The organism is Streptosporangium sp. NPDC020072, from assembly GCF_040631445.1.
In the GTDB taxonomy this organism is placed as follows: Bacteria; Actinomycetota; Actinomycetes; order Streptosporangiales; family Streptosporangiaceae; genus Streptosporangium.
Map to the genome: position 1 here is coordinate 56,314 of NZ_JBEYAB010000013.1, position 225,279 is coordinate 281,592.

Here is a 225,279-nt window from a genome sequence, read left to right on the forward strand (position 1 = left end):
ATCCTCGGGAAGCAGAAGGTGCACTTCTCGGCCTTGCCGGTGGCGTGGTTGACGTACACCTTCTTGTACGGGCACGCCGAGACGCACATCCGCCAGCCCCGGCACCTGTCCTGGTCGACGAGGACGATGCCGTCCTCCTCCCGCTTGTACATCGCGCCCGACGGGCAGGCCGAAACGCAGGCCGGGTTGAGACAGTGCTCGCAGATCCGGGGCAGGTGGAACATGAAGGTCTTCTCGAACTCGAACCTGACCTTCGCCGCGGCCTCGGCGGGCATCCGGGTGATGTTCGGGTCCCGGTCGGCCCGTTCGTGCGCCCCGCCGAGGCCGTCCTCCCAGTTCGCCCCCCATTCCACGGCCATCGGCTCACCCGTCAGCGCGGAGTACGGCCTCTTGACCGGGGTGTCCTTCAGGCCGGCGGGCGCGCCGACCAGGATGTCCTTGTCGAACGTCGCGGGCTCGTAGTAGTCGTCGATCGACGGCAGGTCCGGGTTGGCGAAGATGCGGCTCAGCCGCTTCATCCGGCCGCCGGAGCGCAGGGTCAGCCTGCCCTTGCGGTCGAGCCGCCACCCGCCGTGCCAGCGGTCCTGGTCCTCGTAGTGCTTGGGGTAGCCGATGCCGGGCTTGGTCTCGACGTTGTTGAACCAGACGTACTCGGTGCCCTCGCGGTTGGTCCAGGTCTGCTTGCACGTCACCGAGCAGGTGTGACAGCCGATGCACTTGTCGAGGTTCATCACCATCGCGACCTGCGCGCGGATTCTCATCAGTACTCCACCTCCTGCGAACGACGGCGGATCACCGTGATCTCGTCGCGCTGGCTGCCGATCGGGCCGTAGTAGTTGAAGGCGTAGGTGAGCTGGGCGTGTCCGCCCGCGAGGTGGGTCGGCTTGACCAGCAGCCGGGTCATCGAGTTGTGGTAGCCGCCGCGGCGGCCGTTCCTCTCGGCCTTGGGCACGTTCACCGTCCGCTCCGGCGAGTGGTACTGGAAGACCGTGCCCTCGGGCATCCGGTGGCTGACCACGGCACGGGCGACGACGACGCCGTTGCGGTTGTGCGCCTCGATCCACTCGTTGTCCCTGACGCCGATCTTCGCGGCGTCCTCGACGCTCATCCAGATGACCGGCCCGCCCCGGGACAGCGCGAGCATCAGCTCGTTGTCGTGGTACATCGAGTGGATCGACCATTTGGCGTGCGGGGTGAGGAACCGTACCGTCACGCCGCCGTCGACGACCTCGCCGGGTCTGCCGAAGTGGCGCGCCATGTTCAGCGGCGGCCGGAAGGCGGGCAGCTGTTCGCCCAGTTCGGCGACCCAGTCGTGCTCGACGAAGAAGTGCTGCCTGCCGGTGAGGGTGTGCCACGGCTTGGACCGTTCGACGTTGAGGGTGAACGGCGAGTAGCGGCGGCCGCCCTTCTCCGAGCCGGACCACTCCGGGCTGGTGAACACCGGCTGCGGCGCGGCCTGGGTGTCCGGGTAGGTGATGTGGTCGTCCTCGTGGCCTTCGATCAGGTCGGCGAACGGCTGCCCGGTGCGCGCCTCCAGGGCGGCGAACCCGGCGGCGGCCACCCGCCCGTTCGTGGTGCCCGACAGCGCCAGGATCGCCTCGCACATCCGGTCGGCGGTCGCCAGCGACGGGCGTCCGGCGAACGGGCCGTCGGCGACGACGCCGTTGCGCTCGGCGAGGTAGGCGATCTCCGGGGTGACGTCCACGGTGATGGCCTTGGTGGTCGTGCCGAGGGTGTCGAGCAGCGGGCCGACCGCCCGCATCTTGGCGCCGATCAGCGTGTAGTCGCGTTCGATCTCCACGAGCTTCGGCATGGTCACGCCGGGGACGGGCTCGCACTCCCCGGCCTTCCAGTCCCTGGCCCGGCCGCCAGGGGTGGCGAGTTCGTCGGGGGTGTCGTGCTGCAACGGCACCGCCAGGACGTCGCGCCGTACGCCGAGGTGGACGGCGGCGAGTTCGCCGACCCGGTCGGCGAGGGCGAGGAAGGTGTCGTAGTCGGTGTGCGCGTCCGAGGGCGGTTCGACGGCCGGGCTGAACGCGTGCACGAACGGGTGCATGTCCGTGGTCGAGATGTCGTGCTTCTCGTACCAGGTGGCGGCGGGCAGGACCAGGTCGGCGTGCAGCCCGGTGTTGGTCATCCGGAAGTCGATCGCGGTGAGCAGGTCCAGCTTCCCGGTCGGCGCCTCCTCTCGCCAGGCCACGTCGCGGGGCCGTTCGCCGGGTTCGCACTCCCCCGCCCGGGCGAGGGAGTCGACGCCGAGCAGGTGCCGCATGAAGTACTCGTTGCCCTTGCCCGAGGAACCGAGCAGGTTGGCCCGCCACAGGGTGAGGCAGCGGGGGAAGTTCGCCGGGTCGTCCGGGTCGTCGGCGACCGCCCCGAGCCGCCCGGCCTTCAGCTCTTCCACGATGTGCTCCTGGACCGTACGGCCCGCCGCCGCGGCCTCGTCGGTGAGGTCGAGGGGGTTGCGGTCGAAGGCCGGGTGGCCGGGGCTCCACCCCATCCGCTGGGCCGCGGCGACGGTGTCCGCGAACGTCATCCCGGCGAACCGGCCGGTGCCCAGCGGCGAGGCCAGCTCGTCGGCGGGCACCCGCTCGTAGCGCCACTGGTCGGTGTGCAGATACCAGTACGGCGTGGCGGCCTGGTGCCGCATCGGGCGCTGCCAGTCGAAGGCGAAGGACATGTGCTGCTGGCCGGTCAGCGGCCTGGCCTTCTCCTGGCCGACGTAGTGCGCCCAGCCGCCGCCGTTGACGCCCTGGCAGCCGGTCAGCAGGACGAGCGAGATGAACGCCCGGTAGGTCATGTCGGAGTGGAACCACTGGTTGGCCCCGGCGCCCAGGACGATCAGGGAACGGCCCCTGCTGCGTTCGGCGTTGCGTGCGAACTCCCGGGCGATCCGGGCGGCGAGGGCCGCGGGAACCCCGGTGACGCGTTCCTGCCAGGCCGGGGTGTTGGGCTCCTCGGCGTCGTCGTAGCCGTTCGGCCAGCTCCCCGGCAGGTCACCGCGGCGCACGCCGTACTGGGCCATGAGCAGGTCGAACACGGTCGTCACGAGGTGGCCGCCGATCCGGGTGACCGGCACTCCCCTGCGCATCACGGCGCCGCCCTCGGTCTCCCCGACGTCGAACCTGGCCAGCTCGACCTCGACGGCCTCTTCGGTCGTGCCGAGCAGTCCCAGCGCCGGTACGGCCTCGCCGAGGTCGAGGTTCCACCGGCCCGCGTCCCGCTCGCCGTACCGGAACCCGAGTGAGCCGTTCGGCACGACCGGCTCGCCCGTGCGCTCGTCGAGGAACACCGTCCGGTGCGCCGCGCCCTGGTCCTCGTCGCCGAGGTCCTTCGCGGTCAGGAAACGGTCGGAGGTCCAGGCGCCGTTGTCCCTTCTCCTGAGCGTGACGAGGAAGGGCAGGTCGGTGTAGCGGCGGACGTAGTCGGTGAAGTACGGCACCTGGCGGTCGCGGAAGAACTCGGTGAGGACGACGTGGCCCATGGCCATCGCCAGGGCGCCGTCGGTTCCGGGGTGCGGCGCGAGCCAGTCGTCGGCGAACTTGACGTTGTCGGCGTAGTCGGGGCTCACGGCCACGACCTTGGTGCCCCGGTAGCGGGCCTCGGCCAGGAAGTGCGCGTCAGGGGTCCTGGTCACCGGGATGTTGGAGCCCCACATCATCAGGTAGGTGGAATTCCACCAGTCTCCGGCCTCGGGCACGTCGGTCTGGTCGCCCCAGATCTGCGGGGAGGCGACGGGCAGGTCGGCGTACCAGTCGTAGAAGCTCAGCAGCGTGCCGCCGAGCAGCGCGTGGTACCGGGTGCCCGCGGCGAAGGACGCCATCGACATCGCCGGGATCGGCGAGAACCCCACGACGCGGTCCGGGCCGTACTTCTTCGTGGTGTGGACGTGGGCGGCGGCCATCATGGTGATCGCCTCCTCCCACGAGGCCCGCACGAAGCCGCCCCGGCCCCGCCGGCTCTTGTAGGCCTGCGCCTTCACGGGGTTCTCGACGATGTCGGCCCAGGCGAGCACCGGGTCGCCGAGGCGCTCCAGCGACTCGCGGAACATCTCGGCCAGCGCCCCGCGCACGTACGGGTGCCGTACCCGGGACGGCGAGTACTCGTACCAGGAGAAGGACGCCCCGCGCGGGCAGCCACGGGGTTCGTAGTCCGGCGCGTCGGGGCCCGTCGTCGGATAGTCCGTCGCCTGGTGCTCCCAGGTGATGAGGTCGTCCTTCACGAACACGTTCCACGAGCACGAGCCGGTGCAGTTGACGCCGTGCGTCGAACGGACCACCCGGTCGTAGCGCCACCGGTCCCGGTAGAACGTCTCCCAGGAGCCGCGGTCGATCTGGTGCAGGGTCCGTCCCCCGTCGCCGACCGTCTCCTTCGTCAGGAAGCGACGTGCGGCCAGCAGCGGCGCCACGCCGGGCACCGAGTCCGTCGCGGGGGTCTGGGGGTGTGGTGACACGGTGCTGCACTCCTTCGATCGCGGGACGCGTACTCAGGCTCCCGTGGCACCGGGTCGCACGTCAGGTGCCGAGGGTCCCGATCAGCCGGGTCCTAAGTCCCGGACGCCTCCGACCCTTCGACCAGGCGCGGACGCATGGCGCGGCGGGCCGTCCTGGCGACGGCGGTGGTGTCCAGCAGCAGGGCGGCCAGCGCGACCAGGGCCAGCAGCCCCAGGCCGAGGGCGTAGCTGCCGTACCAGCCGTAGATGACGCCCATCAGCAGCGGCGGCACGAACCCGCCCAGACCGCCCGCGGCGCCCACGATCCCGGTGACCGAGCCGACCTTGTTCGCCGGGGCGAGCAGCGCCACCAGGGCGAACGTCGCGCCGCTGCCCGCGCCGAGCGCCGCGGCCATGGACAGGAACGCGACCGTCCCGAGGGGTGCCAGGCCGGGGGTGAACGCCTGGACCGTGGCACCGGCCACGACGACGACCAGTGTCCAGGCGAGCACCCTGGTCGGCGCGAACCGGTCCGACAGCCACCCGCCGACCGGGCGCATCAGCACCGCGAGCAGCACGAACCCGGCCATCCGGTTGGCGGCGTCGGCCTGGTCCAGCGCGTAGGCGGTCTTGAGGTAGGCCGGCAGATAGACCGAGAACGCCACATACCCCCCGAAGGCCACCGCGTAGAGCGCCGAGGCCTGCCAGGTCACCCGCAGCCGGAGCGTGGCCCCCAGCCGCCGCGCCATCGACTCGACCGGCACCGTACGGCCCGGCGCGTCCCGCAGCAGCAGCGCCGCGACCGCCGCGTACCCGCAGAGCACGACGGCGGTGACCGTGAACGGGGTCGCGCTTCCGCCGACGTCGACCAGCTTGACCGTGGTCAGCGCGCTGATCGCGGTGCCGCCCATGCCCGCGCCGAACACGCCGACGGCCAGGCCGCGCCGCGCGGGCGGGAACCAGGCGTTGACGAACGGCACACCGATCGCGAAGGTCGTGCCGCCGACGCCGAGGAAGAAGCCCCCGACCAGCAGCCCGGCCAGGGACGTCTGCCCGGCCAGCCCCAGGTAGAGCACCGGGACGACGGTCGCCAGCGACACCAGCGGGAACATGACGCGACCGCCGTACCGGTCGGTCAGCGCGCCGACCGGGACGCGGCCGAGCGAGCCGACGACCACCGGCACCGCCACCACCAGCGCCTGCTGGAAGGGGCTCAGGTGCAGGGCCTCCTTGAACCTCGGCGCCAGCGGGCTGAGCAGCGCCCACGCCCAGAAGTTGATCGCGAAACCGGCCGTGGCCAGGGTCAGCATCAGCGCCGGACGCCTGTCCGGCGCGTCTCCCGCACTCATGGTTTCCTCCACTGTGTGTCGCCGTGCCGCCCAGGGCACGGTGGTCGACACACAGCGTTTCCGGCCGGTACATCCCCGGGACAGGGACCTTGGACCTCTCCCCCCGGGCCCTGTGTCCCCTGCCTCCGTACGGATCGCGCGTCACCTGCCGCCTCGGCCACCCGGGTTCCCCTCCGCCTCCCGCTCGGTGTGGATGTCCAGGGGCGGCCTCCCTAGAAGATCCGTTTACGATGACACGCCCAGCCCGCTCACCATTTCACGATAAATAAGCAAAAAACCAATGCCTGGATAATAAATCCACTAAATGTCTATAAGGCGGTATATGAGAGCCGGGACGTTTGACACCTGATATGGGCGGTATGGGCGCCTCTGACGAGGGAAAACGGACATCGCGTCGCCAGAATCTCCTACGAAGGAGACCGACGGGCGACTTCCGGACTCTCACCAGAAGCAAGACGGGAGAACTCCATGCGTAAAACGCTTACCGGACTGGGCCTAGCCTTCTTCCTGACGCTTGGGCCCGCCGCCGCAGCGGCGACTGACTCACTGGCCGCACCGGTCACCCAAAGCCAGCCAACTCCCGCACCACAGAACAACAGCAGGGACAGCGGCGACAAAACCGGCCTCTGGGGCCTGGCGGGGCTGATCGGCCTCCTGGGCCTCGGCGGCCTGCGCAAGCATCGCGAGTACACCGGAACAGGATCCGGCGCGCACGTCGGCGATCGGCCGACGCGTCCATAGCCGTCGAGAGAGCCGTCGAGAGGCGGGAGGCCCACGGCTCCATGGCCGGGGCCTCCGGCGCTCTGCGATGCGCACGTTTGCCCATCTGCCTGTTTTGTCCACCGCAGTACGACAGCGGCCGAGTCGAGCCGCCGTACACGGATCAGGCCACCCCACCGGCACCGACCGCGGGCCCGTCATTTCTCCAGAAGGCTCACCCGGATGCCGTTGATGAGAATGTCCAGCTCACTGAGGAAGGTCTCGTCGCGCCGGTCACGGGGCCATATCTTGGCCTGCCGGGCCTGTTCCTCAAGCGTGAAACCGTTCGTGAAGCTCGTCAGCAGGTCCGCGCCGAGCTCCGCGTCCCGCTCCGGGACGCCCGCCGTACGCAGCGAGTCGACCAGCGCCTGGAAGTAGGTCACGGCCGAGGCCGGCAGCACGCTGAAGGAGGCCACCAGCCGGGCGCCGTCCCGGTGCGCCAGCATGGTCGAGCGAGCCCGTACGGCCAGCTCCCGCAGCCGGCCCGCCCAGTCCTGCTCCGCGATGGGCTCGGCGAGCATCTCGTCGACGATCCGCTCGACCAGGGCGTCCAGCAGGGCGGTCTTGCTCGGGTAGTGCCAGTACAGGGCGCCCACCCGGACGCCGAGCCGGTCCGCCAGCCTGCGGGTGGTCAGCTCGTCGAGACCCACCTCGTCGAGCAACTCCATCGCGCCTCGGAGCACATCGGCCTGCCGGAGCGGCATCCGCTTCCCCCTTCTCCTCGTCCTCCACGGAGAGCTTGCCACTTGAACACCGACCAAGTAACTTGAACACCGCTCAATTGAGCAATGTTCAAGTCAAGGGAGCCACCATGCGGGTTCTGGTGATCGGGGCGGGCATCGGCGGACTGTGCCTGGCACAGGGGCTGGTCCAGGCCGGGATCGACGTGCGGATCCACGAGCGGGAGACGGGCGCCCACAGCCGCTACCAGGGTTTCCGGATCGGCATCGGCGGCGCGGGCCTCGCCGCGCTACGCGAATGCCTGCCGCGGCGGCTGCACGGCCTGCTGGAGGCCACCACAGGAGAGCTGTCCGGGGAACGGCCGGTCGTCGACCAGCACCTCAACGTGATCGGCCAACTCGGTCCGATCGACGACGGCATGGCCACCGACCGGCACGTGCTGCGACACCTGCTGCTGGCCGGCCTCTCCGACCGGATCGAGTACGGCAGGCGGCTGGTCGAGTACGTCGAGCTGCCCGACGACACCGTGCGGGCGGTCTTCGCCGACGGCGGCACGGCCACCGGTGACCTCCTGGTCGGCGCCGACGGAGTCGGCTCTGCGGTCCGCCGCCGGTTGCTGCCTGACGCCTCGGTCGTCACGCTGGGCGGCAACGGCCTGCTCGGGCGCACCCCGCTCACCGAGCGCCTCGCCGGTCTGGTGCCGGGGTTCGGCACCGTGGTGCGCGGCCCGGACATGAGCATGCTGCTCGGCAAGATGGAGTTCCGCCGCCCGCCGCACCTGGCCGCCGCCGAACTCGCCCCCGACGTCGAACTGCCCGCCACCGAGAGCTACCTGCGCTGGGCCGCGTTCCTGCCCGAGCGCGTCGAGCGCCTGCCCGACGGCTGGGCCGCGACCCGCGACCTGCTGCTGACCCTGATCGACGGCTGGCACCCGGACCTGGTCGAACTGGTCGAGCGGTCCGACGTGGTGAACAGCTCGCCGCTGAAGGTCGGCTACGCGCGGCCGGTGCCGCACTGGGGAACCCGCCGGGTGACCCTGCTGGGCGACGCCGTCCACGTCATGCCGCCGAGCGGCGGCCAGGGCGCGAACACCGCCTTCCGTGACGCGGCCCTGCTCTGCCGCCGGCTCACCGAGGTCCACCGGGGCGAGAGCGACCTGCTGCCCGCCGTCGAACGCTACGAACGCGAAATGCTCGACTACGGCTTCGCGGCGGTCGCCCGGAGCCTGGAGGCACTGCCGAACTTCACCGTGGCCGGCCGCTGACCCGACCGGACCGGCCGCACCGTGAGCGGCGCGAGCGGGCTCCCCGCGACCGGGTTGCCCTCACCGGGGCATATCCCACCGCGGCCCGACCGGCCGCACCGGGGCGGCTCCCCCGCGACCCGAACGGCCGCACCGGAGGCACGCGCCCGACGCGGACAGACCGGCTTCATCGGGGCAAAGCACCGCCGCCGCCGGGGCGGCGGGCCGGTCACGACTCCCTGTGCGCCACCGGACAGCCACCGGTCAGTCTGCCGAGAAAGTCGTTGGGGTCGTAGTAGTGCTCGACCTCCACCAGCCTGAGGTCGTCGGACAGCTTGGCGATGCTGACGCCGTACATCTCGATCGTCTGCCCGGTGGGCTGGAAACCGTGGTACTCACCCTCGAAGACGCCCCAGTGGCGCCATTTGACGGTGACGGTCGGCGGCGGGGTGAGAACTTCGAGCACCTCCCAGAAGAATCCGCCGGGAAACGCCCTGTGGAACATCCGGTGCGAGGAGTCGAAGGTCTCCCGCCCGGTCGGGTAGAAGACGCTGTCGCCGATCAGGACGTTGTAGCTGCCGATCTCCGCGATGTCCGCCGCGGTGGCCCACGGACCTCCGTTGACGTTGGTCCGGAAACGGTCGGCGACCATCGACACCCAGGTCGCCGGATCCTTCTTGTGCGAGACCTCCATCTCGAAGACCTGCACGATCCCCTCGACCACGGCCTCCAGCGAACCGGGCTCGAAGTGGTACGTCCGCTGCCGCGGCATGACTTCGTGCGAGAGGTCGTAGTCGGGCAGGCCGTCCCGCCACTCACTCGGATCCGCGGCCGCGACCACGGCCGAACGCCCCTGAAGCCACAGCGGAGTTTCAGCCAAGACAATCACCCCATTTAGGACGACTACCACGAAAGAGCCGAAGCCCACAGATCCTCATGGACGCCTCCCGCCCCGTCAAGCGCCCCTCACGGGAGCGGCGCCGCCTTCGGCTTCCAAAGTCCGTCACCCAGCCTGGCGATGAGATCGGTCGCGGAAAGCCCCGGTTCGCGCCAGAAGGCGCCATCGGCCGCGGCGGGACCGAAATGCCTTTTTCGAGTCGCCCGGGAACCACCGGCCAGAAACCAGGGAAATCACGAAATGGAATTAACACCCACACCCTCCGTGATAATCACCGCCAGTCGAAGGCTGTAAATCCGCGAGAACGGCTGCGATGAGCTGCAATTCTCACCGACGGTGCCCGAACGGAACACCCATGCCACCTGCGGCGACGAGCGGAACACAATATGAATTGTGATCCACGTCACGCCGCGTTCGACGGCGGGAGAGATATGTTCGAGGAGTGCGAAGGCGAGTTTTTAATTCCAGCCCGCCTTTATCGCCTACCACCGGAGGTTGCACGTGTTAAAGTCACGCCGAATTATGCTGGCTTCCATTGTCGGCGCCGCTGCCGCCGCGACGGCACTGCTCTCACCTCACACCGCCATGGCCGCGGACTCCACTCCGATTCCGGCGTCCGCCGACGTCTCGGCCCTCAGTCCGCAGCAGCTCGAACTCCTCAAGTCCGACACCCCGCACACGCTCTCGGTGGACCCGCGAACCGGCAAGGTGCTGTCGGTGACCGAGGGAGCCATCTCCACCCCCGCGATCAGCCAGCACAACATCTGCAACTCGGGTGACTTCTGCTACGCGTCCGGCCAGGTCCCGTACGCGCACCAGGGGTTCTACGGCAGCGCGGGCACGAAGACCGGAAGCTGGCCCTACCGGTCCTACTTCAACACCGGCAACTACAAGGGCCGGGCCTGCTGGACCTATCAGGGATCGTCGCCCTGCAGCGGCCCGTGGGGTCCCAACAGCTACGTCAACTTCAACGGTTCGCTCGTCACCGGCACCAGCGTCACTCTCTACTGAGCCACCGGTGAGCACATGACCGAGCGATGCCATCGCTCACATTGAGCGATCGAGAGCGGGGAGGCCGAGCCTTCCCGCTCTGCGTATGGAGAACGTCGACTCACGGACCGTCGAAACCGGAGACGGGATTATTTCCCATTCGTGGACGGCGACAGCACCTGACCGGTACGCGGATCCACGTTCACCGTCCTCCCGCCGAGATTCGACGGCTTCCCCTCCGAAACTCCCAGCACCTGGCCGGTGGCGGGGTCCACGGTTATCGTCACCGGTTTGTCCGACTGCAGAAGCTTCTTCTCCTGAGGCGTGACCGTCGCGGTGTCCGCAGGTGACGGGCCGGTCGCGCTGACAATGGACGTCGAGGTCAGAGCCATGGCGACCGCACCGGCACCAACCGCCGCCACGAGGATGAGACGTCGTACTTCAGGCACGTTGACCTCCGAGAATCGAGAGAACTTACGGGGACAGACGTACGGCAGGCGCATCCACCAACCGCTTGACCACAGCCTTCACTTCTCAAAAATGAGAACCCACACAAACCTATCGCCGAGCGGCGATCCTCAGGACCTTTACCTTTGGTTCCAACCGAGATCGGCGACCCCCAAGCATTCCGATCCTGAGCCGAACACCCCTGAAGCCATAACGGGGTTTCCGCCAAAAGCCATCGAAAGTCCGGGTCACGCGGTCATGCAGCCCTCCAGAGCGGCGGCGAACTCATCGGGGCGAGACCAGTAACCCAGGTGGTCCCCCGGAAGGTCGACGACCCGCCGATTCCACCGGGCCGCGAGCACGGCGGCCGGCCGGTAGGGAAAGTGGGCACGGGAGTCCCGGCCACCCGCCAGGACGACGCGATCACGCCACGCGTCAAGCGCGGCGAAGTCCGGATGGTAGCCGGGAGCATTGGGCACCTCCTGGGTCAGGATGGTGAGCGTGTTCCCGGACATGCGGGCGAGCAGTTCCGGATCGGGATCGGCCGGCCGCCGAGCCTCGGCGACCCCGATGCCCGCCAGGAATCGCCGCATCGCCGCCTCCTGCCCCTCGCTCCGATGGGTCGCGCCGACCTCCTCGAAGAAGGCTCGCCAACGCGGGGCGTCCGGCAGAACCTCGAAGATGGGCGGTTCGTGGGCCACGAGCCTGCTGACCAGCCGAGGATGCCGGCCGATGAGGTCGAGCCCGATGACGGCTCCCGCGCTTGTGGCGAAGATGCGGACCGGTTCCCCGGAGACGGCACCGATCAGGCGGCGCGCGTCTTCGACGTGCGTCTCGATCCACCCCGCGGGCTCCTCCTGGGTGAAACTCCGGGAGAAGCCTCGCCGGTCATAGCCGACGACCGTATGACGGTCGGCCAGCCGATCGGCCATGGCGTCGAAGAAACCGGCGTCGCCATTGCTCCCGGGGATCAGCAGAAGCACCGGCCCCGAACCGCGAACCTCGTAGTGGATGCGGGCTCCGGCCACATCCAGGACATGGTTCTCACGCACAGCCATCACGCCTCACCTTCGCGCACGGCGGATAAGATGCAGACTGCATCTAACATAAACCGTTCCCAAGGGGTGTGCGATGGGCCGACGGCGCGGAGAACGGTTGGAGCAGGCCATCCTCAACGCCACCTGGGACCTGCTGACCCAAGTGGGCTACGCCAAACTGACCATGGAGGCCGTGGCCGCCAGAGCGGGCACCAGCCGACCGGTGATCCACCGCCGCTGGCCCACCCGCGCGCGGCTAGCACTCGCGGCCCTCGACCACACGGCTCCCCCCGACGCCGAGCCACCGGACACCGGCGGACTGCGAACCGACCTGCTCGCCATGATGCGGCAGATCACCCACCGATTCGGCTCCGTGCACGGCGAGGTCCTCGCCGGCATGACGGCCGAGACAGCCCGTGACCCGGAGGCCGCCCACGCCCTGCGCGCCCGGCTGACCGTCACGACCCGAGGACAACAGGTCGCGACCATAGTCCGGCGAGCCGTCGAGCGGAACGAGATCCTCCCCGTCCTCCTGCCCTCACGCGTGACCGCACTCCCGCTCGACCTGATCCGCAACGAGATCGTGCTGTACGGCCGGCCACCGGGCGAGGACGCGATCACCGAGATCGTCGACTTCGTCCTCCTGCCCGCGATACTCCACGCCCCGGCCCCCGGCTTCGAGGCCGGGCAACCGGTCGCGGAGAAGCCCTGACCCTTCGGATGCCACGACGACCCACCGCCGGTCGCCGAGACACCGCGTCCAACCGGCTCCGGGCTGTCGAGCCGGCATGCCGCCGTCCCCGCGCCGCTGCGAACGCCGGGCAGACCGCTTCTCCTCCTTCGTCGCTGTCGCCGCAGCCCTCATCCGCTCCCGCCGCCTCGTCGAACAGGCCACCGGCGCCGCGGGATGACGGTGGTTCATCGGGCCGGAAACCGAACCCACGCTGCTCAGAGCAGATCTGCCCCCGGCGGATCGTGTCGACGCCGGTCCTGGTCGCCTCACAGGATGGACGCATGAGCGAAAAATCGAATCCTCCGCTTTTCGACACGCGGGTGAGGCGCGAACTCTACGAACAGCGTGTCCTCGTTCTCGACGGCCCTCTCGATGACGACAACGGGACCCTGCTGGCCACGCAGCTGATAGCACTCGCCACGCAGGACGCGTCAACGGACATCGCGCTCTGGATTCACTCCCCGGGCGGTTCCGTTCCCTCGATGCTCGCCATTCGCGACGTCATTCGACTCATTCCCTGTGATGTGTCGACCCTCGTCCTGGGCATCGCCTACAGCGCCGGACAGTTCCTGCTCTCGTCGGGAGCCAGGGGAAAGCGCCGCGCCCTGCCGCATTCACGCGTCCTGATGCACCAGGGCTCGGCGGGAATCGGTGGCACCGCGGTCGACATCGAACTGCAGGCCGGTGACCTGCGGCACACTCGCGACACGGTGCTCGGTCTCATCGCCGCGGACACGGGGCAGTCCGTCGAGCGCATATTCGAGGACTCTCTGCACGACCGTTGGTACACGGCGCAGGAGGCACTGGAATACGGCTTCATAGACGCGATCGTTCAGGACTTCCACGAGATCGCACCACACAATCGCCCCCGAACCGGTTTCGGCATCACCGGAGGAGTCGGCCAGTGAGCACATACACGATCCCGAACGTCATCGCCCAGAACCCTCGTGGCGAGCGCATCATGGATGTCTACTCGCACCTGCTCACCGAGCGAATCGTCTATCTGGGCACCGCGATCGACGCCGGCGTCGCGAACGCCCTCATCGCGCAGCTGATTTTCCTGGAGTCGGACAACCCCGAGGCCGAAATACAGTTCTACATCAACTGTGAGGGCGGGGACCCGAGCGCGATGCTCGCGATATACGACACCATGCGCTACATCCGCCCGCGGGTTTCGACGACCTGCGTCGGACAGGCCGTGGCGGTCGGCGCCGTCCTTCTCGCCGCGGGCACCGAGGGGAAGCGCGCCGCCCTGCCGCACGCACGGGTGATCCTGCACCAGCCCGCCGCCCAGGGGCGCGGAACGATCCCCGACCTCATCCTGCAGGCCGACGAGGTCGTCCGTGTCCGAGCGGACATCGAGCGCATCCTGTCACGGCACACCGGTCAGACGGTCGAGACCCTCCGCGCCGACACCGACCACGACCGTGTGTTCACCGCGGCCTCGGCCCTGGAGTACGGGCTCATCGACCAGATCATCGAGGAGCGTTCGCCCGCCCGCAGGTGATCCGGCGGCTACGCGGCCAGGGCGTACGCCGCCGAGCAGGTGGCGCCTCTCGACACGCCGCTCTGCGTGGACCGCAGGCTCTCGGAGACCGCGAGGGTCAGGTCGATCAGGGTCACATCCAGCGCTCCGGCGACCGCGGCGATCATCTCGCTCGACGGCTCCTTGACGCCCCGTTCCATCTCGGAGAGATACTGCGGCGAGACCCCGGCACGACGTGCCGTCTCGCTCAGCTTCTCGCCCCGCTCGTGACGAAGACCTCTGAGGCACTCACCGAGCGCGTGCCGCCACAACGGCTCGCGAACCGGAGACGGCTTGGAGTCGGTCCGAACGATCGCCGGACGCAGCGGCGGAACGGAAGAGGCCATACCTCACCTTAAGGAGACGCCACCCCCAAGTTCAGCCCAATCCGCGCAGAGCAGAACCGTTCCCGTCTTCCCTGGTCCGTCGATCACCGTGGACGAACACCTCCATGGCTGGATCGAGGGGCCCACGCCATGGAGGTCAACCCGGAAGCTCCTGGCCATCCGCCTCAGCGCCAAGTCCTTCATCGGCAGGACAGGGCTCGGTCACCAAGCTCTAGCCGGGTGGTCAGTCGCTTCCCCGGCGACGGCGGTACTCGGTCTTGACAGGCCTGAGACGGTCACGCCTGGCGGCGACTGCCTGGTAGTCCACCATTTGACCGCTCTCCCGTCGCTCTCGCAAGGCGGCCATTCCCTGAGCCAGCCAGTCAGGGTCATGGCGCACCTCCACCATCTCGCCAGAGACGATCAGGTCAGCGGCTTCCCTCTCGGACAGCTCCCTGCCCACCCAATCGGGCAGCCGACGGAGACCTCGCCGGTCACGACGCGACGCACACCCTCCTGAAGCACAGGTATCGGCCCTCAGAGTAACCAGGTGTTTCCACCGTCTCCGCGAGACCACCGGGACGGTATCTCGTGGCCGGCGACACCGAACGGATCCGTACCTACCGAGTCTCGACGTCCTCGACGAGCGGTTCGACCTGGCGGACCTACCTGGAGTGTTGCGACGCGCGCCGACACCAGGGGGAGACGACGCTCCGTCTTTCCCCCAACGCCCTCGGATCCCGGCCGGATCGGCAAACAGGAGATAATTCACTTATTCAGCACGAAAGAACATATCACCGCATTTCCGCCCATGAACCAAGCGATCTACCTTACTGCGTGAGCAAGTTGACGGAAGCGAGATGGATTACATCCAATTCACACATTAAATTGCGGATACATCCGACTCTGAGACTGTTTCCCGAGGTCACATCGGTAGAGGGATCACGACCGGGGTGGACCGGATTGAATTCGCTCGAAGGGCGCATGCTATGGCGGCATATGCATACCGATGTCCGCATTGCTCCGAAATTGAGGCCGTTTTTCCGATCGGCACCGCACCCGCTACGGTGCCGTGCCCAGACTGCGGCGCGGCCTCTGTTCGGACGTTCTCAGCGCCGATGCTGGCGCGCATTCCGACCGCCGTGTCCGCGCAGTTGCAGCGCGCGGAGCGCAGCGCCTCCGAGCCCGAAGTCGTCACGTCCCTGCCACGGCGCCGTACCGGAGGCGCGGTGGCCGTCCATCCCGCCACCGCCCGCCTGCCGAGGCCGTGACCGTCCCGCAGTGCCGAAAGGAATCCAGCCGTGCCAGAGTTGATTTTCCCGCTCGACTCGACGAAGAAGTTCACCGACCAGGCCAAGATCGGTCACAACCGTTGGCACCCCGCGATCCCGCCTGTGGCACGGGTCAAGCCCGGCGACAGCTTCCGGGTCCACTGCCGGGAGTGGTTCGACGGCGCGATCCACAACGACGACTCCGCCGAGGACGTCCGTGACGCCCCGTTGATGAAGGTGCACGCGCTCAGCGGCCCGTTCGCGGTCGAGGGAGCCGAGCCGGGCGACCTGCTGGTCGTGGACATCCTCGACCTGGGGCCCATTCCCCAGGAGGACAGCGGCCCACTGGCCGGTCAGGGCTGGGGTTACACCGGGATCTTCCCCACCAAGAACGGCGGGGGGTTCCTCACCGAACAGTTCCCCGACGCCTACAAGGCGATCTGGGACTTCTCCGGCCAGGTCGCCACATCACGCCATATCCCAGCGGTGTCGTTCACCGGCATCGCCCACCCCGGGCTCATGGGCACCGCGCCGTCGGCGGCATTGCTGTCGAAGTGGAACGCGCGGGAGTCGGCGCTGATAGCCACAGACCCGCAGAGGGTGCCGCCGCTGGCCCTGTCTCCCGAGCCCCGGGAGGCCATCCTCGGCGGCGTCTCCCCGTCCGAGTTCGACCGGATCGCGGCCGAGGCCGCCCGTACCGCGCCGCCGCGAGAGAACGGCGGCAACCAGGACATCAAGAACCTCACCCGGGGCTCCCGAATCTTCTACCCGGTGTACGTATCCGGTGCGAACCTGTCGGTCGGCGACCTGCACTTCTCACAGGGCGACGGTGAGATCACCTTCTGCGGCGCCATCGAGATGGGCGGCTTCATCGACCTGCGGGTCGACGTCATCAAGGACGGCATGCAGACCTACCGTGTCGGCGAGAACGCCATCTTCATGCCGGGCCGTACGGACCCTCAGTACAGCGAGTGGCTGGCCTTCTCCGGGGTGTCCGTCACCCTGGACGGCGAGCAGCGCTATCTCGACTCGCAGCTGGCCTACCAGCGGGCCTGTCTGCACGCGATCGACTACCTGACGGCGTTCGGCTACAGCCCCGAGCAGGCGTATCTGTTGCTCGGCGCCGCGCCGATCGAGGGCCGGTTGTCGGGGGTGGTGGACATTCCCAACTCCTGCGCCACCGTCTATCTGCCAACCGCGATCTTCGACTTCGACGTCCGTCCCGGCTCCTCCGGCCCGTTCCGCGTACCGCAGGGCACCAGCGCCCCGCACGCCAGTTTCGACTGAACCGCCGACCTCCCGCTTTCAGGCGGGCCGATCACTCTGGTCGGGTAACGAAGACGGTGGCCGAAGTGAGCCGGAACACATGGAGCGCGAGGCCCGGTTGCGGGCCACATGAAAGACAAGCCCGAGGTTCGGTGGGCGGCTGCGTATGAGGCCTCCAGAGATTGAGGTGTCTGAAACGACACATCCACACTGACCGAGGAACCCTGCGAAGGTGGACGGCGTTAACTGATCATGACGAGCGATGAGAAGCCAACCGGCCGGTTCCAGCGTCTGCCTGAGCGGCCGGACCCTGCGACCTGGGTGCCGGGCCGGGATGAGGACCCGTTGCCGCAGGTGATCGCCGAGCCCGGAAACCCAGTCGACGCGACCCTGCAGTGGGTGGCGCCCGAGCTGTACGCGGCACAGCAGATCAGCGATGCGATCGTCCGCCGTCGCTCCCACGACTGACCACAGGGTTCAGCCACCTCACACTGGCTGGGGTGTCTGACGCGGTCGTTCGACAAGCTCGGCACCGGACCTGCCGCCGGTGTAGCGGAAAGCCGTCATCGTGACGGCACTCTGCTTGGCGGTCGACCGCGGGCTGGGGAAGCGTTCCAGGAACGACAGCGAGATGTCGATTTTCAGACATCTCGGTCTGGGCGGCTTCGGAGAAGGCGTGCCAGATGTCGGCCGGTACGGCCCAGCGGTGCGGATGGACGGCCTTGATCACGCACAGCGTCTGTACGGCAAAGGCCTCCACACCGGTGTGCGATGTCGCCGTAGGACCATCAGAGAATTTGCGAATCGGCACGGTCTGTCTGCCGTTTCCTCCGTTCGACGCGTACGGCGCGGACGATCAGGTAGGTCAGCAGCAGTACCCCCACGACGAGGACACCCACGCGGACAGCGGGGGTCTCAAGGTCTCTTGACGCCCCTTTGAGGACGAAGAAGACACCCAGATAGAGCACGAATCCTCGCCCGTCGAACCACAGGTGGACACGGGGAATGCCGTTGAGGATCATCAGGCTGAGAATCACGTAAGCGAAGATCAGGAAGCCCGGAGCGAGATCCGTTGGCGGCCCCAACCAGAGGTAGGCCGCTCCTCCTATGGAGCCGATCAGCGACATTGTGATCGCGGTCACCTTTTGCGGCTTGGACAGCGTGTTGAACCACGACGAAGGCCGATCTGCGGAATTCACGAGATCAATCTCGCACAGAACGACAATCAATCGCCAGGCATGGCCTGACATGCCCATGTAGACGGCCCCGCCCTGGCCGTAGTTGGCGTGCCCATCAGCTGAAACGGCCGGACAGATCGTCAGTGACGACGATGACCGGTCCGCGCCGGTTGGCCGCGGCGGTCCGCTGAAGCAACCGGATCCGATGCGGTGACCAGGATCCGGCGCGCCTGAGAGCGGTGGATGCCGATGCCCGCCACACGGGCGACGGCGGTCAAGCTGTTCGGCATCCACCGCGGTGGGCCGCTCTCATCGGCCGCCACCAGGGCGCCTGCCTCGTCGCGGCCCGGGTGCCCGGGCGGGGCCGAGCGCGCCAAGGCGATGATCATCCGCGTCCGACCCTCGTCGGTGTCCAGCCTCAGGCGCGCGAACAGTGGTCCGGCATGATGATCTGAACCATCGTTCCCCCGGCCCAGCCGGCATCCACACCCTCGATCAGCAACGCGGCACCGGGACACCCTGGGGAAGCTGGAGCGAACCGGCTACCCGCAGGTTGGACGCCGCGACTGAATACCGGCGCCCACGCCGGATTCAGCGGCAGACCGTACCGGGCACAGGGAGCGTCCCGGAGATCAGGTAACGGTCGACACTCCCGGTCGCGCAGGCGTTACGCAGGTACGCGGTGTGCCCGTCGCCGTCATAGGTCAGCACCTGTGACCCCTTGATACCCCTGGCCAGGCTCTTGGCCCAGACGAGCGGCGTTGCGGGATCATGCGTGTTCCCGACCAGCAGAACGGGCGGCACCTGGGTGATGCGCACCGGCCGCTGCGGATTGGACGGCTGGACGGGCCATCCCAGACATCCGGTCGTCATGTCCCAGAACTCCGATGTCCCGCGCATGTGCGGGGCCCTCCGTACGGCGTCCCGAGCCCGGGCCCTGAGCTGCGGGAATCCGTTGGTTCCAGGGTCGATGTCCTGACAGAGGACCGCCCGGTAGGCCGAGGTCATCGCGGAGTTGTCCAGCGCCTCAGTCCGCATCTGCCCGAGGATCTCCGCATCGCCCTGCTCCGCCTGAACGATGCCCCGGGCCAGATCGCCGTTGAACTCGGGGGCCAGCGTGAGCATCACGTACGCGGCGTAGCGCAGTTCTTCCGCCGTCAGCGGACGCCCGCCGGTCACCGGAATCGGCGTCTTCTCCGCCTTGCGCATCAGCGCGTCCCACACCTGCGGTACGGACCGGCCGTGCAGCTCACATTCCTCCGTCCGCTCGCACCATTCGCCGAACCTGTCGAACCCGTCCTCCACCGCCTCCGCGGCATCCCGCACCATCTGGCGCGAGCTCATCCCGTGATCGACGATCCCGTCCAGAGCCATCGCCCGTACCCGGTCGGGGAACCGCCGCGCGTACTCGGTCCCCAGCATGCTCCCGTAGGAGCGTCCCAGGTAGCTGATCTGCTCCTCGCCCAGCGCGGCCCGCACCGCGTCGAAGTCTCGCGCCACGCTCCCGGTGTCCACGTGACCGATCAACGGTCCGCAACTCACGCCCACGGCCCGGTTGTGCGCGACAAGGCGGTCATACTCCCACCGCGTCTCAGGGAACTGCGTGACAGCCGGATCATGCACCGCCTTCCCGCACTGGATCTGCCCACTGCCGGCGACCCCGCGCGGATCGATCCCGACGATGTCGAACCGCTCGCGTAACTCCTCGGAGAAGTAGTACTGCGACCAGTTCCGCACCAGATAGGCCGCACCCGCCCCTGGTCCGCCCGGGTTGTAGAACAGCGTCCCGACCCGTTGTCCGGTGGCCTTGCGACGCGTCATGTTCAGCGAGATCCGAGGCCCGTCCGGCTTCGCCCAGTCCACCGGCACCGCGAGGGCGCCGCACTCGGCTCCGGGTTCCTCCCCGCAGGCTCGCCAGTCGATCGTGTCCGTACCGGTCGCACTTACCGCTTGGGTCACTTGGCCGGTCGCGGCGGCAGGTGCCGCGGGGAGCGCTACCGCGATCAGCGCCAAGCCCGTGATGAGGGGTGTCCATTTCATGATCTAAATCGTCCTCGGCTCACCGACCCCCGCCATCGGCCGAACGGACCATAGTTCATCGAATACGGCTTTTCGAAGCCCAACAGAAAGATCAGCGAACGAGCCGTGGTCACACGGACAGGAACGCAGAGGCCCCACCGGAACCCCTTCCCTTGGCACTCGGCTTCGCGGGATCAGGCTTGGTGGGCCGGCGCCGCTTCTGAGACTTCCCCATACCCGTCATCGTGAAGAGACCACAGCCCGGTGACGAGATGTTGTCAGGCGCTTATAGATCATCGGTGGACGAGTTTAAACCGCTCGGCCACCCTCTCCTGCAGAATCTGCATTGCTTGAAGCATGTTCATTACGACATGATCCGCCTCGCGCTCCCGGTCCGGCCACGTCCCTCGATCGATCCAGACCGTATGAAGACCAGCGGCCCGCCCTCCACCAATGTCGGCGACCAGGTGATCACCGGTCATCCATCCTCCGTCGACAAGATCCACCCTGTACCGTCGGGCAGCAATTGTTCGACCGGAGCCATGAACGGCGTGATGCCGGTGGTGACTTCGCAGCGGCCGAAGACTTTCGCCCGGTGGACGTCGTAGGCGGCCAGGTAGGCCGGCGCACCGCCACGGCCGTAGGTGTGGTTGACGCGCACCGCCCTGGCCTGGCCTGGGGCGAGGGTCGGGTGACATCGGCAGCGGGCCTGGATCGAGGTTCTTCTCGTCGCTGGAGATCACGTATTCGTCCGCGCTGAGGGGTTCGCCTTCGTAAGTGGGGGCGTATAGACCAAGGACGTGCTGAGCCTTGGCGCGAAAGTCCGGGTCCCGGATGAAGATCCGGGATTGGTGCTGCCAGGGCTTGAGCGCTTCCTGCCGAAGCCAGCGGCGCACGGTGGACGCCAGGAGTATGGGACGGCTGGCAGGCAAGGCAGACAGGCCGATCAGCAGAAGTGGATCACAATGCAATGGGGGTCTTGCTCACGCCGTCTCGTGATGGAGGGGGTCCAGGGCAGTGAGTTCTTCCTTCGACAGTCTCAGGGAGCCCACGGCGACGTTCTGGACGAGGTGGTCGAGGTCGCCGGTGCCGGGGATGGCCAGCACGTGGGAACCCTGGTGCAGCGTCCACGCCAGCCGGATCTGGGCTGCGCTCACGCCGTGGGCGCGAGCGATGGTGTGCACCTCCGGACTGTCGGCGGTGGTCGCACCGGCAGTGCGTCCGGCGCCGGCGATCGCGTAGAACGGCACGAACGCGATGCGCTGTTCACCACAGAGGTCCAGGAACTCCTTCTGCTCGGGCGATGCGCCGATGCCGTACATGTTCTGGACGCAGACCACCGGCGCGATGGCCTGGGCCTCAGCGAGGTGGTGAGGACGGACGTTGGACAGGCCCAAGTGACGGATGAGTCCGGCCTCGCGCAGTTCGGCCAGCGCGCCGAAGCGTTCGGCGATCGAATCAGCCCCGACGATGCGCAGGTTCACCACGTCGAGGTGGTCGCGGCCGAGCTGACGCAGGTTCTCCTCGACCTGGCCGCGCAGCTGCTCGGGAGTGGCGTGCGGCAGCCATTGCCCCGAGGGATCGCGGCCCGGTCCGACCTTGGTGGTGATGACAAGGTCGTCCGGGTAGGGGGCCAGCGCCTGGTTGATCAGCTCGTTGGCCGAGCGCAGCGGCGAGAAGTAGAAGCCAGCGGTGTCGATGTGGTTCACGCCGAGTTCGGCCGCGCGGCGCAGCACACCGATCGCCTGGTCACGGTCGCGTGGAACGGCATCGGGTGCGAACGCCTCGCCGTGCTGCGGCAGGCGCATCGCGCCGAAGCCGACCCGGTTGACCGTCAGGTCGCCGAGCTTCCAGGTGCCCGATGCCGCTGCGGTGATCATCTGTGAGGTCATGGCGAGATGATCCCCACGCGGTAGGCTGACCCGCCATTGATTCATGCATGCCTGAATCTATTGAGGAGGGGTTGTCCTGGCGGAGCTGACGTTCTCGACGAGCGATCTGGCGCAGGTGCGGTTCGCCGTCTCACCGATGTGGGAGGTCGCGCCCAGCTTCCGATTGCTGAGGTCCGGCACTACGCATTCGGTCCACCGACCCTGGGTCCACCAGGTACGGCCGCGCCTGGTGGCCGCCGGACTGGACCGGGGATGGCTCCACGAGTTGATCCCGCCCAGCGGCGGCTACGTCCCCGACTTCCTCAACCCGGCCCCCACCGGACCGGCCCCCACCCTGGCGGCAGAGCGGGACGCGATCCGGGCCGCGCCCGTCGACCGGGTACGCCATGATCTCGACCACCTGGCCCGCCACCAGGGAACCCTCGGCCCCCGGCTACGAGCCCTGCGCAACAACCCTCAGGGCCTCCTGGCCAAGGTCGCAGAGGAAGTCGAAACCTACTGGGGACTGGCACTCGCCCCCTACTGGACACGAATCCGAGCAGTCCTGGACGCAGACATCCTCTACCGGGCCCGCCTGGCCGCCGAGCACGGCACCGGCCACCTTCTCAACGACCTGCACACGTCGCTGAGCTGGGATAACAACGCGCTGCGGATGGCCCGCCGAAAGCAGCCACTGACCCGCACGACGGCAGGCACGGGACTACTGCTGATTCCCTCGGCCTTCACCGGAGCAGGGCTACGCACCCGGACGACGCCGCCGGATCCACCTCAACTCTCCTATCAGGCACGGGGTGTCGGCTCGCTCTGGCAGGCACGGCCCGTTACACGAGCCGACGCCCTCTCCGCCGTACTAGGGCGCTCACGGACCTTGCTGCTGGCCGAGTTGGAGATCCCGGCCTCCACCACACAGCTGGCCCACCGCACCGGACTCTCCTTGGCCGGGGTATCCCAATACCTCACCGCGCTACGCAACGCGGGCCTGGTCAGCGCCCACCGCGCCGGCCGGTCCGTCCTCTACGCACGCACCACCGCAGCCGAAGTCCTTCTCCAAGCCGCCTCCGCCTGACCTCACGTCAGCCCCCGAAGGACTTCCGGCGCCGACCACTAAGGACAAGGGCATCACCAACGGAAACCTCATGCAGAAGATTGACCAGCTTCACACCAGCGGCCACATCTCACAGTTAATCGCTGAGGCCGCCCACGAAATCCGGTTCACCGGCAACGAAGCCGCTCACGGCCCCTTAGACATGGACCCTACGAACCAGGAAGACGCCGAAGCAGTCACTCGGTTCATGGACAAGATCCTGGAGCGCGTCCATCACGAGCCAGCGGAGATCGAATACATCCACATGAAGCGGACTCTTGGCCCGGCTGCAGGAGAGCGGCACCCCGACCATGCTCCCGGCGCTTTTGGCAGTCTGCCCGAAGCCGGATGGGTCACTAGGTCGGCCTTTTGAGGATGCGGCGAAACCACTTAGTCGCGCAATTGGAAACGCAGAGGCCCCCTACGGTCACCGTAGGGGGCCTCTGACCTGGAGCCGCCTTCGGGATTCGAACCCGAGACCCCTTCATTACGAGTGAAGTGCTCTGGCCGACTGAGCTAAGGCGGCATGTCGCGTCCGCGTGAACGCGACCTACGGCAGTCTACAGGCTTCGCGGGGGTTTGCGCTCCACCGTGTCAGTCGATCTTCGGGCAGCGGACGCCGTCCTCGGGAACGGTCAGGTTGATCAGATAGTCGTCGACCAAACGGTCCACACAGGACGAACCGCTGCGGTAGGCCGTGTGACCGTCGCCGTCGAAGTCGACCAGGACTCCCGAGGAGAGCTCGCTCGCCAGGGCCTTGGCCCACTCGTACGGCGTCGCCGGGTCACGCTCGGTCCCCACGACCAGGATGGGCGCGGCCCCCGGGGCGTCGATCTTCTCCTTGGGGGCCGGCTCGATCGGCCAGTAGGCGCAGGCCAGCGTCCCCCACATGATGTACGGCCCGAACAGGGGAGCGTCCTTGAGCGACTCGCGCGCCGCGGCGGCGAACTCGGCCGAACCCCGGGGGAAGGCGGAGTCGACGCAGTTGATGGCGGTGTTCGCCTCGGTCTGGTTGGCGTACTCGCCGTTCCGGTCACGGTTGACCAGCAGGTCGGCCAGGCGCAGCAGGGTGGTCCCGTCTCCGCGTTGGGCGTCGGTGAGCGCACGGCGCAGGATCGGCCACGCCTGCCGTTCGTAGAGCGGGGTGACCAGGCCGAGGACGGTCCACGACTCACCGATCGCGCGGCTGTCGGTCCTGTTGGTGAGCGGCTGCCGGTCCGCGCGGCTCAGCAGTTCGGCGATCTGCTTCCGGGCGGAGGCCACCGTGCCCTGGAAGGGGCAGTCGGGCGCGGTGAGGCAGTCCTCCAGGAAGGCGTCGAGGGCCACCTCGAAGCCACGGGCCTGGGTGACGTTCATCTCCACCGGGGTGAGCGAGGGATCGACGGCGCCGTCCAGCACGAGGGCGCGCACCCGCTTGGGGAACAGGTCGGCATAGACCGCGCCGAGTTGCGTGCCGTACGACTTGCCGAGGTAGGTGAGGCGTTCGTCGCCGAGGGCGGCGCGCAGCAGGTCCATGTCCTTGGCCGCGTTGGTGGTGCCGACGTACGGCAGGAGCTTGCCCGAGCGGGCCTGGCATCCGGCGACGTAGGCACGCGCGCCCTTCTCCAGGGCCGCGATCTCCTCCGGGGAGTCGGGGGAGCCGTCCAGACCGGTGTAGTCGTCCAGTTCCTTCGACGACAGGCAGCGCACGGGTGCGGAGCCGCCGACCCCGCGTGGGTCGAAGCCCACCACGTCGAACCTCTCCCGTACGGCGTCGCTCAGCACCGACTGGGCGTTGCGCGCGTACTCGACGCCCGAGGCGCCGGGTCCACCGGGATTGATCAGGATGGAGCCGACACGCTTGCCCTTCGCGGGCAGCCGGATGACGCTGATCTCGATCTTCTCGCCGTCCGGCTTGGCGTAGTCGAGGGGAACCCCCAGCTTGGCGCACTCGTAGCCACCGCCACAGGAGGTCCACGCGAGCGAGGTGGCCGCCCCGCCGTCACGAGCGGCACCACCGTCACGAGCGGCACCGACGTCACGGCCGTCGCGGGCGTTCACCCCCGAACAAGCCGTCGCGAACAACGTCAGCGCCGCGAACGCGGCGGCCGTACGGCGGTACCTGTGCGGTGTGACCACTCGCCTCATCCTTCTGGGTCAGGGCGTGCGAGGTCACGCGCGAGACGTTCGGATCCTACTGCGAGTCGCCGTAGGCGGCGTCGTGTTGTTTTCTCGGGGAGCAGACGGAGGCGGACGGGCAGGCGCAGCGACGGCCACCGTCGTCGAGGCGGACGACCACCGAGTCGGAGGGGACGTTGCGCCCGACCACGGTTCCCGGGCCCTGCGCGGTGTCCACCTTCGCCCCGACCTTGGGCATTCTGCTCTGCGCCTCGGTGTAGAGGGGGTGTTCGTATTTCAGGCAGCACATCAGCCGCCCGCACGCCCCGGCGATGCGCATCGGGTTGACCGGCAGCTCCTGGTCCTTGGCCATCCGCACCGAGACCGGCTCGAAGTCCTTCAGGAAGGTCGCGCAGCACAGGTCACGGCCGCAGGGACCGATCCCGCCCTGCAGCCGGGCCTCGTCGCGGGGGCCGATCTGGCGCAGTTCGACGCGGGCCCGCAGGTTCCTGGCCAGGTCGCGGACGAGGAGACGGAAGTCCACCCGGTGGGGGGCCGAGAAGTAGACGGTGTAGACGTTGTCCGTGTCGAGGTAGTCGACCCCGACGACCTTCATGGGCAGTTCGTGCCGTCTGATGAGCCGTTTGGCGACGCTCCTGGCCTCGGCCCGCCGGCGTCTGTTGGTCTCGTCGCGGGTCAGGTGCTCCTCCCCGGCGAGGCCCTCGCACACCGGCAGGCCGTCGATCTCCTCACTCGTCCACTGCGGCGCCCAGACGCACTCGGCGACCTCGGGGCCGGCGTCGGTCGGCACGAGCACCTTGTCGCCGATCTTGGGGCTGTGGCCGCCCGGATCGAGGTAGTACAGACGGCCGTATCGGGTGAAGCTCACGGCCATGATCATGCTCATATGGCTCCAAGCGGCTGGGGGTACGGCTAAGCGCCCACGCCAGCCACCCTACGCGTCACGGCCGTCCCTGGGGACTCCCAAGCTCGGGTTACCTGCCCCTGCCCTTCACCGAGCACGACGGTCGGTCCTCGTCCCCGAAGACCGTGTCGATGATGACCGACCGCAGGGAGGCGCGTTCGCGGAGGCACACGGCGTCCACGGCGACGGCCACCCCGGGTAGTTCGCCCGCGGCTTCGAGCAGCGCCGCCCGGTCCGCGCCCGGCCTGACCTGGACGATGAAGGTTTCCGGCATATCCGTGAGCTTCACGGTCTTCAGAAGAGCAGGGTTTTTGTCCTTGTACTCCCTCTGGAAGCCCTCGTAGGCCGTCCGTTGGTCCCTGAAGGAGACACTCCCCACCTCGGGCCGTCCCTGAAGCGCCCGCTGGATGCCGGCCTTCTCCGTCTCGGTCGCCTTCCCTCCCGCGCATCCGGGGTGCACGGTCGCATCACCGCTGAGGCACAGGAAGACGTTGACGCTCGATGTGTCGGACTCGTCCATAGCCCCCACGGACATGGCGACGACCTCGCTCCGGTCGGGAGAGGACAGAACAGCGGCGACCCGTACCGTCAGGAACACGGCGACGGACGCGGCGGCGACGACAACCGCGACCGGGATCACCCACCGCCTGCGACGGCGCGAAGGCACGGTCAGCGGGCGGACGTTCACGGCGGTCGAGGCGGCGGCGGACAGGGCGTCGCGCAGACGGTTCTCCGTCTCGGTCATGGCTGCTCTCCAAGGTCTCCAGGGTCTCCAGGGTCTCCAGGACTTGCCGGGGTTCCGGACGCTCCAGGCGCTCCGGGGTCACCGAGGGCTCTGGCGAGGGCGGCCAGCCCGCGCGTGATGGTGGACCTGGCCGTGCTGGCGCCCACGCCCATGGTCTCGGCGATCTCGGGGTCCGACAGGTCGAAGTAGTAGCGCAGCGTGAGCGCCTCCCGCTGCCGCCTGGGCAGCCGGAGCAGGGCGAGAAGCACCTCACGGCGTTCCTCGCCGAGCAGCGCCGCGTGCTCCGCCGACCAGACGGGCGGCTCGTACGGCACGGCCCGCCGCCATGTCACGGCCCTGCGCCGCAGCACGGAACGGCAGCCGTTGAGCACAGCGGAGCGGACGTAGGCCAGCGCGCGCCCGGGGTCGCGCAGGCGGCGTCTGCCCGCGTGGGTGCGGGCGAACGCCTCCTGCACGACGTCCTCGGCCGTGGGCTGGTCGCCGACCATGAGCAGCGCGAGCCGTACCAGCCCGAGGTGGTGGTCGGCGAACAGCGCCGCGATGTCGGTGCCGTCCCTGATCGTTGGCTCTCCGTGGGAGAGCAGTTCGGCCTTCACATCACAGAGACGCCGCCGAGCGGGATCTGCTGCTTTCATCCGGCGAAAACCTCTGCCCGCCGAAACCGGACCCACCCGGACCCGGCCGCTCGAAACCCCGGGCCGTGGCCGTCAGCGGGTGAGGTCGGCGAAGGCCCTCTCCCAGCGGGCGGAGATCGTGGAGATGTCGTACTTCTCTGCCGTCCGCAGGGCGTTGGCGGCCATCCTGAGCCTGCCCTCCTCGTCGTCGATCATCTCCAGCAGCCCCTCGGCGAGGGCGTCCACGTCGTCGGGCGGGACCAGCAGCCCGTCGTGGCCGGAGGTGATGATCTCCCGGGGGCCCCGGGGGCAGTCGAAGCTGACCACCGGGACGCCACAGGCGAACGCCTCGATGATCGTCATGCCGAAGCCCTCGAAGCGGGAGCTGACCGCGTGGATCGAGGCCTTGGCGAGCTCTCCCTCGATGTCGTCCGTCGGCCCCATGAACATGACGTTGTTGTGCAGGCGGAGCTTGACGGACGTCTTCATCAGCTTGTCGGCGATCCGGCCCTCGCCGTAGATGCGCAGCTTCCAGTCGGGGCGCTTCGTGATCACCTGGGCGAAGGCCTTCAGCAGCCGGTCGTAGCCCTTGACCGGCACCAGCCTTCCCGCGGCCAGCACGATGCGGTTGTCCTGCTTCGAGCGCGGGCGCGCCCCTCCGGCCAGGCCGTTGCCGATGGTGTAGACCCGGGTCCCCGCCTGGCCGAGCATGGCGCGGTAGTCGCGCTCGTCGGCCTCGGTGAGGGTGACGACCGCGTCGAGCCTGGGGTACCACTGCCGGATCTCCTCGAAGATCCCGGGCTTGTGCGCCTCAAAGTGCAGGTGCTCCTGGGCGATCCTCACAACCCCCCTGCGGGCGAACCTGGCGGCCATGATGTTCAGCCCGGCCCTGGTGGTGACGAGCACGTCGGTGCGCAGCCTCCGCAGTTCCCGCCTGAGCACCTCGTCGCTCCAGGCGGTGAAGGAGGGGTAGGCGCGTTCCTCGGGGTGGACGAGCGTGCTCTCCATCGCGCTCAACCGCTCGGCCCGCTTCGTGTACGGCCAGCGGACCCGTGCCTCCGGCCGCAGGTCGACCAGCGAACGCAGCCTGACCTTCTCCCCCAGCGGCAGGAAGGGCCGGTCGGCGTGCTGGAAGACGCTGATCACCTCGACGTCGTGCCGTTCGGACATCTCGGTCGCCAGGTCGAAGGTGGCACGGATCGTGCCGCCCATGCCGTACGCGTTGAGGATCAGGTAGGAGACCTTCACGCGGCCTCCTCCTCGACGCTGAAGGCGACGGCCAGGCTGTCACTGTCGGTGTAGTACGGCCTGACCCTGATCCGGCCCACGTGCTGGGCGGGGAAGCGCACCTTGGTCTTCTTGTCGGCGACGTCGTCGAGCCGGGCGGCCAGCGGCAGCCGTACTCCCGCGATCTCGGCGTGCAGGTCCCAGAAGACGCGCTTACGCGCCTGGCCGTCGGCCATCGGTTCGATCAGGACGCTGCCGCCGAAGCGCCGTCCGCCGAAGGAGGCGGGCCCGCTCATCGGTTCGGTCCCCTTGCGCGGCACGGCCACGAGCCTGGCCGCCCCCTCGTACGGCTCTCCGTAGGCGACCAGGCCCTCGACCTCGATCACCCCGCCGTCGGCGACGACCCCGGTGACCTCGACGTACGGCTCGACCTCGCGGACGGTCAGGGCGAGGATTCCCGCCGACGTACGGAAGGCCCTGACCTCCCGGTCACGGGGAGTCCCGGCGTAGGCGACCAGGTCGTCGAGGGAGAAGCCAGGGTCGTCGGTGGCCAGCGGCTCCCCCCGGTGGGAGGCCAGCCATATCCCGGCCCGCAGACCTGTCAGGTCCGTCCCGGAACGTTCCTCCCCTGTCTCCGCGTGCCGCAGAACGATCTCCGCGTCGTCGGCCGGGGCGGTCTGCCCCGGCCACTCGATCCGCAGTGTGTCGTCGTCTCTCACGCGGCTGGTGACGGCCCGCCGGCCCCCTGGCACCGTCACGTCCCCCCGCGATCCCATGCTGACCAAGAGTCCCCCGGTCCTTCCCTGTCCATCCCCGTCGAACAGGACATGTTCGGTAGTTTTATAACGAATGCATCGAAATTTGCTGGGAATTCTAACGATGCACACCCCAACTTTGAGGGGGATTAGCCGGGAATGGTTCCATCCGATCTAAGAACCGCTCCTCACCAGGCGGCACCCGCTCCCCGCGCGCCGGGCGTTCTCGCACGTCCTTGGCAGGCTCACGCCCGGCGAGCGTGAGCGAGGCCACAGGGAGGCGGAGCCGTCCCGGGCGGGGTTTCATCCCGACCTGCATGCCCAAGAGACGCCGAAACCCACCCGTAAGGTTGCTTACAGGTGGTGAAAAGTCCGAAAAATCAGGCGACTGGACGCCGTAGGGAGAGCGTCATCGCCTCCACGGCCATCTGCGGGTTGACGTTGGCGGCCAGCCGCTCCCGGCACCGCATGATCGCGTCGATCCTGCGCAGGGTGTCCTCCGGCGTCGAGGAGCGGGCCAGCCCCTCAAGGTCGTCCCTGCGGTCCTCGTTGGCCAGCTCGACATGCGCCCCGAACTGTACGGCCAGCACGTCCCGGTAGAACGCCACCAGGTCGAGCAGGGCCGTGTCGATGACGTCGCGCTTGGTCCTGGTCGCCCGGGACTTCTGCCGCTCCTCCAGGTCCTTGAGCGCGCCGGCCCCACCCCGGATGAGCCCCTTGTTGAGCCCCTTGCCCGAGGAGCCCTCACCGTAGATCTTCCGCAGCTCGGCGACCTCGGACTCGTTCAGGGTCGCGGTGACCGCGGCGGCCTCCTCCTCGGCGGTCTTCACCAGCCGTTCTGCGGCCGTGACGCACTCGGCGACGCCGGTCAGCGACCTGGGGATGGACAGCACCGCGTCCCGGCGCTTACGCGCCTCCTCGTCCAGCGCCAGCCTGCGGGCCCGGTCGATGTGCCCCTGGGCGGCCCTGGCGGCGAACTCCGCCGTGGCGGGCGGGACGTTCTCCCGGGTGGCCAGCACATGTGCGACCGCGGCGGTCGGCGGGGTGACGAGCGTGACCTGACGGCAGCGCGACCTGATGGTGATCATCATGTCGTCGGGAGCGGGCGCGCACAGCAGCCAGACGGTCCTCGGCGGCGGCTCCTCGATCGCCTTGAGCAGCGCGTTCGAGGCGCCCTCCGTGGCACGGTCGGCGTCCTCGAACAGCACGACGCGCCAGCGGCCCAGGGTCGGCGCCCCGGCCGCGCGCAGGATGAGCTGACGGGTGTCCTTGATGCCGTACGACAGCCCTTGAGGCCGTACCGTCTCCAGGTCCGGGTGGGAGCCGACGGCCACCTGGTGGCACATGTCGCAGTGGCCGCACCCCTGGTCCCTGCAGAAGAGCGCGGCGGCGAAGGCCCTGGCCGCCTCCTCCCTGCCCGACCCCGGCGGGCCGGTGAACAGCCACGCGTGGGTCATCCCCGCTCCGCGCCCGCCCGCCAGGAGCTCGGCCCCCGCCACGGCGGCGCGGCGCAGCGTCAGGGCCGCCTGCTCCTGCCCCACAAGGTCATCGAAGACACCCACGCCATCAACCTACCGCCGGGATCAGTCGCGGATGACGGGGATGGTCCCCGTGGCGTCCTCCGCCTCCTGCGGCACCGGGTCGGGCAGCATCTCGCGCATCCGGTCGTGGATGAGCTGGGAGATCCGCTCCTGGGGAAGCGTCCCGTCGAGGACCAGATAACGCTCGGGTTCGGCCGCGGCCAGCGCGCGGAACTCACGCCGCACCCGCTCGTGGAACTCCATCGGCTCCGACTCGATCCGGTCGGCGGCCCCGCCGAGCCGGGCCAGCCCGACCGAGGGCGGGGTGTCGATGAGCACGGTCAGGTCGGGGACGAGCCCGCCCGTCGCCCACCTGTTGAGCCGCTCGACCTCCGCCTGGTCGAGTGCCCGCCCCGCGCCCTGGTAGGCCAGCGAGGAGTCGACGTAGCGGTCGGAGATCACCAGGGCGCCCCTGTCGAGGGCGGGACGGATGACCTTCTCCACGTGCTCGGCCCGGTCCGCGGCGTACAGCAGTGCCTCCGACCTGGCCGAGAGCCCCTGGTGCACGGCGTCGAGCAGGATCGCGCGCAGACGCATCCCCACCTTGGTCGAGCCGGGCTCCCTGGTCTGCACGACATCGAAGCCCTGGTCCCGCAGCCAGATCGCCAGCAGTCGCGACTGGGTGGTCTTGCCCGACCCCTCGCCGCCCTCGAAGGCGACGAACACCCCCCTGCGGTGCCCGGAGCCGCCCGGCACCGGGCTGCCGTGCCCCCGCAGCGCCGCGACCAGGTCGGCCAGGACCGACATGCCGGGCCGGTCGTCCATCTGCCGCAGCGCGAGGAAGCCGACGGTCACCGCGAGCAGCGCCCCGATCAGCAGCACCAGGTTGGAGCCGTCGAACACGTAGACCGTCTCCCGGCGGAAGACGAAGTTGTGGCTGCCGAACAGGCCGGCCAGCGTCGGCACCACCGCGACGACCAGCAGCAGCGTGACCCTGGCCAGCGACTGCAGGAAGGAGAACGTACGGCCCCGCAGCCCGTCCTCGACCTCCAGGCCGATCATGGTGTAGCCGATGATCCAGGCCGTTCCCGCGCACGCCCCCAGCAACGTGGTGAGCATGACGACGATCGCCAGGTTGTGCACCAGCGCGACCGCGGCCAGCACCGCCCCGGCCCCGATGATCGACAGTCCGAACAGCCTGCGCCGGGACAGCTCCCGCAGCATCCGGGGGCCGAAGAACATGCCCGCCGCCATGCCGAGGAAGACCGCGCCGAACATCACGCCGTAGGCCGGGTCGCCGCCGCCGAGCGCCCGCACGTAGAGCTTGGCCACCCCGACCACCGCGCCCCCGGCGGCGAACGCGCCGATCATGCCGGTGATCAGTCCGCGGACCAGCCTGTCCCGGCCGACGAAGCGCCAGCCGTCCACGATCTGCCGCAGCACCGAGGGCGTGGCGACCTTGACGGTCGGAGAGGTCGTCTTCGGGATCTCCCTGAGGGTGAAGATGATGACGGCCGAGGCCAGGTAGGCCAGGGAGTTGACGAACAACGCCAGCGAGGTGTCCGCGAGAGAGGGCACCAGGGCGCCCAGCAGGTCGGTGGTGAAGGACAGCACCGCGAACAGCAGCGCGGCGATCGGGGCCGTGCCGTACGTGACGAGCAGGTTGAGCTGGTTGGCGGCCTCCAGGCGCTCCTTGGGCACCAGGTTCGGCACCGTGGCGTCCTTGGCCGGGACCCAGAACAGGTTGACGCACTCGACCAGGAACGTGGCGACGATGATCCACTGGTAGTTGCCGACCAGCGGGATCGACAACACCAGCGCGAAGCGCGCCACGTCGGCCGCGACCATCGTCAGCCTGCGGTCGAACCGGTCGGCGAACGCGCCGGCGAGCGGGCCGAGCAGGATCGCCGGGAGCATCTTCGCCACGAAGACGCCGCCGATCGCGAAGCTCTGGATCCGGTAGCCGGACCCGGCCGTGAGGTTGCCCGCCAGGGCGGTCAGCGCGATGAGGTTGAGCCAGTCGCCGAGGCTGCACACCGACATGGCCGTCCACAGCTTGCGGAACGGCGCGTTGGCCAGCACGTGGGGAGGCTTGCGACGCGCGGTGTTCCGGCCAGGGGTGGTCATGATGTCAGCGTATCCAGGTGTTCGCCGGGCGGGGGAAGACACGGGACCAGGCGATGTGCCAGGCCGTTCGTCGCCTGAGGTTAGTACGTACGGCCCGGCCCGCGCAGCGGAGGCGGTAGGAAAACCGGTGGGTTCACCCCGCCTTCCGCCGGTCTCCCGGACGGAGTTCGAGCAGGGTGATCTCCGGCGGGGCCCCGACCCTGACCGGCGGCCCCCAGAAACCCGCTCCCCTGGTGACGTAGACCTGGGTGCCGTCGACCTCGCCGAGGCCGGAGACCATGGGCTGCTGGAACGGGACGATCAGGTTGAAGGGCACCATCTGCCCGCCGTGGGTGTGCCCGGAAAGCTGCAGGTCCACGCCGTACTTCGCCGCCTGTACGGCCTGCACCGGCTGGTGGGCCAGCAGGACGGTCGAGCGCCCCGGGTCCCGCCCGCCGAAGGTCCGCTCGAAGTCGGGCCCTCCCCCGCCCGCGGCCCCCGTGACGTCGTCGACCCCCGCCAGGTCGAGTACGGCTCCCGCGTGGGCGATCTCGACCCGCTCGTTCCGCAGTGGACGGACCCCCAGGCCACGGAGCTCCTCGACCCACTCGTCCGGGCCGTTGGCGGTGTAGTACTCGTGGTTGCCGGTGACGAAGTAGGCGCCGTAGCGCGACTCCAGGCTCCGCAGCGGCCTGGCCAGCGGGCCGAGCTCGGCGACCGTGCCGTCGACCAGGTCTCCCACGACGGCCACCACGTCGGCCTGGAGCCCGTTGATCATGCGGACGATGCGCTCCGTGTGCCCGAGGCCGGTGAGCGGGCCGAGGTGGATGTCGCTGACCACGGCCAGGCGCAGCCCGCCCAGACGCGGGTCGAGGCCGGGCAGCGCCACGCTCACCCGCTCGATCAGCGGGTCGCCGAGGGCGGTGCGCACCCCCGTCCCGACCGTGACGAGCGCCCCGGCCCCGGCGACGGCGGCGGCCGTACGGGCGACGAAGTCCCTGCGGTTCATCGCCACCCCCTTCGGCTCCTCGCCGGAGGGCTCCTCGCCAGGAGGTTCGGGAGCCCCGACGAGCACGGGGGCGGTTCTCGCGGGCGCCCGCCGCCGCAGTACGGCCAGCGCGACCGCCCTGGGCACCTCAAGAACCACGAGGAACACGGCCAGGTAGTACATCACCGCCAGCCACAGGAACCCCGGCCACGCCAGAAAACGCCCCCAGTCGCTGTGGGAGCCGACGAGCGTGACGGGAATGAGCGCTCCCAGCGCGACCGTCGCCCAGGTGAGCGCCCTGCGGAGCGGCCCCGGGGCGGTGGTCGCCCGGACGAGCCTGCGCCACAGGTAGTAGTGGACGAGGGTGGTCATCAGGACGATCAGCACCACGAAGCCCATCGCCGCCACGACTCGCTTTCTTTCGCGTCCGCTCGCCGTACCCGGCTCGTTTCCAAGAACGTCCACAACCCCGGATGCGTTCCGTGAAAACCACGAAAAAACGCCCGGGACCCCGGAAATCGGGGCCCCGGGCGGGAACGAACGTCAGGCCTTGGCCTTCGCCCTGGAGGTGGTGCGCTTCTTCGGCGCCGGGCCACGGGCACGGCGGTCGGCGAGCAGTTCGGCGGCGCGCTCGGTGGTGATCTGCTCGACCTCGTCACCCTTGCGGAGGGAGGCGTTGGTCTCACCGTCGGTCACGTACGGGCCGAAACGCCCCTCCTTGACCACAATCGGCTTCTTGGAGACCGGGTCCTCACCCAGCTCGCGCAGCGGGGGAGCCGCGGCGGCCCTGCCCCTGCCACGGGCCTTGGGCTGGGCGAACAGCGCCTCGGCCTGCTCCAGGGTGACCGTGAACATCTCCTCCTCGGACGCCAGCGATCGGGAGTCGGTGCCCTTCTTCACATAGGGCCCGAACCTGCCGTTCTGCACCGTGACCACCTGGCCGTCGAGCTCACCCAGGCTCCTGGGCAGCGAGAGCAGGCGCAGGGCGTCGTCCAGGGTGACGGTGTCCAGGGTCATGCTCTTCAGCAGCGACTCGATGCGCGGCTTGGGCGCGTCGGCCTTCTTGGTGCGCTTCTTCCCCTCGGCGGGAGGCTCCTCCACCTCGGGGAGGATCTCGGTCACGTAGGGGCCGTAGCGGCCGTCCTTGGCCACGATCACGTTGCCGGTGACCGGGTCCTTGCCCAGCTCCCTGACCCCGGACGGCCGGGCGAACAGCTCCTCGGCCATCTGCGCGGTCAGCTCGTCGGGGGCGAGGTCCTCCGGGACGTTCACCCTGGCGCCGTCACGGTCGAGATACGGACCGTAGCGGCCGACCCGGATCATGATGTCGGTGCCCCGGATCGGGAAGGAGCTGATCTCCTTGGCGTCGATCTCTCCCAGCTCGGTGACCAGGACCTTCAGGCCCTCGTCGCCCTCGGCGCCGTAGTAGAAGCGCCGTAGCTCGGGGACCCGCTCGGCCCGGTCGTTGGCGATGTCGTCGAGGACCTTCTCCATGTCGGCGGTGAAGTCGTAGTCGACGAGGTGCCCGAAGTGCTGTTCGAGCAGGTTGACCACCGCGAACGCCAGGAAGGACGGCACCAGCGCCGTGCCCTTCTTGAAGACGTAGCCACGGTCCAGGATCGTTCCGATGATCGAGGCGTAGGTCGACGGACGGCCGATCTCCCGGTCCTCAAGCTCCTTGACGAGCGAGGCCTCGGTGTAACGCGCGGGCGGCTTGGTCGCGTGCGCCAGCACGTTGAGCTCGGCCGCGGTGAGACGGTCGCCCTCGGTCAGGGTCGGCAGCCGCTTCTCGGAGTCGTCGCGGTCGGTCGCCGGGTCGTCGGCCCCCTCGACGTAGGCCTTCAGGAAGCCGTGGAAGGTGATCGTCCGGCCGGTGGCGGAGAACTCGACCTGCTCCCCCGAACTGGACGTCCCCGTCACCTTGACGTTGATCGACTCGCCGACCGCGTCCTTCATCTGGGAGGAGACGGTCCGCTGCCAGATCAGCTCGTACAGCCGGAACATGTCGCCGGTCAGCCCGGTCTCGCCGGGGGTGCGGAACTCCTCCCCCGAGGGGCGGATCGCCTCGTGCGCCTCCTGGGCGTTCTTCACCTTGCTGGTGTAGACCCTGGGCTTGTCCGGCACGTAGGCGGAGCCGTACAGCTTGATGGCCTGGCTGCGGGCGGCGGCGACGGCAGTCTCCGACAGCGTGATGCTGTCGGTTCGCATGTAGGTGATGAAGCCGTTCTCGTAGAGGCGCTGGGCGACCTGCATGGTGGACTTCGCGGAGAAGCCCAGTTTCCTGCTCGCCTCCTGCTGCAGCGTCGTCGTCCTGAACGGCGCGTACGGCTTGCGGGTGTACGGCTTGCGCTCCACGGAGGCGACCGTGTAGGCCGTACCGGCCAGCCTGCCCGCCAGTGCCCGCGCGGCCTCCTCGTCCAGGTGGAGGACGCCCGCGGTCTTGAGGGTGCCGTTGCTGGCGAAGTCGCGTCCCTGGGCGACGCGCCTGCCCTCGACGCCGGTCAGCGCGGCGGTGAACTCGTGGGGAACCTCGTCACGGCCGGTGTCGAACAGCGCCTGCAGGTCCCAGTAGCTCGCGCTGGTGAACGCCAGGCGCTCACGCTCCCGCTCGACGACCAGCCGGGTCGCCACGGACTGCACGCGCCCGGCGGACAGGCGGGGCTTGACCTTCTTCCACAGGACCGGGCTGACCTCGTAGCCGTAGAGACGGTCGAGGATGCGCCGGGTCTCCTGGGCGTCGACCAGACGCAGGTTCAGGGCACGCGGGTTGGCGACGGCCTCCTGGATCGCCCTCGGGGTGATCTCGTGGAAGACCATGCGGTGAACCGGGACCTTGGGGTTGAGCACCTCGCGCAGATGCCAGGCGATCGCCTCGCCCTCGCGGTCCTCGTCGGTGGCGAGGTAGAGCTCGTCGGCGTCCTTGAGCAGCTGCTTGAGCTTGCTCACCTGTGACTTCTTGTCGGGGTTGACGACGTAGAGCGGCTCGAACTCGTGGTTCACGTTGACGCCCAGACGGGCCCACGGCTCGCCCTTGTACTTCTCCGGGATGTCGTCGGCCTTCTCGGGGAGGTCGCGAATGTGTCCGATGCTGGACTCCACGACGTAGCCACGGCCGAGGTACCCAGCGATGGTCTTCGCCTTGGAGGGCGACTCGACGATCACCAGGCGGGTTCCGCCGACGTTGCCGTTCTTGGCTGGCACGCTGCTTCCTACCTCGCTGTTCCCATTCGTTCCCCGTTCACTTCCACTCGGGTTACCCGATCCGCATCGGGCACACTCCAAGTAAAGCCGCAAGGACGCACAATAAAGCCCTATGGGAGCCGACGTCCCCTGCACACCCTCGGAGACTAATCGCTGTGCTCGACTACTCCTACTTGGTTCTCCATCTTCCGCGTGGCACCTCCCGGGACGTGGCCCGGAGGATACTGACCGAACATGCAGAATACGGCGACTGGGAACTCGACCGTCTGCGACTGTATCCCGACGGCCGCCGTGACATCCGCCTGCGTCGCAAGATCATACGTGTGACCAGGACAATGTGACCTCTGTCATGGCTTTCGGCCATGCCCCTCGACGGCTTTCGACATGGCTTTGCCCGCCCCGGGCCGCGCCCCCGGAGCGGGCAAAGCTCTCGTGCCCCGCTCGATGAACGAAGATCGTCGATCTCCCCCGTCATCCGCGAAGCGTCCGGCGTCTCCCACAGATGATCGGAGGAGACATGTCTAGAGGGTTACTAACGCCTTACTTCTTGGCGAAGCGGATACGGCGCGCGGTCACGAAGAGAGTGGCGGAGGCGGCGGCCATGGCTCCGAGCAGCAGCGCGAAGAGCGAGCCCGAGTTCATACCGGTCACCCCGATCGGCTGGGCGGCGCTCATCAGACCGACCGGCAGCCCGGCGTCGACGGGCAGGTCCTTGCCGCCGAGCAGCGCGCCGCCCTTCCCCTGCGCGGGCCGGGGCGCCGACTGGGGCGCTGACTGAGGCACCGCCTGGGGCGCCGACTGGGAGGTACGGGTCACCCCCACGATCCCGCCCCTGCCGAGGAGGCCGTCCACGAGACCGGCGGAGGCCGGACGCGGGCGCGAGCCGACCGGCGTCTGGGGCAGCGTGGGCAGGACTCCCTTGACGCGGCCGATCAGCCCCTTGACCGGGGCGGGAAGCACGGACAGCAGCCCTCCGACGACCCTGGGGGCCACAGCCGGGGGTACGGCCGGGGGCGCGGCGGGAGCCGGGGGGTTCACCTTGCCGTAGGCCTGCCACACCTGACGCGCCCCGACGGGCACCCCGGCGACGGAACCGACCGGGTTCCCCACCCGGGAGCCGCCGAGGCAGCCCGCGGCGGCGTCACCGAGGGCGGCGACCGCGTTGCCGCACGCGTTCACCGGGGCCGTGATCGGCGCCGTGACCTGGTTGCCCGCCGCCACCCCGGAGGTTCCGTCGGTACGGTTGCCACCCGCGCCCCGGCCGTAACCGTCGCCGACCGAGGAACCGCCCCGGCACCCGGCGAAGGCGTCGCCCGCCACCGCGACCGCCGTGCCGCACACGTTCACCGGGGCCGCGACCGGCGCCGTCACCTGGTTGCCCGAGACCACACCGGACCTGCCGGAGGTCGTGTTACCGCCCGCGCCCCGCCCCGCGCCGAACCCGTTGATCGAGGAGCCGCCGACGCAGCCCGCGGCGGCGTCGCCCGCCACCGCGACCGCCGTGCCACAGACGTTCACCGGGGCCGTGATCGGCGCCGTCACCTGGTTGCCCGAGACCACACCGGAGGTGCCGGAGGTCGTGTTGCCGCCCGCGCCGGAGCGGCCGGTGCCCGCGTAGCCGGTGTTCGGACGGGCGGGGACACCGGGGACCTCGGCACCGCCCGTGCAGCCGGAGAAGGCGTTGCCGACCGCCCCGACCGCGAGACCGCAGACGTTCGCCGGGGCCGTGACCGGCGCCGTCACCTGGTTGCCGCCGAGCACCGACGACCTGCCCGAGGTGGTGTTGCCGCCCGCCCCGCCGCGACCGCCGGACCCGACCACGGAGGCGCCGCCCCGGCAGCCCGCGACCGCGTCACCGAAGATCGCGATCGCGTTGCCGCAGACGTTCGCCGGCGCCGTGATCGGCGCCGTGACCTGGTTGCCGCCCAGGACGCTGGAGGTCCCGTCGGTACGGTTGCCACCGGCCCCGCCTGCGCCCCGGCCCCGCTTGACGACCGAGGCGCCGCCCCGGCAGGCCGCCAAGGAACCGCCGACGACCGAGACGGCGTTGCCGCAGGCGTTGACGGGAGCGGTGACCGGCGCGTTGACCTGGTTGCCACCGAGCACGGACGACCTGCCCGAGGTCTTGCCGGGGATACCGCCCTTCTCGGCGGCCGAGGCGCCGCCCTGGGAGACCGCGGTCGACGTGCCTCCGACGGCCGCGGCGTTCCCGCTGATGTCGACGGGCAGGGTGATGGGAGCCTGGATCTGGTTGCCGCCGCCGACCGAGTGCCTGCCGTCGGTGTCGGCGAGGGCCGTACCGCTGCCCAGGGACATGACGCCCAGCGCGAGCAGTGCCGCCGGGGCGGTGCCCTTGACCCACATACGCATGATTTATGCTCCTATGCGATTATTTATCGGTGCTTAATAGGGGAATGCCGGAAATTTCGTGATCGGCTGGAGGCCGTGCGGGGTCGGCTGAGCGCCCGTACGGCGGCGACCGTCACAGGGGATGTGTGTTCTCCGGCGGAATGATCTGAGTTCGCGACCACCGGGCCGGAGCCCGGCACGAGCGCGCGAGAGGCCCGGATTGGGGCCAGGGGAACTCAGTCAGGGGAGATGGAGGGGTCGTCCGCCGCTGTGCGGACGACCGGGGGGAACGCGCGGGCCGCAGGGGCACGCCGCGCCGTCACCCGCGGGTCGTGAACGAACCGGGTGACGTCCCCCGCGCCCGGCCAGGAAAGACCGGAACCGCCACCGCCCTGGGGCACGAAACCGTTCGCGCCCGAGTTGTGGTCGGCCGACGCGGGGGTCGGGAAAGCAGGCTTCGACTGGCTGGTGAGCCCGTCCACACCCCGCCCCGCCATGGCCTCGGCGTCTCCTGACACCGAGAACCCGCCGCCGCCCGTGGGGAAGACACCGGCCTGGAAGGCCGGTCCGGGAGCGGCCGGATCGAGAACGTCGAGATGTGCCGTCTCCGTGACCGCGGTGGTGTCCGCGATCGCCGGAGCGGCACCGAGAAGCCCGAAGACAAGCGCGAGCAACCACCCGGCGGCCACCAGGCCGCCGAGCGCGAGAACCCGCCTGACGACTGTCCGGGCACCGGCCACGAACCGTGCCATCCGGTCAGCCCGGACAACAGGGGCAGTCACGCACGCGCGCTGGACGGCGGACGGGAGGACCCTCCACCGACCATGCGGCACACGCGCCACGCGAACCTCCCCGAAGCTCCCAGCCGGACCAGCCCAAGGCAAAGCCCGGCCCTCAACGGAGCGTTACGCTATCAGCACGGGGAGTCAACGTGAGAGGTTTCCTGAGGGTTTGGCCAAGAACCTCTCAGCAGGCGTCGAGGAAACGGTCAAGCACCCGCACCCCGAACTTGAGCGAGTCGACGGGCACCCGCTCGTCGACCCCGTGGAACATCCCGGAGAAGTCCAGGTCGGCGGGCAACTTGAGCGGCGCGAACCCGAACCCGCGCACCCCCATCACGCTGAACGCCTTCAGGTCCGTCCCCCCCGACAACGTGTACGGCACCGCCAGCGCCCCCGGGTCCTCGGCCACCAGGGCGTCGGCCATGGCCCGCACCAGCGGCCCGTCGAACCCGGTCTCCAGGGCGACGTCGTGATAGACGAACTCCCTGGTCACGTTGGGCCCGAGAAGCTCGTCGAGCGTCTGGAAGAACTCCTCCTCGTAACCGGGCAGGAAACGGCCGTCGATGTGCGCGGTGGCGGTCTGCGGGATCACGTTGGCCTTGTAACCCGCCTGGAGCATGGTCGGGTTGGCGGTGTTGCGCAGTGTGGCGCCGATCATCCTGGCCAGCGGGCCCAGCTTGGCCACGGTCGCCTCGGGGTCGTCGGGGTCGAAGTCGAACCCCAGCGCCCGGGAGGTCTCGGTGAGGAAGGTCTCCACCGTCCGCGTCAGCCGTACCGGCCACTGGTAACGCCCGACACGGCCGACCGCCTCGGCGAGCTCGGTCACGGCGTTCTCGGCGTTGAGCATGGAGCCGTGCCCCGCCCTGCCGGTCGCGGTCAGCCGCATCCAGGCGATGCCCTTCTCCGCGGCCTCGATGAGGTAGAGCCTGCGCGCGTCGTCGATGGAGACGCTGAACCCGCCGACCTCGCCGATCGCCTCCGTGCACCCCTCGAAGAGGTCCTTGTGCTCGGCGGCCAGCCACTGCGCGCCGTACTCGCCCCCCGCCTCCTCGTCGGCGGTGAACGCCAGCACCACGTCTCTCGGCGGCCTGCGCCCCTCGCTGATCCGCTGCCTGACGACCGCGAGGATCATCGCGTCCATGTTCTTCATGTCGACGGCGCCACGCCCCCAGACGCAGTCGTCGGCGATCTCCCCGCTGAGCGGGTGGAGGGTCCAGTCGGCGGCGTCGAACGGGACGACGTCGAGATGACCGTGAAGGAGCAGCGCGTCACGGGAGGGGTCCTCCCCCTCGACGCGCACGACCACGTTCGCCCGGTGGCTGTCGGATTCCAGGATGCGCGGCTCAAGCCCGACCTCGGCCAGCTTCTCCGCGACGTACTCCGCCGCCGCCCGTTCCCCCGGACCCGAGTTGTCGCCCGCGTTGGTCGAGTCGATCCTGATCAGATCACGGCACAGCCCCGCGACCTCGTCCTCACCGTTGAGCGTGGTCATGGCGACTCCTTAAATCTCGTACGGCCTGCGCCTCCCATCCTGCCGTCGCCGGACACGTCTCGGCATCCCCGGCGGACCTGCCCGCATACCGATATGACGCAAGCTCAAGAGTTTGCTAACCTGATTCCGCCGACGCGGGATGACGGTCCCGCGTGCAGGCACCAAGTCCGGGTGGCGGAATAGGCAGACGCGCTAGCTTGAGGTGCTAGTGCCCTTTGCGGGGCATGGGGGTTCAAGTCCCCCCTCGGACACAAACCCTTGGCCGATATGGTCCTGGTCAGTGCTCGCACTGACCAGGACTTTTCGCTTTCCGGGGTGATAGGTCAACCGCATCCCCAAAGCGGCGTAGATCCTGGCCTTCCGCTCGGGGTCGGCCTCGTTCAGCACCCGGACAGCATCACCCAAGGTTGCGTCCACGGAGGCGGCGTACGAGTTTGACCTGCTCACAAGAGTGGCGCCGGGAAATGGTGACGGCCATCACGTGATCCTTCGAGTAGCGAAGATCAAGTTCGAAGGAGAACCAGGCGATGGCCGCAGACAACAGTGTGGCCCCCGGTTCCTGGCTGGCGGAGTAGATCGAGACCGGCGATCCGGATCCGTTGCGATCCATGGCGGGAGACCATGGCCGAAGCGTTGATGTCGGCCGAGGCCGACAGCCTGTGCGGCGCCGGATACGGCGAGCGGACCGACGAGCGCACCAACCGCCGCAACGGCTACCGCACCCGCGGCTGGGACACCCGCGCCGGAACCGTGAAGCTCGCCATCCCGAAGCTCCGCTCGGGCTCCTACCTTCCCCGAGCGGCTGCTGGAGCGCCAGCGGGGGGCCGAGCAGACCCTGATCAGCGTGGTGGCCACCAGCTACCTGCTGGGCGTCTCCACCCGGCGGGTCGACAAGCTCGTCGAACGGCTTGGCATCAAGACCATCTCCAAGAGCCAGGTCTCCCAGATGGCCAAGGTGCTCGACACCCAGGTGGAGGCCTTCCGCACCCGCGCGTTGAACGCCGGGCCGTACGCCTTCGTCTGGCTGGACGCCCTGACCCAGAAGGCCCGCGAGAGCGGCCGGATCGTCAACGTGCACGTCCTGGTCGCCACGGCCGTGAACGCAGGCGGCAACCGGGAGATCCTCGGGCTGGAGGTCACCTCGGCCGAGAACGGCGCCGGCTGGCTGACGTTCCTGCGGGGCTTGGTGGCCCGCGGCCTGGGCGGGGTGCGGCTGGTCGTCTCCGACGCCCACCCCGGCCTGGTCGAGGCGATCGGCGCGACCTTGGCGGGCGCCTCCTGGCAGAGATGCCGCACCCACTACCTGCGCAGTCTGCTGACCACCGTCCCGAAGTCGGCGCAGCCGTGGGTGGCCACCTTGGTGCGCACCGTCTTCGACCAGCCTGCCGCCGAGCAGGTGCGCACCCAGCATGCCTGGGTGATCGACGCGCTGGAGGCGAAGTTTCCGGCCGCGTGCGAGCACCTGGAAGCCGCCCGCGAAGACCTGCTGGCCTTCGCCGCCTTCCCGAAGGAGACCTGGCGGCAGGTCTGGTCCAACAATCCGCAGGAGCGGTTGAACAAGGAGATCCGCCGCCGTACCGACGTGGTCGGCATCTTCCCGGATCGGGCGGCGATCGTCCGGCTGGTCGGTGCGGTTTTGGCCGAGCAGACCGATGAGTGGACCGGGGCCCGCCGCTCCATGGGGCTCGACATCCTGGCCAAATGCCGGACGCGCGTCCTTGCCGGCGACACACCGGCCCACAGCCCACTACCGCAGACGCTTACCGCTTAACCTGCAGAAACAGGATCACGCGAAGGTCAGCTCATACACCACTTCGCTGGACGTGACCCCTTAAAAGCCGTTGTCTTACCGAATGTAGTTCCTGCGTTTCCGCTGGTGAGCCCAGGGGTGTCCGCAGCGAACGCGGTTTACGTCCACGTCGGTGGCCCACAATCGGGCGCCGGGGTGCGGGCGTTCCTTCCGCACGACCAGCCCCGTCCCACACGTCCTCTCCGACGGTGCCGTCGGCTTCGACGGTCGGGGTCCACGCGCTCGCGGGAACCTCGAACCGGCACAACAGCGCGCCTGCGCGGGTGCCTACCGCAGGACGGGCCTGCCCTCAAGCACCGCCTTCAGGATCTTCAGGCTGTCGCAGATTCCGTCCTCTTCGAGGAACTCAGGCAGGACCGCCTCCGCCACGCTGGCGACCTTGCCTTCCCCGCCGAGGTAGACAGCGGCATTGGCTCCCTCGGCGTACTCGTCCAGGTGACTGCGAACACAGGTGTCGGTCGTTGGTTTGCCGGCGAAGTAGATGCAGCCCCGGCCGCCCATCTCAAGCCAGGTATGTGCAGACACCGGCCCTTTGACGACGAGGGCGGCCGGGTCGTACAGCGAAGTCGCGAGAAGGTTCCGGACGGTCAAAGACCGGCCGACGAACAGGCAACTGTCCCAGAGGCACACCAGATCCTGTGCCACGACCGAGCCGGTGACGTAGAGCGAAGTGTAGACATCCGCGTTGCAAAAGGTGATGGGACCGCTGACGGTCAGATCGCCATCGATGATGTAGACCGTGTCCTCGTCCTCGCAGGGCGTGTTGCCCAGCGCCAGCGCACCGTCGATCGTCAGGTCACCGCGGTGGACGTAGAAATGCTCGGGTTCCTCACCGAAATAGTCGTCGACATCCCAGCTGGTGCGGTTGCTCGCTTCGGCCATGTCGTACTGCTCCAGCGCCTCCTCAACCGGCACGGCATCCCAGTTTGCGGTGGGCGATTCGAGAAACATGCCTCTCCCTTTCGACAGTGGGGTCATCGGCGGGTGGTCGCCGCCGCAGCGTTCGATAGCTGCCGTGATCCTCCCTCACAGCTACGACAGCATGCTGACGGGCGATCCGCGTGAAGGTCACTTCTCCGAGTTCCTTCATCCGAGCGTCGCCCGTCGCAGGTCACGATCCGTCCGAGCCCTGCTGCCGAAGGCGTCGATCCCGAGGTCCAGACCTGTCGCGGCGTTGCCAGACGCAGGACGTAGGCTCCCGGTCCGATGAGGTGCGACCACAGGCGTGGCACATGCGCGATGACGGCTGGCGACGGGACTGTGAAACTGGCGGCGTCGCGGACCGGGGCCAGGCCCAAACTGCGCGCGGACCTGTTCGCGGTGCTGGAGAGGTCGCTGCTCCGGCGCGGCTCGCAGGCCAACACCGCATTTACCGGCACCGATCAGTTCGTCCGTCACCTTCGGCGGGACTCCGCGAAATCCAGTACCGCAGCGACCTCATCGACGGATGCCTGAGAAGCCGTTGTCGTGCCGACCTCGGCGTCGGGTTACAGGACTTGGTTTCCTGGCAGGGCGATTTCTGTGCTGTCCGCGCATGCGAGAAGGGCCCCTTGGAATCTCAGTGGTTGTCGAAGCCGATCGGGAGGTCCAGGAGGCCCTGTTGCCACGGTTGTACGCGGTCGCGGCGGGCGAGTCCGGTCCGTTCCACCGTGAGTGTGACTGCCTCGCGCACATGTACGGGAACGCGGACGGCCGGCCGGTCCGGGCACGCGTGTACCCGTCGGACATGACCGACGCCGAGTGGCGGGCCGTGCGGGCGGCGCTGCCGGTGCCCGCCTGGTTGGAAGGGCGGGGCGGGCAGCCGGAGGCGTACTGCCACCGGGAGATGGTCGACGCGGTGCGCTTCCCCGTCGGCAACGGGATCAAGTGGCGGGCGATGCCAGCCGATTTCCCGGCCTGGACCTGCGTCTGCGCGTTCTTCCGCCGCTGGCGCGACCAAGGCCTGGCCGGCGAGTTCCACGACCGGCTGCGCGCGGTGCCGCATCGCCGAGGGCCGGGCGGCGGAGTCGACCGCGGGCAACATCGATGCGCAGTCGGTCAAGGCCGCCGCCTCGGTCCGGTCCGCGACGCGCGGCTACGACGGCGGCAAGAAGATCAACGGCCGCAAGCGGCACATCGTCGTGGACACGCTCGGGCTGCTGCTTCAGGTGCTGGTCGGCCAGGCTTCGCCAAGGCCCTTGAGGCTTGATCAGCTTGGTCTTGTACAAGCCGATCTGTGCCTCCATCAGGGCGTTGTCGAGCGCATCTCCGACGGTACCGACGGAGGCATCGATCCCGGCCGCCAGCGGATGGGTGGTGAACCGGAAGGAGGTGTGGTGAAGGGGACCTGGCTCCGGTCGAGGCTCTCAGCCGAGCAGGGTGTGGGCAAAGCCGATCAGGGCACCTGCCGCGATGTACCAGGCGTTGTTGAGCCGGGTCTTCCACAGCAGCACCAGCGTGGCCAGAGCGATGGCCGCAGTCAACCCGTCGACGATCGCGGTCCGGCCGAGCTCATACGACACTCCGGCCATCAGGGCGAGCGCGGCGGTGTTGAGGCCGTCCAGCAGGGCGGCGGTCCAGGCCCGTGAGCGCAGCCAGTCGGTGAGCCGGGTCAGCAGGCCGACGAAGAGGAAGGAGGGCAGGAAGATCGCCACGGTGGCGAGGAACGCGCCGATGGGCCCGGCGACGAGGTAGCCGATGAAGGTGGCGGTGGTGAAGACCGGGCCAGGGGTGACCTGGCCGATGGAGACGGCGTCGATGAGCTGCTGGTTGGTGATCCAGCCAAGCCGGTCGACGAAGTCGCCGCGCAGGAAGGCCAGCAGCACGTACCCGCTGCCGTACAGCACTGAGCCGATCTTCAGCATGGTGAGGAACAGCTGCGCCAGCTGCCCGCCGGTTGGATCGGGAAAGACCGGGGAGCCGCCGAGGCCGAGCAGCGGCAGGGCCAGCATCCCTTGAGGGGAATCGCGGCGTAGCCGGCGGGCCAGCCGGACGGCCGCAGCCGACAGGGCGCCGGTGGCCAGGATCAGCAGTTCGTTGACGCCCAGCAGGTAGGCGGCCAGGGCGGCGACCGCCAGCGCGCCGAGCCAGATGTTCTTGACGACGGTGCGGAGCAGGCTGAACAGGGCGTGCGCGATGATCGCGATCACCACCGGGACAATGCCGTACAGGATGCCCTGGATGGCGGGGGTGTGGCCGTAGGTGACATACGCCCAGGCCAGTGCGGTGACCATGAGCGCGGCCGGGAGGATGAAGCACACGCCTGCGGCGAGCAGGCCGCGCCGGCGGGCCCGGTCGTAGCCCAGGTGGATGGCCAGTTCGGTGGAGTTGGGGCCGGGGATGAGATTGGTGGCGCCCATCAGGTCGACGAACCGCTGGTCGCTGACCCAGCCGCGACGGCGCACCAGCTCGTCGCGCATCATCGCGGTGTGCGCGGCCGGGCCGCCGAAGGCGATCGTGCCCAGTTTGAGGAACACCAGCGTCACCTCCCGCAGGCGGCGCCGGGCTGCTTCGCGGTCGGGGTCGTCTGGGTCGTTCGAGGTGCCGTTCGGGCTGGGTGGTTGCGGGCTCACGGGAAACCGGTGTCTTTCTTACACGGGCCGATATCGGTTATCGGTGTTCGCTGTCGGGTCAGGGGGCCGGTGAGGTGGGGCCGGCCGTGATCGTGTGGTCCAGATGATCGCGGACGGCTCGGGCGGTCTCGGCGGCGTCGGCGGGATCGCTGCGCTGCGGGGCGTTGAGGAAGGCGGTGCCGCGCAGCGCGTGCGAGGCCGGGCGCGGGTACAGCCAGGCGTGGAAGTGCTGAACGCGGTCGCGGGTGGAGACCAGGTGGACGCGTTCGGCGTCGGTCGTGGCGCGCAGCGCGGTGTCCAGCCGGGTGAGCAGAGCGCCGAAGGAGGCCGACTCGTCCGGCGTCATCTCGGCGAAGTCGATGAAGTGCCGCCGTGAGGTGATCTTCAGGGCGCCGGGCATGGTGGTCTCGGCGGGCCCCTGCCCGACCAGCCAGTGCTCGTCGCTGTGAACCCATCCGCCGATCGGGTCCTGGCCGCCCTCCTGCAGGTGGCAGTAGGGGCATTCGCGCTCACCGGTCATGGCTCCTCCTGGAGACGGGGCGATGCCCGCCGACGACGCCGCCGGGCATGAGGGGAAACGCGGGGCAAGGTGCACAGCGGGATCGGTGCGGCGGGCCGGTTCTGCGGCGATCATCTGGCGGGCGCCGCTCACGGCAGGCCGGGCGCCGTCGTGGGCCCGGTCAGGGTGGCCAGCCGGTCGACGCGCTCGGCGAGCAGGGCCAGGACGTCCTCGAAGATCTCGTCGGTGTCGACAGGGCCGGGGTCGGGGATCGACCAGTGCACCTGCCGCAGGCCCGGGGCGAGGTGTTCGTAGGCGTTGTCGCAGACGGCGACGACCAGATCGTGGGGGGTGAGCACGTCGCGGACGTCGGCGGTGCCGTGCCGCTCCAGGCTCAGCCCGTGACGGCGGGCGGTGTCGATGGCGCGGGGGTTGAGACGGGGACCGGGTTGGGTGCCGGCGGAGGTGACCGGGACGGCGCTGCGGGATGTCCAGAGCGCGGCGGCCAGGGGGGAGCGGGCGGCGTTGCGGGTGCACACGAACACCACCCGCGGCGCTGTGACGACCCGGCGCTGGTTCAGGGCCTCCAGGGCTGAGGGGATCAGCCGGATGTAGACGCGGCGGCGGTCGGCGTGGGAGCGGCCGCGGGTGATGAGGCCCACCTGTGTCAGTACACGCAGGTGGTGGGACAGCAGGTTGGACGGCAGGTCCAGGGCGTGGCCCAGCTCTCCAGGCGACAGGTCGCCGACGGCCAGAGCGTCGATGATCGCCAGCCTGGCCGGGTCGGCCAGGGCCTGGTGCAGGGCGAGGCGCTCGGGCGACGCCCTTCCTTCAATGTCCATTGAGTCAATGGTGGCTGAGGTGTTTTCATGAGTCAACGCCGCACCTGATCGCCACGCCCCGCACCCCCCTCACCCCGTTCGCCGACACCCTCAGGGGGCCGTCGGACCCGCACCCCGAGGCGTTCACGGCATGGACACCCGGTCGTCGACGGCCACCGGCAACCCCATGCACTCCAGCGACATGACGACGGAAAGGATTTCTTATTTCCCCTACTCGTAAAAAATGGGACCAAAAATAGAATCCCCTCCTTTTTGCCGCACCGCGAAGCCATCGGTACAGGCGATTTATCACGCGATCGGCCCCGCCCGGCGTCATATTGACGCGTCGACGGAAGCTGCAGCTCAGAGGCGAATTTTGCGCGCCTTGATTCGAAATACGTGGCACGCTTCCGCAAAAATATGCACAATTTCCCTCTTTCCCCGCTCATCTCTTAAGCCTATTTTTCGGATATCACCCCCACCGTCCAAGATTGGGGCGTCCGTGATGAGCCAAACCCTCTTCTCTCCAGGCCGAAAATCCCTGCGCGAAACCATCGCCGAGGCCTCGGTCACCAACAAGCTCTACTGGCTGCTGCGCATCGGGGTAGGCATCGAGTTCATCGGGCACGGCTGGGCGGGCCTGAGCCGCTCACGGGCCTGGCTGCCCTACTACGACCTGTTCGGCATCTCCTCCGACGTCGCCCTGAACTACCTGATGTACGTCACCGGCGCCATCGACATCACCATCGGGCTGCTCATCCTGTTCTGGCCCGCCCGCATCCTGCTGCTGCACACCACCGTGTGGGGCATCTTCACCGCCCTGCTACGCCCCACCGTCGGCGAAGGCTGGTGGGAGTTCCTCGAGCGCGGCGGCAACTACGGCATGCCACTCGCACTGCTGATCATGGCCGGCTGGGGCGGCTGGTCACTGCGCCGCTGGCTGCAGCGTGTGGATGAGCCCGCCGCCATCTCCGACCGCACCCTCATCGCCATCCACTGGGCCATGCGCGGCGGCCTGGCCCTGCTGCTGATCGGCCACGGCGGCTTCGGCGCCTTCGAGCACAAACGCTACTGGTATGACTTCTTCGCCTTCTTCGGCCTCGGCAAGACAGCCGTGGACTCGGCCAACCTGATGGTGCTGGTCGGCGCCTTCGAGATCCTGCTCGGCCTGGCGATCCTGGTAAAGCCGTGGCGGCCGCTGCTGTTGTTCGTCCTGGTCTGGAAACTCGGCACCGAACTGCTGCGTCCGCTGGTCGGCCAGGAGTGGTTCCAGTTCGTCGAACGCGACGGCGACTACGTGCTGCCGATCACGCTGTATGTCAGCGCCGCCGCCTACGCCCTGGCGCGCACCCGCACCCGCGCCGAACCGCTGTCCCCGCCGACTACGGCGGCACCCGGCGCCCCCGCCTGACCCGCTCCCCTGACCGCTCCTCGTTCCGCTCACCCGCCGCACCGATCACCGAACCGTCGGTGCCGATTTCGCCACCCCAGGCATGCGCGCTTCACCTCCTGGTACGGCGAGCCGCCGGGCCGGCCACTGCGTCCTCTATGACCGGCCCCGCAGCCTTCCCTCCTCACGAAAGGTCACCTCACCCATGTCACCTGACCGTCTCGGTCCCCGCCAGAACATCGCCCGCCGCCTCCTGCCACCCCTCTTGGCCTGCGCCGCCCTGATCACCGTCGGCACACCGGCCGCGGCGGTCACCGCGACCACACCAGCGGGCCCGCTGTCCGGCGTGACGGCCAACGGCCACGTCGAAACCCACCCCGGCCCAGGACGCCCCGTGGTGCTGGCCACCATTGACGTCGGCCTCAACCCCCGCGCGGTCGCCTTCACCCCCGGCTGGCGCCAGGCGTATGTCGCCAACGCCGGATCCAACACCGTCTCGGTCATCGACGTGCGCCGCCGCACCGTGATCGACACCATCGACGTCGGTGCCTTCCCCTACGGCGTCGGCTTCGTCCGCCACGGCGCCTTCGCCTACATCGCCAACCGCGACTCCGACGAGGTGTCCGTCGTCGACACCGCACACCGCAAGGTCATCAAGACCATCCCCGTCGGCGACGCCCCCCGCTGGGTGGCGATCGCCCCCGACGGCCGCTTCGCCTACGTCAGCAGCACCGGCTCCGGAGCGGTCACCGTCATCGACACCGCCACCCACACCGTCACCGCCACCATCACCGTCGGTCGCTCCCCCAGAGGCATCGCCTTCACCCCCGACGGCCGCACCGCCTACGTCGCCAACTCCGACTCCGACACCGTCTCAGTCGTCGACACCGCCACCCGCACCGTCACCGCAACCATCACCGTCGGCGACGAGCCCCGCGGCGTCCTGGTCACCCCGAACGGCCGCACCGTCTACGTCAGCAACACCATCGGCGGCACCGTCTCGGTCATCGACGCCCGCACCAACGCCGTCACCGCGACCATCACCGTCGGCGCCAACCCGCGCGGCTTGGCCCTGCACACCGGCAACCGCATCGCCTACGTCGCCAACTCCGGCTCCGACAGCGTCTTCACCTTCGACACCCGCACCAACACCGTCCTGGGCGAGGTCGCCGTCGGCGACGACCCCCGCTGGACCGCCTCCGGCCCCGGCGGCACCTTCCTCTACGTCACCAACACCGGCTCCCACAGCGTCTCGGTACTCACCCTCGCCCGGTGACCCCATCCCGCAGAAGGGGCGCTCCATCTGACGATGCACGGGGACCGTAACCCAGCCCCTCCAGCAGGACGTACCCGCCGCACCCGACCCCACGACTTCATGGCCGGGCGCGGCGGACGTCCGGTTCCCCCACCGGCCAGGCACCGCATGAGGATCGAGTGGTCGGCGTGCCGAACAGGAGCCATGGCCCTGCCCCGGAATTGGGGTTTCGGCGTCGTGGGTGTTACCGGCGTCGCGTCGCCAGGCCCCGGTTGGCCTGCCAACGGGCCATCGCCTCGGGGACACGCGAGCGTAGCGGGCCGGCAAGGCGACCGAGGTGTGACCGGAGTAGACCAGCAGAGTGGAGGTGTTGGCGCCGTCTTCGGTGGCGTGGGTAAGAGCGGAGTGGCGTAACTGCTGCAGTGCCCACGGTCCGCCCGCACGTTGGGCATGGCGGTCTCGAAGCGTTCGGCGACCAGGGCGCGCAAGGCGATGCTGTAGACGCGGGCAGCGTTGGCGTTGGCGACCTGAGTGAGAAACGCACCCGCCGCTTCCAGCGCCAGAGCGGCCGACGGCGATTACAGGCGGTGGAGCGACCCCCCGGTGCCCTCCCACGGGCTATCGCAGACAAGCAACGAGAATCGCCCCGTTAAAGCGGGGTGTTCTCCCAGGACGGGATCGACGTCGCTCCAGACAATCATTCACTATCTGCGATAACAACCCTTAGCGTTCGATCTCGCAGAAATACCGGTCAGACGCCATGTTCTCTCATCCGCCGACCGCGAGCGCGGCCGCGACGGCGGGCGTCCCCGGCGTTCGACAACGACGTGATCATCTACGCTCGGTCGCTGTACGAGCGCGGCGTGGCCGTGCCCTACACCGCAGGGCTGACCAGCCCTGTTTGGTAAGCGATGACGACCAGTTGCGCACGGTCGCGCGCACCCAGTTTCGCCATCGCGCGACTGACATGGGTGCGCGCGGTGGCCGGACTGAGAAACAACTCGGCACCGATCTCATGGTTACTCAGGCCCTCCCCCACCAGGGCAAGCACTTGGCGCTCGCGCTCGGTCAGCACTGCGAGCCGGTCCTCCGCGGCACGGACAGCCGTTCGTCGCGCGGTGAACTGGCCGATAAGGCGTCGGGTGATCCGTGGTGCGAGCAGCGCGTCTCCGGCGGCGATCACCCGGATGGCATGCAGGAGTTCGGCAGGCCCGGCGTCTTTGAGCAGGAAGCCGCTGGCACCGGCCTGCAAGGCGTCGAAGACATAAGCGTCGGTGTCATAGGTGGTGAGGATGAGGACCCGGACCTGCTCCAAGCCGTGCGTCCCTGCGATCTGGGCGGTGGCCTGGATCCCGTCCACCTTGGGCATGCGGATGTCCATCAGCACGACGTCGGGGCGGATGGCGCGGGCCCGCTCGACGGCTTCGTGACCGTTGGTGGCTTCTCCCACCACGGTGATGTCGTCCTCAAGGTCGAGCAGAACCCTGAACCCGGATCGCACGAGACCCTCGTCGTCGGCGAGCAACACCTTGATCGGAGCGTTGGTCAACGGTGAGACGGCCGCTGTGTTCATAGGCTTGACCCGGTCGGTGTGAGGGGCAGTCGGGCCTTGACTTCGAACCCGCCGCCTGGAAGGGGCCCGGCGTCGAGTTCTCCGCCCAGCAGTTGACAGCGCTCGCGCATGCCGACGATCCCGCGGCCGGGTTCGGCCGAGTCGCCCGTGCCGCTCGGATGCCGGGCGGCACGGCGGCCTTCATCCGTCACGCGGATCTCCAAGGCGTCGATCCCGGGGCTCAGCGCTACGGTCACCCGAGTCGGACCGACGTGGCGGATCACGTTGGTGATCGATTCCTGAAGGATTCGGTAGGCGGCACCTCCCACCGCGCTGGGCAACGGCACCGAGGGCAAGGTCTCCTCAAGCGTGATGTCGAGTCCGGCCTCACGTGCCTTGGCGGCCAGTTCGTCGATCTGCCCCAGCCCGGGGTACGGCGCCCGCCCGTCACCGTCACCGTCGTCGTCACGGAGCACCCCGAGAATGGCCCGCATCTCCCGCAGCGCCCGGGAACTGGTCTGCTCGATGGTTCGCAGCGCCTCGCGCGCCACTTCCGGCCGCTTGTCGAGTACGTGCGCGGTGACACCGGACTGGACGTTGATGATCGCTATGGCGTGGGCGACGGTGTCGTGGACCTCGCGCGCGATCCGGAGCCGTTCGGCGTCCACACGCGCCCGCGCTTCCTCCTCGCGAGTCCGTTCGGCCAGCTCAGCGCGCTCCCTGGCTTCGGCCGCGATGACCTGTCGGGACCGGACGGACTCGCCAAGGGCCGCGCTCATGACCGACGCGCCGATCCGGAACCACACCCAGCCGATGGCGGCGCGTGGCTCGATGTCAGCCGCGGCGACCAGCCAGGCGATGGCGAGCACCGAAGTACCGACACCGGCGATCACCAGCGACCGGCGCCCGTCCCCATAGGCTGCCAAGGTGTACAGGGTGACGTAGAGCCCGAGCCAGCCAGGTCCGTCCGGGAAGTCAAGGCCGTAGTACACCAAGCTGGCGAGGGCGGTGGTGACGAACACCGGCAACGGCCATCGGCGGCGGGCGGCGACGGCCACGCCACTCACGACCAGCAGGACATATCCCAGGTTTCCGAGGTCGGTAAGGGGTCGCTGCACCACCTCGCCGGCGTTTCGGACGATCGTGCCCTGAACCTGCGTCACGGTGATGAAGAGCGCGAGCAATACCTCCTGCACCAGCGCAGGCAGACGCAACGACACCACGCGGTGTTTCATCCCGCGATCCTACGGTTCCCGCACATGAGACCACTCCGCCCAGATGCGCGACCGCATACGACGACGGATGTAGCCAGGCACGAGGTGTCTACGCGGAACTGCGTAGACACTGCCGTCCGCTGTCGGAGGCCGCGACCGCCTCGACGGCACGATGATCGATTCCGCGAGCGCTGAACACGCTACCGACAGAAAGGATCCTCATGTCCATCCGTCACTCGCTAGCCACCGCCGCAGCCGCCCTAATCGGAATCGTGGGACTCGCCACACCGGCAGCCGCGCACGTCCTGGTCCAGCCCGTCGGGGCTTACACCTTGACCTCCGGGCGTCTCTGGACTGTGGTGGCCGCTCTGCTGGGACTGCCCGGCGTAGTCATCGGCGGGCTGGCTCTGGCCCGCTCCGCCGGTCGTATCGGTGCCGGCACCGGGAGAAAAAGGGCCATCGTGGCCCTGGTGGCAGGGCTGGCCTGCATGGTCATCGGCGGGCTGGTCGTGGCCGCCGCCGAAGGTGGTCCCGGCACCGGCTACGGAATAGTCGGGGGCTTCGTGGATCTGGCGATCGGGCTGATCGCCGTGGTCCTCGGTGGGCTGGCTCTGGCACGCTCCCGTCGCACAGCCTGACCCGGCCCTGAGGCCGGGCCAGTGCCCGTGTCGTTCTTCAACGGCACCTCCTGGTTCGTGCTCGACCCCGGACGTGCCGTATCGGAACGATCACAGCTCCGAGAACAGCCTCTCCGTCTCGCGGGTGGGCCTCACTCCCAGCTCCTGCAGGCGCCCCCGTAGAAGTGTCGCCGTGTTTCGTGCCTGGTCGCGGCGGTTCAGGCGGAGTCGGAGGCGGATGATGCGCCGCCAGGCCTCCTCCGGGTCCGGGTTGAGGACGATGATCCGTTCGAGGACGTCGAGAGCGGCTTCCGGATCGTCCCGTTCCTGGAGTTCGGCGAGTCGGCTGAGCACGTCGGCCTGGATCCGCGTCTGAGGGCTGCGTCTCTCGTCGATCCACTCGCAGGTGAGCCCTTCGGCGAGCACCCCGCGACAGAGCTGAGAGCGATGACTCGCGCCACCTTGTCGCCGGCGGTACGGGCTGCGCTGGTCGCGTTCTGGAAGTCCCACAGGTCGACGCTCACCAGGTTGGAGTCGATGCGGTACGTCCGGCCGTGTGCCTTGACGAAGGGGGCATCGCGACGTCCCGTGTCCACGTAGCCGGTGGCCGATCTGAGGGCGTCTCTCAGATGGCGGAGGGGGTCGTGAACACCCACGTCCACCGCCTTCTCCGGCCACAGGGCGGCGCGGATCTCGTCACGCGTGGCTCCGTTCGGATGAAGGGCGAGGAAGACGAACAGCTGCAGTTGCAGACCGGTCAGCGGCACCGTCCCGGAACGGCCTCTGGCCTGGACGACCGGTCGGCCGAGAACCGACAGCCGAACGAGTTCGGGCCCGTCCCAGGCAGGATCTCCCAGCCCGGCGAAGGCCTCTTCATCGGCTTCTGCGTGGTCCTCGTGGGCGTCGGCAAGCTGCCGAAGGCAGTCGGCCGCATCCCGAACGGGGAGGCGAAAGAAGGAGGAGCCCTCGAAGCTGGCCGCCTTCGGTCCCTCGGCTGAGCCGACCCTGCCGTCCTCCCGCACATCGCATGTGGTCCCCGTCGGCCAGTTCCCCTTCAACAGCGCTCCGACGCCGCTCCGGTCGGCGGACATCAGGATCTCGGCGACACCCTGGTCGAAGAGCTCGTCGGGCACCGAGGTGACGAGCAGAACGGCAGGCAGTACCTCACCGGGATCGTCCCTTCTGAGGGCGTCGATGCCGTCGGCTCCCCGCTCGACGAGCATGCGGCTTCGGGTGAAGTGCGTCCCCACGAAACGGTCAACGGCGGCATCCGAAGATCTGGTGACGATCAGGCCCGGTACGGCCTTCAACTCCTCCGCGGAGACGGCGAACAGGCGCTGCCCGTCAGGGACTCTCAGAATGACCTCAACCCGGAAACGATCAGCCTGTCGCAGCAGATCCAGGACGATCACGCGGATCGCGTCGTCGGCTCCCGGACCGGTCAGACCGAGGCTCAGTCCTGCGGGCTGGATGTCGACACCGGTCCGGTCCTTACGGTGACCGACGACCAGTTCATCTGGGACATCGATGGAGAACGACTCCCGCATGAGGTCGGCGTCGGATGGCGGCTCCTCCTGCCTGTCCGCGTACGTTCGCAGGCGAGCATTGCGCATGGCCTTGACCACCGGAGGAGGTTCGGGTTCCGGCTCGATGGTTATCTCGGCGGAGGCCGATGGTGGAACACGACGGCGGCGACGGTGAAACCGGGAGGCGGCGTAGGCGGTGCTGAGTTCGGCCGCGAACGCCATGGAGACCACACCACCGGACGGCACCTCCACGGTGGGGAAGGTCTCGACGAGACGGCCGGTGATGGTGGTGCGATGGATGACTTGGATGCTTGCGGACGTATCGGGGTGTCCGGCCTTGATGGCTGTGGCGCGGGTGGCGCCTTATGGGCAGCCGTTCGCGATGACGGCATACGCAACCGCCAGCCGGGGTTGATGAGGTCAGGATCGGTGAAAACCTGCCCGTCAGCCTGCACCTTGTGGGCGTTGAGCTTCCAGATCCGTTCCCATCGCTGCGGGCTCCCCAGCTTGCGAGCCGCGATCTTCCATAGGGTGTCGCCGCTCCTGACCACATGCATTTGGTCGGCGATCTCAGGCGTGGGATCCGCCCGGGAGGGCTCGTGCACGACAGCGGCCACCGGGGCTGCGGACAGCTCCACCGGACCGGACAGCGAGCGGGCGTCGATCGGCAGGACCACGATGACCAGCGAACCGATCAGCCCCGCTGCCAATGCCTGCATCGGTCCGAGCATGGGGACGTGGATCTGCACGCCGCGGATGGCGGCGACGGTTTCGGCCAGCAACGAGACCGTGAACGCCGCCCAGAGCAACCACAACGGGCAGGCGAGAACCTTCAGCAGCATCTCTTCCGGGATCGGGCTCACAAGCGTGTTCTCAATGTCGCCCCACGAAGGAACCCGCTCCGGGAACGGCCAGCCTGCGAACCGCACCAGCATCGCGGGAACACCGGCTCCAATCATCAGAAGCAGGCTGGTCGCCGCGAGCATGCGGAGATCCTCAGCAGGCCGTTCACCTCAGCCTCCCCGTCACACCGCGCTGCGCCACCGCCGTCGCCCGCCTGACACCCGGAAGAATCGCACTCCGGCAAGGCCCAGGATCTGGGAGGGCTGAACAGCGTGGACGACCACCGTCACCGTCTCGCCGGAGACCTTCACCGTGGCGGTGTCCGGCGTCGCAGCGACATAGGCAAGAGCGGCGTTACGTGCTCGGGCCGGATCCAACCGGATTCTGCCGTCGCGCCGGTATGCCGCGAGGTCGAGCTGCTGTGCTCCCGACCGTGCGGCCTCCTGGGCCTCGTTGATCGCACGAACTCGGGCCCCGAGCGCCAGCCCGCCGTCCACGACGATTCCGGTCAGCAGGATCAACGCCCCGATGATGCCTGCCACGAATCCGCTCACCGCGACCTCCAGTAGTCGATCGGCACGACGAACGTCGATGTCAGAACAGTGGAACCCGGAGGACGGACCATCGCGAGATCGGTCATCCGCACCCGGCAGGTGACCGTCACGATGACGTTGCCACCCGGCCGGAAGGAACCGAGCCTCACGTTGACTTCGCGTCTGGCGCACGTGACGTGTCTGAAGGTGAGCGCTGCGGCGGGCAGCGGCTGACGCCGAACCCGGACTACGGGCGATCGACGCTGCCCGGGCGGCCTGGTGCGCGGCGTTGTTCACCTCCAGCCGGGCGGTGGCCAGGCGCCCCATGGCGACCGTGAAGAGCGCGAGCAGGACGAGCTCGCCAACCGTTGCCCCTCGATCCCGCCCGCCTGACGACCACGAGCGCCTTTTCCCAAGCGGCAGTCCACCGGGACGCTCCTGCCGACCTCCTGAGAATCGCCACCCGCATCCAGAGTCGTCCGGTAGCGGACCATCCGGCGATCGCAGTCGTCGATGGTCCGCCTGGCCGTCTCGACGGCGAGGCGGTCGGCCTCGCCGTTACGGGTGTCGAGCAGAGTCTCGACCGTTCGCTGGAGGTTGGCGGGTGTGAAGATCTGGCAGAGCCAGGGGTCCAGTTCGTCGAGGATCTGGTCCTCCCGGACGTAGACCGTGCGCGGGTGCTCGATCTTGTTGGCCAACGCGTACTCGGCCGGGAACCTGCACCGGTGGTGCGGGCGACCGTTGTTCCAGCTGCCTTCCATCCGTCGGGTGCAGACTCCGCAGTGCAGCAGGCCGCGGAGCATGTACGGACGCGGGGTCCTGCGCGGTTTCCGCTCCGTGGCGGGCCGTTCCCGCACGGACAGCAGAGCCTGGACCCGCTCGAATATCTCGGTGTCCACGAGCGGCTCGTGCACGACCTTCTCCGACCAGACCCACTGGCCGGCGGGGTTCCACTTGAGCTTGGTGATGTGCCCCTGCGTGACGTCGTACACGTCCAGCAGCTCTTCCTGCTCACGCTGCCTGTTCCACACCTGACGGCCGGTGTAGCGGGGGTTGAGGAGGATGGCCCGGACCGCCGACTTCGACCAGGCGATCCCGCTGCGATGACGGTTCCTGGCCCTGTCGTAGGCGGAGGGGCATGGGATGTCGTCCCTGGTGAGCCCCTCGGCGATCAGGTAGAGGCCCTGGCCGTGCAGGAACTCCCAGAAGATCCGCTCCACGACGGGAGCGGTCGCCGGATCCGGCTCCAACCGGCGCAGACGCTTGCCGTCGGCCGCCTTGCTCGGATCGGGATGCGGTCCGGCGTCCACGAGGCGGTAGCCGTACGGCGGGCGGCCCCCGAGGAAGCGCCCCTCGATCTTGGCCTGGGCTTCCATGGTGGTGCGCACACGCATCTAGATCCGGTTGCGCTCGCCCTTGCTGGTCCCGCCGAACATCAACATGATCAGCTCAATGGCCGCCTGGGGCCCGCTCATCCGGGCAGGCGCATGACGAACACGGTCAGCTCGCCCGGCGCGCTGGCCACCTCGACCGTCCCCCCGTGCGCCTCGGCGAGCTGCCGGACGATCGCCAGTCCCAGACCACTCCCGGTCCGGGAGCCGTCCGCCCGCCAGAACCGCTGGAAGACCTTGTCCAGATCGGCCGGTCCGATCCCCGTGCCGGTGTCGCTCACCTCGACCACCACCTGGCCGCGCTCCCGCCTGGCCTCGACCGCCACCCGGCCGCCCGGCGGCGTGTGCTGGAGCGCGTTCGACACCAGATTGCCGACCGCCTGGCGCAGCCGTACCGGATCGGCGATCAGCGTCACCTCGCCGTGCGCCCGCGCGGACAACGTCACCCCCGCCACCCTGGCCGGACCGCGATGCGCCGCGGCCACCTGCGCCAGCAACGCGACCAGATCCACCCGCTCCCGCTCCAGCCGGAACCGGCCCGCGTCGGCCGCCGCCAGCACCTGGAGATCCTCGATGGCCCGCTGCAGCAGCCCCGCCTCCTCCAGCAGCGAGGCGACCAGTTCGTCGTCCAGCTCGACCAGCCCGTCCCCGGCCGACTCCAGCAGGCCCCTGATGCAGGTCAGCGGGTTGCGCAGCTCGTGCGCGACGTCGCTGACCATCGCCTTGCGCTGCTCCTCCGCGCGCTCGCGCCGCTCCGACAGCTCGTTGAGCGCCATCGCCAGGTGACCGACCTCGTCACGGCTGCGGACGCTGACCCTCGGCTGCCGCCCGGTCGGATGCTGGGCGGCCCTGGTCAACGCCCGCAACGGCCTGACCAGCCGAACCGCGAACAGCGCCGTGACCGAGAGGGTGACCAGCAGCACCAGCAGCGAGACCCCGACGATCCGGGCGATGTTGGCGGGCGACAGATCGAAGGCCGGGTTCGGATCCGCGCCGGGAATCCCGACGAACAACAGGGCAGGGGGCGTGACGTACGGCAGCAGCTGATCGCGCCGCCCCTCGTCGACACACGCCTGGATCTTGGAATAGCTGACCTTCCGCTTTCCCGTGGTCCACGAGAAATCCGACTCGATACCGAGATAGGCCAGCTTGACGCCCTTGCGGCGCATACAGGTCTTGACCAGGCCGGTCAGCGTTTTCAACGCCGAGACCTCGGTCGGGGTGGGCCGTTCCATCTCGGGCGCCAGGCAGTAGAAGTCACCGTAGACCCCCGCGTCCACCGAGGCCCGGCCGCTGGCCAGGTCGGTCCGGCTCGCGGTCATCCCCATCCCGCGCAGGCATTTCACCCGCCAGTCGGCCAGTTTGCGCACCATCTTCCGCTCCCAGCCGGTCAGCCGGTACGGCCCGACGATCCGGGGGTCGATGGGCTTGCCCTTCTGCAGCGGGTCGATGGCCGCCGAGATCTGGGTGAGCGGCGGCGAGCCGGGCGACGAGTCGACGATCACCTCGCGCTCCCGGGTGGTCAGCACGATCCTGCGCCCGGTCCGACGAGCCAGTTCCCGGACGGTCTCCCGTACCCCGCTCCAGTCGGAATGGGTGACCGCATAGCCGCCCAGCGCGTCGTAGACGGCGGTGTCGTGCGCCAGGATCTGTCCCTGTTCCACCCGTATCGCCCGCGTCGTGGACTGGACGGCGAGCCACGCCGTGGCCCCCGTCGAGCCGACCGAGATCAACGCCGACATGGTCAGCAGCCGCGTCAGCAGGCTCCACCGCGGCGGGCCCTTACGACGCACCGGCGGCCAGTTTGTAGCCGACGGCGAAGACCGTCACCAGGTAGCACGGCCGCCGGGGATCGGCCTCGATCTTCCTGCGCAGGTTCATCACGTGCACGTCGATGGCCCGGTGGGTGGAGTCACGGCCGTATCCGCCGGTGCGCTCCAGGAGCTGTGCCCGGGTGAAGACCCGCCCGGGCTCTGCCGCCATGGCCAGCAGGATCTCGAACTCGTCCCTGGTGCACGGCACGCGGACGCCGCCGACGCTCACCTCGCGGCGTTCCTCGTCCACTTCGATCGCGCCGACCCGGCGTACCGTCCTGGTCCGCGCACCGCGCCGCAGCAGCGCGCGGACCCTGGCCCGCAGCTCGTGCGGACTGTACGGCTTGGTCATGTAGTCGTCGGCGCCCAGGTCGAGGCCGCGCAGCAGGTCCGCCTCGTCGGCGCGGGCGGTCAGCATCAGCACCGGCAGTTCCGGTTTGTCCCCCCGAAGCCGTCTGCAGACTTCGAGGCCGTCGAGTCCCGGCAGTGTGAGGTCGAGGAGCAGCAGGTCGGGCGGCGCGCTCCGCACGGCGTCCAGTGCCAGCAGGCCGTCGCGGACGATGGTCGAGGTGTGCCCATCGCTCTCCAGGTAGCGCCGGACGATGTCGGCCTGTTTGGCGTTGTCCTCGGCGATCAGCACATGAGCGCACACACGGCTGATCATAAAGCGTGGACCGGAGAAAAGTTACGTACTGACAACATTCTGACATTTGTTGCTCATCATCATCTTCATGCCAAATACCTGCAGAATCGCTATCGCGGCCCTGTTCTCCATGGCCGCGCCGACCGCCTTCCCCACCGCCCGTACGGCGGGGCGCCCCCAACTGCGCCTCAACATCCAGGAAGCCGAGTCCAACCGCCTGTTCCACGCCTGGTTCCGGTGCCTGCGCAACCACGGCGCCCCCTTCAACCGCGTCCCGGGCGCCAAGCGGATCCACCCTGCCACCTACCCGAGCCTGTACCCCAAGGCCATGAAGGCCTGCGAAGGCCGGCGACCCATCCACCCGCCCGAACTCAACTTCCGCGACCGGCTCCTGTGCATGAACGCCCCTGGCCTGAAGTCCCGCGCCGACCCCGGCGGCACGACCTGGAGCTACGGCCGCCCAGAACAGGCGGACGCCCCCCGGTGGAAGGCGGTCGAACGGGACTGCAAGGTCAAAGCGTTCTCGCCCTGACAATTTCCTAACAGCAGTCGGCAACCGTTGCCGCCATGACGCATCACTTACCCCCGGCCCCCGCCGTCCGCGGCGGGGGCGCTTTTCCGCGCCGGATGACGGCGATCGCGGCAGCCCTCATCATGATCATGTACGGGCTCGGCGTGCCCGGCAGCGCCGAGGCGCGCATGGCCTCCCCCAACGCGCCCTTTGCCGTGGTCTCGATGGGCGACAGCTTCATCTCCGGCGAGGCGGGTCGCTGGGCGGGCAACGCCAACACCCGTCAGTACGGCGGCGGCAACGCCTGGGACACCGACCGCGGCGTCAAGACCTACACCGTGGACAACAAGGACACCTCCGCGGGCACCGGCAACGGCTGCCATCGCTCCACCTCGGCCGAGATCACCGGCGTCCAGCTCTGGCAGACGAAAACGATCAACCTGGCCTGCTCGGGCGCCACCACCGACGATCTCCTCACCGACACCTTCAAGGGCGAACCCCCGCAGATCGACCAGCTCGACGAGGTCGCGCAGAACAACGACGTCAAGCTGATCGTCGTCTCCATCGGCGGCAACGACATCGGCTTCTCCGACATCATCAAGGCCTGCACCGTCTACTTCCTCGCTCCGAGCAACCCGCTCACCAAGGACTGCCCGGAGACCCACCAGGCGGCGTTGGACAACAGCCTGGGCACCCTCGGCTACAAGGTCGGCAACGTCCTGGACAAGATCCGATCGACGATGGCCGAACGGGGCTACACCTCCACCGAGTACCGCCTGGTCCTGCAGTCCTACCCCAACCCGATCGCGCTCCCCGAGGACAACCGCTACCCCGACGGTTCCGGCGGACCCTCCCACGACCGGTACGCCAAAGGCGGCTGCCCTTTCACCGACACCGCCTCCCGCTGGGCCGCCAAGACGATCCTCCCGGGGATCACCACTGTGCTGCGTAAGGCGGCGGCCGACCACGGCGCGGTCTTCTTCGACCTGTCACAGGCCGCTGAAGGACACGAGCTGTGCAGTAAGCGGGTCCGGCAGTCCACCGGAGCCGAGGGAGTCCCCTTCCATGACGCTGAATGGATCCGCTGGATCCCTTATGCGACGGGCCTGCCCGGCTCCCAAGGCGAGCAGCAGGAAGCCATCCACCCCAACTTCTACGGCCAGCAGGCGCTCGGCGACTGCCTCAACCAGCTCGTGCGGAAGCTGGACGCCAAGTTCACCGACTGGGGCTTCGGCTGCGGGACCCTGACGATCGGTGGCAAGACAATGATGAGCCTCTACCCGCTCCCGGATTCCACGGTTGGCGAGCCGGTGGAGCCGCGCCCGTTCGACCTCGCCTCACGGATCACCATCCGCGCCGCCGCGGACACCGACCGGCCCTACCTGTCCACCCCGGCCACGGGGGCCGGTACCAACGTCCCCGCCGAACTCCAGGCCAGACGAGCGAGCCCCGACGGCGATACGACACTCACGCACCCCGGTCAGGCCTGGTGGCTGGAGCGGGGAAGGACGAACGGCTGGCTGCTGATGTCCTCGACCGGCCAAGCCCTCGACGTAGAGGGCAATCGCGCCTATCTGCGCCAGCGAGGACACTGGGCCGACCCCTTCCAGAACTGGCAGTTCCACTCCGCGGGCCTCGGGGCGTACTGGCTGGTCAACGTCAAGAACCACACCTGCCTGACCATGCCGACCGGGCAGGACCCCGTCCCCAGAGTGGAGCAGTGCGTCGGATCCGACCGGCAGCGATGGCTTCTGGATGCCGCCTTCCATCCCGACCAGCCCCGCGCCGGGTTCCCGCCGTCCCCCGAGTTCGCCATCCTGGACCGAGCCGGCAGCCGAACATTGACCGCGACCAGCCAGACGCCCGTGCTCAGGGAACTCTCCGGCGAGCTCGCCTTCCCGCAGAACCAGGAACGCTGGATGATCGACGCGTCCGGAAGAGCCACCGGCGTGCACCTCGTCCACAAGGCCACCGGTCAATGCCTCACCGACCCGGGCTCTTCGGCGAACGTCCTCCTGGAGCCGTGCCGCTACGGTGACGCCGCCCAGTCGTGGAGCTACAACAACAGGCAGATCAGGCCCTCACGCTGGGCGGTGCTCGCTCCGGCCAGCCAAGAGAACCAGGCTCCGGTGAAAGCCAGCACCAGCCCCCAGGACCTGCTCGGCAGCACCTTCCGGATCTTCGGGCTCGACGCCAGACCTGTCAAGAACCCGATCCCCGACTCCGCCGTCAAAGGCGCCTACTCCTTTCTTCACAGAGCTCAGGACAAATGGGCGACGCCGGAAGAGATCAGCGTGCCGCCCAGCTACGAAGGCGGGTACTTCAGCGATCGCAGGTTCGGCCCCGACGGCTACGAGTCGTCCTTCACCTACGACAACGCCGTGATGATCTCCGCCTACCTGCACCGGGACATCGGCGACGACCGCCGCTACGCCACCCGGCTCGGGGAGGCCCTGCTGTACGCCCAGGAGAACGACAGCAATCCCGACGGCCGCATTCGTGCCTCCTACCTGCCCCGCCCCTTCGTCACCAGGACCGGCCAGCCGTACGTGGGCGGGTTCGCGGTCTACACCGGGCACATGGCCTGGGCCGGCATGGCCTTCGCCCGGCTCTACCACGTGACCGGCGAGGACCGATTCCTGCAAGGGGCGCTCAAAGCGGCGAACTGGATCGTCACGAACACCACCGCTGACGACTCCTTCGGCGGCTACCGAGGCGGCTACCGCAACGGCGACGAGAGTGGCGCCAACATGATCCGCATCCTGTGGAAGTCCACCGAGCACAACATCGACGTCGGCGCGTTCTTCGCCATGCTCGCCACCCTCACCGGCGACAAGACGTGGACGCTGCGCTCGGAGAAGGCCTTCTCCTTCGTCCGTCGCATGCAGGACGCCGACGGGCGGCTCTGGACCGGAACCACCGACGACGGCCAAACGCTCAACACCAGCTTCGTGCCCGGGGACATCCAGGTCTGGAGCTACCTGGCCACGCTCGACCCGCGCTACGCCCGCTCCATGGACTGGGCGGCGAAAAACCTGACCGCCACCCACGGCCCCTTCACCGGGCTCAGCTTCAGCAACGTGGACACCTCCAAGGTCTGGTTCGAGGGCACCGCGCATCTCATCGCCGCCTACCACCAGCGCAACGCGCCGGATGACGAGTACCGGGCGGGCCTGCTCCAAGCCACCCTGCTCACCGCCCAGCAGAGCGCCCCCAATGCCGACGGGCAGGCCATCGTCGCCGCCTCGGGTGACGGCCTCGGGGTCGACGGCGGCGGCGACTTCTACTACGCCTCACGGCACACCGGCGCCACCGCCTGGTTCCTGCTGGCCGCCCTCCACGGCAACCCGTTCAGGCTCTGACTCCATGCGCTCCTGACGACTTCCTGACAACTGTCGCCGATCGTTGACCGGCATGATTCTTCGACCACCGGCGGTCGTGGTCCGCAGGGCCACGACCGCCGCGACCGCGATCGTCCTGATCCTGTGCGGGCACAGCCTGCCCGGCAGGCCACACCGATCGCCCGGTTGAAGGTCCACACCCGTCGCTCCAACCCGGGCAAGCCGTCCAACATCTCCTGGGACCGGGCCTTCCCCCGTGAACGCGGACGCCTATTTCAGGCGGCAGACCTCAGGTATCCGTCGCCTTCTCGTAGTCGATCGGGCTGAGCCGGCCGAGCCGGGAGTGCCGTCGGACCGTGTTGTAGCGGGTGATCCAGCCGAACACGGCCAGGCGGGCGGTGCAGGCGATGGTCGTGCACTGGATCCGGCGCGTCCGGGCCGTGGTCGCGTTTCTGCCCGACCAGCGGAAGGCCGATCATCCGGCCGCTTCCGCCCGGTTCGAAGGACAGAAAACGTGATCAATGGAGTGTTACCTCAGCCGGCCATGCCCTCATCGCGATCATGCACGAGGTCGTCAGCGCTCGTAGAAGATCTTGTCACCGGCGCCGTTGTGGTTCTCCACGACTAACTGGTCATGCCGCGAGGTGTTCCACATGGGTGGGAGTGGCGAGGTTACCCAGGCGGAGCAGCCCACTCCTACGGTTGGCCCATGACCACCGAACGCGCCACGGCGCTGACCGATCTGATGGACAAGGAGGAACTCCGCGGCCTGCTGGTCCGGGGTTGGCGAGCTCTGGACCACAAGGACTACGACACCTGGATCGGGTGCTGGACCGAGGACGCCGAACTGGCCTTCGGCCCCTGGGAGCCTCTGCACGGCGCCCGCACCATCAAGGCGACGGTGATCGAGGCGGAGGATTCCTACGCCGCGATGTTCCACTACCTGCTCAACACTCACTTCGAGATCGACGGTGACCGCGCCACCGGCGTCGGCTACATGTTGTTCGTCGGCGTCCCCGACACCGCTGAGGCGGGTGCTCATTTCGACATGGGCGGCTCTTACACCTGGGAGTTCGTCCGTGCCGACGCCGGTTGGCGGGTCGCCAGGCAGCACCTGACCATGTCCTGGACCTCGGGCGTCGACAGTCTTGGATCCTTCTCGTGACCGCCGGTCCGCTGGCCGCTTTCCTGCGGGCCAGGCGCGCCGCCGCCGACCCTCAGGAGCACGGCCTGCCCGTGGGGCAGCGCCGTACGCCGGGGTTGCGCCGGGAGGAGGTCGCCATGCTGGCCGGAGTGTCGACCAACTACTACATCCGGCTGGAGCAGGGTCGTGACCGCCGCCCCTCGGCCCAGGTCGTCGAAGCCTTGGCCGTGGCGCTCGGGCTGAACCCGGACGCCGCCGACCACCTGCGTACCCTGGCCGCCCCCACGCCACGGCGGCCTCGCCCCGGCAAGGGGGAGTACGCCGACGCGTCGCTGATACAGCTCATGGACGGCTGGCATACCAATCCCGCCCTCATCTTCGACCGGTACCTCAACCAGCTGGCCGCCAACCCGCTCGGCGAAGCGTTGTTCTCCTGGGCGGGAGAGCAGGACAACCTGGTCAAGGCGGTCTTCCTCCTCCCCGCCGCCCGTGCCTTCTACCTTGACTGGCCGATGATCGCCGAGAGCTGCGTCGCGGCACTGCGCGCCGGCACCGGGCACGATCTCGATGATCCCGCCCTGGTGGCGCTGGTCGGCGAGCTGTCGTTGAAGAGCGCCGACTTCGCCCGCCTGTGGGCGCGTCACGACGTGCGCAACAAGGTCTCCGAGATCAAACGCTTCGACCACCCCGTGGTCGGGGAGCTGGAGCTGAGCTACCAGTCCCTGACCGTCAACTCCAGCCCCGGCCAGCAACTGATCGTCTACCAGGCCGACCCGGGCAGCCCCGCGGCCACCGCCTTGGCCCTGTTGGGTAGCCACCATGCGAGCACCACTACATCGGCTACCGCCGAGAAGGAGCACTTATGAGCGTCTGGTTCGTCACCGGAGCCTCCCGCGGCTTCGGCCGTGAGATCGTCATCGCCGCGCTGGAGGCCGGTCACCAGGTGGTGGCCACCGTCCGCGACCCCGGCACCGATCGTCTTCCCCAGGGGTACGGCGAGCGCCTGCTGACCACCCGTCTCGATGTCACCCACAGCAGGCAGGTCGAGGCGGCCGTGGCCGAGGCGGTGACTGCTTTCGGCCGCATCGACGTGCTGGTCAACAACGCCGGGTACGGCCTGCTCGGCGCGGTGGAGGAGACTTCGGATGCGGAGGTGCGCCGCCTGTTCGACACCAATGTCTTCGGACTGCTGTCCGTCACCCGCGCGGTCCTGCCGATCATGCGTGGCCAGGGCGCCGGCCACGTCATCAATCTGTCCAGCGTCGCGGCCATCTCCACCGTGGCCGGGCTGTCGGCCTATGCCGCCACCAAGCACGCGGTGGAGGGCATCTGCGAGGCGCTGGCGGAGGAGGTCCGCCCGTATGGCGTGAAGGTGACCTCGGTGCAGCCCGGCAGTTTCCGCACCGATTTCCTCAACACCACCAGCTTCCGGCATGCCGAACGTCCCCTGTCCGCCTACGACGGCACCGTCCGCGCTCTGGCCGCTCATCTGGAGGACAGGCGCGGCAACCAGCCTGGAGATCCGGTGGCGGCCGCCGAGGCGATCATCTCGATCGTGGACGCCGACCAGGCACCCGCGAAGCTACCACTGGGCAGCGACTGCGTAGCGGTGCTGGACGGCGTGCTGCGCGCCCGGGCCGAAGAGCTGGCCGTCTGGCGTGAGCTGGCCACCTCCACCGACTACGGCGCTGCCTGAAGCGATCCACAAGGGCGACCACTGCCACGATCGCCCTGGTGAGCTCGGCCCCGTCGACCCCGGTGGGGCGAGCGGGAGCCTGGCTGGAGATGCCCAGCTCGATGGTCCGCAGATCGACGCCGTATTCGCAGGCGACGCCGACCGCCGTGGCGTCGCCGGTGACCCCGGCCCCGCCGATGCCGGCACAGGATGTCGCGACCTCATCGCGGCGCGGCCCCGGTGTCCAGCAGTGTGTACCACCGGGAAATCTGACCTCTTCGGGGCGCACGTGGCCTGGCACGCAGCGCACCGCCGATATCTAGGGGAGCTTGTCCACGGCTTCCGTCTCGGATGGCGTCACCGGCGCGACCGGTACGGTCAGCGCGGGAACGGCATGGCCGGGCTCGCCGTACAGGCGGCCGGCGAGCTGGCCGTGCAGGGTCGTCAGCCGCTCGATCCGCTCGCCCAGAACGGTCAGCCGGTCCTGGGCCACTCGCATCGCGGTGCCGCACACCTCGGTGTCGACGACCGTGAAGGTCGCGGGCACGGGCCGGTCGAGTAACTCGGCGAACAGGCGGATGTCCTCCACGGTGAATCCGACTCCCTGCAGTTCGCGGATGTTGCGCACCCGGGTGATGTCGTCCTGGCTGTAGTCGCGGTACCCGGCCGCGGTGCGCGGTGCCTGAAGCAGTCCTTCTTGTTCGTAGTAGCGCAGCGCCCGCGTCGTGGTGCCCGCAGCGCGTGCCGCCTGCCCGATCCGCACTCTTGACCCCCGCTCTACAGCTTCACCACGACGGTACCGGTGTGCGCACCGTCCAGGAGCCCGGCGAGTGCGGCGCCGGTCTGCTCCAAGCCGTGGAAAGCCGTGTGCGGCACGGCCAGTAGGCCCTGTCGCGACCATGCCCCGATCTCTCGCTCCGCCCTCTTCAGCGCCGCGGGGTGGTCGCGCGGGGTGAACCCACGCAGGGTGATCCGTTTGGCGATCAGCGTCGTGAGATCGATCTCGACCTGGTTCCTGTGGGAGTCCAGAGTGCCGATCGCCATGATTCGCGCGCCGGGATTGGCGACCTCTATGACGGCCCGCGTCTGTGCTCCGCCCGTCAGGTCCAGGTACACGTCCACGCCTTCGGGCGCGGCATGGTGCAACGCCGCGACCAGATCCGTCTCCGTCCGGTCGAAGGCCGCGTCGAATCCCGCCTGTCCGGTCAGCCACGACAGCTTCCCCGCCGAGGCGCTGCCCACCACCCGACCGGATCCCAGCCGCCTGGCCAGGGTGCCCACCACCGAGCCGATCGACCCGGCGGCGCTGGAGACGAACACCGTCTCTCCTGCGCTCAGTCCCACCGTCGTCAGCGCGGCATGGGCCAGCTCGGCCTGTGCCAGCCCCAGCACGGGATCGACCCCGGCGGGCAGCACCCGCACCCGCGCGGTGTCGAGTACGGCATGCTCCCTCCAGCCCAGCGGGTGGGCGACCAGCGTGCCCGGCGGCAGCTCACCGGCGACGACCTCACCGACGGCCGGCCCCCACAGCGCCTTTCCCTCCTGGTAGGCCTGCATGCCGGGAGCACCACCCGTCAGCAGCAGTCCCATCGCGGCCCGCAGCCCGATCATCCGATTGCGGACCAGCACCTGCTCCGGCCCCGGAGCCTCCAGCACCGTCTCGACGATCTCCAACCGCCCTTTGGCGACCAGGCGCACCTCGCGTGTTCGCGTCATGCGGCCGACGCTAAACCTTGACCTGGACGTCAAGGTCAACCCCGCGGCCGCCCCGACGAAGCCCGCGGTAGCCGTACCAGCGATCACACCACCACTGACTACCTCGACCGCACCTTCGTCGAGGCCTGCACCCGCCACCACGGCGGCGTGATCCTCCACCGCCGAAGCCGATCCCGTCCGTCGGTGGCTACGGTTCGACGTTCAGCCCGAGGGCCGTGGCGATGGCAACGGCCTGGGTGATGTCGACGCGAGCGCGGCCGAGTCGCACCACGAGGGGATCCAGCGTGGACAGGTCGCTGCCGCGTAGGTCGGCGCGGGTGAAGTCGGCGCTGTGCAGCAGCGCTCCGGACAGGTCCACGTTGCGCAGGGTGGCGCCTTCGCAGCGGGCTCCGGTCAGGTCCGCCTCGCGCATGCGCGCATCGACGAAGGACGCCGAGCCCAGGGGTGCCCCTGGCAGGCCGGTCAGCGACCAGTCCCCTCCCTTGACCTTCAGCAGGTCGAAGGTGCACCGGTCGAACATGCTGCCGACGAGCTTGCAGCGGGTGAAGGTCGCGTCGAAGAAGGAGCTGTTGGTGAAGGTGCAGTTGAGGAACGCGCTGTCGGTGTAGGTCGAGGCGTTGAAGCGGGCGGAGCGGAATGTGCACTCGACGAAGACCGCTCCATCGCCGGTTGATTCGGTGAGGTCCACCTCGCGGAAGGCCACGCGTTCGTAGACCCGGCCCGACAGGTCCTCGCTGTCCCAGTCGGCGAACTCGATGGCCGAGGTGGTCGGCGGGGCGGGGACTCCGTGCACACGGTCGGCCATGACATCCTCCAAAGATCAAACATGTGTTTCCCTGTGGGGCCGGACGCGCCGGGGCCAAGACCACCCGCGCGTCCGCACCGCCCATCCACCGCGCCGGACAGCTGCTACCGCAGGTGGCGAGCTGGCCTCAGCCGCACAGACAGGCGCGAGCGAACTCGATGGCCGGGACGCACCGGCTCGCCGTACGGCGAAGGTGACTGTCTGCCCCCCGGCGCCTGGATGGCCCGGTGGCGTGCGGAGCAGCCGGTCCTCCAGCAGACGGCGAGATCCCGCGGGTACGGCAGGACCCGTCGTTCCAATCCGAGCCGGCCAGATCCGTCAGCCGACGGGTGTCGGCCCGACGGCAGGCAGATCGTCGAGGTCGCTCCGCACCTCAGCGATACGGAACGGGGCGATCCGATGCGTCATGTGATCTTATTTTTTGATTGATCGCACGTTCAATATACACGAACGGCGACGGATGGATACTCGGCGTCAGAGTATGTTGAAAGACGGTTCACTCTCAGATCCCGAGGAGGGCGATGCCCAGAACCCCCGAGGCATCGGCCGCCGTTCGTGAAGCCACCCGCGCCCGTATCCGCAAGGCGGCGGTGCTGCTGATGGCCGAGCAGGGTTACCACGCCACCACCCTGCGACAGGTCGCCGCCCGGGCCGGAGTGGCCAGCGGTCTGCCCTCGCACTACTTCGGCAGCAAGGACGGCCTGCTCCTCGACGTGGCCAACAGCTGGCGCGACCGGACCCGCGCCGCGCTGGCGGCGTTGGCCGCTCCCCCTGGCGCGGAACCCGCCGCCGCATTGCGCCTGTTGGTCCGCTCGGCGCTCCTGGGCCTGGACGTTTCCCCCGAGGAGGTCGAAGAAGGGCGTGCGGTCTCGGCCCTGCTGGCCGACCCCCAGGCGCGGCAGGTCCTGCGCGCCGCGCAAGCCGACGAGGAATCGGTCGACCTTCTCGACTCCCTGGCCCAGGCTCTGCGGGACTGCCATTCGCCCGATCCTGAAGGAGATCGCCTCCTCCTGCTCGCCGGGATCCGCGGCGGGCTGTCCCTGGCTGCCGAAGATGCGAGCTTCCCACTCCGGGACCTCGAGGAGGTCCTCCTGTCCCGCGTGCTGCGCACGCAATCCGCCGCTGGGGATTCCCTTCGGCGGTGACGTCGGAAGCGGGTCGATGTCGTTGTCGTGCGGACGGCGAACGGCCTTGAACTGCGGGAACACCACAGATGGCGGCCGGCGGGACCGGCCTTACCGGCGGGCCAGGACCGGTGAGTGCCGTCGGCGTCGGCGCCCGGTTCCGCGGTTCACCGTAGCCCCAGGCCGGAGCGGTCCCGGACCGCTCCGACCACGGCGATCCGGGCGCTGCACACCGACGCACCGTCCGCAAACCGCATCGCCATCTGCACAAGCGCGCCAAGGGCTCCACCGTCGAGGAGGGAGCCGTGCGGGGCTGGTCCTTGCCGCGGCCGCCGTCCGCGGGCGTCCCTGGCAGCGGAAGAACCCCCGGCGGATGACGTGGCCGGGGGTTCTTCACGTTCTGGATGCCGGACGGGCGCCGTCGGACCCGGGTGATGGGGACGACTCCGATCCGACGATGTGCGGGTTTGCGTGCCTGGCCACCGTCCCCGCACCGGAACCTCGGTGAGCGCCGGATTTTTACCACACCCCGGTTGAACGTGGTGTTGGACGCCGGTTCCGCGTGCGGCGCGTGGTCCTGTTCGTTCGGGGTGGGGTCAGTGGGAGCTGCCGAGCGCGAGCAGGCCCTCAAGGGAGGGTATCCGGCGTGGGACGTTTCCGAGAGTGATGTCGGTCAGGCTCTGGTAGGAGTAGCCGTTGATGTTGACGTAATCGGAGGAGTTGGCGGAGCCTGCCCGGCTCCGGTAGGCCAGGCGGGACAGTCGACTCCAGTTGTTCTCAAGTGCGAGCCCGAACCCGCCGAGCGTGGTCTGCCGTCCCCCGTTCTCGTCGATGTGGGAGCCGTAGTGGAGGACGGTCTGGATACGCCTTCGGATCCACCCGGAGCGCACGGCCTCGGAGGTCGCCGCGATGATGTTGGCGAGGCGCAGGCGGTGGTTGTTCTGGGTGGCGGCCGTGAAGTTAATCATTTCGTAGAAGTAGTGGTAAAGGTCGGCGGTCGTGAAATGGGCGTTGCCGCGGTTTCCCTGGGCGTCCAATTCGCCGTAGCTACTGGAGTAGCCGAGGACGTCGAACGCCAGGTTGCCGGCTCTGTAGTGCCGGATGAACTCCCTCATCAGGGAGTCGGGGGTATCTCTGAACTGGTAGTTTTGGCCCCGGACGGTGAAGCCCTCCAAGTAAAGGTTGGAGGAGCGGAAGTACAGGCTGAGGAAGTGGTCGCCGTTGTTCTCTATCTGCAGCTCGATGTAGTGATCGTCCACCGTCTCCGTCTCCCAGTACCTGTTCCTCACCTCCTCTCCAGCGAGGTCACGGAGGTCGTTCAGCATCTCGCCGTAGGACTGCGCGGCGCCCAGCCCGCCATCGTTGAGGGTGTCGATGTCCCAATTCATTATCGTCCACCGCGACGTGGTGTCCGCGTTCGCCGGGCCCGCCGCCCCGACCTGGACCAGACCCAGGACGCAGGTCAGGGAAAGAAGGATCGAGCCCAGCCGCTGTGCGATCTTTTGTTTACCGAAACCAACCATGTGCCGCATACCTCCGTAGGATTCTTCTTCTGAGATTTCAAGGTGGGCACCTTTTGGAAATCCCGGGAAACACGGAACCGGAAATTCCTCCCCTGTTTCCGGAAAACCGGTGATAAGTTTCCCGGCGAAGGGGGGAGCACGTTTTCGGGAGTCCTACTTACCGGCGTACAGCGCCCGCCACACCTCGTCGTAGGAGCCCTCGCAGGTCCAGACGCCGATCGGCTTGAAGTCGGAGTCGTGGGTGAGGCAGTTGTCGGCGTCGAGGCGGACGATCCACTGGTTGTCGCCCTTGTCGATGATCTCCCACTTCTGATCGCGGGCTCCGGTCCAGGTGCGGGCCTCCGCGGTGTAGTCCGCCCTCCTGGACAGGGCCAGCCCTTCCGCGTTGACGATCTTCCACTGGTTGCGCCCCGAGGCGAGCTGCTCGATGCTCCACTTGCTGTTCGGGAGGCCGTGGATGGCGCTGATCACCTGGCTGCCGCTGGCCGTGCCGCTCGCGGCGACGCCGAGCCCGTTGGAGGCGAGCAGGAAGTAGGAACCGTTGGTCGGGCCAGGCGCGGAGGTGTAGTCGTACCAGCTGAAGTCCTGGTTGGCCTTGTCACGATCCTTGGCCGAGCCGCACCCCCACAGGTGGAGCTTCTTCCCGGGCTTGGTGGTGCCGCCGGGGATGTCGACGCAGAGGTCCTTGCTGTGGTCCAGCGGGCTGCCGATGTTGCGCAGAGTGCCGCTGACATTGTGGTACCAGCGTTGCCTGGGATCCCTGCCGTCGCAGGGCGCGGTGATGAGCTGGGCTCCGACGGCGAGTTCCGTGCTGCTGAGGCAGTGGTTGTCGGGGCCGACGACACGGATGCCGTTGTAGGTCCACTTCTGACCGGAACCGCCGGCCTTGCAGGTGCCCAGCTGTACGGCGTGGTTGCTCGTCTCCAGGCAGGAGATGCGGTCCGCGTCCGAGGCGAGCTGCTTGGTGATGGAGTTGCTCCGGCGCGCGGAGAAGGTGACATTGCCGCCCGAGCGGTCGAACGCGCCACCGAAGGCCCAGTTCATGTAGCCGCCGTCACCCTTGTTGACGAAGGTGGAGGCGCCACGGAAGATCCAGATGCGGAACCAGTCACGGCTGGTCCAGCCCTTGGGGTCGTGCACCAGCTCGTAGTCGACGTCCATCAGGACCTCGGTCATGTCGGCCTTGTAGTCGTTCCTGAACCAGGGGACCTCCCAGGAGTCGGTCCCCTTGTACTTGAAGACCATGACGTTGTAGCCGGGGAAGGCGTCCATCGCGTAGTCGACCACGCTCTGGGTGAACTTCTCGTTCTCCTGCTGCTGTTTCAGGGAGGCCCCGCGCCAGCCGGAGACCAGAGTCAGGATCGACTTCATCAGCTCGGTGTAGCAGTCGCCTCCGCCGGTTGCGGGAGGCAGGTCACACCAGCCCGACGGCGTGTAGTTCCCGAGGATGGGCGTGGGGACATCGGCCGAGGCGGGCAGCGCGGTGAACACGAGCGCCCCAATGGCCAGGCAGGCGGTCACCAGCCGTTTGAGATGCGAGAACACAGATCTCCTTGGATCGTTTGCGATGCGCCAAAGAAGAACCCCTCCGTGTACAAATCGGACCATGTTCACAAATCCCACACCAGGAAGAACCGCAGGAAGGATGATGGGAAGAATCGCGATCTTCCTCTTGCGGGTGAGGAGGATCGGGCTGCCGAGGAGGCCAGGTGTCGACCGATCCATCGCGTTCCTTCGCCGCTCTGCTGCGCGCTCACCGGTACGCGGCCGGACTCACCATCGAGGAACTGGCCGAGGCGTCGGCGCTCAGCGGCAGAGCGATCGGCGACATGGAGCGCGGCCGTAGCAAAGCCCCCAGGAGTCGCTCGGTGGAGGCGCTGGCCGACGCGCTCGGGCTGGACGCCGAGGCGCGGCGTGAACTGATCGACGCCGCCAAGGCCGGTCGCCCGTCGCCGCGCCCCGCCCCCGGGACGCGCCTGTTCGAGTTGCCGCGCAGTGTCGGCGATTTCACCGGCAGGAGCGCCGAGCTGGCCAAGCTGCGGGAGCTGGCGGCGCTGTCCGCGCCCGGCGGCGGCAGTCCCGTCGTGGCCGTACTCTCCGGCCTGCCCGGACTCGGCAAGACAACGCTCGCCCTGTGGACCGCTCACGCCCTGACCAGCCACTTTCCCGGCGGCAGCACCTTCCTCGACCTGCGGGGGACGGACAAGGTGCCGCTCGGCGTCGTGGCGGCGCTGACCCGGCTCCTTCACGTGTTAGGGGTGGAGCACAGCCGCATCCCGCGCGGCGCGGAGGAGCTCACCCGGCTGTACCGGTCGCTGACCAGGGAACGCAGAATGCTGCTCGTCCTGGACAACGCCGCCGACGAGGCTCAGGTACGGCCGCTGCTGCCCGCCTGCGGTAGCTGCATGATCGTGGTGACCAGCCGCCGTCCGCTGGCAGGCCTGGAGTCGGTGCACCGGATGGAACTGGACACGCTGCCGCCGTCCGAGGCGGTCGAGCTACTCACCAGGATCATCGGCGAGCACAGGTCGGCGGAGGATCCGCAGGCCACGGCGCAGGTGGCGGCCCTGTGCGGGAACCTGCCGCTCGCACTGCGCATCGCCGGCAACCGGCTGGCCAGCAGGCCGGGCTGGACCGTGGCCCATCTGGGTGATCGTCTGGTCGACAACGACCGCCGCCTGACCGCGCTGGTCGCCGGTGACCTCAGGGTCGACGTCGTCTTCGAGCTTTCCTACAGTCAGCTCTCGCCCGTCGCGGCGGCCGTGTTCCGGCTGCTGTCTCTGGCTCCCGGGGGTGGCTTCGCCGTACCGCTCGCCTCTGTCCTCGTCGGGATCGACGAGGAGGAGACGACGGCGGTGCTGGAAGAACTGGTCGACCTGAGCCTGCTGCAGGCGACCCACTCTGACCGCTACCGCTTCCACGACCTGATGCTGCTATTCGCCCAGGCGAGGTTACGCGCGGAGGAGCCGGTCGAGCGGGTACGGCAGGCGGAGGAGCGCATGCGCGCCTGGTTGCTGCACACCGCGATCGGAGCGGGACAGCTGTTCAGCCCCTCCCCTGTCCGGGCCGTGCTGCCGGACACCGCGTTGCGTTTCTCCCTGCGTGAGCCCGCCGCCGCCTGGCTGGACACCGAGGTCGACGCCTGGCTCGCCGCCGTCGGCTCGGCGGCGGCGGACGGCGAGCACCAGCTGGTCCTGGACGTCGCCGAGGCCATGCACTGGTTCTCCGACCTCCGCGGCCACTGGCCACACTGGCTGACGCTGTTCTCCCTGTCGACGCGGGCCGCTCGCGCGCTCGGCTGCCGCCGCCAGGAGACCGTGCATCTGAACTACTGCGCCTGGACGCTCACGTACTGCCTGGGCCGCCACCGCGAGGGCCTCGAACACGCCGCCCGCGCGTTCGCCCTCGCCGGGCAGGTGGGCGACCTCCGCGAGCAGGCCTGGGCCCTGTTCTACCAGGGCGGCGCCCACCTCTCACTCGCCCGCCGGCCCGAGGCCTGCCCCCTGGGGACGGAGCGGGAGCACCTGGAACGCGCGGCCGAACACTTCAACTTCGCTTCCCGGTTCTTCGTCCGGTCGGGCGACTTCCTCGGCCACACGGTGGCGGCACGTAAGTTCGGCGAGGTACTACGCGAACTGGGAGACCCGGTGACGGCCCTGCTGGTGCATACCGGCCTCCTCGGGATCTACCTCACCGGGAGGCCCGAATTTCCCGCCACGCAGTGGGACCTAGGCGTGGGCCTGTGCCTGCAAGACATCGGGGACGACCTGGCCGCTCAGGGCCGCTGGCAGGAGGCGGCCGACCACTACCACCGGGCCCTGCCGTACTTCAGTGCCGCGGGCAATGTCTCGATCATGGCGTTGCTGCTGTACTCCCTCGGCCGTGCCTGCACCGAGATGGCCGACCATCCGCAGGCCCGAGACCATCTGGAGCAGGCCATGACCCTCTTCACCGAGACCGGCGACCTGAACGGGCAGAGCCGGGTACGCCAGGCCCTGGACGACCTTTGACACTATGGGGCCCTTCGCTTCATGACACCTACGGTGCCTTTCTCGACGTCAACGCGGACCCGCCCCGCCCACGGGGAGTGGAACGGAGACCAGATCCTCGTTCGAGCCGGCTGATGTGAATCCTTCGATCGCTTGGCCACGTGACGACATCGGCGAGTCCGGTCGTAGCGATACGAGTTCGACCTGGTCACAAGCATGAGACGGCCGTCGCGTGATCCATCGGGTAGTGGAGATCGGGTTCAAAGGAGAGCCAGGCGATGGCCACGGACAACAGCGTGACCCCCGCGCGGTGGCCCGTGAAGCAGATCCAGCGGCAGGATCCGGATCTGTCGCGATCCATGGCGGGAGACCACGGCCGAGGCCGACGCCCTGCGCGGTACCGGAGAGTTGGAAGGGTGTGTTCATGCGGGCAGCCGTTCAGCCGGGCGAGCTCATGGGTGTCATCGGTTCGCCGACGCGACCACCGGCACACCGAGTAACGGTCATCGTGCCGGCCCAACGCCGGTGAGTTGTCGGTGCAGGCGCTGGGCCTGCTCCAGCAGCCGGCTCTTACGGGTTCCGGCGGCGAGCGTGGTGACGGCGGGCAGCTCGCCCTGGGCGTTGGCCCATCCGGCGACGTCGGCGGCGAAGGCGACCAGGCGGGTGTGCGCGCTCGTCGGCTTCTCCCCCGGCAGGTAGACCTCCAGCAACCCGGCCATGATCTCCCAGACCGCGTGATGGGCGCCCCGCTCGGCCGCCAGCCGCAGCGCGGACAGCGCCTTCGCGGGTTTCGCACCCCGCTGGAGCAACACGGCCAGGCAACGCCCTGTCTCCGGCCAGGGAGCGGGGCCGGTGGCGGCCAGCCGCATCAGGTCGAGCGCGCCGTAATCACCGGCGATCATGGAAGCCAGCAGCAGGCTCATCGCCGGTCCGACCGGCCCCTCTGCCGACACCAGAGCGCTCAACCCCGAGACATAGCCGGATGAGCCGGGCAGCACCGCGACCGCGGCCAGCTCCCGATGGGCCGCGAAGATCGCCACATCCCCGTCAGGGTGCTTGCCCCACTGCTGCTCGAACAGATCGCCGACCAGTTCCTCCAGCTCCGCGTCCATCGTGAGCGTTACCGTGGGCTTTTCGCCCCAGGTCAGCGTCACCTCCGGGTCTGTCGGCCGGTTGGTGAGCCATCGGTGCAGCCGCCGCCCGGCCGCTGACCTCAGCCGCGCCGCCTTCCGCAGCTCCAGCTCCGTCACCGTACGGCGAAGCCGCAACAACGCCTGCGCCAGGTCGAGTGGCAGCGGTTCGATCCCGGCCCGCTCGTGCCTGGTGAGGCGTTCGATCAGGATTCCGGCGTCGATCAGCCCGTTCTGCCTGGTCGGCGTGGCCAGCAGGCACGGCGGCAGGGCGTCGTCCGCGAGGGCCCGCAGGATCTCGGCCGTCCGGCGCTGGAGCTGGAGGTCCCAGACGGGCACCTCGCCGGGCAAAGCCGTCCGCCGGGAGAGCGGGCTGCGTTCCTGCGGTGCCTCGCCGAGGCCGATGAGCGCGGCGGCGACACAGGCGGGCAGGTCAGGCAGGGTGCGGAAGTCCTTGTGGCCGCCGTCGGAGCGGCTGCCGGACTCGGCGAGCGGGCGCAGGGCGGTGACGAGGTCCCGGCGGTGGTCGCGGGTCAGCCGGACGAAGCCGTCGAGCCACCGGTCGGCGTCGAGCCAGTCACACCAGATCAGCTTGACGCGGGCGAGCCGGCTCGGGTGGTCGATGTCGGGTGGGGTGGGGTGCGGGTTGCTCACCATAGGCAGCGGCGGGGGGACGAACGGCTCGCCCTCCGGCTCGGGTTCCGGCACCGGATCTCCGCCGAAGACCTCGGCCAGCACCCGGCCTCGCTCGGGCGGCAACACGTCCCAGACCGCGCGGATGGTGGCGTCACCCTCGGCCTTGGGCAGGCTGTCGATCGCCGTACGCACCGCCTCGACGCTCGCCTCCCCCAGTTTCGCGGCGTGCGCGACAACCAGTTTGACGGCGCGTTCGCGAGCCCCGGCCGACGCGCAGGTGAGGGCGACGGCCAGTGCGGTGATGTGGTCGTCGGGATCGGCTCCGGCCTTGAGCAGCTTGTCGAGCAGGGACAGGCCGACCTTGACCAGCTTGCCCTCTGGCCGGAACAGCAGCGCCTCGACGGCGTCGGCGGGCGGCGTGGCGGACAGCCTGCGGATCACTCCGAGCGCCAGCTCGGCGACAGGGCCGGGGGCGGCGGGCAGCAACGCCAGGTAGTCGCCGAGGTGGGGACGCAGTTCCTCGTCCGTGGGCGCGAGCCGTTCGTGCAGGAGGGTGAAGAAGTGCAGGTCGAAGGCCGGTGCGCCGCGCAGGAAACGGCTGCGGCAGCCGTCCAGCAGGGTCTCGCGCCTGGTACGGCCCGCCTCGGCCAAGCCGGTGAGCGCGTCGATCCACCCGTCGGTGCCGCGCCGTCCCCAGTAGTCGGCGCGGCGCAGCAGCCTGCCCGCGCCTTCCGCCTCGAAGATCGTGGGCAGCAGCGCGTCGGTGAGCGGGTCCTCGGCCAGGCTCCCGAGATCGGCGGTGGCGATCCACAGGGCGGTGAGCGGGTCGTGGCGCGGTGGCTCGGCGCCCGTCTCCCGCAACAGGATCAGAGTGAGGCGCTCCAGCCCGCCATCGCCCGGGTCCAGGGAGCGCAGGCGCAGCGCCAGCCGTACGGCGAAGTCGCGGCGCCAGTCATCCGGGCGGGAGCGGGCGATCGCGGCGCACGGACCGGCCTGGGAGATCGGCAGGACGGCTTGATCGCGGGTGAAGTCGCGTTTGAACAGCCAGGTCAGCGCGGCGGCCGGGGTGGCGATCGTGCCGAGTCCGACGAGCCGCATCGGCTCGATCCAGCGGCGTTCAGGGTCATCGGACGCGCGGATGACCTGGAGGTGGGCGGGGAGCCGGGCGGCGATCGGTTTGCGGTCCGTCTCCGTCAGGGTGGTCACCAGGGCGACGATCGCCGCGGTGTCCGAGCCCGCGATCGCGGCCTCGACATGATCCCAGGGGGTGGTCATGGCAGGGGAGCCTAGGGCAGGCCACCGACATCAGGAGACGAGCGTGAAGGCTCGGTGCCGGCCTGGTCGTCGAGGTAGGGCCAGGCGCCGTTCTCCCGCTTCTCGCCCTTGGCGTCGCGCTGACTGCACAACGCACCGGTGGCCTGCTCCCCTGGTCTCGGAAGGACAGCCACGATGTGTCGTGCCGGTGTTGCCGGGCACCGGCGCAGTTGGGCAGGCGGAGGCACCCAGCAGATCGGTGTCACAGCCGGAAGGGGTTCCCTCCTTGGGCTGCGATGAGGTACCAGGCGGTCACCCCTGTCCGGAGTCCAGGCCGTCGTTCGAGGCGGCGACGGGCGGCGCGCGACGGACACAGGAACTGCACACGCTCAGCTCGGCGATCGGACTGATCACAGACGCGGGCCCCTGGCATCGCTTCCGCGTACCGCGGGAGGCAACGGCGGGGTCGGTATCCGGATCCCGGCGACAACCGACGGCACGCTCACGCCTCCGGTCGAGATCGCCTGGGACACACCTCTGCCCGGGTACACACCGGTGCGCACGCTCTCCGTAATAGATGCGGCCCCGCCCGTCTGACCTGCCGGTGCACGGTGGTCACGGCCCCTTCCCACCGCGGCCTGCCGCATGGACACTTGGAGGCTTCGGCGCGGACACCAGATGAGTCCGGCCTGGCCGCAACCGGCGAACCCGGAGCGCGACAAGCAACTCACCCCAGTTTTCCGGTCAAGCCTGCTCGTTTGATCCAGCGGGGGCTGTGCTCGAAGCGTTCGGCGATCGCCCGTTCCGAAGGGAGCGTCCCATCTGGCCAGCCGTTCTCCCGCGCCTCACGATGCAAGACCACCACGCCTTCCCGGGGATGCTCATCTTCCGGCTCTTGCTGAGGCTCAGAGGGTTGCCGTCCGGTGTTCCAGGAGACCCGGCGGATCTGGGACATCAGGAGCTCGTAGCTGCCGATCAGCGCGACGCTCGGCCAGGCGGCGATGACGCGGCCGGTCAAGCCGGGTTCGGCCACGGCGATGTTGACGCCCAGGCCGGCCAGGCTGCCGACCACGAGCAGGGTCCAGGCAAAGGCGCCGCCGCGGGAGCCGTACCGGTTGGCCAGCAGGATGGACATCGAGGCGACCACGATGATGCCGTCGACGGCCAGCGGGATGAGCACCGCCGCCAGGCGGTCCTCACCGTGACGCAGGCACAGCTCGTGCATGTGACGGAACGAGACCACGGCCGCGATGACCGCCAGAAGAGCGACACAGGCGATGGTCGTGCGCTGGATCCGGCGCACCGTGAGCGAGTCCGGCACCATCGCCGCTCGCCCCTGACCCAGCAGAAACCTGGTGGTCAGCGTGAAGACGTGTGCGTTTGGTACGACTCCCCCCTCGGACACGTACCTTTCGCACATGTGGAGGCCGGGTTGAACCCGAGCCTCCACTAGCTTTTTCTGGGGCTGATAGGTCAGGCGCAGGCCGGTCTGCGCGTGGACCTCGGCCTTGTCGTTCGGGTCGGCCTCGGACAGGACCCGGCGGGTCTCGGCGAAGGTCACGCGGAGTCTTTCGACGTACGCCTCGGGGGTGCGCTCCTGGCCGTACTCGCCGCCGCAGTAGTGCCGCAGCCCCCAGTACGGCGGGCTAGTGGTGTCACCGAACCTTGCTGGGCTATTTGATCTCGGCGGGGGAGCAGGCCAGCCTGGTCCCGGAGGAGTTTTGGGAGGTGGCCGTGGCGCGTAAACCCGAGGTGTTCGTCCGTGCGTTGACGATGGAGAAGCGGCGCCTGCAGAGGATCACCCGCTCAGCCAGGGATCCGGTGAAGCTGCGGCGGGCGATCGTGGTGCTGATGTCCACACAAGGACAGTCCGCTTCCGCCATCAAGACGTTGATGCAGGTCAGTGATGACTACGTTCGCCAGGTGGTGCATGCGTTCGACGAGCGAGGATTCGAGGCTTTGGACCCAAAATGGAGCGGAGGCCGTCCGCGGAGGATCGGTGAGTGGGTGCGAGAGCGCATCTGCCTGATCTCCCGGACGACCCCCGCCGAGTGGCGGCATCACCGATTTTTCCACCTGGACCTCTCCCGGAGGAATTCGACGTTACCGGCTCCCTCTGATATCACGCCTGGTCCATGCATAGCCGTGACCTGGTCGGAACGGGCGTTGTTGCCTTCACGGAGGTGCCTCGCGAACGTCCTTGGGGCCGACAGACTCGATTGCTTAGGCAGCAGTTTCTTGGCGGCGGTGGGACTCAGTCGCGATCGGCGGGTCAGTCGCGGGTGGACGGCCCTGGTCCGGGCGCGGCGTACCGGGCGGCGATGGTGTGGACGGCCTCGTCCACTACCTGAGCGACGCGTTCGGCGCTCACCTTCCAGCCCGGCACGAGGAGTGTCGGCCAGAAGACGTAGTTGGAGATCATGCCCAGGAATTGGGTGGCTGCGAGCTCCACGTCCTCGATCCGCACCGTTCCCGCCTCGTGCTCGGCCAGGAGATAGCCGCGTACGGACTCGAAGTAGGGCATCTTCCCGTGCGAGAACTGCGCATTGGCGAGTTCGGGAAATCGCGGCAGCTCGGCGATGACGATTCGGAACAGGTCGGTCATCTGGGGGCGGCTCAACAGCTCGGCGTAGCGGCGACCGATGGTGCTGAGCCCGTCGACGATGTTGCCTGCCGACGGAGGATCCTCTTCGTCAGCGGTCGCCCAGGACTCGGTCACGATGGCGTCGAACAGGGCAGCCTTGCTCGGAAACTGCTTGAACAAGGTGGCCCGCGAAACGCCCGAGCGCTCTGCGATCCGCGCCAGCGACGTCCGGTCGTAGCCCAACTCAAGAAACAGTGCGGTCGCGGCCGTCACGATCAGCGCGCGCTTCTCCTGGGCGACGCGCTGGTGGTACGTCGTCACGACCTTGCTCATGGGCCGAGCATACAAGATGAGTGGCTTGACTCACCATTGCCATCGATCTAGTGTCAGGGCAGTGGTGAGTCACTCAGCTCACCATCGGCCGGCGTTCGTCTCCGAAGCTCCCGGCCGGTCACCCCCGTACCGAAGGAACATCTGATGCCCCGCTTCGACGACCAGACCGTGCTCGTGACCGGTGGGACCGGCGGCCAGGGCTCGAGCCACGTACGCGCCTTTCACGCGGAGGGAGCAAACGTGGTGATCGGCGACATCGACGCCGAACGCGGCACCGCTCTCGCCGACGAGCTCGGGACCCGCGCTCGCTTCACCCGCCTCGATGTCACCGACGAAAGCTCATGGTCCGACGCTGTGCTAGCCGCCGAGAGCGCCTTCGGCGCCCTGAACGTGCTCGTCAACAACGCGGGCGTGCAGAACCCGCCGGCAACGATCGAAGACACGGAGCAGGCCACGTGGTCGCGCATCCTCGACATCAACCTCACAGGGACCTTCCTCGGCATCAAGGTCGCCGCCCCCGCTCTGCGCCGCGCGGCAGGGGGAGCCATCGTCAACATCGCCTCGACCATGGCCCTGGGCGGCACGGCGTACTACGCACCGTACGTCGCCAGCAAGTGGGCCGTACGAGGCCTCACCCGAACGGCAGCACTCGAACTCGGCCGCGACCACATCCGGGTGAACACCATCCACCCCGGCGTGATCGCGACCTCCTTCATCCACGAACCAGCGGCCGGCGCCACCGCGGCGATCGCCGACTTCTACTCACCCGAGCCGTTCGCCGTCCCCCGGCTCGGAGAGCCGACCGACGTCACCCGGCTCCTCCTGTTCCTCACGTCATCGGACGCGTCGTTCATCACAGGGTCGGAGTACATCATCGACGGTGGACTCCTCCTCGGCCCCGCCCTTCAGACCGAGACCGCATGAGCACTCCAGACACGACCGGGTCGAACGACGCCGCACGGGACGCGTCCTTATCCCACCTGCCCGACCACGTCCGGCGAGCCATCGAGATCACCCCCGCCGCGAGCACCAGAGAACGGATCATCGACATCACGACGCTGGGGCGACGCACCGGCCGGCCACACCGCATCGAGATCTTCTTCTACCGGGCTGCGGGCGCAACCTACCTGTGTAGCGGCGCGGGCAGGGCCGCGACCGACTGGCATGCGAACCTTCTCGCCAATCCCAACTTCACCTTCCACCTCAAAAACGGGACCCGCGCGGATCTGCCCGCACGAGCCACGCCGGTCACCGACCCAGCTGAACGTCAGACCGTGCTGACCGAGATCGTCGCGGACCTCAATCAACCCCACGACCCCGGCACCATCCGGCCGACACGACTCGAAGACTGGGCCGACAGCCGACTGATGCGTATCAGCTTCCGCCAGCGGCCGTGATCGCGGACTCCTCGACACGTGACCTGTTCCCAGGGACTGGGGTGTAGTCGCGGCTAGATGTACTGACCTGAGAGGTCAGGTACGCGACTGGCGGGTGGGCGGCCCTTGTCACCGAACTGACCTCTGAAACGGGCCAACGCCCTGGCCGCTCGTCCACGCTCAGGGGCGCGCCGTTCGCGCTGATTTGATCGTTGCGGCGCACGCCGATGCTCGCGGTGTGCAGATTGTTCCCGCCGACGGCCGCGAGCCCATCCAGATCGTCTCCCGCGCCCATGGCCAGCCCGACCTGCCCAGAGGTTCGCCATCACACTGCTGGCGAAGATCAACCAGCTCATGACGGCTTCCCCTCAGGGCCACACCATTCATGCGGCCTGCCAGGAGGCGACCGGGTGGCAGTGGCAGGTCCAGACGCTGTGACCCGCTCATGAAACGGGTGCCCAGGGACGCCGGTACAGTCTCGTGCCCGGCGGCATCGGAGACCACTGCCGGGGCGGGGCCGTGGGGCTGCCGGTGCGCGCCCTCGCTTAGTCGGTGACGGCGGGCCGCCGTAGTCGGGCACGCTGGGTTGCATGCTGATCACCCTTGACGCGAACGCCGACCGGTCCAACGTGCTGGCGGCTCTGCGTCACGTGCACACGGCCGCCGTCAACCTCGCGCACAGCCCGTCCTCAGTCGCCGAGTTGCACGGGCAGTACCTGTCGTGGGTGACCGAGGCCCGTAGCCGGCTGCGCGGGCAGCTCAGCCGGGACGACATTGACTGGCTGACGCTCAGCCCGCACTTCAGCGCCCTGCTGACCCTGCAGACCGGGTCGCGCAGCGCCTCTCAGGTCACCAGGCCCCGGCGGTAGGCGTAGACCACCGCCTGCACGCGATCGCGCAGATCGAGCTTGGTGAGAATGCGCGACACGTACGTCTTGACGGTCTCCTGGCTGATCACCAGCGCGGCGGCGATCTCGCCGTTGGACAGGCCATCGGCGATCAAGCGCAGTACCTCCAGCTCACGCGGAGTCAACGGGACATCGTTCTCCGTTCCTCTGACGGGACGGATGCGTGCCGCATACCTGCCGACGAGCTGCCGCGTCACCTCCGGAGCCAACAGGGCCGCACCCGTCGCGACGGTGCGGATACCGTGCAGCAACTGCGCCGGCGGCGCGTCCTTCAGCAGGAACCCGCTTGCCCCGGCCCGCAACGCCTCATAGACGTACTCGTCCAGGTTGAACGTCGTCACCACGAGCACCTTGACGGGATCGGCCACCCCGGCGCCGGCCAGCCTGCGGGTCGCCTCGATGCCGTCCAGCACCGGCATCCGCACGTCCATCACCACGATGTCCGGACGCAGCCGCCGGGCCAGATCGACCCCGGTACGGCCGTCGCCGCACTCGCCCACCACCTCAAGGTCGGGCTGAGCATCGATGATCGTCGCGAAACCGGTGCGGATCAGCGCCTGGTCGTCGCAGACCAGCACGCGAAGCGGCGCCGTCACGACGGGCGTCCCGCCGGGATGCGGGCCCGCACCACGAAGCCGCCACCCGTCCGCCGGCCCGCACTGAACTCACCGCCCAAGGCGTTGACCCGCTCGCGGAGCCCGGCCAGCCCTCGCCCGCTACCACCGGGGGAACCGGTCCGCGAACCCGAACCGTCGGTGCTCACCTCCACGCCGATCTCCTTCTCCCCGTAGCGCACCGCAACCACGGTACGGCTGCCGTAGGCGTATTTGAGCGCGTTCGTCAGGGCTTCCTGCACGACCCTGTAGGCCACGAACTCGGCACTGCCCGCCGATTCCGCCGCGCTGCCCTCCTCGGTGAACTCCACCGGCTGCCCGGCCTGACGGGTCTGCTCCACGAGCGTGCCCAGCTCACCCGCGGAAGGCACCCCGACCTCACTGTCATGATCGGCCTTGAGCAGGTCGAGCATGTGGCGCAGATCGGAGATGGCCCGCCGACCGGTGTCGGTGACGGTACCCAGCGCCGCGTCAAGGCGGTCGGGAACCGCGGTCAGATAACGCGCGGCCTCGGCCTGCACGACCATCGCCGTCACATGGTGCGTCACCACGTCATGGAGCTCGCGGGCGATCCGCGTACGCTCGGCGGCACGGGTGGCCTCGGCGGCATGGCGACGGCGTTCGGCCTCGGCCGCGCGAGACGAGCGCAACCACGCCCCCGTGCCCCACGCCAGCGTCAGCGCCAGGTAGAACGCCACATAACCCTCCACCCTCTCGGTCCCGCCCAACCGGTCCAGCACCAGCGCCAGCGCGACATACGCCATGGACAGCACGACCACCGTGACGCGCCGGTACCGCTCCAGGTGCGCGCCCGCACTGATGAGCGCGATGGGCATCGCGTTGCTCGCGAACACGTGGTAGGCGCGTACCTGGTCGAGGACGAAACCGAGCGACACCAGAACCAGGCACATCGCCGGCCACCGTCGACGCACGGCGAGCGCAAGGCACTGCAGGGCGATCGCCACCAAGGCCAGCCCGTCGAAAGGGCCCATCGGCAGATCACCGACCTGCGTCCCCTTGCCGTGCAGGGCCGGTAGTAGCGACGCGACGGCGACCAGCAGCCCGAACACCGAATCCCGGATCACGACGTCACACCGCCGCCACAGCTCCATGATCCGCCGCAGATCGATCACCGTGCGAGCGTAGCGTCCGCGCCGCGCCGGAACGGGACCACGTTTCCGCGCCGACGGGCCAGCCGCATGAACACGACCGTCAGCAGCAGGCCGGCCACCACCGCGAACAGGCTCGCCTCCGGACCGAACGCACCGCCCGTCAGCGCAGCGGGGCCCGACGTCACACCACTCAGCAATCCCTGCGCCACGCCGCTGCCCGACACCTCGGCGCCGAAGATGCCGGCCGCCGCGAAGTTCCAACCGAAGTGCACACCGATCGGCACCCACAGAGTGCGCGTGGCGGCGTAGGCCGCGGCGAGCATGCTGCCCGCCTCGATCGCGATGGCGATCGCACCCCACAGGCTGGCATGCGGGTTCAACAGGTGCGACAGGCCGAACAGCAGACTGGTCAGCACCAGCGCCGGCCACGTACCGATGCGTTCTTCGACGATCCTGAACAGGATGCCGCGAAACAACAGCTCCTCGTTCACCGCGACGGCGGCCATGACGCCCAGCAGCCCGACCGCAGCCGCCGGTGAACCCAGACCGTCGATCCGGTAGCCGCCCACGACGGCGATGCTCACGATGACTGCCGCGAACAGCGCGACACCGATCAGCGCCCCCTTCGCGACGGTGCCGGCGGCTCCCTGCGTCGCCACCTCAGCCGGTGTGCGGCCCTCGGACCACCGCACCGTCCGCGCGTAGACGAAGACGGCGAGTGCGGCCATCGCAACGCCGAAGAGCAGGGTGAGAAGTGGACTGCCCTGCACCACGCCCATGATCACATTACCGCCGAAGGCGACCACCGCGACCGGCACGAACTGTTTCAACAACCGCATGACGACTCCCTCACGTGCGGGTCACACGGCGGGGCTCCGCCGCTACACCGGGAAACGCTAGGCATCCGGCGCGCCGGGATCGTCCCCACCAGGTGGACAATCGCCAGTAGCTCGCATGGGGGACAACAACGCCCCTCGGCGGCCTCCGACGCCGCCGCAGACGGCGCGCATCCCCAGCGGATCCCGCACCACACGGCAGGGAGCGGCGACTGCGGCCTTCCCCCGGCGCCACCGGGAGCACCGTTCGGCGTGGTGGGCCCGGATCAGGCTGGCCAGGCGGATCAAGAGTGCGGTTGGACAGCGACGAGGCTCCCGGTTGGGGTGTCGGATCTGGGGCGACTGCTGTCTTGCCGGGGACTCATCTCCCCCAATTCCCTGCACCCGCGCTGACCGGCACCGTCAGGTTGAAAAAGGCCCAAGAAGCCAGTTGACCTCAAGGGTTATCAGCCAGTACGGCGCCCCAGGCGTCTCCTCCCTACAGGAGGTTACGGCACCCCGAAGCCCAGCAGGGGTGGCCGGCCGGCCATCGCGATGGGCGCCGGGGGTACTACTCGCTGAACTCGGTCACGGAATACGCCTTGTCCAGCCGGCCGGCGGCCAGGTCGTCGTAGCGGATCACAAAACTCCCGGAATAAAACTCATCGGCCACGGGAAAACAGGCGAGCGACATCCACTCACTTGTCAGCCGGTGTTTCTCCTTCTCCACATGGGAATACCATTTCCCCATCGGGATGACGATCTCGCCCGCCTTCTCACGCTCCGCGAGGGTCTGCTCCGCGATGCTCGTGATCACCTCGTCGTCGACATACCCGCCGATATAGGTGCTGGCGAGCCCTTCGTCGGGCGGCCAGAGGTCGTAGGCCACAGCGCGGAGTTCGTCCAGGTGCGGCATGTCACGCTCCAGGTCACGGGCCGGCTGCCGCTGGAAGGGTGACAGATCCTCCTCGTCCTCGTCGTGTGGCGGGAACCAGTCGGGCGGCTCTGCCAGGAGTGTGGCGCTGAGGTCGTACTGTTTGCCGACGAGCTCAGAGTCGGGTGATTCTGCGACCGCGGTACCGGTGCCGACCGGTACGTACACGACGCACGCGTATCCCCGATCTCCTTCCACCCTGCCGGCCTCATGGTCGAGGAAGAACAGCAGCGAGCCGTCGACCTTCGGCGGCTTCGCGCAGTTGACGGAGAAGACGAACGGCAACCGGCTGCCCCGGTGGGACGGCCGGTCCCGGCCCACCGGCAGTGGGGGCGATCCGCCGAACCGCCCGACCGGAACACCGCCGGAGCCTCCGCACAACCCGGTCGACAACCGGAGGTGCTTGACGAATCTGCTGATCTCGTCCTCTGGGACGTTCAAGGCGAGCGCTGCACGACGAAACCGCCCCTGATAATCGATGGCGCAGCATGATGCCATGAAGGTGATGACGAGAGGGCAAATCCGGCGATCAGCCGGCCTACGGTCCCCACGACGTTGTCGCGCTTGTCCCTCGTGCGAGCTACACGGAATGTCCACCACGGGGTGATTCGGGGCGGGGTCCTGTGTTCCTACCTTTCTCATCAGCGGCCGACAACCACGGTCGGCCGCGAAACCGGATCGCGGCCATCGGTAGTTCGGAGGACAGCGCCATGGGAAACACCGTCCGCGTACGCGTCGCCCGCGCCCCCGATGTGTTGTTTATGCCCGGCCGATACTGGGCTGCCGCCAAAAATCGATCCTCCTCGGAGGCTTCTCTCAGAATGTTTGACATGTCAACGCCCTGTCCAGAGGAAACTCCGCAGCGACGGTAATCATCTGCGGCTCTACCGGGCGGCGCCTATGGGCGACGGTCTCATCCACCCCTGATGCACGGAGGAATCCTCATGACATCAAATTTTCCGGCCCCTGGCTCGGATCGGCGTCACCGGAGGAAAGGTAGCTCTACCCAAAACCTTCACCGCCGTTTCGCAGTCAGACAGAACATGATGAAAACGGTGATCGGGGCCTCGCTCCTCGTCGGCTCACTGCTGGTCTCCGGCGCCACCGCGGCGAACGCCCAGGCCAAGCCGACGCTGGGCCCCTACGGTTATGGCGCCGTCAAGCTCGGCATGACCGTCAAGCAGGCCAAGGCGACGAGGAAGGTCGTCAAGAAGACGCCGGGCGCCCCGAGCAACGACGGCTGCTCCGGCTGGGACCTGAAGCAGTTTCCGACCCCCAAGGACTCGGTTGGCGTCTATATCTCGTCGAAGGTGGGACTGGCCGCCATCTTCGCCGCGAAGGGCATGACAACCCCGGAAGGCATCAAGATCGGCTCCACCGCCAAGCAGTTGAAGGCGGCCTACCCGCACATCGAGAAAACCTTCCAGGGCTTCTACTCGATCACGGTCCCCGGCAACAAGAAGGCCTACTACTTGTTCGACATCACGCGCGGCAAGGTCGCCGATTACAGTATCTCGCTCAACAAGCAGGACTGTTTCAACTAGCGGGAACGGCACTTTCGCGACACCGCCGCAACTGGAAGCGTGCTTGGAGTGGCGACGGCAACACCGGCGGCCGTGCTGAGGGTTTCGGCATGAAGGTCGTCATGCCGCAGGAAGCGGTCATGATCTGACCGCTTCCCCTGCCGTTGTCGTCACGGTGGGAGAATGTGAGCGCGGGCGAGAACACCCGCTCGTTCGCGTTCACGGGCTCGCGTCAGGCCGGAGAGAGGAGCCGCGTGGCCGTTTCCATCGATCTGGACTACCCGTTCACCGGCCGTTGGCTGGTCCAGAACAGTCCCGCCAACCGGGTGCCCAGCCACGGGACAACTCTGTTCGCCACGTCCTACGCGATCGACTTCGTGCCCGTCGGCGGCGCCGGGCGCACGGCACCGATCACGTTCGGCTCTCTCGTACGCCCGGAACCACCCGAGAGGTTCCCCGGCTTCGGACGCCCGATCCTGGCACCCGTCGCGGGTGTCGTCCTGGCCGTGCACGACACCGAGCCTGACCACCCGGCGTATCGCGGCCTGCCCTCGATCGGCTACGCCCTGAGCCAGCGCCGGCGAGCCGCCGCAGGCTGGGTGGCACTCGCCGGAAACCATGTGCTGATCGAGCACGCGGACGTCGTGGTCGCCCTCTGCCACCTCCAACACGGCGGCGTCGAGGTCCGGCCCGGGCAACGAGTGCACGTCGGCGACGTGCTCGGCCGCTGCGGGAACTCCGGCAACAGCACCGAGCCCCACGTCCACGTCCAGGCGATCGACAATCGCGACGTCGAGCACGCCAACGCGGTGCCCGTGACGTTCAGAGGATCACTACCGCGCGACGGCGAGGTCATCACCGCGCAGGAGCCGCACCGGAACAGCCGGTGAAGTGTCAGCCGTGACCCCTTCGGCGAGGCGCGTTCGAACGGAAAGTCACGACAGCCGCTCCACAGCTCGAATGCTCGTCATGCCCCACCACCCGGCAGGAGGCGCTCAGCGTCGTCTCCTTGAGCCAGGCCACCGCCGGGGGTGTCCCGCATCCGACAGGTGCCGGGGCGCTCGTTCAACAGGACGGCTCTTGGCTCTGCCGCGCGCGTGGTGGACGCCAGGCGTGAGCGGCGGCCGCGTCGCGTCGTCGTGCCGGCCGATCTCCGTGGCCGTCGGGTCGTGCGGGAGGTCGACGGTGATGTCGAGGCCACCGCCGGAGCGGGCGCTGATCGCGATGCGTCCCCGGTGGGCGAGGGTGATCGCGCGGACGATTGTCAGTCCCAGGCCCAGGCCGTCGGTGCGGACTCGGGGGTCTTGCCCGTGCACGAACGGTTCCAGTAGCGTCTCCGCCGCCTCGGGCGGGATCTCCCGGCCGGTGTTGGAGATCCGCAGGACGGCACATCCGCCCGCGGTGTCCGTGTCGATGGCCAGGTGCCCGCCCGCCTGGTTGTAGCGGATCGCGTTATCGATCAGGTTGCCGATCATTCGTTCCAGCAGGACTGGTTCGCCGGTGACCGGTGCCGGCCGGAGCCGGGGCCGTACTGTGACGTCGGCGACCGCCGCTCGCGCTTGGGCGGCGTCGAGGGCGGTGGCCGCGATGGCGGCGAGGTCGGCTGGTTGCCGCGCTGTAAGACCGGCCTGGCTGCGTGCCAGGAGAAGCAGCCCGTCCAGGACGCGCTGCATGTGTGTGACGGCGTCGCGGACGTCGCCGGCCATGGTGAGCAGCTCGTCACGGCTGGGGTGGCCGTCCAGCGTGACGTCGATGGCGGTGCGGGCTGTGGTCAGCGGGGTGCGCAGCTCGTGGGCGGCGTTGGCGGTGAACAGCCGCTGGCTGTCCAGAATCTGGTCTCGCTCGGCGACGCCGCGCTGGATGCGGTCCAGCATGTCGTTGACCGTGCAGGCCAGCGCCGACAATTCGTCGGCCGGGGCGGTGACCGGGACCCGCTCGGTGAGGTTCTCGGCCGACAGCCGCCGGGCGGCGGCGGAGATGACACGGATCGGTCGCAGTACCCGGCCGGCCACCAGCCAGCTCAGTACGGCGGCCAGGGCGGTCACCGTGACGAGCGCCAGGCCGGCCTGGGGCAGGAGCGCGGCCAGAGTGTCGGCCTGTACCTGGTCGGCGAGATAGAGCAGGTCCTGCGGCTGTGGCCACAGCGGCACCGGCTGGAACACGCCCCGCGGATTGGGCCCGGGCGAGACCAGTCGGGTGAAGAACGCCGGGCGCCGCCTCGTCAACAGGTAGGTCAAGCCGGTCAGCGCGGCCCCCGCGGCCAGCACGAGGGCGGTCTGCAAGATGGCGAGCCGGGCCCGGGCGGTCAGCCTCACGGGCCGATCCGGTAACCGGCGCCGATGACGGTCTCGATCAGCGGCGGGTCGCCGAGCTTGCGGCGCAGCGTGCCGACGGTGATCCGGACCGCGTTGGTGAACGGGTCGGCGTGCTCGTCCCACACCCTCTCCAGCAGCGTCTCCGCACTGATCACGTCACCGTCGGCGGCCAGCAGCTGCTCCAGCACGCCGAACTCCTTGGGGGTCAGGCGCAGCAGCCTGCCGTCCCGCTCGGCGCTGCGCCGGGCCGGATCCAGGCTCACCCCGCCGATGCGCAGCACCGGCGGACGGGCCGGTGCGCTGCGCCGTACCAGGGCGTGAACCCGGGCGACCAGCTCGGAGAAGGCGAACGGCTTGCCGAGATAGTCGTCCGCTCCCAGCATCAGTCCGCCGACCCGGTCCTCCACGGCGTCGGAGGCGGTCAGCATCAGCACCCGCGACTCGCCTCGCTGGGCGAGCCGACGGCAGACGGAGTCGCCGTGCACGATGGGCAGGTCCCGGTCCAGGACCACCACCTCGTACGGAGTGAGCTCGCACTTGTCCAGCGCGCTACGGCCGTCCAGGGCCACGTCGACGGTGAAGCCGTGCTTGCGCAGCCCCGCCTGGATGTATCCGGCGAGGGGCTGCTCGTCTTCGACCAGGAGCACACGCATCCGGGCAGTATCGCAACGCTCGCATATGGACCACATATGGTCCGCCGATCGCCCGTCGATAGGCGCCGGCCGGTAGATGTGATCCCTCTCAACGTTCCCGCAGAGAGGATCACGACGAGATGAGCCGTGCAGCGGAGACGCCGAACGTGTCCGGCCCCAACCCTCGAACAGTTCATCCGACGGTTCATTCGACAAGGAGAGCTCCCATGAGACGACGAGTCCTCAGCACGCTGGTCACGGCACCGTTCGCGCTCACCCTGCTTCTGGCCGGCTGCGGCTCGGGCGACGGGGGCGGCGCGGACGTGGCCTCGGTGAACGACGGCGCCGGTGCCAGGGCCGCGGACAGCGCCCCGCCCAGCGCGGACCCGCGGGAGATGGCGTTGAAGTTCGCCCAGTGCATGCGGGAGAACGGCGTCGACATGCCGGACCCCGATTCCAGCGGCAAGATGATGATGAAGTTCGACAAGGACACGCCACAGGGGAAAGTCGAGGCGGCTCAGGAAGCGTGCAGGCGGTACGCCCCCAGCGGCCGGCAGGTCCGCGATGACCCCAAGGCGACCGAGAACCTGCGCAGGCTCGCCCAGTGCATGCGCGACAACGGCGTCGAGGCCTATCCCGACCCCGAGGGCGGCATGATGCGCATCACCCGGGAGGTCGGCGAGGACCCCGACTTCAAGGCCGCGGAGGAGAAGTGCAAGCAGGAGTCGGCTGACGCCGGCCCGGGAGGTTCTTGATGGCGACGGCCACCGTCGACGGCAGGACGGAGCCGGGGGCCACGCCTCCCAGGCGGCGCCGCCGTGGCAGGGGCAGGCTGGTGGCCGGAGTGCTGCTCGCAGCGGCGGCGGGCGGCGGGTTCGTCGCGGTCAACAGCGTCGGCCTGTTCGAGGGCGGCGCCGGTCGCACGCAGTCGGCCGCGGCCCTGCCTCCGGCCACCACGACGGTGACCAGGCAGACCCTGAACGACACCAGGGAGGCCGACGGCGAGCTCGGCTACGGCCCCGTGACCTCGGCCATGGCCCGTCAGGCCGGCACGGTCACCTGGCTGCCCGACAGCGGCGCGACGATCACACGTGGCAAGTCGCTGTACCGCCTGGACGACAAGCCGGTCATGCTTCTGTACGGGGATGTGCCCGCCTACCGGGATCTCAAGATCGGCATGAAGGGCAAGGACGTCGAGAACCTGGAGCGCAACCTCAGCAAGCTTGGCTACGACGGCTTCACGGTGGACGAGGAGTACACCTACGCCACCTATGTGGCCGTCAGGGAGTGGCAGGAGGACCGCGGCCTGGACGAGACCGGCGTGGTCGAGCTGGGCCGGGTCGTCTTCACCCCCGGCAAGGTGCGGGTGGAGAGCCTGGAGTCGGAGGAGGGTCAGCCGGCCCGGCCGGGGCAGCAGGTGCTGACGTACACGGGCACGTCCAAGGTGATCACGGTGCGGTTGGCGGCCGAGGACCAGCCGATGGCCAAGGAGGGCGCCATGGTCGAGGTCACGCTGCCGGACGGCAGGAGTGTGAAGGGTGAGGTCACCGAGGTGGCCACGATCATCGAGCCGGGCGACGGGCAGAACGCCGAGCCGGAGACGCGCGTGGAGGCGCTGGTCTCGATCGGGGCAGCCAGGTCGGCCAGGAGGCTGGACAGGGCGTCGGTGGACGTGACGTTCACGGCGTCGCGGCGCGAGGACGTGCTGACCGTGCCGGTGGCGGCGCTGGTGGCACTGCGGGAGGGCGGTTTCGGCCTGGAGGTCATCAAGGGCGGAAAGTCCAGCTATATCGCTGTTGAGACGGGGTTGTTTGCCGGCGGTCGGGTCGAGGTGTCCGGAAACGGGCTGAGCGAGGGCATGATCGTGGGGATGCCGAGATGACGTACCCCATGATCGCGCTGACGGACGTGTCCAAGACGTATTCGGGCGGGGTGGCGGCCCTGAAGTCGGTGTCGCTGCGGATCGAGCATGGCGAGTTGGTCGCCATCTCCGGGCCTTCTGGATCGGGCAAGTCGACCATGCTGAATGTCGTCGGGACGCTCGACCAGCCCTCCTCGGGGACCGTCCAGATCGACGGCTACGACGTCTCCAAGCTGTCCGACAACCATCTGTCGGCGCTGCGCGCGACCACGATCGGGTTTGTCTTCCAGTCCTTCCACCTGGCCGCGAGGGTCCCCGCGCTGGACAACGTGGCCGACGGCCTCGTCTACACCGGCCTGACCAGGGCCGAGCGGCGCCACCGCGCGGCGGCGGCGCTCAAGCGAGTGGGACTGGAGCGCCGCATGGACCACGAGCCGCACGAGCTGTCGGGCGGGGAGCGGCAGCGCGTGGCCATCGCCAGGGCCGTGGCGGGCGATCCGCCGCTGCTCCTGGCCGACGAGCCCACCGGTGCCCTCGACTCCGTCTCGGGCACCGGGGTGATGGAGCTGCTGCACGAGCTGAACGGGGGCGGCACCACCATCGTGATCATCACGCACGACCGTGAGATCGCCGCCGGCCTGCCCCGGCGGGTGAGCATGCGTGACGGCCAGATCGTCTCCGACTCCGCCAGGCAGCCCGAGCCCGTGGAACCAGGGGTGGCGTGATGGCGGTCGTCGAGATGCGGCGGCCCAGACCGGCCCCGGCCCGGATGCGGCCGGGCGACGTGATGCGGGTCGGCGCGGTCGGCCTGCGTACCCGGCCGTTGCGGGTGTTCCTGTCGGCATTGGGCATCGCCATCGGCATCGCGGCCATGGTCGGCGTGGTCGGGCTCTCGTCCTCCTCGGGCGCCGAGCTCGACCGTCAGCTCTCCGCGCTGGGCACGAACCTGCTCACCGTCTCCGCGGGCTCGACGATCACCGGCGAGGCGGCCCAGATGCCGAAGGGCGCGGAGGCGATGATCGAGCGGATCGGGCCCGTCGAGTCGGCCTCGTCCATCGCGAAGATCACCGAGGCCAAGGTCTACCGCTCGGAGCACATCCCGCAGGCCCAGACCAGCGGGCTCAACACGTACGCGGCCCGCCTCGACCTGCTCGACACGGTGGGCGCGACCCTGCACAGCGGCACCTGGCTGAACGCGGCCACCGAACGTTATCCCGCCGCCGTGATCGGCTCGTCCACCGCCCAACGGCTGGGCATCGGCGCGGCGGGGCCGGACACCCAGGTTGTCGTCGGCGGCATCCGCTTCACGGTCGTCGGCGTCCTGAAGCCCGTGGCGCTGGCCACGGAGCTGGACAGCGGGGTTCTCGTCGGCTGGCCGGTGGCCGAGGAACGGCTGGGCTTCGACGGGCACCCGACCACGCTCTACACCCGCTCGGAGGAGGCCAAGCTGGAGTCCGTACGCCAGGTGCTGGCGGGCACGGCCAACCCGGAGGCGCCGAACGAGGTGGACATCTCCCGCCCGTCCGACGCGCTGGCCGCCAAGCAGGCGACCAGCCAGGCGTTCACCGGCCTTCTCCTGGGGGTGGGCGCGGTGGCGCTGCTCGTGGGCGGGGTCGGGGTGGCCAACACGATGGTCATCTCGGTGCTGGAACGCCGCGCCGAGATCGGGCTGCGCCGCTCGCTGGGGGCCACCAGGGGGCAGATCAGGACGCAGTTCCTGGTCGAGTCCCTGCTGCTGTCGGCGCTGGGCGGCACCGGCGGCACCCTGCTGGGGACAGCGGTGACGACGGGGTACGCGCTCTACAGCGGCTGGCCCTCGGTCGTGCCGGCCTGGGCCACGATCGGCGGCCTCACCGCGACCCTCCTCATCGGCGCAGTCGCCGGACTCTACCCGGCCGTTCGCGCCTCCCGTCTGTCCCCGACGGAGGCCCTGTCCACGCCGTAGACGGGGGTCGAGCGGTCACCGAACGGCCAGTGGCGTCGACGAGCCGCCCGGGCTCGGGTCACCGCCACTGGCCGTTCTGATGCGGGCGGGGTCATCGGTGGCGTCGATCCGCTCGGCGTCCACGCCTGCCGGTTCGTCCGCCGACCTGGCCACCTGGACGATCCGGTCGTTCTCGATCAGTACGGCGCCGCCGGTGACGTCCCCGAGTTCGGGGTCCATGCTGATGATCAGGCCGCCGGAGATGACGGTGCGCTTCGCACTCATTGGTTACCTCGTCTGCTGGGGGAGAGCGTGGAGTCCGCGGTGGCCAGCCGCCGCAGTCCGGCCACGGGCATGCGGTGGTTGACGGTGGCCGCCGCGACGGGCACTCCGCCCGACAGCCACTGTAGGACGAGTGCGCGTTCGGCCCGGTCACCGGTGACGACCACCGGTGGCGCGTCGCCCGGGATGGTTCCGCACACCTTGATGGACAGTCCGAACTGCTCGGTCCAGAAGTACGGCCGCGCCTGGTAGGCGGGCGCGGACTTCGAGGTCAGCAGTGTCGTCGCCGCGGCCTTGCCCTGGTCGAGGGCGTTGGTCCACAGCGGGGTTCGCACGGGCCCCACCGGGGTGGGCAGGAGCACCACGTCTCCGGCGGCGACGACGCCTGGAGCCGCCCACAGCCGGTGGTCGACGAACAGACCGTCCGCGTGGATCAGACCGGAGCCGGACAGCCATTCGACGTTCGGAAGCTCGCCCGCGGCCGTGACCACCACGTCGGCCGCGACCCGGTGCTCGCCGGACACCACCGCGTGGCCGGCGACGTGCGCGGGTCCGGCCGTCTGGACGAAGCGGACGCCCGCGTCGCGCGCCGCCTCCGTGATCAGCGCGGCCAGGTAGCCGCCGACCTGCCGGCGCATCGGCGGGAGAAAGTCGACCACGGTCACGTCGCGGCCCAGGTCCCGGCAGACGGAGGCGATCTCCATGCCGAGCGGGCCGCCTCCCGCCACCGCGACCGATCCGGAGCCCTTCAGCCGCTCGCGCAGGCCGAGGGCGTCGTCCATGGTCCGCAGCCGCAGCTCGTCTGTCGCGTCCTCGGGCGTCCTGGCGAGGGAGCGCGCCCGTGCACCGGTGGCGATCACCAGGCCGTCGTATCCGGCCTCCTCCCCCGTGGACAGTCGCAGCCGCCGCGCACGCGCGTCGAGCCCGGTCGCCCGCACCCCGAGCCGCAGCTCGACGCCCTCCTCCACGTGGAGGTCGGCCGACGCGGCGTCGCCTCTCCCGAGCAGGATGTCCTTGGACAGCGGCGGCCGGCTGTACGGCGGGCGTTCCTCGGCGGAGTAGAGGGTGATGCGGCCGTCGAACCCGGCGGTGCGAAGCGTGTTGGCCGCCGTCACTCCGGCCTGTGAGCCGCCGACGATCGCGACGTGTCGGAGCGCCGTCACGACACAATCTTCAGCGCCGCCACCGGGCAGACCCCGGCCGCCGCCTTCGCGTCGGCCTCGCGCCTGGCGGGAATCTCCTCCCCTTCGTAGGAGAAGTGCAGATCACCGGCGTCGTCGAGACGGAAGATGTCGCCGGCGCGCTCCTCGCACATGCCGTGTCCCTCGCACCGGTCGTAGTCGACGATCACTTTCATGGACGTACTCCTTGGATCACCCGGGTGGGCAACGTGTCGAAAGCGCGCATCAGGTTGTTGACGGTCCTGCGCTCGCCGGAGACCTCGAACCCGGTCACCCGCTGGGCGAGGGCCTTCAGGACGGCCTGCGCCTCCAGGCGGGCCAGCCCCTGCCCCGCGCAGCCGTGCGCGCCGTACCCGAAGCCGACGTGCTCGACGGGGTTGCGGGTCACGTCGAAAACCTCCGGACGCTCCCACTGCCGTTCGTCGCGGTTGGCCGAGGCGAACATCACCAGCACCTGGGCGCCGGCCGGAATCGGCACGCCGGCGATCTCGGTGTCGCGCGCCACCCGGCGGCCGAACTGGCGGACGGGGGTCTCGAAGCGGATCACCTCGTTGAACGCCGTCGCCACCAGTGACGGATCGTTCCTGACCAGGTCCCACTGGTCGGGATGCCGGGAGAAGAGCCAGATCGCCGAGCTCAGCCCGGTGACCGTGGTGTCCAGGGAGGGCACAAGGTAGTCGATCATCAAGGAGATCGCCTGTTCCCGGTCGACCCGCCCGTCGTCCATGGCGTCCAGGACGCAGTGCGCCAGACCACCGGGTCGCGGGGACCGCTCGGTCACCAGCCGGGAGGCGTACTCGGCCATCCGGCCGGAGACCGCCAGCGCGGCCTCGGCGCGTTCGTTGAGCGGGCCGTGACAGTTGAAGTTCGCGGTGGCCCAGTCGATGAGGTGCTCGCGCCCCTCCTCGGGGATGCCGATGAAGTCCGGCACGATCGCCATGACCATGTCACGGGCCAGGTCGCCCACCGAGTCGAAGGAACCTCGCGCGATCACCCGTTCCACCGCGGCGACGGCGGCCTCCTCGACACGGCCTCTCATCGGCCGCAGCGCCTTCGGCGTCAGCTTGTGCCCGACGAGGCCACGCAGGAACGTGTGGCGTTCACCGTCGCTGGCGAACATGGAGTCGCGCAGGAGTTCGTTGTAGCGCTCGTTGAGCGAGACGCCGCCGCCGGTGCGGAAGGTCTCGTCATCCCCGAGTACGGCCCGCACCTGCGCGTAGCGCGGCAGCGCGTAGGCCTCGTGCCGTTCCAGCCACACCACGGGGCCGAGGTCGCGCAGCGCGCGGTAGTGCGGGTACGGATCGAGGATCGCCTCTTCTGTGTACAGGTCCTCGGCATATACGGGGACGATGGCGCACCTCCCTGTCTTCGACGGCTTTGACATCGCTCGACGGCCGCACGGGCCGAGGTCAGAGAACTGGGGGCAGCGGCGGTTCGATGACGCCCGTTCCGACTGCGGACTCCCGCAACACCACCGTGGGGTATGGGGGTCCTTCATGGTCTCTCGCCGGGCGAGCGCTGACCAATGTCGGTTCCGCTCCGACCTATGACCGTCTCGGCATAGGTCAATCCCGACATAGCTCAGGCGTGATTAGGCATTGGCCGGACACGGGGTTTCGGGGACAGCATCACCTGAACGGCTCAGAACGGGAGAAAGGTGAGCGGTGTCCAGCGCAACACGACACGCCCAGGTCATCGGCGCGGGTCTCGGCGGGCTGACCGCGGCGGCGGCGCTGGCGCAGCGCGGCTGGACCGTCCGGTTACACGAGCGCGATCCGGAGATCAGAGCGATCGGCGCCGGCATCTACCTGTGGGGCAACGGGTTGTCGGTCCTGCGCGCCCTGGGCGTGTTCGACGAGGCGGTCGAGGGCGCCCACCTCGGCCCGGTCGCGGAGAGCCGTGACCGGCACGGCCACGTCGTCGAGAGCATCCCCATCAACGGCGAGCACGGGCCCGAGCTCTACACGATCCTGCGCCGGAGGCTGATCGACGCGCTCGCGGGCGCAGCGGTCCGAGCCGGGGTGGAGATCGTCACCGGTTCCACGGCGGTCGCCGCGACGCCGGACGGCGAGGTGGAGTTCGCCGACGGCACCCGGCGGCGGAGCGACCTGGTCGTCGCGGCCGACGGGGTGAACTCGCGGCTGCGGGACTCGCTCGGCCTGCTGCGCCGACGGGTACGCATGCCGCAGGGCGCGGCACGGATGCTCGTCCCGCGCCGCCCCGGCTTCGTCGCCCCGGCGGACGAGGCGAAGTACATCGAGTACTTCTCCGGCAGCCGCCGGATCCTCTACACCCCCTCCAGCGCCGACCGGCTCTACGTCGCGCTGGTCTGCTCCACCGGCGACGAGCACGCCCGGCGGGTCCCGCTCGACAAGGACACCTGGCTCCGGTCGTTCCCCCTGCTGGAGGAACTCATCGGGTGTCTCGACACGGAAAGCCGCTGGGACCGGTTCGAGTTCCTGGAGCTCAGGCGATGGTCGGCCGGGGTGGTCTCGGTGCTCGGCGACGCCGCGCACGCCCAGCCTCCCTACCTGGGCCAGGGCGGCGGCTGCGCGATGATGAACGCGCTCGGCCTCGCGGAGGCGGTCACCTTCGGCGAGGGCGACCTGGAGACGCGGCTGCGCCGCTGGGAGGCCGCCGAACGGCCGGTGATCCAGCACACCCAGCGTTTCTCCTATCGGCTCGGCCACCTCAACCCCCTGCCCGACCGCCCGCGTGCGGCTCTCCTGGCCGTGATGAACCGCTCACGCTCGCTCGCCAGGATGCGCATGCGCGCCGCGACCACCATCCCCACCGGTATGAACCGTTTTCCGGCGTGACCGCACGCCGACGGAAGGAAGATCAATGGAAACCCTGGTCCTCGACGGCAACCCGATCGACTACGACGTCACCGGGACCACCGGTCCCACGCTGGTGCTCGTCAGCGGGTGGTGCCAGGACCACCGGTTGTTCGACCACGTGCTCCCCCTGCTGGCCGAAAACCATCGGGTGATCCGCGCCGACTGGCGCGGGCACGGCGCCGTCCGCTCGGTCGAGGCCGACTTCGGGCCCGCCGAACAGGCCGCCGACGTGATCAAGCTGATGGACGCCCTCGGCGTCGACCGGTTCGTGCCGGTCTCCACCTCGCACGGTGGCTGGGCCAACATGGAGATCACGGACCGGCTGAGCCCCGATCGGGTACCCGGTTCCGTCGTCATCGACTGGATCATGGTGGAGGCCTGGCCGGAGTTCGTCCAGGACCTGCGCGACATCCAGGACCCCGAACTCTGGCTCGCCGGTCGGCAGCGGCTGTTCGACTTCTGGCTCGGCGGCACCGCGCATCCGGCGGTCGCCCGCCACCTCGACGACGAGATGGCCTCCTTCGACTTCGACATGTGGGCCCGTTCCTGCCGGGTCATCGAGAACGCCTACGCGACCTGGGGTTCCCCGCTGCGCAGGATGGCGGCGTTGAAGGTACGGCGGCCGATCGCGCACCTGTTCTCGCAGCCGAGCCTGCCGGACTACGAGGCCGTCCAGCGGGAGTTCGCCTCGGCCAACCCGTGGTTCCGGCCGCACCGCATCCCTGGGCAGACGCACTTCCCGACGCTGGAGTCGCCCGCCGTACTCGCCGGACTCGTCGAGAAGTTCGCCGCCTCGGTCGGCCGGTGAGTCTCGGGCAGGACACCGACCGCGCCTACAACGTGCGGGCGACCGTGCCCGTGCCGGTCTTCGACGAGAACATGCGGCTCTACCGGGCGTGGTCGGAGTCGGCGGTGGACGGGCTGCGCGGTCACCCGGGCCTCGTCTACGACCACGTCAGCGGCGAACGGCTGGACGTCTGGGGCGTCGGCGACCGGCCCCGGCCCGTCTTCGTCTTCGTGCACGGCGGCTACTGGCGGGCCCTGTCCCGCGCCGACTCCGCCTTCATGGCGCGCATGCTGGACGAGCAGGGCATCGCCACCGTCGTGGTCGACTACACGCTCGCGCCACGGGCGACGCTGGAGGAGATCGTCCGCCAGGTCCGCGCGGCCGTGGCCTTCGTCCACCGCGAAGGCGCACGCCACGGGCTCGACCCCGACCGCATCGTCGTCGGCGGCAGTTCGGCCGGTGGGCACCTGACCGGGATGCTCATGCTCGACGACTGGCAGGAGCCGCTCGGCCTGCCCCGGGACGTGGTCAAGGCGGCCCTGCCGATCAGCGGGCTGTTCGACATCAGGCCGCTGGTCCACAGCTTCGCCAACGAGTGGCTCGGGCTCGACGACGCTCGGGCCGCCGCGCTCAGCCCCGCGCTGCGCCTTCCGGTCCGGCGCCCGCCCGCGGTCTTCGCCGTCGCCGAGCACGACGGCTCCGGCTTCGTCGACCAGAACATCCGGTTCCACCAGGCCTGGGGCACCGGCCCCGAACTGCTGGTCGTGCCGGAGGTCAACCACTACGACATCGTGCTGGAACTCACCCGGCAGGACTCCGCACTCAGTCGTGCCCTGCTCGGCCTCTTCACCCCCCTTTAGGAGGCTGCATGGACCGCCCGTCCCGCAAATGGTGGATGCTGGCGATCGTCTCCGCCGGATTCGTCGCGATGACGACCAACTGGTTCAACATCGCCGCCGGATTCGGCCAGATCAGCGAGACCTTCCAGCTGGACATCCCCCAGGTCACCTTACTGATCTCCGTGTTCGTCATCGGCTACGGCGTCTTCCACATCCCGGGTGGGGTGCTGGCGACGCGCATGGGCATGCGCTGGGTACTCGCCCTCGGCCTCACCGTCGAGGGCGCCGCCGTCATCCTCTCCGCCACCGCGAACGACTTCGCCACCCTGCTCGTCTTCCGCGTGCTGTGCGGTGTCGGCGCCTCGGTGTTCGCGGCCGTGGGTGTCGCGGCCGTCAGCGTCTGGTTCCGGAATCGGCACCACGCACTGGCCCTGGGCATCACCTCCGCCTGCTTCAGCGTCGGTTCCGCCGCGGGTCTGTACACCTGGCGCGACCTCACCGACGCGTTCGGCTGGCGCACGGCGCTGGTCGCCGGGGGTGCCCTGTGCGTCGTCGTCGGCGTGGTGACCGCCGCCGCCTTCCGGGTCCCCGCCGACGGCGACCACCTGCGTGGCATTCGGCTGACCCGTGCCGCCCTGCGCGAGAGCCTCATGAACCGTGGCATCTGGCTGTACGGCGCCGCCTTCCTCGGTGCCTACGGCGCTTTCATCGCCGGCTCCCAGCTGATCGCCGGCTACGGGCTCGACCAGAGGCACGTCGGCGCCGGCGAGGTGGCCCTGGCCGCCTTCCTCATCGGGATCGCCGGTGTGCCCGGCAGTGTGGCGGGCGGCTGGATCAGTGACCGGCTGTCCAGCCGACGTAACGTCTTCGTCGCGGCGGCCGTGACCGAAGGGGTGTTCGTCCTGCTCGTGCCGCTGAGCGGACCCGGCTGGTTCTGGGTGCCCGCCATGGGTGTCGGCTTCATGTTCAACTTCGCGCTGGCCGTGTGGCAGACCATCCCCGGCGACCGGCCAGGGCTGTCGCAGGAGAACATCGGCACCGCCTTCGGGCTGATGCTGACGATCTCGGCGGTGGGCGGGTTCGCCCTGCCGTACCTGTTCGGCGAGCTCGCCCCCACGGCGGGCTACCCGCTGGCCTGGTCGGTGCTCGGCGTGCTCAGCATCGGTTGCGCGTTCCTGGCCATGCTCAACGGTGAAACCCGACGCACCGGACGGCGGAATCCCCCGCTCCCCACCGCCTCCGACGCCTGACTTTGGCCCTGTCCGCACCGGCTGCTCCTCCTGCCGGTGGGCGCGGAGCCGCCGCGCTCGAACCGGCTTCGCCGAAGGCTCCGTGACCTCGATGGCCGCCGCCCCGCCTTCCGGTTCCTGATCCCGCCCTGCTGAGGCTCAGGGGGCTGCCATCCGGTGTTCCGGGAGACCCGGCGGATCCGGGACATGTCGCCAAGGGCGCTCATCACCGTGTCGACCTCCTCTGCTCGGCCCCAGGAAGGCGTCAGTTCGGTCAGGTCCGGGTGGCGTTCGCCATCCAGGCGGCGGGCTCCTCAGCGGTGAGCCGTACCCTCCAGGGGCGGGGCGCCGAACAGGCGGCGGCCGGCCAGGCTCACATAGACCAGCGCCACCAGGACGGGCACCTCGATGAGCGGGCCGACCACCCCGGCCAGGGCCTGACCGGAGGTGACGCCGAACACCCCGATGGCCACCGCGATGGCCAGCTCGAAGTTGTTGCCCGCCGCGGTGAACGCCAACGTCGCGGTGCGGTCGTACGGCAGGCCGATCGCCCGCCCGAACAGGAACGAACCGCCCCACATCACAGCGAAGTAGACCAGCAGCGGCAGTGCGATCCGGGTCACGTCGCCGGGCCGTTCACCGATGGTGTGCCCTTGGAGGGCGAACAGGACGACGATGGTGAACAGCAGGCCGTACAGGGCGACGGGCCCGATCCTGGGCAGGAACCGCTCCTCGTACCACTGGCGGCCCTTCGAGCGCTCGCCGAGCTTGCGGGAGACGTATCCGGCGGTCAGCGGGACGCCCAGGAAGATCAACACGCTTTGCGCGATGTCCCAGGCGGAGATCTGCAGCGCGGCCCCTTCACCAAGTCCGAGCCAGCCGGGCAGGATCTGCAGGTAGAACCAGCCCAGCGCGGCGAAGGCGACCACCTGGAAGACGGAGTTGATCGCGACCAGGACGGCGGCGGCCTCCCGGTCGCCGCAGGCCAGGTCGTTCCAGATGAGCACCATGGCGATGCAGCGGGCCAGCCCGACGATGATCAGCCCGGTGCGGTAGGCGGGCAGGTCGGGCAGCAGGGTCCAGGCCAGGGCGAACATCAGCGCCGGGCCGACGACCCAGTTCAGCAGCAGGGAGGACAGGAGCAGGCGGCGGTCGCCGGTGACGGCGCCGAGCCGGTCGTAGCGGACCTTGGCCAGCACCGGGTACATCATCAGCAACAGTCCCAGGGCGATCGGCAACGAGATCCCGGCGACCTTGACCGCCTCCAGAGCGGCGTTCAGGCCGGGTACGGCCCGGCCGAGCAGCAGCCCTGCCGCCATCGCGACCCCGATCCACACCGGCAGGAACCGGTCCAGCGTCGACAGGGCGCCGATCACCCCCGCCCGCTTCGCCGTGGCGGAATCCGATACACCGGCAGACGATGACGACGAGGGCGAGGTGGGCATGAGGGTTCCTTCGAAGCCGGTCAGGCGGGAGCGGGGACGGTGATCAGGCCGGACAGCTCGGCCAGCGTCTCGGGCACCAGGCGGTAGTACACCCACGAGGCGCGCCGCTCCGAGACCAGCAGTCCGACTTCTTTGAGGACTTTCAGGTGGTGGCTGATGGTGGGCTGGGAGACGTCGAAGGCGCCGGTGATGTCGCACACACACGCCTCGCCACCGGCGTGGCTGGCCACGATCGACAGGATCCGCAGCCGCACCGGATCCCCCAGCGCCTTGAACACCCGGGCCACGGCAGCCGCCTGATCGGCGTTCAACGGCTCGCGCGTCAGCGGCGAACCGCACTCCAACAGCTCCAGCGGCTCCATCGTCTCCCCTTTCGGCCACCCCGGCCGGTAACGGTTTCCGAGTTTATCTATATTGACATCCATCTATACATAAGCGGTGTGAGCGGCCGGGTCAGCGGTGCGGACCAGGCGCGGAGGGCGGCGCCGGGTCGGATGCCGGCACGCCGAGATCGGCCAGCAGGACGCGCACCCGGCGCTCGATCTCGTCCCGGATGGGGCGCACCCACTCCGGCCCCTTGCCCATCGGGTCGTCGACCTTCCAGTCCTCATAACGCTTGCCGGGGAAGATCGGGCAGGCGTCCCCGCAGCCCATGGTGACCACGACGTCGGCGGCCTGGACGATCTCCTCGGTCCACGGCTTGGGGAACCCCTTGGAGATGTCGATGCCGACCTCGGCCATGACGGCGATCGCGGTGGGGTTGATCTCGGAGGCGAACTCCGAACCGCCCGACCAGGCCACGGCGCGCCCACCGGCCAGGTGCTCGAAGAAGCCCAGTGCCATCTGGCTGCGACCGGCGTTGTGCACGCACAGGAACAGCACGATCGGCCGCCCGTCGGAGCGGCCCTCGATGCGGGCCAGGGCGTACAGGCGCTGACGGGCGAAGCGCTCGGCCAGCAGCGGCAGGAAGTCGGCCACCGCGGCCTTGCCGGCGAACCGGTCGTAGCCGGTGTGCAGGAACCGCTCGATCGTCTCGGCGCCGAAGAGGCCGGCGAACTCCTCGCTCAGCCGGCGGGCCGCGGTGGTCAGGGCCAGGTGCTGGTCGATGGTCAGATCGTCGCGCTTGTAGGTACCGGTCACGGCAACGCTCCCTGAACGCCCTCATGGAATCGATGGTTGTCGAATTCGACTTCTGTCGATATTGATACTCGTCGATTCTAGTCGGGGCGAGCGGCGCGTGAACAGCCCTGCCTCACCTCGCGCTCCCCGACGCGGGCAGCCCGCACCTGGCCGAACTCCCTGCCTGTCGCCCTCCCCCTCCGCCCAGGGCCTTCGGGAAAAAGCTCCCGCCCGCAGCACTCCGGCCCCGTACGGCGAAGCGCCGGGGCTCGCGGGCGGGCGAACGACGGCCGCCCTCCAGGCCGGGCAGGGGCAGGTCACCTCCAGGTGCGATCCGCAACGCGGCTTGGCCGGGATCTGCGAAATCCTCGGCGGCCACACCGTCCGCGGGGCCGAGGGTGAAACCGGCCGCCGTCGATCCTCGCCCCGTCTGAGGACCTCCCATGTTCTCGCGGCGGCTCCACCCAGGGTTTTCTGAGGCGGCTCTCACCTGGGGCTCTGTCGGGCGGCTGAGGCGGGCGGGAAGAACAAGACTGTTGTCCACGCATTTTCTCGTGCACGGTTGTCGGCGTCCCCACCCCATGCCGACAGGAGTTCCCGCATGTCCGAAACGGTGCCGCTGCATCTCGCGGGCAACAACGCCCCCGTCGCCGAGGAGGCGACCCTGGAACCGTCCAAGGTCGTCGGCGAGATCCCGGCCGAGCTGGGCGGGCAGTTCTTCCGCAACGGGCCCAACCCGCGCACCGGCTGGTCGCCGCACTCCTTCGCGGGCGACGGCATGATCCACACCATCGCGCTGGAGGGCGGCAGGGCGCGCTGGTACCGCAACCGGTACGTGCGCACGCCGCTCCACGGGAACCCCGGCCGGTCCCGCTTCGCCCTCGCCTTCAACCAGGAGACCGGCCGGATCGACTACCGCGTCACCACCGCCAACACCCACCTGATCACGCACGCGGGCCGGCTGTTCGCCCTGGAGGAGGGCGGCTTCCCGTACGAGGTGACGCCGGACCTCGCAACGATCGGGGCGTACACCTTCGGCGGGGCCCTGCGGACCCCGATGACCGCGCACCCGAAGGCCTGCCCGATCACCGGTGAGCTGCTGTTCTTCGGCTACCAGCTGCGCCCGCCGTACCTGACCTACTACCGCGCCACGGCCGCCGGCGAAGTGGTGCAGAGGCGGGTCGTGGACGTGCCGCGGGCGACGATGACGCACGACTTCGCCATCACCCGCAACCACGTGATCTTCATGGACCTGCCGGTCGTCTTCGACCCCGCCCAGGCGGCTGCGGGCGGGCCGCCGTGGCGCTGGGACGACGCGCACCGCGCCCGGTTCGGCGTGCTGGCGCGTACGGCCGGCGACGACGCGCCCGTACGCTGGTTCGACGTCGTCCCGTGCTACGTGTGGCACACCATGAACGCCTTCGAGGACCCGCGGGGCGACACGATCACCGTCACCGGCACCCGCGTCCCCACGCTGTGGCACGGCGGCGCCGACGACCTGGAGGGCGGGCTCCCGATCGTGTACCGCTGGACGCTGGACCTGAGGTCGGGCACGGTCACCGAGGAGGCGCTCGACGACGCGCCCAGCGAATACCCCCGTGTGGCCGACTCGATGCTCGGACTGCCCCACCGTTACGGCTACACGACGAGCTTCTCCCTGGACGCCGAGCCTGAGCGGTCGGAGATCTACGCCTACGACCTCACCGGCGGCGGCGAACGGGCGGTGCACCGCCTCCCTCCAGGCCACACCTGCGGCGAGGCCGTCTTCGTGCCCCGGGCCGGGACCGGTGAGAACGAGGGCTTCCTGATGACGTTCGCTCACGACCGTGGCGCCGGCACGAGCTACCTGGCCATCCTGGATGCCGCCGACCTGGCCGCGCCCCCGCTCGCCGAGGTACACGTCCCGGTGCGCGTCCCCGCGGGCTTCCACGGAAACTGGATTCCGGTCTGAGCATCGAGGAGCGCAGACCGGATTCTCGTCCCCGTCCTGACAGATGGTCCTGCCGATCCCACGGACAGCAGCGTGTGGTCAGCTGATTCCGATGTAGAGCCGGGGTGGCACGCCAGGCGTTTTCGATGCCGGGCATGCCGAGAGGATCGGCATCAGCCAAGGCCACGCCGCGTTACAGATCACCTCCAGAAGGTGACCACTTTGCATATTTACGTGCAAAGTGGTGCAAAAGTCGCGGAACACCGCCCGTTCAGGCGGGAGGTACGGCCCTGGCCGACGGTCGCGCCTGGGCCGTGGCCTTCGGGACCGTCGCGGAGACGGTGGCGACGGCGTGCTGGAGGCCGGTGTGCACGTGCAGGAGGGACAGGACGCCGGTGATCGTCAGCAGGCGCAGCGGAATCGGCTGGAGTTCGGCCAGGTGGAGGCTGCTACCCTCCCGCTCGGCGGCCATGTGGGCGGCCAGCAGTACCGTCAGGCCGCCGCTGTCCAGGAAGCCCACCCCGCTCATATCCACGATGACCGGCTTGCCCCGCCGTCGGGCCTGGACCAGGGCCGCCTCCAACTGGGCCGAGGTGGTCGCGTCCACCTCGCCGACGACGCACAGCAATGTGGCGTCGAGCAGGTACGTGCTCGTGGTCATCAGACCAGGACGGCATCCGGAATGAGAGGCGGGCATGGCGTGCTCCAACATCGATCCAGCGTCCAGACAACGCGGGAGAACTACCTGACTCCCACCATAATGCCGAAGTATATTTCCGGAAAGACCATTCGGTGTCCGCTGGCGGAAGATCCCCTCACGGGGAGACGGACACACCCCGAGATCAGAAAGCACAATGGTTGCCATGGACAGGCCTGCCGATCGTTCCTCCTGGACCTTCCTCACCCACCACGCACGCGTGCTGCTGGAGATCGCACGCCACCCGGAAAGCCGGCTGCGTGACATCGCCCAGAGCATCGGGATCACCGAGCGCGCGGTCCAGGGAATCGTGGCCGACCTGCACCAGGCCGGATATCTCACCATCGAGCGCGTCGGCCGACGCAACCGCTACCACCTCAACCTCGAACGCGGCTTCCGTCACCCCACCGAGGCCCACGCCCCGGTCCGCGCCCTGGTCGAGCTGTTCGCCGCCTTCGACGCCCCGAGTCTGCCGGAGCAGGCCGACTCCCACAGGACCCCCGCGCCGATCTCCTCATGAGACCGGCGCACGTCGGCCGTCGTTCTCGACCTCAACTCCGCGACCCCGCAGCGCCGATCCCTCATGAGACCGGCGCACGCCCGGCGCCGAGCACCCGGAGCCGTCTCTCACTCCGAGAGTCTCACTCCGAGACGAGCAACTCGGCGACGGCCTGACCGACGCTGTCGCGCAGCTCGAAGCGCGGCAGCAGGCCGGTCTGGTCCAGCAGGTGCCGCAGGCCGTGGGGAAGGCCCACCAGCAGCAACCGGCCGGTGGCGGTGTCCTCGACACGCTGGCGTGTCCAGGCCAGAAGGCCTACCGCGGTGGAGTCGTAGAAGGTCAGCCGGGACAGCTCCAGCACCAGGCGTGGTCCCGAGCTCTGCTCCCAGGCCGCCTTGACGTGGCCGGCGAGCGTGGGGGCGGTGATGAAGTCCAGGTGGCCGCCGACCCGCAGCACGCTGCAGTGCCCGTGATGGACCACCTGAACCCGCAGGTCCTGCCTGGAGGAGCTCACCTCGTTCTTTCCTCTCGTCGCCCTGGCCGGTGAGCCGTGTGCGATACCCCGTCCTCGGGCGACAATGCCTGCTGTCCGCCTCAGGGCGTCGTCAAAAGTCGTGTCGTCGCCCCTGATGGCGGTCCCTGCAACGTGACCGGGCTCATCGGACGGAACCTGCTCGGCCCCTGACCGTGGCTACGGGAGTCCTGGGCTTGTGGCGACCGACCTCACGGATGACGTGCCGAAATGCCGGTGGGGGGTGCCTGAGCGTCAGCCGGTCCGGTCACCGGGTCGGACCGATCCACGTTCCCAGGCCAGGGCCGCGACCACACCGATGGCATAGGCGACCAGGTCCCATGGGTCGGGGAACGCGCCGACCAGGACACCGCCGACACCCGGCGGGGTCATGCCGACTACTTGGTAGAACTCGACGGCGGCGGCGATCGCGGCCGTGGCCAGGGCGCGGCGTGCGGCGGTGGTGCGCCACAGCAGCCCCAGGAACGCGTAGACCAGCATGGTGGCGCTGACGTCGCTCACGTAGCCGCGGACGAACGGCTGCCCCGGGCCCCGGTAGAGAAGGACGAACGCGCCGACGGCGAGAGCGACGCCGCCCAGCAGGACCATGGCGCGGCGCATGAGGCTGACATCTTCTCCGAATCTCAACGATCAGGACGAACCTGATCATAGAGTTCGTCCCTTATGGCGGCACGCCGATCGCGTCAGGTCAGCGACCGCGCGGTGGGAGGTGGACAGGGCCTCTGGTACCGCTGATCCCAAGGGACGGCCATGCCCGGATCCATGAATGGGACACGGCGCTCAGATCTCGGCCCTGAGCGACAGTGCCCGGCACAGAACCACGACCTCCTCCACCCAGGCTTCCGGCCGTTCCTGGTCGAAGCTCGCCATGGTCTCCAGCGCCCGGTACCGCTCGAACGGCAGGTCCGGCAGGCGGGCCTCGGCCAGCCGCCGGGCCCGCCACTTCGGCAGCTGGGAACCGTAGACACCACGGCTCTCCAGGAGCGCGTCGACGGCATGGCCGAGTGCCTGGCGTGCCGACAGCACGGCGCCGGTGACATCGCCGGTGGCGAGCTGGCCCAAGGCGTCGTCAAGGCAACCGTCCGCTGCGGCCAGCGAGCGGGTGACCAGGAACGCCTGGAAGGCGGGAGTCGTCGACGGCCAGCCCGCGGCGGCCAGCGCGGCACCGGCTTCGGCTCGCCGTTCGGCGATGCGCCGCCGCAGCGGAGCGATGAGATCGCCCGACCGGAGGATCGCCGCGCCGAGCCGCAGTGACAGCGACGACGCGAGCAAAGGAGCCACCACCCGGCGGACGGGCCCCGGTCAACGCCGGGGCGGACAGGCAGTGACCGAGCCGTAGGCCCCCATGCCGAAGGCCTTGGAGGGTCCGCGGACCACGATCAAATTGGGGGTGCGTGACACCGGTGGCGCGGCGCTGAACCCGGGCGGGCAGTAGTTGGCGTTCGACTCGTCCACCAGGACGACGACGCCGTCCGCGGACAGTTCGGCGCAGAGTCCGCTCACCGCGGCCAGGTCGGTGAACCCGTCGGTGGTGAGCGCTGGCCGTTCCATGGCGACAAGCCGGGCGCCGTGGCGGCGGACGTGGGCGACGTGGGCGCCCACCGCCTCGTCATCGGGCTTCTCACCGGGCTTTTCACCGGCGCCGACGCATCGCCCGTCGGCGGCCTCCACCCAGTGGGGGAGATCGGGGTAGACGTCTCCGGCCACATACACGGGCGCCGAACCGGCGAGGCGGACCAGACTCTGCAGCAGAGGCCCCACCCCGGCGCCGCAGGTGACCGGCACGGGTTCCCAACGATCACCGAGATGACGTGCCACGGCCGGTCCGAGAACGCCCTCGCCGTAAGGGTCCTTGACCAGGTAGCCGGTGAGGTAGGGCAACGCCCCCGACCCCTCGGCCGACAGTTCCCGCGCGCAGAGTTCCAGCGGATCGGCGCCGGGATGCTCGCGCTCGTCCACGGTCCATGCGAGGTTCAGGATGTCGGGGTCATCGGTCAATGTCTCCAGCCGCTCGTACGAGTCAATGGCAAGCGACATTGTTCCCTCCGCATCTCCGCAGCCTCGCCGAATGGTGGGTTCGCCTGGTGTGCCGGGATCGATGCTCACGAGCGGTGACGATTACGAATATGACGGCCGGCGGCAGGGGAGCCGCCGTCACGGTAATGCTGGTCATAACCCGGTAATGCCGGTAAGCGCCTTGTTCGCCGGACAGGCTCGGAGATCACGGTCACTATACCGTACCGCACCGCCGTCATTCGTGGAGGAACACCTTCACCAATGGCCTTCACCGCCGGGGGCCACACGGTGAACTCCGGCCGGAGTGGATTACCACGCGGTTAGGTTTTTCAGCCTACCTCTTGCTGAGAATCTGTGTAAAACTGACGCTGAGACATCCGGCGACTTTGCGGCAAGCGTTTCTCCGGGGGTGTGTCGAGTGGTTGACGACACCGCGGAGTCTTCTTCCCGAAGATGCTCGTTCTGTGGCAGGAGCGCCCGTGAAGTGGGCGGAATGATTGACTCGTCGACGGCGATGATCTGCCACGGGTGCGCCGAGCTGTGTCACGAGGCGGTCGTCGAGCGGCGCGGCGAGGCCTCCGCGCAACCCTTGGGCGAGCCGCCGAGGCCGCACGACATCAAGGCGTTTCTTGACACCTACGTGGTGGGCCGGGAGCGGGCGAAACAAGCACTCTCCGTCGCCGTCTTCAGCCATTACAAGCGGGTCCGGGTGAATGCCTCATCACGGCGTCCCAGCGACGCCGAGCCGACGAAGTCAAATGTTCTTCCACTGGGCCCGACCGGCTCCGGCAAGACGCCTCTGGTGCAGAGCCCGGCGCGTACGCTCAATGTTCCGAACCGGCCAATGGGGCGGCGCACCTGCAGGACGGGAACCGAACCCGCAATTCGCTGTCAACAAGGCAGCACATTGGCATCGGCCGATGATTGACAACAGAAGCATCATGTTGTCAAATTTTGCGGTGTAGTGGGGGCGGGCACGGGGAAGGAGCATGTTTGGCATGCGTATACGCAAAGGTCAGACCTCACGAGGAAACCTTGCGCATCTCAGATCCCGGCCCCTGGTCCTGCTTTCAACCGCCACCTTCATAAATACGGTCGGCAACGGCCTTTTTGTCACGACCAGCGTCCTCTTTTTCACCCGTGTCCAGGGAATCTCTCCGCAGCAGCTCGGTGTCGGGCTCACCCTCGGCGGCCTCTGCGGCATCGCCGTCGGCTACCCAATGGGAGTCTTCGCCGATCGATTCGGCCTGGTCAGGGTCCTCACCGCCCTGCTCGTGCTGGAGAGCGTCGGTGTGCTCGCCTACCTGCTCGCGGACACCTTTCCCGCCTTCCTCGTGGCCGTCGCCGTCGTGACCTTCCTGGACCGTGGCGCGATCTCGGTGCGCAACGCTCTCGTCTTCGAGGCCTTTCCGCCGGAGGAACGCCTGCGTGGCCGTGCCTACGTGCGCGCCGTCGGCAATGCCGGGACGGGTTTGGGAGCCGCGCTGGCGGCCATCGCGCTGGTGGCCGACACCCCGATGGCCTACCGCCTCATCGTGATCGTCAACGCGGTGACCTTCCTCGTCACCGCCGTGCTGATCCGCAGGATCGGGCACCGCCGGATCACCGGCCACCGCGAGCCGGCGTCGACGGGTGTCCGGCGCACCGGCGCCAACCCGTTCAGAAGCACGCCGTTCCTCGGGATAACGTTACTCAGCGCGATACTCGCGCTGCACATAGCCATCCTGGAAGTCGGTCTGCCCCTGTGGGTGACGACGAACACGAGTGCGCCTGCCGTCATCATTTCGGGCTGTCTGATTCTCAACACCGTCATGGTCATTCTTCTCCAGGTACGCCTCAGTCGAGGTTTGGACGATCCGCGCCGGGCCGCCACCGCCTGTTTTCGTTCCGCGGTGGCCTTCGCCGTCTCCTGCGCCGCGCTCGGTTCCGCGGCGTTCTTCGGCCCGCTGCTGGCCACCGCGCTGGTGCTGGTCGGCACGGCGACACTGACGCTGGGCGAAATCCTGTCCTCCGCGGGCGGCTGGAGTCTGAGTTATGACCTCGCGGACCCTTCGACCCCGGGTTCTTACCAGGGCGTTTTCAACAGCGGAATCGCGGCGGGCGGGCTGCTCGGTCCCCTCGCGGTGACCTCTGTCATTCTGCCCTTCCACCTGGGCGGATGGCTGGTCTTCGCCCTTGTCTTCTTCCTGGCCGGCAGCGGCTTCCACCCCTTCGCCCGCAGGGCGTCCACAAAAAGCAGTTCACCGGACACGGATCTCGACGAACTCCACGAAGGGAAGCCGGCCACTCCGAACTGACTCCGACGCGTCGCCGCGGAAGGAGCGTCATTCTTCGCCTCGCCTCACTCACCCGGCCGGGGAACCATTGGCCCGCCGGTGCGGAATTCACAGGCCTCCCGGGCGCAACCGTTCGGGGTCACCCTTTCCAGGACCATGCGACGACCACGAAGGTCGAGCGCTGCGCCGTTCTCGGCATGACCCACGCCGTCGGTCATCGGGGACCCGACGGTGAGGAGACCATGGTGGACGGGCCGGTCGGTCCGGCCTTCCGCCGCCTGGCCCTGGTGGGTCCGGACAACGGAACGCAACCGCTTCTCAGCGACGACGGTTCCGTCGTCCTGATCGCGAACGGCGAGGTGTACGACCATCGCGACCTGGAGAAATCCCGGATCCCCGACGTGGCGCTGCGGACCAGATCCGACTGCGAGGTCCTGGCCCACCTTTACGCCCGGGAGGGGCGCCACTTTCTGGATCACGTCGCGGGTGTGTTCGCCATCGCGCTGTGGGACCGCAAGCGCCGGACTCTCGTGCTGGCGCGAGACAGATTCGGCATCAAACCCCTCTACTACGCGCGGGTGGGCGACCAGAAGGGTCGAGCCGGATCACCACGCAGACCGTCGTCGCGAAGTGCGTCAGCGGGAGGGTCATGAGTCTGGGACCGGTCTCGGGGAGCGGCAACAGCGGCTACACCGTGGCGGTCTCCGATCCGGTGACCGTCTCCTGCTGACCGCGCCATCTTGGCCTCAATCGATCAGCAGACCTGCGAGGGAACCGGCCGAGCGCGCTTTCCGGTTCCGTTGCGGATCCCCCACCGACGCCCGGACAGCCGAGACCGCGCCCGTCGCCGCCGAAGAACCGGTCACGACGACGGTCCGTCCGCCGACGCCGTCCACCGACTCGCTGGGCCTGTCGTCGTCTCCGTCGCGTGCGCGGCGCCGACCGCACCGTCACGCCGGTAGCGAGCGAAACGCTCACCGAGAGCGCGGACCCCCGCGGCGAGCTTCGAGCGCGTCCAGGATCAGGTCCAGGCCGTAGCCGAACTCACCGGTGTGGTCGTAGCCCGGCTGCAGGGCGTGGTCACGGATCATCTCGGTGAGATACGGCAACTCCTCCGCAGGCAGATGCCGGAGGATGCCGCCCGCCACCTCCTCGACATCGTCCGGCGTCCTCACCGGCAGGTTCGCCTCCTGCAGGACGAATCCGGAGACGTAGCTGTCGATGAGCGAGACGGCGTGCGCGGCCATCGGCAGCGTGAATCCCGCCTCACGCAGGACGCCCAGGACGGCGTCGTGGTGACGCAGTGTCGCCGGTCCCGGATCGCGCCGGGAGTCCATGAGGCCGAGAGCCCAGCTGTGCCGGGACAGGATCACCCGTGCGGAGAAGGAACGCGCACGGATCGCCTCACGCCAGTCGCCGCCTTCGGCGCCGGGTAGCTCGATCGCCGCGAACACCATGTCGACCACGCCGTCGAGGATCGCGTCTTTGTTCGGCACGTGGTGGTAGAGCGACATCGCCTCCACGCCCAGTTCCTGCGCCACCCGGCGCATCGTGATCGCCTCCACGCCGCCGCGATCCGCGACCCGGATCGCGGCCTCCAGCACGAGGCCTCTGTTGAGCGGTTGCGATGGTGGCACGACGGCTCCGGAGTCCGGACGGGTTGACAGCCTTACGAGCGTAAGCCAACCTTACACCTGTAAGCAGCCTTACTACCGTAAGGCTCTTCGGGTTCGCGTCGGCCAGGGTTCGGACCTGTGACGCGCCCGCCGGGGCGAGAGAAGGAGATCTCCATGCCGATGCCGAGGTGGTGGGGACACGTGAACAAGAAGGTGTTCAACCCCCGCGCGATAGCCGGCGGTAGATGGCCGGTGCTGATCCACGTCGGCCGCGTTTCCGGTGCCACGTACCGCACGCCGATGGACGCGCATCCCGTCGACGGCGGTTACCTGTTCGTTCTGGTGTACGGATCGCGCTCCGACTGGGTGCGGAACGTCCTGACCGCCGGAAACGCGCGGCTCCGGGTCGACGGGAGAGAGGTGGAACTCACCGCCCCACGCCTCGTCGGGAAGGACGAGGCGTTCCAGGCCCTCCCCGATGAGGTGGCACGCCCACCGAAGCCGCTCCGCATCACCGAGTTCCTCCGCATGGACCTGCTCACAGGCTGATCCCGGCGGTCCTCGACCTGCGCGTCAGTCTTGCGCCCTCAGAGAGCCCGAACCCCGCCGATCCGGCGCCGACCACTCCGCCGCCATCGGGATCACAGGACAACCATCATGCATACGAACAGGCGGGCAGCCGCGATCGCGGGCACATTGGTCGTCGTCAGCATGATCGCCGGTGTGCTGAGCATCGTTCCCGCCCTTGATGAGCCACGCCGTCTCACTCTCGTTTCCGCGCACGAGAGCCAGGTCATCGTCGGCGCGATCGCCCAGTCCATCATGATCCCCGCCTACGTCGGGTTCGCGTTGTGCGTCTATCCGGCGTTGCGGGCGGAGAACGAGGCGCTCAGCCTGGGTTTCCTCGGGTTCAGGCTGATCGCGGCGACATTCCACTTCATCGGCGTGATCACCCTGCCCCTGTTCCTCGTCCTGGGCCATGAGTTCGCCGAAGCCGGCGCTTCGGACGCGTCCCACCTTGAGGTCTTGGGCGAGCTGCTGCGGACGGCACGCGACCTGGTCAACCACGTCGCGTTGATCATCGCGTTGAGCCTCGGAGATCTCCTGCTGTTCCGCGTTCTGTGGCGGTCGGGTTCCGTCCCCCGGTGGCTGTCCGGATGGGGATTCCTGGGAATCGGCGCGGCCATGTCGGCGAGCTTCCTGGTACTGCTTCGCCTGACCGACGTGGCCACGCCGCTCTACCTGGCCATGAACGCGCCGCTGGGCCTGCAGAGCCTCGTCTTCGCCGTGTGGTTGATGACGAGGGGTTTCGCCACGAACGCGCCGACCACGGTCCACCGGTACGGCTGACGCGCGGGCCGTCCCACCCTGTCGCGACGGACGTGGCGGGCCTGCGGCGCTCGTGACCGCAGGCGGGCCCGTCAGTGGTGGTAGGCGTGGACGACCGCGTGCCCCCGCCCCTTGCCGATGATCCACTTGTTGATCGGCGTGGTCACCAGGAACGCCACCAGCAGGGCGACCGCCAGCGCGCCCCAGAACAGCCCCGTGGTGAGCCCGGCGTCCATGGCACCGGGGATGACGAGCATCACGCCGTTGTCCACGATCTCCATCACGATGATCGACACCGTGTCGGCCGCCAGAGCCAGGGTGATCGCCTCCTTCCAACCCACCCCGGCCCGGCGAAGCGGGATGAGGGTGAGCAGGTAGCCGAAGAAGAAGGCCAGCACGACGGCCAGCACGATGGACGGGAGCGTGTGCCAGCCCAGCGCGGTGGCGATCACCAGCCCGAGCACCTCACCGATGGCGCATCCGGTCAGGCAGTGCAGGGTCGCCGAGGCCGCCATCCGCCAGGTGACCTTGCCGTGGCCGGCGTGCGCGTGCTGGTCGTGGTCGTGGTGGCCCGCGTGCTCGTGCCCCGCCTGCCCGGACATGCCGTGCCGACTGTGGTCGTGGTGCTGCTCGGCCATGGGAACTCCAGGTCTTTCGTACTTCCTTTGCCGTCACAGACGATATACCCCCTAGGGGTATATCGCAACGCTTCCACCACCGCCCAAGGCTCCCCGGACGCGCCGACCACACCTGAAAACCCGGGGACGACCCGAAGGTCACAGACGAGGTGCGGGCCGCAGGCTCATGCCGGTCGGTGTGCGTGAGGATCCGGCGGGGCCAGGGGTCCGGTTCGTCGAGAGGCCGCGCCCGCAACGGGGGGACCTCCTGCCGCCCACCCGGCCGAGCGCCCTCATGTGGTGGGTGCGGCACCGTACTCCGCAGGCCGCGGAGCACGGCGCCCGAAGCCGCGTTTCAGGAGAAGACGACGGAGCGCACCAGCAGGCGTTCCGAAGCGCCCGCGCCGGGGCGCAGGCTGTAGAAGGCAGCTCCCGTACAGCCGGCCTCAAGGAAGACCGTGGCCGTCGAGTCGGTCAGGTTCTTCGGCGCGTAGGAGGCCGACGTGCCGTCAGAGCCCGCCCCCCGGATGTCGATGCACCTCCCGCTCTCGGGGTTGTTGATGAAGCCGACGGCGTCGTACCCGTCGGCGGTCTTGTAGGAGTAACGGAACTGGCCCACGGCGGCCGACGCGGAGCCGGGAACCGCCAGAACCAGCATGAGGGCGCCGGCGGCGGCAGCCACGGCAGAGTGCAGACGCATGGATCTCCTCTTCACGAAACAGGGGAAACACTGAGCGCAATCATTAAGTCACGGTGAGTGTTCCATGTCGAACATGAGCCCGGCCGCAGGGAGGGGCCCCACCCCAGGACTTCGGCGCCGAGTTCGACGCGGCGCATGGCCGTACGGCGCTCCCGCGCGGACCCCGCCGAGGTGGTGCGCCGCGACGCGGTCGGCACGGACGGCGCCTTCTTCTGGGAGGCCGGCGGCAACGAACCGGTCACCGCCCTGCGGTGACCCGGAACCACGCACCACGGCCCTGACCACCGACGACCCTCACCGGGGCCGCCCCCGGCTTCAGGTCAGGCGGCGGTCCCGGGAGTCCGGCGTCGTCGACGGCGAGAATTCCGAACTCCATGGATATACGCGACTACGTAACGTTAAGGTCCGAGAGGGTGGCCCTCGTAGGGAGTCGCCCACAAAACCCTCGACGTACGACCGCGAAGGAGCTCAAGGTGCCTGCTCGACGACACATCGGCGCGATCGGCTTGCTGGCCGTGGGGCTGCTCACGGCGGTGTTCCCGGCCGCTCCGTCCTCGGCCGCCGTCATCAAGGCGACGGCCTACGGGGTCTGGGCCCAGGGAGCGCTTTCCGCGGGCCCGCTGCCCCACGCCGACTCCGCCGCCGGGCCCACCTCCGCCAGGGGCGGGCCCTGGGTCCTCGGCAAGCCGTACATGCAGATCCTCAGCGCCCAGGAGTTCCACGTCGCCGCACAGCGCCAGAGCACTTCCCTGTGGGCCGAAGCCCAGGTCAAAGGCATCCTGGCGTTCGGCAGAACCATCGAGGTCGAGAACCTCAGCGCCTCCTGCGCCTCCACCGGAACCGGCATCAGGTCCGAGGTCCGCATGGGGAGAAACCATTTCGGGAACAGCGTGGCGGGCGAAGGCGTCATACCGGCGCCCGAACGCATAACCTTCGACGGGGGCTCCGCCGTCGTCAACGAACAGCAGGTCAGGGCCTCGGACGGTACCCTCACCGTCAACGCCCTGCACATCACCATGAACAGCGGCCCCAGCTTCATTCTCGGCTCGGTCACCTGCACCCGCCTGGCGTAGAACGGCCACGGCACTCCAGCGCCCCGCCCGGACGTGCGAACGCTCCGCGATCCGCGACCGGGCGATCCGCCCTCGACGCGACGACACGATTCAGGTCGGCGAGAGCGGGCGGCCGTCCGGCGCCGGCACTCCCGGTCACACCGCGTGGCGTGGAAGCGGACGTCGGCGAAGGGAGCCTCACCTGTCCGCGGGGCCGTCTCCCGGGCCGTCCGGGGCCACCGTCCCGGTCTCTCCATGGAAATCGGGAAATGGCCCGGCGCGTAATACGGGCGACATTAAGCATGAAATAGAGATATTGACAAACGGGTGGAACCTCCGGCCCTCCGTTCTTGACGTCCTCACTCATGTGGCGAAACGCGGGGGCGTGCGAACGTCCACGAGATTTCCGATCCCACCGCCCACGGCAAACGATTTCCACCTCCAAAATGGAGCCATGACGATTCAGCATGGTTCATGGCGCGAAGGGCCTTTGTCGGCGGCGGTGGCGTGGGCCACCCGTGACGTGACCGTCGAGTGGTTATGAACGGGGCACGGTCGTCCGTCGCACTGTGTCGGCGAGCGCTGGCCGACCTCGAACGCACCCTGGGCCCCGACCATCCGGACACCCTGACCTGCCGCCACGACCTCGCCGAGGCCCACCGGACGGCGGGGCAGGCGGACAAGGCCATCACCCTCTACGAACAGGTGGTGGCCGACCGGGAGCGGGTTCTCGGCGCCGATCACCCCGACACCCTGGACAGCCGCCACAACCTCGCGAGCGCCCACTGGGCGGCAGGCGAGGCGGTCAGGAGCATCGCTCTGTCCGAACAGCTGGTGGCCGACCGGGAGCGGGTTCTCGGCGCCGACCATCCCGACACCCTGGCCAGTCGGCACAACCTCGCCGAGTCGTACCGGACGGCGGGTGAGACGCACAAGGCCATCACCCTGCACGAACGACTGGTGGCCGACTGCGAACGGGCCCTCGGCACCGACCACTTCACCACCGTGACCAGCCTCAAGAACCTCGCCGAGGCGTACCAGGCGACAGGTGAGCAGGACAAGGCCCTTGCCACGAACGAAAAGGCGCTGGCCGGCTGCGAGCAGGCCTTCGGCAACGACCACCCCGCCACCCTGGCCATCCGTCGTGACCTCGTGGACGCCTACTGGGCGAAAGGCGAGGTGGACAAGACCGTCGCCCTGTGCGAACAGATGATGGCCGGCTGCGAGCGGGCCTTCGGCCCCGACCACCCCATCACCCTGGCCAGTCGCCACGGTCTCGCCCAGGCCTACCAGCTGACGGGGAGAATGAGAGAGGCCGTCGCCCTCTACAAGCGGACGCTGGCCCGGCGCAGGAAGACACTGGGCTTCGACCACCCCGACACCCTGGCCACCTGCCGCGGCCTCGCGAGCGCCTACGAAGCGTTGCGATGGATGAGACCGGCCCTGAGCCACTACGTACATGTGGAGCGCCGACAGGCGGCGGCTCTGGGCTCCGCCCATCCCGACACCCTGGCCGGCCGTGCGGACGTCATGCGGTCCTTCATCCTGATGAGGAAGGTGAAACCGGCCATGCGCGTGGGCGAGAACCTGCTGCCCGACTGTGAACGCGTGCTGGGTTCCGACCATCTCATCACCCTGACCGTGCGCAACAGCCTCATAAACGTCTACCGGGTGGCCGGAAAGATCGAAGGGGACGTCGGCCTGTGCGAACAGGCGTTGATCGCCTGCGAACGCGCCCTCGGCACCGACCATCTCGCCACCAACAACGCCCGCCAGAACCTCGCGCACGCCTACCAGGCGAACGAACGGCCGGAGGCCGTCGAACTGTACGAACGAGCGGTGGCAGGCTGCGAACAGGGCTTCGGCCCCGACCACCTCGACACCCTGATCTCCCGGTTGAACCTCGCGAACTCCTACCAGACGACCGGGCGGACCAGGCAGGCCGTCGAGCTGTACGAACGGACCCTGGCGGACTGCGAGCGGGTTCTGGGGGCCAGGCATCGGATCACCCGGGTGGCACGGGCGAGCCTCGGGAAGATCCGTACTCCCTGAGTACGGCGGCGCGTCACCCGAGCGGTCTGTGCCGACGGTTCACGGCGTTCAGCCGTTCGCGTGCCGGGAGCGAACCGGCCACCACATCTTCGTGCGTCTTCGAGGCGAAGAGCGGTACGGCGGATCGCCTTCGGCACGCACGTGGCACGTTTCGACCTCGCAGGCTTTTCCCAAGAGGCACGGGATAAATCAATCGTTCCTATTTCTCCCAGGGCCGCCCCTGTCGGTAAACGGCGTAGAAGCCCTCGGACAAACCGGAGACGAACAGAAACCAACACTCAACGGAAATCCCGCCGAACTCCTACGTCCCCCTGTTCCGGCGGCTCGCGGACGGCCACCGAAAGACCGTCTCGACACGGCCGCCACAAGGTCGCCGGAGAGACCACCCGGGCTTCTCTCGAAGCGCCCTCCGGCCCGGCGCACCCGGACCCCTGACGGCGCCGACGGACAACCCCGTCGGATCCACCCGCCACCGAAGACACGCCTTCACCTTTGTGGCCGAACGACTACACAGAGTGCATGATCGGAATGTCCTACGGCGGAAACACCGCCTCGGCCCGAACAGGGGAGCCCCATCATGCGACGTAGCGTCCACCTTCTCGCCGCCCTCGGTGCGGCGGCACTGACCCTGCTGCCCACCACCGCCATGGCCGCGCACGGGCGGCTCGTGTTCGGCGGAGGCCAGGTGGTCGAGAACCCGTCCGGCTGCGTCGACGCGCGCCTGAGGCCGCTGATCCTGCGCAACGAGACCAACGAGTACGCGCTCGTCTACAGCGGTCCCAACTGCACGGGCCAGATCGTCGCCGTCGTCCAGCCCGGCGGACGCACCACCCAGGAGTTCGGCAGCAGCGTCTTCGTCGCCTGACAACCGACCGGGCAGGGGCGCGGCCGGACAGGCTTGGCCCCTGCCCCAACCACCCTCCGGCGGCGACGTCGCCTTCCCCGGGCACGGAGAGAACCCGGCGTAGCACCGTCCACGGCCGCCGCCGGAACCGTGATCCACGGCTCGCCCGCCCGCGGCGTGACGACACCCCGGCCCCAGGGGCGAGCCGCGCGAGGTCCGCCTGGAAGGGCTCGGCCCCACCTCGCCCGGCGCCGTAGAGCCTCGGCCGACGTCGGCAGGCCCGCGCCGCACCCCCAGGACGACCGTCCGCACAGCGGACCGGCGCCGGGATCCACACCTCCGGACGGCGTCGCGGCGGCCCTTGGCTCCCCGCCTACAGGAATCAGGCCAACTTGGCCGATAACGCAGTGTGACATGCGGAACCGGTGACGCTCAGCTGGTGGCCGCGTGATGCGAAGCTCTCCGTCCCAGGTAGTAACAGATAGTCATCAGGCACTTACTTTTAGCTGTAATGGCGTCATCGACTGCTCAGGAAAGGAGGTGAATCAGATGAAGCAGGACATGCCGGAGCCGGTGAAGGTGTACGAGCCGCCACTGGTGGCGGAGGTCGGCGCGTTCGCCGCCACGACCCTCGGCAACCTCGACCCGGAGCGCCCGGAAGGCACCTTCTTCTTCCGTCCGTACGGCGAAGACTGACACTGACCGACTGTTCGTAGCAGGAAGGGGGCGGCCGGATGCGCGGGTGCGGCCGATCGTGGCTGGTGGCGCTGCCGGACTGCGCGGCGGCGGGTGACGCCGTCGGGCGGGTTCGGGGGCGTGGGTGTCATGTGGTGCCGCACGCGTCCGGCCGTCCCTGGCTGGTGGGATGCTGGGACGGCGACGAACTGGTCCTGGCGGGTTCGGGCCGGGTACGGCTGGCGGTCCTCGGCCTGTGTTCCCTCGGCGGGGACGAACTGGCACGGCGATCGGTCGCCGTGAGCCGCCCACAGGAGGTGGAGGCGGTGCTGGACGGCGCCGCCGGTTCGTTCGCGGTGCTGGCCTCCGTCGACGGAGAGACCTACGCGCGGGGAAGCGCGTTCGGGGCACGACGGCTCTACCACGCCCGGATGGGCGGGGTCACCGTGGTGGCCGACCGGGCGCGGACGCTCGCTCATCTGACGGGGGCGACGGCGGACCCGGCCGTTCTGGCCGCCTTGCTGGCCGGGCCTGGCGTGCCGTACCCGCTGGGTGAGGCGGTGGCCTGGCAGGGGGTGGAGTCGATCGGGCCGGGGCGGGCGCTGCTGGTGGACGCGGACGGCGTCGGCCGGTCCCGCGTCTGGTGGCGTGCGCCCGAGCCGGTGCTACCGCTGAAGCAGGGCGCGACCGCCCTGCGGCACGCCCTGTGCGAGGCCGTGGCGGTGCGGGTGCGGACCGGGCAGGTGTGGGGAGCGGACGTGTCGGGCGGGACGGACTCCACTTCGGTGGCGTTCCTCGCCGCCGAGGCCGGAGCGCGGCTGGTGGCCGCCACCCTGCACTGGGCCAACCCGAACAACCAGGACCATCGCTACGCACGCCAGGCGGTCGACGCGCTCGGCGTGCCGCACCTGACGTTCCCCTCCGATCGGGTGCCGGGGCACTTCGACGGCCTGCACCTCCGCCTGGAACCCGGGGACGGACCCTCACTCGGGATCCGCGACCGTCTCCAGCAGGGGCACATGACCGAACTGCTGCGCGAGCACGGCGCCGTCGCCCGGTTCTCCGGGCACGGCGGCGACCACGCGGTGATCCCGCCGCCCGGATACGTGCACGGCCTGGCCCGCCGCCGCCCGCTGCTGGCGTTGCGTCACACCACCGGCTACCGGGCCCGATCCCGCTGGCCGCTCGCGTCGGCCGCCCGCCTGCTCACCGACATGGGTTCCTACCCCTCCTGGCTGAATGCGCAGGCCCGGCTGCTCGGCTCCCCCAGGACGGCGCTCGGCAGGCCGCCGGTCGGCTGGGGGCCACCGGTCACCCTGCCGGTCTGGGCCGGTGACCACGCCCGTGACCTGGTCGCCGGTCTGTTGCGGGACGCGGCCGAGAACGGAGACGGCCCGCTGGCCGCCGAACGCGGTCACCACGCACGGGTCGAGCAGGCGATACAGGCCGGTCGGGGCGCCTGCGGCATCACCGCCGCCCACGGACCCGACCGCGGCGGGCTGCCGATCCACACGCCGTTCTGTGACGACGCAGTGCTTGAGGCGTGCCTCGCGGTCCGGCCCGAGGACGCCGCCTCCCCCTGGGTCTACAAGCCGTTGCTGGCCGAGGCGATGCGCGGCCTGGTCCCTGACGCGATCCTGGAGCGAACCACCAAGGACCACTGCGGCGACGAATGGCACTCCGGCCTGGTCGCCAACCGCCACACCCTGGCCGCCTTCGCCACCGACTCTCACCTGGCCGCCATCGGCCTGGCCGACCCCGGCGCGCTGCGCCGCGCGCTGATCAGCCCCGCCCTGCTCACCGGCGGTGCCGCCGAGCTCGAACACACCCTGGCCGCCGAGGCCTGGCTGCGCGACATCGCCGCCCACCCCGAACCCGCCTACCTGAAGGTCCACCGTCATGAGCCTGACCCTGTGCCCTGATGTCACCCTCTACGACACCGGGCAGGCGCTCATCCTGCTCGACACCCGCCGTGGCCGATACTGGCAGACCAACGCCACCGGGGCCGAGGTGCTGCGCGCCCTGCTCGGCGGCACCACCGCCGACCAGCTCGCCGACCAGCTCGTTCGCCGTCAACCGGTCACTCACCGGCAGGCCGCCGACGACATCGCCGCCCTACTCGACGACCTGCGTCGTACCGGGCTGGTCCGGTCGTGAGCCAGACTCTCCACTCCCCGAAGACCCGGCCCCCGCTGCGCACCCGCGTCGCCGCCCGCACCGCCGTCGCCGCCGCCCGTCTGCTGGCCCACCTGCCGCCACGGCGCATCGTCGCCGTCCTGACCCTGCTGCGCCACGGCACCCGTCCCGCCACACACGCCCAGGCGCTGGACGCCCGCACCGCCGTCACCGCCACCAGCACCATGTGCGCCGGACGCCACTGCCTGCAGCGCTCTCTCGCCGCGACCCTGCTGTGCCGCCTGCGCGGTCACTGGCCCACCTGGTGCACCGGCGTACGCACCCCGCCCTTCGCCGCCCACGCCTGGATCCAGGCCGACGGCAGGCCCGTCGGCGAGCCCTCCGACATCACCGGCTACGGCATCATCCTCAGCGTCCCGCCGTCTCCCGACCGGGGGTCCCGGCGGCCTGACCGGCACTGTGCCTGACCACCCGGTGGACACCGGTCGATGAGACGGGCACCGGCCGACGATCCGGCCGGTGCCCGCCGTCGCACCGCTCACCACACCGGCGTCCGCGCCGGGCCGGTGTGGTCGCGGCCTAGCCCTTGGACCTCGGTCCCGGGGTCAGGCCCGCGCTGCGGAACGCCGCGTACATCTGGTTGGCCTGGTTCGCCGCGCCGCGGACGTTGGGGTGGATGAGGGTGCAGGCCTCACCCTTGGGGACGCCGGCCGGGAGCATGTTCAGGAGATCGCACCGGTATTCGGCCGGGTCGGCCGGCTTGGTCTCGCCTTCGGGAATCACCAGGTCGTCGAACACTCCGTACATCCACTGGTCGGCGCCCCTGGCGCACACGCCCTTGCCCTGGCTGGACTCGTAGGTGTCGACGTAGGTGGCCCACCCCTGGTTGTCCCGCGCCTGCTGCCTGATCGCCTCGTTGAGGCGCCGCTCCAGGGCGATGAGGAAGTCGCCGTCCACGCCGAGGCGGACGGTGCCCAGCCGCTTGAAGTTCCCCCAGTAGCAGGTGGTCTGGTTGAACGGCCTGGACACGACCGTGGGGTAGCCCAGCAGGAACACCTTCGCGTGCGGAGCGCGCTCGTGGATCCGCCGCATCATGAGGGTGTACTCACGGGTCAGGGTGGCGAACCTGTCCGCCAGCCACTGACGGCCCTCCCCGTTCTCGTAGTAGTCCCTGCACCCCGGGCCCAGGGTCGGCGGGTCGCCCTGCTTCACCCCCATCTCCAGGCACTTGGCCAGGATGCCGGCGAACCCGAGGGTGTTGCCGCCGATTCCGATGGTGACGACGTCCTCGTCGCCGTTGAGCGCGTCGATCTGCGCGGGCCTGGCCGGCCATGCGCAGGTGCCGTGGTTGAACGGCGGACCAAGGAGCAGGTCGCAGGTCTGCGGGGACAGAACTCCCTTTTCGATCTCGGCGGCGCCGCAGGAGACGTCGGTGAGCCGAACCCAGTTGGAGGTCTCGGCGTTCAGCCGCTGGGCAAGCTGCTGTTCCCAGTTGTGGTTGGACCGGGCGCAGCCGTCGCTGGGGTCCCAGCGGGGAACAAGGGCGTTTGCGCTGTAGGAGTCGCCGAGCGCGGTCCACTTCAGCGGCTGCTGAGCCGCCGTGTTCGGGGTCGTGACCGGGGCGGCGTGGGCGGCGGAGCCGCTCAGCAGGTTCGCGACGATGCCACCGGCGAGGGCGACGCTCAGGGCGATGGAAGGTGGGCGCATGCTTCTCCTACGTCGATCACTCTTGGTAGTTGTTTGACTACCTATAGCATGCGGGCTGTGGCGGTGCCAGATCCCTGGCCCGCGACGTCAGGGGCCGGACAGGGCCTCATCTGACCTGCGGCGGTGACCCGGCGCCCCGATCGTCCACGGGCCGCGCGAATGCCTCGACGGTGCCGTACGGGAAGTGGGTATAGGACTTAAGGGGTCAAAACACCCGCCCGGCTCGTGCGGCACCAGGTCCACGTCGGTGCCGCGTTCCCCCCTGCGCCGCCCGCCGGAATGACGTCGGCGGCGTATCCGGCGCGGGCGAAGGCGCGGATGGCCGCGTCCAGGTCCGTCCCCTCCGTGTGTCCACACCCGCGTCTGCCTTCTGGAGGAATCGTGACCACTCGTGTTCAGCTGCCGTTCGAGCGGCCCGGCCCGATGCTGCCCGCGCCGCTGCTGCGCGAACTGCAGGCCCGTGGCCCCATCCATGCCGTCCGCACCGCCCTCGGCACCCCCGGATGGCAGGTCACCGGATACGCGGAGGTGCGCCGGTTGCTGAACGACGACCGGCTCGGCCGGTCCCACCACGATCCCGAACACGCCTCCCGCACCGGGGAGTCGGTGATGTTCGGCGGGCCGATGGGCGACTTCGAGACCGAGCAGGCCGACCACCGGCGGATGCGCTCGCTGTTGCAGCCGCACTTCTCGCCCAAACGGATGCGCGTCCTGCGCGCCCGTGTCGAGACGCTCACCGCCACCCTGCTGGACGAGCTGGCCGCCGCCGGGCCACCCGCCGACCTGCACTCCGCACTGGCGCTGCCGCTGCCCATCGCGGTCATCTGCGAACTGCTCGGCGTGCCCTACGAGGACCGCGCGCAGTTCGGCGCCTGGAGCCAGGCCGCGAGCGACGTCACCGACCGGGCCCGTTCCGAGCAGGGCCTTGAGGAACTGTTCGGTTACGGCCGGCGCCTGGTGGCCCGTAAACGGGCCGAGGGTGACACCGACGCCGATGTGATCTCCCGGCTGGCCGCCACCGACGGGGTCAGCGACGAGGAGGCCGCCACGATGAGCATGATCCTGCTGTTCGCCGGGCACGAGACCACGGTCACGGCGATCGACGCGGGGGTGCTGTGGCTGCTGTCCACGGCGGGCCAGTGGCAGGCGCTGGTGGCCGACCCGTCCCGGATCGGCACGGCGGTCGAGGAGATCCTGCGCGCGCTCAGCCTTGGCGGGGACGGCATCGCGCGCTACGCCCGCACCGACCTGGAGATCGCCGGCGTGCGGATACGCGCCGGTGACCTGGTGCTGCTGGACACCGGCGCGGCCAACTACGACGCCGCCGTGTTCGACGACCCCGACCGCTTCGACATCGGTCGCGCGGCCGTACCGCACCTGACCTTCGGCCACGGCGCCCGCTACTGCATCGGCGCGCCGCTGGCCCGCATCGAACTCCAGGCGGTCTTCTCCCGGTTGACCGGTCGCTTTCCCGCCATGAGGCTCGGCTGCGCGCCGGAGGAGCTGACCTTCGACGCGAACGTGGTGACCGGCAGCCTGACCGCCCTGCCCGTCAGCTGGTGACAGGGCTTCGATCTATCGAAAACTTGCCCACATACATCACTTTGTGTATGTGAAAAGCCACTCTCCGCTCTGGAACCGTTCGGTGGCGCGGAGGCGGTCGCGCCCGGGTCCGCACCCTGTGCGGACCGGCGGGCCGTACGGCACCGCGTCGCCGGTGGAGTCGCCGGGCGAACCTGCCCCGGCCCGCCGCCTGACATTGGGTCACCGGACGGGGCCGACCTCCAGGGCGGGGCACCACGACGCCTGTTTCAGGCCGCCGACCCGGCCGCAGAACCCCACCTGCGCCGGTCGGCCGAAGCCGTCGACGCGCTGAACGGAGATGAGCTTGTCCAGCGGGACCTGACGGTCGACGTCACCGCCGAAGTCGATCATGCCGCTTTCCCCGTCGAGCGCCTTGTCTCCGTAGACGCCGCTGATGGCGTGCCAGATCGTCGCCGACGTCAGCGGCATGTCCAGGAACTCCTCCTTCAGCTGCCTGACGGCGTTGACGTAGAGCCTGACGGCGTCGAAAGCGATCGCGGCGTGCCCGTCCAGCGAGGAGCTCTCCAGCTGACTGCACTCATCGGGGAACAGCTCCGCCAGCTCGGCGTAGAGCTCGCTGGTGCTGTCGCAGCGTGCGGCGTCGAGCGCGAAGTCGAGAAAGTCGTAGGAGATTCCGGGAAAGTTCTTCCGGCGTTCGGCGTCGGCGGCCAGGCGAGCCACGTCGTCGCCACCGAGAATGGTGGGCGGTTCTGAGTTGCAGGCCTCGTTGACGCCGCCCAGCATCGACTCGAAGTCCTCCGCGCGTCCCGCGAAGAAGATCAGCCCTGAGTAGTGGCACGCCTGTCTTCCCAGGTCGATCAGCCCGGCGGAGATCCTGCTGGAGTCCACGCTCGGAGTGGAGTACGGAATGACCTCGGTGGCGAACCCGATCTCCTTGAAGCTCTTCTCGACGTCGTCCTTCAGATTGTCGCTGTAGATGTCCATCGGATCGTCGGAATAAAGTATGCGAACCTTGCGGTCTATTTTCTCCCCTGTTCTGTAGCGAAGGCGGCCCGCGTACGCCGCGGCGACCTCGGCCTCACGCCTGTTCTGCGGCGAGATCTGGAAGTACATGGGCGACTGGCGGATGAGGGTGTCCGCGGAGAGGATCGTGCCCACCGCGGGGAGCCCGACCTTGGTCAGGGCGCGGATCGTCCGGCTGGTGGCGTCCCTGCTCTGGTCGAGGCCGGTCACGCCGAGAATCGTGGGGTCCTTCTCCTTGAGGCGCGCCAGGATCTCGGCGACCTGGGGGCCGTACCTCATTCCCGACCCCGCGTTCGCCGGATAGACGCGGACTATGGGCTCTACGGGACCGGACCTGCGGAGTTGACGTGACTGCGCGCTGGCCGCCCCCTGCAGGGCCTCGCGCACGTAGGCCCGTGCCCGTGGGGATCTGTCGGTGGTGCTGAACAACGCCGACAGGTGAACGAGCGTGATCAGGGGGCGTTTCGGGTCCTGCTTGTGCAGCTCGTCGGCCTTGCGGTTCAGCTCGTTGACGGTCTGGAGGGTCGCCTTCAGCTTTCCGTCCGAGGTCTGGAAGGAGAATCCGTACCGCGAGACGCCGACGCACTCGCCTGTGGGCATGGTCTGGACCGTGCCGGAGTCGGCGGCGAACACGTCCAGCCCGCAGTGGGCGCTCTGGTAGTCCTGGATGGCGTACCACTGCCTGACACCGGCACCGGCCAGCACCAGGGCCACGGCGGCGGCGAGCATCCTGCCGGTCGAACGGCGCGCCCACAGAGGCGGCGCCGGAACACGTAGCCGCGCGTCCTGGGCGACCTCTTTCTGGCGGATGAAGTCGTATCCCGTTTCGGTCGGCGACATCGGGTCGGGAACGAGCAGCGGGAGGTACCAGGAATCGTGTGTCCTGGCGCGGGCGTGGCGCAGGAAGCCGTCACGCCAGCCGTCATAACGCCGATCGTCGAGGGTCCAGAGCCGGTTGTCGCCCCAGTAGCCGTATAGGCGCGACCCCGGTTCCGGCACCGCCGTGTCGCACGCTATGACGAGGAGGGGGTCGAAGGCCCCTGTGTCGATGCGGACGTCGATGATGGTCTCCAGGAGCGTGTCGCCCCCGTTCTCAGAAGTCGTCCCGTCGAATATCGCCACGCAGTACGCCATGCGCCGTGCGGCTCTGGGACGCCAGAACCGACGGCGGTAGGCGACCCGCAGGTCCTCCATGAACGCGTTCGCCATGAGTTTGCGGAGTTGCTCGATGTTCTCGACGTCCTTGTTCGGGCCCGTCAGCTTTTCCGCGAAACCGATGAACGTGCCCGGATCGGCCGGTGAGAGGTACGGCTGGCGAAGCAGCCATCGATACTCTCCGCCGAGCCCGAGACGTATCCTGAACCAGGCGAGGGGGAAGACGTACAGGCAGAGCAGCCGTAACCACCAGGGCACCTCGCCCACGGCGAATTCCGCCTGGGGTGAGCGCAGGAACCCGAACACCCCCCTGCGGCGGATCTCACGTTCCCGCAGCCTGCGCAGGAGCGTCGGTGTGTGGCCGTCCACGGCGTCCGCGTCGCTCTGTTGCAGGAGCCAGTTGACCAGGCCGAACCTGCGGAAACGCACCTTGCCGTCACGGCCGTTGACATCGCGGCCGAACGCCTGCGCCAGTTCCGCCAACGCGGCGCGTGTGACCTCGACGGACTCACGTTCCGAGCCCAACGCCCGGTCGGAGAAGACGCACAGGCCGTACGGCACCCGGCGTGGATCGGCCTCACGCAGGAAGTGGGCGAGCCCGTGGGAGAGTTTCGTGTGCTTCTCGGCGCCGACGACGTAGACGATCGGGAGTCCTTCTCTGCCCTGCCTCACCCCTCTGTGACTGTCGGGCACCGGACATTCACCACGTCTCGGCCGACGAGCGAGCCTGGCGATCAACCGCAGGAGATACCCGGCGCCAGGGAAAACCGGAATATCGGATGGATCGTGAGGAACATTCATGGCGCATCCCGAAATATCAGGGGAAAGGCGTGACGGCTCCGGCGTTCGGTGTCCGCCTGCCAATGGCGCCCGCCTGCCCCGACAGGGCGCCGCCCCGTACAGCCGGATCCGCATCGATCCCGGAAGTTCGCCTGTCCGCTCCTGTAACACCGCCTGAGAACCGGTGCCGTTCTGGCCGACGACCGCGATCACGGCACCTCAGATGTATTGCGCCTGATCAGAGCCGTTCCGGAGACACACCGCGGCAGCGCGCCCCCCGCCCCGCCGTGACGCCGAAGCCCTTCTCCTCACTCCCGATCGCCGTCGGAACCTGTCTCGAAAAATCAGCCGAATTCTCACTCATGATCGTTTCAGCCCTTCAGGCGTAACGAAATCACTGAGAGCGAGTCACCATCTCGCCATGGCTGAATTTAACACCAAACCACCATGGATCACATGCAAAGCGTTAATTTCGCTATACCCTGCGTTATTTGACGGTAAGTCCGATAGGGTAGGAATGTTCATCTGCTTTTTCACGCCAACGGGAAGCGATTCCGCCGCACGGGTGTGCCCCCGTCAGCTCCGGGCCCCCAGGATGGCCCTGCCGATCCGCACCAGGGTGGCGCCCTCCTCGACGGCGATCTCGAAGTCGTTGGACATGCCCATCGACAGCTCACGCCAGTCGCGGTCCGGCACGTGCTCGCGCAGCGCGTCCCTGATGCGGGCGAGCGCCCGGAAGCAGGGACGGACCTGTTCCGGGTCGTCCACCAGGGGGGCGACCGTCATGAGGCCGCACGGCACCAGGTTGGGCAGCGCCGCGATCTCACGGACGACGCCGAGGAACCGTTCCCATCTCTCCCCGTCACCGGGGCCGCGGAGGTCGAAACCGGACTTGCTCGCCTCGTCGGCGACGTTGACCTGGAGCAGGATCCGCATCGGGCCCCGCTCGGGATCGTCGGCGAGGACCCGGTCGAGACGCCGGGCGAGCTTCAGGGTGTCCACGGAGTGGACGACGTCGAACATCCGCACCGCCTGGGCCGCCTTGTTGGACTGCAGGGACCCGATGAGGTGCCAGCGCCAGGGGTCGTGGCCCAGTTCGTCGATCTTGGTGGAGGCCTCCTGGATCCGGTTCTCCCCGAGATCGGTCACGCCGGTGCCGTACAGGTGGGCGACGGTCGTGGCCGGATGGGTCTTGGTGACCGCGATGACGGTCACCTCCTCGCCGTTCCGGCCGGACTTCTCGGCCGCGACGGTCACCCTGTCCCGGATCGCGGTCAGCCTGACGAGCAGTTCTTCGGAGTTCATCGGTCCTTCCCATCGTTGAGGTGGCCGACGGGCTCGCGGACGGCCTGACGCATCGACCGCCGGATGCCGATCAGGACACCGATGATGACGACGGCGATGCCCACGATCTCGACGGGCGGCGGCAGACGGCGTTCGGCGAGGAAGACGTAGGCGAGCCCGGAGATCGTCTCGAAGACGATGAGCTGTCCGGAGACCGAGACCGGGAGCTGGTGGGAGGCCCTGTTCCACAGCAGGGTGCCGACCCAGGAGACCATGACGCCCAGGATGAGGCTGCCCGCTATCAGCCAGGCCACCGAGTCCCTCGCCCCACCGGTGCCGGGGGCGGGGGAGGCGGAGGCGCCGAGCAGCAGCAGTGGGCTGGCCAGCAGCGCCATGACGAGGGTCACCACGCCGATGAGGGTCGACCACCGCCCCGAGGACATCTCCGGGTGGGTCTTGAGGAAGGCCGCGTTGGCGACGCCGTACCAGGTCCACATCAGCAGGGCGAGGAGGGCGCAGCCCGCGCCGGCGAGCTGGGCGGCGAGCGGCCGGTCTCCGGTGCCCGACCAACCGGCCTCGGTGAGGTTGACGAGGACGAGCCCGGCGGCGATGAGGGCGATGGGCAGGGCGAGGCGGCCGAAGGGGAACTCCTTGTGCCGCCAGTTGCCGTAGAGGGCGACGGTGACCGGGAGGGTACCGATGATCACGGTGACGACGGGGGCTCCGACCAGGGCGACGCCCTGGACGACGAAGAAGTAGTAGCCGACGTTGCCGGTGAAGGCGAACAGGACGGCCATGAGCCAGACGTCTCTTCCGAGGCCACGGAGCCGGGTCCTGGTGACCGCGAGGATCAGCAGCGACAGGATGCCGTAGCTGACGTATCTGCCGAGCGTGATGACCACCGGGTCGAAGGCGCTGAGCAGGACGGGGACCAGGAACGCGAGGCCCCAGATGAGGTTGGCGGTGATCCCCGTCGCGACAGCGGCCGTGGTGCCGGCGAGCGAGGACCTACCGGGAACTGCCATCGGGTCTCATCTCTCCATCGCGTCGTCTGTGCGGAAAGCCGGAAGTGATCACGAAACTACATTGATCGGCTTCCGGTCCGTGGCCACTGTGCCGGAGTCGGCCAGCGCCTCGCGCAGCCGCCGCTCCAGCGCGAACATGTGGCGGTGGGTGACGGCGTCGTAGACGGTGGACGCCTTCGGGTCCACCTTCGCCATGGCCGCCGCCACCCGCTCCTCCGTCACACCCGCGGGATCGACGGTGTCCCCGGCGACGACGAACCCCCACGGCACTCCGTAGGAGGGCACCGAGATGGCGTACGGCGTCGCGTACCGGAAGACCGATCCCAGGGTCCGCAGGGCGCCGGCGAAGAAGTCCGCGGCGAGGAAGTGCGCGGGTCCCGCCTGCGTCGCGAAGAGCCCTCCGGGCCGCAGGACACCTCTGACCTCGGCGTAGAACTCCGCCGTGAAGAGCCGTTCGGTCGCCGACCCCTCCGTGGCGTCGGGAAGGTCGGCGACCACCAGGTCGAAGTCGTCACCTGCCTCGCGGACCTCACGGACGAGGGCCCGGGGGTCCCCGAACACGACGCGGCACCGGGGGTCGCGGTCGGCCCCCCGGTGCATGTGGGGAAGCATCGACCTGGTGATCTCGTACAGCTCGCCGTCGACGTCGAGCTGGACCACCCGCCGGAGGTCGGGCAGGGCGCACAGCCGGTGCAGGACACCGCCGTTCGCTCCGCCGAGGACCAGCACGCGCTCGACCCGGTCACTCATCGCGTAGGCGGGGTACAGCAGCGCCTCGTGGTAGTGGGCCTCGTCCCCCGCGGTCGACTGGACCCGCCCGTCGAGCAGGAGGGCGGGGCCGTACGTGCCGAGCTCGACGATCGCGAACTCCTGGACCGGGGTACGGCCGGCGCGGTGCACGGTCACGACGTCGTGGACGTGCCGCTCGTAGGCGGTGATGGGTTCGACAACCTGTCCGGCCGGCATGGGATTCCCCTGTTGCGTTCGCGAAGGTGTGGACGGTCAGCGGGCGGTGGCGACGACGAGGGCGTAGCCGAGCTTTCCCGCCTTGGTGACGGCGTTCTCGTAGTCGGCCAGCCGGGTGCTCGTCTCGAAGTACTCCTGCGAGGTCAGGGCGACGATCCGGTCGCGGAGGCGGTGCCGTACGGTGACCGACCTGTCCTGCCAGTCGCGGAAGGTCTCGGTCAGGTCGAGGCACTCCGTCACCGCGAAGCCCGCGTCGGTGAGGAGGTCGGCGTACTCGCCGGTCGAGTAGACACTCGGGCAGGCCCACTCCGTGGTCAGCGAGTGCCACTCCCGCTCGTCCAGCTCCCCCGTGCGGACCCGTTCGAGGAAGGCGAGCGAGCCGCCGGGCCGCAGGAGCTCACGGCAGCGGGCGAAGAGCCTGGCGGCGTCGAAGTGGCAGAACGCGCCGGTTCCGTAGGCTCCGTCGAAGGGTCCGTCGAACTCCTGCTCGTAGACGTTTCCGTGCACGAGCCGGATCTCCTCCCGCTGCCCCGTCGCGGTGATCCGGTCTCTCGCCTTCTCCAGCGGGCTTCCCGCCACGTCGATGCCGGTGATCCTCCAGCGGAACTCCCCCGCGAGGAAGCTCGCGACGGCGGCGGTGCCGCAGCCGATGTCGAGCACCGCCGCGCCCGGCGGGAGCTTCATGGCCGAGCCCATCAGCCGGAGTTCGGAGGCGCTGTTGTCGCTGAACTGGCCGATGTACTCGCCCTGTCCGTAGACCTCGGGGTAGATGAGGTCGTGGACGAGGTTGTTGCCCGGCATCTCCTCGTCGTAGAGCTGGGCGACGGCGGTGAAGTTCTCGTTCTCGGTCTTCATGTCCGGGCACTCCCGTCGACGAGAAGCTGGATCGGCTGTTCGAGGTCGACGCCGGCCACGGCCTCGCGCACGTCCTTCGGCACGTGGAACATGTGGTGGTGGGTGATCCCGTCGTAGAGGCGGAGGGTGCCGGTCATCCGCTCCGCGAGGTGGCGGTCGATCTCGGCGGCTCCGGTGCCCAGCGGGTCGAGCGGCAGGTTGGAGCCGATGACCGTCATCCAGACCGTTCCGTACGACTGCGGGTGTGTGACGTAGCGGTAGGCGTGCGGGAAGACCCGCTCGACCACGGCGCCGATCCGTGCGGCCATCTCCGACGAGCGGGGGCCGACCGAGCCGCACCACGAGACGTAGAGGCCGCGTTCGCTGAGTCTGGACCGCATCAGGCCGACGCTCCGCGCCGAGAACACCTCGGAGGCGGGGCTGCCGGGCAGCGGTTCGCTCAGGTCGTTGACGATGAGGTCGAACCGGCCGGGCTCGTCGTCGAGGTACTCCAGCACGTCCGCGATCTGGAGCCGGACCCGGGGGTCGGACCAGTGCTCGGTGCCGACGTGGGGCAGGTGGTCGCGGGCCACGTCGATGACCGAGGTGTCGATCTCCACCTGGACCACCTCGCCGACCCCGGGGTATCTCAACAGCTCGCGCACGACACCGCCGGGCCCCGCCCCGATGCACAGTGCCCGCTCGCAGGAACCCCCCAGCAGGAACATGGCCGGGTGGACCATGCTCTCGCTGTAGATGTACTCGTCCGCGGCGACGTGCTGGATCCGTCCGTCGAGGAAGAGGCCCCGGCCGTAGCTCTCGGTCTCAAGCACCTGGATGTGCTGGAAGGCGCTCCTGGTGGAGCAGACCTCCGCGACGATCCGGTGGCGGTGAGCCTCGCCCGGGGCGATCTCCTCGAACGACCAGCGTCCGTCGGTCAACGGTCGCTCCCGATCAGTTGCTCACGGGACCGGATGAGCGTGGGCTCGCCGCTCTTGTCGAGCAGCACCTCACACGGCTCGGTCTGGCCGAGGAACTGCGTGATCATCGAGTAGCAGTAGCTTCCCGCCTGGTCGAAGACCAGGACGTCCCCGGGCTCCAGCGCGGGCAGGTGGATGCCCTTGGCCAGGAAGTCGCGGGAGTACGTCGTCGATCCCACGACGTCGACCGGCTTCTCAAGCACGGCTCCGCTCTTGCCCAGGACGTCCACGTTGTGGAACTCGTTGTAGAACATCGACCGCGGAAGCAGGGTCGCGCTGGCGTCGCAGCAGACCAGGAAGCGGTCCGGCCTTTCCTTCACGTCGAGCACGGAGGTGCAGAAAACAGCGGTGTCCCCGAAGAGGGAGCGTCCGGGCTCAAGAATGAGCTTTATCGGGCGGCCGCGCTCCTTCGAGTAGGCGTTGAAAACCTCGCTGATGCTCTTGTCGTACTCGGCGTAGTCGAAATCGATGGCGTCGTCGCCCCTGACCGGGAAGCCGCCGCCCAGGTCCACGTATTCGAGGTCGGCGAAGTGGTTCGAGAGTTCGAGGGTGCGTTTGACCCCCTGCATCATGGTCGCCAGGGAGACAATGTTCGTACCAAGGTAGACGTGCGTTCCGACAATGGTGATGTCGTACTCCTTGGCCGTGGCCATGACCTTCTCGAATTCACTTTCGAGGACGCCGATACGGCTCTCGGCGCCGATAAAGACGTTGTCGAGGGAGTTCTCGTCGATGTTCAGCCGGATACCGCAGCGTCCGCCCGGGTTCACCTCGCCGAAAAGCCGCAGCTGGCCGATCGAGTCCAGGTTGACGGCCACCCCGTGCTCGACGATGAACGCCAGGTCCTCGCGCCGCACCCCCGTCGAGGTGTAGATGATCTCGCTGGGGCTGAAACCACAGTTCAGAGCCAGCTTCATGTGCTTCAGGGAGTTGACGAAGATGCCCAGGCCCCGCTGCCTGACCAGTTCGAGGAGCCGGGGGTTGTTGTTGGCCATGGAGGCGAAGTGAACCGCCTTCTCCGGGTATGCCAGGCCGGTGAATCGGCTGACGTTCCTGTCGATCAGGTTCTCGTCGTACACATAGCACGGTGTGCCGAATTCGGAGACGACGGAGGTCAGGCGGTCACGCATGAGAATTCTCCCTCTTAGAACACGGATACCGGGATGACGAAGGGGAGTGCCGTTGCTTTCCGCCCGCAGCGGGGGCGGCGCGACCCGGCCGTGACTATTTGGCGGCTCGCGTAACTTGACCGTAACTATTACTAATCGAGCAAGAAGAGGGAGTCAAGGCCCCTCTTTCAGGTTCCGCATAACTCCGTATCGGCGCAGGTCACGCACCACCGGGCGGTGTTCCCCGGCACGACCAGGCATTCGGCGAAGTTCCCCTATCTCGCTCGTGAAGTTTTCACACCCAATGAGTGAAGTTCACACATTCCATATGGGGGCCGCACCCGCGAACGTCCTCCCCGATCAACGGCCGGATAAATCCCTACTTGGAAACAAGAAAATGCTCGCCGCGTGCCCGTCGCCGGAATTCAAAAAGGACAGGGGAGTTTATTTGTTTTCGGACACGACCCCTCCCGGCTCCCGGCTCCCGGCTCCCGGCTCCCGGCTCCCGGCTCCCGGCTCCCGGCTCCCGGCTCCCGGCTCCCGGCTCCCGGCTCCCGGCTCCCGGGAGGCTACCCGTACCCACTCGTGGTGATCCGGTCGTCGAGGGCCGTCACGGGCGGAGCCCTTGCGCGCGCCGGGCCCGGTCCGTTCGGCACCGCCTCCGCACGCCCTGGAGAACCCCGGCCGCGGGGCCCGGCACTCGCGATGACGCGTCCCGCGTCGACGACGGCCGGTAGGCCGGGCCGCCGTCGAAATGCCCTGAGGCCTGCGGCTCAAGCCGTATCCGAGGCCCTGGAGTGGGACATGAACGGCCGCATCCCCAAGCCCGAAAGGTCGCCGAGAGTGTACATCTCATCTTTTACGTGGTTATGATCCCAGAGTTTGACAGAGTCTTTTACGAATGGAGAAGAATCATGTCAAGTCGCCTCATCGGTCTGGGGATCGCCGCGTTCATCGCCGCCTCGTCGCTGGCCACCCCCGCCTCCGCGTCCCCCGTTCACACAACCGCCATCAAAATGGTGAACGCCCCGCTCAACGCCGAGTGCACCCGGCAAACCGACGTGAGCACGTACGCCCAGGTGTCGTGCACCGGGACGAGCCTGTCCTATCGGGTCGAGGCCCAGTACTGCCGCCCCGGCTCATGCTCGTGGCACAACGGCGTCTGGGTGAGCGGTGGCGCCTGGTCGACGCTGTCAGGATTCTCCGGGGGAGCGTTCGACCCGATCCAGGTCAGGTTCGCCTGACAAATCCGTCCGGACGTGCAGCGAGGAGTGCGGCGACGAAGCCAGACGTCCAGGACCGCGACGGGTCCTGTGAACCTCGGCCGTAGCAGGTGACGGCGGCTTCGAACTGGTTCTGATCCCGTTGCCCGCACCCTCTGTGGAGTTTTGGCCCTGTAACGCCTCGGGGTCGAGGTCCGGGGCCCGGCGACCCGCCGAGCCCCGGAGCCCACCGGCCGGTCTCCCCGTTCACGGCCAACGCCATGCCGGACCCGCGAGGAATAACCAGAATCCCGGCCGTCGGGACCTTCAATTGACCGTGGTTTTCCCACCGGTCAGAAGCGGTTTTCAGCAATCAGTCAAATCGAGTGCCCTTAATGTCAGTGGGTGTCAGACCCAATGATCCGGACACGAATCCAAGGGTAGGCCGGCGATTCGACACGCGTTCAGGCCGTGTTCTCCCGATGGTCACCCCGAATAAGACCGTAGGGGCGTCCACCGGGACGGTTCCCTGAAAAACGCCTTCGGGAATTTCGTCGGGCGCGCCGTACATCGGCGTCGCGTCCCCGGTGGCCGGGAGGCTCTTCGCCCCGTGGACGTCCGGGCGCGGGCTCACGGCGCTCACGCGGCGTCGTGGAAGACGAGGGCCAGGGTGTGGCGCAGGCCGGAGCGGATGGCGGACACACCGTGACGGACCGGCGCCGCCGACCATCCCCGGCTCGACCGGACGGGACGGTCTCGGGTGGTGAAGAGGTAGCCGTGTCCGTGCGGCAGGAGTGTCGCCGTCCCCCGTGACTGCGCGCGGGGACGCTGTTCCATCAGCAGGAACTCGCCTCCCGTGTGGTCCACGCCGGGCCGGTTGAGGTTGATCACGACCTGGAGGGGGAAGACGAGGTCGCCGTAGAGGTCGCGGTGCAGGGCGTTCCAGTCCTTCTCCTGATATCGCAGCAGGATCGCCGACGACTTGGTCTGCCCGGCCTCGTGACACATCGCGAGCCATTCGTCGAGCGTGTCGGGCCACGGCGCGGGGCGGCCGAGTTTGGCCCACCAGTCACGCGCGATGGGCAGCAGCCGCGGGTAGAGCGCCTGCTTCAGCCGCTCGATCGGTTCCGGGTACGGCGCCGCGAAGTACCGGTACCGCCCCTCCCCGAAGCGGTACCGGCCCATGTCGATCGTGCTGCGGAACAGTTCGTCCCGGTCGAACATCGCACAGAACCCGGCGGTCTCCTCCGGGGTGAGGAGTCGTGGCAGCAGGGCTCCGCCGTACTCGTCGATCTCGGCCGTGACGGCGGCCCAGTCGGCGGCGTCGACGCGCTCGCGCCACGGATCGACCCTCGTCGTCATGCCGCGGCCTCCAGGTTCAGCAGGGTGGTCTTGGCGTCGAGACCGCCGATGTAGCCGCCGAGGGAGCCGTCGGCGCGGAGCACCCGGTGGCAGGGAACGACGACGGGGAGGGGGTTGGTCGCGCAGGCGGTGCCGACGGCGCGGACGGCCTTGGGACTGCCGACGAGTTCGGCGACCTGCCGGTAGCTGAGGGTCCGCCCGTAGCCGATCTCCGGCAGGTGTTCCTGCACGAGCTGCCGGAACCCCCGCGACAACGACAGGTCCAGGGGCAGGTCGAACGTCCTCCTGCGGCGGCCGAAGTACTCCTCGATCTCCCGCGCGGCGGCCTCAAGCCGCCGGGGGGCGTGCAGGACGCGGGGGCTGAGCCTGCTCGCCAGCGTCTCCAGCACCCGGTCGTGGTCCTCGTTCTGGTAGGCCACCCGGACGAGACCCTTCGGGGTCGCCGCGAGCAGCAGCCTCCCGACCGGGGAGTCGACGACGGTGTAGGCGACGTCCACGAGTCCTTCGGCCTCCGCCTCACGCGCGAGCCGGGCGTGCAGCCGTGCCATCGTCTCGGGGTCGACGGGCGCCGACAGCACGCCGAGGATGTCGTTCATGAGGATGCTCCTTTCGCGTGAGCGCCCGGGTAGCTCTTCCTGAGGGTGTTCAGCCCGTCGGCCGCGGCTCTGCGCGCCGCCTCGGCGGTGCCGCCGAGGATCGCCGCGATCTCCGCGTGCGACATCCCGGCGAGGTACCGGTAGGTGATGGCCTGACGCTGCTTGTCCGGCAGCTTCACCACCGCGTCCCACAGGTCCATGTCGTCACCGCCGGGGACACCGAGACCGCTCGGCGTCTCGGGAAGGTCTTCGACGGCGACCGCGTTCCGCCTCGTGGCCCGGTGGACGTCGATCGCCTTGCGGCGCGCGATGGTGACGAGCCAGGCCTCCACGTTCGCCGTCTCCGGCAGGTCGGGATAGGCGCGCAGGGCCGACAGGAACGTCTCCGACCACGCGTCGTCGGCGTCGTGCACGCCCAGGAGGGCGCGGCAGACGCGCAACACGGTCACCCCGTGCCGCGCGACCACCTTCTCGAACGGCTGCTTCATCTCGATCCCATCAGAACAGGCGTCCCGCTGTGACCTGGGCGGGCTCCTCCAGTTCCAGCAGGGCCCGCTTGCGTCCCAGTCCCCCGGCGTACCCGGTGAGGTTCCCGTTCGCGCCGAGCACGCGGTGGCAGGGCACGAGAACGCACAGCGGGTTCGCGCCGACCGCCTGGCCGACGCGGTACGCCAGGCCACGGTCGCCGAGTCGCTCCGCGACACGGCCGTAGGTCGTCGTCTCGCCGTACGGGATCTCGTTCAGGATGCTCCACACCGCCTGTTGGAAGGCGTCCCCGGCCGCCCGCAGCGGCAGGGCGAACGCCTGCCTGTGGCCGGCGAGGTAGTCCCTCACCTGCGTGGCGGCCTCGGTGAGCAGGGCGTCGCCGACGGCCACGGCGCCGAACGTCTCCTGCGCCGGACGGCGGGTGTGGTGCTGGAAGTACAGGCCGGTGACCGCGTCACCCTCGGCGACGATCGTGACCGGTCCCAGGGTGGTGTCCACCACGGTGTGTCGCGTGTTCATACCGGCTCCTTTCGCTCTCACCCTGCAGACGTACGGGACGCCCCGAACGTGAGACGGCGGTTTTACGACCAGGTGACCGGGAGGCTCTTCACCCCGTAGACGTCCGCGATCTCCGGGCGCAGGGCGACCTCCTCCGCCGGTACGGCCAGGCGCAGTGTGGGGAAGCGGTTGAGCAGGGCGGGGAAGGCGACACGCATCTCGACGCGGGCGAGCTGCTGTCCCAGGCACTGGTGGATGCCGTGGCTGAAGGCCAGGTGCCCGCCGTCCTGTCGCCGGAGGTCCAGCCTGTGGGGGTCGGGGAAACGCTCGGGGTCGCGGTTGGCGGTGTTGAGGCCCAGGATGACCATGGTGCCCGCCGTGATGACGTGGCCGCCCACCTCGACGTCCTCAAGGGCGACCCGGTAGAACTGCTTGACGACGCTGAGGTAGCGCAGCAGCTCCTCGACGGCCTGGTCGACGAGCGTGGGGTCGGCGCGCAGCGCGGCCAGCTGCTCCGGATTCTGCAACAGCGCGAAGGTGCCGAGCGCCAGCATGTTCGCGGTGGTGTCGAAGCCGGCCGACAGCAGGATCAGGGCCATCCCCTTCAGCTCCTCGTCGGTCAGGTCGCTGTCGAGGAGGTCGCTGAGCACGTCGTCGGTGGGGTTGGCGCGCTTGGCGGCCACCAGCTCCGCGAGGTACTGCTGGACCGCGAGGTAGGAGGCGATCAGTACCTCGTCACTGACCTCTCCGCCGAGGAAGTTGTCGATGTGCTCCTGGAAGAAGTCCCGGTCCTCGTACGGCACGCCGAGGAGTTCGCAGATCACCATGGCGGGGACTGGCTTGGCGAACGCGGTCACCAGGTCGGCCGTCGTCCCGGCCCGTTCCATGGCGTCCAGGTGGTCGGCGGTGATCTGCTCGACGCGCTCGGTGAGCTGGCGCATCCGCCGTACGGTGAACTTGCCCACCAGCGGCTTGCGGTAGCGGCCGTGCCGCGGTTCGTCCATGAGGAGGAACTCGCCGGGAGGCGCCGGGGGAACCTCGACGTCGCCGTAGTCGATCATCGGGTGGTGGACCATGAGCTCCTTGCGGGAGCTGAAGCGCGGGTCGGCCAGGATGGAACGGGTCAGGTCGTAGCCGGTGACCAGCCAGCCCTGGTGCCCGTCGGCGAAGGTCAGACGGCTGATGGGGCTCTGCTCGCGGGCCTCGGTCAGCTCCTTGGGCGGGTCGAAGGGACAGCCGGACTGACGCGCGGTCGGCATCGTCATGGCGGTGTGGGGGGACTCGGACATGGTCTTTCCTTCCAGGGTGCGGTGCGGCTCAGGGGTGGCGTGCGGTTCCAGGGGCGCGGTGCGGTGCGGTTCCAGGGGCGCGGTGCGGGAAAGGGCGTGCTCTGCCCGGCCGGTGGCGGCCTGGTGCGCGAACGACATCGAGGGAGACATCGGCATCCGGCGGAGTCATCGACGCCTTCTGCGGGGAGGCCGTTCGTCACTCACACGGGCAGGGATCCTGCTCCGGGGGACCTGTTCACAGCCTGGTGTTCGTCTCGCGTGAATCTTCTGAAGTTCTCCGGCCGGCGACGCGAGACGCGCCGGGGAGGTGCTGTTTCCCGCTCAGGGGAACCGCGTCGCGGCCCTCCTTCCTGTCGTTGACACGGTCTAGGCGATCTTGCGGCGGTAGGTGTTCATCGCGAAGACGTAGGCCACGACGAGGATGCCGACACACCAGGCCAGGGCGATCCAGATGTCCGTGCCGACCGGCTGCTCGGTGAACAGGGCGCGGATGGCGTTGACGATGGAGGTCACCGGCTGGTGCTCGGCGAAGGCGCGCACGGGGCCGGGCATGGTTGCGGTGGGGACGAAGGCCGAGCTGAGGAAGGGCAGGAAGATCAGCGGGTAGGAGAAGGCGCTGGCGCCCTCGACGGTCTTGGCCGACAGGCCGGGGATGACGGCGATCCAGGTCAGGGCCAGGGTGAACAGGATGAGGATGCCGACGACGGCGAGCCAGGCCGTCACGGGGGCGCTGGAGCGGAACCCCATGGCCAGTGCGACGAGCATGACGACGGCCAGGGAGATGAGGTTGGCGACCAGGGAGGTCAGCACGTGCGCCCACAGGACGGCCGAGCGGGCGGTGGGCATTGACTGGAAGCGTTCGAAGATGCCGCTCTTGAGGTCCGTGAAGAGCCGGAACGCGGTGTAGGCGATGCCCGAGGCGATGGTGATGAGCAGGATGCCGGGCAGCAGGTAGTTGACGTAGGAGTCGGTGCCGGTGTTGATCGCGCCGCCGAACACGTAGACGAACATGAGCATCATGGCGACCGGCATGATCGCGGTGGTGATGACGGTGTCCACGCTTCGGGTGACGTGGCGCAGGGATCGTCCCAGCAGAACGGCGGTGTCGCCGAGGAAGTGCCTGGTCATGGGGGGTTCCTAGGTGTTCGTGCCAACGAGGGTGAGGAAGATCTCCTCCAGGGACGGCTGCTTCTCCACGTATTCGACCTTGGCGGGCGGCAGCAGCCGCTTGAGGTCGGCGAGGGTGCCGTCGACGATGATGCGGCCCTGGTGGAGGATCGCGATCCGGTCGGCGAGGTGTTCGGCCTCGTCGAGGTACTGGGTGGTGAGCAGGACCGTGGTGCCCTGGGCGGTGAGGTCCCTGACGGTCTGCCAGACCTCCAGGCGGGCCTGGGGGTCCAGGCCGGTGGTGGGTTCGTCGAGGAAGATGATCGGCGGGTCACCGATGAGGCTCATCGCGATGTCGAGGCGACGGCGCATGCCGCCGGAGTAGGTGGCCGCCCTGCGTCCCCCGGCGTCGGTCAGGGAGAAGCGGCGCAGCAGGTCGTCGGCGACCTGGGCGGGGTTGGCGAGGTGGCGCAGGCGGGCGACCAGCATGAGGTTCTCCCGGCCGGTGAGGATCTCGTCGACCGCGGCGAACTGCCCGGTCAGGCTGATCGACTCACGGACGTTCGCCGCCTGGGTGGTGACGTCGAAGCCGTTGACGCGGACGACTCCGGCGTCGGGCTTGAGCAGGGTGGACATGATCCTCACGGCGGTGGTCTTGCCCGCGCCGTTGGGGCCGAGCAGCGCGAAGACGCTGCCCCGCGCCACCTCGAAGTCCACGCCGCGCAGGACGTGCAGGTCCTTGTAGGACTTCCGCAGGTCCCGCACCTGGATGGCGGGGGTTTGTTGTGTCGTCATCAGACGGTCCTGTCCTTCTCCCCCGCGGCGCGGGCGATGGCGTCGGTGAAGCGGTTGCGCTCGCGGGCCCGGTACTGCCCGGCCGGGTAGTTCTGGATGAAGGCCTCGACGAACTCCACGGGGTCGTCGCCGAAGACGTCGCGGATCGGGGTTCCGTCCGACACGCTCTGTTCGAACAGGTCGGCCAGGTCCTCGTACATCTCCATCGCGCCCGCGCCGTCGACCGGGCCGAAGTGCATCAGGTAGCGCTCCAGCGCCTCGACCGCGACGCGGTAGTTCTCGGGAAGCTGCTTGATCCGTGCCTTGTACTGCCGGTAGCGCTTCTTCTCCTCCAGCGACCCGGTGACGACCTCCAGGTACTTCAGGTAGCGGCTCTTCGACTCGTCCGGTTCTCTGGTCATGTCTAGTTGATCCCTTCGCGGAGTTGTTCAAGCCTTTCGGCGAGGAATGCCCAGGTTCTCCAGAACTCGTCGAGGTACTCCCGCCCCTGGGCGTTCAGGGAGTACACCTTGCGTGGCGGCCCCTTCTCCGAGGGGACCTTCGCCACATCGACCAGGCCGCGCTGTTCGATCCTGACCAGCAGTGCGTAGATGGTGCCCTCGGCGATGTCAGAGAAGCCCTGTTCACGCAGCCATGCTGTGATCTCGTAGCCGTAGGCGGCCCGGGTGGAGAGGATCGCCAGGACGATGCCCTCCAGTGTTCCCTTGAGCATCTCCGTGGCCTGTTTGCCCATGGAGTGCCCCCTTTCAGCTACTCGATAGTGCTAAGTACCAGTAGAAAGTAACACTGACTACCGGTACTTAGCAACACCAAATAGCTCAGACCGTGGTCACCCCCGCAGACCGCCTCCGGCGCGGGTGACGATGAGCCCGTGTCCACCGGCGGTGAGCGAGTTGAGAAACAGCCGGTCAGCGCCCGGCAGGGAGGCCAGACGGAGCATCCAGTCACGTGCGGCGATGCGCAGCCCGCTGGAGGGCGCCATCCACTGGATGAACCGGCGACCGAACGCCTGCACCTCCTCGATGGCCGGCCGTACCCGCCTCTGGTAGGCGGCCAGCGCGTCCGGGACACGGGCCGCTCCGGCCGTCGCCAGTTCGTCGGCGAGCACCCACGCCCCGGCCATCGCCATGGACGCGCCGTGCCCGGCGAACAGGGACACCGCCTGGCAGGCGTCCCCGAGCAGGGCGACCCGTCCGGTGCTCCAGTGCTCCATGTCGATCTGGGTCACCTGGTCGCAGTAGATCTCGGCGGGGTCCGGGCAGCGGGAGAGCGCCTCCGGCAGGATCCAGCCGAGGTCGCCGTAGGTGTGCCGCAGCCAGGCGGCCGGGTCTTCGGGCAGGGTGGGGTCGGGCTCGCGGCACAGGAACAGCAGCGCGAGCCGGTCTCCGCGCAGCGCGTAGGCACCGGCCATCCGCCCCGGCACGGTCAGCATCTGGTAGCGCGTGCCGATCTTCCTGCTGAGCGCCTCGTCGTCGATGACGTAGGCGGCGACCCGGTGACCGAGGTAACGCACGAATCCGCTCTCGGCGCCGAAGGCCAGCTTCCTGACCTGGGAGTGCGCTCCGTCCGCGCCCACGAGGAGGTCGACCTCGCGCCGCGTGCCGTCGGTCAGCTCCACGGTGACTCCTTCACCGTCCTGCTCGATGCCCGCGACGCTGGTGCCGTACGTCACCGGGGTGCGCACACCGTCGTGGACGGCACGGACCAGGTCGGTGCGCAGCAGGCTCACCACCCGGTTGAAGGACTCGGGCATGACCAGGCGGCTGGTCCGCCGCCCGACACGGTCCACGTAGCCGAGTTCGTTGACCGGGTAGCGGGCCTCAAGCAGGCGGGGGGCCAGGCCCATCCGCTCGGCCACCTCGTATCCCGGCCCGTAGAAGTCGATCATGTATCCGCCGTCCCGGAGGGCGGGGGCGCGTTCGACCACCTCGACCTGCCACCCCATGCGCTCCAGGTGCCAGGCCAGGGTGAGCCCGGCGATTCCCGCGCCGCAGATGAGCGCCCTCATCACCCCTCACTCCCCGCGTGCCCGTCCGCCCGCAGCATGGCCCGCAGGGGACCGGCGAGCGCGGCGACGTCCATGGCGGGATCGAGGCTGTGGTGCAGCACCAGGCCGTCCAGGGTCGCCGCGAGCAGGACGGCGGCGGCCTCGGCGTCACCGGTGTGGCCGCGGGCGCGCAGCCACGAGACCACGCACGCGCGGAAGTCGTCGATCATGTCGCGGAGCCGGGCGCGGAGCTCGGGGAGCCTGCCGGAGGCCAGGTGCGTCTCCACGATCAACAGTGAGGCGGGGTCCGTGCCGGTGTAGCCGGACAGTTCGCCCAGCAGCCAGTCGAGGCCGCTCTCGATGTCCGGCTGTTCGGCCAGCCGGTGCGCGACCTCACCGAACAGCGCGCCGGCGAACGCGGTCGAGGCCTCGACCAGCAGGTCCGTCACCGACGCGAAGTGGTAGTGCACCACACCCGGAGCCACCCCGGCGCGTTCGGCGACCATCCGTGTGGTGACGCCGCCCCAACCGACCTCGCCGATCAACGCCACCGCGGCGTCGAACAACCGCTGCCTGGTCGCTCGACCTCGTTCCACCGACTTCTCCACCGTCTCCCGCTCCTTTGGACATACGACTTGGACAATCGACTTGGACAGTTGCCCAAAATATACATCCCAAGCCGCCGGCGCGGCGGAGAGGAGCGAGGCCGATCAGGCGGGGCTCACCGGAGCCGGCCAAACGAAAACGGCCCGCCTCCTCGCTCACGCGTGTGATGCGCTGCGGAAAATCAGGAAGCGGGCCGTTTCACCCTCCTCAGGAGGGGAGTCCTGCGGGTCTTACTCGTTCACGGGCACGAACTGCCAGCGCTGGGTGTCGGACCCGTTCGCGCCGCGCAGCGCCACATCGCCGCGTGGAACCACCGGGGGCTCGACGTTCCACAGCAGGTCCTCGTTGGGCGCCTTGACGACGAAGGTGCCGCCGCCCGCCGACTCCACGGACCAGGTGGTCGGCTGGCGGTCGGTGATGACCGGCTCCCCCTCCTCCGACCGTGACACCGAGGCGTAGACGGCGGCACCGCGGGTGAGGCTCAGGCCGACGTTCTTGATCGTGAACCCGCCCTGGACCGGGGTGATCTCCCACAGCTCGAACGGTCCCGGATTCTCCCGGGTGCTGGAGACGAAGACCGCGTTGCCCTCGTTGTAGGCCCGCAGCGAGCTGTGGGAGGCCGTGTTGACGATCCGGTAGACGTTCGCGGCGGCGGCCAGGGGCTGGGTGCCGTCCGCGGCGGCGTTGGCGGTTGCGCCCAGGCTGCTCATCGCCCAGGAGCCGAGCAGCAGCATCGCGGCCACCGCCATCCTTGCGAGGCCACGCCCGCCACGGGTCCGGTAGGTCCTTCCCATGCCACTCCCTCTCTGTAGTCGATCAACTTCGGAGGGTGACATCGTTCCAACAACGACGGGCCGGTCACAACGGGCCCGTCGGAGCAGAGGACTGATCCCCCACGGGCAGGCATGACTCACCGGAAGGTGAGGCCCGGCTCAGGAGAGGGCCCTGACCCGGGCGGCCTGATCCTCCTGGACCCTTCGGGCGGTACGCAGGAAATCGAGGATGACGGCCAGCTGGTCCGGCTCGTACTCCCCCAGCGCCTGGGCACCCGCCCGGCCGACCGGGACGAAGATCTCAGCCTCGGCCGAGCGGGCGGCGTCGGTCGCGGAGACCAGGACCCGGCGACGGTTCTCCGGATCCGTGGAGCGGGCCACCATTCCGGCGCGCTCCAGCCGGTCGATGACCGTGGTGGTGGCCGCCGGACTGAGCTTCAGCGCGAGGCTGAGCGCGCCCGCGGGCACCGGACCCTCGGCGAGCACCACGTCGAGGCAGCGCAGGTCGGTGCGGTTGAGGCGCAGCCGGGCGGCGGCCGCCTCGTCGAAGGCGTCGAAGCTCTGCTGCAGCCGCCGCAGCTCCGTCGCGATCTCTCCGATGACAGCTTGTTTCGACATTCGAAGCTTTCTGGTATCGTACATTTCGTTCGTCGAAATGACGATATCACGTCACGGAGGGACCCCCATGCGCTCGACCATCCTCACCGGCACCGCTTCCAGCCCGCGAACCGACGACACCGCCGAGATCGAGAGGCTCTTCGCCGACTTCCTCGCGGCCTGGACGGCGGGCGACGCCCAGGCGTTCGGCGCGCTGTTCACCGACGACTCCGACTACGTCTCCTACGACGGGACCGTCGCCCGTGGCCGCCGGGCCCACCAGCACAACCATGACAAGCTCTTCCGCGGCGTCCTGACCGGCTCCGCGCTGGTCGGCGACCTGGAGTCGATCCGCTACCTCACCCCGGACGTGGCGGTCGTGCACGGTACGGCCTCCGTCCTGATGCCGTGGCGGTCCACCCTTCCCAGGCGGCGGCTGTCGCGGCAGACCGTCGTCGTGGTGCGGACGGAAACCGGCTGGAGAATCGGCGCCATTCACAACGGCCGCGTCCGCCCCATCGCCGTTCCCGAGCCCGACGCGTTTCCTTCGAGGATGTCCCGGCTGATGTCGCGTGTCGCGCGCCGATTCGGCTTCGGCCAGAACCGATCCCGCTAAAGGACATTGTTTCCGCTGCTCAGAGCAGGTGCCCGAGGGTCGTCGGCGAACGCGCGCCGAGTGCGGGAAACGCGGGGAAACCCCTGGGGAAAGCCCGGAGAAGATCCCGGAAAAGCTCGGAGAGGGCTCGGCGAAGACGCCCTCGGCGGAATTCTCCCGGTCGTCGATCACGCCCTCGTCCCGCGAAGGGAAAAGGACGGGCCGGCTTTCTCCCACAGCGTGACGGCCCGGGATCTGGATCACGAGCCTTCCAGCGCGACGGCTTCAGGACGTGGACCACCGGCCTCCCGGTGTGACGGCCCAGGACGTGGACCACCGGCCTCCCGCCACAGCACCCCAGGACGTGGATCATCGGCCCAGCGCGACGCCCCGGGATGTGGATCACCGCCGACGCTCCCGGCGCGCCGCAAGCCGATGTCATGTATTGACTGGATGCTCCCCTTCTTCCTAGATTTGTCCAAAAGTTAGGAAAGTTTCCTAACCTACGGACCGGAAGATCGGAAGGACGCCAGTGAAACTCGCCGTTGTCGGAGGCGGTTCGACCTACACGCCGGAGCTGATCGACGGGTTCGCCCGCCTGCGTGACGAGCTCCCGTTGACCGAGATCGCGCTCGTCGATCCCGACGCCTCCCGTCTTGAGCTGGTCGCGGGGGTCTCCCGCCGCATGCTGGCCCGGGCCGGGCACCCCGCCGAGGTCGTCGCCACCTCCGACCTCCAGCGGGGTGTCGAGGGCGCGCAGGCCGTACTCTTCCAGCTCAGGGTGGGCGGCCAGGCGGCACGCGACGTCGATGAGACGTTCCCGCTGGCGTGCGGCTGTGTCGGACAGGAGACCACCGGTGCCGGAGGCCTGGCCAAGGCCCTGCGCACGGTGCCGGTCGTGCGCGACCTGGCGGCCACGGTCAGGAAGCACGCCCCGGAGGCCTGGATCGTCGACTTCACCAACCCCGTCGGCATCGTGACCAGGGCGCTGCTGGACGACGGGCACCGTGCGATCGGGCTGTGCAACGTGGCGATCGGCTTCCAGCGCCGCTTCGCCGCCCACCTCGGCCTGGCCCCCGAGCGGGTCCGTCTCGGCCATGTCGGGCTCAACCACCTGACCTGGGAGCGCGCGGTGTACGTGGACGGCGAGAACGTGCTGCCCAAGCTGATCGCCGAGCACGGGCAGGCCATCGCCGACGACCTGCGCCTGCCGCTGGAGCTCATCGAACGTCTCCAGGTCGTGCCCTCCTACTACCTGCGTTACTTCTACGCCCACGACCTGGTGGTCGAGGAGCAGCGGACCCGGCCCTCCCGGGCCTCGGAGGTCGCGGCGCTTGAGGAGCAGCTGCTCAGGCTCTACGCCGACCCCTCCGTCGACACCAAGCCCGAGCAGCTGGCCAAGCGCGGCGGGGCCTTCTACTCCGAGGCCGCCGTGGCGCTCATCGCCTCGCTGCTCGGCGACCGCGGTGACGTGCAGGTGGTCAACACCCGCAACAACGGCACGCTGCCCTTCCTGTCCGACGACGCGGTCGTCGAGGTGCCCGCGAAGGTCACCGCGGCGGGAGCCGTACCGTTGCCGGTCGAGCCGGTCGAGCCGCTCTACGCGGGCCTGATCGCGGGCGTGTCCGCCTACGAGGAGCTGGCCCTGCAGGCGGCGCTGCACGGCGGGGCGGACCGGGTGCGCAACGCGCTTCTCGCGCACCCGCTGGTCGGGCAGGAGGCGATCGCCGCCGAGCTGACCGAGCTGCTGCTGGAGAAGAACAGCGGGTACCTGTCGTGGTGAACGTGCTGGCCGTCGACGGCGGCAACAGCAAGACCGACGTGGTGCTGCTGAACGAGCTCGGCGAGATCCTCGCCCGTGGCCGGGGTGGCCCCTTCGCGCCGCAGAGCGAGGGGGTCGGGCCCGCGACCGACGTCATCGAGAGGGTGGTACGGCAGGCGATCGGGTTCACCGGCCGGGCCGACCACCTGGTCACCTTCCTGGCCGGGGTGGACCTGCCCGAGGAGGAGCGGGCGATCGAGGCCGAGATCTCGGGGCGCGCGCTGGCCAGGGACGTCGTGGTGCGCAACGACACCTTCGCCCTCCTGCGGTCGGGGGCGTCCGGCCCGTGGGGGGTCGCGGTGGTCTGCGGCGCGGGGATCAACGCGGTCGGCGTCGCGCCGTCGGGGCGGGTCGCCCGGTTCCTGTCCCTGGGGGCGATCAGCGGCGACTGGGGCGGCGGTCTCGGCCTGTCGTCGGAGACGCTCTGGCACGCGGCCCGCGCCGAGGACGGCAGGGGTGCCCCGACCGGGCTCGCCGAGCTGGTCAGGTCGCACTTCGGCGCGGACACGGTCGAGCGGGTGGTGATCGACCTGCACCTCGGCGCCCTGGAGCGGGAACGGCTGCTTGAGCTGACGCCGGGGCTGTTCAGGGTGGCCGCGGACGGCGACGAGATCGCCCGTGGGCTGGTCTCGCGGCTGGCCGACGAGGTCGCCACGATGGCCCAGGTCTGCCTCACCCGGCTCGACCTGCTCAGTACGCCGACCGAGGTGGTCCTGGGCGGGGGCGTGCTGCGGGCCCGCGATCCGCTGCTCACCACGCTGCTCGACGAACGGTTCGCGGCCCGCATGCCGCTGGCGGAGCGGGTCGTCGCCGAACTGCCGCCCGTCGTGGGCGCGGCGTTGAGCGCCCTGGATCACATCGGCGCAGGTGAGGACGCGAAAGCCCGGCTGCTCGGGCGGTTCTGAACTCTTGACGGGTTGAGGAGAGGCGACCTATAGTCGGCCGCTAACCGTCTGGAAGGTATCCGGACGGTTAGCGCCAGGAGGAAGCATGTCCCTCAGCCGCCGCGAAGTCCTGCGCGGGCTCGGTCTCGCCGCGCTCGCCACCCCTCTCGCCGCCTGCGCGACCGCCGGTCGCGAAGCCGCCCCCAGCCCCACCGCCTCCGCCGCCGCGACCTCAACGAACAACCCGCTCGGCGTGGACGCCACCCGGCGGCTGGAAGTCGTCATCTTCAGCGGCGGCAACGGCGACAAGTACGCCGTGGACCTGCACGAGGCCGCCTACCGCAAGGCGTACCCGAAGGCCGAGCTCAAGCACGTCGCCACACAGAAGGTCGGCACCCAGCTGCGCCCCCGCTTCATCGCCGGTGACGTGCCCGACGTGGTCAACAACTCGGGCCCCGAGGCGCTCGACCTGCAGTCGCTGGTCCAGGAGGGACACCTGGCCGACCTCACCCCGCTCTTCGAGGCCCCCTCCCTGGCCTTCCCCGACAAGAAGGTCAAGGACACCCTTGTCGGCGGCGCCTACGAGAACTCGCTGATCGACGGCGTGCCGAGGGTCCTGCAGTACACCGTGGCCCACCGCGCCCTGTGGTACAACGCCAAGCTCTTCGAGTCCAAGGGCTGGACCGTTCCCAAGACCTGGGCGGAGTTCAACACCCTCGGCGAGGAGGCGAAGAAGGCCGGGATCACCCTGTTCGCCTACCCCGGCCAGGTCGGCCCGTTCTACCAGCTGTGGAACCTCGTCTACAGCGCCGCCAAGGTCGGCGGCAACAAGGTCATCATCGACATCGACAACCTGGCCGACGGCGCCTGGACCGCCGAACCGGTCCGGCAGGCCGTCGCCGCCTGGGCGCAGATCCAGAAGGACTACGGCGACAAGGCCTACTTCGGTCTCGACCACACCCAGACCCAGATCAAGCACCTGCAGGACAAGGTCCTGTTCTACCCGTGCGGCTCCTGGCTGGAGAACGAGATGGCCAAGGACAAGCCGGACACCTTCGAGTACGCCATCGCCCCGGTGCCGAGCATCACCGCCGCGGACGCCCTGCCGTACGAGGCGATCATGATCGGGGTCTCCGAGGCCTTCTTCGTCGCGGCCAAGGGCAAGAACCCGCAGGGCGGCCTGGACTACCTGCGCATGATGCTCTCCAGGGAGGGCGCGCGCGGCTACACCGAGATGACCAAGAACCTCACCATCGTCAACGGCCTGGTGGACGGTCTGCAGCTCACCTCGGCGGTCAACAGCGCCGCCAAGGCCCAGGAGGCCGCCGGGAAGAACACCATCACCGACGCCCGCTTCGAGACCTGGTACAAGGAGCTGTTCGACCACGGCCAGACCCAGACCAACTCGGTCATGGCCGGTCGCATCACCGCCGACCAGTTCTGCGAGAACATGCAGAAGAAGGCGGACGAGCTCAAGGCCGACTCCTCCATCGCCAAGCAGAACCGGACCGTCTGACCGATGAGGCGGCACGGCTTCGTCGCGGGATTCCTGCTCCTTCCCGTCGTTCTCTACGGCATCTTCGTCATCAGCCCGTACGTGCAGGCGTTCCAGATCGCGCTGACCGACTGGCGGGGAGTCTCAGCCAAGCTCAACTTCGTCGGGCTGGACAACTTCCGGCGGATGTTCGGCAACGAGACCTTCTGGCAGGCGATCCGCAACCACGCGGTCCTGCTCGTCGCCATGCCGCTGGTCACGGTTCTCCTCGCGCTGCTGTTCGCCTACCTGCTGAACGTGGCGGGTGGCTCACGCGGCGGCACGATGACCGGGGTCAAGGGCTCCGGTTTCTACCGGGTCGTCTTCTTCCTGCCGCAGGTGCTCGCGGTGGCGGTGGTCGGCGTGCTGTTCAAGGCCGTCTACCGCCCCGACGCCAGTGGCGTGGTCAACGGCGCCCTCGTCAAGCTGGGCATGGAACCGATCGGGTGGCTGACCGACCAGAGACTCGCGCTCTGGTCGATCATCGCCGTCATGGTCTGGCAGGCGGTCGGTTTCTACGTCGTCCTCTTCTCCGCGGGCATGGCCGCCATCCCGAAGGACGTCTTCGAGGCGGCCTCCCTGGACGGCGCCAGCCGTACCCGGCTGTTCTTCTCCATCACCCTGCCGCTGCTCTGGGACACCGTCCAGGTCGGCTGGATCTATCTCGGGATCGCGGCCTTCGACGGCTTCGCCCTGGTCAACGTGCTCTCCATCGAGCAGGGCGGGCCGGACGGCGCGACCACGGTGCTGGCCACGGAGATCTACAAGAACGCCTTCGGCTACTCGCGGTTCGGCTACGCCTCGGCGCTCGGTGTGGCGCTGTTCTTCCTGACCCTCACCTTCGCCGCACTGACGATGCGGGTCACCAGGCGCGAGAGGATCGTCTACTGACATGGGCCGCAAACTCTTCGGAGGTCTTTCGCAGGCCATCCTCGCGGTGTGGGCCCTGCTCATCATCGCTCCGCTGATCTGGACGCTGCTGGCCTCCTTCAAGAGCAACGGCGAGATCTTCGGCGACGCCCTCCAGCTGCCGGGCGAGCTGCGCTGGGACAACTGGGCGCGGGCCTGGGAGCGGGCCAACGTCGGCCGGTACCTGCTCAACACGGTGATCGTCGTCTTCTTCGGCGTCGCGGGCACCATGTTGCTCAGCTCCATGGCCGCCTACGTGCTGGCGAGGTTCAAGTTCCCCGGCAACCGGCTGATCTACTTCCTGTTCGTTTCGGGCATGGCCTTCCCGGTCTTCCTCGCCCTGGTGCCGCTGTTCTTCGTGGTCGACGGGCTCGGGCTGCTCAACACGCACGTCGGGCTGGTCCTGGTCTACATCGCCTACTCGCTGCCCTTCACGATCTTCTTCCTCACCTCCTTCTTCCGGGGGCTGCCCGACGCGGTCGCCGAGGCGGCGATGATCGACGGCGCCTCCTACACCCGGACCTTCTTCCAGGTCATGCTGCCGATGGCCAAGCCGGGGATGGTCAGCCTGACCATCTTCAACGTGCTCGGCCAGTGGAACCAGTACCTCCTACCCCTGGTGCTGCTTCCCGGAGACAAGAGCAACTGGGTCATCACCCAGGGCATCGCCGACATCTCCACCATCGCCGGATATGAGGCGGACTGGCCGGCCCTGTTCGCGGCGCTCAGCATGACCGTTCTGCCGGTGGTCGTGGCCTATATCGTCTTCCAGCGGCACATCCAGTCCGGGCTGACGTCAGGAGCAGTGAAGTAGTGTCCACCGGGAACCCCACCGTCTTCAGAACCCTCAACGAACGGGCGGCCCTGGAGCTGCTGCTGCGGCACGGCTCCCTCACCCGCGCCGAGCTGGAGTTCCACACCGGGCTCTCCAAGGCCTCCGCCGCCGAGGTGCTGCGCCGCCTGGAGAACGGGCGCCTGGCGCGCAAGGCCGGCACCAAGCCCGGCAACGCGGGCCCCGCCGCCCAGCTCTGGGAGCTGAACGGCTCGGCCTCCTGGGTCGCGGGCCTGGACCTGACGGCACGCGCCGTCGAGGTGTCGGTCTCCGACCTCACGGGTGAGGTCCGGGGCGGCCACCAGGCCGAGGCCCCCGGCGAGGGCACCGACGCGGTGGCGTTCCTGACCGAGGCCGTGCAGGCCGCGGCCCACGACGCCGGGGTCACCCTCGACGACCTCGACCAGATCGTGCTGGGTGTCCCCGGCGTCGTCGAGGCCGGGGGCCACCGGCTGAGCCAGGCGGTGCAGCTGTCCGGCTGGTCGCACCTCGACGACCTCGGTGACCTGCGCGAACAGCTGGGCACCGAACGCTTCCGGCTGGAGAACGACGTCAACCTGGTCGCGATCCGCGAGCTTGAGGAGCACAAGGGCAGTAGCTTCGTCCTGTTCTGGGTGGGAAGCGGAGTCGGAGCCGGAGTCGTGCTCAACGACGTCCTGTGGCGCGGCGTCACCGGGCGCGGCGGTGAGGTCGGCTCGGTGACCGTGCCCGACCCGGTCAGCCGCGGGCGGCTCTACGGCCCCGACGGCGGCCCGCTCGGCGCGCTGCTCGGTACGGCCCCGCTCGCCGAACTGGCCGCAGCGCACGGGCTTGAGGTCGAACCCACCCTGCGCGCGGTCACCGAGCTGCTCCGCGCCGAACCCCCCGCCGAATTCCTCGACGACGTCGCCAGGCGGGTCGCGCTCGGCGTGACCGCGGCCGTCGGCGTACTCGACCCCGGCTACGTCGTCCTCGGCGGCCCTGTCTGCACGGCGGCCGGGGAACCGCTGCGCTCCCGCGTCGCCGACCTCCTGGTCCCCACCGGTCTGGCGCCCGTCACCGTCGCCGTCAGCCGCGTCAGCGGCAACGCCGTACTGGAAGGCGCCGTCCGTCACGCCCTCGACCTGGCTCGTGAGCAGGTCTTCCACGCCGGTACGGCAGGCCGTACCGGACCCGTCAACGAAAGCTGAGAAATGTTGCGCACCCTGGTGATCGCCGCCCACCCCGACGAACCCGAGCTCTACGCCGGTGGCATCTCCGCACTGCTGTCCAAGGCCGGGCACGCGGTGAAGTTCCTGACGCTCACCAACGGCGACGCCGGACACCACGAGCTCGAACGGGCTCCGCTGGCCCGCCGCAGGGCGGAGGAGGGCTGGCGTGCGGCCGACGCCCTCGGCGTGGTCAACTACGAGATCTTCGACGTGCATGACGGCCTTCTTGAGCCGACCGTTGAGCTGCGCCTTCAGGTGATGCGGGAGATCCGTGCCTGGCGGCCCGACCTGGTGATCGCCCTGCACGCCGACGGCTCCGGCCACCCGGACAACCGGGCCGCCGGGAAGCTGGTCGAGCAGGCCGTCGAACTTGTCACCGTGCGCAACGTCGAGTGCGGCAAGCCCCCGCTTGAGCGGCAGCCGGTCTGCCTGCTGATGACCGACTACGCCTCCGACCCGGTGCACCGGGACGACGTGGTGGTGGACGTGACGCCGGTCGCGCAGGCCAAGGTGGACGCCTGCCTCGCGCACGCCTCCCAGTTCCTGGAGTTCGGCCCGTTCCAGCGCGGTCTCCTGGACCGGGTCCCCCCGGCCGACGACGTGGACGCCTGCCGCGCCTTCGTCGGCGAGTACTGGCCGGGACACCTGTCGACGGAGACCTTCCAGTTCGCCCCGTACGGCAGGCGGGCCGACACGGCCGAACTGCGGCGGTTGCTGCCGTTCGTCCAGAACCTCTGACCCTTCAACCGGCGTCGTCCGGCCTCTCGTCGTGTGAGACGCGGGTCAGGCTGTGCAGCAGGTGGCGCAGGGCGGGAGTCGGTGAGCCAGGGGGGACGGCCAGCGAGGTGGTCAGCCGTGGTCCGGCCAGCGGGCGGATGGCGACCCTGGGGAACTCCGGCAGCCCCGCCACCTCGTAGAAGACGGTCCAGGACGGGGCTCCGGCTCCGATGTGGGCGAGGGTCTCCTGGAGGGTGGTGAACGGCGGTCCCGGCGGCGGTGCCACCCCGGCGTCCCGGCAGGCTCCGGTGACCAGGTCGTGGAAGGGCGGATTGTCCTCACGCGCGGCGAGCCGGAGCGGAAGTCTCGCCAGGTCCTGGAGCCTCGGCTCGGCCGAGCGCGCCAGCCGATGCGCGGCGGGCAACGCCACGTACAGCGGATCCGCCCAGACGGGAAGCAGTTCGAGGCCGGGCGCCTCGGTGAGCGCCCTGACCAGGGCGGCGTCGAGCTCGCCGGTGCGGACCGCGGACAGGCGGGCGAGCAGGGGGAGCCGGCGCAGCCGGACCTGTAGCCGCGGCGCGACGGCGGCCAGCTCGTTCAGGGTGCGGAAGACCCGGTCGCCGGGGCCCTGCACGATCCCGAGGCGCAGGACGCCGTCGATGCCCGCGCCGATGTCGGCGGCCACCTGACGTGTGCGGCGCACGGCGGCGAGTACGGCGCGCGCCTCGGGCAGCAGGCGTTCACCGGCGCCGGACAGGTGCACGTGCCGGGTCGAGCGGTCGAACAGCGGCACACCGAGTTCGCGTTCGAGGCGGCGGATCTGCTGGCTGACCGCCGACTGCACGATGCTGAGCCGTTCGGCCGCCCGGCCGAACCCGCCCTCCTCGGCGACCGCAACGAAGTACTCCAGCTGCCGCAGCTCCATCCGTGCCCTCTGATTCATCTCGATCGGTGATCACTGCACGTCATAACCGCTTCTGGTTCACGGCTTCTTCCTGGACTCCAATGGGTTCCGATCCCGGTCCCTGTTTTCGGGAGAACTCATCAGGAGTCCACATGACCGTCACCGGTTCACCCGCCTTCGTCATGCCCGCCGACGCCGCGGAGGTCGTCGACCTCCCCGCGGGTGGCGCGTTCACGCTGCTCGCCGACGCGAGCCACACCGCGGGCGCGCTCGGCGCCAACCGGCTGAGGCTGGGGAGGGGACGCGACGGCGCCCGCCTCCATTTCCACTCCCGCTCCACCGAGCTGTTCCACGTCCTGGCCGGGGACATGGAGTTCCTCCTGGGGGATGAGCGGGTGACGGTCTCCGCGGGCGGGCTGGTCGTCGTGCCGCCGTGGCTGCCCCACGCGTTCGGCGCGGCGCCCGGCTCCGAGGCCGACGTGCTGTCCGTTCTGACGCCGGGGGTCGAACGCTTCGGATACTTCCGGCGGCTGGGCCGCGTCCAGCACGGGCTGGAGCCCTTCGACGGCCTGTTGTCCGAGCAGGAACGCTACGACGTCCACTTCGTCGACGAAACCGGCAGGGACGTCCGATGAGCACCCTCGTGGCCGGGCCGCGGTTCGGGACGCTGTCGACGGCTCTCCGGCTCGGAGGACTGTTGCCCGGTGGTCTGAGGCATGGCGGTGGTCGCCGTGGTCCTGCTCGCGGGCATGGACTCCGCCGCCGCCGCGCTGGCGGTGGTGTGTTCGTGCTCGCGGCCGGAGGGCAGGCGGCGCGTTGGTGGCCGTCGCGGTCTTTCCACTGGTCGCCGCGGCTCTGGCCTTCGTCATTCGATCTTCACCCGAATTCCCCTTCCCAGGGGGAGGGAAAGGTGGGATACGAAGGGGTGAACCGTGATTCGTGGACGAAAGACGATCTTGAGTGCGCGATCATGACACTATGGCAGGAGCGAGTGGAAGGCAGTGGTCACAGATGTCGGACGCCCCCCAGGACCGGATCGCCTCGGTCGATCTGCAGACCAACCGGCCGCACTCGGCCCGGGTCTACGACTACATCATGGGAGGCAAGGACAACTTCGCCCCTGACCGGGAGACCGCGGCCAAGGTGCTGGCCGACTGGCCCGGGCTGCGCACCTCGATGCTGGCCAACCGGGCCTGCATGCACCGGATGGCCCGTCACCTCACCGGCCTGGGCGTGCGGCAGTTCGTCGACATCGGCACCGGCATCCCCTCCTCGCCGAACCTGCACCAGGTTGTCCAGGAGACCGCGCCGGACGCGCGTGTCGTCTACGTCGACAACGACCTCATCGTGCTGTTGCACGCGCGTGCCCTGCTGACCGGCACGCCCGAGGGGCGCATCGCCTACATCCAGGCCGACATGCGCACCCCCGAGGCGCTTCTCGGTGACGCCACGCTCCACGAGGTGATCGACTTCTCCCAGCCGGTCGCGCTCACCCTGATCGCGATGCTCCAGTTCGTCGAGGACGCCCAGGGGGTGGTGGAGTCGCTCCTCGAACCGCTCGCCCCGGGCAGCCACCTCGCCATCACCATCCCGACCGGCGAGCTGGCCCCCGAGTCCGAACGGCTCGCCCGCGAGTACACCGAGCGCGGCATCCCCATGTATCTGCGGGGACGCGCCGAGGTCGAACGGCTGTTCTCCGGCCTTGAACTGCTCGACCCGGGGATCGTCCCGATGCCGCGCTGGCACCCCGCCCCCGGCGAGCAGCCCCTCCCGGACACCGCGACCAACATGTACGCCGCGGTGGGCCGCAAACCATAGACCTGGCTCAACGGCTCACTCGTGCGGCGCTTCCCGGGCCCCCGCGTACGGCCCGGCGCTCCCCATACCGCCTGCTGTACGGCCCGGCAGCCCGCGTAGGCCGGGTCAGCGGCCGGTCGGCGCCCACCAGGTCAGGTTGGCCGCGGCCTGGGACACCGGTTCGATGATCTCCCACGCCTCGGCGATCAGCCCGTCGTCGAGGCGCCAGATGTCGACGACGGCGATCTCCGGCCCGGTTCCGGGAAGCCGGCGCAGCGAGTGCATCACGACGTGGTCGCCGGATTCCAGCAGGTGCCGTACCTCGACCCGCATGCCGGTGAGCGGGCCGAGCGCGGCGCCGACGGCGGCGAGCCACTCCGTCTTGTTCTTCGAGGTCGCGTCCGGCCGGTGGTGGACGAAGCCGTCGCTCAGCAGCGGCGCGAGCGCGTCGACGTCTCCGGTCGCGACCAGGGCCGTCAGCGCCCGTTCCACGACACCTTTGTTACCTGTGGTCATGGGTCGCCAGTGTTTCCACCCCCGCCAGGGGTTGTCGATGAAATGCCGTTTCATGGCGTACGGCCCGCAGGAGGGCTAGTGTCGGCGGCCATGCGCACGGTCGGGGAACTGTTGCGGCGGTGGCGGCACCGCCGCGGGCTCAGCCAGCTCGATCTGTCGATCGCCGCCGACGTCTCGGCCCGGCACGTCAGTCTGGTGGAGACCGGGAGGTCCCGCCCGAGCGCCGACATGGTCATTCGGCTCGCCGAGCAGCTCGACGTGCCGTTGCGTGAGCGCAACCGGCTACTGCTCGCCGCCGGTTTCGCCCCCCGTTACCCGGAACGGCCGCTCGACGGGGACGCGCTGCCCGCGGCCCGGGAGGCGGTCGAAAGGGTGTTGCGCGCGCACGAGCCGTACCCCGCGCTGGTCGTCGACCGCCGGTGGGACATCGTGCTGACCAACCGCGCCGTCGCCCCGTTTCTCGCGCGCGTCGCCCCCGAGCTGCTCCGCCCGCCGGTCAACATGGTGCGGCTGGGGCTTGATCCGCGTGGACTCGCCCCGTTCATCGTGAACCTGGCGGAGGTGCGCTCGCTGCTGCGTGTCCGGATCTCCCGTCAGCTCGCGGTCGCCCCCGACCCCGGGTTGGCCGCGCTCCACGAGGAACTGCTGGCCCCCGGGGGTGCGGAGGTGGTCCATCGGGCCGGGTCCGAGGTCGCGACTCCGATGATCTTCCGTTTCGACGGCCGGGAGCTGCGGCTGTTCTCGACCGTCACCACGTTCGGCACCCCGCTGGACATCACGCTGGAGGAGGTCTCGATCGAGTCGTACTACCCGGCGGACGCGGAGACCGCCGCCTACTTCACCGGGCTCGACCTCTGACCGGGGTCACACGACGGCGACGGCGTCGATCTCCACGAGGCATCCGGGGTTGAGGCCGGCGACGATGTGGAGCGTGATGGCGGGCGGCGGGGCGGCGAAGTTCCAGACCTGACGGAAGGCCGCCACGCCCTCGTCGAAGGAGTGGCCGTCGACCACGGCGATGGTCCAGTGCACGATGTTCGCCAGGGTCGCCCCCTCGCTCTCCAGGATGGTCGAGAGGTTGTGGAAGATCTGCGCGGCCTGCTCCCCGACCGTGGGGCCGACGACCTTGCCGTCGGGGCCGACGCCGTTCTGGCCGCCGATGTAGATGGTCTTCGTCGGCTGCTCGACCACGACGGCCTGGCTGAAGGCCGGGCTGCGGTGGAGACCCTCGGGGTTGATGTGCCGGACGCCCATGTGTTTCCTCCTGCATGACACCGGTAATACCGGTTTCGACTGACACCAGTTATAGTGGTTACATGCGCACGAACGCAACCGGACGGGTGCTCCACGACCCCAAGGGCGGCTCCTTCCGCTTCGACGCGGGCGCCGTCTGCCTGGATTTCGCCTACACCGGGGGCGAAGGCCACTACGCGGTGTTCGAGACCCTCCATGAGCCGACCGACCTGGTCGAATGGCTGGCCCAGCCGCCGTTGGACGCGATCGTCACGGCCCCCGTGACAGCCGACGACCTGGTCGCGGCCAAAACCCTCCGCCAGGCGATCTGGGCGGCGGCACGGGCCAGGGCGGCGCGCCGCCCGCTGCCCGCCGAGGCGGTCGCGGCCGTCAACCGGGCCGCCGCCTCACCGCCACTGGTCCCCGAACTCACCGGGAACGGCACGGCCATCGGGTGGGCGGCGCCGGTTCTGGCGTCCCAGGCGCTGTCCACGATGGCCCGGGAGATGATCGAGCTGCTGTCCGGGCCGCTGGCCGAGCGCTTCCGCGAGTGCGCCAGCGAGACCTGCCCGCTGGTCTTCGTCGACTCCTCCCGGCCCGGTGCCCGGCGCTGGTGCTCGATGGAGCGCTGTGGCAACCGCCACAAGGTCCGGGCCCTGCGTGCCCGCCGTACCCCGTGACCTCGGTGGGAGACGCGATTCCGTTGGTGAAAAGGAAAAAGGGCCCGCGCCGTGAAGGCGCGGGCCCTGATCCCGGTGTTCGTCGTCAGGAGGCGACGATGTTCTCGGCCTGCGGGCCCTTCTGGCCCTGCGTGACGTCGAAGGTCACCTTCTGGCCCTCGCGCAGCTCGCGGTAGCCGCCCTGGCCGACGATGTTGGAGTAGTGGGCGAAGACGTCGGCGCCGCCGCCGTCCTGCTCGATGAAGCCGAAGCCCTTTTCCGCGTTGAACCACTTCACGGTGCCGGAAGCCATATTGATCTCCTCTTGGTAGGTGTAGAGCCGAAATCCGTACTGACACGAATTTCGCGTCGCCGTGATAAGCCCACACCGGAGAAGACCGGTAAACAAAAAATGCACCCGACGCTACAAACCGTCAGGTGCACACAAGTTCATCATGGGTACCAAAACTGCAACTACCATCAACGTATCACAGCCGTGGGGATGGTCCGCGTACTCGGGGTGGACACGATCCCCGGGTGTCGAGCGGCGGACGGTCCGCGTCCCCCGGCCCCGGCCCTCGGGCCGCTGGGGACGGGGATCTGGACCACTGGTCGTCCGGCCCGACCGGCGGAGGGCTGTTCGCCCTGGTCTACGGCGTCTCCACCGGCGATGTCCTGGCGCTGTCGGCCGCGGTGGTCCTTCTCGGCGTCTTCCTGGCCGTCGAGTCGCGGGCCTTCTGCTCCCATCGACGTGGAGCCCACGGGAGAACTCGGTCTCCAGGAAGTCGATGAGGACGAAGTTCGGCCGCTCCTCCCCCTCGAACGGCCGGTGCGGCGCGAGCAGGGCGTGCGCCAGGATGTCGCCCCGCCTGCCCACCGCGATGGCGGGCATCTCGGTGAGGGAGTCCACCATGAGCCGCACCCCGGGGCGCAGCCGTTCCGGCCTGGCCCGCTCCCGGCCCCGGGAGGCCCTGGCCAGCCCGTGCAGGTGGGCGACCTCCTCGCCGTTCAGCCCGAGGACGCGGGCCACGGAGTCCAGGACCTCCTCGGAGACGTTCGGGCTCTGGCCCTGTTCGAGCCGCGTGCAGTAGCCGACGCTGACCCCGGCGAGGGAGGCGAGCTCCTCCCTGCGCAGCCCCTCGACCCGCCGGTTCCTCACTCCGGCGCTCAGCCCACGTCCTGCGGCCTGAGCCTGGCCCGACGTGAACGGAGGAACTCACCAAGAGCGGAACTCGGGTACATGCCTCCAGAGCCTATTCACCGGCTGATCTGTTTCACCCTGACGGGCGGGGTAGGGGAAGGACCACCCCGTCGAAGGGAGCCGACGATGACCAGGTTCGGCTATTTCCTGAGCTGTGAGGAACACGATCCGAAGGAGCTGGTACGGCAGGCCAAACTGGCCGAACAGGCCGGGTTCCAGGCCCTGTGGATCTCCGACCACTATCACCCGTGGCTCGACGAGCAAGGTCAGAGCCCGTTCGTGTGGAGCGTGATCGGCGCCCTCTCCCAGGCCGTCTCGCTGCCCATCACCACCGCCGTCACCTGTCCCCTGGTGCGGATCCACCCGGCGGTCGTCGCCCAGGCCGCCGCCACCAGCGCCGTGCTCACCGAGGGCCGGTTCCGGCTCGGCGTGGGGACCGGCGAGGCGCTCAACGAGCACATCCTCGGCGACCGGTGGCCGCCGGCGGCCGTACGGATGGAGATGCTCGCCGAGGCCGTCGAGCTCATGCGGTGGCTGTGGAGCGGCGAGCTGGTCACCCATCGCGGCCAGTACTACGAGGTGGACACCGCCAGGCTCTACACCCTGCCCGACGAGCCCCCCGAGATCTACGTGTCCGGTCTCGGCGAGCACTCCGCCGAGCTGGCCGGGCGGATCGGTGACGGCTTCATCACCACCGGTCCCAGCGCCGAACTGGTGGAGACGTTCCACAAGTCGGGTGGCGCGGGCAAGACGACGCAGGGCGGGCTGAAGGTCTGTTACGCCTCCGACGAGGCGCAGGCCCGCTCGCACGTGCACCGGCTGTGGCCGACGCAGGGCATCAAGGGGGAGGCGTCGCAGCTGCTGCCGCTGCCCCGGCACTTCGCACAGCTCGCCGAGATGGTCGGGGAGGACGACGCGGTCGCCTCCTCCCCCTGCGGTCCCGACCCGCGGCGGCACCTGGCCGCCATCCGCCAGTACGTCGACGCCGGGTTCGACGAGGTCTACGTCAACCAGATCGGCCCCGACCAGGACGCCTTCTTCGACTTCTACGCCGCCCAGGTCCTGCCGGAGCTGACATGAACGGGCGGGGGCTGCTCGAAGGCGGGGTCGGCGGCGCGCTGGCCACCGCCGCGATGAGCGCGGTGATGCTGGCGGGGAGCCGGGCGGGGCTGATGGCGGACCAGCCGCCCAAGCACATCGCCCGCGCCGTCCTGCCCGGCCACCCGCACCGCAGGAAACCGGGTGAGGGCGTGCTGGGCGCCCTGGCCCACTTCGGCTTCGGGATGACGGCGGGGGCGCTGTTCCGCCTGGTCAGCAGGGGGCACCGGACTCCGGTGCCGGCCGGGATCGGGTACGGCCTGGCGATCTGGCTGGCCAGTTACCAGGGGTGGGTACCGGGGGTGACGGCCCTGCCGCCGATCTCCGCGGACCGGCCGGGGCGTCCGGCGGTCATGGCCGTCGGGCACGTGGTCTACGGCATCACCCTCGCGGCGGTGCTGAACAGGTTCCGTGACCGACACGATCGGTAGAACTTTTCCCATTATTTCATAGCGGCATATGCGAAATACGTATATGTCGGGGTATCGATGGCTGGGCCGCACCATCGACAATTCCGGAGAGCGACCACCGGACAACATTTCGATCGCCCGGCAATGGAAGGCCGCAAAGCGGAACGGAGAAATCACGATGACCGAGACGGACCCCGAGGACACCTCGCCACGGCCTCCGGCCCAGGTGCCGGACGACCGGGAGAACGCCGCGGGAGCGGACGCCCCCGTCGGCATCGACCCCGAAGGCCCCGAGCCGAACGTCCCCGACGACCGGAAGGACACGCCCAAGCCCTGAGACGCTCAGTTCTCCGTTGAGGTCTCCTCGTGCGGGGTGCCGACGGGCTTGGACTCCGGTGAGCCACGCTGACGCAGGTAGATCGAGAGCACCACCATCGACAGTACGGCCAGCAGCTCCGACTGCCAGTTCTGCAGCGTACGGTTCCAGAAGTCCGGGGAGGCGACGTACCCTCCCAGGCTCACCGGGTCCTGCAGCTGTGACAACTGCCTGCGGTTGTAGCTCGCGGTGCCCGCGACCGCCTGGGCCAGCCAGGACAGCACGAAGATCGCCCCCATCAGCAGGCCGAGGGAGTTCCCGTACAGCGTCTGGCGCAGCCCGGTCGCCCCGGCCCATTCGGGGCTGCCGGGCACGGCGTGCCGCCCGACCTTCTGCTCGGCGTCGCTTCCCGTGCCCTCCTCACCCGGTTTCTTCGACTCGGGCGAGCCCCGCTGCACCAGCCAGACGGTGATGACGATGAACAGCAGGAACTGGAGGTACTCCGACTGCCAGTTCTCCGCCACGTCGACGGCGAAGTCGGAGGAGGTGACGTACTGCCACCAGGAGACGGCCGACCCGCCGTTGGCGAGCTGGTCGGCGTTGGCGTCCGCCACCCCCGCGACGGACTGCCCGACGACCGCCAGCAGGAAGGCCACCAGGAAGAACAGGCTCAACGCGTTGTCCCGCACGAAACGTCTCACGGCACCCCCTAACGCTGCAGCAGGCCGATGGCGAAGAAGTAGACCAGCCCGGCCGTGATGACGGTCATCGTGACGACGAACATGGCGCGCATCTCAGGTCTTCACCTCACAGCTGTACGGCAGGTCACCCCGTGACCTGCACCCGGCCGCCCGCACCAGCCAGCCCAGGGGGAAGCGGTGCAGGAAGACGGTGTCGTGCGTGAGCCGTACCTGGGCCTCGTCTCCCCAGACGGCGGTCTCGCGCACCTGCCCGCCGGGCAGGTCGAGGCCGAGGACTGCCTTGGCGCAGACCTCACCGCCGGTGCGCAGCCCCTCGACCGCCTCGGGGGCCAGCAGGGTGCAGGCGCGCTGCCCGTCGTGGTCGCGGACGGCGGTGTAGAAACGCTCGACGGTCCGCTCCGCGGCGCTCTTTCCCTCTGTGGCGCATCCCGACAGGCCCAGCGTGAGGGCCAGCGCGATCACCGGTACGGCTCGGACGTTCACCCGACCCCCCTACCCGGGCTTTCCCGTACCTCACCCGTCGCCCCCGGCGGTGATCACCGCCCGACGCGGGTGATCATTCCCGATGCTTTCCCGAAGGACGCCTTGTCGTTCGCCATTTCCGACAGCAAACCTCGATTAACTATAGAAATCCACATATATCTAATATTCGATCATTTTCATGATTTTTCTTGATTTGCCGGTTTTGAGGAGGACTTCGTCGGTAGTTATCCGGTGCGTAGGAGAGGTGGACCTATGAGATTTCTCGGGATCAATGCGATCTTTCATGATCCGGCGGCGGCGTTGATCGTCGACGGTGAGGTGGTCGCCGCGGCGGAGGAGGAACGGTTCAGTCGGCGCAAACACGGTAAACGGCCGGTGCCGTTCTCGGCGTGGGAGCTGCCCGAGAAGGCGGCGGCCTGGTGCCTGGAACGGGCGGGGCTGCGCCCGGAGGACCTGGACGCGGTCGCCTACTCCTACGACCCGAACCTGGTACGACCGGGTCAGGCCGGACTGGACGAGCGGTGGGAGGAACTGCGCACCACGTACGCGCGGCGGGCCCCGGCGTTCCTGGCGGGAGTGCTGCCGGGACTGGACGCGGCACAGGTGCGGTACGTGCCCCACCACGTGGCGCACGCGGCCTCCGCCGGGCTGGCCGCGCCGTACGAGGACGCGGCGGTGCTGGTGTGCGACGGGCGGGGAGAGGCCCTCTCGCACCTGGCCGGGGTGTACGAGGACGGGCGGCTGCGGGTGCTCGCCGCCCAGGAACTGCCGCACTCGCTGGGGCTGATGTACGAGGCGGTCACCGAGCACCTGGGGTTCATGCGCTCCAGCGACGAGTACAAGGTGATGGCGCTCGCCTCCTACGGCGCGCCCCGCTTCCTGGACGAGTTGCGGGAGCTGATCTACACCACCGGGGACGGCGGGTTCCGCGTCGAGCCGATCGACTGGGCGGCGTACGCCAAGGCGTTGCGGCCGGGACACGACTGGGGCGAGGAGCACGCGGACCTGGCGGCCAGTGTGCAGACCCGGCTTGAGGAGGTGCTGCTCGAACTGGCCTGCTGGCTGCACGAACGGACCGGGCGGCGCGTGCTGACGATGGCCGGTGGGGTGGCGCTGAACTGCGTGGCCAACACCTACCTGGCCGAACGGGGCCCGTTCGAACGGGTGTGGGTGCAGCCCGCCGCCGGGGACGCGGGAACCGCCCTGGGCGGGGCGTTGCACCTGGCGCGGGAGTTCGGCGAACCGGCCGCGCCGATGCCGGGGGCGGACCTGGGCCGCGAGTGGTCGGACGCGGAGCTGGCGGCCTGGCTGCGGGCGGCGCACGTGCCGTACGAGGAGCCGGCGGACGTGGCGGCGACGGTCGCGGCCGAACTGGCCGCCGACCGGATCGTGGCGTGGTTCCAGGGCCGCAGCGAGTACGGCCCACGGGCGCTGGGACGGCGCTCGCTGCTGGCGCACCCGGGCAGGGCGGGCAACACCGAACGGTTGAACGAGGTCAAGGGCCGTGAGCAGTTCCGGCCCGTGGCGCCGATGGTGCTGGCCGAACGAGCGGGGGAGATCTTCACCCGGGGGCCGCTGCCGAGTCCGTACATGCTGTTCGTGCACGACGTGGACCCGGTGTGGCGGGAGCGGATCCCGGCGGTCGTGCACGTGGACGGCACGGCCCGGGTGCAGACCGTGGAACGGGAGACCGAGCCGCTGCTCGCGCGGATGCTTGAGGAGTTCGCGAACCGGACCGGGGTGCCGGTGGTGGTGAACACGAGCCTGAACACCGCGGGCAGGCCGATGGTCGACGATCCCCGCGACGCCCTTGAGTGCTTCGGCTCGGCGCCGGTGGACGTGCTGGTGCTGGGGCCGTACCTCGTGCGCCGGGAGGCGGTGTTCGCCACATGAGCGCTTCGGAGACTCCCGGCGAATTCACGGTGGTGATTCCCACGATCGGCCGTCCCAGCCTGGCCACGACATTGGCCGCGCTCGGCGCGGACGTGGCGGTCGTCGTGGTCGACGACCGCCCCCCTACGGCCGTCGGCGAGCTGCCGGGGGCCGGGTCGGACCGGGTGCGGGTGGTGCGCTCGGGCGGCCGGGGCCCCGCGGCGGCGCGCAACGCCGGGTGGCGGGCGGCCGGGACGCCGTGGGTGGTGTTCCTTGACGACGACGTGGTCCCGGCGCCCGGCTGGGCGCGGGCGGTGACGGCCGACCTGGCCGGCCTGCCCGAGGAGGCGGCCGGCAGCCAGGGCCGGGTCGAGGTGCCGCTGCCGCAGGGCAGGGCGCCGACCGACGACGAACGCAACACCGCCGGCCTGGCGGGGGCCGCGTGGATCACCGCCGACATGGCCTACCGGCGGGCGGCGCTGGAGAAGGTCAACGGCTTCGACGAACGCTTCCCACGGGCCTACCGCGAGGACGCCGACCTGGCGTTGCGGCTGCGTACGGCGGGCTGGCTGCTGGTGCGGGGCGAACGGCTGGTGCGGCACCCGGTCCGTGACGACGGGCCGTGGGCCAGCCTGCGCCGTCAGCGGGGCAACGCCGACGACGCGTTGATGCGCCGGGTGCACGGCCCCGGCTGGCGGGCGGCCGTCGGCGAGGGCGGGGGACGGCTCGGCAGGCACGCGCTGACCACCGGCCTCGGACTGGTGGGCCTGCTGGCGGGCGCGCTCGCCCTGGGGAGCGACGGCCGCGCCGCCCGCGCCCTGCGGGGCGGCGCGGCACTGGCCGGGGCCGGGTGGCTGGCGTTGACCGCCGAGTTCGCCTGGGCGCGGATCGCCCCGGGGCCGCGCACCGGCGAGGAGATCAGGCGGATGACGGTCACGAGCGTGCTCATCCCGCCGGCCGCGTGCGTCCATCGGCTGCGCGGCGAATGGCGGGTGCGCCGATGACCGCCTCGTCCTCCGCCGCGAAGGCGCTCTCGGCTCCGTGGTCGCGGACCGGGACGGTCCTGGTGGCGCGGACGGACAACGCGGGGGACGTGCTGCTGGCCGGTCCCGCGATCCGGGCGGTGGCCAACCACGCCGCCAGGGTGGTCGTGCTGGCCGGACCGAACGGGCAGGCCGCGGCCGAACTGCTGCCCGGGGTCGACCAGGTGATCCGGTGGCGCACCCCGTGGATCGACCCGGCCCCGCCGCCCCTGACCGGCGAGCACGCCGCCCGGCTGATCGAGGCCGTCCGGCGGGTGGCGCCGCGGCAGGCGTTGCTCCTCACCTCCTTCCACCAGTCGGCGCTGCCGCTGGCGGCGCTGCTGCGACTGGCCGGGGTGCCCAGGATCGCCGCGATCAGCAACGACTACCCCGGCTCCCTGCTGGACGTGCGGCACACGGTCGACGAGGAGGTGGACGTCCCCGAGGCCGAACGGATGCTCGCCCTGGCCCGTGCCGCCGGGTTCGAGCTGCCTCCCGGCGACGACGGGCGGCTGGCCGTACGGCATCCGCTGCCCCCGGTCGGGCACCTGACCGGGCCCGCCGGGTACGTGGTCGTGCACCCGGGGGCCTCGGTACCGGCCCGCGCCTGGCCTGCAGGCCACTGCGAGCGGGCGGTGCGGCACCTGGCCGCGGCCGGGTACCGGGTCGTGGTCACCGGAACCCCCGGCGAGACGTCGCTCACCGCGCGGGTCGCCGGATCGCACGCCGTGGACCTGGGCGGCAGGACCTCGCTGGCGGAGCTCGCCGGGGTGCTGGCCGGGGCGGAGGCGGTGGTGGTCGCCAACACCGGGCCCGCGCACCTGGCCGCCGCGGTCGCGACCCCGGTGGTCAGCCTGTTCGCCCCGACCGTCCCGGCCGCCCGGTGGGCGCCCTACGGGGTGGCGGTGACCCTGCTCGGGGACCAGCACGCGCCCTGCCGGGGCAGCCGGGCCCAGGTCTGCCCGGTCGCCGGGCACCCGTGCCTGTCCTCGGTGACCCCGGCCCAGGTCGTCGACGCGGTACGCCGGTTGGCGGCGCCGCAGGACTGGGTGGAGGAGGGCGAGGACGAAGAGGACACGGTACGCCGTCTGACGGTGAAGGAGGAGGCGTCATGAGGATCGCCCTGGTCTCCGAGCACGCCAGCCCACTGGCGACGATCGGCGGCGTGGACGCCGGTGGGCAGAACGTCCACGTCGCGGCCCTGGCCACCGCCCTGGCCGGTCGCGGCCACGAGGTCGTCGTCTACACCCGCCGGGACGCCCCCGGCCTGCCGGAAACGGTGGTCATGGCGCCCGGGGTGAGTGTCGAGCACGTGAGCGCAGGACCGGCCAGGCCGATCCCCAAGGACGACCTGCCACCGCACATGCCCGCCTTCGCGGCCCACCTGGCGCGCCGCTGGACCGCCGAACCGCCGGACGTGGCGCACGCGCACTTCTGGATGAGCGGCATGGCCACGCTGACGGCCGCCGGTGAGGCCGGGGTTCCCGTGGTGCAGACCTTCCACGCGCTGGGCACCGTCAAGCGACGCTGGCAGGGCGCCGCCGACACCAGCCCGCCCGAGCGGATCGCGACGGAGACCGACATCGGACGGCGGGCCGCGGCGATCGTGGCCACCTGTTCCGACGAGGTCACCGAACTGCGGGCGATGGGGATCCCGGACAGGAAGGTCACGGTCGTACCGTGCGGGGTCGATCTGGAACGCTTCCACCCCGACGGTCCCGCCGCCCCGGCCGGTGGGCGTCCCCGTGTGCTGAGCATCGGCCGGATGGTCGCCCGCAAGGGCGTCGACACGGTCATCCGCGCGCTGCGCCGGGTGCCCGACGCCGAACTGGTGATCGTCGGCGGCTCTCCCGACGACGAGGAGGTCGGGCGGCTGCGGCTCCTGGTCGCCGGGTACGGGCTGGCCGGACGGGTCCGCCTGGTCGGCAGCGTGAGCCGGGGAGAGGTGCCCGCGCTGCTGCGCTCGGCCGACGTGCTGGTGACCGTGCCGTGGTACGAGCCGTTCGGCATCGTGCCGGTCGAGGCGATGGCGTGCGGGGTTCCGGTGATCGCCTCGGCGGTCGGCGGACACCTGGACACGGTGGCCGGGTGCGGGCTGCTGGTGCCGCCGCGCAGGCCGTACGCCCTGGCCCGTGCCCTGAACGACCTGCTGGCCCGCCAGGGCCTGCGCGAACGGCTCGCCGCCGCCGGGGTACGGCGGGCCAGGGAGCGGTACGGATGGCCGCGGATCGCGGCCCAGACCGAGTCGGTCTACCAGGCTCTGATCAGCGGCCGGCTCGACCGGCTCGCCGTCGCGGAAGGTTGAGCGGACATGCATCCTCATCTGTTCCGGCTGAGCACGACCCTGGTCTCCGTCGACCGGGAGACCTCCAGAATCCAGGCGTGGGGCAGCAAGCTCGCCGCGGTGCTCAACGGCGGAGGCCGGTTGCTGACCTGCGGGAACGGCGGTTCCGCCGCGGAGGCGCAGCATCTGAGCGCCGAACTGGTCGGCCGCTACCGCGCCGACCGGCGGCCGTACGCGGCGATCCCGCTGCACGCCGACACCTCAAGCCTCACCGCGATCGCCAACGACTTCGGCACCCAGGAGGCCTACGCCCGCCAGGTGCGCGCGCACGGCAGGCCGGGGGACGTGCTGATGTGCCTGTCGACCAGCGGCGCCAGCGGCAACGTGCTGGCCGCGGCGCAGGCCGGGCGGGAGTGCGGGCTGACCACGTGGGCACTGACGGGCCCGGCCCCCAACCCGCTGGCCGAGCTGTGCGACGAGACGCTGGCGGTCCCTGTCCAGGACGTGGCCACCGTGCAGGAGGTGCACCTCGCGGTGATCCACATGCTCTGCGACGTGATCGAGGAGGACCACTCGTGACGGGCCCGATCGTGATCGTCGGCGACTGCCTGCTCGACGTGGACATCGAGGGCAGCGCGGAACGGCTCTGCCCTGAGGCTCCGGCGCCCGTCGTCGACGTGCGTGTGGAGCACCGGCGTCCGGGCGGGGCCGGGCTCGCCGCGCTGCTCGCCGCCCGCGACGGCGCCGAGGTGACCCTGGTCACCGCCCTCGCGGACGACACCTCGGGCCGTCACCTGACGGGTCTGCTCCCCGAGGGCGTTCGGGTGGTACGGCTGCCGCTGCGGGGCGCAACCGTCCGCAAGACCCGGGTCAGGGCGGGGGGCCAGACCCTGGTCAGGATCGACTCGGGCGACGGCCTGGCCAGGATCGGAACGGACCGGGTGCTCCGGCGGCGCCTGTCGGCGGTACTGCGCGGCGCGCGGGCGGTCCTGGTCTCCGACTACGGGCGCGGTGTCGCCGAGGTGTGCCGTCCCCTGCTGGAGGACCTCCTTCTTGAGGGTCTCCACGCCCCGATCGTGTGGGATCCGCATCCGCGCGGCGCCGTCCCGCTGCCGGGCTGCGCCCTCACCACGCCGAACGAGGCCGAGGCCACCAGGCTGTGCGGGCGGCCGTACGCGACGCCGGAGGACGTCGCCCTGCGGCTGGCCGGTGAACTCGGGGTGGGGGCGGTGGCCGTCACCCTGGGAGACCGGGGAGCCGTGCTGGCGCGCCGGGACGGCAGGCACGTCCGTATCGCGCCGCCCGACGTGGCCTGCGGGCGCGACCCGTGCGGCGCGGGCGACAGGTTCGCCGTCTCCGCGACCCTCGCCCTGGCGGGCGGCGTGCCCGTCGAGGAGGCGGTCACCGCGGCGGTCGGCGAGGCCACCCGGTTCGTGAAGGCCGGAGGGGCGGCGGCGGTCCGGTCCGTCTCCCCCGCCGACGTCCCCCCGCCCCGCGTGTCGGCGAACGGCGCGGACGCGGCCGCCCTCGTCCGGGCCTCCGGTGGCAGGCTCGTGGCGACCGGGGGGTGCTTCGACCTGTTGCACGCCGGTCACGTCAGCCTGCTCCGCCGTGCCAGGGCTCTCGGGGACGCGCTGGTCGTGTGCGTCAACTCCGACGCGTCGGTACGGCGTCTGAAGGGCCCCGGCCGTCCCGTCATCGCCCAGCAGGACCGTGTCGAGGTGCTGCGGGCGCTGGAGTGCGTCGACGCGGTCGTCGTCTTCGACGAGGACACGCCCTCCGCCGTCGTCGAACGGCTCCGGCCCGAGGTGTGGGTCAAGGGCGGCGACTACACCGAGGCCGACCTTCCCGAGGCCGACACCGTACGGCGCTGCGGCGGCGACGTCGTGATCCTGCCGACCGTGCCCGGCTACTCGACCACCGGGCTGATCACCGCCCTGCGCACCACTCGTTCCTGACGTTGAGAAGAGGTTCACATGCTTGGAAATATCCTGATAACCGGTGGAGCGTCCGGGCTTGGTCGGGCGGTGGCCGTCGCGGTCGCCAAGGAGGGCGGCAGTCCTCTGGTCGTGGACGTCAACCCGCCGGAGAACGGCTTCGACCACGTGATCGCCGACCTGACCGACCGCGCCCAGACCGAACGGGCCGTGGCCGAACTGGCCGACCACGCCGGAGGTCTGGACGGGGTCGTCACCGCCGCCGGGATCGACGCCTGCGGGCGACTGGAGGACGTGCCCGCCGACGCCTGGGAACGGGTCGTCCAGGTCAACCTGATCGGCACCGCCACGGTCGTCCGGGCCGCGCTGCCGTACCTGACCGCCTCCCGGGGACGGGTGGTGACCTGCGCCTCCACGCTGGGGCTGCGGGCGCTCAGCGACGCGACCGCCTACTGCGCCTCCAAGTTCGGGGTGGTCGGGTTCACCCGCGCCCTGGCCGCGGAACTGGCCGGGCGGGTCGGGGTGACGCTGCTGGTGCCCGGCGGGATGCGCACCCCGTTCTTCGACGGCCGCACCGAGCAGTACAAACCCGGCCCCGACACCCTGCTCAACCCGCCGGAGGACGTGGCCGCCACCGTGCTGTTCGCGCTGTCCCAGCCGCCGGGATGCGAGGTCAGGGAACTGGTCGTGTGCCCCTCGACCGAGGCCTCCTGGCCGTGACCGCCCCCGGCCCCCGGAGCCGGCTCCCGGCAGGCACACCGCCGTCCGGTCCCTCCGGCGCCGCTCTCGGGGAGAACACACCGCCGTCCGTCCCGGGACCTTCGGGCACCGGGGTTCCCGGGCCGCGGCACGCGGGGGAGCCGACGGTGCTGGTGCTGCGGGGCCTGGGCCTTGGCGACCTGCTGACCGCCGTACCGGCGTTGCGCGGCCTGCGCCGTGCCTGGCCCCGGCACCGGATCGTGCTGGCCGCGCCCGCCGTACTGGCCGGGCTGGCCCGGCTGACCGGCGCCGTCGACGAGGTCCTGAACGTTCACGGCCCCGGGCCCGTCCCCTTCCTCGGGGCCGAGGTGGCGGTCAACCTGCACGGCGCGGGACCGCAGAGCACCACGGCGCTGCTGCGCACCGCCCCCGGCCGGTTGCTCACCCACTCCCATCCCACCCTGCCGGAGGTGTCCGGCCCCGCCTGGCGGGACGACCGGCACGAGGTGGAGCGCTGGTGCGCCCTGCTTGAGTGGTACGGCATCGCCGCCGACCCCGCCGACCTGGCGCTGCCCGTTCCGTCCGTCGAGACGGCCGGGGAGGCCGAACCGGCCGGGCTCACCGGAGGCGTCGAAGTCGCCGGGTCGGCGGGCACGGCCGTGAACGCCGGATGGGCCGGGGAGACCGAAAGGCCGGGGCATGTGATCGTCCACCCCGGGGCGGCCTTTCCCGCCCGCCGCTGGCCCCCCGACCGGTTCGCCCAGGTCGCCGCCGCCCTCGCCGGTGACGGCCACCGCGTCCTCATCACCGGGGACGCCGCCGAACGCGACCTCGCCCACACCGTGGCCGCCCTCGCCGGGCTGCCTCGCGAAGCCGTGCTCGCGGGCCGTACCGGACTGGAGCGGCTGGCGGCGCTGGTCGGGACGGCACGGCTGGTGGTGTGCGGCGACACCGGGATCGCCCACCTGGCCACCGCGCTGTCCACCCCCTCCGTCGTGCTCTTCGGCCCCACCCCGCCCGCCCGCTGGGGTCCCCCGCCCGGGAGAGGGCACCACGTGGTGCTCTGGCGCGGCCGCACCGGCGACCCCTTCGCGACCCGGCCCGACCCCGGTCTGCTGACCATCAGCCCCGCCGACGTCCTGGCCGCCATCGCCACACTGCCGGCCGCAGAGGAAAGGAGCCCATCATGAGAGTCCTGGTCACCGGAGGAGCCGGATTCCTCGGCTCCCATCTGTGCGAACGCCTCCTGGCCCGTGGCGACGAGGTGATCTGCATGGACAACTTCCTGACCGGATCGCCCGGCAACGTCGAACACCTCATGGGCCGGCCCGCCTTCCGGCTCATCGAGACCGATCTGACCGGCTTCGTCCATGTTCCCGGTGCCGTGGACCTCGTCCTTCACCTGGCCTCGGCCGCCTCCCCCGTCGACTACCTGCGCCACCCCATCGACACCCTCAAGGTCGGCAGCCTGGGCACCCTGCACGCCCTGGGCCTGGCCAAGGAGAAGCACGCCCGTTTCGTGCTGACCTCAACCAGCGAGGTCTACGGCGACCCCCTGCAACACCCGCAGATCGAGACCTACTGGGGCAACGTCAACCCCGTCGGCCCGCGCAGTGTCTACGACGAGGCCAAACGTTTCGCCGAGTCCCTGGCCACCGCCTACCGCAACGCCGCGGGCACCGACACCGCGATCGTGCGGATCTTCAACACCTACGGTCCCCGGATGCGCCCGTACGACGGCCGCGCCATCCCCACCTTCATCCGCCAGGCCCTGCACGGCGAGCCGATCACCGTGACCGGCGACGGCTCCCAGACCCGCTCCATCTGCTACGTCGACGACACCGTCGCCGGCATCCTGGCCCTGGCCGACAGTGACTTCGCGGGCCCGGTCAACATCGGCAACCCCGCCGAGGTGACCATGCTCGAACTGGCCCACACCATCCGTGACCTGGCCGGATCGTCCTCACCGATCGTCTTCGTCCCCCGCCCGACCGACGACCCGGCCGTGCGCCGCCCGGACACCGGCCTGGCCGCCTCCCGGCTGGGCTGGCAGGCCACCGTCCCGGCGGCCGAGGGACTACGCCGGACCATCGACTGGTTCACCACCCAACTCCACCGCCCCGAGGAACTCACCCGTAGTTAGGCTCCGGGCCTTCGAGGGAGCGTCCTCGTCATCGATCCGCCGTCAGAGCGCGGGAGCCCGCGCAGGCCGGGTCTTACCCAGGGAGTTCGGGATCCACGAACCGGAGATCGGGGCTCGCGAAGCCCGTCTCCCGAGCAGGTTTACCGATCACTGGACGGAAATTTGATCATGTGAACGTCTGTGTCGCCCGGGGGCACGGGTATCTGCACTCCGAACACACGAGGAGTGCCATGACCTTCCACGTTCGATCCGTCCCCGCATGTTCCGTGCTGGCGGTGGGCGTCCTGTTGCTCGGCGGAGCCGGGGCCGTCTCGGTCCAGACCTCCGCCTCCGCCCAGACGGCTTTGACGACGGCCGGGGCCACCGATTCGTCTTCGTCGAGCTGCTGCGACCACCATCACTGCGGGAAGTGCCCGCCCGGCCGTCCTGGCCCACCCGGCCCACCCGGCCCGGAAGGACCGGAAGGACCGCCCGGCCCTGCAGGCCTGGAAGGACCGCCCGGCCCTGCGGGCCCGGAAGGACCGGCCGGCCCTGCGGGCCCGGAAGGACCGGCGGGGCCACAGGGACCGGCGGGCGAGCCCGGCCGGGACGGTGTCTCCGGCTGGGAGGTCGTGCAGGAGGAGTTCACGAATCCGCCGTCCTCATCCACCCCCCAGAGCGCCATGTGCAGCCCGGGCAAGCGGGTGCTGAGCGGCGGGTACACCATGCCCAACACGCTCTCGCCCAGCGCCTCCCGCCCGGTGGGAGCCAACGGCTGGGAGGTGGTTCCGCCCGGCAACTACGGCTTCCCGTTCGACTTCACCGTCTACGCGATCTGCGCGGACGTCTAAGCCCCCAGGGGAGCGGCGTCAGGGCCCAGGCCTTCCGAAACTGCGGGCAGGGGAAGGTAGCGGGCTGGCCGGACAGAACGTGCGTTCTGTCCGGCCAAATCTCACGCTGAGCCACATCGCCCCTGGTGGCACCGACCCGGGCGCCGGGCCTGCCACCGGGGTTGAACTCGTGGTGGCGTAGGTCCCGACCTGCCGTGTCCGCCGAGTAGACCGGCATCGTGAGGTACGCACAAGGCGGAGGACCGTCCGCCGAACGACCGACAACAACCCTTGGTGCGCGAATAAAGAAACAAACAGAACGATTTCGTGCCGCTGGACATCGCCCGTAACGGGTCGGTGAGGCGTCCGCCGGCCGCGTGACCTCCCCTCCCGTGCCTCAGAAGGAGAGCGGTGAGCCGACGGTGAGAACGCGGTGAGGGGTGGATGTCATGGTTCGGGCGTACTGAAGACCGGGCACGGACCGAGGAGTTCTGATGGGTGTTCTCGCCGGCAAGACGGCACTGGTGACGGGTGGTTCGCGGGGCATCGGCAGGGCGGTCGCGGTACGGCTGGCGGCCGAGGGGGCCCTGGTCGCCGTCCACTACGGCGGTGACGACGCGGCGGCCCGCGAGACGGTGGCGCGGATCGAGAAGGAGGGCGGCCGGGCGTTCGCCGTATGGGCCAGGTTCGGTGAGCCGGGCGCGATCGACCTGCTGTTCGACGGGCTGACCGAGGGGCTGGCCGGGCGTGGCCTGGACATCCTGGTCAACAACGCGGGCATCGCGTCGATCAACCCGATCGCCCAGGTCACCCCCGAGGAGTTCGAACGGCTGCTCGCGGTCAACGTGAGCACGCCGTTCTTCGTGATCCAGCGCGCGCTGCCGCTGCTGAACGACGGGGGCCGCGTCGTCAACATGGGTTCGACGGCCACCAGGATCGCGGTCCCCATGCAGATCGGCTACACCGTCAGCAAGGCGGCGATCGAGGCGATGGCGCCGTCCCTGGCCAACGAGCTGGGCGGGCGCGGGATCACGGTGAACACGGTCGCGCCCGGCGTGGTGCGGACCGACATGACCGCGGGTCACACGTCCATCCCCGAGGTGGTCGCCGCCTTCGAGGCGATCACCGCGCTGGGACGGCTCGGCGAGCCCGAGGACGTCGCCGACGTCGTCGCCTTCCTGGCGAGCCCCCAGGGCCGCTGGGTGACCGGGCAGACCATCGACGTCTCCGGAGGGACCTACCTCGGTCCCATCGGGTGACCGTCCTTCGGCGCCGGTCACGGCCCGGGTCGTCTCCCAGGAGGCACCGTGATGACCGGCCTGTTCTCCAGCCGTGGTCCCGCGTGATCGGGAGACCGGCAACGGGGATAATCGCTTATATGCGGTTTGGGCTCCTTGGGCAGACCTGTGCGTGGCGCGATGACGGGAGTGAGATTCCGCTCGGAGGTCCCGCCCGTCGCGGGTTGCTCGCGCTGTTGCTGGTGAACCCCGGTGAGGTGGTCTCCGCCGATCGGCTGGCCGACGAGGTCAACCCCGACGAGGCGCTGTCCGCGCACGCCCTGCAGTCGCAGATGTCCCGGTTGCGTACGGCTCTCGGCACGGCGGCGACGATCGAACGGGCCGGGGCGGGCTACCGGATCGTGGTTCCCCGCGACGACGTGGACGCCTTCCGGTTCGAACGGCTGGCACGTGAGGGGCGGGCCGCGCTGCGGGAGGAGGACGCCGAACGCGCGGTGGCACTCCTTCGGGAGGCGCTGGCGCTGTGGCGGGGGCCCGCGCTGGCCGACCTCACCGGCAGTCCGGCCGCCGTCCGTCTTGAGGAGCTACGGCTCACGGCGCTTGAGGACCGGATGGAGGGCGAGCTGCGGCTCGGCGGGCACCGCGCGCTCGTACCCGAGCTGCGGGAACTGGTCGGCCGTCACCCGCTGCGGGAACGGCTGGCGGGGCTGCTGATGCGCGCGCTGTTCGCCGAGGGCGGGCAGGCCGCGGCGCTGGCGGCGTTCGAGGAGACCAGGCGGCACCTGGCCGACGAGCTGGGCGCCGACCCCTCGGCCGAACTTCTCGCGCTGCACCGGGAACTGCTGGCCGCCGACCCGTCTCCCCCGCCCGTCGCGCCGCCCGCCCAGCTGACGTCCTTCGTCGGCCGGGCCGGGGAGGTGGCCGAGGTCGCCGAGTTGCTGCGGACGGCCCGGCTGGTCACCCTGGTCGGTCCCGGCGGCGTCGGTAAGACACGGCTCTCGGTCGAGGTCGCCGGGGCGCCGGGGGTCGCCGGACCCGCCGCGGGCGCCAGGTCCTCGGGGAGGGCCGCCGACGACGTGTGCTTCGTCGAGCTCGCCGCGCTGCGGGACGGCGCCGAGCTGCCTCAGGCGTTGCTGGGCGCGCTCGGCCTGCGGGAGAACGGCCTGCGTCTGGAGGTCGGTGAGCGGCGGCCGGTCGACCGCCTGATCGCGGCGCTCGCCGACCGGGTGCTCCTGCTCGTCCTGGACAACTGCGAGCACCTCGTGGAGGAGGTGGCTCCGCTGGCGGCCCGGCTGCTGGCCGCCTGCCCCCGGCTGCGGGTGCTGGCGACGAGCAGGGAACCGCTCGGGATCACCGGGGAGCACCTGTGGCAGGTACGGCCCCTCGACGACGAGGCGGCCGTGCGGCTGTTCACCGACCGGGCCCGTGCCGTACGGCGTGGCTTCGCCGTCGCCCCGGCCGTCGGCACCGCCGACGGCGGTACCGAACGGGTCGTGCGGCGGATCTGCGCGGCCCTCGACAATCTGCCGTTGGCCATCGAGCTCACGGCGGCCAGGCTGCGCACCCTGGAACTCGACGACCTCGCGGGGCGGCTCGACGACCGGCTCGCCGTCGCGGCGCGCGGCAGCCGTACCGCGCAGGAGCGGCACAGGACCCTGCGGTCGGTGGTGGCGTGGAGCTGGGACCTGCTGCCGGAGGCCGAACAGCGGGCCGCGCGGCGTTTCACCGTCTTCACCGGGGGCGCGAGCGCCGAGGCCGCGTCACGGGTGTGCGGCATCGACGGCGAGACGCTCGAATCCCTGGTCGACAAGTCTCTTCTTGAGGTCGTCGGCGGGCGTTACCGGATGTTGGAGACCATCCGCGCCTACGGTGCGGAACAGCTCGACGCGGCCGGGGAGGCCGAGCCCGTACGGCGTGCCCACGCGCGTGCCGTCCTCGACCTGTTCAGGACCGCCGCCCCGCACCTGCTGCGGACACGGCAGCTGGAGTGGCTCGGGGTCCTGGCGCGTGAGCACGGCGACCTGCCCGCGGCGGTGCGCTGGGCCGTCGAGTCCTCGGACACGGCCGTGGGCCTTGAGCTGCTCGCCACGGCCTCGACCTACCTGTGGATTCGCGGCGTCTCCCTCTCGGTCGCGCCGTACGCCGTCGCGCTGCTCGACGTGATGGGTGAACAGCCGCCCGCCGGGCTCGGCGAGGAGTACGCGGTGTGCGTGCTGCTGGCCACCTCCGGTCCCGGGGGCCGGGAGGTGTGGCGGCGGCACCGCGCCGCGGCGGGGCGGGCGCTGGCCGCCGCGTGGCCGGGTGACCGGCCGGGGCGGTATCCGGCCGTCCTGCTGCTGTGGATGATGCACAACACGGGCGGGGAGGGCGCGCTGGAGACGTTCGCGCTGGTCACCGCCCAACGTGACTGCCCTCATGGGTGGGCGCGGGCGGTCGCCCGGTACGTGCTGGGGTTCGGGGCTCTGGGGGAGTTCTTCGGCGAGGGCGACTCCCTCGGGGAGAGCGGCCTGCCCGGTATGGCGGAGGCCGCGCGTGTCTGGGAGGGGGCCGTCGAGGAGTTCCGCGCGTTCGGCGACCGGTGGGGTACCGCGCTGGCCCTGGACGCGCTCGCCGGTCTGGCGGTCGCGCGTGGCGACCGTACCCGGGCGGTCGCGTTGATCGACGAGGCACTCGACCTCACCGACCAGCTCGGAGCCCTGGAGGACGCCGCCGACCTGCTGGTCAACCGGGGTGACCAGCTCGTCGAGACCGACCTGGCCGCGGCCCGCGCCGACTACGACAGGGCCGCCGCCCTGGCCCGGAGGGCGGGCAGTTCGAACTACGTCGGGGCCGCCCTGCGCGGGCTTGGGGACATCGCCCTGCGGGACGGCGACCTCGCCGAGGCGGAGAGCCACTACGCCGAGGCGCTTGAGCTGATCGACCCGCTCTGGATCAGGAGCGTGGGCAACCGGGTACGGCTGCTCGCCGGACTCGGTAGTCTCGCCGAGACGCGTGGCGACCGGGCCACGGCCAGGGCGCGTTTCCGGCAGGCCGCCGAGTCCGCGACGGCCGTGACCGGGGCCCCCGGGGCGGACGCGCTGCGCCTGATCGGCCTGCCGGAGAGCCTTGTCGAAGCGGTGAGCTCCGGGGCCAGGGTGGTGTGACCTCTGCGGTCATGCGGGCCTCGGAACCAGGCCGGCAGGCTCAGGACGGCTCCCGGAACGAGGACGGACACCGTGTGGGCTCCGAAGAACCCATGGCGGCTCCCGGAGCGAAGACGGACACCGCATGACCCGGGGCCAAGGCGGCTCCCGGAAACGTCGTGTGAGCCTCGGGACGGAGGCGGTGAGTTCGCGGTGAGCCCGCGGTGAGCGTGTCGCGTGAAGCTGTGCGGCATGAGAAACGTCCTGGTCTCCGGCGCCTCGGTCGCCGGCCCCGCGCTCGCCTACTGGCTCTCCCACCACGGTTTCAAGGTCACGATCGTCGAGCGTGCCCCGGCGCTGCGTGAGGGGGGTTACGCCGTTGACTTCCGCGGGAAGGCGCACCTGTCGATCCTGCGCCGGATGGGGGTGCTCACCGACCTCGAAGCCGTCCAGACCGACATCACCTCCACGTGGTACGTCGACGGCGCGGGCAGGCCGCAGACCAGGATGCCCGACGACCTGTTCTCCGGGGACGTCGAGATCCTCCGCGGTGACCTGGCCCGCATCCTCTACGAGGCGACCAGGGACCGGGCCGAGTACGTCTTCGGGGACTCCATCACCTCGCTGACCGAGAACGGCCACGGGGTCGACGTGACCTTCGAGCGTGGCGCGCCGCGCAGGTTCGACCTGGTCATCGGCGCCGACGGGCTGCACTCGAACACCCGCCGCCTGGCCTTCGGGCCGGAGGAGGACTACGTCAAGCACCTGGGCGTCTACTGCGCGATCTTCACCACCGGCAACCACCTGGGCCTCGACCGCACCGGGCACGCCTACCTGACCTCGGGCAAGCTGGTGGCGATGTACAGCTCCAACGGCAACGCCGAGGCCAGGGCCGTCTTCTACTTCGCCTCACCGTTGCTGGAGGGCGTCCGCAGGAACGTGGAGCGGCAGCAGGCCGTGCTGGCCGAGCGTTTCGCGGGCAACGGCTGGGAGAGCGACCGGCTGCTGCGGGAGATGCGTCACGCTCCCGACTTCTACTTCGACTCGGTCGGCCAGGTCCACATGGACCGCTGGACCAAGAGCCGGGTCGCCCTGGTCGGTGACGCCGCCTACTGCCCCTCCTCGCTCTCGGGCATGGGCTCCGGGCTCGCCCTCGTCGGCGCGTACGTCCTGGCCGGTGAGCTGGCCGCCGCGCGCGGCGACCACAGGACGGCCTTCGCCCGCTACGAGGAGACGATGCGGGAGTACGCCAAGGGCTGCCAGAAGATGGGAGAGGGCGTGGCCGGGTACATGGTCCCGGAGAGCCGCCTTCTGACCGCGTTCCTCCACCGGTACTACAAGGTCATGCCGTACCTGCCGGGCAAGCAGATGATGGTCAAGAAGACGCGCAGGGTCGCCGAGAACGTCGTCCTCCGTGACTATGGGAACTAGGCGGTCTTCACCTGCGCGGCGCCGCCTTGACCGGCCCGAAGATCCGAACTCCGTACCCGACAAACTGGCTTGACCTCGTTGACAAGGGATGATCTTGGACATACGTTCCAGGAATGTCCAGTCGATTACTGGCTCCACTGCTCGTCCTACTGCTCTGTTCGTGCTCGGCGCCCACGCCGGAAGGATCCGCTCCGGCCGTGGCGGAACCCGCACCGGCAGGACCCGCCTACGAGGGCCCCGCCCTGCCCGGCCTCGCGACGGAGCAGGCGTGGACGATACCCCTCGGCTCCATCCGTGACGCCGTCGCCGTCGGCAAGTCCTTCGCCGTACTCGGGCGGGCCGCCGACACCCTCGCCCTCCAGGTGATCGACGCCGCCACGGGCAAAGAGCTCAAGAGCATCCCGATCGAAGACGAGGACGCGACCCTGCGCGTGGACACCGATCACGGCAAACCGGTGGCAGTGGTACGGCACAAGCGGCAACTGGCCGCGTCGGGGCTGACCGCCGAGTCCATCCAGATGTCCGACCTGGTGGTTGACGAGACGGGGGCGGAGGTTTGGCGCTCGCCGGAGGGCGGCACCTTCTTCGTCGGTGGCTACGTCGCCGAAGGCGAGGCGGACGGAGCCGGTCTTGTCAACGTGTCCAAGCTGTCCACCCTCGCGGGCGAGCAGGCTGTCGCCCTGCCGATCGGTGCCGAGGAGGAGAACTCCCTGCTCGGCGTCATCGAGGACAAGGCGGTGTACTGGCCGAGGGGGATGCTCCTGGACGAGGAGGCGGCGGTCGTCCACGGCTTCGACCTGTCCAAGGGCGGGAGCCTGCTCTGGCGGCTACCGCGAGACGTGCAGGGCAGAACCATCGTCGGCGACTCCCTGTTCACCTGGCAGTCGGACGGGATGTCCTCCACGCACTCGCTGTACGACCTGATGACGGGTGAGCGGTTGGGCGGGTTCGAGGTTTCGAACTCGGTGGGCGTGCGATGCGCGACGTCCGCCTTCGACGCCGACAGCGATACCGTGCTGTGCGACGGGCCACTGACGCTGATCGACTCCAGGACCGGTGAGCTCCGCGTCCCCGCTGTGGAAAACCAGCGTGAGGTGTCGGTCGAGTCGGCCTTCGGCGGAATCGCCTACCTCAAGGTCAAGCAGGAGCGGGGAGCCGAGCCCCTCTACCTGGCCCTGGACGACAGGACCGGCAAGGTGCTCGGCGGCGACCTGCCCGCGGCGCCGTTGGGGGTCAGCACCGATGGCTACGCGCTGATCTGGCACAACCTCCATGCTTTCGGGTTCAGGCGGGCCGCCTGACTGGTCCGAAGTCCGTACGAACCTTGACCCTCGAACGAGTTATCCACAGTTTCCACAGGTTCGTACACAGGTTCGACGAGGTGTGCATGGCCGAGCCGTACGACCGGGGGGCTGGTCGTACGGCTCGGTGATCGGGGAGAAGCGGTCGGGGAGGGTCAGCCGACCTGGTTGCTGGTCCAGCGCTGGGTCGAGTCGGAGGAGTTGCAGGTGGCCAGGGCCAGGGCGGTCCCGCCAGTGGTGCCACCGCCGCTCGCCGCGACGCACTGGTTGGTGCCGACGCTCGCCTTGATCTGGTAGGTGATCCCGGAGATCGAGGGGAACGTCCACTTCTGCGCGGTCGCGCCGGTGCAGGGGACCTGGACGATGGCCGTCCCCGCGGTGCCGCTGCCGGCCAGCGGGCTCAGGCACTTGGCGCTGTGCGCGCTGGTGATCGTGTAGGAGCTGCCGCCCGCCGCGTCCAGCTTCCACTGCTGGTTCTTCAGGCTGTTCTGCGGCCACTCCACGATGGCGGCGTTGTCCGCGGTGCTGAAGGAGTACAGGTCCATGGCCTGGTTCGGGCCGGTGGAGTCGACGACGTCGTTGGTGAAGACCGTGGTGATCCCGTTGTCGACGGCGCCCGCGGGGTTGCTGCCGGAACCGGTCAGGACGATCAGCCCGTCGGACGGCTCGGAGGTGCGGGAGACGCCGCCGTAGGTGATCTTCTCCCGGATCGTGTAGGTCGCGCTGGTGTTGGCCAGCAGACCCGTCACCCGGACCGAACGCTGCCAGATCGGGACGGTGGCGACCACGGTGCCGTTGCGCAGCACCTGGGCCTCACGGGTGACGCCGGAACCGTAGACCGGGGTGCTCGGCACGTAGGTGAAGACGATCTCGGTGCCCTCCACGTCCACGGCCGAGAACAACTGTGGTGCCAGCGGCGGGACCGTGGTGATGGCCGGGACCGTGGAGCCGTGCTCCAGGTAGGAGCTGTCCTTGGCGGCGTTCCAGTGGGTGGACAGGTAGGTGCCCACGGGGACGACGCCGAAGTAGTCATCCTTGCCGCAGTCCAGCAGCCGGACGTCCAGCGGGTCGGAGCAGACCACGGTCGAGCCGCCCTGGCAGAGGGTCTCGTTGGAGTCGGTGCAGTGACCCCCGGAGGTGTGGTTGGGGGAGCCCAGCAGGGTTCCGCCCAGGGCGTGCGCGAGTTCGTGGGTCATCTCGTGCCCGGTGGAGCAGCCCGGCGACAGGCTGATCCAGGTGGCGTAGGAGTTGTGGCGGTTGCCGGTTCCCATGGTGTTGTCGTCGTTGATCCGGCCGTCGCTGACCGTGCCGCCGCAACCGGTGCTGTTCTCGAAGTAGGCGATGTAGATGTGGTCGGTGTCGGTGTACCCGAGGGTCTTCAGGGCCCCGGTCCAGTCGCCGTCGGACGAGCCGGTGGGAACCTCGACGGAGTCGATGTCCACGTCACAGCCGGTCGAGCCGGTGGTCTCGAAGCGGACCCAGCGCTCGGCGCCGTCCCGGCGGGCGCTGTCGTTCACGTTCTCCTGCGTGACCCACGCGGCCTGCCGGATCAGCGGTTCCTTCTCGGTGAACCGGTTGGAACCCGACTCGTAGGCGTAGATCAGTTTGACGCGGTGACCACTGGTTCCGTCGCCGACGCAGTGCACCTGCGAGATGACGGGGACGCTCGCCGCGGCGGGCGTCGCGGGGACCAGGCCTACCATGACGAGGGCGGGCACCACGACGGCGACCGCCCGTGCCCATAAACCTCGCCTCTCACGCTTCGATGACATCGGACCTCAATCTCTCCGCGGCTTCCGGTGGTTCCTCGCGCACGCCGAAGACACCCGTGTGTCCATGGCGAATGAATCGACGCCTGGCCGGACGCACCGGTCGCGTTTTGTGGTGAATTTCGCCCTGTTGGCGCGATCGCCACGATAACCCGCGTCCAATCGTTGGGGAACCGTCAAACGGTAACGGAAAAGAAACTTTACAACTGAGGAAAATGTGACGGATGGTAAACGCGACCCGATTCACAGGCTCCCTGGACTGTCAAGCGAACAAGCTGCCAAAAGTCGCCTGATCCCGGACATCCAACGGCGCGAGAGAGCGCTTTTCACCCCTGAACACGCTGCGCATCGGGAAAGTGAGTCACCGCGACCACACAACGCGCGAAACGAACTGTTCTCACGGGGCAAACCTTTCCTTCTTCTATTTTTCATGTTTCTGCGAACGAAATGGAGAGAGGGACAGGGCACGGAGACGAGTGGGATCGGCGATCACCTCGTATTCGGTGATCACTCCTTCCTCGATCGTGAACGTGAGAACGAGCAGGAGACGGCCGTACGGGGCGACCACCGCGCCCACGGTCCCGTCCACGAGGGCCGGTTCGGCGTACCTGGCCCGTCCGCCGAGGACGAGGACCTCCCCCGCGACGGCCCGCGCGCCCCGGGAGACGGCCGGGACGCCCGGCGGCAGGGTGGCGGGATCGGCGCGGCGCACCACCCCGGGGGCGAGCACCGCAAGGAGCGCCTCCATGTCCCCCTCACGGGAGGCGGCCAGGAACGCCTCGACGACCCGCCGGTCGGCGGAAGAGGCCGAACCGGAGGCCCTGGGCGGCGCGACCTTGTGGCGGGCCCGGCTGGCGAGCTTCTTCGTGGTGACCGTGGTGCGTCCGACGACCGGCGCGATCCGGTCGAACGGCACGGCGAACAGGTCGTGGAGCACGAACGCGACGCGTTCCGCGGGGGCCAGGGTGTCCAGCACCACCAGCAGCGCCCGGCCGACCGACTCGGCCAGCAGAGCCTCCCGCTCGGGGTCGCTCCCCCCGTCGTCCGGCTGTCCGAGAACCGGCTGTCCGAGCGGGTCCTCCCTGCGGGCCGCGCGGGAGCGCAGCATGTCGAGACAGACGCGGGAGACGACCGTCGTCAGCCATCCGGCGAGGTTGCCGATCTCCCCGGCGTCGACACGGACGAGCCGTAGCCACGCCTCCTGGACGGCGTCGTCCGCCTCCGCGGACGAACCGAGCATCCGGTAGGCGACGGCCCTCAGGTGGCCCCGGTGCGCCTCGAACCGCTCCGCGAGTTCGTCGTTGCCGTCCATCCCGGTCACCTTCGCTCACTCCCCCTCGTCAGTTCCATGACGAACACGACACGAACAAGGTGACATGGGGAGAACCGATGACCGTCAACACGCGACCGTCCCTGCTGCGGATCGACTCAAGTGCCGACGACTCCGGCGAGTCCGTCAGCAGGCGGCTGACCACGCTGTTCGCCGACCTGTGGTGCGAACGGCACGGCACCGCCGGGTACCGCCACCGGGACCTGGCCGTCGAGCCGGTGCCGCCGATCTCCTCGGCCTACTGCGTCCTGGGCAGGCGGGTCGAGGTCAAGGGGTCCGTCCCGCCCTCCGAGGTCGGCGCCCTGGTGGAGAACGCGCAGGAGGAACGGGAGTGGGCGCTGACGCTGCCGCTGATCACCGAGGTGCTGGCGGCCGACACGGTGCTGTTCGGCGTGCCGATGTACAACTTCGCCGTTCCCGCCGCGCTGAAGGCGTGGATCGACCGGGTCTCCTTCCCCGGCGCCTTCCCCGAGGGGAGCCTGGCCGGGACGAGGGTGGTCGTGGTCCTCGCGCGGGGCGGCGCCTACGGGCCGGGCACGCCCAGGGAGGCCTTCGACTTCCAGGAGCCCTACCTGCGGGCCTATTTCGGCGACCTCGGGGTGGCCGGGGAGCACCTGCACCTCGTCCGCGCCGAGATGACGCTGGCGGACAGGCTCCCGGAACTGGCCCGCTTCCAGCCGTTCGCGGAGAAGTCCCTGGCCGAGGCCACGGCCGCACTGACCGCCCTGCTCACCGGTTGAGTCACCGGTTGATGAGCGGGTCCCGCCTTCCGGCCACGTACTCCTGGGCCGCCTGGACGAAGGCGCGGACGCGGTTGGTCTCCGCCCCGGTACGCCACAGCAGCCGCCACTCGAAGACGGCCCCGTCGGTGAGCGGAACGTAGGCGACGTCCGGCCGCGCGTCGTACTCCGCGGCGTGGGTGGGGACGGGGAAGACGCCCTTGCCCGCGCCGACGAGCGCGCACATCTCCTGGATGGTGCTGAAATCCGGTCCGCGCTCGATGAGCGCGCCACCGGGCGTACGGCGCGGCACCAGGGCCTCGTCGGCGAAGTCGGGCAGCAGGCGAGGACGCAGGACGTTCTCGTGGGCGAGGTCGTCGAGCGTGACCGCGTCGCGGCGGGCGAGGGGATGGCGGGCGGAGACCGCGAGCAGCGGTTCCTCCCGGAACAGGACCGGGCTGGCGCTGAGCCCCGAGCCCTCCTGAGGCGAGAGCACGGCGACCAGGAGGTCGATCCTCCCCTCGTCGAGGAGGGTCGTGCCGTCGCTGTAGGCGTTCTCCCTGACCTGGACCTGGCAGGTGGGGTTGCGGGTGTGGAAGACGTCGGCGACCTCGTAGACGAACCGGCCGACGGCGGTGCCGATGAACCCGACGGTCAGCACTCCGTCGAGGCCCCGGCCCGCGGCGACCGCCCTGGCCACGCCGTCCAGGATCTGCTGGTAGGCGGGGGCCAGGTCCTCGTGCAGGCGGCGGCCTACCGGGGTCAGCTCGACCCTGCGGCTGGTCCGTTCGAACAGCCGGACCCCGATGCGGCGTTCCAGCTGCCTGATCGTCTGACTGACCCTGGCCGTGGACACCCGCAGGTTCTCGGCGGTCCGCCCGAAGTGCAGCTCCCTGCCGAGCTCCAGGAAGATCTCCATGTCCCGCCGCTCCACCGCGAACCCCCGTTCGTGAACCTGTGTGTTAACGAACGTTGCATAACACGGCATTGTTCCGGGTTTCAGAGTGAATGATCCTTAAGAGGTCAGCACGTTTCGGAAGACCGAAAAGACCACGGGGAGACGGGGAACATGGGAGAGCACACGCCGACACTGGTGCTGGGCGGCACGGGCAAGACGGGCAGCCGCGTCGTGCGGCGGCTGACGGAACGCCACCTGCCCGTGCGGATCGGCTCCCGCTCCGGTGGGGTTCCCTTCGACTGGGAGAACCGGGAGACCTGGGCTCCCGCGCTCCAGGGAGTGCGGGCGGTCTACGTGTCCTACCACCCGGACCTGGCGGTCCCAGGCGCGCCCGAGGCGGTCGGCGCCTTCGCCGAACTGGCGGTCGCCCAGGGCGCGCGGCGGCTGGTGCTGCTGTCCGGCAGAGGCGAGGAGGAGGCTCAGGCCGCGGAGGAGGCGGTGCGGGCGTCGGGAGCCGACTGGACGGTCCTGCGGGCGAGCTGGTTCGCCCAGAACTTCAGCGAGGGGTACCTGCTCGACCCGGTGCTGGCCGGTCAGGTCGTACTGCCGGTCGGGCAGGTGCCCGAGCCGTTCGTCGACGCCGACGACATCGCCGACGTCGCCGCCGCCGCGCTCACCGAGGACGGGCACGTGGGTGAGGTCTACGAGCTGACCGGCCCGAGGCTGCTCACCTTCGCCGAGGCGGTCGCCGAGATCGGCGACGCGTCGGGACGCCATGTCGGCCTCACCCAGGTCTCCGCGAGGGAACACGCCGCCGCGATGCTCGCCGAGGGTGTCCCCGCCGAGGTCGTCGACCTGCTGACCTACCTGTTCACCACCGTGCTCGACGGCCGCAACGCCCACCTGGGCGACGGCGTGCGGCGCGCCCTGGGGCGGCGGCCCCGCGACTTCGCCGACTACGCCCGCGCGACCGCCGCGACCGGCGTCTGGAACATCTGAGACCAGGAGACAGCACCATGATCAAGCTTCTGCAGACGGTCTCCCTGCTGGCCGCGACCCTCACCACCGGCCTCATGGCCGGGCTGTTCGCCGCCTTCTCCTACGCGGTGATGCCCGGTCTGGCGCGTTCGCACGACCGTACCTTCGTCGAGGCGATGCAGCGGATCAACGTGGCCATCATCAACGGCTGGTTCATGGTCTGCTTCCTGGGCGGCCTCGCGTTCACCGTCGCGGCGCTGGTACTGCACCTGAGCACCGGCCGGGAACTCCTGCCCTGGATCATCGCGGCCCTCGTCCTGTACGCGGTCATGTTCGTCGTCACCAGCGCCGTCAACGTGCCGCTCAACGACCAGCTCGCCAAGGCGGGCCAACCCGGTGACATCGCCGACCTGGCCGCCGTACGCCACGCCTTCGAGGCGCGGTGGGTCACCTGGAACATCGTCAGGACGGTCGCGAACGTCGCCGCCTTCGCCGCCCTCACCTGGGCGCTCGTCCTGCACGGCCGGGTCACCGCGACCCCGGCCCCCACGCCGGCTCCCGGCGCCGCCGGGGCCACCCAGGCCGTGCCGTACGGCCAGGCCGTGCCGTACACCCGGGCCGCGCCGTACGGCCAGGCGCCCGGCGCGCGGTGACGCCGGCGGCGGGGCCGTCCGCGGCGGTCAGGCCGGGGGCGCCTCGATCACCGAGGGCCAGCGCAGCAGGGCGGGCAGCGTGAGCAGGGCGACGGTCAGGTGCACCACCCCGCCGACCACCCAGGGGGCCGTCAGGCCGTAGGCGGCGGCGACCAGACCTCCGGCGAGGGCGCCGAGCGGCAGCGCGCCGAAGGCGATCATCCTGGTCGCGCTGCCGACCCGGCCCATCAGCCGGTTGGGGACCAGCCGCTGGCTGAGCGACTGGGCCATCACGTTCCACACGGACAGTCCCGCCGACCAGACGCCGAACAGCGCGACCACCACCACGGGCTGCCTGCCGAACAGGCCGATGGCCACCAGGCTCAGCGCGCTGGCGACCGAGACCCCGATGACCACGGAACGGGTGCCGAAGCGGCCGACGACCCGACGGCTGACCAGGCCTCCGGCGACCCCGCCGATCGCCATCGCGGCCACCAGGACGCCGTAGCCCGCGTCCCCGACGCCCAGGACGTCCCTGGCGAAGAGCACGGTGACCGACTGGGCCATGAAGACGCTGAAGTTGCTGGTCGCGGCCAGCAGGACGACGACACGCAGCACCCGGTGCCCGGCCAGCCAGCGCACGCCCTCCATCATCTCGGCCACCACCCCGCGCCGCCCCTCGGCCGCCTCCGGGGCGGGAGGCACCCTGAAGTGACCGGCCGCGTTGCGGATCCGGGAGATCAGCACGATCGAGACGACGTAGGTCGCGGCGTTCACCCACAGCGGCAGCGGGATGAACAGTACGAACAGCGCCGAACCGAGCGCGGGTCCCAGGAACATCCGGCCGAGCGTCTCGGCCGTCACGTTGCGCCCGTTGGCGGTCTCCAGGTCGGCGCCGCGCACGACCGTGGGGATCAGCGCCCGGCTCGACCCCATGAAGAGGATGTCGCCGACGCACAGCCCGAACGCCAGGATGTAGATCATCCAGATCCTGGTGCCGCCCAGCGTCACGATCAACGCGACCGTGACGAGCAGCAGCGTCTGCGCCGTCTGGGCGCCGATCATCAGCAGGCGCCGGTCGTAGCGGTCGACGATCACGCCGCCGACCAGGGCGAGCAGCAGCCAGGGCAGCTCGGTGGCCAGCGGCACCCAGGAGATGAGCCGGGGGTCGTCGGTGAGTTTGCTCGCCAGCAGCGGCAGGGCCGCGATCACCACGCCCTCGCCGAGGGTCTGGATCGAGTAGGCCGAGAGCAGGTAGTTGAAGTTGCGCCCCAGGCCCCCTTCCGCCCGCCGTACGGCCGTGTCCTCGGTCACCACGAGCCGACCCCCTCAACCGTGTCGGGGTAGGTGAAGACGCCCGCGACCTTGGTCTTCGTGCCGGGCCCCAGCGCCCTGATGTCCACCTGGCCGACCTTCTGGAAGCGGCAGCCGCCGCCCGCGTACCCCCCGGCAGGGGTGTAGTAGAGCCCCCAGCAGGCCTCCCACGGCTCGACGCGGCCGGTCACCGGATCGACGACCGGTTCGTGGCGCGGCACGACCCGTTCCTGCACGATCGCGCCCGTCTCCGCCCCGTCCCGCAGGGCCCGCAGCCACTCGCGTTCGCCGACCTCCCAGCCCGCGACGATGCCCCGCCCGCTGTAGGCGTCGTTCGGCTTGAGGATGAGACGCTCCCTGCGCTCCACGCACTCCTCGAACAGGTCAGACTCCCCAAGGGAGCGGGTCCAGGGCAGCACACGGTCGATCAGCGCCCGTTCCTCGGCGGAGAGCCGTACCCCGAGACCGGGGTCGGACAGCAGCGTCATGCAGGCCTTCTGCCGGTAGATCTCCGTCTCCAGGGGGGTCCAGACGACCACGCTCCCCTCCTCGTGCGCGGCCAGGAGCCGCTCGGTGAGCCGGAGGCCCTCCGGGTGGTCGACGACCTGGTCCACCTCGAAGACGCGGTAGACCACGTCGACCGGGGTGCCACGGAACAGGACCCGGCCGTTCCCGAAGCCCAGGTCGGTGATCTCGCCCAGACGGCAGTCGAGGCCGAGGTCGCGCAGGAGCCGGTGCAGCGGGCGCCAGGCCACGCCGTAGTCGGCCAGCCCACCCTCCCCCTCGATCAGGGCGACCACCGGATCCCGGCCCCCGGTGACGGCCGCGCCCGCCTCGCGCAACGCCTCGGCCACCTTCTCCGGGGCGTCGACGAAGCCGAGGCGGTGCCGTTCGGCGAAGGCGCGCAGCGCGTCGTGGTCGAGCATGGCCCTGGTCGCGGGACCGACCCATTCGAGGCCGCCGGTCTCGCTGGTCGCGTTGAACTCCAGGATCTTGAACGACTCGCCGTCGTGGTAGGCGTCGATCCGGCCGAAGCGGTACGGCCTGGCCCCACCGAGACGGCGCATGAGCCGGGCCCTGCGCGGTTCGACGCCCAGGGTCCGGCAGAGCCGGTCGAGGTCGCCGTCGTAGAGCCGTTCGGGCAGCGACATGAGGATGTCCACGGCGCGGACCACGTCGTCGGCGAACCGGTTCAGCTCCCCCTCGCCGACGAAGACGGGCCGGTTCAGATACCGGCGGTCGATGCCGGCCAGGTACGGGAAGCGCTCCTCGTCGTGCAGGTCGATCTCCGCGAGGGGGCTGCCGCCGCGTAACAGCTCCTCGTTGTACAGCTCCGTGACGTGGTCGGTCATGAGACCGCTCCGGATCCGACGCGCCGGTCGATCACCGGTCTGACCTTCCCGCTCACCGGGTTCCTCGGCAGGCCCCCCTCGGGGTGGCACTCGACGAGCAGCCGGAACACCTCAAGCCCGTCGCCGAAGGCGTGCCGGTCGCTCAGCGCCTCGAACTCGCTCCCCAGCAGGTGCCGTACCTTCTCCGGGTCGAGGTCGAGCGGCGACTCGGTACGGACGACCACCGTGTCCGTGCCGTCGCTCGAAGTGATCTCGACCTGGAGCCGGGAGACCTGGAAGACCGCCAGCGCGGTGAGGATCTCGTCGTACAGGACCGTGCGGGCCTTGACCTTGATCAGGCCGTCCGACCTGCCGAGATACTCCAGGATCCTGCCGGGGGTCCCGCAGCCGCAGTCACGGCCGGGCAGGACGCGGCCGACGTCGCCGATCCGGTAGCGGATCAGCGGCCCCTCGAACTTCTGCAGGGCGGTGACGAGCAGGTGGCCGGGTTCGCCGTCCGGCACCGGGCGGCCCTCCTCGTCGACCACCTCGATCAGGTTGTAGTCGTCGCACAGGTGGTGCAGCGTGCCGTCGAGGCCGGGGCACTGGTAGCCGAGCTGGGCGCCGTCGTTGGCCGCGAGGATGCTGGAGATCACCCGGACCCCGAGCCGTTCGCGCAGCCACGCCTTGTCGGTCTCGGTCATCGCGGTGCCGCCGTAGACGACCTTCTCCAGGCGCAGGCCGGGATCGCGGGCCGCGGCCTCGCGCAGCAGGGGCAGGATCAGCGCGGGCTGGCCGACGACGGCGTTGACGGAGAAGTTCCGCACCAGCGCGAGCAGGTCGTCGACCGTGATGTGCTGGCCGGTCGTGTAGCACTCGATCGGCATCCGCGACAGCTCGCAGCTGCTGGTGATCAGGCCGCCGTAGAGGCTGCCGCCGAACAGGGCGTTGACCAGCCGGTCCCCCTTCTCCAGGCCGACGCCGTACAGCATGGGCACGGCCTCGCGCACCATGTTGGACCAGTCGGTGAGGGAGTAGACGATGTAGCGCGGCTCCCCGGTGGTCGCCCCGCTGCGCAGGATCTCGCCGCTCGGCGGCGCGTCGCTGGACATGTCGCGGCTGACCGGCGGCGTGTGGGCGTCGAGGACCGTCTTGTCCAGGATCGGCAGCCGGGTCAGGTCCTGCCGCCCGGTGACGGCGGGCAGGTCCCGGTAGTACCGGGTACGGCGGGCCCGCCCGGCCAGGTAGCGAAGCTTCGCCCCGATCCGTCCTGGTTCCTCGGCCGCGTCCCGGCCCCGGGCCACGGCCAGGGAGACACCGGCCAGGTGGTCACGGGTGAACAGCCGCCCGACCCACCCGGCCCTGGCGTCGGCGGCCAGTTCGGCGGCCTGCCTGGCGGCCTCGGTGGGGAAGGCGCCCCGGACCCGGGGCGGCGGGACCTCCACGGGCGGCCCCGCCGTCCGGTCGTCCCGGTCCGTCACCGTGACGTCGGGCAGGGGCACGCCCGCCCCGGTCAGCAGGCCGGTCACCGCGAGCCACAGGTCCCGGCGCCCGGTGCGCACGACGACCCGGTTGCCGGTGGCCAGGCCGTACAGCAGGCCGCGCAGGGTGGCCCCCGGCTCCTCGTCGTCCAGCGGCACCGTGCCGACGGGGGCGAACTCCTCGACGTCGCCGTCGGGCAGGGGCCGCCACGGATACCGGCCGAGGCCGTCGAACAGCTCGTCGAGGGCCTCGGTGAGCGCGGTGCCGTTCAGCAGGCCGGTCAGCCCGTGTTCGGCGAGCGCCTCCACGGGATGGCGTTCGGCGTGTTCGACGGCCAGCAGCAGGTCGGTCGGGTAGTGCCTCACCGCACGCCCTCCGGCCTGACGAGCGGGCCCTCCGACCGGACAGGCGGGCCCTCCGGCTCGGTGGAAGGGCCTCCCGGTCTCACCGGCGGGCCTCCCGGTCTCACGAGGGGGGCCAGGACGAACTCGCCGAGGATCTGCCTGAGCACGCCGGGGTCGGGGTGCGAGGCCTCGATGAAGACCGGGATCTCCCACTCCTGGTAGGAGATGTGGTCGGGCAGCGGTTGCCTGCCGTCCAGGCTGTGCACCTTGTCCACCCACGGGTGGTTCCTGATGTGGTCGGGCACGTCCACCGTGTAGCCCTCCGCCGGCTTCAGGTGGTGGCCGGGGAAGATGGCGAAGCCGTGGTAGCGCCCGCTCGCCGGACGCGGTCGCGGCCTGGGCCAGCCGAGCCGGATGGCGATCTCGTGCGAGGGCAGGTGCACCCCGGTGTGGCGCAGGTGCGAGGTCACGATGCCCGCGCCGCCGAGCCGGTTGGCGACCTCAAGGAAGACCAGCTCCTGTTCCTTGGTCTCGAAGAACTCAAGGTGGACGCAGCCGGTGTCGATCTCCAGGGCCCTGAGCACCCGTTCGGCGAAGACCCGGTGGCGTTCGTCGTGCTGGATCTGGTGCGAGGCGATCGGCGTCCCCTGCGCGAAGTCCAGCGGCGTCCGCACACACCTGCTGAACACGACGTCGACCAGCTCACCGTCCTGGACCAGCCCGTCGGCGTGCAGGACGTCGCCGTCCACGTACTCCTCAAGCTCGAACCCGCCGGGGTCGCCGAGGGCGCGGCAGGCGGCCAGCGCCGCCTCGGCCGTCTCGTGGATGACGACCTCCTGGCTTGAGGCGCCCTGCCGGGGTTTGAGGACGGTCCTGCCGCTCCACGGCAGCGAACCGGGTACGGCGTCGGCCGCCACGAAACGCGGGTGACGAACCCCCGAGCCTTCGAGCGCCTCCTTCATGCTGACCTTGTCGCGCACCCGGCGCAGCCGGTCGAGGGAGGGGCCCTCGATCCCGAGGTGGCGCCGTACCCGCCAGGCCAGCAGGACGCCGTCCTCCGACAGCGACAGCAGCTGCTCGAACCCCTCGGTGGGGGAGACGTTCTCGATGATCCACCCGGCCAGGTCGTCGGCGGGGCCGACCTCAAGTCTCCGGCAGCGCAGTCCCTCGGGCAGTTCGGCGATCCGCTCCGCGCGGCCGACGTAGGTGACGTCGTGGACCTCGTGGTCGATGGCGAGGTGGTAGTCGATCTTCCGGTAGGGAACCTGGTGGACGACCAGAATCTTCATCGCGCGTACTCCAATGCGGTGACTCCCCAGCTGAAGCCCATGGCGCTCGTGGCCAGGAGGACCAGGTCCCCGCGCCGCAGCGCCCGCCGTTCCCTGAGCCCGTCCAGGGCGATCAGGGTGTCGGCGCCTCCCATGTGGCCGAGCCTGTGGTAGTTGAAGACGCTCTTCTCCCGTGGCAGCCCGAGCTCCCGCAACAGCCGCTCGTGCATCCTCCGGTCACCCTGGTTGATCAGGAAATGGGCGACGTCGTCCCGTTTGCCGCCGACGGCCCGCAGGGTCTCCTCGACCAGCCGGGTGAAGTTGTCCACGTAGGCGTCGGCGAGCCCGGAGCGGTGCGGCCCCCTGCGGATCACCAGGCGCCCGTCCCGCTGCTCGCCGTGGTAGTAGTCGGCCCAGCTCGGGTCGGTCCGCACCGCGGTGTGCAGCACCTCGAAGACGGCCTCCCGCCTCGACAGCAGTACGGCCGCCGCCGCGTCGCCGAAGTTGAACAGCTCCTTGGACCCCGGGTCGGCGTGGTCGACCAGCTGGCTGAGCCGGTCGGCGACGAGCACCAACGCGTACCCGTCGCCGCGCTGCCCGGCGAGCCGGTCGAGGGCGATCCTGATCGCGGTCGTGCCCGCGTTGCAGAAGTTGGCCACCTCGAAGCAGTGCGCGTCCTCGACGCCGAGTTCCGCGGCCACCCGCGCCGCCGGTGACCAGAACGGGACGTCCCATTCACCGGAGCCCGCGAAGATCACCTGCCTGACGTCCCCCGGCCGCGCCGCCGTACGGCTGAGCAGTGCCCTGGCCGCCTCGGCGGCGAGTTCCCAGGACTGTTCCGTCTCGCCCAGGACGGGGAACTCCTCGGTGTGCGTGATCTCCCTGATGGCCTCGACCGGCACGCCGGAGGCCCGGTGCATCAGGTGGACGGCGGCCCGTCCCCTGGGGAGACGGACCTCGAAGTCGACGATGCCGCCCATCAGTCACCGGACTGGATGCTGACGCGGTGCACCGTCCGCCCGACGCCCGGCTCGACGGCGGTCGCGCAGTGGTAGGTCGTCGCGGTCTTCCAGATGACCAGGTCGTTGGGGGTCCAGCGGTGGGTGTAGACGTGCTCGGGGTCCTGGACGAGTTCGTCGACGATCGCGAAGAAGGCCGCGTTCTCGTTGGCGTCGAAGCCGACCACCGAGTCGAGGTACTCGGGAGAGCCGTACAGGTAGGGGCGTCCGGTGAAGGGGTCCTCGCGCACCAGGGGGTGCTCGACCTTCGGGTGTTCGACGTCGATCAGCGCGCGGAACTCGGCGACCGACAGGCCGACGTGCTCCTTGCCGATCCGCAGGCGCTTGTTGACGGTCGCCAGGGCGTTCCTCCCGGCGATCTTTCGCTTCCACTCCTCGGGGAGGCGTTCGTAGACGTCCACGGCGCTGGCGTAGAGCGTGTGCCCGCTGGTCGAGGGCACGTTCACGCCGTGCAGCATGGTGTAGGGCGCCGGGTCGGCGACGTAGGAGGAGTCCTGGTGCCAGAAGTTGCCGACCCTGGCCACCCCGACCGGTTTGTTGTTCCGCACCTCGTTCGAGGAGATCATGATCTCTTCGAACTCCGGATGGCGATACTCCCTGAGCAGGAAGGGGACGGGTCTGCCCAGGCGCCTGGCCAGGGTGATCTGCTGTTTCGGAGTCAGCTCGACACCGCGCACGACCACGAGTTCGCGCCGTCGCAGATTGTCCACGAGCTGGTCGAAGAGTTCGGGGCGTTCGAGGTCCTCGTAGGTGACGCCGGTCAGCTCGGCGCCGATGAACGGGGTGATCTCACTGATCGTCATGGTTGGCCCTCTCGTCGGATTCTGAGGCGTTCAGGAGTCCAGGCTCTTGCGCAGCGCGGCCACGAAGTCGTCGATCTGGCCGGAGGTCCTGAAGGGCGGAACGGTGATCCGGAAGCGCTCCGCGCCCCTGGGCACGGAGGGGAAGTTGATCGGGGTGACGTAGACGTCGTGTTCCTCGAAGAGCACGCGCGCCACCCGCCTGACGCGTTCGGCGCCGGGCACCAGCACCGGGACCAGATGGCTGTCCGCGTCGAGGAAGCCGATCCCGGCGGCGCGCAGCGCCTGTTTCAGGTGACGCACGTTGTCGGCCAGCGCGCGTCTGAGGGCGTCGCCGTCCTGGATGAGCTCCAGGCTTCTGAGCGTGGCGTCCAGGCTGGAGTGGGGCAGCGAGGTGGTGAAGATGAACCCGGGCGCGTGGGAGCGGACGTAGTCCAGCGCCGCGTCGGGACCCGCCACGTATCCGCCGACCGTCCCGAAGGCCTTGCTGAAGACGCCCTGCACGAAGGTCGGCCTGTTCTCCCCGGCCTCCTCGCACACTCCGGCGCCCGTCGGGCCCCTGGTGCCCACGGCGTGCGTCTCGTCCACGAAGGTCAGCGCGTTGTACTTCTCCGCGAGGTCGCAGATGGCGCGCACCGGGGTGACGTCGCCGTCCATCGAGTAGACGGTCTCGAACACGATCAGCTTGGGACGGTCGTGGTCGTACTGGGCGAGCACCCTCTCCAGCTCGTCGAGGTCGTTGTGCGGGAAGATGTGTTTCGCGCATCCCGTACGGAGGATTCCCTCGATGAGGGAGCGGTGGTTCTTGGCGTCGGAGAAGACGACGATGCCGGGGAGCGCGGAGATGACGGTGCTCAGCGTCTCGAAGTTGGCGATGTAGCCGCTGGAGAAGACCAGCGCGCGTTCCTTGCCGTGCCAGGCCGCGAGTCTGGTCTCCAGTTCGACGTGGGCCGCGCTGGTGCCCGCGATGTTGCGTGATCCGCCGCTGCCCGTGCCGTGTTCCACGGTCGAGTCGAGTTGCGCCCGGATGACCTCGGGGTGCTGGCTGAGTCCGAGGTAGTCGTTGCTGCACCAGACCTGGACCCGGCCCGCGCCGTCTGTGCTGTGTACCGCGTGGCCGCGTTCGGCGGCCAGATGGGAGAAGGGGACGAAACTGCGATAAAGCCCGTCCTTTTTAAGTTCTTCGATTTTCTTGGGAAATATCCCCAGCAGCGTGTTCGTGTGCTCCGTCAACGTCCGCATGATGATTCAACCCCGGTTTCTGGAGGAGTCGGCCCAACCTTCGGCCTGTGGCGACGGCGCCCGTGAGACGGACACGGCGATCCGGCGGCCCCGGCCCCAGGGGCACGCGCCACGGAAAACGAAACGGGTCAGCCGCTGCGGCGGCCCCCGGCCTCTCAGCTCTCGGTACAGGTCCGACAGGTGGTGGGCGTGCCACCAGGCCCCGTGCGGGACGTCGCCGCCCCGCGTGCGCCGGAAAGATCAGCTCTCGTTCTTGCCATCGATCTCGTCGCCCCTATCGCGAGAGTGGCCACGGAAGTGCTGTCCCGCACAGACCCTAATCAGGGATATGTGCGCTATTTCCTGTATTACCTACACAGACAGTAGGGATGTTGGGAATTCCTGTCAAGCCGGGGTTTATCAGCGTTTGAAGGAAATCAGCCGTGTTTTCCGGCCGTCACCTGGGGGGTTCCGGACGGCGGCGAACCAGCTCGACGACCGCCGCGATGTCGCGGTCCGCCCAGCCGTTCTCCGCGGCCTCCTCGTAACGTCGCTCGACCAGCCGGGCGACGGGCAGTTCGAGGCCGAGGGACTCCCCGAGCTCGACGGCCAGCCGTACGTCCTTGGCGCCGAGCGGGGTGGTGAACCAGCCCTTGTGGTCACCGTCGAGGACGTCGTCGAGCCGGTTGTGCAGGGCGGGGGCCACGGTCGGCCAGCGGCTCAGGAAGTCGCGAAGCCTCTCCTGGTCGAGCCCGGCCGCCTGACCGGTCGCGACCACCTCACCGAGCACGGCGAGCCCGGCCATGAGCAGGTAGTTGCTGAGCAGCTTGAACGTCAGCGCGCCGCCAGGGTCCTCCCCGCAGTAGTGCTGGACCGCGAACAGGTCGCACCAGACGGGGTCGAGGTCGCGGGCGTACTCCCGATCGCCGCCGATCAGCACCGTGGCCTGTCCCTCGACCACGGCCTGCGGCGCCCCGATGACCGGCGCGGCCACGAAACGGCGGCCGGGCGCGATGTCCCGCAGCTCACGGGAGGTCGAAGGGGAGACGGTGCTCGTGTCGGCGATGACCGTCGCCTCGTCCGGCCCCAGGGAGACGAGCCGTCCCATCACGTCGCGGCTGGCCCGGTCGTCGGCGAGGGACAGCAGCACGGCCTCGGCGTCCAGCGCGGCGTCCAGCGGCGAGTGGACCTCGGTGGCGCCCGCGTCGACCACCTCGGCGGCCCTGCCCGGCGTACGGTTCCAGACCCGCACCGTGTGACCGCGGGCGAGCAGTCGCTGGGCCATCGCCCTGCCCATCCGACCCATCCCGAGCACCGCTACCCGCATTGCCTTCCCCTCCGTCGTCCCCGTTCCCGCCTACCGGAGGGCTTCCCTGATCCACGGAAGCGCAACCGGACGGGCCGTCAGCGTCCGGTCAGCGTCCCGTCAACGCCGTCACCGACGCTCCTCCCATGATCTCCTCCTCCCGCCGGTGGGGCACACTGGCCGTCGCCTGTCTCGCCGTACTGCTCCTCAGCATCGATCTGACCGTGCTCCACCTGGCCGCGCCGAAGCTGACGCGGGACATGCGCCCCTCCGCCACCCAGTTCCTGTGGATCGTCGACGTGTACGGCTTCGCCCTGGCCGGGCTCCTGGTCACGATGGGCAACCTCGGCGACCGGATCGGGCGCAGGAGGCTGCTGCTGGCCGGGCTCGTCGCCTTCGCCTGCGCCTCCGCGCTGACGGCCTACGCCCCGACGCCGGAGCTGCTGATCGCCGCCAGGGCGCTGCTCGGCGTCGCGGGCGCGACCGTCATGCCCTCGACCCTGTCGATCATCCGCAACGTCTTCACCTCCCCCCGCGAGCGGGCCACCGCGGTCGGCGTCTGGAGCAGCGTCTCGGCGCTCGGCTTCGCCCTCGGCCCGGTGATCGGGGGCCTGCTGCTCGACCACTTCTGGTGGGGGTCGGTCTTCCTGGTCAACGTCCCGGTCGCCGCGCTGATCGTCGTCGCCGGCTCCCTCGTGCTCCCCGAGTCGCGCAACCCGAACCCGGGGCGGATCGACCCGGTCAGCGTCCCGCTGTCGATCGTCGGGGTGGTCGCGGTCATCTACGCGGTGAAGAACGCCGCCCACGACGGGGTGACCGCCCCCGGCGTCCTGGTCGCGGCGGTGGTCGGCGTGGTGGTTCTCGCCCTGTTCGTCCGGCGTCAGCGGCGGCTGGCCGAACCCCTCATCGACGTGCGGCTCTTCCACCACCGCGCCTTCTCCGGCGCGGTCGGGGCCAACGTCGTGTGCATCTTCTCCATGCTGGCCGCCTCGCTGGCCTTCGCGCAGTACTTCCAGCTCGTCCTGGGGTGGTCGCCGCTGGTCTCGGGGCTGGCGAGCCTGCCCGGCGGACTCGGCGCGGCGGTCGGCGGTGCCCTGGCGACCCCGCTGGTCGGCCTGCTCGGCAGGGCCCGGGTCGTGGCCCTCGGGCTGGCCCTCGGCGCGACGGCGTTCGTGCTGTACAGCCGGTTCGGGACGGACACCGGCTACCCGTACATGCTGCTCGCCATGGTCCTCGCGGGGTTCGGCAACGGGTTCGCCTTCGCCGTCACCGGTGACACCATCCTGGCCTCCGTCCCCAGGGAGCGGGCCGGGGCTGCCTCGGCCATCGCGGAGACCGGTCAGGAGATGGGCGGCGCGCTGGGCATCGCCGTACTGGGAAGTGTGCTGAACGGCGCCTACCGCGACGGCCTGCGACTGCCCGCCGGGGTGCCGGACCGGGTGGCCGGGCAGATCGGGGAGTCACTCGGCGGGGCGCTGCAGGTCGCGGCCGGCCTGCCCGCCCAGGTCGCGGAGGCCGTCGGGCGGGCCGCGAGGCTGGCCTTCCTCGACGGCATGCGGACCACGCTGGTGACGGGGGCCGCGCTGCTGGCCGTACTGGCGGTGGCCGTGCTGTTCACGCTGCGCGGTGTTCCCAAGGAGATCCCGGAGGTGGTCCTCGACGACACGGGCCGCGCACAGGACGACGAGCCCGCGCGGATCGGCTGACCCGCGCCGGGAAACCCTCGCGCGTTCGGGAAAAGGGACAGCCCCTAATTGTCGTGTTCAGCTCGCCCGATCGGACGCCTCGAAAGGGCGCGGGCCATTCCGTCCGGCCGCCGGGGGGCCGGGGCGGCGCCTCGGGGCTGGAAACGATTTCCCCCTCCCCGCCCCCACCCTCGGAAAACGGAAATACAACGCAAGGAGAACGGAAACCCCGCTTCAGGGAAATATCAGATCACCAGCAAATAGCGCAGACCAGCGCAAACCTCAGGCCGCGAACCTCTCCAGAGAGGTTCCGGCACCCCCCCGTACGGCCTCGGCACCCGGCCGCAAAGGAGGGGTTTCGGACAGCACATATCTATGATTATGTATTATTTATAACTTAATAACCATAAGTGCCGATTACCATTGCGCTTTACCTTCCCAATGGATCACGGTCAGTCTAATATTTGGACCTATGTCATGGCGTGCATCAGATTTCCCAGATGAGGAAGCCTGGCCTCCCGGTCGTGGCGGCGCTTCCACCGGAGACGAATCTGAGCACGAGTCCGACTGGCACCCCGAGAGCCTGCCGACGTTCAACTGGCGCCGTGCCGTACTGTTCGGAACCCTCTCCGTGGTCGTCGCGGGCGCGGGCGTCTGGCTGATCAGGGCCAACTCCGCGACCCCGCAGACCCTCGTGGCCGACCCCTCGCCGCAGACGTCGAGCGCGGGCTGGGGAGCGGCGTCGCGGAGCCCCTCGGACACCGACGCCGGCAAGCCCGCCCCCTCCGCCTCGGTCTACGTCGACCGGAGCGGCGCCGGGGACGGCGCCTCCGCCACCGCGCCACCGGGCAAGACCGCCATCGGGACGACCGCGAAGCCCGAGGAGTCCCCCCAGCTCACCGTCCGGCAGGCCTACCGCATCCACGGCTCGTACCAGAAGAACCTGTCGGCGGTTCAGACCCGGATGGACTCGGCGGCCATGGGCAAGCTCGAAGGCGGACTGGCGGTCGAGATGACCCGGGCCAGCTTCAAGACCGCCAAGATGCAGGGCGAAACGGTCGCCTCGGGCACCTGGCCGAACCCGCAGGTGTGGGTGCCCCGGCATGTCGAGGGCTCCCCCGACTGGTTCGTCGCGGTCGCCCACGAGACCGGCATCGCCCGGGTCGTCGACCTGATGAGCTCGACCCCGGCGGGCTGGCGCCTGGTCGCCTCGGGACTCGACACCCGCGCGATCCTGCCCGCCTTCCCCAAGATCGCCACGGACGCCGAAGGCTACGCCACGAGCCTTCCTGAGAACGCCACCGGCCTGGTCGCGACCCCGCGCCAGATCGCCGAGGAGCACCTGGAGAGTCTGGAGAGCGCCAAGCCCGACCAGAGATTCGAGGACGGGCCGTGGACCAGCGAGACCGTGAAGTTCTGGCAGCAGGAACGCGCCCAGCTTGAGGACGCCGGATGGATCCTCAGCCTGACCTACCGTCAGGAGGGCCCGATCCGGGCGCTGCGAACCGGGGACGGGGGCGCCCTGGTCTGGTACTCGGCGCGCTCAACCGACACCCGCATGGCCGAGCGCGCGGGGGCGAAGGTCACCCTGAAGGGTTCCGCCGCAGTCCGCACGCGCAACAAGGCGTTCACCCACTCGGCGAGCGCCACCTATGGACGGATGTACGTGACATATGTACCCCCCGCCGGCTCCACCGACCCCGTCCGTGTACTGGGCGAGTGGAGTGAGGTCCTGGAGAGCCACGGCGACTGACGTCCCACCGGGAGAAGAGGAACGCCCATATGACACCTTCACGTAAGCCCTCACGTGCGACGGTGATCACCGCGAGCATCGCGATCGGCGTGTTCGGTGCCGGCGCCGGGCTGGGAACCGTCATCGCCGCCCGTTCCCAGCCCCCCGCCGAGCAGTCCGTACGGCTGGCCGCGGGGACCTATCACCTGGACGAACTCGCCCAGGCGTGGAAGGCGGGCGAGGCCCCGTCGCTGTCCGGCTCCGACGCGGGCAGCACGATCAGCAAGAAGGGTCCCCTCGGCACGGCCCTGGCCGGTGCGAAGGTCTGCCTGACCGCGACCGCCGACGGGCACGCCGTCTCAGGAAGCGCGGGAGGCTGCATCGGCCTGCCCGTGCTGGCCAGTGCCACGGCCCCGCTCCAGCGTCCCAGCAACCCCAAGTCCGGGACGGCCAAGGACACCAAGGACGCCAAGGACACAGCGCCGAAGGCCGCGCCGCAGCCGACGGTCAAGCCCGTCAAGAACGACGCCCCCCCGAAGAGCAACACGGGCGGCGGGGGCGGAGGTGGTGGAGGCGGCGGCACCACGCAGAAGGCACCCGTCTCCGCCCCGGTCCAGCCCCCGAAGACGAACACCAAGGCCGACCCGCCCCCACCCCCGCCGACGAAGAAGGTCAGCGGGGGCATCTCGGACAACGGCAGTGTGATCGACAAGCCCGCGACCCTCGCGGAGAAGCCGAAGCTCGGCATCGGCGCGGACGCGCCGAAGGTCGCCGACCGTGACGAGAAGCCGCAGCCGGACTCTCCCAAGCCGCCCAAGGCCGCCAAGCCGACCGGCGCCCTCAAGCCCGCCCTGCCCAACGGCACGGCCAAGCCGGTCACGCCGCCCAAGACAACCGCCAAGCAGAAGCCCCAGAACCCGGTCAACCAGCCCCAGGACGCCGCTCCCAAGACTTCGGACGCCGCTCCGAAGTCCTCGGGCAAACACCACCCGGACGCGCAGTCGGCGCCCGAGACGACCGAGACGACCGACGAGAACGGGGAGGCGTTCACCCCCGAGCAGGAGCCCGACCAGACCGTGCTCCAGCCCGCCCCCATGGGAGCGGGAGTGGAGACGCTGCCGGTCTTCAAGGACCCCGAGCTGCTCAAGCGGGCCCAGGAGGCCCTGGGGCTCGACAAGAACATGCGCTACACCGACGAGAACGGCGTGTGGGACCTCAACATCGCCCCGCCGGGAACCCCGCCGTGCCGTGACTACACCGAGGACGAGCTGCGCGAGCTCGGCGCCGACCAGGACGGCGCGGTCATCCCCCGCGACTCCTGCCGGTGGCCCGCCTTCGTCCGCTGGCTCTACGCCGAGCCCGCGCCCGGCGAGGTCAGCAACTGGACCAAGTTCACCGGCCTGCCCGAGCGGAACCTGGAGTTCGTGGTGACGGACCAGGCCCCCGCCCAGTCTCCGCAGGCCCCCGCGCAGCCCGAGCAGCAGCAGCCGGACCAGAACGACCAGTACGACCCCTACGGCCAGGACGACCAGCCCGGTCAGCAGGGCCAGCCCGACAAGCAGAACCAGCAGGGCCAGAACGGCGAGTACGGCCAGCAGCCCCCGGCCCAGCCCGACAAGCACGACCAGTCCGGCGGCCTCGTACCCGCCCAGCCGCAGCCCGACCAGCAGACGAGCCACTCCAAGCAGCAGCGGCGGGAGACCCCGTCCGACGCGGGGCCGTACGAGACCCGTCGCTACATCAAGAACGGCCCCGGCCAGGTCGAGCCGGACCAGGACGGGCCCACCGGACCATGAGCACCTCCACCGGCGTCGGGCGTGTCACGCCCGGCGCCGGCGGCGAGGGGGCGGCGTGGGTGAGCGAACACGGCGCGCACCTGCTGGACTACGCCGCCTCCCACCTCGCCTCAGGCCGGGCGTTACCCGCGGTCGCCTCCGTGCTGACCGCGTGCCTGGCCGAGCCGTCCCCGCCGGAGGGGGTCGGCGTCAGAGGACGGCTGTTCTCCGCCCTGCGGCGTGACTGCCTGGCGTCCCCCGACCACCGGGAGATCTACGTCCCCGACACGGGGCCCGGCATGCCGGACGAGGAGGTCACCGAGCGCGTCTGGTCGCTCGTCGAACCGCTGGGCACCGAGACGCTCAGACTGATGTACCGCCACGGACTCACCACCGAGGACCTCGCGCACGTCCTGGCCATGCCGGTCGAGGAGGTCACCAGGCTCGCCACCCGCACCCAGGACCTGCTGGAGATCCTGGCCAGCGGGCTCGACGCCCTCGCCAACCACCGCCGCACCTGCCCCGAGCTGGGCCCCCTCGTCGAGCGGATCTTCCCCGAGGAGGAGTGGACGGCCGCCGACATCGACGCGGAGGCACGGGGGGACCTGATCTCCCACATGCTGAAGTGCCCGGTGTGCGCGCGGCCGATCAACATCCGCTACACGGTCCCGCAGATGGTCTCCCATCCGCGCATCCGCTCGCTTCCCCCACAGGTCCGGCGTCAGCTCCTGGACGCCCTGCCCGAGCCGCCGCCGTCCCCGCCGAAGCCCCCGGCCAGGCGTTCCCCGGGCATCGCCGGAGCGGGACCGCTCGCCGCGCCCACGGCCGTCGCGGAAACCGGCGCCGAACCCGTCGCCGGGCCCCCCGCCGCCGTGGACCCCCGGACGCGTCCCGCCAGGCAGGACCGCTCCACGATGCCCTACCGGACCGTCCGTCCCGAGGGCGTGAGCCGTACCGGGCCGAAGCAGAGCCCTGACCGCCGGGATCGTCCGGCGCCCGAGACCGAAACCGACCGGCGCAGCCGCCGGGACCGCTCCATGCCGTACGGCCCGGCCTCGGGAGATCGCTCCCCCACGTCCTCCGGGCCTCCCAAGTCCTCCGAGACCCCGAGGTCCCCCGAGCGGCACGGGGACCGTCCCACGCTGCCGTCCCTGCCCGTGCTGTCCACCCCGGGGCCCCCGGTGCCCTCGGGGCCACCACTCGCGCCGCCCGTCCCCGGGCAGAACACCCCGCTCTACGACGCCCTGTTCACCCAGGCGTGGGCGCGGAACACCGCCGAGCGCGAGACGGACGCCTCGGCCACCATGCCGTCCCTGCCCGCCGTCACCAAGTCCTCCCAGAAGTCCCCCCAGAAGCCCGCCCCGAAGCCCGCAACGGGACGCGAGCCGGACGATACGGAGGGGTATCCCCTCGGGGTCCGCGTCCTGGAGGCGCTCGCCCCCCTCGGGACGTGGCTCAGGAACACCACCGTCAAGGTCGTGATCGTCGTCGTCGCGGGCGCGACGGGCACCCTGCTGGGGATGAACCTCCTGGCGCCCGTGATGGGGTCGCGGGACACGGTGACCTCCCTGCGGACGACCACGCAGAGCCAGACACCCGACCGGCCGACGGCCTCGCCCCAGCTGACGTTCCCCGGGGCCGAGTCGTCCGGGTCCGCCTCGGGAGAGCCGGGAGGGTCGGGGGAACTCGCCAAGCGGGTGCGCGTCCCGCCCCTGGTGACGCTCGACGAGTTCGGTCAGGGGAACATCCTCCTCACCGTGACGGGCTCCCCCCTGCGGTGGCGCGTCACGGCCCCCGGCCTGACGGTGCGCCCGTCGAGTGGCACCACACGGCCGGGCCGCCCCGACGTGATCGCCCTGCGCGCCCACCGCATCCGCCACTGGTGCGGCACGCCCTTCACCGCGACGACCTCCCTGACCGTCCACGGACCCGACGACTCGATCACCACCACGGTGCGCTGGCAGACCTGCTGACCTCCCGCGCTGCCCTCTGTGAAAGGACCCTGGCCATGACGGAGACGTCCCCCCAGATCCAGGCTTCGCCGCCCCCGCAGGGCGAACCGTTCCAGGAGACGGTCCCCCTCACCGCCGAACACCTGCTCATCAACCGACGTCCCGAACCGACCGGCGGCTGGCGCCGCCTGGTGTGGCAGGTCTCCGGCGGGAGGATCACCCCCGCCGAGTCGAGCGCCGAACTGGAACGCCGCACGCTGATCGCCCAGGCCCAGACCCCGGTGGCCAGCGGCCACCACCGGATCGCGGTGATGAGTCTCAAGGGCGGGGTCGGCAAGACCACCACGACCGTCGCCCTCGGCAACACCCTGGCCTCCCTGCGGGGCGACCGGGTGATCGCCATCGACGCCAACCCCGACCGGGGCACCCTCGGGCTGAAGGTCAAGTCGGAGACCGCGGCGACCATCCGCACCATGCTCGCCGAGGCCCCGCACATCATGCGTTACGCCGACGCGCGCGCCTTCACCTCCCAGTCGCCCGCCCGGCTTGAGGTCCTCGCCTCAGACAGCGACCCGGCGGTGAGCGAGGCGTTCGACGCCGACGACTACCGGACGGTCGCCGGGCTCATCGAGCGTTACTACTCCATCTGCATCACCGACTGCGGGACGGGGCTGCTGCACGGCGCCATGGGGGCGACGCTGGAGCTGGCCGACCAGATCGTGCTGGTCAGCCTCGTCGCCGTCGACGGCGCCAACTCGGCCGCCGCGACGCTGGACTGGCTGACCGCCCACGGCCACTCCGACCTGGTCAGGAACGCCATCGTCGTGCTCAACGCCGTCGAGCCCAAGTCCGACGTGGACGTCAGCCTGCTCGAACGGCACTTCGCCGCCCGCTGCCGCTCGGTGATCCGCGTGCCGTACGACCCGCATCTCAAGGAGGGCGCCGAGGTCGACCTCGTACGGCTGCGCCCGACCACCAGGGGCGCCTACCTGCGTCTGGCCGCCGCGGCGGGCCAGGCGTTCGGCCAGCGCCAGGACCGGAGCCGCTAGTGGCCAAGAACGGCGACCTGGACTGGGACCTCGGCCCGCCACGCAACAACCGCAGGATGCTCCTCGTCGTCGTCTCCATGGTCGGGGCCATCCTGCTGGCGGCCGTGATGTGGCGCGTCGTGGGAGGCGGCCAGGAACCCCAGGTGGTCTCGACGGTCTCCACCGCCGAGGACGGAGGCGGGGGCGTCGTGCTCGCGCAGCCGTCCGGCTACGAGAGCGAGGCGGGTTATCCCGTCGGGTTCCCGCACACGGACCTGGGGGCGGCCTCGGCCGCCGCCGCCGCGCTTGAGGGCGCCTGGACGCTGGACGTCGCCCAGGCCGAGCACGCCGCCGTCCTGTACGCCCCGCCGGAGCAGCGGGACACGGCCCTGGCCGGGGCGCGGGCGGCGGTCGCCGGATGGCGGCAGACCCTCGGCCTGCCCAGGACCGGGCCACTGCCTGAGGACGCCGCTATGCGGACCAGGACGATCGGCGTCCAGTGGCGTTCCCGCTCGAAGGACCTGGTCCAGGTCTCCGTCCTGGTCCAGGTGACCGCGACCAAGGGCGTCGGGGACACCGACCCCACCTATTCGAGTCCGTACGCCATGAACCTGCTCATGAGCTGGAACCCCACCATGCGTGGCCCGAGCCAGGGTGACTGGGTCAACATCCCCGACCCGGTCACGACCACGGTGCCCCAGGTCGCCCTGCCCGGCAGTCCCGAGTTCACCGCCGCGGGCTGGAAGCCCATCGCCGGTTCCGACCCCACCCCCTAGATCGAGGAGGACCGCCCATGCCCCGACGCATCCCGTCCCGGCGCGTCACCCTGATGTCAGGCCTGCTGCTCGCCGGGGTCTCCGCGACGGCGGGAGCGGTCGCCGCCCACCCGTGGAGCGCCCTGGCCGAACCCACGAGCGAGACCTCGACCACCTCCCAGACGACTCCCGAGACCGAGTCGGACACCTCCGCGCTCTCCGACTCGGAGGGCTCGTCGATCTCCAAGGACTCCGGGGGGTCGGGGGACGCTGAGGGGTCCGGGGACTCTGAGGGGTCCGGGGACTCTGAGGGGTCCGGGGACTCTGAGGGGTCCGGGGACTCCGGAAGCTCCGGGGATTCCAAGGGTTCCGGGGGGTCCAAGGACTCTGCGGGCTCCAAGAGCTCTGAAGGTTCCAAGGGTTCCGGCGGCTCCGGCGGCTCGGAGGAGGCCGGGGAGGTGGCGCCCGCCGAGAAGTCCGACCCCGACGTTCCGGAATCCGACCAGCCAACCGATCACTCCGACGGCGGTTCCACCGGCGACTCCGATGGCGGTTCCACCGGCGATTCCGGTGGTGGCTCTGCCGGTGACTCCGACGGTGGCTCCGCGAAGAAGCCCGCCAAGAAGTCCGCCGGGAAGTCCACCAAGGTGTCCGAAACCGGCAAGGGGACCTCCTCGTCGAAGCCGCTCGCGCGCCCCAAGGCGGCACACAAGGAGCCCTCCTCCGACACGGACGTCCCCACGACGCAGGAGACCCCCGCTGTCACGGCGCTGAAGGCGCCCACCGGGAAGACGAGTGACATCGATTCACTCTCGATCGACGACCCGGCCCCCGCTCCCACCCCGGGTCTCGGCAAGCCCGGCAAGGGTGAGGTTCCACAGGTGGCCACGACGCCGCCCGCCCCGGCCACGGCGCAGAAGCCGGGCGACGACCTGACCGCCTCCCCGAAGCCGCCGAAGAACTCCACCGGCGAGAAGCCCACGGCGAAGAAGCCCGGCGCGAAACACGACGAGAAGAAGGACCAGGGAAAGAACGACACCGCCAAGAAGGCCGGTGACAAGAAGGGCGGTGCGAAGACCGGCGCGAAGAAGAGCGGCGGTGAGAAGGCCCACGAGAAGGCCCGGAGGAAGACGCGGCAGAAGGCGAAGACCGGCACGAACCCCGAGTCGACGACCAAGAGCCCCCCGGTCTCCGTCGCCTCCCCACCCGAACCGGTCCCGCCGACCCCGACCCCGGTTCCGACCTCGGCCCCGGCTCTGGCCCCGACCGCCGTACCCACGGCCACGCCGGACGCGGCCGCCGTACCCACGGCCACTCCCGCTGTGCCGGCCACAGTGCCAGCCACAGTGCCGACCGCGATACCCGCCACCGTGCCGTCCGAGGTGCCCACCGTGACACCGACCGCGGCACCCGCCACAGCACCGTCCGAAGTGCCCGCCTCCGGACCCACTGCCGGATCCACCACTGGGCCCGCCGCTGTGCCCTTCCCCTCGTCCCCCTTCTCCGTGGTCGTCGTCCCGTTGCCGCCGTTGCGGCACTCCATCGGTTCCGGGGTCTGCGGCGCCGACCAGCTCGCCGCGTGCTGGAGCCTCGGGCCGTGGCACAGCCGTACCTCCGAGTTCCCCACCGCGGCGGCGAACACGCCGTGGTCGGCGGCCGTGACCTCCCGGTGGGCCTTCGGGCCACCCGCCGGGCGTGAGGGCCGTCCCGCGAACCCGTCCGGGACCTGGTCGCCGAAGGCACCGGGTTGCTGGAGCTTCAGTCCTTCCGCGCTCTGCGCCAGACCACAGGAGCGGCGATCCTGATGTCCAGGTCGAACCTACGATTAGCCGTGCTCAGCCTGGTGGCCGCGCTGGCGGTGAGCACCCTCACCGTCGCGCAGGGCCAGGTGCTGTCCGGTGCCGACTGCTCCCCCTCGGAGAACGCCGAGGCCCTCGGCTGGGGCGCGCCCACCTGGTGCGCCGAGTTCGACGACTACCTCGACGAGGACGAGTGGGTCGTCTACGACTCCCCGGGACACGCGGGCAACGGCCGCCGCTCCCCGGACCAGCTCTTCCTCGGTGACGGCGCCCTCTACCTGTACGGCCGCGCCGACGGCACGACCGCCGGGCTGGCCGCCCGCCACGTCCAGACCTACGGCCGTTGGGAGACGCGCATCCGGCTGTACCCGGGGGCCGGGTCCTACCACCCGGTCGCCCTGCTGTGGCCGCAGGAGGGCGGCGGGAACGTGCGCAGTTCCACCGGGGAGGAGATCGACTTCCTTGAGGTCGTCAACGACCCGCAGCGGCAGCGCCCCAACTTCTTCCTGCACACGCCGCAGGGCCAGGAGCAGGCGCACGCCCAGGTGGACATGACCGACTGGCACACCTACGCCGTGGAGAACACCTCGGAGGGGGTCGTCGGCTACCTCGACGGTCAGGAGTGGTTCCGCTCGCCGAACGCGGCCCGCAGCCCCATGTCGGTCTGCCTGCAACTGGACTGGTTCCCCGGCCAGGGCGACCAGGGCGAAGCCTGGATGGAGGTCGACTGGCTACGCGTCTACCCCCTGGAGTCCTGATTTCAGGGCGTGTACGGCCTGGCCTGGCGGCCCTGTTTGAGGGTGGTCGCCCACCAGATGAGCTGGTCGAGCATGATCTTGACCGCGCCGTCGGCGCCGTCGCCCCCGGTCGGTCTGTCCTCGGCGTCGAACAGCACGGGGGTGTGGTGGAAGCTCACCGTCTCGCGCAGGGACACCACGTGCAGTTCGGCGAAGACGAGGCGGAGCTGTTCGACCGCGCGCAGGCCCCCGGAGCGACCGCCGTACGAGACGAACCCGACGGGTTTGGCGGCCCACTCGTGGCGGACCGCGTCGATCGCCAGCTTCAGGCAGGCGGGGTAGGCGTGGTTGTACTCCGGGGTGATGACCACGAAGCCGTCGGCGGCGGCGATCCTGGCGGCCAGCGCGGCGGCCTCCTGCCCGGTGTCACCCGTCAGGGACGGCTGGGCGGGGGGAAGCGGGGTGCGGCTCAGCTCCATCACGTCGAGGCGCAGGTCGGCCCGGCGGCCGGCCTGCGTGAGGAACCATCGGCCGATCGTCGTGCCGACGCCGCCCTCGCGGGGACTGGCGATGATCACTGCGATGTCCAGCACGGTGGCCTCCTCGGGGTGCACGGCTCGTACCCCCAACCGTGCAACCTCAAGCTGGCTTGAGGTCAACCGCGACTTCGGTCACACTCCCGTCCGCAGGACCCGTTCCATGTGTCCAGGTCACGCCTCACCAACAGGCCCGTTCCGCGGGGCCAGGTCACGCTCTCACCAGCGGGGCCCGCCCGCATGCCCAGGTACAGCCCCGTCTACAAGCGTGTCCGGGTCACAGCCTCATCTGCAGGACCTGCCCCGGCCACGCGCCGACCGTGAACGGCTCGGCCCTGGTGAAGCCCTGGCTCTCGTAGTAGGCGACGAGACGGCCGTCGTCACCGGCGTAGCAGTCCACCCGCAGCAGTACGGCCCCGCCTTCGATCGCCTCCTCGCGGGCTCTGGCGAGCAGGGCCGCGCCGACGCCGTGGCCGCCGAAGCGGCGGTCGACGACCAGTCCCTGGACGTAGAGCTCGGGTTCCGGCGCGGGTTCCACGTACTCGACGGCGTTGCCGAGCACGAGGCACCCCGCGGGCTCGCCGCCCACCTCGGCCACGCGCATCCCGCCGGAGAGCGCCCAGGAGGTGATCTTCTCGACGCGGGCCGGGTCCTCGGAGAAGGGCCGGTCGCCCCACTGTCCGGTACGGCCCCGCGCCGTCAGCCATGCGACCGCGCTGTCGAACATCGCCAGGACCGCGGGGACATCCTCCGGCAGTCCATCACGGATCATCACCGGCGGATCGTAACAGGACATCTCCCGCCGAAGGTTCTACGGAAGCCACCGGTCCACAGGTCATGGAGCGTGCGCACGCGCTACCCTGCCGATCGACGGGCAGGCCGGGGCGCCCCACCACTCTGGGCAGATGGGGTGATTCCCGGTTCTTATCCCACCCTTACGGAGGATTAGTACACTCAGCGACGGCCGGGAACCGGCTCCACGGTCATGGGCGTGTCCCTGACCCATCCTCCCCGGGAGACACGTGAGTAGCGGGCTGACAGAGGCGCCCACGAAGCCGGAAGGCCAGGCCCCACGGCGACGTCGCAAATGGCTGTGGTGGCTGGTGTCCATCGTCACCACCGTCGTCGTCCTGGCGGTGGCGACGGTCGCGGGTGCCTACCTCAGGCTGAGCGGCAACGTCAAACACATCGAGGTCCCCGACGAGGAATTGGGCGCCCGTCCCGTGAAGGTCGCGACCAAGGCGCTGAACGTCCTGGTGGTCGGCTCCGACCAGCGCGGCGGCAAGAACGCGAAATACGGGAAGTTCCCCGGCGAGCGCACCGACACCATCATGCTCGCGCACATCTCCCCGAAGCGGGACAACGCGATGGTCGTCAGCTTCCCCCGCGACTCGATGGTCCAGCTCCCCGACTGCAAGGCGAAGCCGGGGCTCACCGGTCAGCGGGCACACCTGGGCATGATCAACGAGTCGTTCAACTCGGGCGGGATCACCTGCACCTGGAAGACCATCGAGACGCTCACCGGCATCCGCATCGACCACTTCGTGAAGGTCGACTTCACCGGCTTCAAGGACATGGTCGACGCGGTCGGCGGGGTCGAGGTGTGCATCCCCGAGCCGATCCGCGACAAGAAGGCCCTGCTCACCCTGCCCGCGGGCAAGCAGACGCTCAAGGGCGAGCAGGCCCTCGGCTACGTCAGGGCCCGCTACAGCCTGGGTGACGGCTCGGACATCGGGCGCATCCAGCGGCAGCAGATGTTCATCGCCTCCATGATCAAGAAGGTGATGAGCGGCGAGACGCTCACCGACCCGGCCCGGCTCTTCGGCTTCCTCGACGCGGCCACCAAGTCGGTCACCACCGACCCCGCCCTCACCCCGAGCGTGATGAAGGACCTGGCGACCAGCGCCCAGGGCCTGGCCGCCGGGCAGATCCACTTCATCACCACGCCGTGGCGCTACTCCGTCACGTATCCGGGCCGGGTCGAGTGGGTCGAGCCGCAGAGCAGGAAGCTCTTCCAGATCGTCGCCAAGGACACGGCCGTCAAGGGGTCCGGCGTCAGGGGCGGCCAGGCCAAGGTCTCCCGGTCGAAGATCCAGGTCGAGGTCCGCAACGGGACCGCCAGGAAGGGTCTCGGCTCGCTGGTGGCCGTACAGCTCGAAGAGCGCGGTTACCACATCGCCAAGATCACCGACGCGCCGCACAAGCCGTACCCGAAGACCACGATCGCCTACTCGCCGAACGGCGCCCCCGCGGCGCCGACCCTCACCCGGGACGTGCTCAGGTCCTCGGGCCTGCTCGTACGGCGGGCGACCACGCCCAGGCTCGTCCTCACCATCGGCGACGACTGGAAGGGTCTCAAGCCGCTCAAGCAGGACGACCTCGACAGCCTGAAGGGCTTCGACGCCACCCACGACTCCTGTGCGGGCACCTGATCCTGGTTGAGTAGGGTTCGGGGCATGTTGTACGGGCGGGCCGCCGAGCAGGCCGTGATCGACCGGCTGCTCTCCGAGGCCCGCGCGGGCCGTAGCGGCGCCCTGCTCGTGCGGGGCGAACCCGGCATCGGCAAGACCGCGCTGCTCGACCACGCCGCGGCCGGGGACGCGCGGGTGCTCCGCGGCACCGGGATCGAGTCGGAGGCCGAGCTGCCCTTCGCCGGGCTCCACCTGCTGCTGCGGCCGGTGCTCGACCGGCTGGACGTGCTGCCCGAGCAGCAGGAACGCGCCGTCAGGGCCGCCTTCGGGCTGGCCGCCGTACAGGCCGGGGACCGGCTGCTGGTCGGCCTCGCGGTGCTCTCCCTGCTGTCCGAGTTGGCCGAGGAGGGGCCGCTGCTGGTGCTCGTCGACGACGCCCAGTGGCTCGACCGGGCCTCGACGGACGCGCTGCTGTTCGCCGCGCGACGGCTGGACGCGGAGGGGGTCGTGCTGATCCTCGCCGCGCGTGACCCGTTCACCGCCCAGGGAATCGACGAGCTCGTGCTGGGCGGCCTCGACGCCCCCGCCTCCGCGGCCCTGCTCGGCCCGGAGATCGACCCCGTCACCCGCTACCGCGTGCTCGCCGAGGCGCGGGGCAATCCGCTCGCGTTGATCGAGCTGCCCAAGGCCGCCGCCGGAGACGGTACGGCGCCGGCGCTGACCGACCGGGTCCAGAACGCCTTCCTCGGGCAGGTCAAGCGGCTGCCTGAGGCGACCCAGGGGCTGCTGGCCGTCGCCTCGGCCGAGGACACCGGTGACCTGCGCGTCGTGTTGCGGGCCGCGGCCACGTTCGGGGACTTCCTCGAAGACCTGCATCCGGCGGAGAGCGCTGACCTGGTCAGGGTCCAGGCGGGCACCGTGACCTTCCGGCACCCCCTGGTCAGGGCCGCCGTCTACCAGGGGATCCCGCCCAGTCTGCGGCTGGCCGTACACCGGGCGCTCGCCGAGGCCCTGGACGGCCGGGAGGACGCCGACCGGCGCGCCTGGCATCTGGCGATGGCCGCGACCGGCCCCGACGAGGAGGTGGCGGCCGAGCTTGAGCGTACGGCCGCGCGGGCGAGCGACCGCAGCGGGTACGCCGCCGCGTCGAGCGCCTACGAGCGGGCCGCCAGGCTGAGCCTCCGGCCGGACACCCGGGCCGCGCGGCTCACCCTGGCTGCGGAGACGGCGGCGTGGGCGGGCCAGCTCGACCGGGCGGGGACGCTCGCGGAACAGGCCGCCCGGTTGCTGGCCGTACTCGCCGTGGAGCCGGGAGAGCACGCGGAGCCGGGGGAGCACGTGGGCCCGGGGGAGCATGCGGAGGCGGGGGAGCGTGCGGGGGCGGCGGCTCTCGGGGCGCGGCTGACGCACGTCCGCGCGACCGCCGACTTCCTGCGCGGGACCGTGCGCGCCGCCTATGAGGCGCTGGTCGAGGGGGCCGCCCTGACCGGGGGCACGGAGGCGGCACGCATGCTGTTCCAGGCCCTGCACGGCGCCTGGTACATCGGCGCGGCCGAGGTCGACCACGCCGCCGCGCAGCTCGGTGCGCTGTCCCTGCCGGACGGTGACCCGCTGGCGCCGGTCGCCGCGTTCGTCACGGCGACACTGACGCGGAGCGGGACGGCGCTCTCACTGGCCAGGACGATCGCCGAGGCCCGCGAGGCGGGCGCGCGCCCGGGTGACCTGGTCCAGGTCTGCGGGATGGGTCTGGTCGCCGGGCAGGACGAGGAGGTCGGCGAGACGGCCAGGGCGCTGGTCGCCGAGGCCAGGTCGACGGGCGGCATCGGGACGCTGCCCACGCTGCTGTTCTTCCTCGCCGAGACCGAGATGTTCCACGGACGGCACCGCGACGCGCTGACCACCGCGACCGAGGGCCTGCGCATCGCGCGCGACACCGGGCAGACGCAGTGGGCCGCTCAGCTGGGAGCCTTCCTCGCCTACCTCGCCGCGCTCGAAGGCGACGAGGAGCGCTGCCGCGCGCTGGCCGACGAGGCGCTCGCGGCGGGACCGGCGGGCCACGGGTGGGCGACCTGGGCGCTCGGCGTCCTCGACCTCGGGCGGGGCCGGATCGAGGACGCGCTCTCGCGTCTCGAACCGGTCGCGGGCGGCTACCAGGTGGCCGGGAAGCGCAGCGTTCCCGACCTGGTCGAGGCGGCGGTACGGTTCGGCGCCCCCGAACGGGCGGCCGAGGCCCTGGACGGCTTCCGCCGGTGGGCGCTCGACATCGGGCAGCCGTGGGCGTGCGCCCTGCTCGCGCGCTGCCAGGCCCTGCTCGACGACTCCGAGGAGCACTTCGCCGAGGCGCTGCGGGTGGAGGGACGGCCGTTCGAACGGGCCAGGACCGCGCTGCTGTACGGGGAGTGGCTGCGCCGTACGCGTAGGAAGGCCGACGCCCGGCCCCACCTGCGCGCCGCGCTTGAGGTCTTCGAGCGGCTGGGGGCCACGCCGTGGGCGGACCGGGCGAGGGCGGAGCTGAACGCGACCGGCTCAACCGCCCCCGCCACCTCGGCGCCCGGCCTGCTGGCCCTGCTCACCCCGCAGGAACTGCAGATCGTACGGCTCGCGGCCCGTGGACTGTCGAACCGGGACATCGCCGCCCAGCTCTTCCTGAGTCCGCGCACGGTCGGCTACCACCTCTACAAGGCCTATCCCAAACTCGGGGTCGCCTCCCGTGGGGAGCTGGCGACGATCGCCCTCTCCGACTGATCGACCATCCGATTGCCGCACCCGTTTAAAAGGACATAAGGGCTATTTCGCCTTTGCCCTCCTATGAAGATCCACAACCTATAAATAGGAGAAGAGGATCTTTTGGGGGGAAGCGTGGCTTCATGGCGAAGGCCTCGCTCGATCCGGGCCCGGGCGACGCTCACCACGGTCATGATCTTCGCGGTGATCCTGGGGATCGGCTCGGCCGCGACGTCGCTCGCCATACGCGCCTGGCTCTCCGACCGGGCCGTGCAACTCGTCTCGCAGGCCGCCCGGCAGGCGTACGAGGTCAACCGCAGGGTGAACGACGACATCCTGCCGACGCAGCAGGTCAGGCGCCTGCAGGTCATCGCCCGTGACGGCCGGGTGCTCGCGGCCAGTCTGGCGATGAGGGGCCGTCCCCCCATCACCCGGGCCTGGCCTCCGGACAACGACAACCGGGTGGAGACCAGGTCGTGCGCCACCCGGGCGGGCGAAAGGACGTGCTTCGTCGTCGTGGGCCTGCTGGACACGAACGCCCCCGCCGGGGGCGTCATGGTCTACGCGGCGACGCCCGAGTCCGCGCTGGTCACGGGCCACACCCTGGAGTTCGGGCTCGCCGGTCTGTCCCTCGTGCTCCTGGCGCTGCTCGGCTGGGGCACCTGGCGGGCCGTCGGACGGACCCTGGAACCGGTCGACGAGATGCGCGAGGAGATGGCCTCGATCAGCGCCTCCGACCTCGGCCGCCGGTTGACCGTCGGCGACGACGAGACCGAGTTCTGCGCGCTCACCCGGACCATCAACACCACCCTCGAACGGCTCGACCAGGCCGCCGAACGCCAGCGCCGCTTCGTCTCCGACGCCTCGCACGAACTGCGCACCCCGCTGACGGGACTGCGCACCAAGCTCGAACTCGCCCTGTCCGACCCGGAGTTCGAGGACCACTCCCAGACGATACGGTCGGCGCTCAACGACGCCGAACGCCTCCAGGCGATCGTGAACGACCTCCTCCTGCTCGCCCATCTCGACGCCGGGGTCACCGGCGACCCCGAATCCATCGACCTCGGCGAACTGGTCGCCGGTGAGGTACGGCGCCGCCCCTCCCGGCACGAGATCCGCACGCACCTCGCCCCGGACGTGGTCGTCAGGGGCGACAGGCTCCAGCTGACGCGCCTGCTGACCAACCTCCTCGCCAACGCCGACCGTCACGCAGCCAACAAGGTCGACGTCCACGTCGCGCGCCAGGACGGGGACGCCGTCATCGAGATCGCCGACGACGGACACGGCATCCCGCCCGAGGAACGCGAACGGATCTTCCAGCGGTTCGCCCGCCTGGACTCGGCCCGCAGCCGCGACGCCGGGGGGACCGGTCTCGGCCTGCCCATCGCCAGGGACATCGCCTCGGCGCACCAGGGCGTCCTGTACGCGGCCACCAGCACGAACGGTCAGGGCGCCAGGCTCGTCCTCAAACTCCCCCTGTCCCTGGCGACGCCGTGACGGCTCTCAACCGTGGCGGACGTACACCGGGTCACCCGGCTCGACCAGGCCGAAGAGCCGCTCGGCGACGTGCGTGGGAACCCGGACGCACCCGCGGACCGCGGACGCGGCGGGCTCCGGGCTCGCCTGCGCCCGGACCTCGGGCGGGACGGACCGTACGGCGGGGGCCCGGCTGATCGGCCCGATGTCGATCGGTCCGACAGGGGGCCCGACGGGAGGCTCGGCGGGGGGCCGCAGATGGAACGGCCCGGCGGTGGGGACCGGGCGGATCGGCTTGACCGTGGCCATCGGGTAGACGGGCTTGACCGTGGGGGCCGGCCTGACCGGCGCGACCGTGTTGATCGGGTAGGACCGCCGGACCGTCGGCCGGGGACGAGGCGTTCCGTCCGGGAGGGGGACCTCCCCCATCCGGTGCACCGGCCTGACCTCGGACCCGCCACCGCTCGGCCTGACCTCGGGCCTGTCACCGTCCGCCCCGGCTTTGAGCCTGCCACCGCTCGGCCCTGCCCCAGGTCCGCCGCTCGGCCCGGGCCCGCCGCTGTTCGGTCCGGAGGCCGCGAAGGAGAACGTCTCGTAGATCGGGGCCAGCGGATCGACCCCGGAACGCGGAAGGCGTTCGGCGACCTGGAAGTCCCCCGTCGGGGCCTCCTCCGCCGAGCTGAGGCCGTTCCGGCAGAAGGCGGGTCCGGCGCCGGGGGAGACGTGGGAGACGAGTGCCCGGTGACGGCCCCGGTAGACGGTGAGGAGCTGACGTTCCAGGTCGATCTCCACCCGCCGCGGCTCACCGCCGGGCACCAGCGGCGCCGGGACGCGCGGGTGGGCCAGGGCGCGCCAGGTCCGCCTGCCGACCCTGTCACGCGGCACAAGCCCCTGTGACTTCTGGAAGGCCCAGACGGCGGCCTGGGTCTCCGAGCCGTAGTAGCCGTTGACCAGTCCCGGCGCGAACCCCAGCCTCAGCAGTTCCTGCTGCAGCCGTTTCACGGGCGTGGCGAAGTCGCCGGGGCGCAACGAGCCGCCGGGCGTCGAAGCCGCGAAACCCAGTGCGCCGAAGGACAGAGCCACCGTCCCCGCCAAAAACTTGATCACATGGCGATAAGTACCCCCACTGTCCGGAGGGGCGAGGTGACGAAACGCAAAGAATCACCCAGTCATGGTGGCCCGAATCATTTGTGTGTAAGGATCGGGTCATGCACAGAGTCGTGGTACTCGCCCTGGACGGTGTCATCCCCTTCGAGCTCGGCATCCCGTCCCGGGTCTTCGGCATGGCCAGGAACGCCGCGGGAGAACACCTCTACGAGGTGCTCACCTGCACCCTGGACGGTGGCCCCGCCGAGACGGACGCCGACTTCTCGATCTCCGTGGACCACGGGGCCGAGGTGCTGGCCACCGCCGACACCGTGGTGATCCCGGCGACCCACCGGCTCGGCCCGATCGCCGTGGAGGGGGTGCTGCCGCCTCCCCTGGCCGACGCGCTCGCCCTGATCAGGCCGGGCACCAGGCTCGTCTCGATCTGCACCGCCGCCTACGTGCTCGCCGCCGCCGGACTGCTCGACGGACGGCCCGCGACCACGCACTGGAGCTGGACCGAACGGTTCCAGAAACTGTTTCCCCAGGTGAATCTGGACCCGGACGTGTTGTTCGTCGACGACGGGGACGTGCTGACCTCAGCGGGCGTCGCCGCCGGGGTCGATCTGTGCCTGCACATCGTCCGTCGTGACCACGGCAGCGAGGTGGCCAACCGGGTGGCCAGGAGTTGTGTCGTCCCGCCGTGGCGTGACGGCGGCCAGGCCCAGTTCATCGAGCGCCCGGTGCCCGAGGAGGCCGCGGCGACGACCGCCACGACCAGGGCGTGGGCGCTGGAACGCCTGCACCTGCCCCTGTCTCTCGTCGACCTCGCCACCCACGCCAGGATGAGCCGCCGTACGTTCACCCGCCGCTTCCGCGACGAGGTCGGGCTCAGCCCCGGCCAGTGGCTCGTCCTGCAGCGGCTCGAACTGGCCCGCCGCCTGCTGGAGACCAGCGACCTGGCCGTGGACGCCGTGGCCGCCCAGGCCGGTTTCGGCACCGCCGCCTCACTGCGGCAGCACATGCAGAGCACGGTCGGGGTCTCACCGATGGCCTACCGCCGCACGTTCAGGCCGACGGCGAACGGCCTCAGCCATGCCGTAGGTGCTCACGGCTGAGGTCGAGGAGCATTCGGACATGGACGTCGGCGAGCCGGTAGTAGATCATCCTGCCCGCCCTGCGACTGGCCACGATGCCTGCGGTCCGCAGCAGTCTCAGGGCGTGTGAAACGGCGGTGTCGCTGACCTGGACCGTCTCGGTGAGGTCGTAGACGCACAGTTCACCGGCTTCGAGCAGGGCGTAGAGAAGCTGGGCCCGGGTCGGGTCTCCCAGCAGCCGGAACAGCTCCGCGAGCTGGGTGGCCTCCTCCGCGGTGACGATCCGCTCTCGCGTCGCCCCCGCCTCGGCCTCGTCGAGCTCCATGGTGGGGTGTATGTCGGGCGCGGTGGCGACATCCATGGGCGAACTCCTGAACAGATGCTCAAATGATAATCACTATCATATCAAGTCCCCGGTCCGGATTATGGAACGTTCTTCGTCCGAATTGCACCGTCACGTCGGTGTGGCGGCGCTCAACGGCTCCGCGATGTCCTCAAGCCCCCTGCCCTCCGCCTTGACGCCGAGGAACACCTCGACCAGACCCGCGGCGATCATGAGGACCGCGCCGATGCAGAAGGCCAGCGCCGTGTCCCCGACCTGGCCGCTGCCCACGAGGTTGGCGAAGACCAACGGGCCGGCGACGCCTCCGACGAAGGTGCCGATCGCGTAGAAGAACGCGATGGCCATCGCCCTGGTCTCCATCGGGAAGATCTCGCTGACGGTCAGGTAGGCCGCGCTCGCCCCCGCCGAGGCGAAGAAGAGCACCACGCACCAGCAGGCGGTCAGGGTCACCGCGGTCAGCACCCCCTGGGAGAAGAGCCAGGCCGTACCCAGCAGCAGCACACCGGAGCCGATGTAGGTCGCCGAGATCATCGGGACACGGCCGACGGTGTCGAACAGGTGCCCCAGCAGCAGGGGACCGAGGAAGTTGCCGATCGCGATGACCGCGAAGAAGTAACCGGTGGTCGTGTCGATCTTGAAGAACGTCGACAGGATCTGCGCGTACCCGAAGGTGATGGCGTTGTAGAGGAAGGCCTGCCCGATGAACAGGGAGAAGCCCAGGATCGTGCGCTTGGGGTAGCGGGCCACCATGGTGTGGGCGATCCGCCCGAACCCGATGGACGTGCGCTGGTGGATGGTCATGGACCGCTCAGGCTCGTCGAGGCGCGTCCCCTTCTCCTCCTCCACCTGGGCCTCGATGCCGTCGACGAGTTCCTCCGCCTCCCGGTCCCGGCCGTGGATGAACAGCCATCGCGGGCTCTCCGGCACGTGCCGCCGGACGAGCAGGATGCCCAGGCCGAGGACGACACCGAGACCGAAGGCGATACGCCAGCCGATGTTCACCGCGAAACCGTTGAGCAGCGGGACCGTCAACAGGGCGCCGCCCGCGGCCCCCAGCCAGTAGCTGCCGTTGATGACGATGTCGATGCGCCCCCGGTGGCGGCTCGGGATCAGCTCGTCGATGGCGGAGTTGATCGCGGCGTACTCACCGCCGATACCGAACCCGGTCATGAAGCGGAACAGGAAGAACCACCACGCCGAGAACGAGAACGCGGTCGCGGCGGTGGCCACCAGGTAGACGACCATCGTGATGATGAACAGCCGCTTACGGCCGAACCTGTCGGTCAGCCAGCCGAAGAACAGCGCCCCGAGACACGCTCCGGCCACGTAGAGGGCGGCGGCCGTACCGGCGACCTGGGTCTGGGTGATCTCCAGGCCGCTGCCGGGCTTGGCGAGCTGGGCGGAGAGGTTACCGATGATCGTCACTTCGAGGCCGTCGAGGATCCAGACGGTTCCGAGGCCGATGATGATCATCCAGTGCCACCGTGACCAGGGCAGCCGGTCCAACCTCGCGGGGACCTTCGTGGTCACCGTCCCCGTCTGAACGTCGCTCATGCCTCCCCGGCTACCCCGAAAGGATCACCTCATGCCCCGCCCCGGCACCCCTGCCCTGACGTTTACGGTCGTTGCCCGGCCCACCGGGCGGCGGGGCCCTCCCGGTTTCCCCGGCGGCCGGGCAGGAGCGTCCCCGCGAAAACGGCTTGTCATGGCGAGCATTTCCGGAATCACCGGAAAGACAATAAAGTACCCCACCGCCACAATAACGACCAGCCGCTTTCTCGCGCGAAGAAATAATCAGTTTGTTCATCCGTGGAACGTCTGCTTATGCTCTCCCTGCGGAACTGGTCGCCCTGCCGACCAGATCTGTCTTTTGGTCGGTGATTCAGGCCGGACCATGTGTCCCGAAGGCCGGTGCCGACCCGGATCACTCGCAGCAAGGCCCTCTCCTCCAAGAAGGGAATTCACGCAAGTGACAATCATGAAAAGGATCGGAGTCGTTCTGTCCGCGGCGGTGCTGGTGGCCGGTCTCGCCCCCGCCGGGGCGGACGCGAGCACCACCGGCACGACGGTGAGCACCACCGGCGCGGCCGTCGCCTCGCCGGACGCCCCCGAGGCCGCGGGCGCGACCGGCGGCCAGGTCAGGCGCCCGGCTGCCCCTCCCGCCACGTCCGCCCTCCTGGCGAACCCTCCGACGGTCTCACCCTCCGCCGGCTACGCGGAGTACGACCCCGGGACGACCATCACCTGTCCGAGCGGCAATCTCTGCCCCGAGGCGTGGAACCCCGTGACCAACAAGTGGCGGCAGTTCCGGCTGTACACGTGCGCCAGGTACAGCCTGTCCTACTGGAAGGGCGAGGGCTTCTACACGAACAACCAGACCGGGGGCGTCACGTCGTACTTCTACGGGCAGGCGGGTGAGGTGCTGCACTCGTTCACTCCGGATTCGGGCGTACACGACTACAACTGGGAACCGGTGTGGTCCATCCGCAACTGCTGACGTCGAAG

212 protein-coding genes, 2 tRNA genes and 7 pseudogenes (1 of these 221 only partly in view) are annotated in these 225,279 nt (G+C 69.7%); 105 read left to right on the top strand and 116 right to left on the bottom strand.

Going from position 1 to position 225,279, the window contains the following annotated elements; genetic code table 11:
- The 3 genes from narH to ABZ470_RS29055 all read right to left on the bottom strand — a co-directional run.
- Positions 1 to 761, bottom strand: the beginning of a protein-coding gene (gene narH / locus ABZ470_RS29045) for a nitrate reductase subunit beta (RefSeq protein ID WP_362915355.1). Its footprint begins 982 nt before the window's first position; 761 of the gene's 1,743 nt are visible here — the first part of the coding sequence; the start codon lies at positions 759 to 761; its stop codon lies off the left edge, out of view.
- Positions 761 to 4,453, bottom strand: coding sequence for a nitrate reductase subunit alpha (locus tag ABZ470_RS29050; protein ID WP_362915357.1), 3,693 nt, complete (start codon positions 4,451 to 4,453; stop codon positions 761 to 763). Before ABZ470_RS29050 ends, narH begins: the two co-directional genes overlap by 1 nt.
- Before the next feature lie 92 nt (positions 4,454 to 4,545).
- The gene (locus ABZ470_RS29055; RefSeq protein WP_362782254.1) at positions 4,546 to 5,781 is read right to left on the bottom strand and encodes an MFS transporter; all 1,236 of its coding nucleotides are present in this window, start codon (positions 5,779 to 5,781) and stop codon (positions 4,546 to 4,548) included.
- 468 nt (positions 5,782 to 6,249) lie between these two features.
- Between ABZ470_RS29055 and ABZ470_RS29060 the strand changes: the two genes are divergently transcribed.
- Positions 6,250 to 6,522, top strand: coding sequence for a WGxxGxxG family protein (locus ABZ470_RS29060; RefSeq protein ID WP_362915359.1), 273 nt, complete (start codon positions 6,250 to 6,252; stop codon positions 6,520 to 6,522).
- A 176-nt stretch (positions 6,523 to 6,698) separates the two neighbouring features.
- Here the strand turns inward: ABZ470_RS29060 and ABZ470_RS29065 are convergent, their stop codons facing one another.
- Positions 6,699 to 7,244 carry a TetR/AcrR family transcriptional regulator C-terminal domain-containing protein gene (locus ABZ470_RS29065; protein WP_352012801.1) on the bottom strand — a complete coding sequence of 182 codons (546 nt, stop codon included), beginning with the start codon at positions 7,242 to 7,244 and terminating at the stop codon, positions 6,699 to 6,701.
- Between the two features lie 107 nt (positions 7,245 to 7,351).
- Here ABZ470_RS29065 and ABZ470_RS29070 point away from each other — a divergent pair, with 107 nt between their 5' ends.
- Complete coding sequence (locus ABZ470_RS29070; protein ID WP_362915362.1) at positions 7,352 to 8,485, top strand: NAD(P)/FAD-dependent oxidoreductase; 1,134 nt, start codon at positions 7,352 to 7,354, stop codon at positions 8,483 to 8,485.
- 208 nt (positions 8,486 to 8,693) lie between these two features.
- Here ABZ470_RS29070 and ABZ470_RS29075 read toward each other — a convergent pair whose 3' ends face one another.
- Positions 8,694 to 9,344 carry an ester cyclase gene (locus ABZ470_RS29075; protein ID WP_362915364.1) on the bottom strand — a complete coding sequence of 217 codons (651 nt, stop codon included), beginning with the start codon at positions 9,342 to 9,344 and terminating at the stop codon, positions 8,694 to 8,696.
- Positions 9,345 to 9,884: 540 nt separating this feature from the next.
- On the opposite strand from ABZ470_RS29075, the gene ABZ470_RS29080 reads away from it, so the two are divergent.
- Positions 9,885 to 10,373, top strand: coding sequence for a hypothetical protein (locus ABZ470_RS29080; RefSeq protein ID WP_352012798.1), 489 nt, complete (start codon positions 9,885 to 9,887; stop codon positions 10,371 to 10,373).
- A gap of 128 nt (positions 10,374 to 10,501) precedes the next feature.
- Here ABZ470_RS29080 and ABZ470_RS29085 read toward each other — a convergent pair whose 3' ends face one another.
- Together ABZ470_RS29085 and ABZ470_RS29090 are read right to left on the bottom strand one after the other, a co-directional pair.
- Positions 10,502 to 10,801: a hypothetical protein gene (locus ABZ470_RS29085; RefSeq protein ID WP_362915366.1), complete on the bottom strand. Its 300-nt coding sequence runs from the start codon at positions 10,799 to 10,801 to the stop codon at positions 10,502 to 10,504.
- A 246-nt stretch (positions 10,802 to 11,047) separates the two neighbouring features.
- Positions 11,048 to 11,857: an alpha/beta hydrolase gene (locus ABZ470_RS29090; RefSeq protein WP_362915368.1), complete on the bottom strand. Its 810-nt coding sequence runs from the start codon at positions 11,855 to 11,857 to the stop codon at positions 11,048 to 11,050.
- A gap of 73 nt (positions 11,858 to 11,930) precedes the next feature.
- Between ABZ470_RS29090 and ABZ470_RS29095 the strand changes: the two genes are divergently transcribed.
- The 3 genes from ABZ470_RS29095 to ABZ470_RS29105 all read left to right on the top strand — a co-directional run bounded on the left by ABZ470_RS29095 (position 11,931) and on the right by ABZ470_RS29105 (position 14,076).
- Complete coding sequence (locus ABZ470_RS29095) at positions 11,931 to 12,548, top strand: TetR/AcrR family transcriptional regulator (protein ID WP_362915370.1); 618 nt, start codon at positions 11,931 to 11,933, stop codon at positions 12,546 to 12,548.
- A 302-nt stretch (positions 12,549 to 12,850) separates the two neighbouring features.
- Complete coding sequence (locus tag ABZ470_RS29100) at positions 12,851 to 13,477, top strand: ATP-dependent Clp protease proteolytic subunit (RefSeq protein ID WP_362782274.1); 627 nt, start codon at positions 12,851 to 12,853, stop codon at positions 13,475 to 13,477.
- The gene (locus ABZ470_RS29105; RefSeq protein ID WP_352012793.1) at positions 13,474 to 14,076 is read left to right on the top strand and encodes an ATP-dependent Clp protease proteolytic subunit; all 603 of its coding nucleotides are present in this window, start codon (positions 13,474 to 13,476) and stop codon (positions 14,074 to 14,076) included. Before ABZ470_RS29100 ends, ABZ470_RS29105 begins: the two co-directional genes overlap by 4 nt.
- A gap of 8 nt (positions 14,077 to 14,084) precedes the next feature.
- Here the strand turns inward: ABZ470_RS29105 and ABZ470_RS29110 are convergent, their stop codons facing one another.
- On the bottom strand, positions 14,085 to 14,441 hold the full coding sequence (locus ABZ470_RS29110) for a helix-turn-helix transcriptional regulator (RefSeq protein ID WP_362915372.1): 357 nt from the start codon (positions 14,439 to 14,441) through the stop codon (positions 14,085 to 14,087).
- A gap of 968 nt (positions 14,442 to 15,409) precedes the next feature.
- On the opposite strand from ABZ470_RS29110, the pseudogene ABZ470_RS29115 reads away from it, so the two are divergent.
- The 4 genes and pseudogenes from ABZ470_RS29115 to ABZ470_RS29130 form a co-directional block, all read left to right on the top strand.
- Positions 15,410 to 15,529: pseudogene (locus ABZ470_RS29115) on the top strand (FmdB family zinc ribbon protein); the annotation flags it as partial.
- Positions 15,530 to 15,538: 9 nt separating this feature from the next.
- Positions 15,539 to 15,691, top strand: a complete 153-nt coding sequence (locus ABZ470_RS29120; protein ID WP_352012974.1) for a hypothetical protein — start codon at positions 15,539 to 15,541, stop codon at positions 15,689 to 15,691.
- A 30-nt stretch (positions 15,692 to 15,721) separates the two neighbouring features.
- Positions 15,722 to 16,978, top strand: a complete 1,257-nt coding sequence (gene fmdA / locus ABZ470_RS29125; protein ID WP_362915374.1) for a formamidase — start codon at positions 15,722 to 15,724, stop codon at positions 16,976 to 16,978.
- Positions 16,979 to 17,209: 231 nt separating this feature from the next.
- Positions 17,210 to 17,425, top strand: a complete 216-nt coding sequence (locus ABZ470_RS29130; RefSeq protein ID WP_352012788.1) for a hypothetical protein — start codon at positions 17,210 to 17,212, stop codon at positions 17,423 to 17,425.
- A 320-nt stretch (positions 17,426 to 17,745) separates the two neighbouring features.
- Here ABZ470_RS29130 and ABZ470_RS29135 read toward each other — a convergent pair whose 3' ends face one another.
- The 4 genes from ABZ470_RS29135 to ABZ470_RS29150 all read right to left on the bottom strand — a co-directional run bounded on the left by ABZ470_RS29135 (position 17,746) and on the right by ABZ470_RS29150 (position 22,046).
- Positions 17,746 to 18,429 (bottom strand): hypothetical protein, encoded by a 684-nt coding sequence (locus ABZ470_RS29135; RefSeq protein WP_362915376.1) that lies wholly within the window; start codon positions 18,427 to 18,429, stop codon positions 17,746 to 17,748.
- Positions 18,430 to 18,726: 297 nt separating this feature from the next.
- Positions 18,727 to 20,175, bottom strand: coding sequence for an alpha/beta hydrolase (locus ABZ470_RS29140; protein WP_362915378.1), 1,449 nt, complete (start codon positions 20,173 to 20,175; stop codon positions 18,727 to 18,729).
- 272 nt (positions 20,176 to 20,447) lie between these two features.
- A complete protein-coding gene (locus ABZ470_RS29145; RefSeq protein ID WP_362915704.1) occupies positions 20,448 to 20,852 on the bottom strand; it encodes an HAD hydrolase-like protein in 405 nt (134 codons plus the stop codon).
- Between the two features lie 285 nt (positions 20,853 to 21,137).
- Positions 21,138 to 22,046, bottom strand: a complete 909-nt coding sequence (locus ABZ470_RS29150; protein ID WP_352012783.1) for an aldo/keto reductase — start codon at positions 22,044 to 22,046, stop codon at positions 21,138 to 21,140.
- Between the two features lie 229 nt (positions 22,047 to 22,275).
- Here ABZ470_RS29150 and ABZ470_RS29155 point away from each other — a divergent pair, with 229 nt between their 5' ends.
- Together ABZ470_RS29155 and ABZ470_RS29160 are read left to right on the top strand one after the other, a co-directional pair.
- A complete protein-coding gene (locus ABZ470_RS29155; RefSeq protein WP_362915380.1) occupies positions 22,276 to 23,112 on the top strand; it encodes a winged helix-turn-helix domain-containing protein in 837 nt (278 codons plus the stop codon).
- 49 nt (positions 23,113 to 23,161) lie between these two features.
- Positions 23,162 to 23,503: pseudogene (locus ABZ470_RS29160) on the top strand (DUF4145 domain-containing protein); the annotation flags it as partial.
- Positions 23,504 to 23,579: 76 nt separating this feature from the next.
- On the opposite strand, the gene ABZ470_RS29165 reads toward ABZ470_RS29160, so the two are convergent.
- From ABZ470_RS29165 to topA, 11 genes are all read right to left on the bottom strand, one after another.
- Positions 23,580 to 23,656, bottom strand: a tRNA-Thr gene (locus ABZ470_RS29165).
- Positions 23,657 to 23,724: 68 nt separating this feature from the next.
- A complete protein-coding gene (locus ABZ470_RS29170) occupies positions 23,725 to 25,248 on the bottom strand; it encodes an alpha/beta hydrolase (protein ID WP_362915382.1) in 1,524 nt (507 codons plus the stop codon).
- Positions 25,249 to 25,303: 55 nt separating this feature from the next.
- Positions 25,304 to 26,122 (bottom strand): regulatory iron-sulfur-containing complex subunit RicT, encoded by an 819-nt coding sequence (gene ricT, locus ABZ470_RS29175; protein ID WP_352012972.1) that lies wholly within the window; start codon positions 26,120 to 26,122, stop codon positions 25,304 to 25,306.
- Positions 26,123 to 26,222: 100 nt separating this feature from the next.
- Positions 26,223 to 26,897: a permease-like cell division protein FtsX gene (locus ABZ470_RS29180; protein WP_362915384.1), complete on the bottom strand. Its 675-nt coding sequence runs from the start codon at positions 26,895 to 26,897 to the stop codon at positions 26,223 to 26,225.
- Positions 26,894 to 27,532 (bottom strand): sigma-70 family RNA polymerase sigma factor, encoded by a 639-nt coding sequence (locus tag ABZ470_RS29185; protein WP_362915386.1) that lies wholly within the window; start codon positions 27,530 to 27,532, stop codon positions 26,894 to 26,896. The genes ABZ470_RS29180 and ABZ470_RS29185 overlap by 4 nt, the downstream gene beginning before the upstream one ends.
- Positions 27,533 to 27,604: 72 nt before the next feature.
- Entirely contained in the window at positions 27,605 to 28,759 is a 1,155-nt protein-coding gene (locus ABZ470_RS29190; protein WP_362915388.1) for a glycosyltransferase family 4 protein, read from the bottom strand.
- Positions 28,756 to 29,457 (bottom strand): hypothetical protein, encoded by a 702-nt coding sequence (locus ABZ470_RS29195; RefSeq protein WP_362915390.1) that lies wholly within the window; start codon positions 29,455 to 29,457, stop codon positions 28,756 to 28,758. Before ABZ470_RS29195 ends, ABZ470_RS29190 begins: the two co-directional genes overlap by 4 nt.
- A gap of 416 nt (positions 29,458 to 29,873) precedes the next feature.
- The gene (locus tag ABZ470_RS29200) at positions 29,874 to 31,055 is read right to left on the bottom strand and encodes a DNA polymerase III subunit delta' (protein WP_362915392.1); all 1,182 of its coding nucleotides are present in this window, start codon (positions 31,053 to 31,055) and stop codon (positions 29,874 to 29,876) included.
- A 21-nt stretch (positions 31,056 to 31,076) separates the two neighbouring features.
- Positions 31,077 to 33,140: a dTMP kinase gene (gene tmk, locus ABZ470_RS29205; RefSeq protein WP_362915394.1), complete on the bottom strand. Its 2,064-nt coding sequence runs from the start codon at positions 33,138 to 33,140 to the stop codon at positions 31,077 to 31,079.
- 133 nt (positions 33,141 to 33,273) lie between these two features.
- Positions 33,274 to 34,506, bottom strand: a complete 1,233-nt coding sequence (locus tag ABZ470_RS29210) for a metallophosphoesterase (protein WP_362915706.1) — start codon at positions 34,504 to 34,506, stop codon at positions 33,274 to 33,276.
- 144 nt (positions 34,507 to 34,650) lie between these two features.
- Positions 34,651 to 37,308: a type I DNA topoisomerase gene (gene topA, locus ABZ470_RS29215; protein WP_352012745.1), complete on the bottom strand. Its 2,658-nt coding sequence runs from the start codon at positions 37,306 to 37,308 to the stop codon at positions 34,651 to 34,653.
- Between the two features lie 155 nt (positions 37,309 to 37,463).
- Between topA and ABZ470_RS29220 the strand changes: the two genes are divergently transcribed.
- Positions 37,464 to 37,649: a DUF5703 family protein gene (locus ABZ470_RS29220; RefSeq protein ID WP_312863762.1), complete on the top strand. Its 186-nt coding sequence runs from the start codon at positions 37,464 to 37,466 to the stop codon at positions 37,647 to 37,649.
- Between the two features lie 199 nt (positions 37,650 to 37,848).
- Here the strand turns inward: ABZ470_RS29220 and ABZ470_RS29225 are convergent, their stop codons facing one another.
- From ABZ470_RS29225 to ABZ470_RS29235, 3 genes are all read right to left on the bottom strand, one after another.
- A complete protein-coding gene (locus ABZ470_RS29225) occupies positions 37,849 to 39,678 on the bottom strand; it encodes a chaplin family protein (RefSeq protein WP_362915396.1) in 1,830 nt (609 codons plus the stop codon).
- A gap of 215 nt (positions 39,679 to 39,893) precedes the next feature.
- Positions 39,894 to 40,409, bottom strand: a complete 516-nt coding sequence (locus ABZ470_RS29230; RefSeq protein WP_362915399.1) for a hypothetical protein — start codon at positions 40,407 to 40,409, stop codon at positions 39,894 to 39,896.
- 214 nt (positions 40,410 to 40,623) lie between these two features.
- Positions 40,624 to 41,931 (bottom strand): M20/M25/M40 family metallo-hydrolase, encoded by a 1,308-nt coding sequence (locus ABZ470_RS29235; protein WP_352012742.1) that lies wholly within the window; start codon positions 41,929 to 41,931, stop codon positions 40,624 to 40,626.
- 165 nt (positions 41,932 to 42,096) lie between these two features.
- On the opposite strand from ABZ470_RS29235, the gene ABZ470_RS29240 reads away from it, so the two are divergent.
- Positions 42,097 to 42,182, top strand: a tRNA-Leu gene (locus ABZ470_RS29240).
- A 146-nt stretch (positions 42,183 to 42,328) separates the two neighbouring features.
- Here the strand turns inward: ABZ470_RS29240 and ABZ470_RS29245 are convergent.
- Entirely contained in the window at positions 42,329 to 42,541 is a 213-nt protein-coding gene (locus tag ABZ470_RS29245) for a hypothetical protein (RefSeq protein ID WP_362915401.1), read from the bottom strand.
- On the opposite strand from ABZ470_RS29245, the pseudogene ABZ470_RS29250 reads away from it, so the two are divergent.
- Positions 42,507 to 43,702 (top strand): annotated as a pseudogene (locus ABZ470_RS29250) (IS256 family transposase). The gene ABZ470_RS29245 and the pseudogene ABZ470_RS29250 sit on opposite strands and share 35 nt — an antisense overlap.
- 306 nt (positions 43,703 to 44,008) lie before the next feature.
- Here ABZ470_RS29250 and ABZ470_RS29255 read toward each other — a convergent pair.
- The gene (locus ABZ470_RS29255; RefSeq protein ID WP_362915403.1) at positions 44,009 to 44,692 is read right to left on the bottom strand and encodes a hypothetical protein; all 684 of its coding nucleotides are present in this window, start codon (positions 44,690 to 44,692) and stop codon (positions 44,009 to 44,011) included.
- A 775-nt stretch (positions 44,693 to 45,467) separates the two neighbouring features.
- Between ABZ470_RS29255 and ABZ470_RS29260 the strand changes: the two are divergent.
- Both ABZ470_RS29260 and ABZ470_RS29265 read left to right on the top strand, forming a co-directional pair.
- Positions 45,468 to 45,683: pseudogene (locus ABZ470_RS29260) on the top strand (transposase); the annotation flags it as partial.
- Positions 45,684 to 45,762: 79 nt separating this feature from the next.
- A pseudogene (locus ABZ470_RS29265) lies at positions 45,763 to 45,849 on the top strand (hypothetical protein); the annotation flags it as partial.
- A gap of 237 nt (positions 45,850 to 46,086) precedes the next feature.
- Here ABZ470_RS29265 and chrA read toward each other — a convergent pair.
- From chrA to ABZ470_RS29280, 3 genes are all read right to left on the bottom strand, one after another.
- A complete protein-coding gene (chrA, locus tag ABZ470_RS29270) occupies positions 46,087 to 47,292 on the bottom strand; it encodes a chromate efflux transporter (RefSeq protein WP_362915405.1) in 1,206 nt (401 codons plus the stop codon).
- A gap of 58 nt (positions 47,293 to 47,350) precedes the next feature.
- Positions 47,351 to 47,812, bottom strand: coding sequence for a hypothetical protein (locus ABZ470_RS29275; protein ID WP_352016565.1), 462 nt, complete (start codon positions 47,810 to 47,812; stop codon positions 47,351 to 47,353).
- Between the two features lie 128 nt (positions 47,813 to 47,940).
- A complete protein-coding gene (locus tag ABZ470_RS29280; protein WP_362915407.1) occupies positions 47,941 to 48,633 on the bottom strand; it encodes a helix-turn-helix domain-containing protein in 693 nt (230 codons plus the stop codon).
- Between the two features lie 484 nt (positions 48,634 to 49,117).
- On the opposite strand from ABZ470_RS29280, the gene ABZ470_RS29285 reads away from it, so the two are divergent.
- Both ABZ470_RS29285 and ABZ470_RS29290 read left to right on the top strand, forming a co-directional pair.
- Positions 49,118 to 50,023: a hypothetical protein gene (locus tag ABZ470_RS29285; protein WP_362915409.1), complete on the top strand. Its 906-nt coding sequence runs from the start codon at positions 49,118 to 49,120 to the stop codon at positions 50,021 to 50,023.
- Positions 50,024 to 50,207: 184 nt separating this feature from the next.
- Positions 50,208 to 51,278, top strand: coding sequence for a beta-propeller fold lactonase family protein (locus ABZ470_RS29290; RefSeq protein WP_362915411.1), 1,071 nt, complete (start codon positions 50,208 to 50,210; stop codon positions 51,276 to 51,278).
- Between the two features lie 853 nt (positions 51,279 to 52,131).
- Here the strand turns inward: ABZ470_RS29290 and ABZ470_RS29295 are convergent.
- Together ABZ470_RS29295 and ABZ470_RS29300 are read right to left on the bottom strand one after the other, a co-directional pair.
- Positions 52,132 to 52,830: a response regulator transcription factor gene (locus ABZ470_RS29295; protein WP_362915413.1), complete on the bottom strand. Its 699-nt coding sequence runs from the start codon at positions 52,828 to 52,830 to the stop codon at positions 52,132 to 52,134.
- On the bottom strand, positions 52,827 to 54,044 hold the full coding sequence (locus ABZ470_RS29300; protein WP_362915415.1) for a sensor histidine kinase: 1,218 nt from the start codon (positions 54,042 to 54,044) through the stop codon (positions 52,827 to 52,829). The genes ABZ470_RS29295 and ABZ470_RS29300 overlap by 4 nt, the downstream gene beginning before the upstream one ends.
- A gap of 251 nt (positions 54,045 to 54,295) precedes the next feature.
- Between ABZ470_RS29300 and ABZ470_RS29305 the strand changes: the two genes are divergently transcribed.
- Positions 54,296 to 54,661: a DUF6223 family protein gene (locus ABZ470_RS29305; protein ID WP_362915418.1), complete on the top strand. Its 366-nt coding sequence runs from the start codon at positions 54,296 to 54,298 to the stop codon at positions 54,659 to 54,661.
- Between the two features lie 90 nt (positions 54,662 to 54,751).
- On the opposite strand, the gene ABZ470_RS29310 is transcribed toward ABZ470_RS29305, so the two are convergent.
- Positions 54,752 to 55,318, bottom strand: coding sequence for a bacterial transcriptional activator domain-containing protein (locus tag ABZ470_RS29310; protein WP_362915420.1), 567 nt, complete (start codon positions 55,316 to 55,318; stop codon positions 54,752 to 54,754).
- On the opposite strand from ABZ470_RS29310, the gene ABZ470_RS29315 reads away from it, so the two are divergent.
- Positions 55,285 to 55,638, top strand: a complete 354-nt coding sequence (locus ABZ470_RS29315) for a hypothetical protein (protein ID WP_362915422.1) — start codon at positions 55,285 to 55,287, stop codon at positions 55,636 to 55,638. The two genes, ABZ470_RS29310 and ABZ470_RS29315, sit on opposite strands and share 34 nt — an antisense overlap.
- Before the next feature lie 656 nt (positions 55,639 to 56,294).
- On the opposite strand, the gene ABZ470_RS29320 is transcribed toward ABZ470_RS29315, so the two are convergent.
- The 6 genes from ABZ470_RS29320 to ABZ470_RS29345 form a co-directional block, all read right to left on the bottom strand.
- Positions 56,295 to 57,152: a LysM peptidoglycan-binding domain-containing protein gene (locus tag ABZ470_RS29320; RefSeq protein ID WP_362915424.1), complete on the bottom strand. Its 858-nt coding sequence runs from the start codon at positions 57,150 to 57,152 to the stop codon at positions 56,295 to 56,297.
- A gap of 39 nt (positions 57,153 to 57,191) precedes the next feature.
- Complete coding sequence (locus ABZ470_RS29325) at positions 57,192 to 57,563, bottom strand: pilus assembly protein TadG-related protein (protein WP_362915426.1); 372 nt, start codon at positions 57,561 to 57,563, stop codon at positions 57,192 to 57,194.
- Positions 57,560 to 57,712, bottom strand: coding sequence for a hypothetical protein (locus tag ABZ470_RS29330; protein WP_362915428.1), 153 nt, complete (start codon positions 57,710 to 57,712; stop codon positions 57,560 to 57,562). The genes ABZ470_RS29325 and ABZ470_RS29330 overlap by 4 nt, the downstream gene beginning before the upstream one ends.
- 123 nt (positions 57,713 to 57,835) lie before the next feature.
- Complete coding sequence (locus tag ABZ470_RS29335; protein ID WP_362915430.1) at positions 57,836 to 58,936, bottom strand: recombinase family protein; 1,101 nt, start codon at positions 58,934 to 58,936, stop codon at positions 57,836 to 57,838.
- Positions 58,937 to 59,013: 77 nt separating this feature from the next.
- Positions 59,014 to 60,726, bottom strand: coding sequence for a HAMP domain-containing sensor histidine kinase (locus tag ABZ470_RS29340; protein ID WP_362915432.1), 1,713 nt, complete (start codon positions 60,724 to 60,726; stop codon positions 59,014 to 59,016).
- Positions 60,716 to 61,399, bottom strand: coding sequence for a response regulator transcription factor (locus ABZ470_RS29345; protein WP_362915434.1), 684 nt, complete (start codon positions 61,397 to 61,399; stop codon positions 60,716 to 60,718). The genes ABZ470_RS29340 and ABZ470_RS29345 overlap by 11 nt, the downstream gene beginning before the upstream one ends.
- Before the next feature lie 79 nt (positions 61,400 to 61,478).
- Between ABZ470_RS29345 and ABZ470_RS29350 the strand changes: the two genes are divergently transcribed.
- The gene (locus tag ABZ470_RS29350; RefSeq protein WP_362915436.1) at positions 61,479 to 61,922 is read left to right on the top strand and encodes a hypothetical protein; all 444 of its coding nucleotides are present in this window, start codon (positions 61,479 to 61,481) and stop codon (positions 61,920 to 61,922) included.
- A gap of 35 nt (positions 61,923 to 61,957) precedes the next feature.
- Positions 61,958 to 65,263, top strand: a complete 3,306-nt coding sequence (locus tag ABZ470_RS29355) for a hypothetical protein (protein WP_362915438.1) — start codon at positions 61,958 to 61,960, stop codon at positions 65,261 to 65,263.
- A 268-nt stretch (positions 65,264 to 65,531) separates the two neighbouring features.
- Here the strand turns inward: ABZ470_RS29355 and ABZ470_RS29360 are convergent.
- A pseudogene (locus ABZ470_RS29360) lies at positions 65,532 to 65,639 on the bottom strand (IS3 family transposase); the annotation flags it as partial.
- Here ABZ470_RS29360 and ABZ470_RS29365 point away from each other — a divergent pair.
- The 4 genes from ABZ470_RS29365 to ABZ470_RS29380 all read left to right on the top strand — a co-directional run bounded on the left by ABZ470_RS29365 (position 65,611) and on the right by ABZ470_RS29380 (position 68,082).
- On the top strand, positions 65,611 to 65,760 hold the full coding sequence (locus ABZ470_RS29365) for a hypothetical protein (RefSeq protein ID WP_362915441.1): 150 nt from the start codon (positions 65,611 to 65,613) through the stop codon (positions 65,758 to 65,760). The pseudogene ABZ470_RS29360 and the gene ABZ470_RS29365 overlap by 29 nt on opposite strands.
- A gap of 191 nt (positions 65,761 to 65,951) precedes the next feature.
- Complete coding sequence (locus ABZ470_RS29370; protein ID WP_362915443.1) at positions 65,952 to 66,407, top strand: nuclear transport factor 2 family protein; 456 nt, start codon at positions 65,952 to 65,954, stop codon at positions 66,405 to 66,407.
- Complete coding sequence (locus ABZ470_RS29375; protein ID WP_362915445.1) at positions 66,404 to 67,252, top strand: helix-turn-helix transcriptional regulator; 849 nt, start codon at positions 66,404 to 66,406, stop codon at positions 67,250 to 67,252. Before ABZ470_RS29370 ends, ABZ470_RS29375 begins: the two co-directional genes overlap by 4 nt.
- On the top strand, positions 67,249 to 68,082 hold the full coding sequence (locus tag ABZ470_RS29380) for an oxidoreductase (RefSeq protein ID WP_362915447.1): 834 nt from the start codon (positions 67,249 to 67,251) through the stop codon (positions 68,080 to 68,082). Before ABZ470_RS29375 ends, ABZ470_RS29380 begins: the two co-directional genes overlap by 4 nt.
- Positions 68,083 to 68,380: 298 nt before the next feature.
- On the opposite strand, the gene ABZ470_RS29385 is transcribed toward ABZ470_RS29380, so the two are convergent.
- The 3 genes from ABZ470_RS29385 to ABZ470_RS29395 form a co-directional block, all read right to left on the bottom strand.
- Positions 68,381 to 68,824, bottom strand: a complete 444-nt coding sequence (locus tag ABZ470_RS29385) for a MerR family transcriptional regulator (protein WP_362915449.1) — start codon at positions 68,822 to 68,824, stop codon at positions 68,381 to 68,383.
- A gap of 14 nt (positions 68,825 to 68,838) precedes the next feature.
- Positions 68,839 to 69,777 carry an NADP-dependent oxidoreductase gene (locus ABZ470_RS29390; RefSeq protein WP_362915451.1) on the bottom strand — a complete coding sequence of 313 codons (939 nt, stop codon included), beginning with the start codon at positions 69,775 to 69,777 and terminating at the stop codon, positions 68,839 to 68,841.
- A 187-nt stretch (positions 69,778 to 69,964) separates the two neighbouring features.
- Complete coding sequence (locus ABZ470_RS29395; protein ID WP_362915453.1) at positions 69,965 to 70,582, bottom strand: pentapeptide repeat-containing protein; 618 nt, start codon at positions 70,580 to 70,582, stop codon at positions 69,965 to 69,967.
- A 521-nt stretch (positions 70,583 to 71,103) separates the two neighbouring features.
- Between ABZ470_RS29395 and ABZ470_RS29400 the strand changes: the two genes are divergently transcribed.
- Positions 71,104 to 71,727, top strand: a complete 624-nt coding sequence (locus ABZ470_RS29400; RefSeq protein ID WP_362915455.1) for a helix-turn-helix domain-containing protein — start codon at positions 71,104 to 71,106, stop codon at positions 71,725 to 71,727.
- Between the two features lie 575 nt (positions 71,728 to 72,302).
- Here the strand turns inward: ABZ470_RS29400 and ABZ470_RS29405 are convergent.
- Together ABZ470_RS29405 and ABZ470_RS29410 are read right to left on the bottom strand one after the other, a co-directional pair.
- Entirely contained in the window at positions 72,303 to 73,238 is a 936-nt protein-coding gene (locus ABZ470_RS29405; protein ID WP_362915458.1) for a ribosome-inactivating family protein, read from the bottom strand.
- Between the two features lie 144 nt (positions 73,239 to 73,382).
- Positions 73,383 to 74,774, bottom strand: coding sequence for an RICIN domain-containing protein (locus ABZ470_RS29410; RefSeq protein ID WP_362915460.1), 1,392 nt, complete (start codon positions 74,772 to 74,774; stop codon positions 73,383 to 73,385).
- Positions 74,775 to 74,938: 164 nt separating this feature from the next.
- On the opposite strand from ABZ470_RS29410, the gene ABZ470_RS29415 reads away from it, so the two are divergent.
- Entirely contained in the window at positions 74,939 to 77,239 is a 2,301-nt protein-coding gene (locus tag ABZ470_RS29415; RefSeq protein WP_362915462.1) for a tetratricopeptide repeat protein, read from the top strand.
- Between the two features lie 482 nt (positions 77,240 to 77,721).
- On the opposite strand, the gene ABZ470_RS29420 is transcribed toward ABZ470_RS29415, so the two are convergent.
- The 4 genes from ABZ470_RS29420 to ABZ470_RS29435 form a co-directional block, all read right to left on the bottom strand.
- Entirely contained in the window at positions 77,722 to 80,259 is a 2,538-nt protein-coding gene (locus ABZ470_RS29420; RefSeq protein ID WP_362915464.1) for a DUF6493 family protein, read from the bottom strand.
- Between the two features lie 11 nt (positions 80,260 to 80,270).
- On the bottom strand, positions 80,271 to 80,432 hold the full coding sequence (locus ABZ470_RS29425; RefSeq protein WP_362779816.1) for a hypothetical protein: 162 nt from the start codon (positions 80,430 to 80,432) through the stop codon (positions 80,271 to 80,273).
- A 533-nt stretch (positions 80,433 to 80,965) separates the two neighbouring features.
- Complete coding sequence (locus tag ABZ470_RS29430; RefSeq protein ID WP_362915466.1) at positions 80,966 to 81,799, bottom strand: DUF2637 domain-containing protein; 834 nt, start codon at positions 81,797 to 81,799, stop codon at positions 80,966 to 80,968.
- Between the two features lie 112 nt (positions 81,800 to 81,911).
- The gene (locus tag ABZ470_RS29435; protein WP_362915468.1) at positions 81,912 to 82,097 is read right to left on the bottom strand and encodes a hypothetical protein; all 186 of its coding nucleotides are present in this window, start codon (positions 82,095 to 82,097) and stop codon (positions 81,912 to 81,914) included.
- Between ABZ470_RS29435 and ABZ470_RS29440 the strand changes: the two are divergent.
- Positions 82,090 to 82,167: pseudogene (locus tag ABZ470_RS29440) on the top strand (helix-turn-helix domain-containing protein); the annotation flags it as partial. The gene ABZ470_RS29435 and the pseudogene ABZ470_RS29440 sit on opposite strands and share 8 nt — an antisense overlap.
- A 343-nt stretch (positions 82,168 to 82,510) precedes the next feature.
- Here ABZ470_RS29440 and ABZ470_RS29445 read toward each other — a convergent pair.
- On the bottom strand, positions 82,511 to 83,155 hold the full coding sequence (locus ABZ470_RS29445) for a TetR/AcrR family transcriptional regulator (RefSeq protein WP_362915470.1): 645 nt from the start codon (positions 83,153 to 83,155) through the stop codon (positions 82,511 to 82,513).
- A 144-nt stretch (positions 83,156 to 83,299) separates the two neighbouring features.
- Here ABZ470_RS29445 and ABZ470_RS29450 point away from each other — a divergent pair, with 144 nt between their 5' ends.
- The 3 genes from ABZ470_RS29450 to ABZ470_RS29460 all read left to right on the top strand — a co-directional run bounded on the left by ABZ470_RS29450 (position 83,300) and on the right by ABZ470_RS29460 (position 85,400).
- On the top strand, positions 83,300 to 84,079 hold the full coding sequence (locus ABZ470_RS29450) for a glucose 1-dehydrogenase (protein WP_362915472.1): 780 nt from the start codon (positions 83,300 to 83,302) through the stop codon (positions 84,077 to 84,079).
- Entirely contained in the window at positions 84,076 to 84,552 is a 477-nt protein-coding gene (locus ABZ470_RS29455; RefSeq protein ID WP_362915474.1) for a nitroreductase/quinone reductase family protein, read from the top strand. The genes ABZ470_RS29450 and ABZ470_RS29455 overlap by 4 nt, the downstream gene beginning before the upstream one ends.
- A gap of 569 nt (positions 84,553 to 85,121) precedes the next feature.
- Positions 85,122 to 85,400: a hypothetical protein gene (locus ABZ470_RS29460; RefSeq protein ID WP_362915477.1), complete on the top strand. Its 279-nt coding sequence runs from the start codon at positions 85,122 to 85,124 to the stop codon at positions 85,398 to 85,400.
- On the opposite strand, the gene ABZ470_RS29465 is transcribed toward ABZ470_RS29460, so the two are convergent.
- The 4 genes from ABZ470_RS29465 to ABZ470_RS29480 form a co-directional block, all read right to left on the bottom strand.
- Positions 85,376 to 86,035: a response regulator transcription factor gene (locus tag ABZ470_RS29465; protein ID WP_352016586.1), complete on the bottom strand. Its 660-nt coding sequence runs from the start codon at positions 86,033 to 86,035 to the stop codon at positions 85,376 to 85,378. The genes ABZ470_RS29460 and ABZ470_RS29465 overlap by 25 nt on opposite strands.
- On the bottom strand, positions 86,032 to 87,186 hold the full coding sequence (locus tag ABZ470_RS29470; protein ID WP_362915479.1) for a histidine kinase: 1,155 nt from the start codon (positions 87,184 to 87,186) through the stop codon (positions 86,032 to 86,034). The genes ABZ470_RS29465 and ABZ470_RS29470 overlap by 4 nt, the downstream gene beginning before the upstream one ends.
- Positions 87,183 to 88,004: a CPBP family intramembrane glutamic endopeptidase gene (locus ABZ470_RS29475; RefSeq protein WP_362915481.1), complete on the bottom strand. Its 822-nt coding sequence runs from the start codon at positions 88,002 to 88,004 to the stop codon at positions 87,183 to 87,185. Before ABZ470_RS29475 ends, ABZ470_RS29470 begins: the two co-directional genes overlap by 4 nt.
- A 547-nt stretch (positions 88,005 to 88,551) precedes the next feature.
- Entirely contained in the window at positions 88,552 to 89,412 is an 861-nt protein-coding gene (locus ABZ470_RS29480; protein ID WP_362915483.1) for a hypothetical protein, read from the bottom strand.
- 548 nt (positions 89,413 to 89,960) lie between these two features.
- Here ABZ470_RS29480 and ABZ470_RS29485 point away from each other — a divergent pair.
- Positions 89,961 to 90,458, top strand: a complete 498-nt coding sequence (locus ABZ470_RS29485; protein WP_362915708.1) for a hypothetical protein — start codon at positions 89,961 to 89,963, stop codon at positions 90,456 to 90,458.
- Between the two features lie 233 nt (positions 90,459 to 90,691).
- A complete protein-coding gene (locus tag ABZ470_RS29490; protein WP_362915485.1) occupies positions 90,692 to 91,327 on the top strand; it encodes a M23 family metallopeptidase in 636 nt (211 codons plus the stop codon).
- 105 nt (positions 91,328 to 91,432) lie between these two features.
- On the opposite strand, the gene ABZ470_RS29495 is transcribed toward ABZ470_RS29490, so the two are convergent.
- Positions 91,433 to 92,752, bottom strand: a complete 1,320-nt coding sequence (locus tag ABZ470_RS29495; RefSeq protein ID WP_362915487.1) for a HAMP domain-containing sensor histidine kinase — start codon at positions 92,750 to 92,752, stop codon at positions 91,433 to 91,435.
- Positions 92,749 to 93,405: a response regulator transcription factor gene (locus tag ABZ470_RS29500; protein ID WP_352016593.1), complete on the bottom strand. Its 657-nt coding sequence runs from the start codon at positions 93,403 to 93,405 to the stop codon at positions 92,749 to 92,751. The genes ABZ470_RS29495 and ABZ470_RS29500 overlap by 4 nt, the downstream gene beginning before the upstream one ends.
- A gap of 206 nt (positions 93,406 to 93,611) precedes the next feature.
- Here ABZ470_RS29500 and ABZ470_RS29505 point away from each other — a divergent pair, with 206 nt between their 5' ends.
- Genes ABZ470_RS29505 through ABZ470_RS29520 form a run of 4 tightly spaced genes read left to right on the top strand, consistent with a single transcriptional unit; the run spans position 93,612 to position 97,190 of the window.
- Positions 93,612 to 94,139, top strand: coding sequence for a hypothetical protein (locus ABZ470_RS29505; protein WP_362915489.1), 528 nt, complete (start codon positions 93,612 to 93,614; stop codon positions 94,137 to 94,139).
- A complete protein-coding gene (locus ABZ470_RS29510; RefSeq protein ID WP_362915491.1) occupies positions 94,139 to 95,266 on the top strand; it encodes a peptidoglycan-binding protein in 1,128 nt (375 codons plus the stop codon). Before ABZ470_RS29505 ends, ABZ470_RS29510 begins: the two co-directional genes overlap by 1 nt.
- Positions 95,263 to 95,970: an ABC transporter ATP-binding protein gene (locus ABZ470_RS29515; protein ID WP_362915493.1), complete on the top strand. Its 708-nt coding sequence runs from the start codon at positions 95,263 to 95,265 to the stop codon at positions 95,968 to 95,970. Before ABZ470_RS29510 ends, ABZ470_RS29515 begins: the two co-directional genes overlap by 4 nt.
- Positions 95,970 to 97,190 (top strand): ABC transporter permease, encoded by a 1,221-nt coding sequence (locus ABZ470_RS29520; protein WP_362915495.1) that lies wholly within the window; start codon positions 95,970 to 95,972, stop codon positions 97,188 to 97,190. The genes ABZ470_RS29515 and ABZ470_RS29520 overlap by 1 nt, the downstream gene beginning before the upstream one ends.
- Before the next feature lie 15 nt (positions 97,191 to 97,205).
- On the opposite strand, the gene ABZ470_RS29525 is transcribed toward ABZ470_RS29520, so the two are convergent.
- The 4 genes from ABZ470_RS29525 to ABZ470_RS29540 are packed head-to-tail and all read right to left on the bottom strand — an operon-like array spanning position 97,206 to position 100,016.
- Positions 97,206 to 97,454 carry a hypothetical protein gene (locus ABZ470_RS29525; protein WP_362915497.1) on the bottom strand — a complete coding sequence of 83 codons (249 nt, stop codon included), beginning with the start codon at positions 97,452 to 97,454 and terminating at the stop codon, positions 97,206 to 97,208.
- Positions 97,451 to 98,614 carry an FAD-dependent oxidoreductase gene (locus ABZ470_RS29530; protein ID WP_362915499.1) on the bottom strand — a complete coding sequence of 388 codons (1,164 nt, stop codon included), beginning with the start codon at positions 98,612 to 98,614 and terminating at the stop codon, positions 97,451 to 97,453. Before ABZ470_RS29530 ends, ABZ470_RS29525 begins: the two co-directional genes overlap by 4 nt.
- Positions 98,611 to 98,808, bottom strand: coding sequence for a ferredoxin (locus tag ABZ470_RS29535; RefSeq protein ID WP_352014927.1), 198 nt, complete (start codon positions 98,806 to 98,808; stop codon positions 98,611 to 98,613). Before ABZ470_RS29535 ends, ABZ470_RS29530 begins: the two co-directional genes overlap by 4 nt.
- On the bottom strand, positions 98,805 to 100,016 hold the full coding sequence (locus ABZ470_RS29540) for a cytochrome P450 (RefSeq protein ID WP_362915502.1): 1,212 nt from the start codon (positions 100,014 to 100,016) through the stop codon (positions 98,805 to 98,807). The genes ABZ470_RS29535 and ABZ470_RS29540 overlap by 4 nt, the downstream gene beginning before the upstream one ends.
- A gap of 280 nt (positions 100,017 to 100,296) precedes the next feature.
- Here ABZ470_RS29540 and ABZ470_RS29545 point away from each other — a divergent pair, with 280 nt between their 5' ends.
- The 4 genes from ABZ470_RS29545 to ABZ470_RS29560 are packed head-to-tail and all read left to right on the top strand — an operon-like array spanning position 100,297 to position 104,348.
- On the top strand, positions 100,297 to 101,451 hold the full coding sequence (locus tag ABZ470_RS29545) for an FAD-dependent oxidoreductase (protein WP_362915504.1): 1,155 nt from the start codon (positions 100,297 to 100,299) through the stop codon (positions 101,449 to 101,451).
- A gap of 25 nt (positions 101,452 to 101,476) precedes the next feature.
- Positions 101,477 to 102,280, top strand: coding sequence for an alpha/beta hydrolase (locus ABZ470_RS29550; protein WP_362915506.1), 804 nt, complete (start codon positions 101,477 to 101,479; stop codon positions 102,278 to 102,280).
- Positions 102,277 to 103,119: an alpha/beta hydrolase gene (locus ABZ470_RS29555; protein ID WP_352014931.1), complete on the top strand. Its 843-nt coding sequence runs from the start codon at positions 102,277 to 102,279 to the stop codon at positions 103,117 to 103,119. The genes ABZ470_RS29550 and ABZ470_RS29555 overlap by 4 nt, the downstream gene beginning before the upstream one ends.
- Before the next feature lie 8 nt (positions 103,120 to 103,127).
- Positions 103,128 to 104,348, top strand: a complete 1,221-nt coding sequence (locus ABZ470_RS29560) for an MFS transporter (RefSeq protein ID WP_362915509.1) — start codon at positions 103,128 to 103,130, stop codon at positions 104,346 to 104,348.
- A gap of 293 nt (positions 104,349 to 104,641) precedes the next feature.
- On the opposite strand, the gene arsB is transcribed toward ABZ470_RS29560, so the two are convergent.
- The 3 genes from arsB to ABZ470_RS29575 form a co-directional block, all read right to left on the bottom strand.
- Entirely contained in the window at positions 104,642 to 105,703 is a 1,062-nt protein-coding gene (gene arsB, locus ABZ470_RS29565; protein WP_362915511.1) for an ACR3 family arsenite efflux transporter, read from the bottom strand.
- Positions 105,704 to 105,792: 89 nt separating this feature from the next.
- Positions 105,793 to 106,134 carry a metalloregulator ArsR/SmtB family transcription factor gene (locus ABZ470_RS29570; RefSeq protein WP_352014934.1) on the bottom strand — a complete coding sequence of 114 codons (342 nt, stop codon included), beginning with the start codon at positions 106,132 to 106,134 and terminating at the stop codon, positions 105,793 to 105,795.
- A gap of 91 nt (positions 106,135 to 106,225) precedes the next feature.
- A complete protein-coding gene (locus tag ABZ470_RS29575; RefSeq protein WP_362915513.1) occupies positions 106,226 to 106,912 on the bottom strand; it encodes an arsenate reductase ArsC in 687 nt (228 codons plus the stop codon).
- A 580-nt stretch (positions 106,913 to 107,492) separates the two neighbouring features.
- On the opposite strand from ABZ470_RS29575, the gene ABZ470_RS29580 reads away from it, so the two are divergent.
- Entirely contained in the window at positions 107,493 to 108,842 is a 1,350-nt protein-coding gene (locus ABZ470_RS29580) for a carotenoid oxygenase family protein (RefSeq protein WP_362915515.1), read from the top strand.
- A 250-nt stretch (positions 108,843 to 109,092) separates the two neighbouring features.
- Here ABZ470_RS29580 and ABZ470_RS29585 read toward each other — a convergent pair whose 3' ends face one another.
- Complete coding sequence (locus ABZ470_RS29585; RefSeq protein WP_352014937.1) at positions 109,093 to 109,482, bottom strand: STAS domain-containing protein; 390 nt, start codon at positions 109,480 to 109,482, stop codon at positions 109,093 to 109,095.
- A gap of 202 nt (positions 109,483 to 109,684) precedes the next feature.
- Here ABZ470_RS29585 and ABZ470_RS29590 point away from each other — a divergent pair, with 202 nt between their 5' ends.
- Positions 109,685 to 110,038, top strand: a complete 354-nt coding sequence (locus ABZ470_RS29590; protein WP_362915517.1) for a helix-turn-helix domain-containing protein — start codon at positions 109,685 to 109,687, stop codon at positions 110,036 to 110,038.
- Positions 110,039 to 110,159: 121 nt separating this feature from the next.
- On the opposite strand, the gene ABZ470_RS29595 is transcribed toward ABZ470_RS29590, so the two are convergent.
- The 4 genes from ABZ470_RS29595 to ABZ470_RS29610 form a co-directional block, all read right to left on the bottom strand.
- Entirely contained in the window at positions 110,160 to 110,531 is a 372-nt protein-coding gene (locus ABZ470_RS29595) for an STAS domain-containing protein (protein WP_362915519.1), read from the bottom strand.
- A 252-nt stretch (positions 110,532 to 110,783) separates the two neighbouring features.
- Positions 110,784 to 111,149, bottom strand: a complete 366-nt coding sequence (locus tag ABZ470_RS29600) for a DUF2809 domain-containing protein (RefSeq protein ID WP_362915521.1) — start codon at positions 111,147 to 111,149, stop codon at positions 110,784 to 110,786.
- Between the two features lie 180 nt (positions 111,150 to 111,329).
- Positions 111,330 to 111,833, bottom strand: a complete 504-nt coding sequence (locus ABZ470_RS29605; protein ID WP_362915523.1) for a hypothetical protein — start codon at positions 111,831 to 111,833, stop codon at positions 111,330 to 111,332.
- Positions 111,834 to 111,851: 18 nt separating this feature from the next.
- Complete coding sequence (locus ABZ470_RS29610; protein ID WP_362915525.1) at positions 111,852 to 112,586, bottom strand: hypothetical protein; 735 nt, start codon at positions 112,584 to 112,586, stop codon at positions 111,852 to 111,854.
- 397 nt (positions 112,587 to 112,983) lie between these two features.
- On the opposite strand from ABZ470_RS29610, the gene ABZ470_RS29615 reads away from it, so the two are divergent.
- From ABZ470_RS29615 to ABZ470_RS29625, 3 genes are all read left to right on the top strand, one after another.
- On the top strand, positions 112,984 to 113,493 hold the full coding sequence (locus tag ABZ470_RS29615) for a ClpX C4-type zinc finger protein (RefSeq protein ID WP_362915527.1): 510 nt from the start codon (positions 112,984 to 112,986) through the stop codon (positions 113,491 to 113,493).
- Positions 113,494 to 113,554: 61 nt separating this feature from the next.
- Positions 113,555 to 114,862: an MFS transporter gene (locus tag ABZ470_RS29620; RefSeq protein WP_362915529.1), complete on the top strand. Its 1,308-nt coding sequence runs from the start codon at positions 113,555 to 113,557 to the stop codon at positions 114,860 to 114,862.
- Positions 114,863 to 115,038: 176 nt separating this feature from the next.
- A complete protein-coding gene (locus ABZ470_RS29625; protein ID WP_362915531.1) occupies positions 115,039 to 115,494 on the top strand; it encodes a hypothetical protein in 456 nt (151 codons plus the stop codon).
- Positions 115,495 to 115,815: 321 nt separating this feature from the next.
- Here ABZ470_RS29625 and ABZ470_RS29630 read toward each other — a convergent pair whose 3' ends face one another.
- Complete coding sequence (locus tag ABZ470_RS29630) at positions 115,816 to 116,478, bottom strand: TetR/AcrR family transcriptional regulator (protein ID WP_362915533.1); 663 nt, start codon at positions 116,476 to 116,478, stop codon at positions 115,816 to 115,818.
- Between the two features lie 153 nt (positions 116,479 to 116,631).
- Here ABZ470_RS29630 and ABZ470_RS29635 point away from each other — a divergent pair, with 153 nt between their 5' ends.
- Together ABZ470_RS29635 and ABZ470_RS29640 are read left to right on the top strand one after the other, a co-directional pair.
- Positions 116,632 to 117,006 carry a nitroreductase family deazaflavin-dependent oxidoreductase gene (locus tag ABZ470_RS29635; protein ID WP_362915535.1) on the top strand — a complete coding sequence of 125 codons (375 nt, stop codon included), beginning with the start codon at positions 116,632 to 116,634 and terminating at the stop codon, positions 117,004 to 117,006.
- A 108-nt stretch (positions 117,007 to 117,114) separates the two neighbouring features.
- On the top strand, positions 117,115 to 117,807 hold the full coding sequence (locus ABZ470_RS29640) for a DUF4386 domain-containing protein (protein WP_362915537.1): 693 nt from the start codon (positions 117,115 to 117,117) through the stop codon (positions 117,805 to 117,807).
- A 71-nt stretch (positions 117,808 to 117,878) separates the two neighbouring features.
- On the opposite strand, the gene ABZ470_RS29645 is transcribed toward ABZ470_RS29640, so the two are convergent.
- Together ABZ470_RS29645 and ABZ470_RS29650 are read right to left on the bottom strand one after the other, a co-directional pair.
- A complete protein-coding gene (locus ABZ470_RS29645) occupies positions 117,879 to 118,424 on the bottom strand; it encodes a DUF4396 domain-containing protein (RefSeq protein ID WP_352014950.1) in 546 nt (181 codons plus the stop codon).
- A 334-nt stretch (positions 118,425 to 118,758) separates the two neighbouring features.
- The gene (locus tag ABZ470_RS29650; protein ID WP_362915539.1) at positions 118,759 to 119,103 is read right to left on the bottom strand and encodes a hypothetical protein; all 345 of its coding nucleotides are present in this window, start codon (positions 119,101 to 119,103) and stop codon (positions 118,759 to 118,761) included.
- A 57-nt stretch (positions 119,104 to 119,160) separates the two neighbouring features.
- On the opposite strand from ABZ470_RS29650, the gene ABZ470_RS29655 reads away from it, so the two are divergent.
- The 8 genes from ABZ470_RS29655 to ABZ470_RS29690 all read left to right on the top strand — a co-directional run bounded on the left by ABZ470_RS29655 (position 119,161) and on the right by ABZ470_RS29690 (position 126,329).
- A complete protein-coding gene (locus ABZ470_RS29655) occupies positions 119,161 to 119,358 on the top strand; it encodes a hypothetical protein (protein WP_362915541.1) in 198 nt (65 codons plus the stop codon).
- 218 nt (positions 119,359 to 119,576) lie between these two features.
- Complete coding sequence (locus ABZ470_RS29660) at positions 119,577 to 120,176, top strand: choice-of-anchor P family protein (protein WP_362915543.1); 600 nt, start codon at positions 119,577 to 119,579, stop codon at positions 120,174 to 120,176.
- Between the two features lie 519 nt (positions 120,177 to 120,695).
- A complete protein-coding gene (locus ABZ470_RS29665; RefSeq protein ID WP_362915545.1) occupies positions 120,696 to 122,207 on the top strand; it encodes a tetratricopeptide repeat-containing protein in 1,512 nt (503 codons plus the stop codon).
- Positions 122,208 to 122,784: 577 nt separating this feature from the next.
- Positions 122,785 to 123,072: a hypothetical protein gene (locus ABZ470_RS29670; protein WP_352014959.1), complete on the top strand. Its 288-nt coding sequence runs from the start codon at positions 122,785 to 122,787 to the stop codon at positions 123,070 to 123,072.
- A 528-nt stretch (positions 123,073 to 123,600) separates the two neighbouring features.
- Positions 123,601 to 123,747: a lasso RiPP family leader peptide-containing protein gene (locus ABZ470_RS29675; RefSeq protein ID WP_352015074.1), complete on the top strand. Its 147-nt coding sequence runs from the start codon at positions 123,601 to 123,603 to the stop codon at positions 123,745 to 123,747.
- A 134-nt stretch (positions 123,748 to 123,881) separates the two neighbouring features.
- On the top strand, positions 123,882 to 125,648 hold the full coding sequence (locus tag ABZ470_RS29680) for an asparagine synthase-related protein (RefSeq protein ID WP_362915547.1): 1,767 nt from the start codon (positions 123,882 to 123,884) through the stop codon (positions 125,646 to 125,648).
- Positions 125,626 to 125,883 (top strand): lasso peptide biosynthesis PqqD family chaperone, encoded by a 258-nt coding sequence (locus tag ABZ470_RS29685; RefSeq protein WP_352014961.1) that lies wholly within the window; start codon positions 125,626 to 125,628, stop codon positions 125,881 to 125,883. The genes ABZ470_RS29680 and ABZ470_RS29685 overlap by 23 nt, the downstream gene beginning before the upstream one ends.
- Positions 125,880 to 126,329, top strand: coding sequence for a lasso peptide biosynthesis B2 protein (locus ABZ470_RS29690; protein WP_362915549.1), 450 nt, complete (start codon positions 125,880 to 125,882; stop codon positions 126,327 to 126,329). Before ABZ470_RS29685 ends, ABZ470_RS29690 begins: the two co-directional genes overlap by 4 nt.
- A gap of 112 nt (positions 126,330 to 126,441) precedes the next feature.
- On the opposite strand, the gene ABZ470_RS29695 is transcribed toward ABZ470_RS29690, so the two are convergent.
- Positions 126,442 to 127,569, bottom strand: coding sequence for an SGNH/GDSL hydrolase family protein (locus ABZ470_RS29695; RefSeq protein WP_362915551.1), 1,128 nt, complete (start codon positions 127,567 to 127,569; stop codon positions 126,442 to 126,444).
- 381 nt (positions 127,570 to 127,950) lie between these two features.
- Here ABZ470_RS29695 and ABZ470_RS29700 point away from each other — a divergent pair, with 381 nt between their 5' ends.
- On the top strand, positions 127,951 to 129,132 hold the full coding sequence (locus ABZ470_RS29700) for a cytochrome P450 (protein ID WP_362915553.1): 1,182 nt from the start codon (positions 127,951 to 127,953) through the stop codon (positions 129,130 to 129,132).
- Positions 129,133 to 129,333: 201 nt separating this feature from the next.
- Here the strand turns inward: ABZ470_RS29700 and ABZ470_RS29705 are convergent, their stop codons facing one another.
- The 7 genes from ABZ470_RS29705 to ABZ470_RS29735 all read right to left on the bottom strand — a co-directional run bounded on the left by ABZ470_RS29705 (position 129,334) and on the right by ABZ470_RS29735 (position 138,291).
- Complete coding sequence (locus ABZ470_RS29705; RefSeq protein WP_362915555.1) at positions 129,334 to 131,985, bottom strand: hypothetical protein; 2,652 nt, start codon at positions 131,983 to 131,985, stop codon at positions 129,334 to 129,336.
- Positions 131,986 to 132,648: 663 nt separating this feature from the next.
- Complete coding sequence (locus ABZ470_RS29710) at positions 132,649 to 133,377, bottom strand: YggS family pyridoxal phosphate-dependent enzyme (RefSeq protein WP_352014966.1); 729 nt, start codon at positions 133,375 to 133,377, stop codon at positions 132,649 to 132,651.
- The gene (locus ABZ470_RS29715) at positions 133,374 to 134,381 is read right to left on the bottom strand and encodes a DMT family transporter (protein WP_352014967.1); all 1,008 of its coding nucleotides are present in this window, start codon (positions 134,379 to 134,381) and stop codon (positions 133,374 to 133,376) included. Before ABZ470_RS29715 ends, ABZ470_RS29710 begins: the two co-directional genes overlap by 4 nt.
- Positions 134,382 to 134,429: 48 nt before the next feature.
- Positions 134,430 to 135,347, bottom strand: coding sequence for a hypothetical protein (locus ABZ470_RS29720; protein ID WP_362915558.1), 918 nt, complete (start codon positions 135,345 to 135,347; stop codon positions 134,430 to 134,432).
- A gap of 36 nt (positions 135,348 to 135,383) precedes the next feature.
- Positions 135,384 to 136,202, bottom strand: coding sequence for a class I SAM-dependent methyltransferase (locus ABZ470_RS29725; protein ID WP_362915560.1), 819 nt, complete (start codon positions 136,200 to 136,202; stop codon positions 135,384 to 135,386).
- Positions 136,199 to 137,122, bottom strand: coding sequence for a hypothetical protein (locus tag ABZ470_RS29730; RefSeq protein WP_362779706.1), 924 nt, complete (start codon positions 137,120 to 137,122; stop codon positions 136,199 to 136,201). Before ABZ470_RS29730 ends, ABZ470_RS29725 begins: the two co-directional genes overlap by 4 nt.
- Positions 137,119 to 138,291 carry a hypothetical protein gene (locus tag ABZ470_RS29735; protein ID WP_362915562.1) on the bottom strand — a complete coding sequence of 391 codons (1,173 nt, stop codon included), beginning with the start codon at positions 138,289 to 138,291 and terminating at the stop codon, positions 137,119 to 137,121. The genes ABZ470_RS29730 and ABZ470_RS29735 overlap by 4 nt, the downstream gene beginning before the upstream one ends.
- 893 nt (positions 138,292 to 139,184) lie before the next feature.
- On the opposite strand from ABZ470_RS29735, the gene ABZ470_RS29740 reads away from it, so the two are divergent.
- A complete protein-coding gene (locus tag ABZ470_RS29740; protein WP_352014972.1) occupies positions 139,185 to 139,514 on the top strand; it encodes a hypothetical protein in 330 nt (109 codons plus the stop codon).
- 597 nt (positions 139,515 to 140,111) lie between these two features.
- On the opposite strand, the gene ABZ470_RS29745 is transcribed toward ABZ470_RS29740, so the two are convergent.
- The 13 genes from ABZ470_RS29745 to ABZ470_RS29805 form a co-directional block, all read right to left on the bottom strand.
- Positions 140,112 to 140,834, bottom strand: coding sequence for a 2OG-Fe(II) oxygenase (locus ABZ470_RS29745; RefSeq protein WP_362915564.1), 723 nt, complete (start codon positions 140,832 to 140,834; stop codon positions 140,112 to 140,114).
- The gene (locus ABZ470_RS29750; RefSeq protein WP_352014974.1) at positions 140,831 to 141,430 is read right to left on the bottom strand and encodes a methylated-DNA--[protein]-cysteine S-methyltransferase; all 600 of its coding nucleotides are present in this window, start codon (positions 141,428 to 141,430) and stop codon (positions 140,831 to 140,833) included. Before ABZ470_RS29750 ends, ABZ470_RS29745 begins: the two co-directional genes overlap by 4 nt.
- Positions 141,427 to 141,918 carry a sigma-70 family RNA polymerase sigma factor gene (locus ABZ470_RS29755; RefSeq protein ID WP_352014975.1) on the bottom strand — a complete coding sequence of 164 codons (492 nt, stop codon included), beginning with the start codon at positions 141,916 to 141,918 and terminating at the stop codon, positions 141,427 to 141,429. The genes ABZ470_RS29750 and ABZ470_RS29755 overlap by 4 nt, the downstream gene beginning before the upstream one ends.
- A 10-nt stretch (positions 141,919 to 141,928) precedes the next feature.
- Positions 141,929 to 142,435, bottom strand: coding sequence for a methylated-DNA--[protein]-cysteine S-methyltransferase (locus tag ABZ470_RS29760; protein WP_362915566.1), 507 nt, complete (start codon positions 142,433 to 142,435; stop codon positions 141,929 to 141,931).
- A 62-nt stretch (positions 142,436 to 142,497) separates the two neighbouring features.
- Positions 142,498 to 143,703 carry a cytochrome P450 gene (locus ABZ470_RS29765; protein WP_362915568.1) on the bottom strand — a complete coding sequence of 402 codons (1,206 nt, stop codon included), beginning with the start codon at positions 143,701 to 143,703 and terminating at the stop codon, positions 142,498 to 142,500.
- Positions 143,704 to 144,069: 366 nt separating this feature from the next.
- Entirely contained in the window at positions 144,070 to 144,831 is a 762-nt protein-coding gene (locus tag ABZ470_RS29770) for an ABC transporter permease (RefSeq protein WP_362915570.1), read from the bottom strand.
- 9 nt (positions 144,832 to 144,840) lie between these two features.
- Positions 144,841 to 145,605 carry an ABC transporter ATP-binding protein gene (locus ABZ470_RS29775; protein WP_362915572.1) on the bottom strand — a complete coding sequence of 255 codons (765 nt, stop codon included), beginning with the start codon at positions 145,603 to 145,605 and terminating at the stop codon, positions 144,841 to 144,843.
- Positions 145,605 to 146,006 carry a DUF1048 domain-containing protein gene (locus tag ABZ470_RS29780; protein WP_362915574.1) on the bottom strand — a complete coding sequence of 134 codons (402 nt, stop codon included), beginning with the start codon at positions 146,004 to 146,006 and terminating at the stop codon, positions 145,605 to 145,607. Before ABZ470_RS29780 ends, ABZ470_RS29775 begins: the two co-directional genes overlap by 1 nt.
- 2 nt (positions 146,007 to 146,008) lie before the next feature.
- A complete protein-coding gene (locus ABZ470_RS29785; protein ID WP_362915576.1) occupies positions 146,009 to 146,338 on the bottom strand; it encodes a PadR family transcriptional regulator in 330 nt (109 codons plus the stop codon).
- Between the two features lie 96 nt (positions 146,339 to 146,434).
- On the bottom strand, positions 146,435 to 147,613 hold the full coding sequence (locus ABZ470_RS29790) for an FAD-dependent oxidoreductase (protein WP_362915578.1): 1,179 nt from the start codon (positions 147,611 to 147,613) through the stop codon (positions 146,435 to 146,437).
- Complete coding sequence (locus ABZ470_RS29795; RefSeq protein ID WP_362779667.1) at positions 147,613 to 148,188, bottom strand: TetR/AcrR family transcriptional regulator; 576 nt, start codon at positions 148,186 to 148,188, stop codon at positions 147,613 to 147,615. Before ABZ470_RS29795 ends, ABZ470_RS29790 begins: the two co-directional genes overlap by 1 nt.
- Positions 148,189 to 148,428: 240 nt before the next feature.
- Positions 148,429 to 148,992 (bottom strand): hypothetical protein, encoded by a 564-nt coding sequence (locus ABZ470_RS29800; RefSeq protein ID WP_352014984.1) that lies wholly within the window; start codon positions 148,990 to 148,992, stop codon positions 148,429 to 148,431.
- 138 nt (positions 148,993 to 149,130) lie between these two features.
- The gene (locus ABZ470_RS29805; protein WP_362915580.1) at positions 149,131 to 149,589 is read right to left on the bottom strand and encodes a MarR family transcriptional regulator; all 459 of its coding nucleotides are present in this window, start codon (positions 149,587 to 149,589) and stop codon (positions 149,131 to 149,133) included.
- A gap of 67 nt (positions 149,590 to 149,656) precedes the next feature.
- Between ABZ470_RS29805 and ABZ470_RS29810 the strand changes: the two genes are divergently transcribed.
- The 8 genes from ABZ470_RS29810 to ABZ470_RS29845 all read left to right on the top strand — a co-directional run bounded on the left by ABZ470_RS29810 (position 149,657) and on the right by ABZ470_RS29845 (position 158,072).
- Positions 149,657 to 150,184, top strand: a complete 528-nt coding sequence (locus ABZ470_RS29810) for an SgcJ/EcaC family oxidoreductase (RefSeq protein ID WP_362915582.1) — start codon at positions 149,657 to 149,659, stop codon at positions 150,182 to 150,184.
- Positions 150,185 to 150,695: 511 nt separating this feature from the next.
- Positions 150,696 to 151,946: a 6-phospho-beta-glucosidase gene (locus ABZ470_RS29815; RefSeq protein ID WP_362915585.1), complete on the top strand. Its 1,251-nt coding sequence runs from the start codon at positions 150,696 to 150,698 to the stop codon at positions 151,944 to 151,946.
- Positions 151,940 to 152,890, top strand: a complete 951-nt coding sequence (locus ABZ470_RS29820) for a BadF/BadG/BcrA/BcrD ATPase family protein (RefSeq protein WP_362915587.1) — start codon at positions 151,940 to 151,942, stop codon at positions 152,888 to 152,890. The genes ABZ470_RS29815 and ABZ470_RS29820 overlap by 7 nt, the downstream gene beginning before the upstream one ends.
- A gap of 85 nt (positions 152,891 to 152,975) precedes the next feature.
- Positions 152,976 to 154,385: an N-acetylglucosamine/diacetylchitobiose ABC transporter substrate-binding protein gene (ngcE, locus tag ABZ470_RS29825; RefSeq protein WP_362779654.1), complete on the top strand. Its 1,410-nt coding sequence runs from the start codon at positions 152,976 to 152,978 to the stop codon at positions 154,383 to 154,385.
- A 3-nt stretch (positions 154,386 to 154,388) separates the two neighbouring features.
- On the top strand, positions 154,389 to 155,294 hold the full coding sequence (locus tag ABZ470_RS29830) for a sugar ABC transporter permease (protein WP_362779651.1): 906 nt from the start codon (positions 154,389 to 154,391) through the stop codon (positions 155,292 to 155,294).
- Position 155,295: 1 nt separating this feature from the next.
- On the top strand, positions 155,296 to 156,126 hold the full coding sequence (locus tag ABZ470_RS29835) for a carbohydrate ABC transporter permease (RefSeq protein WP_352014991.1): 831 nt from the start codon (positions 155,296 to 155,298) through the stop codon (positions 156,124 to 156,126).
- Positions 156,126 to 157,313 carry an ROK family transcriptional regulator gene (locus ABZ470_RS29840; protein WP_362915589.1) on the top strand — a complete coding sequence of 396 codons (1,188 nt, stop codon included), beginning with the start codon at positions 156,126 to 156,128 and terminating at the stop codon, positions 157,311 to 157,313. The genes ABZ470_RS29835 and ABZ470_RS29840 overlap by 1 nt, the downstream gene beginning before the upstream one ends.
- 3 nt (positions 157,314 to 157,316) lie before the next feature.
- A complete protein-coding gene (locus tag ABZ470_RS29845) occupies positions 157,317 to 158,072 on the top strand; it encodes a PIG-L family deacetylase (protein WP_362915591.1) in 756 nt (251 codons plus the stop codon).
- Positions 158,073 to 158,076: 4 nt separating this feature from the next.
- Here the strand turns inward: ABZ470_RS29845 and ABZ470_RS29850 are convergent, their stop codons facing one another.
- Entirely contained in the window at positions 158,077 to 158,976 is a 900-nt protein-coding gene (locus ABZ470_RS29850) for a LysR family transcriptional regulator (protein ID WP_362915593.1), read from the bottom strand.
- Between the two features lie 131 nt (positions 158,977 to 159,107).
- Between ABZ470_RS29850 and ABZ470_RS29855 the strand changes: the two genes are divergently transcribed.
- Positions 159,108 to 159,590, top strand: coding sequence for a cupin domain-containing protein (locus ABZ470_RS29855; RefSeq protein WP_362779642.1), 483 nt, complete (start codon positions 159,108 to 159,110; stop codon positions 159,588 to 159,590).
- Between the two features lie 343 nt (positions 159,591 to 159,933).
- Positions 159,934 to 160,773, top strand: a complete 840-nt coding sequence (locus ABZ470_RS29860) for an SAM-dependent methyltransferase (protein ID WP_362915595.1) — start codon at positions 159,934 to 159,936, stop codon at positions 160,771 to 160,773.
- Positions 160,774 to 160,878: 105 nt separating this feature from the next.
- Here the strand turns inward: ABZ470_RS29860 and ABZ470_RS29865 are convergent, their stop codons facing one another.
- Complete coding sequence (locus ABZ470_RS29865; protein WP_352014997.1) at positions 160,879 to 161,268, bottom strand: nuclear transport factor 2 family protein; 390 nt, start codon at positions 161,266 to 161,268, stop codon at positions 160,879 to 160,881.
- A gap of 90 nt (positions 161,269 to 161,358) precedes the next feature.
- On the opposite strand from ABZ470_RS29865, the gene ABZ470_RS29870 reads away from it, so the two are divergent.
- The gene (locus ABZ470_RS29870; RefSeq protein WP_362915597.1) at positions 161,359 to 162,126 is read left to right on the top strand and encodes a helix-turn-helix transcriptional regulator; all 768 of its coding nucleotides are present in this window, start codon (positions 161,359 to 161,361) and stop codon (positions 162,124 to 162,126) included.
- A 6-nt stretch (positions 162,127 to 162,132) separates the two neighbouring features.
- On the opposite strand, the gene ABZ470_RS29875 is transcribed toward ABZ470_RS29870, so the two are convergent.
- Positions 162,133 to 162,522 (bottom strand): RidA family protein, encoded by a 390-nt coding sequence (locus ABZ470_RS29875; protein WP_352014999.1) that lies wholly within the window; start codon positions 162,520 to 162,522, stop codon positions 162,133 to 162,135.
- A 62-nt stretch (positions 162,523 to 162,584) separates the two neighbouring features.
- Between ABZ470_RS29875 and ABZ470_RS29880 the strand changes: the two genes are divergently transcribed.
- Positions 162,585 to 163,181, top strand: coding sequence for a CGNR zinc finger domain-containing protein (locus ABZ470_RS29880; protein ID WP_362915599.1), 597 nt, complete (start codon positions 162,585 to 162,587; stop codon positions 163,179 to 163,181).
- Between the two features lie 85 nt (positions 163,182 to 163,266).
- On the opposite strand, the gene ABZ470_RS29885 is transcribed toward ABZ470_RS29880, so the two are convergent.
- Both ABZ470_RS29885 and ABZ470_RS29890 read right to left on the bottom strand, forming a co-directional pair.
- A complete protein-coding gene (locus ABZ470_RS29885; protein WP_352015001.1) occupies positions 163,267 to 163,473 on the bottom strand; it encodes a cold-shock protein in 207 nt (68 codons plus the stop codon).
- Positions 163,474 to 163,584: 111 nt separating this feature from the next.
- Positions 163,585 to 164,319 (bottom strand): helix-turn-helix domain-containing protein, encoded by a 735-nt coding sequence (locus ABZ470_RS29890; protein WP_362915601.1) that lies wholly within the window; start codon positions 164,317 to 164,319, stop codon positions 163,585 to 163,587.
- Positions 164,320 to 164,487: 168 nt separating this feature from the next.
- Between ABZ470_RS29890 and ABZ470_RS29895 the strand changes: the two genes are divergently transcribed.
- From ABZ470_RS29895 to ABZ470_RS29905, 3 genes are all read left to right on the top strand, one after another.
- Complete coding sequence (locus ABZ470_RS29895; protein WP_352015003.1) at positions 164,488 to 165,441, top strand: LLM class F420-dependent oxidoreductase; 954 nt, start codon at positions 164,488 to 164,490, stop codon at positions 165,439 to 165,441.
- A complete protein-coding gene (locus ABZ470_RS29900; protein WP_362915603.1) occupies positions 165,438 to 165,890 on the top strand; it encodes a DUF6789 family protein in 453 nt (150 codons plus the stop codon). Before ABZ470_RS29895 ends, ABZ470_RS29900 begins: the two co-directional genes overlap by 4 nt.
- 157 nt (positions 165,891 to 166,047) lie before the next feature.
- Positions 166,048 to 166,206, top strand: a complete 159-nt coding sequence (locus ABZ470_RS29905) for a hypothetical protein (protein ID WP_362915604.1) — start codon at positions 166,048 to 166,050, stop codon at positions 166,204 to 166,206.
- A 5-nt stretch (positions 166,207 to 166,211) separates the two neighbouring features.
- On the opposite strand, the gene ABZ470_RS29910 is transcribed toward ABZ470_RS29905, so the two are convergent.
- Together ABZ470_RS29910 and ABZ470_RS29915 are read right to left on the bottom strand one after the other, a co-directional pair.
- On the bottom strand, positions 166,212 to 166,886 hold the full coding sequence (locus ABZ470_RS29910; RefSeq protein WP_362915605.1) for a DUF6766 family protein: 675 nt from the start codon (positions 166,884 to 166,886) through the stop codon (positions 166,212 to 166,214).
- 93 nt (positions 166,887 to 166,979) lie between these two features.
- Positions 166,980 to 167,369: a hypothetical protein gene (locus tag ABZ470_RS29915; RefSeq protein ID WP_352015007.1), complete on the bottom strand. Its 390-nt coding sequence runs from the start codon at positions 167,367 to 167,369 to the stop codon at positions 166,980 to 166,982.
- 252 nt (positions 167,370 to 167,621) lie between these two features.
- Here ABZ470_RS29915 and ABZ470_RS29920 point away from each other — a divergent pair, with 252 nt between their 5' ends.
- The 14 genes from ABZ470_RS29920 (at position 167,622) to ABZ470_RS29985 (ending at position 185,227) form a co-directional block, all read left to right on the top strand.
- Positions 167,622 to 169,262, top strand: coding sequence for a carbamoyltransferase C-terminal domain-containing protein (locus tag ABZ470_RS29920; RefSeq protein ID WP_352015008.1), 1,641 nt, complete (start codon positions 167,622 to 167,624; stop codon positions 169,260 to 169,262).
- Positions 169,259 to 170,245, top strand: coding sequence for a glycosyltransferase (locus tag ABZ470_RS29925; protein ID WP_362915608.1), 987 nt, complete (start codon positions 169,259 to 169,261; stop codon positions 170,243 to 170,245). The genes ABZ470_RS29920 and ABZ470_RS29925 overlap by 4 nt, the downstream gene beginning before the upstream one ends.
- Complete coding sequence (locus tag ABZ470_RS29930) at positions 170,242 to 171,378, top strand: glycosyltransferase family 9 protein (protein ID WP_362915610.1); 1,137 nt, start codon at positions 170,242 to 170,244, stop codon at positions 171,376 to 171,378. Before ABZ470_RS29925 ends, ABZ470_RS29930 begins: the two co-directional genes overlap by 4 nt.
- Positions 171,375 to 172,568, top strand: a complete 1,194-nt coding sequence (locus ABZ470_RS29935) for a glycosyltransferase (protein ID WP_362915612.1) — start codon at positions 171,375 to 171,377, stop codon at positions 172,566 to 172,568. Before ABZ470_RS29930 ends, ABZ470_RS29935 begins: the two co-directional genes overlap by 4 nt.
- Before the next feature lie 6 nt (positions 172,569 to 172,574).
- Entirely contained in the window at positions 172,575 to 173,126 is a 552-nt protein-coding gene (locus ABZ470_RS29940; RefSeq protein WP_352015012.1) for an SIS domain-containing protein, read from the top strand.
- Positions 173,123 to 174,505 (top strand): D-glycero-beta-D-manno-heptose 1-phosphate adenylyltransferase, encoded by a 1,383-nt coding sequence (rfaE2, locus tag ABZ470_RS29945; RefSeq protein ID WP_362915614.1) that lies wholly within the window; start codon positions 173,123 to 173,125, stop codon positions 174,503 to 174,505. The genes ABZ470_RS29940 and rfaE2 overlap by 4 nt, the downstream gene beginning before the upstream one ends.
- An 18-nt stretch (positions 174,506 to 174,523) precedes the next feature.
- A complete protein-coding gene (locus tag ABZ470_RS29950; protein WP_352015014.1) occupies positions 174,524 to 175,204 on the top strand; it encodes an SDR family oxidoreductase in 681 nt (226 codons plus the stop codon).
- Between the two features lie 146 nt (positions 175,205 to 175,350).
- Positions 175,351 to 176,373 (top strand): glycosyltransferase family 9 protein, encoded by a 1,023-nt coding sequence (locus ABZ470_RS29955; RefSeq protein ID WP_362915616.1) that lies wholly within the window; start codon positions 175,351 to 175,353, stop codon positions 176,371 to 176,373.
- A complete protein-coding gene (locus ABZ470_RS29960; RefSeq protein WP_362915618.1) occupies positions 176,370 to 177,326 on the top strand; it encodes a UDP-glucuronic acid decarboxylase family protein in 957 nt (318 codons plus the stop codon). Before ABZ470_RS29955 ends, ABZ470_RS29960 begins: the two co-directional genes overlap by 4 nt.
- 611 nt (positions 177,327 to 177,937) lie before the next feature.
- On the top strand, positions 177,938 to 178,156 hold the full coding sequence (locus ABZ470_RS29965) for a hypothetical protein (RefSeq protein WP_362915620.1): 219 nt from the start codon (positions 177,938 to 177,940) through the stop codon (positions 178,154 to 178,156).
- A 473-nt stretch (positions 178,157 to 178,629) separates the two neighbouring features.
- Positions 178,630 to 179,394, top strand: a complete 765-nt coding sequence (locus tag ABZ470_RS29970; protein ID WP_362915622.1) for an SDR family oxidoreductase — start codon at positions 178,630 to 178,632, stop codon at positions 179,392 to 179,394.
- A 119-nt stretch (positions 179,395 to 179,513) separates the two neighbouring features.
- A complete protein-coding gene (locus tag ABZ470_RS29975) occupies positions 179,514 to 182,516 on the top strand; it encodes a BTAD domain-containing putative transcriptional regulator (RefSeq protein WP_362915624.1) in 3,003 nt (1,000 codons plus the stop codon).
- 231 nt (positions 182,517 to 182,747) lie between these two features.
- The gene (locus ABZ470_RS29980) at positions 182,748 to 183,926 is read left to right on the top strand and encodes an FAD-dependent monooxygenase (RefSeq protein ID WP_362915626.1); all 1,179 of its coding nucleotides are present in this window, start codon (positions 182,748 to 182,750) and stop codon (positions 183,924 to 183,926) included.
- A gap of 197 nt (positions 183,927 to 184,123) precedes the next feature.
- A complete protein-coding gene (locus tag ABZ470_RS29985; RefSeq protein WP_362915628.1) occupies positions 184,124 to 185,227 on the top strand; it encodes a hypothetical protein in 1,104 nt (367 codons plus the stop codon).
- 155 nt (positions 185,228 to 185,382) lie between these two features.
- Here ABZ470_RS29985 and ABZ470_RS29990 read toward each other — a convergent pair whose 3' ends face one another.
- Together ABZ470_RS29990 and ABZ470_RS29995 are read right to left on the bottom strand one after the other, a co-directional pair.
- A complete protein-coding gene (locus ABZ470_RS29990; protein ID WP_362915630.1) occupies positions 185,383 to 186,999 on the bottom strand; it encodes an RICIN domain-containing protein in 1,617 nt (538 codons plus the stop codon).
- Between the two features lie 418 nt (positions 187,000 to 187,417).
- Positions 187,418 to 188,308 (bottom strand): sigma-70 family RNA polymerase sigma factor, encoded by an 891-nt coding sequence (locus ABZ470_RS29995; RefSeq protein WP_362915632.1) that lies wholly within the window; start codon positions 188,306 to 188,308, stop codon positions 187,418 to 187,420.
- 77 nt (positions 188,309 to 188,385) lie between these two features.
- Between ABZ470_RS29995 and ABZ470_RS30000 the strand changes: the two genes are divergently transcribed.
- Positions 188,386 to 189,066 carry an NAD(P)H-dependent oxidoreductase gene (locus tag ABZ470_RS30000; protein WP_362915634.1) on the top strand — a complete coding sequence of 227 codons (681 nt, stop codon included), beginning with the start codon at positions 188,386 to 188,388 and terminating at the stop codon, positions 189,064 to 189,066.
- 1 nt (position 189,067) lies between these two features.
- Here ABZ470_RS30000 and ABZ470_RS30005 read toward each other — a convergent pair whose 3' ends face one another.
- On the bottom strand, positions 189,068 to 189,964 hold the full coding sequence (locus tag ABZ470_RS30005) for a LysR family transcriptional regulator (protein ID WP_352015026.1): 897 nt from the start codon (positions 189,962 to 189,964) through the stop codon (positions 189,068 to 189,070).
- 150 nt (positions 189,965 to 190,114) lie between these two features.
- Here ABZ470_RS30005 and ABZ470_RS30010 point away from each other — a divergent pair, with 150 nt between their 5' ends.
- Both ABZ470_RS30010 and ABZ470_RS30015 read left to right on the top strand, forming a co-directional pair.
- A complete protein-coding gene (locus tag ABZ470_RS30010) occupies positions 190,115 to 190,942 on the top strand; it encodes an NAD(P)H-binding protein (RefSeq protein ID WP_362915636.1) in 828 nt (275 codons plus the stop codon).
- A 17-nt stretch (positions 190,943 to 190,959) separates the two neighbouring features.
- Positions 190,960 to 191,574 carry an anthrone oxygenase family protein gene (locus tag ABZ470_RS30015; RefSeq protein WP_362915638.1) on the top strand — a complete coding sequence of 205 codons (615 nt, stop codon included), beginning with the start codon at positions 190,960 to 190,962 and terminating at the stop codon, positions 191,572 to 191,574.
- A 27-nt stretch (positions 191,575 to 191,601) separates the two neighbouring features.
- On the opposite strand, the gene ABZ470_RS30020 is transcribed toward ABZ470_RS30015, so the two are convergent.
- The 8 genes from ABZ470_RS30020 to ABZ470_RS30055 all read right to left on the bottom strand — a co-directional run bounded on the left by ABZ470_RS30020 (position 191,602) and on the right by ABZ470_RS30055 (position 201,659).
- Positions 191,602 to 192,867 (bottom strand): MFS transporter, encoded by a 1,266-nt coding sequence (locus ABZ470_RS30020; protein ID WP_362915640.1) that lies wholly within the window; start codon positions 192,865 to 192,867, stop codon positions 191,602 to 191,604.
- Complete coding sequence (locus ABZ470_RS30025) at positions 192,864 to 194,219, bottom strand: hypothetical protein (RefSeq protein WP_362915642.1); 1,356 nt, start codon at positions 194,217 to 194,219, stop codon at positions 192,864 to 192,866. The genes ABZ470_RS30020 and ABZ470_RS30025 overlap by 4 nt, the downstream gene beginning before the upstream one ends.
- On the bottom strand, positions 194,216 to 196,045 hold the full coding sequence (locus tag ABZ470_RS30030; protein ID WP_362915644.1) for a hypothetical protein: 1,830 nt from the start codon (positions 196,043 to 196,045) through the stop codon (positions 194,216 to 194,218). Before ABZ470_RS30030 ends, ABZ470_RS30025 begins: the two co-directional genes overlap by 4 nt.
- Positions 196,042 to 197,313 carry a hypothetical protein gene (locus tag ABZ470_RS30035; RefSeq protein WP_362915646.1) on the bottom strand — a complete coding sequence of 424 codons (1,272 nt, stop codon included), beginning with the start codon at positions 197,311 to 197,313 and terminating at the stop codon, positions 196,042 to 196,044. Before ABZ470_RS30035 ends, ABZ470_RS30030 begins: the two co-directional genes overlap by 4 nt.
- Positions 197,310 to 198,272, bottom strand: coding sequence for a 3-oxoacyl-[acyl-carrier-protein] synthase III C-terminal domain-containing protein (locus ABZ470_RS30040; protein WP_362915648.1), 963 nt, complete (start codon positions 198,270 to 198,272; stop codon positions 197,310 to 197,312). The genes ABZ470_RS30035 and ABZ470_RS30040 overlap by 4 nt, the downstream gene beginning before the upstream one ends.
- Complete coding sequence (locus ABZ470_RS30045) at positions 198,272 to 199,114, bottom strand: TauD/TfdA family dioxygenase (RefSeq protein WP_362915650.1); 843 nt, start codon at positions 199,112 to 199,114, stop codon at positions 198,272 to 198,274. The genes ABZ470_RS30040 and ABZ470_RS30045 overlap by 1 nt, the downstream gene beginning before the upstream one ends.
- Before the next feature lie 30 nt (positions 199,115 to 199,144).
- Positions 199,145 to 200,344: a 5-aminolevulinate synthase gene (hemA, locus tag ABZ470_RS30050; protein WP_362915652.1), complete on the bottom strand. Its 1,200-nt coding sequence runs from the start codon at positions 200,342 to 200,344 to the stop codon at positions 199,145 to 199,147.
- Between the two features lie 445 nt (positions 200,345 to 200,789).
- Positions 200,790 to 201,659, bottom strand: a complete 870-nt coding sequence (locus ABZ470_RS30055) for an NAD(P)-dependent oxidoreductase (RefSeq protein WP_352015036.1) — start codon at positions 201,657 to 201,659, stop codon at positions 200,790 to 200,792.
- 125 nt (positions 201,660 to 201,784) lie between these two features.
- Here ABZ470_RS30055 and ABZ470_RS30060 point away from each other — a divergent pair, with 125 nt between their 5' ends.
- The 8 genes from ABZ470_RS30060 (at position 201,785) to ABZ470_RS30095 (ending at position 213,122) form a co-directional block, all read left to right on the top strand.
- A complete protein-coding gene (locus ABZ470_RS30060) occupies positions 201,785 to 203,344 on the top strand; it encodes an MFS transporter (RefSeq protein ID WP_362915654.1) in 1,560 nt (519 codons plus the stop codon).
- Positions 203,345 to 203,795: 451 nt separating this feature from the next.
- The gene (locus ABZ470_RS30065; protein ID WP_362915656.1) at positions 203,796 to 205,076 is read left to right on the top strand and encodes a hypothetical protein; all 1,281 of its coding nucleotides are present in this window, start codon (positions 203,796 to 203,798) and stop codon (positions 205,074 to 205,076) included.
- A gap of 29 nt (positions 205,077 to 205,105) precedes the next feature.
- The gene (locus ABZ470_RS30070) at positions 205,106 to 206,851 is read left to right on the top strand and encodes a hypothetical protein (RefSeq protein WP_362915658.1); all 1,746 of its coding nucleotides are present in this window, start codon (positions 205,106 to 205,108) and stop codon (positions 206,849 to 206,851) included.
- A complete protein-coding gene (locus ABZ470_RS30075) occupies positions 206,848 to 208,803 on the top strand; it encodes a hypothetical protein (RefSeq protein ID WP_362915660.1) in 1,956 nt (651 codons plus the stop codon). The genes ABZ470_RS30070 and ABZ470_RS30075 overlap by 4 nt, the downstream gene beginning before the upstream one ends.
- Positions 208,804 to 208,838: 35 nt before the next feature.
- Positions 208,839 to 209,831: a MinD/ParA family protein gene (locus ABZ470_RS30080; RefSeq protein WP_352015041.1), complete on the top strand. Its 993-nt coding sequence runs from the start codon at positions 208,839 to 208,841 to the stop codon at positions 209,829 to 209,831.
- Positions 209,831 to 210,586 carry a hypothetical protein gene (locus ABZ470_RS30085; RefSeq protein ID WP_352015042.1) on the top strand — a complete coding sequence of 252 codons (756 nt, stop codon included), beginning with the start codon at positions 209,831 to 209,833 and terminating at the stop codon, positions 210,584 to 210,586. Before ABZ470_RS30080 ends, ABZ470_RS30085 begins: the two co-directional genes overlap by 1 nt.
- A 17-nt stretch (positions 210,587 to 210,603) precedes the next feature.
- The gene (locus ABZ470_RS30090; protein ID WP_362915662.1) at positions 210,604 to 212,370 is read left to right on the top strand and encodes a hypothetical protein; all 1,767 of its coding nucleotides are present in this window, start codon (positions 210,604 to 210,606) and stop codon (positions 212,368 to 212,370) included.
- Complete coding sequence (locus tag ABZ470_RS30095; RefSeq protein ID WP_362915664.1) at positions 212,370 to 213,122, top strand: glycoside hydrolase family 16 protein; 753 nt, start codon at positions 212,370 to 212,372, stop codon at positions 213,120 to 213,122. Before ABZ470_RS30090 ends, ABZ470_RS30095 begins: the two co-directional genes overlap by 1 nt.
- A 2-nt stretch (positions 213,123 to 213,124) precedes the next feature.
- Here ABZ470_RS30095 and ABZ470_RS30100 read toward each other — a convergent pair whose 3' ends face one another.
- Together ABZ470_RS30100 and ABZ470_RS30105 are read right to left on the bottom strand one after the other, a co-directional pair.
- On the bottom strand, positions 213,125 to 213,694 hold the full coding sequence (locus ABZ470_RS30100; protein ID WP_352015045.1) for an NAD(P)H-dependent oxidoreductase: 570 nt from the start codon (positions 213,692 to 213,694) through the stop codon (positions 213,125 to 213,127).
- 220 nt (positions 213,695 to 213,914) lie between these two features.
- Positions 213,915 to 214,409 carry a GNAT family N-acetyltransferase gene (locus ABZ470_RS30105; protein ID WP_362915710.1) on the bottom strand — a complete coding sequence of 165 codons (495 nt, stop codon included), beginning with the start codon at positions 214,407 to 214,409 and terminating at the stop codon, positions 213,915 to 213,917.
- Positions 214,410 to 214,740: 331 nt separating this feature from the next.
- Here ABZ470_RS30105 and ABZ470_RS30110 point away from each other — a divergent pair, with 331 nt between their 5' ends.
- The 3 genes from ABZ470_RS30110 to ABZ470_RS30120 all read left to right on the top strand — a co-directional run bounded on the left by ABZ470_RS30110 (position 214,741) and on the right by ABZ470_RS30120 (position 220,269).
- The gene (locus tag ABZ470_RS30110; RefSeq protein WP_362915666.1) at positions 214,741 to 216,069 is read left to right on the top strand and encodes an LCP family protein; all 1,329 of its coding nucleotides are present in this window, start codon (positions 214,741 to 214,743) and stop codon (positions 216,067 to 216,069) included.
- A 24-nt stretch (positions 216,070 to 216,093) separates the two neighbouring features.
- Positions 216,094 to 218,793 carry an AAA family ATPase gene (locus ABZ470_RS30115; protein WP_362915668.1) on the top strand — a complete coding sequence of 900 codons (2,700 nt, stop codon included), beginning with the start codon at positions 216,094 to 216,096 and terminating at the stop codon, positions 218,791 to 218,793.
- A gap of 114 nt (positions 218,794 to 218,907) precedes the next feature.
- Entirely contained in the window at positions 218,908 to 220,269 is a 1,362-nt protein-coding gene (locus ABZ470_RS30120) for a HAMP domain-containing sensor histidine kinase (RefSeq protein ID WP_362915670.1), read from the top strand.
- Positions 220,270 to 220,275: 6 nt separating this feature from the next.
- Here ABZ470_RS30120 and ABZ470_RS30125 read toward each other — a convergent pair whose 3' ends face one another.
- Entirely contained in the window at positions 220,276 to 221,355 is a 1,080-nt protein-coding gene (locus tag ABZ470_RS30125) for a peptidoglycan-binding protein (protein WP_362915672.1), read from the bottom strand.
- A 101-nt stretch (positions 221,356 to 221,456) separates the two neighbouring features.
- Here ABZ470_RS30125 and ABZ470_RS30130 point away from each other — a divergent pair, with 101 nt between their 5' ends.
- Positions 221,457 to 222,452 (top strand): helix-turn-helix domain-containing protein, encoded by a 996-nt coding sequence (locus ABZ470_RS30130; protein ID WP_362915674.1) that lies wholly within the window; start codon positions 221,457 to 221,459, stop codon positions 222,450 to 222,452.
- On the opposite strand, the gene ABZ470_RS30135 is transcribed toward ABZ470_RS30130, so the two are convergent.
- Together ABZ470_RS30135 and ABZ470_RS30140 are read right to left on the bottom strand one after the other, a co-directional pair.
- A complete protein-coding gene (locus ABZ470_RS30135) occupies positions 222,424 to 222,792 on the bottom strand; it encodes a metalloregulator ArsR/SmtB family transcription factor (RefSeq protein WP_352015051.1) in 369 nt (122 codons plus the stop codon). The two genes, ABZ470_RS30130 and ABZ470_RS30135, sit on opposite strands and share 29 nt — an antisense overlap.
- A 93-nt stretch (positions 222,793 to 222,885) precedes the next feature.
- Positions 222,886 to 224,328, bottom strand: coding sequence for an MFS transporter (locus tag ABZ470_RS30140; protein WP_352015052.1), 1,443 nt, complete (start codon positions 224,326 to 224,328; stop codon positions 222,886 to 222,888).
- Between the two features lie 424 nt (positions 224,329 to 224,752).
- Here ABZ470_RS30140 and ABZ470_RS30145 point away from each other — a divergent pair, with 424 nt between their 5' ends.
- Positions 224,753 to 225,271, top strand: a complete 519-nt coding sequence (locus tag ABZ470_RS30145) for a hypothetical protein (RefSeq protein WP_362915676.1) — start codon at positions 224,753 to 224,755, stop codon at positions 225,269 to 225,271.
- The last annotated feature ends 8 nt before the right edge of the window (positions 225,272 to 225,279 follow it).

Bases quoted from the DNA above. Each gene is read 5' to 3' on its own strand.
- ABZ470_RS29500 (WP_352016593.1), bottom strand. From the start codon at position 93,405: ATGCGTGTGCTCCTGGTCGAAGACGAGCAGCCCCTCGCCGGATACATC.
- ABZ470_RS29835 (WP_352014991.1), top strand. From the start codon at position 155,296: ATGGGCCGCAAACTCTTCGGAGGTCTTTCGCAGGCCATCCTCGCGGTG.
- ABZ470_RS29180 (WP_362915384.1), bottom strand. From the start codon at position 26,897: ATGACCGAGACGGAGAACCGTCTGCGCGACGCCCTGTCCGCCGCCGCC.
- ABZ470_RS29970 (WP_362915622.1), top strand. From the start codon at position 178,630: ATGGGTGTTCTCGCCGGCAAGACGGCACTGGTGACGGGTGGTTCGCGG.
- ABZ470_RS29710 (WP_352014966.1), bottom strand. From the start codon at position 133,377: ATGAACTCCGAAGAACTGCTCGTCAGGCTGACCGCGATCCGGGACAGG.
- ABZ470_RS29770 (WP_362915570.1), bottom strand. From the start codon at position 144,831: ATGACCAGGCACTTCCTCGGCGACACCGCCGTTCTGCTGGGACGATCC.
- ABZ470_RS30015 (WP_362915638.1), top strand. From the start codon at position 190,960: ATGATCAAGCTTCTGCAGACGGTCTCCCTGCTGGCCGCGACCCTCACC.
- ABZ470_RS30040 (WP_362915648.1), bottom strand. From the start codon at position 198,272: ATGGGCGGCATCGTCGACTTCGAGGTCCGTCTCCCCAGGGGACGGGCC.
- ABZ470_RS29865 (WP_352014997.1), bottom strand. From the start codon at position 161,268: ATGACCACAGGTAACAAAGGTGTCGTGGAACGGGCGCTGACGGCCCTG.
- ABZ470_RS29750 (WP_352014974.1), bottom strand. From the start codon at position 141,430: ATGAACGACATCCTCGGCGTGCTGTCGGCGCCCGTCGACCCCGAGACG.
- ABZ470_RS29455 (WP_362915474.1), top strand. From the start codon at position 84,076: ATGAGCACTCCAGACACGACCGGGTCGAACGACGCCGCACGGGACGCG.
- ABZ470_RS29475 (WP_362915481.1), bottom strand. From the start codon at position 88,004: ATGCGGTTGTTGAAACAGTTCGTGCCGGTCGCGGTGGTCGCCTTCGGC.
- ABZ470_RS29245 (WP_362915401.1), bottom strand. From the start codon at position 42,541: ATGGATCGCAACGGATCCGGATCGCCGGTCTCGATCTACTCCGCCAGC.
- ABZ470_RS29990 (WP_362915630.1), bottom strand. From the start codon at position 186,999: ATGTCATCGAAGCGTGAGAGGCGAGGTTTATGGGCACGGGCGGTCGCC.
- ABZ470_RS29870 (WP_362915597.1), top strand. From the start codon at position 161,359: ATGCGCACGGTCGGGGAACTGTTGCGGCGGTGGCGGCACCGCCGCGGG.
- ABZ470_RS29785 (WP_362915576.1), bottom strand. From the start codon at position 146,338: ATGGGCAAACAGGCCACGGAGATGCTCAAGGGAACACTGGAGGGCATC.
- ABZ470_RS29480 (WP_362915483.1), bottom strand. From the start codon at position 89,412: ATGGCATCATGCTGCGCCATCGATTATCAGGGGCGGTTTCGTCGTGCA.
- ABZ470_RS29230 (WP_362915399.1), bottom strand. From the start codon at position 40,409: ATGGCACGGTTCGTGGCCGGTGCCCGGACAGTCGTCAGGCGGGTTCTC.
- ABZ470_RS29485 (WP_362915708.1), top strand. From the start codon at position 89,961: ATGAAAACGGTGATCGGGGCCTCGCTCCTCGTCGGCTCACTGCTGGTC.
- ABZ470_RS29525 (WP_362915497.1), bottom strand. From the start codon at position 97,454: ATGAGTGCGAAGCGCACCGTCATCTCCGGCGGCCTGATCATCAGCATG.
- ABZ470_RS29695 (WP_362915551.1), bottom strand. From the start codon at position 127,569: ATGCGCCCACCTTCCATCGCCCTGAGCGTCGCCCTCGCCGGTGGCATC.
- ABZ470_RS29775 (WP_362915572.1), bottom strand. From the start codon at position 145,605: ATGACGACACAACAAACCCCCGCCATCCAGGTGCGGGACCTGCGGAAG.
- ABZ470_RS29560 (WP_362915509.1), top strand. From the start codon at position 103,128: ATGGACCGCCCGTCCCGCAAATGGTGGATGCTGGCGATCGTCTCCGCC.
- ABZ470_RS29420 (WP_362915464.1), bottom strand. From the start codon at position 80,259: ATGACCACCCCCTGGGATCATGTCGAGGCCGCGATCGCGGGCTCGGAC.
- ABZ470_RS30005 (WP_352015026.1), bottom strand. From the start codon at position 189,964: ATGGAGATCTTCCTGGAGCTCGGCAGGGAGCTGCACTTCGGGCGGACC.
- ABZ470_RS29935 (WP_362915612.1), top strand. From the start codon at position 171,375: ATGAGGATCGCCCTGGTCTCCGAGCACGCCAGCCCACTGGCGACGATC.
- ABZ470_RS29850 (WP_362915593.1), bottom strand. From the start codon at position 158,976: ATGGAGCTGCGGCAGCTGGAGTACTTCGTTGCGGTCGCCGAGGAGGGC.
- ABZ470_RS30135 (WP_352015051.1), bottom strand. From the start codon at position 222,792: ATGGATGTCGCCACCGCGCCCGACATACACCCCACCATGGAGCTCGAC.
- ABZ470_RS30080 (WP_352015041.1), top strand. From the start codon at position 208,839: ATGACGGAGACGTCCCCCCAGATCCAGGCTTCGCCGCCCCCGCAGGGC.
- ABZ470_RS29405 (WP_362915458.1), bottom strand. From the start codon at position 73,238: ATGCGGCACATGGTTGGTTTCGGTAAACAAAAGATCGCACAGCGGCTG.
- ABZ470_RS29760 (WP_362915566.1), bottom strand. From the start codon at position 142,435: ATGAACACGCGACACACCGTGGTGGACACCACCCTGGGACCGGTCACG.
- ABZ470_RS30025 (WP_362915642.1), bottom strand. From the start codon at position 194,219: ATGACCGACCACGTCACGGAGCTGTACAACGAGGAGCTGTTACGCGGC.
- ABZ470_RS29235 (WP_352012742.1), bottom strand. From the start codon at position 41,931: ATGACCACGCTCAACGGTGAGGACGAGGTCGCGGGGCTGTGCCGTGAT.
- ABZ470_RS29080 (WP_352012798.1), top strand. From the start codon at position 9,885: ATGCTGGCTTCCATTGTCGGCGCCGCTGCCGCCGCGACGGCACTGCTC.
- ABZ470_RS30095 (WP_362915664.1), top strand. From the start codon at position 212,370: ATGTCCAGGTCGAACCTACGATTAGCCGTGCTCAGCCTGGTGGCCGCG.
- ABZ470_RS29875 (WP_352014999.1), bottom strand. From the start codon at position 162,522: ATGGGCGTCCGGCACATCAACCCCGAGGGTCTCCACCGCAGCCCGGCC.
- ABZ470_RS29450 (WP_362915472.1), top strand. From the start codon at position 83,300: ATGCCCCGCTTCGACGACCAGACCGTGCTCGTGACCGGTGGGACCGGC.
- ABZ470_RS29505 (WP_362915489.1), top strand. From the start codon at position 93,612: ATGAGACGACGAGTCCTCAGCACGCTGGTCACGGCACCGTTCGCGCTC.
- ABZ470_RS29845 (WP_362915591.1), top strand. From the start codon at position 157,317: ATGTTGCGCACCCTGGTGATCGCCGCCCACCCCGACGAACCCGAGCTC.
- ABZ470_RS29885 (WP_352015001.1), bottom strand. From the start codon at position 163,473: ATGGCTTCCGGCACCGTGAAGTGGTTCAACGCGGAAAAGGGCTTCGGC.
- ABZ470_RS29210 (WP_362915706.1), bottom strand. From the start codon at position 34,506: ATGGGCTTCGTGGTGCTGATCGTCCTGATGACCACCCTCGTCCACTAC.
- ABZ470_RS29960 (WP_362915618.1), top strand. From the start codon at position 176,370: ATGAGAGTCCTGGTCACCGGAGGAGCCGGATTCCTCGGCTCCCATCTG.
- ABZ470_RS29395 (WP_362915453.1), bottom strand. From the start codon at position 70,582: ATGGCCGACCGTGTGCACGGAGTCCCCGCCCCGCCGACCACCTCGGCC.
- ABZ470_RS30145 (WP_362915676.1), top strand. From the start codon at position 224,753: ATGAAAAGGATCGGAGTCGTTCTGTCCGCGGCGGTGCTGGTGGCCGGT.
- ABZ470_RS30115 (WP_362915668.1), top strand. From the start codon at position 216,094: ATGTTGTACGGGCGGGCCGCCGAGCAGGCCGTGATCGACCGGCTGCTC.
- ABZ470_RS29925 (WP_362915608.1), top strand. From the start codon at position 169,259: ATGAGCGCTTCGGAGACTCCCGGCGAATTCACGGTGGTGATTCCCACG.
- ABZ470_RS30060 (WP_362915654.1), top strand. From the start codon at position 201,785: ATGATCTCCTCCTCCCGCCGGTGGGGCACACTGGCCGTCGCCTGTCTC.
- ABZ470_RS29290 (WP_362915411.1), top strand. From the start codon at position 50,208: ATGTCACCTGACCGTCTCGGTCCCCGCCAGAACATCGCCCGCCGCCTC.
- ABZ470_RS30075 (WP_362915660.1), top strand. From the start codon at position 206,848: ATGAGCACCTCCACCGGCGTCGGGCGTGTCACGCCCGGCGCCGGCGGC.
- ABZ470_RS29110 (WP_362915372.1), bottom strand. From the start codon at position 14,441: ATGGCCTCTTCCGTTCCGCCGCTGCGTCCGGCGATCGTTCGGACCGAC.
- ABZ470_RS29100 (WP_362782274.1), top strand. From the start codon at position 12,851: ATGAGCGAAAAATCGAATCCTCCGCTTTTCGACACGCGGGTGAGGCGC.
- ABZ470_RS30090 (WP_362915662.1), top strand. From the start codon at position 210,604: ATGCCCCGACGCATCCCGTCCCGGCGCGTCACCCTGATGTCAGGCCTG.
- ABZ470_RS29995 (WP_362915632.1), bottom strand. From the start codon at position 188,308: ATGGACGGCAACGACGAACTCGCGGAGCGGTTCGAGGCGCACCGGGGC.
- ABZ470_RS29570 (WP_352014934.1), bottom strand. From the start codon at position 106,134: ATGGAGCCGCTGGAGCTGTTGGAGTGCGGTTCGCCGCTGACGCGCGAG.
- ABZ470_RS29745 (WP_362915564.1), bottom strand. From the start codon at position 140,834: ATGACGACGAGGGTCGATCCGTGGCGCGAGCGCGTCGACGCCGCCGAC.
- ABZ470_RS30000 (WP_362915634.1), top strand. From the start codon at position 188,386: ATGACCGTCAACACGCGACCGTCCCTGCTGCGGATCGACTCAAGTGCC.
- ABZ470_RS29640 (WP_362915537.1), top strand. From the start codon at position 117,115: ATGCATACGAACAGGCGGGCAGCCGCGATCGCGGGCACATTGGTCGTC.
- ABZ470_RS29535 (WP_352014927.1), bottom strand. From the start codon at position 98,808: ATGAAAGTGATCGTCGACTACGACCGGTGCGAGGGACACGGCATGTGC.
- ABZ470_RS29150 (WP_352012783.1), bottom strand. From the start codon at position 22,046: ATGACCTCACAGATGATCACCGCAGCGGCATCGGGCACCTGGAAGCTC.
- ABZ470_RS30065 (WP_362915656.1), top strand. From the start codon at position 203,796: ATGTCATGGCGTGCATCAGATTTCCCAGATGAGGAAGCCTGGCCTCCC.
- ABZ470_RS29765 (WP_362915568.1), bottom strand. From the start codon at position 143,703: ATGTCCGAGTCCCCCCACACCGCCATGACGATGCCGACCGCGCGTCAG.
- ABZ470_RS29805 (WP_362915580.1), bottom strand. From the start codon at position 149,589: ATGTCGAAACAAGCTGTCATCGGAGAGATCGCGACGGAGCTGCGGCGG.
- ABZ470_RS29370 (WP_362915443.1), top strand. From the start codon at position 65,952: ATGACCACCGAACGCGCCACGGCGCTGACCGATCTGATGGACAAGGAG.
- ABZ470_RS29550 (WP_362915506.1), top strand. From the start codon at position 101,477: ATGGAAACCCTGGTCCTCGACGGCAACCCGATCGACTACGACGTCACC.
- ABZ470_RS29900 (WP_362915603.1), top strand. From the start codon at position 165,438: ATGAACGGGCGGGGGCTGCTCGAAGGCGGGGTCGGCGGCGCGCTGGCC.
- ABZ470_RS29095 (WP_362915370.1), top strand. From the start codon at position 11,931: ATGGGCCGACGGCGCGGAGAACGGTTGGAGCAGGCCATCCTCAACGCC.
- ABZ470_RS29600 (WP_362915521.1), bottom strand. From the start codon at position 111,149: ATGCGCCGCGCCATGGTCCTGCTGGGCGGCGTCGCTCTCGCCGTCGGC.
- ABZ470_RS29580 (WP_362915515.1), top strand. From the start codon at position 107,493: ATGTCCGAAACGGTGCCGCTGCATCTCGCGGGCAACAACGCCCCCGTC.
- ABZ470_RS29790 (WP_362915578.1), bottom strand. From the start codon at position 147,613: ATGAGGGCGCTCATCTGCGGCGCGGGAATCGCCGGGCTCACCCTGGCC.
- ABZ470_RS29975 (WP_362915624.1), top strand. From the start codon at position 179,514: ATGCGGTTTGGGCTCCTTGGGCAGACCTGTGCGTGGCGCGATGACGGG.
- ABZ470_RS29355 (WP_362915438.1), top strand. From the start codon at position 61,958: ATGACGCATCACTTACCCCCGGCCCCCGCCGTCCGCGGCGGGGGCGCT.
- ABZ470_RS29130 (WP_352012788.1), top strand. From the start codon at position 17,210: ATGACGAGCGATGAGAAGCCAACCGGCCGGTTCCAGCGTCTGCCTGAG.
- ABZ470_RS29460 (WP_362915477.1), top strand. From the start codon at position 85,122: ATGCTGATCACCCTTGACGCGAACGCCGACCGGTCCAACGTGCTGGCG.
- ABZ470_RS30130 (WP_362915674.1), top strand. From the start codon at position 221,457: ATGCACAGAGTCGTGGTACTCGCCCTGGACGGTGTCATCCCCTTCGAG.
- ABZ470_RS29275 (WP_352016565.1), bottom strand. From the start codon at position 47,812: ATGACCGGTGAGCGCGAATGCCCCTACTGCCACCTGCAGGAGGGCGGC.
- ABZ470_RS29780 (WP_362915574.1), bottom strand. From the start codon at position 146,006: ATGACCAGAGAACCGGACGAGTCGAAGAGCCGCTACCTGAAGTACCTG.
- ABZ470_RS29285 (WP_362915409.1), top strand. From the start codon at position 49,118: ATGAGCCAAACCCTCTTCTCTCCAGGCCGAAAATCCCTGCGCGAAACC.
- ABZ470_RS29140 (WP_362915378.1), bottom strand. From the start codon at position 20,175: ATGAAATGGACACCCCTCATCACGGGCTTGGCGCTGATCGCGGTAGCG.
- ABZ470_RS29930 (WP_362915610.1), top strand. From the start codon at position 170,242: ATGACCGCCTCGTCCTCCGCCGCGAAGGCGCTCTCGGCTCCGTGGTCG.
- ABZ470_RS29520 (WP_362915495.1), top strand. From the start codon at position 95,970: ATGGCGGTCGTCGAGATGCGGCGGCCCAGACCGGCCCCGGCCCGGATG.
- ABZ470_RS29735 (WP_362915562.1), bottom strand. From the start codon at position 138,291: ATGCGTGACCGCCTGACCTCCGTCGTCTCCGAATTCGGCACACCGTGC.
- ABZ470_RS29255 (WP_362915403.1), bottom strand. From the start codon at position 44,692: ATGTTTCTCGAATCGCCCACCGCAAACTGGGATGCCGTGCCGGTTGAG.
- ABZ470_RS29225 (WP_362915396.1), bottom strand. From the start codon at position 39,678: ATGCGTATGTGGGTCAAGGGCACCGCCCCGGCGGCACTGCTCGCGCTG.
- ABZ470_RS29675 (WP_352015074.1), top strand. From the start codon at position 123,601: ATGAAGCAGGACATGCCGGAGCCGGTGAAGGTGTACGAGCCGCCACTG.
- ABZ470_RS29445 (WP_362915470.1), bottom strand. From the start codon at position 83,155: ATGAGCAAGGTCGTGACGACGTACCACCAGCGCGTCGCCCAGGAGAAG.
- ABZ470_RS29090 (WP_362915368.1), bottom strand. From the start codon at position 11,857: ATGGCTGTGCGTGAGAACCATGTCCTGGATGTGGCCGGAGCCCGCATC.
- ABZ470_RS30070 (WP_362915658.1), top strand. From the start codon at position 205,106: ATGACACCTTCACGTAAGCCCTCACGTGCGACGGTGATCACCGCGAGC.
- ABZ470_RS29905 (WP_362915604.1), top strand. From the start codon at position 166,048: ATGACCGAGACGGACCCCGAGGACACCTCGCCACGGCCTCCGGCCCAG.
- ABZ470_RS30140 (WP_352015052.1), bottom strand. From the start codon at position 224,328: ATGAGCGACGTTCAGACGGGGACGGTGACCACGAAGGTCCCCGCGAGG.
- tmk (WP_362915394.1), bottom strand. From the start codon at position 33,140: ATGACCACCCCTGGCCGGAACACCGCGCGTCGCAAGCCTCCCCACGTG.
- ABZ470_RS29665 (WP_362915545.1), top strand. From the start codon at position 120,696: ATGAACGGGGCACGGTCGTCCGTCGCACTGTGTCGGCGAGCGCTGGCC.
- ABZ470_RS29515 (WP_362915493.1), top strand. From the start codon at position 95,263: ATGACGTACCCCATGATCGCGCTGACGGACGTGTCCAAGACGTATTCG.
- ABZ470_RS30010 (WP_362915636.1), top strand. From the start codon at position 190,115: ATGGGAGAGCACACGCCGACACTGGTGCTGGGCGGCACGGGCAAGACG.
- ABZ470_RS29185 (WP_362915386.1), bottom strand. From the start codon at position 27,532: ATGAAAGCAGCAGATCCCGCTCGGCGGCGTCTCTGTGATGTGAAGGCC.
- ABZ470_RS29950 (WP_352015014.1), top strand. From the start codon at position 174,524: ATGCTTGGAAATATCCTGATAACCGGTGGAGCGTCCGGGCTTGGTCGG.
- ABZ470_RS29645 (WP_352014950.1), bottom strand. From the start codon at position 118,424: ATGGCCGAGCAGCACCACGACCACAGTCGGCACGGCATGTCCGGGCAG.
- ricT (WP_352012972.1), bottom strand. From the start codon at position 26,122: ATGGCCGTGAGCTTCACCCGATACGGCCGTCTGTACTACCTCGATCCG.
- ABZ470_RS29540 (WP_362915502.1), bottom strand. From the start codon at position 100,016: ATGTCAAAGCCGTCGAAGACAGGGAGGTGCGCCATCGTCCCCGTATAT.
- ABZ470_RS29625 (WP_362915531.1), top strand. From the start codon at position 115,039: ATGACCCACGCCGTCGGTCATCGGGGACCCGACGGTGAGGAGACCATG.
- ABZ470_RS29725 (WP_362915560.1), bottom strand. From the start codon at position 136,202: ATGAAGACCGAGAACGAGAACTTCACCGCCGTCGCCCAGCTCTACGAC.
- ABZ470_RS29585 (WP_352014937.1), bottom strand. From the start codon at position 109,482: ATGACCACGAGCACGTACCTGCTCGACGCCACATTGCTGTGCGTCGTC.
- ABZ470_RS29590 (WP_362915517.1), top strand. From the start codon at position 109,685: ATGGACAGGCCTGCCGATCGTTCCTCCTGGACCTTCCTCACCCACCAC.
- ABZ470_RS29380 (WP_362915447.1), top strand. From the start codon at position 67,249: ATGAGCGTCTGGTTCGTCACCGGAGCCTCCCGCGGCTTCGGCCGTGAG.
- ABZ470_RS29620 (WP_362915529.1), top strand. From the start codon at position 113,555: ATGTTTGGCATGCGTATACGCAAAGGTCAGACCTCACGAGGAAACCTT.
- ABZ470_RS29755 (WP_352014975.1), bottom strand. From the start codon at position 141,918: ATGAAGCAGCCGTTCGAGAAGGTGGTCGCGCGGCACGGGGTGACCGTG.
- ABZ470_RS29295 (WP_362915413.1), bottom strand. From the start codon at position 52,830: ATGAACACAGCGGCCGTCTCACCGTTGACCAACGCTCCGATCAAGGTG.
- ABZ470_RS29335 (WP_362915430.1), bottom strand. From the start codon at position 58,936: ATGCGTGTGCGCACCACCATGGAAGCCCAGGCCAAGATCGAGGGGCGC.
- ABZ470_RS29510 (WP_362915491.1), top strand. From the start codon at position 94,139: ATGGCGACGGCCACCGTCGACGGCAGGACGGAGCCGGGGGCCACGCCT.
- ABZ470_RS29610 (WP_362915525.1), bottom strand. From the start codon at position 112,586: ATGTCGCTTGCCATTGACTCGTACGAGCGGCTGGAGACATTGACCGAT.
- ABZ470_RS30055 (WP_352015036.1), bottom strand. From the start codon at position 201,659: ATGCGGGTAGCGGTGCTCGGGATGGGTCGGATGGGCAGGGCGATGGCC.
- ABZ470_RS29810 (WP_362915582.1), top strand. From the start codon at position 149,657: ATGCGCTCGACCATCCTCACCGGCACCGCTTCCAGCCCGCGAACCGAC.
- ABZ470_RS30105 (WP_362915710.1), bottom strand. From the start codon at position 214,409: ATGATCCGTGATGGACTGCCGGAGGATGTCCCCGCGGTCCTGGCGATG.
- ABZ470_RS29635 (WP_362915535.1), top strand. From the start codon at position 116,632: ATGCCGATGCCGAGGTGGTGGGGACACGTGAACAAGAAGGTGTTCAAC.
- ABZ470_RS29065 (WP_352012801.1), bottom strand. From the start codon at position 7,244: ATGCCGCTCCGGCAGGCCGATGTGCTCCGAGGCGCGATGGAGTTGCTC.
- ABZ470_RS30035 (WP_362915646.1), bottom strand. From the start codon at position 197,313: ATGAAGATTCTGGTCGTCCACCAGGTTCCCTACCGGAAGATCGACTAC.
- ABZ470_RS29060 (WP_362915359.1), top strand. From the start codon at position 6,250: ATGCGTAAAACGCTTACCGGACTGGGCCTAGCCTTCTTCCTGACGCTT.
- ABZ470_RS29070 (WP_362915362.1), top strand. From the start codon at position 7,352: ATGCGGGTTCTGGTGATCGGGGCGGGCATCGGCGGACTGTGCCTGGCA.
- ABZ470_RS29145 (WP_362915704.1), bottom strand. From the start codon at position 20,852: ATGTCACCCGACCCTCGCCCCAGGCCAGGCCAGGGCGGTGCGCGTCAA.
- ABZ470_RS29940 (WP_352015012.1), top strand. From the start codon at position 172,575: ATGCATCCTCATCTGTTCCGGCTGAGCACGACCCTGGTCTCCGTCGAC.
- ABZ470_RS29055 (WP_362782254.1), bottom strand. From the start codon at position 5,781: ATGAGTGCGGGAGACGCGCCGGACAGGCGTCCGGCGCTGATGCTGACC.
- ABZ470_RS29300 (WP_362915415.1), bottom strand. From the start codon at position 54,044: ATGAAACACCGCGTGGTGTCGTTGCGTCTGCCTGCGCTGGTGCAGGAG.
- ABZ470_RS29650 (WP_362915539.1), bottom strand. From the start codon at position 119,103: ATGCGTCTGCACTCTGCCGTGGCTGCCGCCGCCGGCGCCCTCATGCTG.
- ABZ470_RS29855 (WP_362779642.1), top strand. From the start codon at position 159,108: ATGACCGTCACCGGTTCACCCGCCTTCGTCATGCCCGCCGACGCCGCG.
- ABZ470_RS29860 (WP_362915595.1), top strand. From the start codon at position 159,934: ATGGCAGGAGCGAGTGGAAGGCAGTGGTCACAGATGTCGGACGCCCCC.
- ABZ470_RS29720 (WP_362915558.1), bottom strand. From the start codon at position 135,347: ATGCCGGCCGGACAGGTTGTCGAACCCATCACCGCCTACGAGCGGCAC.
- ABZ470_RS29715 (WP_352014967.1), bottom strand. From the start codon at position 134,381: ATGGCAGTTCCCGGTAGGTCCTCGCTCGCCGGCACCACGGCCGCTGTC.
- ABZ470_RS29830 (WP_362779651.1), top strand. From the start codon at position 154,389: ATGAGGCGGCACGGCTTCGTCGCGGGATTCCTGCTCCTTCCCGTCGTT.
- ABZ470_RS29320 (WP_362915424.1), bottom strand. From the start codon at position 57,152: ATGCTCGCGGCGACCAGCCTGCTTCTGATGATTGGAGCCGGTGTTCCC.
- ABZ470_RS29350 (WP_362915436.1), top strand. From the start codon at position 61,479: ATGCCAAATACCTGCAGAATCGCTATCGCGGCCCTGTTCTCCATGGCC.
- ABZ470_RS29670 (WP_352014959.1), top strand. From the start codon at position 122,785: ATGCGACGTAGCGTCCACCTTCTCGCCGCCCTCGGTGCGGCGGCACTG.
- ABZ470_RS29800 (WP_352014984.1), bottom strand. From the start codon at position 148,992: ATGGGAAGGACCTACCGGACCCGTGGCGGGCGTGGCCTCGCAAGGATG.
- ABZ470_RS29895 (WP_352015003.1), top strand. From the start codon at position 164,488: ATGACCAGGTTCGGCTATTTCCTGAGCTGTGAGGAACACGATCCGAAG.
- ABZ470_RS29685 (WP_352014961.1), top strand. From the start codon at position 125,626: ATGAGCCTGACCCTGTGCCCTGATGTCACCCTCTACGACACCGGGCAG.
- ABZ470_RS29880 (WP_362915599.1), top strand. From the start codon at position 162,585: ATGCGCACGAACGCAACCGGACGGGTGCTCCACGACCCCAAGGGCGGC.
- ABZ470_RS29280 (WP_362915407.1), bottom strand. From the start codon at position 48,633: ATGGACATTGAAGGAAGGGCGTCGCCCGAGCGCCTCGCCCTGCACCAG.
- ABZ470_RS29120 (WP_352012974.1), top strand. From the start codon at position 15,539: ATGCTGGCGCGCATTCCGACCGCCGTGTCCGCGCAGTTGCAGCGCGCG.
- ABZ470_RS29980 (WP_362915626.1), top strand. From the start codon at position 182,748: ATGAGAAACGTCCTGGTCTCCGGCGCCTCGGTCGCCGGCCCCGCGCTC.
- ngcE (WP_362779654.1), top strand. From the start codon at position 152,976: ATGTCCCTCAGCCGCCGCGAAGTCCTGCGCGGGCTCGGTCTCGCCGCG.
- ABZ470_RS29920 (WP_352015008.1), top strand. From the start codon at position 167,622: ATGAGATTTCTCGGGATCAATGCGATCTTTCATGATCCGGCGGCGGCG.
- ABZ470_RS29740 (WP_352014972.1), top strand. From the start codon at position 139,185: ATGTCAAGTCGCCTCATCGGTCTGGGGATCGCCGCGTTCATCGCCGCC.
- ABZ470_RS29390 (WP_362915451.1), bottom strand. From the start codon at position 69,777: ATGACGCGAACACGCGAGGTGCGCCTGGTCGCCAAAGGGCGGTTGGAG.
- ABZ470_RS29400 (WP_362915455.1), top strand. From the start codon at position 71,104: ATGCCCAGAACCCCCGAGGCATCGGCCGCCGTTCGTGAAGCCACCCGC.
- ABZ470_RS30045 (WP_362915650.1), bottom strand. From the start codon at position 199,114: ATGACGATCAGTGAGATCACCCCGTTCATCGGCGCCGAGCTGACCGGC.